Here is a 230686-nt window from a genome sequence, read left to right as displayed (position 1 = left end):
CACGCCCACGGTAAAAAACAAGGCCGTTCTGCACATAGCCGTTGTCCCCCGTGCGATAGCAGGGCTGGCCGTCTTTTTCCACAAACGCACCGGGGCTGGCGTTATTCAGGTAGCCGCGCGACACGCCATCGCCAAAAATCCACAGTTCACCAGTAACGGAATCGGGCAACTCCTGACAATTTTTGTCCATAGCGCAGATGCGTACGCCCTCAAGCGGCCTGCCTATGGGATAGGCGGTAAAATCCTGATGGTTGCCCATATCTATGCGAAAGGCGCTGCTGTCCACCGTGCATTCCGTGGGGCCGTACACATTGAACAGCACCACGCCCTCGTTGCCGGGGATGGCGTAAAATTTGCGGATCACATCGGGCCGCAGCACCTCGCCCGCCAGCAGCAGGGCCTTGAGCGGCAAAGGCTGGCGTTGCTCGGCAAGCCAGTCTGTAAGCACGTTGAAAAACGCGGGTGTCATGTCGCACAGGTCAAGCCCGCGCTCACGCGCGCAGGCGCAAAAAAGCGAGGGGTTCTTGCGTTCTTCGTCTGACAGCACGTGCAGGCTTTTGCCGCTGAAGACAGACACAGCCAACTGCTGCACCGAGGCGTCAAACGACAGGGGCGCAACCAGCCCCACCCTTTCGCAGCCCGCCGCATAGGGCCGCAAGGCGCGCAAAATGTGCATGAGGTTGCAGTGCTCAACCACCACCCCCTTGGGAGTGCCTGTTGAACCGCTGGTATACACGATGTAGGCCGCCTGAGATGGCTCGCATGGGGGCAGGGCTTGCCCGCCCGCAGGCGGCAGATACTGCGCGCCAAAACGCGAAAGCGTAACCTGGGGGCGGCTACCGCCTGGACGGATGACCACATCATAGCGGAAGGCCTGCGCCCCGTGCTGCTCGCCGCCATCTGCACGGCTTTGCTCACGGTCTTTCCCCAGCACACAAGGCGAGAACGTCACTTGCACCGGCACAGGGCAGCGCGCCGCCCACTCCGTAAAAAACTTGCGGGGAACAAACAGCTCGGCAGAGGCATCAAGCCGCAGCAAGCCGGATTGATCGCCAGTGGCAAGGGCATGGGCCTGCAAGGCGGCCCGCAGGTCGTCCCGGCAATCCAGATCGCGCACCGCCCCCACAAAAACGAGGCCGTCAGGCGTGAGCATCTCCACGGCGTGATGCAGCACCCTGCGCAGATAGTTGTAGCCGGGGAAATTTTCCACCACACCGTTCATGACCACCACGTCAAAGGCCTGACCTTCAAGAAAATGAATGTCCGCCGCTTCCATACGATACGGCGTCACCCTGGCGGCAGCGTCAAAACTGGCAAGGCGGCTGAGTTCATTGCGGGCCAGATCCACAGCCGCATATTCCTGCACGGCCTTGGCAAGCGCTTGCGCCACGCAACCAGACCCGCTGCCCACATCCAGCACTTTGCAGCCTGCGCGGGAATCTTCCGCGCTGGGAGCCTCTGCTTTGTGAGCCAGCCCGCATTTTTCAAGTACGGCAGCGGCCATGGCCGCGAGTTCGCTTTGCGGGCAGGGGGCGGTGTCAAAGTCACTCTTCCAGCCCATGTCGCTGCCAGTCTGAGCCACCTGCTCCCAGTATTCCGTGCTCACAAGGCCTGTGCCTTTTTCGGCGGCATCGTCATACTCCTGCGCATCAAGGCAGAGTACGTGCCGGATGCCGGGATTTCTGTAGTGAAAATACTCGGCCTCGCGCAGGCAGGCGCTGTCGGCAATAATCAGGCTTGCAGGCCGCAGCATGGCCTCTTTGCGGCCTTGCGGCTGCTCGCGCTCCACGGGCAGGTACACCGCGCCGGCCCGCATGACGCCAAGAGCCGCAGCCAGATACACCGCGCCGCGCGCGCACAGTACGCCCACCACAGCCTCGTGCCCATAACCCTGCGCAAGGATGAAACGGGCAATGCGCTCCGAAAGAACGTCCAGCTCCCTGAAGGTCAGCCCAGGGCCGCCCCCGGTCAGAGCTTCGGCTTCTGGCCTTGCGTCAGCAATGCTGCGGAACAGATGCTCAAGGCTGGCAAACTCCCCCCCTGCCTGCGTGGCGCTCGCAGTATGCGGGCCAGAGCAGGAAATACTGGCAGACTCTGGCCTTGCAGATTTTTTTTCTGGAGTGGCAAAGGAAAAATCCGATAACTTCATCATGCCGCCCCTTCAATTATGCCTTCAAGAAAATTCCCGTAATAAGTCAGCCAGTCCTGAGCGGTTTCCGCGCCAAGCTGCTGCGGATCATACGCAAAATGCAGGGCCAGACCTTCCTTCTGTTCTTGGACCGAGCAGAAAAGACCATACCCCCTCCCTTGCGCATCAGGGATAGAGACGCCCCCCCGCGCAAATGCAAAACCCAAACGCAGGGCACTTTGCATGAGGGGCATGTCATCATCAGCAAGGCCAGAGACCCCGTGGTCAACATCACCCATACCGGCCTTATCCGTCAGCCCCTTTTGCGTGAAGGCCAGCAATTCTTCAAACTCCATATTGTCGTCAATGCGGAACCTGATGGCGCGCTCTGGCGGCACTTCCACCACTAATTGCTCCTGCTGGGTCACCTTGCCCAGCAGCACGGCAAACACCGCCAGCAACACAGCCTCGGCAGATGCGCCCTTGCCCGCCGCCACGGCCTCAATGCCCTGCCGCACGGCTGTCGGGGCCAAGGCCTCGCACGTTTCAAGGCTGACCGCACCGCCAGCGGCGCACGGCAGGTCAGTAGGTGTAAAGTGCAGCGGCGCACCCGCAGGCGCGGAGGTCATAAGTTCAAGCATATGCACATAATCGCGGGCCATGCGCAGCACATCGGCCTCGCTGAACAGGTCTGCGTAGTATTCAAGGGCAATGCTTATGCTCTCGCCAATATCGCTCACAAAGATGGAAAGATCCGTCTTGCTGGAGAATTTGCTGAACCGCAGGGATTCAAACAGGCCCTGCCCTTCGGCGGCAAATTCAAAGTTCATGTACGAGAGGATGATCTCCGACAGGGGCGATCTGTCCGGCCATGCAGTCTGCCTGAGGTCGGCCAGCAGGCTGTTCAGGATGTAGGCGCGGTGGCGCATGCCCTCGTTGCTGACCTGCCGCGTGGCGCGCAGCAGGGCGGAAAGCGGCTGGTCGGGGTCCACGCTGAACCGCAACGGCAGCACTGATGCCAGCATGCCTGCGGTGTTGAGATGTTCGCCCCGCGCGTCCATTGAAACAGCGACCACAATATCCTGCGAGCCGGTGTAGGCCTGCGCCAGCAGGCTCCAGGCGCAGAGCGAAACCTGATAGTTAGTCAGTCCTTCCCTGCGGGCCAAACCCTTGATGGCCTGCACAAGTTCCGGCGCGAGGTCGAATTCATACGTGCCGCCTCTGCCCGTGTGCACCCGGGGCCGGGGATGCGATGCGGGCAGGTCCAGCCGAGGCAATTCGCCCTTGTAAATATTCTGCCAGTATGCTGCTGCTTCGGGATCGGGATGCATGACCTGCCGCCAGGCGATATCCTTCATCTGCGCGGTCACAGGCGCAAGCTCCAGCCCGTGATACAGGCGGTACAGCTCCACATTGAGCAGCGACATGGTTCTGCCATCCCCAAGGGCGTGGTGCAGATCAATGAACAACACCTTTTCACCCGCATCGGTCACAAGCAGGCAGGCGCGAAAGCCCGTTTCGTTGCGCAGGTTAAAGGGCCGGATAATGTCATCCTTGTGCGCAAGATCGGGGATACGCCTTTCTTCAAGGGTAAATCCCGTAAACGGATGAATAATCATGGCCGGACGCTCGGCCTCAAAGTCGCAGAAGCTGGTGCGCAGCGCCTCATGCCGCTCCACAATCTGGGCAAGGGCCTTTTCAAGCCGCGCCGCATCTGCATCTGGCGGCATCACAAGGAATGCTGGCAGGTTGAAACCCAGATCGCCCTCGCTGACCATGTCGGCATACAGGATGGCAAGCTGCTCGTTGCCCACGGGGTACTTATCCAGAACTGGTGTTGTTTCCTCGTTCTTTTGCAGCGGCTGCGCTGGCTTGCGCGAGGCAAGGGCGCAGTCAACGATATCGCCGAGGGTGTCGCTTTCCAGCAGATCCGCCACAGCGAGGGCAAGCCCCGCCTCCTTGTCCAGCCGGTTCACAATACGCGTTGCGGCAATGGAATCGCCACCCAGATCAAAAAAGTCGTCCTCTCTGGTCAGCGGTCTGTCATATCCAAGGCAATCGCGGATAATCTCAAGCAGGGCCGCCCCATCAAGACTGTCGGCATTAACGCCGGGTTGCGCCTGCGTGGCATTGCCCTTCGCCGCACTGCTGCTGATTGAGGCGCTGCCGGGCAGGCCGTTAAGGGCGAAATCCTCTGCGTTTTCGCCCGTCATGCCCACAGCCACAAGCTCCTCGCCGCTGGCGAGCGCAGCCTCAAGCACGGCAAGGGCCTGCTGAGGCGCAAGCATGGTCGCGGCCTCCGGCCCGTTGCCAAGCCCCTCGCGAACAGCCATGCCCACACCCGACCATGTGTTCCAGTTGATGGAAAGCGCGGGCAGCCCAAGGCGGCGGCGATACCGGGCAAAGGCGTTCAAAAAGGCATTGGCGGCTGTGTAGTCGCTCTGCCCCGGCGCGCCCACAAGGGCCGTGCGCGATGAAGCCAGCACAAAAAAGGCCAGATCATCACCAAGGGTTGCCTTGTGCAGGTTCCAGGCGCCAGCCACCTTGGGGGCCAGCACGGATTCGTATCCCTGCCTCTCACTGGTCAGCAGGTAGCCCCTGCCAGCCACGCCAGCCGTATGAATGACACCCTGCACCGGGCCGACCTCGCTCCGGATTTTTGCAAAAACCTCTTCAACCTGCGCGGCATCCGTGACATCGCAGCGGAAGGCGGCAAAGGGCACGCCCTCCAGCGCATGGGGCGGCAACTGGCTGCTTCTGTGCAGCAAAACCACGTGCGCGCCGTGGCGTTCATGAATCTGACGCGCCAGAGTCTGGCCCATGCCCCCGAGGCCGCCGGTAATCACCACGCAACCGTCCTTTGTGATGGCAGGCATGGCAGCAGAGGCAGGCGCAGGCGGCAGCTTGACCAGCTTACGCACACGCACAGTGCCGTTGCAAGCCGCCACATACGGCCCGTCAACCAGCCCGAGGCTGGTCGCAAGGGCCGCTACGGAAGCTGCGTTCTGCTCCTCAAGCTCCACATAGGCGCAGGAAATCCTGGGTTCTTCCCACGGCAGGCAGAGCAGCGGCCCCATATACAATGCGCCCTGCGGCAAACATTCCTGATGCGGTTCATGGGCGGGGGTATCCGGCACAAAGGCCCCGCTGCCCACAACGGTGACGCGCAAGGGTCGGCGCAGACCACCACTGCAAACCTCTTGCAACAGGGCGCAAAGCGGCCACGTGCCGTTTTGCGCGCCAGACTTCAAGCTGGGCAGCCAGAGCAGATGGTCTGTGGGGCCAGCAAGGATTTCACGCGCCAGAGCGCGGGCTTCATCCGCCTGCAAAGGCAAGGGACGGTGCGCGTGCGCAAGCGGCGCCAAGGCTTCACCCAAAAAGCTCCCCTGACCGCCAAGCAAGATCATGCTTTGCGGCCCGGCAACAGAGCCTTCCAGATCGGCCTGTTTCCAGCCAATGGCGTACAGTTCCGGCTGCGGCAGATCACCATGCAAAGGATGCATCTGCGGCGTATCCGGGCCGGATATGCCAGCGGTTTGGCCCTTGCGCAGGGCCATAAAGGTCATTCCTTCAAGCTCCGCAACAATCTGCCCCATGGCGTCCGTCACCGTGCAGTCGGCCACGATCATGCCCTGCTGACGGTCGGTGACACGCACCAGCGCAAAGGCCTGCGCGGTCAGGGGGCTGTGGAGCCGCACCATGCGGCAACCAGCGGGCACAAAGCCGTAAGCGCCGCGCAGGGCAAGGATTGCGGCAATGTCCATCATGGCTGGATGCCAGCGGAAGGTATTGAAATCCGCCCGATAGGTCTCGGGCAGGCTCAACTCTGCCAGCAGGGTATTGCCGTCCTGCGCCGCCCAGAGCGCCTTGCGGCACTGCCACCGCCCGCTGACCATGAGCGGCGAATCTTCCGGCGTATCTTGCTGCGCTATTTCGTGCAGGCTTTCGCGCAATGTTGACAGGTTCAATGCCGCAGGGCGGGCAATTCCGCCGCGCACCAGACCGCTGGCGGCCACGCTCCATGTGCCGGTGGTCTGTCCTTTCGTGGAAGCCTCACCAGAATTGCGGGTGGCAGGTTCAAAGTGGTGCAATTCCACGGCAAGGGCATTGCCCTGCTCCTGCGCCAGCAGCACCGCACGGCATCCAGGGCCACAGGTTACGGGCTTGCGCCAGCGCAGGCCGTGCAGGCTCAGGGGAGCGGCTCCGCCAATCCATCCCAGACAATCCAGCAGGCTCATGCCCACCAGCAAGGGGACGCCTTCAAGCCTGTGCTCCGCCGCAGGCCAGAAATCCGGCCTGTCCACGGCAAGGGCAAAGGCCTTTCCGGCAGGCGTCATAACAGGCTCGGAAAGAAAATGCGCTGCAAAACGCGGCCACGATGTAGCGGCGACGAGAGGAGTTGCGGGCAGATGCACCCTGTAGACGGGCCTTTCTGCGGGCCACGCGAGGCTTGCCCCGGCAAGATAAGCGCTGGCGGCTGCCTGCGCCGCTTCCAGCGAGGCTAAGAATGCGCCGGGAAGGGCGTCTTCCATGCCGCTCCGGCTATCCTGGCGGCCCGCGCTGGGCACGGCAACACCCGTGACCCCTGCGTCCAGCTGTTCAAGCAGTTCCTGCCGGGAACGCGCCACAAGGGCCGCGCGCACAGGCAGGGCATCCCGCCCTGTCATGAGGGTGGCGGCAATGGCATGCAGGGGCCAGCCCTCGTTGCGCGCCACAGCCGCCGCGACCGCCCTGGCGTAGTCCTGCAACGAGGTTTCGTCCGGGGCGGAAAACACAACGCACTGCCAGTGCCCGTCGTCCTGCGGCAAAGGCTGCGCCTGATGCTCCGCCACAATCACATGCGTATTTACGCCGCTGAGGCTGAAGGAACTGACGCCGCAACGCCAGGGCCGTTCCTGCGGGGGCAGCGGCTCAAGCATCTGCGCCACGCGCACGGGCGCGGCCTCAAAATCAATATGGGGATTGGGCCGCTCAAAATGCGGCTGCGGCGGCACAAGGCCGTTTTCAAGGCAGAGCACGGCCTTGGCAAGGCCAGCAGCACCAGCGGCGGCATCCAGATGCCCCAGATTACCCTTGACCGAACCGATAAGCGCCTTGTGCTCCCGCCGCGCGCCCTGCCGGGCAAAGGCCCTGCGCAGGCCCTCAATTTCCACCGGGTCGCCCAGAACAGTAGCCGTGCCGTGGGCCTCAAAAAACTGGATGTCCGCCAGTGAGACGCCCGCGTTCCGTGCAGCTCGGTCAATGACCTCGGCCTGCGCCTCGGGATTGGGCGCGGCCATACTGGAGGACTTGCCGTCCTGATTGACGGCGCTGCCGGGGATCACTGCATGTATGGCATCGTGATCGCGCAGTGCGGCGTCCAGCGGCTTGAGCAGAAATACCGCCGCCCCTTCGCCCGCACCAACGCCTTCGGCCCCGGCGTCAAAGGTTCTGGTGCGCCCAGAGGCAGACTCGATGGCAAAGGGCGCATCGGCCTTTACAGGCAGATCAATAACATGCGCGCCGCCCACAAGGGCCACGGCGCACTCGCCCTCATGCAGGCTGCGGCAGGCCTGATGCAGGGCCGCCAGCACTGACGAACAGGCCGTATCAATGCTGGCTGCAGGGCCGTGCCAGTTTTTCATGTAGCTCAGACGGGCCAGCACGTTGGAAGGCACATTGAGCAGGTAGGTCTGCTCCGCCAGATCGGGAAAGGCCCGCGTCACGGCAGTCTGGAACAGGCGCACCGGGCTTGCGCCCACAAAAACGCCCACATCGGCGTTTTCCAGGGCGTTGCCGCCGTAGCCCGCATCGTCCAGGGCACGCAGGGCTGTTTCAAGAAAAACGCGCTGGGCCGGGTCAAGCAGGCTGGCATCGTTGGGCGAAAGCCCGAACCGCCGGTAATCAAAGGAGGAAATGTCCGAAAGATAGGCCGCCTCACGCAGGCGGGCATCGTCAAAGGCAAGGCCCACGGCATCAAAAATCTGCCGCGTTTCGCCGCGCCTTTTTTCGGGCATGGGAATATTCTTGTCCGCGCCTCTGGCAAGATCGCGCCAGAAGCTCTGCACATCGGCATAATCGCCAAGGCGCACGGCCATACCAATAATGGCTATGGGCGCTGTGGTTGCATGGCGGGTTGCAACCGTACTGCCAACCTGCTGCACACGCGCTATAAAGGCGGCCTGGGCGCGGATGGTGCTTTCTGAAAAAAGCCCCGCCAGCGTGAATATTCCCGGCCACTGCTTGTCCAGCAGGGTGTGCAGCCGCACCAGCAGGAGCGAATTGCCCCCCGCGTCAAAAAATCCCAGATCAGGCTCGGCCTGCACCTCTGGCATGACCTGCCGCCACACTTCGCGCACGGCTTCAATCAGTGCGGGAGAGATACCGGATTCCAGACCAGACTGAGGGCCAGACGGCAATGCATCCGGGGCATGCTCAGGGACGGCGCTCCTTTCTCCACCCGCCAGCAGGGGCTGGCCCTGCAGGCGCTTGCGGTCGGCCTTGCCCGAGGGACTCAGCGGGATGTCTTGCACCACAAAAAAGCGGGACGGGCACATGTAGTTGGGCAGCAGGGCCGCAAGCTCCGCGCGGATGCCCGCCAGATCAAGCCGCGCGCCGCCCTGCGGCAGCAAAAAGGCCTCAAGCGCCGCGTATTCGCCAATGCGGCCCATCCGCACTACTGCCTGCGACACGCCCCGGCAACGCCCAAGCGCCGCCTCGACCTCGCCAAGCTCAATGCGGAAGCCGCGAATTTTCACCTGATCATCGTTGCGCCCGAGGTATTCAATGCAGCCATCAGCCAGCCAGCGCCCCAGATCGCCCGTGCGGTACATGCGGCTGCCGGGAGCAAAAGGATCATCCATAAACCGCTGGGCCGTGAGGTCGGGCCTGTTCAGATAACCTCTGGCAACCTGTATGCCCGAGATATAAATCTCGCCCGTTACGCCCAGCGGCACAGGGTTCTTGCAGGCATCCAGCACGTACAGCCGGGTATTGCTGACCGGACGGCCAATGGGTACCGCATGGGGCGGCGTGTTCAGGCAGGGCTGCCACGACACGTCCACGGTCGCCTCGGTGGGGCCGTAGAGATTGTGCAGTTCCACCTGCAACTGATCCGCATGCGTCAGGGCGCTCCACCGCGCCACAAGCTCGCGGGGCAAGGCCTCGCCGCTGGTGAACACGTAGCGTAATGACCGCAGCCTGCGCACATCGCCGGGGTGCCCCTCCAGATGATCCAGAAAGGCCCGCAGCATGGACGGCACAAAATGCAGCACCGTGACCCGGCGGGCCTCTATGGCCTGCACGATGAGGGCGGGATTTTTCTCCGCATTCGGTTCCAGCAGGGCAATGCCCGCGCCCTGCCACGACCACCAGAACAACTCCCACACCGACACGTCAAAGGTGATGGTGGTTTTTTGCAGCACCACGTCGCCCTGCCCGATGGGAAAGCGCGACTGCATCCATAACAGACGGTTGGCAACGCTGGCGTGTTCGATAGGCACGCCCTTGGGCCGCCCGGTGGAACCGGAAGTAAAGATCACGTAGGCCGGGGAATCCGGCGGCAAGGGTTCCGCTTCATAATGAGGAACAGCGCCCGGCACCTGCGCCCCAGCGACCAGCGCCTCAAAATCAGGCGAGAGCACGCGCTGGCCGCACTGCCCATTGTGCCCGTCCTGCAAATTTTTGCGGAAGGCCTCCGCAAAGCGCGCTTCGCACAGCACCACGCACTGTCCGAGGTCTTCAAACACGGACCGCATGCGTTCATCAGGCAATGTGGCGGCAAGCGGCACATAGACTGCCCCAAGCCGCAAAACGGCAAAAATGCAGGCCAGCATTGCGGGCGAGCGCTCAAAGCACACGCACACATACTGACCGCGCGCCACGCCCTGCCCTTGCAGCCATGCGCACACGGCATCCACCTGTACGCTGAACTGCCGATAGGAAACAGCCGTGCCTGCGGCGTCCATCACTGCCATGGCATGGGGAGTGCGGGCAGCCTGAGCGCGAAAACGGCTGTCCATGTCGGCGGCAACATCCAGCGGTTCCGCCGTATCATTAAAGCTGGCAAGTTCTGCGCGCTCCCGCGCTGGCAGAATATCCAGTTCGGCCAAGGGTTTTGCATCATCAGCCAGCACGGCGTCCGCAAGGGTCAGCAGGCGCTCGGTCATGCGGCGGACTGTCTGCGGGCTGAAAAGCTCGGTGCAGTATTCCACATCCACCGTATAGCCGCCGTCCGACCGCTCCTTGAAGTAAAAACTCAGGTCAAACTTGCTGCACAGGTGCGGCAGAGGCAGAGGCTCCATGCACAGGGGGGGGCGGCCAAAATTGTTCCAGCTTGCGTCTTCCAGCGCGGCAAATACGTCAAACACGGGATTGCGCGCGGCATTTCTCTCCACCCCCACGGCTTCGATAACTTTTTCAAAGGGGCAGTTTTGCGCGGACAATGATTTTCTGAACGCGGCATCCACCGTGCCCGCCAGCTCGGCAAAGCCGCCCTGCGCGTTCATGCGCGCCCGCACTGCGAGCGTGTTGACAAAAAGGCCCACAACCCCCTGAACCTGCTCATGCTCCCTGTTTGCCGCAGGGCAACCCACAATAATATCGTCCTGCCCGGTATGGCGGAGCAAAAAGGCATCCACCAACGCGAGCAGCACGGGGAATACCGTTACCCCGGCCCGCAAGGCCCAGTCCTTGAGGCCGTGGCTGCGCTCAAGCCCAAGATCAAAGCTCTGCACGGCCCCTTCAAAACGCTGCACTGCCGGGCGGGGATAATCCAGCGGCAGGCGCAGCCGTTCCGGCAGGGGCGCGAGGTCGCTGCATATCTGCTCAAGTCCTTCCGCCTCCCGCTGCGATTCCCACAGGGCGTAGCTTGCAAAATCCAGTTCCAGGGGCGGCCACTGCGGCAGGCTGTCTTGCAGCGCGGCGCCGTAGGCTTCGTTGAGTTCGCGGGTGATAACTTCCGCCGACCAGCCGTCAAATATGATGTGATGGAAGCAGAACAACAATGCATGGCTGCCGTCCTCCTGCCGGAACAGGGCCACGCGCACCAAGGGCCTTTCCGGCCCCAGAGGCAGGCTCATGCCCAGATATGTTGCATCGGTAAGGGGCGTATCATAGCACTCAAGCCGCAGACCGCCAGCAGGGGCAAGGCTTTGCTCCGGCGTATCCAGCGCCACGCGCAGGCGCAGGGCATCGTGCCTTTCTTCAAGCAGGGTCAGCGCCTTTTGCAGGGCCACGGCATCAACGGGGCCGCGCAGCAGCGCAGCAAAAGGAATCACATAAACCTGACCGCCCTCATGCAGCTTTTGCAGAAACCAGATACGCTGCTGGGCTGGCGACAGGGGGTAGGCTGCAAGTCCTTCCACTCGCGGAATAACAGCATCCGGTTTTGCCAGACTGCCGATGCGGGAGGCCAAGGCACGCGGGCTGGGATAACCCATCACGTCCTCTATGCCCACTGCCACGGAGAGGCTTTTGCTCAACTGCGAGAGCAGACTCATGGCTATGAGGCTGTGACCGCCAAGCTGGAAAAAATCCGCATCCACAGAATCCACTGGACAACCGAGCACGGCGACATAGGCCGCGCGCACGGTTTCCGCCAGATCCCCCACATCCAGCGCCTGCGGGGCCAGGGCTTGCACGGCTGTGACGGCAGCGTTATCGGGCGCATTTTCTGCAACGCACGGCTCTGCTCCGTCCTGCTCTCCGACGGGCCTTTCTGCGTCCGCCAACGCGTTGTTCGCCGCGTCTTCCAGCGCAAGGCAGGTACGCGCGGCCCCTGAAGCCGTTGCCGCAAGCACGGCATGCAGCGCGTTGCGCAGGGCAAGCGCCCTCTCCTCTGGCAACCGCTCGGGATCATACAAAAAGCGGAAACGCAGATTCACGCCGGGAATAACCGAAATGCCAAGGGCGTAAGGCAGCTTTTCAAAACCGCGCATGTCGCGCAGTTCAACACGATTGTGATCAAAACTCGTATCCACAGGATAATTTTCAAAGACCATCAGGTGGTCGAGCAGATTTCTGCCCAGTGCCGCCAGGGGCACATAGCCATAGCGCATCTGTTGCAGACTCTGCTCTTTCACCTGGGCCAACAGCGCGCCGAGGGAGTCGCTGGCTGTCCAGCGCGCACGCAGCGGCGAGGTCTGGATGAACAGCCCCACGGCGGACTCAATGCCCGCCAGCTCTGCCGGGCGGCCGGAAGTGACCACGCCAAAGACCACATCGCGGCAGCCATTGTTGGCATTGCCGAGCACAATGGCCCACAGAACCTGAACAAGGGCGGAGAGCGTCACCGCCTCCGTTTTTGCCAGTTCTTGCAGGCTGGCGCTCAGGGCGGCGTCCAGCTCCAGTTCCACTGTCTGCGGCTCGTCAAATTCCCCGGAAGCGCCAGCATGGGGAACTGGTTGGACCAGCTCAACCCCGGTCGGTCCGTTGAAATCCTGCAACAATCCGGCCCAGTAGGCCCGCGCCGCACGTTCATCAAACTGCGCGCGCCAGCGGGAATAGATTTCCAGCGGGAAAGGCTCCGGCAAACGGCTGTTCTCCGGCCCGCCCTTGGCCCCGGCCAGGGCAAAAAGCTCCCGTAGCAGTATGCCCATGCACCAGCCGTCCATAAGCAGATGGTGGAAGCACCAGCTCATGACCACGCGGTCGCCACCCCGGCGGAAAAACCGCGCCCGCAGCAGGGGGCCGCGCTGTACGTCAAAGCCGCGCTGCCGTTCCGCACGCAGCAGGGCCTGCGCTTCCGCTTCGGCCTCGGCCTCCGGCAAATGGGAGAAGTCGTGGAACTCAAGGCTGGTGCGGCCCTTGAGCAACACCACGCGGTAAAATTCGCCCTCCACGGGCATGGGGAAGAGGGAACGCAGGCTTTCGTGCCGCGCGGTGAGCGCTTCCCACGCGCGCATGAGCGCAAAAATATCCACCGGGCCGCGAAAATAAAATTCCACCTGCTGGGTATAAACCCCTGGTTGCGCAAGCAGGGACTGATACAGCAAGGGCGCATGTCCGGCATCCGGCTGCGCGATGCGCTCCACTTCGTCCGCATGGCAGCCGCAGGCGGCAAAAATGGCGTCCAGGGTCTGCTGCGGCAGATAGGCGGGCAGGGTCTTCAGGGCGGCAAGCCAACTCTGGAGCAAGCCGAAAACCCAATCATACGGGAGACAGTGAGGGCTGAACCATGCCCCGAGGTGCAGGACGCCCTGCTGATCAAAGAAGACCGAAAGCTCCAGCGGGGCATCCGCCTCCATATCGGCGTGGACAAGTTCGGGGATAAGCCCCGGAGCCAGAGCCGAGAGCATCAGAGAGGCCTCTTCGTCAGGCTGGCCCGTCACACGCCCCAGATAGTTAAAGGCAATCTGGGCCGTATATCCAAATTCAGCCGGGTTTTCCTGCCGCAAGTATCCATAGGCATTGCAATTTTCCGGGCTGAAATGCTGTGCCAGCCAGGGGCCGAGGGCTTCGCGGGCCTGCGGGCAGTTCAGGGCAGGCTCAAGCGGCATGGGGCAGACTGCCGTAAACCAGCCAAGGCTGCGACTGGCGTCAAAGCCCGGCAAAAGCTCATCGCGCCCGTGGCTCTCAAGCGTTACGCGCACCGCCCCCTTTTGCCCCTGAGCATGCAGGGCGCAGGCAAGAGCGGACAGCAGATCGGCCTTGGCATCGGTGCAGTATTCCAGCCGGAAGCCCTCAAGCTGCGCAGCCAGACGGGCACGGCTGGCTGCCCTGTCCCGGCTCTGGGACAAAAGAGCGCGCAAGGGTACGCATGGTTCTACGCAGGCAGCCTGCCACAAGGCGCGCTGCGCCGCAGAAGGGAAGACCCCGCCAGCGCGCAAGCGCTCAACCTCGCGAGCGCGCAGGCCAAGACCGTGCGTTTCTCGCTGGGCTTTGCCTGTCCGGCAGTAATGGAGCAAGCCCTGCCGCAGGGTTTCAAGCGAAAGCGCATCCAGTGCAAGATGATGCCCCACCAGCAGCAAGAAGCGCCTCTCGCCGTGCCGGACCAGCATGGCCCCCAGAGTTTTGCCGCATGATGCATCAAGGCCCGCCGTGATCTCCCCCACCGCCTCGCGCAGCAGGCTTGTCTGCTCCACAGTGTCGGCAACATCTCGGCAGTGCAGGATTATTTTTTGAGGCTCAGCCAGCAGCACGGCATGATCCGGCGCAAAGGCCATGCGCAGGGATTCATGATTTTCCGGCAGGGTTTGCAGCCATGCTTCAATGGTCGCCGTTGGCACATCCGCGCGGATTTCCAGGGGCAGCATCATGAAGAACTGCTGCCAGTGAAGGGGATGCGCACCCAGGAAATAGCGGGCAAAAGGCAGCAGGGGAACCTGCTCGCCAGGGGCAACAGGCGTGTAGTCCATCGCCTGCGCGGCAGAAAGCTCGCTGTCGGCGCTTTCCAGCAGGGTGCAGAGATCGCCAAAGTGGGGTTTGCGCAAAAAATCCGGCGCACTCAGGGCGGTTATGCCGCTGCGGCGCAGAATGCCCGTTATCTGGATAGCCTTGATGGAATCACCGCCATCGCGGAAAAAGTCGCTTTCTTCCTGCACTGCGCTGGAACTGCCGGGGTGCAGTATCTCGCGCCAGGCATCGGCCAATACCTGCCGGGGATTGCGGCGGGCAAGGCCTTCGCAGGCGCGGCGCATGCTCTGCGCCAGATCATCCAGCAGGGCCGGGGCATCGGCTATGCAACCCGCGTCGTACTCCAGCACAATGCGCGAAGCCGTGCCCGTTACGAGGGTAAAGCTGGCTGTGAGCTTGCTGGCCCGCAATTCCAGCTCCAACCGGTTCAGTTCAAGCCCCGGAACACCCACAGGTTCAAAATGCGCATGTGTTGCCAAAAATTCGGGTACGATATCCGCAGCGCAATAACGGCTGTGTTCAATGGCCTGGCGCATCTGCCGGGCGGCATCGGCCACGGCGGCGCTGTCTTCAAGGCCGTCAAGGCGCACACGCAGGGGGACGGTGTTGACGTAGAACCCGGCAGCGCAGAATTCGTCCTGCGTTTCGCGCAGCCCCATGGGCACACCCAGCAGCAGTTCTTTTCTTTCAAAACGGCGGCAGAGCGCGCGCCCCGCCAAGGCCACAAAGCAGGCCAGTACGCTCGCTCCAGAATTTTTTGCCAGGATTTCAAATCCCTGCGCGGTTTCCGCATCAAGATCAACGCCGATCATGGCGCCTTTGCGGCTGGCGGCTCCTGCCGCCTGATTCACCGTGGGCACTGGCGGCGTAAGCACCTCCTGCCAGTAGGCCGCATCATCTGCGCAGGCTGGCGATGCTGCATAGGCAGCCTGCCTGCGGCAAAAAGTCTCCTGCACAGCCAGCAGACCGCGCACGGGCGGTTCGCCCCTCAAGTAACGCAAGGCATTTTGCAGCAGAATTTCAAGGGTTTCGCCATCGCCCGCCACATGGTGCACCAGCACCAGCACCTGAACGCACTGCGGCAAAACAGCGGCCACAAGGCGCACGGGCGGCTCCACACGCAGGTCAAAAGGCGTGTGTATCTGCTGGTCAAAAAACACCGCCGCTTCGCGCGCATCGGCAATGGCCACGCTGCACAGATAGACCTCGCCCTTGCCCCGCGCAAAATGGGGATTGTCTATATCGCCCGCCACTGTGCAGTGAAAAAGCTCCTGCGCGTTGGCGGCCCTGCGCAGGCCTTCCAGAAAATCCGCTGTTCTGTCGCCGTGCAGTTCAAGCAGCAGGGGCATGTTGTAGTCGATGGAGCCTTCGTTCACCTGCTGGTAGGCCCAGATGCGGAACTGCCCGGTGCTGAGCGGCGCGCTTTCAATATCCGCAAGGGCCGACTCCGCACGAACGCCGCCAAGCAGGGCTTCCACATCAAACAGCGTCTCGCAGCTGACAAAACTGCGGAAGGAGATATCGACGTTAAAAGTTTTGCGGATGGCATGCAGCAACGACATGGCGTTAAGGCTGTTGCCGCCCTGGGCAAAAAAGCTTTTTTCGGGATCATAGGCCCGGCCAAGGACGCGCTCAAAAATCTCCAGAAGCCCAGCATGGGGCTTACGGTCACTGCCGCCCTGCGCTTCGCCGCGCCGTGCAATATTTTGCAGAGCCTTGCGGTCTATCTTGCCTGTGGGGGCAAGGGGCATGGCTTCCAGCACGTGCCAGGCCGAGGGCACCATGTAGGGCGGCAGACTTGTTCTGCTCCACGAAACCACCGTTTCTATGGATGCGCCGGGCCGCAGCACAAAAAAAGCCGCAAGGCTGGCCTGACCGCCCGCATCCTTGACGGCCAGCACCGCCGCCTGACTGACGCTTTCACAGCTTTCAAGCAGGCAGGCCACCTCGGCCAGCTCCACCCGGTTGCCGCGAATCTTCACCTGATCGTCAGCGCGGCCCAGCAGCAGGATTTCGCCCCTGTCCGACCATAAGGCCAGATCACCAGACGCGTAAAAGCGGGTGTTTCCTTCCTGCGGCAGGTGGATAAAACGCTGCTCCGTCATTTCAGGCTTGTTGTGGTAGCCGATGGCAAGGCTTGCCCCGCCTATCCACAGTTCGCCCGCCATGCCTGCGGGCATCTCGCGCCCCTCGCCATTGCGGATGGAAAGCGTCACGTTGGGGATGGGGTTGCCCACGCTGATGGGTTGCGGCTCAAAGGGCAAAACTTCCTTCATGGCCGCGCAGACGCACGTTTCCGTGGGCCCGTAGGCGTTGAAATAACGCAGGCCCTTGGCATAGTGCAGGGCATCGCCCACCACCGGCGGCTCGCCCGCCGTTATGAGCACTCGCAAGCCGGGGAAGGGCTCTCCCTCAAAAAGATTGAGGTACGAGGGCGGCAGGGTGACAACGGTTATGTCGTTATCAATCATGTACTGTCGCAGCGTCCAGGGCGCGTTGCGGCACTGGTCGCTCACCGGGTACAGGGCGGCCCCTGCCAGCAGAGCCATGAACATTTCCGACAACGAGGCGTCAAAAATGGGCGGCGCAAACTGCAAGACATGGTCATCTGCCTGTACGCCAAAAAGCTCGATCTGCCCCTGAATCATATTGGCAAAGCCGCCGTGCGGAGCCAGCACCCCCTTGGGCTTGCCCGTGGAGCCGGAGGTGTAGATCAGGTAGGCTCCATCCACTACCCGGGGCGCTTGCGGCAGGGGCGTTATTGGGGATTGGCGGTAGGCAAGGTCGGCCAGATCAAGCGTGATGTCTGCTCCGGCGTCTTCCACAATATAGGCCATGCGCTCGGGTGAGGCCTTGGGGTCGATGGGTAGATAGCTTGCGCCAAGCCGCTGGATGCCAAGCACAACTTCGGGCAGATTGGCCGTGCGCTGCGCCGACACAGCCACAATGCCGCCCCGGGTAACGCCCTGCCCAGCCAGCCACGAGGCGCAACGCAAGGAATTTTCCCGCACCTGCGCGTACGAAAGGGCATTGCCCCATTCGTCCTTGACGGCAACGCGCTCGGCAAAGGCATCCGCAGCAGTGTCAAAAAGTTCGGGCAAGGAACGGATATCATACGTCCTGGCAGGGCCGCTGCGCCATTGCGCGAGTTCCCGCTTTTCTTCATCCAGCAGATAATCAAGCTGCGGCGGCTCAATGCCAGCGGCAAGCTGGGCCACTACACTCTCAACGCGGGCGACAAAACGCTCCACATCCCTGTTGCTCAGGTGGTTGCGACTGTTGCGCACCGTGAGCGAAAAGCAGCCCGAGCGCAGTTCCTGCATAACCAGCGTGCCAAAAAGGATCGGTTCCTTGGCGCTATGCCTCTGCTCCGCCTCGACAATGGGGAATTCCGGGGTGCCGGGAGGCGTATGGGGCAGAAAATTGACAAAGGTATCTGCCAGAAAGGCAAAGTTTTTGCCTTCAAGCTGGCGGGCAGCCAGTTGATAAGGCGTGCGCACATGGCGGTAAAACGAGCCATTCTGCGCGCTGATGGCCTCCAGAAGCCCGGCAAGGGTATCGTGCGCGGGCACGTTCACCAGCAGGGGCGGCAGCGACATCATGGCCCCCTGCCGCCGGTACAACACCTTCCGCTCCCCGTAGGCCACGGGGGCAAGAGCCACAATGTCTTTTTCTCCAGTCATGAACGACACTATGAGTGCGTAGACTCCCGTAAAAAACACCGCAGGGCTGACCTTGTGGGCGGCAATGAGCGCAGAAGTTTCGCGCGAGGCTTTTTCTGACAGCACAAACTTCTGGTGACGGCTCTCGCCAAGCACATCGGGCCGCCCCGGCAGGGCGCGCAGCAGGCGTTTTTCTGGCAGGCGGGAGAGGTGTTCCTGCCAAAAGGCCATGTCTTTCTGAAAACGCGGCGAGGCGCAGTGCGCCTGATCTTCAAGGTAGGCTTCTTCGCAGGAGCACGGCTCGCCAAGGTCTGGCGTTTCTCCGCGTGCGAGTGCTGTGTAAACGTCCGCAATGACAGCTATGTGAAAAAAGAATGCCAGCCCGTCCAACACCACGTGCGAGCACTTCATGGCAACGATGCAGCTTGCCTCGCCAGTGATGACAAGGGCGTAGCGCATAAGGGGGGTTTCGACCGGTTCTTCAAAAAACTCGTCGATCATGCGGTCGGCAGCGGCGACGGGATCCGGTTGCGCTGCGGCGTCCAGAACCCTGAAATCAGGCTCCTGCGGTTCACCCACAAGAAAGTACGGCTCGGCTTCATCCTGGCACAGGGAGGCGGCGGGCAGAGGCGTGAAATGCAGCGTACGCTTGATGGCCTGGCGCAACAGATCGGGATCGAGCCGGGCGTCAACGTGATAACAACCCCGAATGGAGGTTTCTGCATAGTCGGACAGCGCCGCTTTTGCAGAGAGCCACAGTTCTTTTTGACACCCGGTTAGAGGCACAATCTTTGCCATTCCGTCCCCCGCTGCGGCTTTAATACGCTTAGTGCAACATGGTGGGCAAAATAGCTCACAGCCTGCATATTAGCAAGTTTTACATATACTTTGGACAGTTTTTGTCATAAATTACTGAGCAGGGCGAAACTCCGATATTGAATGCACTTCTTCAACAACAACACAGTATCCTGGGTGTTCAGGCACGCCAAAAACATCTGAACAACAGAAAATCCATCCGCAAACAGAGGCCGGGATAATGGAAGCTGAACCTTGCTGGAAATGCCTTGACTGGAAAAAGGAACTTGCCAACAATGTCGTCACCATCGACCAGTTGAAGCAATACGCCACCTTCAGTCCACAGGAGGAAGCGATGCTTCGTGAAGTCGCCAAGGTGCACCCGGTCAACATTCCCCGCTATTATCTGAGCCTTATAGATAAAAACGATCCCAGCGATCCCATCCGCCGTATGTGCTTCCCTGATGCGGAAGAACTGGTGGTTGCCGGATCCATGGGCGCGACAACTGCCGACCCCTACGGCGACGACAAGCATGACAAGGGCAATGGCGTACTGCATAAATACGACTGCACTGCACTGCTGGTCACGACAGAATGCTGCGCCATGCACTGCCGCCACTGCTTTCGCCGCCGCATTGTAGGACACTCCAGCCAGCAGACCCTGCGCAACTTTGCCGGGGCGCTGCAATACATTGCCGACCATCCCAAGATCAACAACGTCATTCTTTCCGGCGGCGACCCCCTGACGCTGGCAACCCCGGTGCTGCAAAAAATGCTGGAGGGGCTGACCGGGATCGACCATGTGGATTTTGTACGCATCGGTACGCGCATTCCGGTCACATATCCGCTACGTATCTTTGACGACACCCTCATGGACGCCCTGCGCACCTTTGCTGAGCGCAAGGCTCTGTACATTGCCACGCACTACAATCATGCGCGCGAGATCACGCTCACCTCGGCCGAGGCCATCAAGAGGCTGCGCCTGTGCGGGGCCACCATCAACAATCAGGCGGTGCTGCTGCGCGGCGTCAACGACAGTACGGAAGACATTGTCAAACTGATGAACCGTCTGCTTTCCATTGGTGTGAACCCGTATTATCTGTATCAGTGCATGCCGGTCTCACGAGTGCGGCACCATTTTCAACTGCCGCTCAAGCAGGGCATCGCCATTGTGGACAAGGCAAAGGCGCAACTCAGCGGCTATGGCAAGCGCTTCAAGTACATAATCGGCCACGACATCGGCAAGCTGGAAATCTGCGGCATGAGCGAGGGCAATATTGTTCTCAAGCAGATGCATGCCCGCATCGGGCACGAAGAACAGGCCTCGCGCATCATCATCCAAAAGCTTGATGACGATGCCGGATGGGTTGAACTGTAGGCGCAACACATGCAACACACGGCTACAACACTTTTCTGTATTCCCCACGCCGGAGGCAATACCGCCTTTTATGCGAGGTTCAACGAATTTTTTCCGGCATGGATCACCGTAAGACCTCTGGAACTGCCAGGCAAAGGCCGCCGCTGCCGGGAACGGCTGCTTACCAGCATGGAAAGCATGGGGCGCGACCTGCTGGAACAGATACGCTCTGCCGCCCACACTGGCCCCTATGCCCTGTTCGGTCACAGCATGGGCGGGATGCTGGCCTTTCTTTGCGCGCATTTTGCCTGCGATGCGGCGCTGCCCTTGCCCACAGCCCTGTTCATTTCGTCCGCCACCACGCCAGGCCGGATGCGCACCGGGATTTCATCCCCTGTTGATCAGCTCCCCAAAGGCGCGCTGTGGGACTACGTGGCCCGCATGGGCGGCATTCCGCCCGAGATTGCGCAGTCGCAGGATTTCAGAAACTACCTTGAACCTGTGCTCCGCGCTGACTTTATGGCCATAGAAGGATGGCAGCCCGCCCCCTACAGCCCGTTACCCTTGCCCATCCACACCACCATTGGCAGCCATGATCTCGTTACCGAGGCTGACGCCCTGCACTGGCAAACCCTGACAGATGCGCAATGTACGGTGCGCACCTTCAGCGGCGGCCATTTTTACGTTCAGGATCACTGGCAGGAATTGGCAGACCACATGGCGCGCGCCCTTCATACGGCGGGTTAGGCGGTGCTGGCGCAACATTTTTGCAACTGGCGCGCACCGTCCGCCCCGGAAAAGTCCATCCTGTGTGTTGGCCTGGAGCTTGAAAACATCGCTGAATGGCCCTGCCAGTGCGCGCTACACACCTCCCCACAGGAGCAACAAGAGGCCGGACGCTATCTGCATATAGAAGATGCGGCGCGGCATCTGGCAGGCAGGGCGCTGGCGCGGCGTCTGCTGCGCGCCGCCTTTGGGCAGGATTGCGTCGCAGAGTTTGCCCGCTCCCCTTATGGCAAGCCCTTTTGCCCCGGAGTATCCGCTGATTTTTCCATCAGCCATTCGGGCAGCATGGTATGGGTGGCCCTTTGCCGATGCGCGAGCGTGGGCATTGATGTGGAAAGCATGCGCCCCCTGCCCGATGCGGCGGAGCTGACCAGCCAGCTGCACCCGCAGGAGCAAAAAGACCTGCTGTCCCTGCCCCAGGCGGAGCTGCAAACGGCTTTTTACCGCTGCTGGACGCGCAAGGAGGCCATAATCAAGGCTGTGGGCATGGGCCTGAGCATTCCCCTGCAAAGCTTTAGCGTAAACACCGGGCCGCAAGACAGCGGCTGGATAGCATCCTTCACTGCAAACGCCGCCCAAGGCACAGCTACAATGCTTGAGGATGGCGGGCAATGGACAAGCCTCGACATCAGAACAACAGAGGATTACCAGTGCAGCGTGGCGGCTCATAGCCCCTGCCTTGACGTTGTGGTCTGCCTTGCCCGTTGATCCCTGCAACCCGCCAAAAAACATGCAGAAATGCCGATGCACGCCCCAAATTCATGTGGACGATACCGCTTTTCCTCTGATATGTTGAAACCTGCGCGTATGGCGTTGCGCCCGGATGAAAATCCGTGTGGCCCAACACCGCCAATAGCACAGATTGCCATAACAAAGTTTGTCTGCTCCACACGGATTTTGGAAAAAATCCACTCCAGTTTTTGGGCAGGACCGCCGAGCGGCGGATCCACTGTGTCACCAAGAACGCATCATAGGGTATTTTGTTCCATGAGCAGCCGCCTCGGATCGTTCTTCGCCACACTTGCCGCAGCGTTTTGCTGCGCAATATTCCTGTGCGCAAACGTGCAGGCGGCCCCCCAGCGCGAGCCTGTGGAACAGATGACAGCGTCAGCCCCGGCGCCCTCCCAGCCCAAAGCCTCGCGCCTCAAGGTTGCGGCCTATTTTGAAGCCGGACCGTACTGGGAGTTTACCCTGCTGCAAAAAGAAATCATCAAAGCCCTGCGGCAACGCGGGGTTGCCGACCGGATTACCCTGCCGGACGAGCTGTACATCAGCCCCGGCTGGGATGCCTCTGAGAGCGTTTACCGCGCAGAGGCCCGCAAACTGATGCAAAATCCGAATATCGATGTCATCATCAGTATGGGAACAGAGGCCACCAAGGCCCTGCTTGCCGAAAACAACGGCAAAACGCCCATCATGAGCGTTGACGTGGCAGACCCGGCAGGCGCTGGCATTGTGGATCGCGCCACCGGCAAGGGCGCCGCCAACCTGACCATCCGCTACACCAAGGACAAATGGTTCAAGGTCTTTGCCCTGTTTCATGAGGCGCTGCCCTTTCTTCGCCTTGGCATCATGTATCACGACAGCCCCGAGGGACTTTCATACTCCAACGTGCGGGAAGCGCGCGAGGTTGCGCGCGAGCGCGGCTTTACTCTTGTGGAGTACCCCTTTCTGGACAAGGCGGAGAGCATGGAATCGTGCACCAAAGGCGTGGACAGGCTGTTGGCAGCTGGCGTGGATGCCTTTTACATTTCGGCCCTCAACTGCTTTGACTGGACGCAGGCCAACCCGCAGGCCATCTTTGACACGCTCAACGCCCACCACATCAAGACCTTTGCGCGCGACGGCAGCGTACACGTGCGCAGGGGCGCGCTGATGGGGCTTTCGACCCTTGACTATGTTCCCCTTGGCAAATTTTATGCTGACCATATTGCCGCCCAGCTTGGCCTGCTGCCGCCTAATGCCCAGCTTGAGACTGCGGCCTACACGCCCAAGATTGCGCTGAATCTGGTGACGGCCCAGAAGATGGGCATGGATCTACCGCTGATTCTGCTCATTTCGGCAGACGAACTCTTTGACGTCACACTGGCGGGCGTTGATAAAACGGCCGTTGCTCAATAAAATTCCCGTAACCCTGAAACCGGTCACAACGAGGTTGCACATGACAAAAGATACGTTGGAAAACAAGGTCGACGGCGTTGAAGATCAGATGGCCTGCCAGGCCGAAACCGCTGCTGAAACGGAAACGTGCGAACGCGCCTGCCCTTCGGAAGAAGTGGTGGACGCCATCATCCGCAAGCGCGTGTACGGCGCTATCGGCATTGGTTTTGTGCCGGTCCCCCTTGTAGATTTTCTGGGCCTTTCCGCCCTCCAGATTGAGCTTATTCACGCGCTGGCCCAGGCCCACGGCGTTGAATTCAAAAAGGAACGCGTCAAATCCATCATTTCTTCGCTGTGCGGCGGCCTGCTGACCACGGCAAGCGTGCCCTTGGCCGCCTCGCTGCTGAAAAGCATTCCGGTCATTGGCTTCACCGCTGGCGCGGCCACCATCAGCATCATGGGCGGCGCCAGCACCTATGCCCTTGGCTGGGTTTTTGACCGCCACTTCAGAAAGGGCGGCAACCTGATTGATTTCAATACCGAAGAAGCCAAGACCTACTTCAAGGAAAAGGTTGAAGAAGGCAAAACCTTTGTCGGCAAGATCAAGAACAAGATGAAAAAGGAAGCCAAGAACGAAACCGCCGCTGAAGCCCCTGCCAAAGAAGCGGACACCAACGCGGCCTAGTTTCGGCGATCTCTGACGGTTTCGGGAAACGGAACCTTCCGTATGGGCCGGGCAACTGGCCCTTACGGAAGTGTTGGCTGTTACGCCTGCCGTACCCAGCCGTGCGCATGCCGAAGCGGGCTGACAGAGCGTACGCTCCTGGCCTTGGCAAAGGCGTGGCTGCCGTTGCGGCAGCGTTACCTATTGATTTGTCAGAGCCCCTGCACTGCAAAGGGGCGCATGCAAGACCGCCGGACATGCTGTAATGCGCGGCGCACCTGAACACCGGGGCCACAGAACCACATGCTGCAACTGAAAGAATCGCTTTTTCTGAAACTTCTGTGGGAACAGGCCGGCGAGGAAGGCAAAAAAATTGCCGCCGCCTGCCTCGGCTCAGGCATCATGCAGGGGCTTGCCGTTTTTTCTGTGCTTCAGGGCTTGCAGCAGCTTTCTGAAGACGGGCTGGAATTCAGCACATTTCTTGCTTTTCTGGTGAGTCTCGCCTCCTTTTATTTTCTTTTCCGCTACATCACAGGGCGCTCGGCGCAGATTGCCCTGCGCGGCATCATGGAATGGCGCATGCGCATTGCCGCCAAGCTGCGCGGCGTTTCCCTACTGGAATATGAAAAACTGGACAAAAACCGTATCCAGTCCGCCCTGCTTGACGGACGCGAAATGGTGGTTGAAGCGGCCCGTATGCTGGTGGCTGCCTCGGCCAATACGGTGATGGTCGTGCTCTCTTTTGTCAAAATGGCAACTGTCTCCATACCCGGTACGCTGGGTGTTTTTCTTTTTCTTGCCATGGGGTTCTGGATTTTTCTGCACCTTATCAACAAGGTGCATGCGCACATGGGGCCAGCCATGCAAGCCGACCAGCGCTTCTGCGCGGGCCTGCGCGACCTTTACGCCGGGCTGCTGCAACTCAAGATGCACAAGCCAAGGACCACAGCACTGTTTGGCGAGCAGATCATCCCCGACCTTTCTGTGGCATCAGAAGCCCGGGACGCGACCGAACACAGGCACGCCCTTGGCATATCATTTTTCGCCATGTTCAATCTGCTGATTTTGGGGCTGATACTTTTTATCATGCCCAAGATTTTGAGCCTCGAAACGTCGGAAACTTCCTCCTTGCTTGTATTGTGCATGTTCAGCCTGAGCCCGCTCATCAGCCTGATTACCTCGGTGCCCATGATGGCAAAGGTAGAAATGAGCCTGCAGGAACTTGCAGCGGTGGAATCGCAGATAGACGCCGTGACGGAACCATTTGAAAACGCGGGAGTCAAGGCGCGCTGGCAGCAGGCCGACCCCACGGTGCCGTCTTTTGACTCCATCGCCCTGCGCGATGTGCGTTTTGACTACCATGACCGCAACGGCATACGGCTTTTCGGCATTGCGGTGGACAGCTTTGAACTGCGCAAGGGCGAACTGGTGTTTATTCGCGGCGGCAACGGGTCGGGCAAGTCCACCTTCATGAAGGTGCTGGCCGGGCTGTACGCGCCCGAGAGCGGAGAAATGCTCCTGAACAACGTCATGCTTTCCGACGTTGACATGGAATCCTACCGTAACCTCTTCACCATTGTGCCTACAGACTATCACCTTTTTTCCCGGCCCCTCGGCCTGAACATCACCCCGACCCAGCTCACGGATGTGCTGCGCACCCTGCACATGGAAACCAAGGTGAGCCTGCTCGAAGACGGCACGTTCTCCACGCTTGATCTTTCTGCCGGGCAGCGCAAACGTCTTGCCCTGGCCTGCGCGCTGCTTGAAAAGCGCCATATCTACCTGTTTGACGAAGTGGCCGCAGATTTCGACCCTGTTTTCCGCCGCTACTTTTATGAAGAACTGCTGCCCGATATCATCCGCCAGGGCGGTACAATTCTGGCCATATCGCATGATGACCGCTACTTCCATGTGGCCGACAGAGTGCTGACCATGCGCGAAGGCGGCTTTGTGGAAGAGCCCTTTGGCGAAGGGACGCAGGCATGACCAGCCATTTTCTGCGGCTTGCCCTCACCCTGACGGCTCTGCTGTGCCTGTATACAGAGCACGTGACCGAGGCCAAAGACCTTACGGGCAATTCCAACATCCAATTTGTGCGGGAACTGTACAACAATGTGCGCGACACCATGCCCTCTGAAGTGAATGCGGTGGAAAACACGCAAGCCATTCAGAACAGACTGAAATGTTACGAAGAAAACCACGATTACGGGCAGCGCATTCAGATTTGCAATAACAAATATGTCAAGAGCCTCGTGCGCCTCGCCCGCAAGGGAATCCATTCGCGCCCCAATCTTGGCGAATTTGTGCTCAATGTTGATATGTGCCCCATTCTTTACAATATCTGTATGGGTCAGACGGAAGACGACAAAGAACGCTGCATTCTGTTTGAAAGGCAGTGCATAGACTATACGCTTGATATGTTCTGGCGCGGCTCCGCGCAATATACACAGCAAACCTACCGGTTGGACCAATGAAAAGCGTCTGTGCAAATATACGGGAAGTGTTGCGCCGCAATCGCCTGCGGATCATAGTCGCTGGCGTTATCGCAACGCTGCTGCTCCTGTTTCTCTGGCCGAGCATCGTCATTTCCATCAAGCCCGGCGAGCTGGGCGTTCTGTACGCGCGCTTTCGCGGCGGCACACAGTTGCAGCACACCTACGAGGAAGGCATACATTTTATTCAGCCGTGGAACATCATGTATATCTATGATGTGCGCGTACAGGAAGAAACCCAGAACATCGACGTGCTGACCGTAGACGGCCTGACCATCAACGTGCAGATTTCGCTGCGTTTTCAGATCATCCGCGACCGTCTGCCCAACCTGCATCAGGAGATCGGGCCGCTCTACCGCGACAAGGTCGTCATCCCCATCATGAATTCCGCTGTGCGGCAAACCATCGGCAGCTACCGCCCAGACGACCTCTACTCCACAGCGCGGCAGGAACTGCAAGACCAGATGCTTGTGGACGCAGTGGAAGAAATGGGGCGCATCCCCATTCTTATTCAGGGCTTTGTGGTCAAAAGTATCACCCTGCCCGAAGTGCTGCGCGAGGCCATTGAACGCAAGCTCATAGCGGAGCAGGATTACCTGCGCTACAAGTACATTCTGCTTGAGGCACAGCAGGAAGCCCGCCGCAAAACCATTGAAGGCGAAGGCATCAAGGCCTACCAGACGCTTGTCAATGAGAACATGACGCAGAACTTCTTGCGCTACGAAGGCATTCAGGCCACCAAGGAGCTTGCCACATCGTCCAACGCCAAGGTGGTTGTGATCGGCGGCAAGGATGGCCTGCCTGTTATTCTCAATGCCGATTCGCCCACTGGCGCAGGCGCACCCGATGCGCCAAACTCTGGCAAAGCGGCCAATCAGGGGGCGGCCCCCAAGGCTTCCGTGCAGGGCGCTCAGCAGACGCCTGCCAAGCCGGATATGCCCGGAACAGATGCGGAAAGCCCAGACCAGAAGCGGCCCGATGCCCTGCGGCCGGGTCAAGTTCAGCCAGGGCAGATGCGGCCCGAACCCGGCAAAACGCCCCCGTTCCGGCCCAATTCGCACTCTGGCCTGCGCCCTCAAATCCAGCACGAGTCCCAATCCGGGGCGCAGTATGCGCCGAAGTACGGGCCGCGTAACGACTCCGCAAGGCAGGATTCTGCCGCGTCTGCCGAAGCCCAGGCGCCCGCCGGGGTTGGCTGGATCGCCCCCGGCGAAAGCGTATCGGATTATATTCAGAGGTTGAATAAAACACTGCTGCAACCGCACCGTGGCGGCGCTGTCAGACAATAAGGGAGGCCCGCTGTGCTACTGTTAGCTCTCATACTGGGCATGAGCCTGCTGGTCGGGCTTTTGGGCATCAATTCCCGGCTTGGATTCTGGGGCAACTTTTTTGCCAGTGTTCTGCTGACCCCCTTGGTGGGGCTGCTGCTTGTCATTGCCTCAAGCCCCAAAAAGCCCAATGACTGCTAGGCTGCAACGGATACGGTTCTGATGAACACACTCTTTCACGCGGCGCAGTAGGCATGCTCTTTCCAATTACAGCCAATGCCCCATGCCTTGTGCTGCGCCCGCAGCACAAGCAGGGGCACAGCCCTTGTGCAGCTGCGCTTTGGCAGCACCTGACCAAGCTGATTATTGCCATGTTCATTCTGGGCGGCCTGTTTTTCGTCTTCTGCCAGCCCGCCTGCGCCAATCCGGCTGTAAAACGCATCGGCTATCTCGAGGCCGGGCAGTTCTGGTTGTTCGACAACACCTGGAGCGCCTTTCGCGAAGGTATGGGCAAGTATGACGACATACGATGCGAATATCCTGCCGATGCGCACTTTAGCCCCGGCTGGGAACCAGCGCAGATGCGCCGCCTGCCTGAAATGGCAAAACAGCTTCTGCAGCGCAAGGATCTTGACCTTGTGGTGGGCATGGGCACGGCGGCGGTCAAGGCCTTACTGGCGGTAAACGATGGCCGTTTGCCCATCCTGGGCATGGGCATGGCTGACCCTGTGGCTGCCGGAGTTGTCAAAAGCGCGCAGGATTCCGGCGTGGACAACTTTACCTGCCGGGTGGAAGTTGACCGCTGGTCCTCCATGTACCGCGTTTTTTACGATGTGGTGCGCTTTCACAAAATGGGCATCATGTTCCAGAACAGTCAGGAAGGCCGCGTCTATGCGGCACTTGGCGATGCCCAGGCCATTGCCTCGGAGCTGGGATTTTCCCTTGTACTCTACGATGGCCTCTCCTCTGCCGAAAGTACGGAGGAATGCCGCAAGGGGCTGGACGAACTGCGCAAACAGGGCATGGACGCCTTTTTTATCGGTCCGCTGAACTGCTTTGATATCGGCGGCGAAGGCATGGCCCAGCTGCTGCAAAAACTGAATCAGTGGAAGATTCCCACCTTTGCGCGTGATGGTTCGGAATATGTCAAAGCCGGAGCGCTCATGGGCTTTTCCACATGGAATTTCGGCCCCAGCGGCATAGCGCTGGCCGGGCAGGCCCACGCCATACTGGGCGGCACGCAGCCGCGCACATTGCCCATGCTTGACCAATCCGAACCTTCCATTGCCCTGAACCTTGCCACCGCCAAGGCCATCGGCTTTGATTTTCCCTTTGACGTGCTGGTAACGGCGGACGAACTGCACGAAACCATCAGCCAGCCGCACTCCGGTACACCCTAAGGATTTTCTGTGCTTATCCGCGCCACGCGCAAACTGCGCATCAATGCCCTGCTGCTTGGGCTTGGAGTTCTGCTGGTTACTCTGGGCTTCAACGTGCTGCTCTCGGTTTCCACGCTGAATACGCTGGCAACCGACATGGTGCTTTCCGGCTATCGCAGCGGTGCTGAACGTCTGGCCCGCGATATTGAACGCGGCATGCGCTTTGGCAAGCCGCTGCCTTCGTTCGCCGGAATGGACGAAATGCTGGCGGAACTGGGTCAGAGCGCGGCGGGCATCAAACGTGTGGCCATTATTGATGCGGGGGGGGCCACACTCTATGCCCAGCCAGCTCAGGGCTCAGCAGCGGAAGGCATATTGCCATCCGGTACGACCTCACAGACCAGCGAGGGCAAAGACGGCCCGCAAGGCGCAATCAAAACCGCTGATGGCTACCGACTGAGCATACCCCTGAGCAACAAAACGCCCGTGGGACACCTGCTGGTGGACATTGACGGCAAGCCCATCAATGCAGCTACGGAAAATTTTCTGCGGCTGTCATCCTTGCTGCTGGCAGCGGCCTGCCTTGTGGCGGGGCTGATTCTGGCAGGGCGTCTTGGCCTGCTGACCGGGCAACGCGCGGTTGGCACAAGCCTTTCGGGCATGACCAGAATGCTGCTCGTCATCATCGGCACATCGCAGTTGCTCTACGCCTGCGGTACGCTGGTGCTGTTCGATACCTTCGTCAAGCAGGCCATACGCACCAAGGCCGACATCCTCGCCGAAGGCACAGGGCGCGATTTTGAATACCTCATCCACAAAGGCGTGGATATTGCCAGCCTGCGCGGCAAGGATCAGGCCCTTGAACAGTTGATTGCAGCCAACAGCGAGCTTGCGGGCGCGCAGCTGCTGACGCCTGAAGGCACGGCTGTGGCCTCTGCCGGGAACGTGCCCGACCCGACGCTCACGGTTGAAAAATCACTGAGCACCTACTGGCCCAGCCGCTTCCGCCAAAAGCAGGAAGTGCTGCGTCTGCAACTGGCCGTGCAGCCCCAGGCCATCACAGCCCGCATATCGGCGTTGGCCCTTGACCTTGGAGCCTCGCTACTCATCAGCTTTTTGCTGCTGCTGGAGCTTTCAAAGCTGCTGGGCCTAATCGCACAACGCAACCTCCCGCCGGATGCTGCGGCGAACGCCCTTATGGGCAGCCATCATTCCCTCGCCGTGCAGGCTTTGCGGGCAGCGGGCTTTGTGTTCTTTTTGGGCTACGACATGGGCATATCGTTCATTCCCCTGCTGGCCCGCCAGTTGTACGAGCCGTTCATGGGCCTGAGCCGCGATGTGGCCATTGGCCTGCCCATCTCGGCAGAAATGGTCAGCGCGGGCTTTGCCCTGCTGTTTTCCGGCGGTTTTTCGTTGCGCTACGGCTGGCGAAAGGTCTTTGCCGCCGGCACTCTGGCTGCGGCTGTGGGCCTGATGATGGGCTGCATGGCCAACAGCCTGCACCTGCTTATTCTGGGGCGCGTTGCCACAGGCTTCGGCTTTGGCCTTGTGCTCATGGCCGGGCAGATCGGCACACTGGGCAAGGCCAATGCCGGGGCGGGGCTCACAAGTGTGTTTGCTGGCATTTTTTCCGGCAGCATCTGCGGCTCTGCAGCGGGGGCCATGCTGGCGGATCATGTTTCGTTTCAGGCCGTTCTGGCGACCGGCTCCTGCACCATATTGCTGGCGCTGTTCACCGTGATGCTTGGCAAAGACCCCGCAGAGGCCGCAACAAACAGTTCCGGCAACGCGGCCTGTCAGGGCTCTGGTGCGCAGACCGCTGCCCAGGGGCATATGTTTTCAGGCTGCATGCAATTGCTGCAAGACCCGCGCATGCACATGATACTCTGGCTGGTGGGCATACCAGCCGCCATGTGCCTGACCGGATTTTTGCACTATCTGCTGCCGTTGCGGCTTGCAAACGCCCATGTGGATCAATCGGATATCGGCCGTATATTCATGCTGTACGGCCTGTGTTTTATTACGGCGGGGCCATTGCTTGGCAAATGGATAGATCACAGAAAAGACAAATCCCTGTTTCTGACGCTCACAGGTCTGCTCTCCGGCATTACGCTGCTCATTGCGGCAACGGCTACTACTATGGCTGGAGCCGCCGCTGCGGTCATCTCCCTTGGGCTGGCCCAGTGTCTGGCTGCCCCGGCATCAATGATCTGTATTCTCACTCTTGCCTCGGCGCAAACTCTGGGCCGCGAAAAGACAGCCTCGATTTACCGTGGCCTGGAGCGCATGGGACAGGTGGCGGGGCCAGTGGTATTTGGCATTGCCGTAACCGTCATGGCACCTGCCAGCGCGCTGTTGCTCATGGGCGGCATCGTCTGCGCGCTTTCCTTGCTGTTCCACCTGATGTGGCGGCTCAGGACTCCAGCGAGCTGACCAGCGCCCGCAGTTCGGGCATGGCGGGATCACTCAGGCCGCCGGGCAGAAACCACGACAGGACTTCGTAATAATCTTCGGGCAGAACTATATGCCCGCCCTTCTGGATAAACCTGCGGAATTCGTCTTCGGTGGGATAGCTGAAGTATTTTCGGCCTTCGCTGCTCTGCACATGGGTTGTCAGCTCGCGCCCTGCCTCCAGTTCCGGCAGGTGCCGCAACAGGGCATCTATACCCGCAAAATAGGTATGCACAAAGTTCCACAGCAGGGAGCGGTCATAGTTGATGGGCCACCAGCCGATCTCCACTATGGGGCCGGTATCCAGACCTGCGTCAAGGTGGAAAAGCGTACAGCCAGAGCGCTCATTGCCATGTTCCATAGCCCGAAAAGGGCTGCACAGGCCTTGCAGATCAGGCAGCGCGCCGGGATGCATGCCATAGGTGCCAAGCCGGGGCATATCTATGACTTCCGTGGGAATAACGTAGTCGTACCGGCAAGAGATAACGACATCTGGCGCAAGGTCGCGCATGGCTTGCCGGGAGGCTGGCGACCGCATGGGTCCCCACATCTCCATATCAATGCCGTAACGTTTTTGCAGGCCCGCATAGGTCTGGCACCGCGCCGCATTGCCCTCAGGAAAGCGGGCTTCCAGCCAGGGCAGAATATGCTCAAGCACCATGCTCCGCTCGTGGGCCACAAGGCTTGCCGCGTAGGCATTGCTGCACTCCGCGTCCAGCACGTAATCTGAAAGAACCACAAAAACATCGTGCTTGGGGGCAATGGCTGCCAGCAGTCTGTTAAGGGCGACACATCCTGCAAGATCCTTCTTGGCGCAAACGACAACTTTCACGGCATATCCTTTCGTGGAACATTGCCCAGCATGCTACGCCGCAAGATTCTGCATGAAAAGAAGAAATATGCCGTGGTTATGCGCTGAAGCTCATTTTATTCCACCGCAAAATTGAAATAGGTATCCGTGTAAGGCTCGTTTTTAAGCGTGTAGTGCCACCACTCTTCTTCATAGCGCTTGAACCCGGCATTCTCCATAAGGCCCAGGAGCACAGCCCGATTGGCCTCCTGCTGCGGGCTCAGGCCCTTGGCCCCATGGTGCGAGGCCGCGCCAAAAAAATCAAAGGGGGTGCCCATGTCCACCTCTTTGCCGCTCATCCTGTCAACGAGGGTGAGGTCTACCGTGCTGCCGCGCGAATGCCCGGAGCGCGTGGCAACATAGCCCAGATCAAACACCCGCGCCTTGTCCACCTGCGGGTAAAAAATCGCCTTCATGCGCGTGTCGGCGGCGTTCATGCCCCAGCGTACAAAATGATCCACTGCTGATTGCGGGCGGTAGGCGTCATAAATTTTCAGGGTATAGCCCTTCTCTTCCGCCGCCGCTGCGGCCTTGCACAGGGCATTCGCCGCTGGTTCGGTCAAGATTGCCTGTGGTGCAAGATATCCATTAATGCGCTCTCCCACAAAGTTGTAGGAGGAAAAATAGCGTATTTCCTGAATAATATTCTGGCATCGGTCGCTTACATGCACAAAACCATCGTGCATGGCCGCCTGCGCGTGCCAAGGAAACAGCACCCCCAAGGCCAGCACCAACATCTGCAAAAAAAGAAGCGGATCGCATTTACGGCACGCAATCATGGTCGTCTCCTCAATTTTTTTCAGCACCCTGCGCTGACGGCAAAACCCAGTACACCAGTTCGGTATTGCACATTATAATGGTTCGATCGTCAATATGTCATATTTTGACCTTTTACCTTTAAGAAGGCATACTTGGCTGATGAACACAAAAATACCAGGGAGCGCAGCATGAAACTGCTGGAAAAAGCCCGCGCGGCCGGTTGAGCCGCCAAGCTGGCTCCAGGGGCCCTGGAGCGACTTTTACGCGGCCTGCCGTCTGATACGCGCCCTGACCTTGAGGCCAGGGTTCTGGCTGGTCGCGCCCGGAACGAAGACGCCGTTGTGCTGACCGTTCCCCCCGGCTGCGCCCTGGTGCAGACCGTGGATATACTTGCGCCCATTGTCAACGATGCCTTTGCCTTTGGACGCATTGCCGCCGCCAACGCGCTTTCGGATGTCTACGCCATGGGCGGCCAGCCGTGGAGCGCCATGAATGTGGCCTTTTTTCCGCAGGCCCTGGCAGAGGACGACCCGCAGCATATACTGGAAAACATCCTGCGCGGCGGCCTTGACGCCATGAACGAAGCAGGGGCTGTGCTGGCTGGCGGTCACACGGTGCAGGACGAGGAACTCAAATACGGCCTGGCGGTCACGGGCATCATTGATCCCAGCCACATGGCCCGCAACGATGGCCTGAAACCGGGCCAGACCCTGCTGCTGACCAAACCGCTGGGGACTGGGGTACTGGCCACTGCGGTCAAGGCCCGATGGGATGGAGCCGAAGAAAGCGAGGCCGAGGTCACGCGCTGGTGCTCCCGCCTCAACAGCGTTGCCGGGGGCGTTGTGCGCGACCTCAAAATCGCCGCCGCCACAGACATAACAGGCTTTGGCCTTGGCGGGCACGCGCTTGAAATGGCCCTGGCCTCGGGCGTTACCGTGGTACTGAATGCCGAGGCACTGCCCCTCATGCCGCGCGCCCTTGAATATGCGCGCGATGGGCTTATACCCGCAGGCAGCCACCTGAACAGAAAATACTGGGCCTGTTCCTCGCTTGTGGAAGACGGCGTGGACGAAGCGCTCACAAGCCTTGCCTTTGACGCGCAGACCTCCGGCGGGCTGTTGCTCGCCGTGCAGCCAGAGCTGGTGCTGCAGGCGCGCGAAATGCTGCTGGCTGGCGGCGATCTGGCCTGCGTGGTGGGCGAGGTTGTTACGCCACGGTCTGACGGCATAGCCCTGGTGCTGCGCTAACCCAGCGCGCAGCCCGGAGGCAGGGCTGAGCATACAACGCATGCAGCCCCCACGCCGCGCGCTCCGCATCGTGATGGTGATTTCGGCCTTTTTTTTAAAAAAATTGCTTGCCGTACCGCCATTGCGACTTATTTATGACGGAGATTTTCGGTTAACGCCCTCCCGCCCGGCACAGCCCACGGCAACAGGCGCGCCGCTCATGGCTTGCAGCCCACCGGCAAGTGTGCTATGGAAACACGCTTTGCGAGAGTGGCGGAATTGGTAGACGCACTGGACTTAGAATCCAGCACCTATGGTATGGGGGTTCAAGTCCCCCCTCTCGCACCATCTACCTCACCAAGAAAAGGAGTCCCTCGTGGAATATAGCGCAGAAGACATTTCGCCGGTCAGAAAAAAGGTCGTCATCACCACCGAAGCCCAGGAAGTGGAAGCAGCCATCATGGGCGCCGTGGCGCTGTACAAAACATCGGTGCAGCTGGACGGTTTCCGCAAGGGCAAGGTTCCGGCGTCGGTCATCGAACAGCGCTTCCGCGACAAGATTTATGAAGAAGCCCGCCAGGATCTGATCAACGTCCACATCAACGACGTGATGCAGAAGCTCGACGTTTCGCCCCTTGCCGGCGTTGACGTGGACGCCAAGGGCACCTTTGAACGCGGTCAGGGCTACGAATACAGCGTCGAATTTGAAATACTGCCCTCCTTCACCCTCCCTCCTTATGAAGGTATGGAAGTGGAGCAGGAAAAAGTGGTCGTGGACGAAAAGGAAGTGCAGGAAGTTATCGACCGCATCCGCCGCGACCGTGGCGAGCTTGTGCCCATTGAAGGCGCTGGCCCCGCTGTGGACGGTCAGGTTGCCACCATTGACTTTGCCGCTTTTGAAAACGGCGAACCCCTGGAAGGCGTGAAGGCCGAAAGCTTTGACCTCGCCCTTGGCGAACGTCAGGCCCTTGAAGATTTTGAAGCTCTGGTGAAGACCGTCCGCTACGGCGAAGAAGGCGAAGGCCAGATCACCTTCCCCGAAGATTTTCTTGCCAAGGATCTGGCAGGCAAAACCGTCACCATGAAGGTGCGCGTGCACGCCATCAAGGAGCGCAAGCTTCCTGAACTGAACGACGACCTCGCCAAGACCGTTGGCCTTGAAAGCGTGGAAAAGCTGCGCGAAGCCATCACCGGCAGCTACACCCAGAGCCGCGCCAACCTCAACAAGAGCGCCGCGCAGAAGACCCTGCTTGACCGTCTGCTGAAGATGGTTGAGTTTGAACTGCCGCCCAGCCTTGTTGACACCCAGGTGCGCACCCTGCTGGGCGACATGGCCTCCCGCCTTGAACGTCAGGGCCGCAGCCTTGATTCGCTTGGCAAGAGCATGGACGAACTGCGCGCCGAAGTGCAGCCCCAGGCTGACGAACTGGCCCGCTCGCAGGTTTTGCTGCTTTCCATCGCCAAGAAAGAAGCACTTGACGTTACCGACAATGAGGTCAACACTCAGATCTACCAGATGAGCATGCGCACTGGCGAAGATTTCAAAACCCTGCGTGAAAGCTATGAACGCTCGGGCATGATCTTTGTGCTGCGTGACCGCATGCTGGCCGACAAGGCCATGGATCTGATCTACGCCAAGTCCAAGGTGACCGAAGTGGAGCCCAAGGCGCCAGCCGAGGGCGACGCCGCGCCGGGCGCACCCGCCAGCGCTCAGGACTAACTGAAGTATAAGGGAGGCGGCCTTAAGGCCGCCTTTTGGTTTTATTTTGCGGCAACACCGCACCCAACCGGCCCACACGCCGTGCCAAGAGGCTCATATGTCGCTTGTCCCCATGGTTATTGAAACCACAGGCCGCTCTGAACGGGCCTATGACATCTATTCGCGTCTGCTCAAGGATCGTATCGTTTTGCTTGGCTCCGAGGTCAACGATACCGTTGCTTCCCTCATCTGCGCCCAGCTGCTGTTCCTTGAATCGCAAGACCCCGAAAAAGAAATCTATCTCTACATAAATTCCCCCGGCGGCTCTGTTACCGCCGGGCTTGCCATTTATGACACCATGCGCTTTATCTCTTCGCCCGTGGCGACGGTGTGCATGGGCCGCGCCGCCAGCATGGGCGCTTTTTTGCTGGCCGCTGGCAAGCCTGGCATGCGTTTTGCTTTGCCCAACAGTCAGATCATGATTCACCAGCCTTCGGGCGGTTTTCAGGGTCAGGCCACGGATATTGAAATCCACGCGCGCGAGGTGCTGCGCCTCAAGGAACGCCTCAACCGCATGCTGGCCGACAACACGGGCCGTCCCTACAAGGACATTGTCAAAGCTACCGAACGCGATAACTTTTTGACTCCTGAGGAAGCCAAGGAACTCGGCATCATTGACCGCGTGCTTGTATCGCGCAATGAAATGGCTCAGGAAAAGAGCGAGTAATATGGCCAAGAACGATAAACCTACGGTGAGCGAACCCCTGCGCTGCTCCTTTTGCGGGCGCACTGAGCTTGAGGTTCGCAATCTCATCGTGCAGGACGGCGCGAGCATTTGCGACAAATGCATCAAGGCCTGCAACGAAATTATCGCCCGCGACCAGATGGAAAGCCCCCAGAGCGAAGAACGCCTTCTTTCGCCTCAGGAAATCAAGGATCGCCTTGACCAGTATGTCATCGGACAGAACGAGGCCAAGAAAATCCTTTCTGTAGCGGTGCACAACCACTACAAGCGTGTGTTTTACGCCAGCGCCCTTGGTGACGAGGTTGAGCTTGAAAAAAGCAATATCCTCCTTGTCGGCCCCTCGGGCAGCGGTAAAACCCTGCTTGCCAAAACTTTGGCTCGCGTGCTGCGCGTGCCCTTTGCCATTGCTGATGCCACCACCCTCACGGAAGCTGGCTATGTGGGCGAAGACGTGGAAAACATCCTGGTGCAGTTGCTTCAGAATGCGGACTATGATCTGGAAGCCGCCAGCAAGGGCATCATCTATATTGATGAAATCGACAAGATTTCCCGCAAGGGCGACGGTCCGTCCATCACGCGCGACGTCTCCGGCGAAGGCGTGCAGCAGGCCCTGCTCAAGATCATCGAAGGCACCGAGGCCAATATTCCTCCCAAGGGCGGGCGCAAGCACCCCCAGCAGGAATTTATCCGCATGAACACGAGCAACATCCTGTTCATCGTGGGCGGCGCCTTTGTGGGCCTCGACAAGATCGTGGGCGGCCGCATGAGCGGCGGCGCCATGGGTTTTGGCGCCAAGATGCGTGCCAGCAAGGAGATGCCCCTTGGCGAGCTGCTCGACAAGGTGCATCCGCAGGATCTGGTGAAGTTCGGCCTTATCCCCGAATTTGTGGGCCGTATCCCCATCATCACCCATGTGGATGAACTGGACGAACCCGATCTGGTGCGTATTCTCACTGAACCCAAGAATGCTCTGGTGCGCCAGTACCAGAAGCTTTTTGAACTTGAGAATGTTGACCTGCGCTTTACGCCCAATGCCCTCAAGGCCATTGCCGCCAAGGCCATAGAGCGAAAAACCGGCGCGCGCGGCCTGCGCAACGTGATGGAACGCACCATGCTCGACATCATGTTCAAGCTGCCCTCCCTGCCCAATGTGCGCGAATGCCTGATCAATCAGGCTGTCATCGACAAGGGCAAGGAACCGGTGCTGCTGTTTGGCGACAAGGCTGAAAACGCCGATACGCCCAAGGCCCAGGCCGGGGGCGACAAGGCCTCTTAGCCAACCGCCTGGATTGCGTGCGGTCTGCCATTGCAGCAGGGCGCACAGGGGCCGCCGAGCGGTTGGCCCCGCAGGCAAACATGGCGCGCCCGGCAGTACGACTGTTGCGGTGCGCCGTGCGGGTTTCCTGAAATCCGCGCTGCGAAATGATTGCACGGCGAACCCTGAGCCATGTTGCGGCCAGCCATGCCGCAGGGCAACAGCTAACACCCCGCCTGACGCAAGGCATTTCACGGCAAAAAAGCTCTAAGTTCCGCCGGGCGGCGCAAGCCGCCGTCCGGCTTTTTTTCAGGGGAGAATTATGACAGACGAAATGCGCGGCTCTGACGCTTATATTGAACTGCCCATCATGCCTTTGCGCGAGGTGGTCATGTTCCCCCGCTCCATCATGCCGCTCTTTGTGGGGCGCGAGGCCTCCATCAAGGCCATCGAAGCCGCACAGGGCACCTATAGCAAGCAGATATTTCTTGTGGCCCAGCGCGAGCCGGAGCTGGAAAAGCCCGATGCTCAGGATCTTTCGCCTGTGGGCGTGGTCAGCAAGGTGCTTCAGATGCTGCGCCTGCCCGACGGCACCATCAAGGTGCTGTTTGAGGGCGTGTACCGCGCTACGTGGGAAAACCTGCACGAAGACGAGCAGTGCGCCATGGTGGGTGTGCGCCGCCGCGCTGAAAAGCAGAGCCGCCCTGAAGAACGCGAAGCTCTTGTGCGCGCCGTGCACGAGGCGCTTGAAGAATACGGCAAGAACAACAAAAAGATTTCGCAGGAGGCTGTGCTCTCCATTCTTGCCTTACAGGAAATCGGCCCTCTGGCCGATGCCATCATCCCGCACCTCAAGGTTGATTACCGCAAAAAGCAGGAAGCCCTTGAGATCGACGACGCCACCCAGCGCCTGGAGCTTGCCTATGAGCTTTTGCAGGGCGAGGTGGCCCTTGCCACGGTTGAAAAGCGCATCAAGAACCGCGTCAAGGTGCAGATGGAGCGCAATCAGCGCGAGTATTACCTCAATGAGCAGATCAAGGCCATCAACAAGGAAATGGGGCGCGATGACGACCCCCAGGCCGAAGTTGACGAAATAGAGCAAAAGCTCAAGGCCCGCGACATGCCGGAAGAAGCGCGCGAAAAGGCGCTCTCCGAAGCCAGAAAGCTGCGCAGCATGCCGCCCTCTGCGGCGGAATACACGGTTGTGCGCAACTATGTGGACTGGATTCTGGATCTGCCCTGGAACGACCTCAAGCAGATAGACATCAACCTTGAAAAGGCGCGCGCAATTCTGGACGGCGACCACTTTGGCCTTGAAAAACCCAAGGAACGCATTCTGGAATACCTCGCCGTGCAGAAACTGTCTCAGGGGCTCAAAGGCCCCATCCTCTGCTTTGTCGGCCCTCCCGGCGTGGGTAAAACCTCGCTTGCCAAGTCCGTGGCCCGCGCCACAGGGCGCGATTTTGTGCGTCTCTCCCTTGGCGGCGTACGCGATGAAGCTGAAATCCGGGGCCACCGCCGCACCTATGTGGGCGCGCTGCCGGGCAAGATCATCCAGTCTCTCAAGCGGGTGAAGTTCAACAATCCCCTTTTCTGCCTGGACGAAGTGGACAAGATGACCTCCGACTACCGTGGCGACCCGGCCTCGGCCCTGCTGGAAGTGCTCGACCCGGAACAGAACAATACCTTCATGGATCACTACCTTGATCTGGAGTATGATCTTTCCAAGGTCTTCTTTATCACCACGGCCAACTCGCTGCACTCCATCCCTGTGCCGCTGCTTGACCGTATGGAGATCATCGAGCTCAACAGCTACCTTGAAACGGAAAAACGCCACATCGCCCGCCGCTTCCTGCTGCCCCGCCAGCTGGAGGAGCACGGCCTCAAGGAAGGCAACATCCGCGTGTCGGACAACGCCATTCTCGAGATCATCCGCTCCTACACGCGCGAGGCCGGGGTGCGCAACCTTGAGCGCGAAATTGCCGCCCTGTGCCGCAAGACCGCCATCAAGCTTGTGGAAGACGACGACACCGAAAAGTGCGTCAACATCTCGCGCCAGAGCCTGCCCTCCATGCTGGGCGTAAAAAAATATCGCCATGACGAACGCGAAAGCGAACCTCAGGTGGGCGTGTGCGCTGGCCTTGCCTACAATCAGCGCGGCGGCGAAATTCTGCTGGTGGAAACCAGCCTCATGGCTGGCTCCGGTCATGTGGTGACCACGGGTCAGTTGGGCGAGGTCATGACGGAATCGGCCAAGGCGGCCCTTTCGTATGTGCGTTCACGGGCCGAAGTGCTGGGCCTTGATCCCCGCTTCCACCGCAAGATAGACATCCACGTGCACGTGCCTGCTGGCGCGACGCCCAAGGACGGCCCTTCGGCGGGTATCACCCTGGCAACGTCCATCACCTCCGCCCTGCTGGGTATTCCTGTGCGCAACGACGTAGCCATGACCGGTGAAATCTCTTTGCGCGGCAGGGTGCTGCCCATTGGCGGGCTGCGAGAAAAACTGCTGGCAGCGCGACGCAGCGGTATCAAAAAAGTGATCATGCCCCGTGATAATGAAAAAGACCTCAAGGAAGTGCCGGACGAAGTACTGCGCGACCTGGAGATCGTTTTTGTTGACCATGTGGATGAGGTTCTGCCTCAGGCCCTTGCCGCCACGGCGGAAGAAATCTTCTCCGGCCGGGCCACGGCGCTGCCCATCAGCCGCATTCTGCGGCCCGAAAAGCACGATGACGACAAGAACCAGCCGGCGCAGTAGCCGCACGGCGTCAGTGATAAAAAATCAGCGATAAAAAAGGGAGCCAGATGGCTCCCTTTTTTATTTCTTGCAGGTGCTTGGTCGCGCTAAGTCAACAGATTCTGCTACGGCTCCACAGCGCGGCTTTCTGCAGCCACCTTGCGCAACAGGGATTCCATATTGGCTACGGAGGTCAGACGCATCTCGCCGTTAGCGGATGTCACCCTGCCCGTCACGTCATAGGATTCGCCGTTGCCGCCGTCATGCACCACAAAGGGCACAAGCCAGCCATCGCCATCGCGCCGGGCCTGCCCCACGTTCTTGATTTCCTTGCGCCCGGTGGAGGCATCGGCAAACAGTGGGGCAAGCAGCCCCTGTGCGTTATTGCCCGAGGGCTTGCGGCCTGCAAATGCGCCGGAAGAAATGCCGTTGAGCACAAAGGCCCGGGTTTCGTTCAGCAGCAGAGAGCGCACGTTGCCCTCCTTGGACGCTGCCTGGGTAAAGAGCAGCGCAACCATGGGCGGCAGGTCCTTTGCCGCCTCCGGATCCTGCGCACGGCGCACAAAAAGATTCAGGGCCTGCTCAAGAATGGCGTCCACATCCACCTGCCGCTCAAAAGCTGCCACGTCAGATTTGTCCACAGCGCCGCCAGCTTCCAGAATGCACTGGCGCGGATCATTTGCAGCAAAGGCAAAGCTGGGCTGCACCACAACCGCCGCCCACAGCAGGGCCGCTACGAAGTAATAAGGCACACGGCCCAAGACCTTGCCGCCCGATTTTGCGCCCGCCTCCACACTGGCAGTCCGCCCAACAAAATTCAGCATATTCCCTCCGGCAACTGGCCCTTGAGCACAAGGGGCAGACCGCAGCTTACAAAAACTACCGTGCCGCACACGCGGGCCAGCGCCTGATTGGCAAGGCCCAGCGTATCCTGAAAACGACGTCCGAGGCTCGACATGGCGACCATGCCCAGGCCCGCCTCCACACTCACCAGCGCCAGCGGCAGTGGATAGGCCGCAATGCTGGCGGCCAGCGCATCCACGCGGTCAAGAATGTCCTTTTCCGTCATGTCCGCAGCCATAAGATTGGCTACCCACAGGCTCACGCAGTCAAACAGCACAACCCCCGGCCCATTGCTGTCGGGTTGGACCGCAGACATAAGAGATGCCAGAGCGCCAGCCGGGTCAAGCGGCTCTTCAAGGCAATGCCAGCCCAGACCACGCTCCTGCTTGTGCCGGGCAATGCGCGCCGCCATTTCTTCATCGTCCGCACGGCCCGTGGCCAGATACAGCCGCTGTGGGGCTTGCGCCTCGGCCCAGCGCTGGGCCAGACCGCTCTTGCCGCTGCGTGTGCCGCCAACAAAAAGAACTGCTGCGCCCATTACTGCTGACCGCCCACTCGGGGGGCAGGCGCACGTTCTGCAGCGCCACGCGCGTTTTCCGCAGGCAACGCGGGGGCCGCATGCCCCATCGGCGGGGTCAGCTGCGGGGAGGTCTGTATATGCCCGGCGTTTTGTGCGCCATTGGGAGCCGCATTTGGAACGGCATTGCCTGCGCCATTAGGGACCGCCCCCAGTGCGGGGCTTTGCGGCTGAAACGGCGTACCAGTTCCTGCCTGCGCGCTTCGCCGCGCCAGATCGCGCAACACGCCAGCCGAGGCCTGTACCGAGGCAAGAGCCTGAGCGTCCGCGCGCAGGCGGCGGTCAACCCACTGGGCCACAAACAGCAGGGAATCATCGTCCAGCGTCTGCCCGCCGTTCTGGCGTATGGCCGCAACCAGAGTGCGCTGCAAGGCGGCGCGTTCCTCTAGCGCACGGCGGTACCGGGCGCTCAGACCGTCGACCCGCAGTTGCGCCGTGGATATCTGCGCTTCGGAAGCATTGTTCTCCCGCAGCTGGTCTACCGCGAACACGGCTTCGGCCATCTGGGCGTTAATTTCCACTACTCCTTGCGCGGATTTGTCCTGCTCGCGCAGGCGGGCGCCAAGATTGGGAACAGAGGCCACGCCCTCAAGCGCGCCAGCCAGAATGACAAGACGCCCGGCCAGCGCCATGTGCAACTGGCGGATATGCTCTGGCGTAAAGCCCTTGGAGGCCGCATCGCGATTGACGGCATCCAGAAAGCGGTCCGCATACAGAGTGTACAGCCCGCGCAGCATGGTAGGATGAAAGGCGTAGCGCAGCAGGGCTTCGCGACCGCCCTTGCCGTCAGTGACATTGGCAAACTTTGCGCCGTAGCGCTGGTTGAGCGCCTGCACGCTGACGTTCAGCGTGCCGCTCTGCGGACCGGGCTTGAAACGGGCCACAACAAAGGCCGCCAGATCTTCCACAAATTCCATGCGGATATGGCTGTCTTCCGTCACCTTCTGGGGCATCTGCGCCCCGTTCTGTTGCGGATACAACCCGGTGGGCGTTGAGCCGTCCACAGGCGCTCCCACGCTGCCCTGCACTGTTTGCCCGGCCAGCGTGCCGGGGGAGGTGGGCGGGCTGACAACAGAAATGGGCGGGGGCGGCGGCGCATCGCGCAGCACATCACCCACCCCGGCCAGCGGGGTGCCGCTGGTGGCGTTGTTTATGATGTCGGCGGCTTTGTCCTTCCACTGATCGCGGGTTGATTTATCGCGTGTAAGCCAGTAGGTCGCGCCGCCCAGGGCCAGAACCGCCAGCAACGCCAGCACCACGGCCTTGCGCGCGCCAGCGCGGGCGGGACGGGGCTTGGGCATATTCACTATGTCCGGCACGTCCAAAGGCTTTTTTTCCAATTTCATAAAATTCTCCTACTGCGGCAGGCATGGGGCTGTGGCACAAGGCGCACTGCATTGGCCGCTGCAAAAAACGGCACAGCAAGCCATTATTTCCGTTTATTGCGCGTAAATGCTAGCATTGCTTCCCTGCGCTGTGAAGACATTTTCCAGAGAGTTTCTGGATACGGGGCGGGGAGTGCCCGCATTGCACCCCGGCGGGCGGCGGGGTATAGTAACAAAATTCGTACGCAGTATTTACCGAGAGGCTTTTTATGCATACCCCAGCCAACATCCTCACCATTGCCGGTTCTGATTCCGGCGGCGGCGCGGGCATTCAGGCCGACCTGAAAACAATCATGGCGCTCGGCGGTTACGGCATGAGCGTTATCACCGCCCTGACCGCGCAGAACGGATTGGGCGTTACGGGCATTCATGCGCCGGATGCCGATTTTGTGCGTTTGCAACTGCGCACGGTGCTTGAGGGCTTTTCCGTCAAGGCCGCCAAAACGGGCATGCTCTTTTCCGCGCCTATCATCCGCGCGGTTGCGGACGAATTGCGCAACCGCGACTTTCCCCTCGTTGTTGACCCTGTTTCCGTGAGCCAGAGCGGCAGCCGCCTGTTGCAGGAAGACGCCGTGACTGCCCTTGTGGAAGAAATGCTGCCCGGCTGCGACCTGCTGACCCCCAACCGCCCCGAGGCGGAAATGCTCACTGGCATGAGCATCAGCAGCCTTGAAGACGCAGAGGCCGCAGGCCAGAAGCTGCTTGCCATGGGTGCGCGCGCCGTGCTCATCAAGGGCGGGCACATGGAAAGCTCCATAGTTGTTACAGACTGCCTGTGCGTGCATGGCGAACAGCCCAAGCACCTTCCGCAGGCCAAGGTGGAGACGGAAAACAACCATGGGACGGGCTGCACGCTTTCTGCCGCCATCGCCACAGGGCTTGGGCGCGGTTTGCCCCTGCAGGTTGCTGTAACCCGGGCGCAGGAATTTCTGAACCTCGCCCTGCGCAAAAGCTACGCCCCCGGCAAGGGCTGCGGCCCTGTAAACCACGCCGCAGATTTAAACGTCAAATAGGCATTTGCCCGCCTGCCAGCCGCACGGCCCTTTTCTGCCGCCGCATGGCAGGCGGATTGGCCCGCTGTTTGCAGTTTCCCCCTGTGGATATTCAGGGTGTCAAAATCAAGGCGGTGCGGCGTGCCTTTTCGTTTCAAATTACAGAAAATACTCGACTACCGGGAACAGCTTGAAGAAGAAGCCAAGGTTGATCTGGCCAACAAGCAAAGACTTCTGGAAGAAGCGCGCGCCCTTTTTGAACGCCTGAAGGCTGAACTGCGCCAGACCGAAGACCGCTTGTTTGAATCAGCCCTTGTGCCGCAGGCGGAACGCTGGCTGCTGGAACAGTATGTAAAAGGATTGCGCGGCGATGTTGCCAATGCGGCCTTGCAGGCCCGCATGCACGAGCAACTTGTTGACGAAGCCCGCAAACTGCTGGCCGCGCGCGCCATTGAAAGAAAACTGCTGGAAAAGCTCAAGGAGCGCCAAAACCAGCAGTATCTTCGTGAGGAACAACTGAAGGAGCAACGCGTCAATGACGAAACAGCCACACTCCGCTACAAAGCTCCGGCTCTCTAAGCTTTTCCGCTGGCTGGCGGTGCTCTGCTTTATGAAGCTTACCATCCTCGGCCTTTTGCTGCTGGATGTGCCCGTGCCCTCCTGGCTTGGCGGATCGCCCAAGGATGCCACGGTAGCCGTAAACGAGCCGCGCACTGGGCAGGAGCGGGCTGAAACCGTAGCCCCCGTTGCTGATGCGGCCCCCTCTGGGCTGGCGCAAAGCGTCAGTTCTACACTTTCGTCCATGGGTTCTGCCCTTGATTCTGTTGTAGACAACATCAAGGACAAAACCGAAAAAAGCCAGAACGACCCGCAAGGTTCTGCCGCCGCCCGCATGGCCGCAGCGGTCAAACCCCACGCAGATCAAACCACCAGCGTGACCGATGCCGCCCTGCCCGCCCCGCTTATCCGTGCAACGGCCTCAGGCGGCGCACCTGAAACTGCGGCGGCTTCAAAGGCCCCAGGCCAGACATTCTCTCCCAATTTTCCCGAACCGCAGGCCCTGCCTGCCCCACAGGCGGAACCGGGCACTTCCGCCCCCTCCGGCAGCTTGATTGTTTCTGCCAGACCCAACCGCGCCAGCGAATCCGAATGGCTGGACGCCCTGGGCCTGAGCAATCTACCCATCCCCGGCCTTGGCAGTGTGCAGGCCGCGCACGCGGCAGCGCTGGACATGCCTGTTCCCCAGACGCCCACTGGCGGGCAATCGCCCTTTGCTCCCGCAGAGCAGACGGCTCCGCTGACCATACCCGGCGCTCCGCCCATCCCGGCAAACATTCCACGCGGTCAGGGCACGGACGGCGCACCTTTGCCGCCGCGCGGCGCGGCAGGCAACAACGACGGTTTTTTGCCCCCCTTGCCGCAGGGGCAAAGCTCGGGCACGCTGCCCGTTCCCACGGTGCAGCAGCCTCAGGGCGCGTATTCCAACGACCCCAATACCAAGGCTCAGGAACTGGCGCGCCAGCAGCAGGATATTCTTGTGCTGCGCCAGCAGATGGATCAGCGCCTCAAGGACATTCAGGAAACTGAAAAGAAAATGCAGGACATGATCCGCGAGGCCAAGGGCATTGAAAACGAAAAAGTTCACCGACTGGTGCTCACCTATTCCATGATGAAACCCAAGGCTGCGGCCAAGGCTCTGGAAAGCATGGACGAACGTGTGGCCATCCGCATTCTTTCCGGCATGTCGCCCAAGCAGTCAGGCGAAATCCTCACCTACGTTTCCCCGGCCAAGACAGCCAAGCTTACGGAGCTTATCACCCGCATGAGGATACCTGATTAATGCGCCTCAAGCTTTTGATCGCCTATGTGGGCACCTGCTACAGCGGCTGGCAGATACAGGAAAAGCCGAGCCCGCCACCCACAGTTCAGGGCGAAATGGAAAAGGCCCTGCGCACCATCACAGGGCAGAACATACGCGCCCACGGCTCGGGCCGCACCGATTCCGGCGTACATGCCCACGGGCAGGTTGTGCACTGCGATGTGCCCGACGCACGCGCCAACATGGACTGGCGGCGTAGCCTCAATGCGGTATTGCCCCGCGATATTCGAGTACTGGAGGCCATGCAGGCCGCGCCGGACTTTCACGCCCGCAAGGATGCCCTGCGCAAAACCTACGCCTATCAGTTCTGGCTGGAACAGACCTTTATGCCGCCACAACTGACGCCCTTTGTGTGGAAATGCGGCCCACTGAACATGGAAGCCATGCGCGCCGCCCTGCCTCACCTGACGGGCCTGCACGACTTTGCTGCGCTGCGCAATGTGGGCACGGATGTGGAAAGCACAGAGCGCACAGTGCTGCAAGCTGAGCTGCACACCATGCCCCCCTGTGAATTCTATCCGCCGCACGCTCCCATGCTGCGTTTTATTGTGACTGCCGATGGCTTTCTCAAGCAGATGGTGCGCAATATGGCGGGGCTGCTGGCTGCCTGCGGCCAGGGCAAGGTATTGCCAAAGGATATCCCCGCCCTGCTTGCCACACGCGACCGCAGGGATGTACCCTCCGTCACCGCGCCGCCGCAAGGCCTGGCTCTGGTGAATGTGGTGTACCCTGAGGCACAATAGCCACACATCTGGCTGTGCCGCTCTGCGGCAAGTGTAAAGCCTATAATTGCAAAAGGCCGTCCATCTCTGAACGGCCTTTTCCTTTTATCAATCTGTGTTGGCTAAGACTGATTTTTCATTTTTTCTATAAGCCGCTGGAGTGACTGAGCCTGTTGCGTCAGGTCTGCAACCGCACCGGAAGCCTGCTCCATGGCTTGAGCGGTTTGCGCAGAGATGGTCGCTACCTGCTCGACAGACTGGTTGATCTCCTCGCTGGCGGCGGATTGCTGCTCGCTGGCAGTCGCAATGGACTGAACCTGATCATTGACCAGATGGACGAGCTCAAGAATTTTCTTGAGCGATTCACCGGAACGTACAGACATATTGGTTGCACCTTCAATAGTACCGGCAACCTGCTCGACATTCTGGATATTCTTGCGGGTGCCAGCCTGAATGCCCGTAATGGCCTGCCCCACTTCCTGCGTGGCTGACATGGTTTTTTCCGCCAGCTTGCGCACTTCGTCTGCAACTACGGCAAAGCCCCTGCCCGCATCGCCCGCACGGGCGGCCTCAATGGCGGCGTTCAGCGCCAACAGGTTGGTCTGGTCTGCTATGTCGGCAATGACCCCCATAATCTGGCCAATGCTCTCTGCCTGCTTGCCCAGAGCATCCATATCTTCCTTGATGGCAATGGACTGCGTGTGGACGGATTCAATGCCCTTAACTGCATCATCGAGTATCTGCGAGCCTTCCACTGCCTGTTCCCTGGTCTGATGCGAAACATCCGCAGCCTGCTGGGCATTTTTGGCCACTTCCAGCACTGTAGCGTTCATTTCTTCCATGGCTGTGGCGGTTTCACGCACACGGCCCGACTGCTCGTCAGCCCCACGGCTGGACTGCGCAATCTGCTCAGAAAGCGCTTCTGACGCGGACGACACGATCTGCACAATCCCTTCAAGCTGCTGCGCGGCCTGGAGCATGCCTTCCGCCTTGGCCCGTTCTGCCCGGCGGGTTGCCTCTTCGGCAAGAGCGGTTGCTTCCTGCGCTGCTTTTGCCTGCTGCTCGGCCTGCTGCGATTTGCTGTCCGCCTCGGCAATCTTGGCTTTGAGATTGCTCACCATTTTTATGAGCACACCGTAAACACCGCCATCGCCGGAATACGGCTTGAATGCGAGATCAAGCTGCCCGGCGGCTATTTCCGATGCCACATGATGCAAATAACCGGGATCCTCGCCGAGCTGCTTCATAACCCCCCGGATAATCAAAATGGAAATGGCTGTGGCAGCAAGCATGACCGCAATTATCAACGAGATCGTAAGCAACTTCCCTTGTTCATAGGAAGCTTCCGCGTCCACAGCTGAAGCCTTGCTCCCCTTGTTATTGACATCAATAATAACCTTTAGTTGATCAAGGGCTTCAACATACTGCGCTCTGGCCGGACCAAGCACCAGCTTGACAGCTTCTTCGGTTTTATTGCTTTTGGACAGAACCTCAACATTCACGTGATTTTCCGTATAGGCCTTCCATGCCGCAAGGAACTTGGGGAATGCGACTTTTTCCTCAGGTTCAGAGATTAATTTTTCATATTCTTTAACTTTTTCATTAATACTGCCGGTCAAATTCTGTATCTTGTTTTCATACTGACGCATCAATGATTCATCTGTTGTGAGAATGTGAACCAGCTCATTGCGCCTGTACTCATTAACCATGCTATTGAGTTCACCAACAACCTTTATTGTTGGAAGCCAATTTTCTGAAATATCCTTGACATCTTTATTTATTGAAGACATTCCAATAACAGAAATAAATCCAATAATTATTGAAAATGCCGTTAACAATGCTGTAAGAAACACAAGTTTTATCGAAAGCTTCATAATAACCCCCTAAAAACTGTTTCAAATTTCCGGTGTTTATCCATTCAAAGTATACGGATATACTCTTTATAGACGGCTCCAACCTTCAAAGTAATTATCGTCTATCATTAACAATACTTTATACAATTTCAAACTAAAATTTTTACCTAGTCTCAAAAGTACGATACAAACCATACTATTATGATATGGCTAAAAAAATCTCAAATTTTGCAGTGCAAGACTCTCGTCTGCTATAAAAAAATTGAATGGACACTCATAACTAGCATTCAACGTAGCATCTGTTACAAATGCAAAGCCCCCGCTCATAATGAACGGGGGCTTTGGCATATATAAAGCCAGCCTGATCAGATGATTTCGCTGAGGCCGGATTGTTCCTGCGCCTTGAATTTCTGTTGCAGCATGAGCGGCAATGATTCCGGGTCGGCAGGGTCATACTCAAACATCACGGCAGTTCCGAAGCAGGAAAAATACTTGCTGCCATCGGGATGAAAGGCCACGTTTTCATTATAGCCCACAATAGCCTGTGCGCCCTTGTTCATGGCCCTTGCCGCCATGCCAAAAAAGGCTTCTTCCGAGTCAAAACCCCGGCAGCACACAAGGCCAAGCACCTTGGCAATACGCCTCCCCTCCACCTGATGTGTTGTCACCACAGGAAAGCGCCCGGCCAGAAAAACCTCACGCACTCTGGCGCTTGCGTCAGAAATGCCCACAGTTCTCTCGGCCTTGCGGCTTTTTTTATCGTGGCCTCCCAGCAAAAAAAACATGCTGAACCTCCAGATCAGATGGATGTTCGGGTAATTGACACCCGTTTGCATTCAATCTGCAAAGGCCTTGCCAAACAAACTTAATCATTAAACTACAGCATGTTACAAAACACTCAACGTAGACAGTCAGAACATTGACTCGTCAGCGCATCTGGTTGGCAACCTTGACAAAATCATTGTAGGCAGCCCGGGTTGCCAGAGCGGCCTTGTTCATTTCAAACCGCACAGGAACGTAAAACTCTTCTTCAAGACCCTGGTCAAAAAGCTGCGCATAGCTGCCCGCCTGCTTGAGAAAAGCACGGTACTGACGCTCCAGTTCCGGTGCTGCCATAAAGGGAGGCCGTCCGCCGTCCGCAATGGCTGCTGCAAGCTCGTCACGCTGGGCCTTCAGCGCATCCCTGTCGGGCTTGCTGGGAGTAAGCAGTGTTGCTGTTTTGCCAAACACGGCGAAAATGCGTTCCGCAGCCTGAATTTGCCGTTTGAGCGGATGGTTGCGCAGCAAGATATCTTCTGCAGGGGCGGCTTCGCCCTCCACAATCGCCATATAGGCATCGCGCGCAACGATAAAGGCGGCGTGTTCCTTGAGTATTTCCGCAGCAAGGGCTTTGCCTTTGACGCCGTTATCCTGAATGCTCTCGTCGGCCACGTACTTTTCGAGCAGGCGATAATCAGCCCGCATGTCTACGATGGATTTATTCATGTCCTGCACGCAGGCGGCCATTTTTTTGGTCTGCTCAGGGGTAAAAAGGCTGACCGGGGGAGTCAGGCGGCGGGCAAGGGCGGCATCCTGATCCGCATTCAGTTCCGGTCGTTTGGCCAGTTGCCACTCTGCCAGATAATACTTGGTGTAGGCCGCCAGCACGTCGGCCTGGGCATAGCGTCCTGTTGCCAGCGCCATGGAGGCTGTGTTGGAAAAAGCCACCAGCCGGTCTGCCCTGTCCAGTTCTTCCGGGCTGGGAGGCGGGGTTGCTTCTTCCACGGATTGTACCTGAACCGCAGCTTCCGCCTTGGGCGCGCTGGAGGAAGATTCGGCAACGGGCTTGCCGTTTGCACCTTCTTCCTTTTTGCCTGAATCGCAGGCGGTCACAAGCAGGGCCACACTCAGGGTCAGCAGCAGAGCAAGAACGAATTTTTTCATTGGCGTATATGAGCGAACGTCCCGCGTTGCAAGGCAGGACGTTCAGTAGTGGTTACAAGTAGTTGCAAATTTGCCCGCAGGCTGGATACCTAGGCGCGGGCAGCTATCCAGGCGTTCAGGCCCGTGAGGTCTTCGCCCCAGGGGAACGAGCCGCCCTTGAGCTCCGGCCCCACGCCGTAAAATAGCGTACCCACGGTTTCGGCTGCGTCCCTGTCTGTGGGGGCGTCACCCACCATGAGCACATCGGCGGGGTCAAGCTTCTGCCTGTTCACAATTTGCGCCAGCAGCACGGCCTTGGCTGGCGGGGAGCCATGGATGGCGTCAAAATAGCCATCCAGTTTACGCTCGTGCAGCACGGCCAGCACTTCTTCGTGCGGCGCGCCGGAGCAGACAAACATGGGCAGCTTGCCGCGCCAGGAATCAAGTGTTTCCTGAATGCCGGGTATCAGCTCGCAGCGGCGCAACTCATCCAGCACATATTCGGCAAAGCGGTTGCCAAGCGCCTCTGATTCCTCAGTGGTGATGGCCTTGCCCAGCACATCTGCATAAAACCACTCAAACTTTTTGTAACGGCTCACGCCGCCGTGCACCTTGTGGTACATCAAAAAGCGGTCGCGCGCCTCGGGGCCAAACGGCTCCATAAGGCGGCCAAAGGCCCGTGTCTTCACGGGTACGCTGTCAAGAATGACGCCATCGCAGTCAAAAACAAGGCATTGCAGTGACATAATATTCCTTGAAAAGCTGTTCGAGTCCGGGGCCGCATGGCCCGTCTTGCCAGAGTATTCCAGCATGAAAGGCTCGCATTAATCCCAGTGCTTCTGACCGCCCTGTCCGCGCATGCCGATAAGTTTGGCCGGAACGCCACCCACAATGCTGAAGGGGGCCACATTGCGCGTAACCACGGCGCCAGCGCCCACCACGGCCCCACGACCAATGCGCACATCTGGCGTAATGACGCAGTTGGCGCCAATCCACACATCTTCTTCAATAATAATCTGACCGGGAACATGCCCCTGGTGCATGATCGGCACATCCTGCCGCGCAATGCAGTGGTTGGCCGCGCGGATAACCGTGCCTGGCCCCACGGCGGTATGCGCGCCGATTTCTATACGGCCCGCATCTGCCCCCACATGCACATTGGGCGAGAGGGCCACGCAGTCATGCAGCACCAGTTCGCCGTCAGAGGCGGTAACAAAGCAGCCGCGTCCCATGCGTACGCCGTTGCCAATGCGCATGTTGCGGCAGCCCGCCAGGCTCAGGCCCGTGCCAAAACGAGCCGAGCCGCAGCCTTTGAAAAGCCAGCGCCAGGCAAACAGACGCAATGCAAGGCCCACCGGCGTGGGGATCCAGGCAAAGGCGGCCAGCCACAATTCTTCAAGCGCCGCCGACACCCTGCTGAACAGCCCGGGCCCTGCATGCGGCTTTGGCTGTACGGTCTTATGTTCGGCCTTGGCTCCTGACTGCGCTTCGGGCTGAGCTTCGGACTGGTCCACCTCTGACGATCCCGTGGTTTCGGCGGCAGCGCCGTGGGCTTGTGCTCCCACGACGCATGCGCTTTTTGAACCGTCAGCGGCCTTGTCCCCTTGCGCAGAGGCGGAATTAAGCTCGCCCGCCATTTACTTGCGGTATTCCTTCATAAGATCATCGCCTTCCATAAGGCGGGCCACGCGGGCCAGATCTTCAGGTGTGTCCACACTCCACGAACGGCAGTCGGTGGGCACCATGTGCACCTTTTCGCCGTGTTCGAGAATGCGCATCATGTCCACGGATTCGTAAATTTCCAGCGGGCTTTCAGGCATTTCGTTGAAGTGCAGCAGATAGTCGCGGCGGAAGGGAATGATGCAGACCTGCTTGCGCATGGGCACCTTGTCCGACCCCTTTTTGCGCGAAGGAATGGGCTCGCGCGAAAAATAGAGCGCATTGTTGCAATGATCCACAACGACCTTGACTTCGTTGGGGTCTTCAAATTCCTCAAGGGTATCCATATCGGCCATGAGGTTGACCACGTTGATGGAAGGATCTGCCAGCATGGGGGCCACGGCGGCATCGATCATTTCGGGGCGCACCATGGGTTCATCGCCCTGCACCATGACCACGATATCGGCCTTCTGACCAGTGGCGGCTTCGATCTTCAGCAGGGCTTCAGCGGTACGCGTGGAGCAGCGCACGTGATGGTCGCCCGTCATGACGCACTTGAGCCCGGCGTCCTTGCAGTAATTTTCAATGATCTCGTCGCAGGTGGCCACATAGGTGGCGGAAAGGCACTTGCTCATGGCTGTACGAAAGGCCACATGCCCCACCATGGGAACGTTGTGGATAAGGGCAAGCGGTTTGCCGGGGTAACGGCTGGAACCCATACGCGCGGGAATGATGGCAATGATGTTCATCTGACGGCTCCTTGTGGCCTCAATAATTTGTGTGCGTAAAAAAACTGCATCCAATCATGCCGCAAACGGGCGTATGCCCTTGCAGCAACTGCCGTTCCCATGTCTAGTCGTCAGTGGATACGAGGTACCCGCCCTCAGACGCCAGCTCGGGGTGCAGCTCTTTGTGTTCCTCTTCCATCACGCGCAGGATGCCCTGCCCCAGATCAACAGTCAGCGGCGGCACCAGCTTACGGCCCACCTTGGGCATAAAGGCATAGGGTGTGACCTGATAGTGCCCGCTGTTGGGATCATTCTGATAATTGATGGTCAGGTCCTTGCCGAGCATTTCACCGATCATCTTGAACAGATCGCCCACGCGCATGGGCTGATTGCCAGAGATGATGATGTTCTGGTTTTCAAACTCGGGATCAAGCACGGCCAGGGTGGCTGCCGATGCATCGTCCACATGCACGTATTCGCGCAGGGCCGTAGGCGCGCCGTAGTAGGTGATGGCGCCGTTGGCCAAAGCCTCGTAAACAAACCTGTTGATGGCGTTGCGGCGGTCGGAACGCGGGCCGTACAGCGAGCCGTAGCGCAGGATGGTGTACGGCAGGTTGTGCATGGCCTGATAGTTTTCGATATACAGTTCGCAGGCCTGCTTGCTGCAACGGTAAAAGCCGCCGGACTTGCCGTACACGTACAGGGAACTGGCAAATACATAGCGCTTTACGCCAGCCTTGCGGCAGGCCTCAAGCACCATGACATTGCCCAGAACGTTGATGCGCGCCGTGTCCACCGGGCGGTTGTTGGCCTCGCCGATGTCGGCAATGCCAGCGTAGTTGAAGACCATATCCGCACCGGCTACGGCGCGGTTGACGGTTTCTTCATCCAGAATATTGCCTGCAAGCATGGTCTGATCGGGCCGCAAAAAAGGCGAGGGATGCAGATCAACAATGGTGACCGCATGCCCGGCTTCAGAAAGCTTGTCGCAGATATGCGAGCCCAGAAAGCCGGACCCGCCAAAGACGGTAATATTCACAGTTATTCTCCCGAATTGGGGCGTTCAGCCGCCCGCCACAAAAAAACCGAATCAATGCCATAAGCGATAAAACGGCTGCCTGCGGCAATCTGCCGCGCAAGCTCCGCAGGGTCAGGCTGCACAATGTGCAGGCCCATGCGGGCGCCCGCCTTGGCGCAACCTTGGGCAATCCGCGCCATGGCAGCTTTGAAGTCAGGGTGGTCAAACTGGCCAGTAAGCCCCATGGAACCCGAAAGGTCGTAAGGGCCGACCATAATGGCGTCCAGACGGGGATGCGCCAGAATGGCCTCCAGATTTTCCACCGCACGGATGTGCTCGATCTGAGCCACCAAAAATATCTCGGGCGCACGATTTGCGCGATAGTCGTCAAACGTTTTGCCAAACACATTGGCGCGGCAATAGCCAACGCCACGGTATTCGGGCGCGGTTTCACCCGTAGCGCGCCAAGTGTCCTGCCCCGGGTACACAGAAAGATCAATGGCCCGGTCAAGCTGTGCGCGGCTTTCAATCATGGGGAAGATAAGCCCCTGAGCACCGGCTTCCAGCGCGGCCTTGATCTGGGTTTTGCTGGCTTCACCAAGACGCGCAAAAGGAGCCGCACCGCCGCATTCAATGGCGCGGAAAACATCCGGAAGCCCGGTGCGGCCAAAAGAGCCGTGTTCCATATCAACAGCAACCCAGTCATAACCGGCGCGGGCCATAAGCTCGGCCACGTCAGGCGAGGGCAATTGCAGCCATGTGCCAACTGTGGCCTTGTCTGCCGCCAGCCGAGCGCGAATTTCATGTACAGTCATATCAAGCGGCATGCCGCCGCAGGGTTGAAGGTTACGACAAACGTTCGCTACTATACGCCCAGCGTCCACCGTGCGCAATACGGCCAGAGGGCCTGCCGCCTGTGGAAATACAAACCCGGCATGCGCAAACTCAATGTACGGCAAATCCAATGCAACAGTATCTGTCGCTTGCTGCCCGGCCAAAGCCCGTTTGCGCCAAGCAAACGACAGCAATGCGGCGCTTTTGGTGATCTGGCAGTTATGAGAATGAAATTGTTACTTTTTTATCAAAGAAGAAATAGAGAAAAGACAGGGCTTGGCGTTTTACCGTGAGCATGCTAATAAAAAAGCCCCCCGTGGGTAACGGAGGGGCTTGGATAGGAACCAGACTGCGGCAGAACAGTCTGGTTCGCAGGAGGAGGCTGGAAAAACCAACAAGAACGTCAACGCCTTATGACGCTGGCACTTGTATATGGACACTCCGAAACTGGCATTGCCAGACGGGTGTTTGAATCCACTCTCCGCCGGGGCTCCTGGATCGCAAGATTCAGGAGCTTTTTTATTTTGTCCACAAATCCCTCGCGGGGCACAGAAAATCCCTCGCGGGGCACAGACAAAACAAACAAAGGGTTTCGGCGCAGAGCCCCTGCTCTTCAGCCTACGGGCTCAATGAACTGCGATCAACATAGAATGGAAGAATCCTTAGGTCAAGGAGCTGCGCAATTTTTCACATATTTTTTGCGCATTTCTTTTTAGCCGCTCAGATAACTATCTAAATATAATAGTAAAAAATAACGACTATTTTTCTATAATTTTTCAGCCCCTTGGAAGACATCCGGCTGATTTGCCGTTTTTCTGGCGAATTTACGCAAACACCCCGCCAACGCATGCAGCGCTGACGGGGTGTGCAGATACTATATTGTGGGCAAAGCGCCTAGAAGGGCCAGACGTTATCCATAAGCCGTGAGAACCAACCGGGCTTCTGCTTGTCGGCCAGAACGCCCTTGCCGTAATATTCAATGCTTGCGTCCGCTATCTGTGTTGAAAGAACGCTGTTGTCTGCGCTGACGTCCTTGGAGCGGATCATGCCGCGCACAACCATATACTCTGTTTCTTCGTTAACGCGGATTTCGCGAGCGCCCTCAATTTCCATCAGGCCGCCCGGCAACACCCGGAGTACGCGCGTGGCCAGCGAGGTGGTCACATAGTTCTCACGCTTGGTCTTGCCAGTGGAATTAATCCCACTGGCAGAGTCTGTATCAAGTATTGGCAGACCTACAGACGGCTGCGGCCCGATGGGCATAAAGGGAATAAAGCCCGCGTGCCCCCTGTTGAACATGTCTGCGACCTGATAATTGTTGGAACTTTTTTTATTGGATGAGGTTTCAGCCTTGTTCTGGGCCTTGGTGTTTTCTACCAGTTTGACCACAACAATATCGCCTACGCGGCGGGCGCGGCTGTCTTCAAAGAGGGTATCTGTTTCACTGGCGGCAAAAAGCGACCCCTGATTGTTGGCCGAATTGGCCTCCTGCCGATATTCCTGTGGCGGTGTTACCGGCGGATGCAGTGCAGGTCGCCGGGTTGGGCTGCCACCGCAGGCGACGCAGAACAGATAGCTCAGCGCCAGAACGGGTATTATGTATCGTGCCTGCATATGCTCCTCTCCTTCCACCTTTAAATGCTAGTGGATTTCCACGGTGCTGCCATCTTTGACAATGGCGTATACCTGTTTCTTGGTTTGCAGATTCCGTACCGCAATGGTGGCCCCCGGCTCGCCGTCGGCCAGGGCCTGGGCCTGCGTGGCTATGCGCAGGTTGCCTTTTATATAGATGAGGTTGACCACATCGCCACGCCTTACCATCAACTGGCTCACAAGGTCGCTTTGCAAAATTGGCTCGCCGGTGTTCAGCGCGCGGTTCACCTGCCAGGGACCGCCGCGCCCATCCCACGGCAGATCACGCAACTGGCTGGCGTTGACCTTCATAAAGGTGACTGACTCTGCCGCCAGGGCTTCCCCTTTGTTCATGGGGCGCGATGCCGCAGGAGCCGTTATCCAGAGCGTGAGGTTGACCGTGCCGGAAATGCGCCGAAGCACGTTGCCGTCCACTTCCTGCACAGCAAAGCGCAAGGGCACGCGGCCGGGCGAAAGTTTGCCCGGTTCAAGCTGCACCCGCTGCTGCGCATGGGCCAAAAAAATGTAATCCGGCAGCCGAAAATCGCTCAGCTCCACCTGCCCCGGCATGGCGGACAATTGTGGCGTCAGACTTTTGACCACATAGGAACGCAGGTCTTCCTCATGAAACACCAGCCCCCCGCGCTGAATCACCAGCGAAGACGGCAAAATGCAACGCCCGGCAACATCCTTGCCCAAGGCCTGCCGTAAAGCCTGAGAAAGGCGAGAATGACTGATCTGCAAGGGTTTGCCTTCTTCCGGGGGTGCAGGCCAAAGTTGCTGCACGCGCAGTTGCGCCCAGGTATCCTGCCCCATCTGCCCCAGCGGGACAGCAATATCACCCAGCAAAACCATATCTGAATTGGTGACCGCCGCTGAAAGGATTTTGAGCCGCCAATCGTCGGGTCCGAGCATGTTCAGCTGTCCATCCTGCGCCACGGGGGCTTCGCCTGCGGCAAGCTGGTTGCGCGCCTTGGCGGCCCGCTGATCCTGCGCATCATCCGCAAGGGGCATTTGCCCTGCCTGAGCCTGGGGAGTGCGCAATTGCGTGACTATCTGATTGGGTGAGCGGCGATGGTTGCGGTCATTATCCTGCCATGTGGCGCTGGGAACGCCGCCCTGCGGAGCCGCCACGGAGGCCGTGGCCCACAGGCAGCACACCAGAGCCGCAGCCAGAAGCGCGCGCAAAGGCAGCACCTGACCATTACGCATTGCCCATATGACCTGCAAAAACCGCATGACGCATACCCCTAATGTCTTTTCACGCTCAGATACCTGCATGACGGCGACGCATCATTGCTGCCAGCCACCAGCAAGTCTTTCGTGGCGCGGATTTTTTCAAAATCAGCGCAAAACAGACAAACAATTTCAACAATAATCAGCCCTAGCTGCGCTTGAGCTGTACAGCGATGCCCAGCATGGAGTCTGATGTCTGGATGGACTTTGAGTTCACTTCATAAGCGCGCTGGCCCACAATCATATTCACCATTTCGTCCACAACTTCCACGTTGGACATTTCCAGGAACCCCTGAGCCAAGGTACCCACATTGTCTGTGCCGGGCACGCCTTCTGTGGCATCACCCGAAGCCTGGGTGGGCGTGTAGAGGTTGCGCCCACGGGCATCAAGGCCCGCAGGATTGATAAAGGTGTAGAGCGGCAATTCGGCTCCAGCCAGTTCCTGCCCCTGTGCATCCAGAGCCGCCATGTGGCCGGAGGATGAAATGGAAATGGTCTTGGTTTGCGCGGGCACGGCAAACTGCGGTTGCAGAATATAGCCGTTGGCGGTGACCACCGTGCCGTCCTGATTGAGCTTGAAGGAACCAGCGCGCGTGTACATGAGTTCGCCGTTCACATCCACCTGGAAAAAGCCGTCGCCTTCAATGGCTACGTCCAGGGTGTTGCCGGTATTCTGAAAATCGCCCTGCGTAAAAAACTTGTGCACAGCCGTGGGACGAGCGCCCATACCGACCTGAATACCCACTGGCAGGCGGTTGTCACCCTCGGTGGTGGCGCCGGCCATGCGCATGGTCTGGTACATGAGATCTTCAAACTCGGCCCTGCTCTTTTTAAAGCCCGTGGTGTTGACGTTGGCCAGGTTGTTGGAAATCACGTCGATATTGAGCTGTTGAGCCACCATGCCGGTGGCGCCTGTCCAAAGCGATCGCATCATGGGAATTTCTCCTTATACATAACCAGCGAGGCCGCCGGTTGCTGCTAAACCATCACCGGTTAACCCTGGCGGCGGCCCACTTTTTCGTTGGCAGCGCGATCCAGCGTGTCTGAGGTCTGCATGACCTTTTGATACGCTTCAAACTGGCGCTGCACTTCGATCATGTTGACCATTTCGGACACGACTTCCACATTGGCGGCTTCCGTAAAGCCCTGCTCGACCCGCGCGCCATTGTCGTAGGCATTGCCTTCAACAATCTGAACACCATCACGCGGGCGAAAGAGGTTGCCGCCCATTTTTTCAAGATTCTGCGGGTTATTCACGCTGACCAGAGCTAACTGATCAATAACGTTGCCATCGGCAAGTACCTGACCATCGCCGCTGATCTGCAAATGGCGCGTACCTGCGGGAACGTTGATAACGCCGCCCGCGCCTTGCACGGTGTACCCCTGAGGCGTCATGAGGATGCCATCGCCGTTGAGCACAAAGGCCCCATTGCGCGTGAGGTACTGACCCGTAGGCGTATTGACCCGGAAAAAGGCGTTGTCGCCGTTAATGGCAACATCAAGATCATTGCCGGTATATTGCATGGATCCTTGTGAAAAATCTGTATGCGAAACGGCCACGCGAACCCTTGCGGCATTCATCGGTTCGGGAAACAGGGGCGTAGACTTGAGGTTCAAAATCGGCTCCCGGATCTCGTCAAAGGCAAAGGTGGGCATGGTGTCCTTGAACGCCAGCGTTTCCCGCTTGTAGCCGCGCGTGTTCACGTTCGCCAAATTATTGGCGATGAAATTCATGCGGTGTTCTGTGGTCAGCGCGGCAAAAAGTCCGCTAAACATGCCTGCTTGCATAAGCAGCTCCTTGTGTTGGCAGCAGCGCTAAAGGTGAAGCGCCGCCGTCTACCTCGGGCCTGATGGCCCTTGCCAGAGCTTTTGCAATATGCGGGCCAATTTCCGTACAGTTGAAAATATCCCCTGCGTGCTCGCGCAGCCCCGAAAAGGCGCAGAAGGCACAGGCTGCTGCAAGCACAGCTCACAGCCCGTGGATGCAAGCATGGTGCCCAAGCGCTAACCAGACGATTCTGAGGTCGCCCCACATATTATTGATAAAAGAGTCTACCCGAAACGCCCCCGCCACGGCGGCTGAATTGCTGCGACCACAGGCAGCCCCTGACGGGGATAAAAACGGCATTTGCTCGCGCCATCACTGACAAACCCAAAATTCGGCCCCAGGAGCCAACTTTGGAAGAAAATTGAGTCTATCGTACTTGCCGCAATAAACTTTTTTTGCCGAAATCAAAAAAAATACTTGCCAGCCACCCCCTGTTGGCGTAAACACATCTTCGCGCCGAAGTGGTGGAATTGGTAGACACGCTAGGTTCAGGGTCTAGTTCTCGCAAGGGAGTGGGAGTTCGAGTCTCCCCTTCGGCACCATAAGAAAAACAACGGGTTAGCAAAGGTTCATTCCTTCGCTGGCCCGTTTTGTTTTTGCACTATCTCAAATTGGCCCCACCATAGCCCCACTTTTCGGGGTGCCCTCTTTGCTATTCCTTTTTGGGTTGTATCTGTATGGGCGGCCGCTATGTCGGCTCTACACCAAAGACGGGGGCAAGCCCCTTCAGCGGGCAGTTTTTCCGACAGGTTTCTGAACGATTCCCCAGCCATTTCAGCAGCACAAAACGCGCACACGCAGGCGGTAGTTTTCGAAGTTACGAAAGCCATACGCACGCCGCTGGATCAACTTCATTTTTCGGTGAAAGCCTTCTGTGATGCCGTTATTCCGGGTAAAACGGAACATTCGGGCCACTTCTTCCCGCCAATTATGCAACGTCTTGCCCAAGGTACGCAACGGCGCGAAGCTAGTTTTTCGAAGTTGCTCAATTTTATCTAATAATTCAGCCGCATACCTGCGGCACGAATCGACACTTTGCGCCCGCACACGCAATAAATCAGCTGTGTCATGCAAAAATTCGTACAGCGATTCAATGTCCGGCCTGTCAGCAAAGTATGTTCGTAATCGCTCTTTCTGTGAGTCTGTTAATCGATCACGGCGAGTCAGCAAGAGACGCATCATACCGCCTCGCCCATAAGCAAGTTGTTTTTCATCAATTGCCTTGCACAGCTCTGAAAAGTGTTGATTCACCAGCCTGATAACATGAAATCTGTCCGCAACAATGCGCGCATTGGGAAACCATTCCCGCACAAGTCGCCGATACGCAGAATTCATATCAATACAGACCATTTTAACTTTATGGCGGCCTTGCAGCGATTGCAAAAAGTCGCGCATATCAGCGGCGCTACGACCTTTAACCACATCAAAGACCCTGCGGCGGGCCAAGTCGCAAAACGTTGTTGCAAAGCCCTGTCTGCGCGTAAATCTATGCTCATCAATGCCCAGAATGCGCGGGCATGTGCGGTTTGCCCAGTGGCTGCTCTTGTGCTGCATCATCTGGTGGTAGTAGCGCTCCACGCTGGCCACGCCGATGCGGTGCTCATTGGCGATGTCTTTACAGGAAACACCTTTGTTGTAGGCCTGAAAAATGTTGCGCTTAAGCAGCTCTGTTGTTCTGCTCCACACTTTTATGCCTGCAAGTCTGGTATTAAAATATCTGCCGCAGCTTTCGCATCGGTATTTATGGCAGCGAATTAACAGGCGTGACGCCCTTCCATGAATGGAAATATTACGGATCGTCCGCCAGAATGAGTCCTTGATACGCAGCTTTTCACATCCGCAGTGCGGGCACGTATTCTTGCCCGTCCATCTGGCCTCAAACACCGGGGGAACGTGGCTGACCACTTTTTCGATTGCAAAATCCCGCAAGCCAATTAACAATCCTTCCACAGGGCCTTCTCTTCTTTTCTTTGGTCGGAAAATAAAAGCTGCCCTGATGGGCATACCAACTTTAATTGGTATGCCCATTTTTTCTTGGAGACGCCATGCCCCCGTCTTTGAGGTAGAGCCGCTATGTCCCATGTCCAACGGTTACGCGTAGGCGTTGCCGGTGGCCTTCGTCATGGGAACATTGCGGCCGCTTCCTTTTGTGGGCGTAGCCCGCTCCAGGAGACGCGCTTCCCCGCTCCCCCTTTCCCCCTCCTCTCGAGAGACACGCCAAAAGCTCCCATGCTCGCCCCCACCCCTGCGGGTCCTTCCGGCCCGATTTGCGGCGTGAGGGTGCGTGCATCTCGGCGTTCGTGCGTACTGTCTGGAATTTCCCCGCGGAAAAATGGAAGCCTGTGGCTCCGCTACAGGCAAACAAATAGCAAGGCGGTGTCCCAATGAGTGACGCAAAACAAGACATCAAGGCCAAAGTGGCCGCCCGTGTTCAGGAGGAATTGGCCAGTGCGCCGCCTGTTGAGAAAAAAGAGCAGAAGCTGCCGCTCGATTTCCTCATGCAGTGCCTGCGCCATAACCGCATCGGTGATGCCACCCTTTACGCGGCGCTGCACCGGGGGAAGTACGTGTACGTCAAGCTCTGGGGGCGGTGGCTCTACTGGAGTGGCCACCATTGGATGGAGGACATTGACAACCTGAAGGCATTGGCCGCGGTGGACTACGTCTGCGACGAGTACCAGCGCATCCTTGTCGAAAGTTCGGAGGCCGAAGAAGGGTCCGACCTGGTGAAGGCCATCAACAAACGGCTCAATCTGCTGCGGGATATGCCGGCGCGCGAGAAGCTGCTCGAGTGCACGCTCATCTTGCGTGAGGATCCGATGTACATCGAGGGGGACGAGCTGGATAAACAAGAGTTCCTCATGGCCTGCCCCAATGGCGTTGTGGACCTGCGCACCGGCGAGCTGTCGCCTGGCAATCCCGAGCAGTACATCCTGAACGTCTGTCCAACGGACTGGAAGGGGTTGGATGAACCAAGCCCAACGTTTATCGAATTCCTCAGCTCGAGCTTTGATGGCGACGAGACCATGATCAAGTATATGCTGCGACTGCTCGGTTATGGCTTGCTCGGCTCCCGCGACGAACACATCTGGGCAATCTTCCACGGCCCGCGTGGCCGCAATGGCAAAGATACTCTGATGAAGGTTACCCGGCATGTGATGGGCAGCAGGCTGGCAATCAAAATTCCAACGGCCATGCTGATGCAGCAGACGTTCCAGCGCTCTGGCTCGCAACCTGAACCAGACATTATGGCGCTCCGCGGGGCGAAATTTGCCTTCGCATCTGAGGGGGAGGCGTCTCAGCGCATCGCCATGAGCAAGCTCAAGGACCTGACTGGTGGGTCCATCATCACAGCGCGCGGCATTCAGGACAAGCTCATGACTTCCTGGGAGCAGACCCATCTCCTGTTTTTCCTGACCAACGAACTCCCCAGGATGAAGTCCGACGATGATGCATTCTGGACCCGGCTGCACGCAGTGCACTGGCCGATACGCTTCGTGGATAAACCCTCGGCACAGGACGAACGGCCTCGGGATCCAAAGATGTACGCCAAACTGGCCAAAGAAAGCTCCGGCATTCTGGCCCGCCTGGTGGAAGGCTGCATGGACTTCCTGCAGAACGGCCTCTGCCCACCGGAAAAAGTCGTGGCCTACACGGCGGAGCAACGAGAGCAATTCGACGATATTGGCGCCTTCCTGCAGGACTGCTGCAACAAGGAAGAAGCGCCGGCCGATGGCGACGACTGGGGCAGCAAGACCGCCGTGTCCGATTTTGTGGCTACGCTCAACTGGTGGTGCAAGAAAACCCTTGGAAATACCTACGCTTTTTCGGCGAAAAAGGTCACACAGACGCTGGAAAAGCGGGGTATTCCTAGTAAAAAATCTAATGTTATGTATTACTTGGGCGTCACCATCAAAGACGAGGTTGCCCTTGAATACGCCCAGGCCCAGGACGAGGAGGCCAAAAAGTCTAAGGGGCGGTCATAATGCGCGCTTTTCCTCCCATCTTCCCACCCATTCCCTTTTTGGATGGCCCGGAAACCCGCGTACTTCAAGGCTTTGGGAGCTTGGGAGCTTTTCCCTTAGACCGTCCGTACGCGCAAGAGGGGGGAGACACGCGCCCACGTGTGTCTACACACATCCTCCCATCATCCCACTATATAAAAAAGTCTTTGGGAGAAGCGGAGATACGAGAGAGCCTCAGGCGAGATGAGGCGGGACGTTGGGAGGATCACCAATGAGCGATCTGATTCTCGACTTGGTTCGTAGCAGAGTGGCAGACGGAAAGCTCCGGCACATCAGTATGGCCAAGGGCGGCGAGTGGTGCTCGCCGTGCCCGGTGTGCGGAGGTGATGATCGTTTCCGGGTCTGGCCGAATCAGGACGGTGGCGAAGTTGCTATTAAGGCGGGCGTGTCAGGTACGTGGTGGTGCCGGAAGTGTGACAAAACCGGCGATGTCATCAGCCTGCTCATGTTCGCCGATGGTCTGGAGTTCAAGGCCGCCTGCCGTGAGCTGCGCATTGAACTCTCTGAATCCGGTCGGCGCATCAGGCCCTTGTGCTTGCCCAAGCAAAAGCAAGTATGGACCCCTACAGAGTGGACAGTGCCTGCGGAAAAATGGCGGAATCAGGCCACAAAAATGGTGATGGAAGCCCACGAGCAGTTACTTGCGTACCAGCGTGGGCTGGACTATCTCGCCGGCCGCGGCTTGCCGCTGGATGCGGTCAGACAACACCGCCTCGGGTTCCTGCCTGCCGAAGACCGGAAAACAGGCACTTGCCTGTACCGCGCCCGCAGCGCATTCGGGCTGCCGGACAAAGCCAACGCCGATGGCAGCAAGACGCGCCGGGTGCTCTGGATCCCACGCGGCTTCACCATCCCACTTTGGACGCCCAGTTGGGATAAACCCGAGGAAGTGCTGCGCGTCCGTATTCGTCGTCCAAAGGGAGACCTCAAGAAGGATGATGACCCCAAGTACATGTTGCTTACCGGGTCTGGGCAGGCCCCCATGGCATTGCCGCCTGTGGGGGTTGCCCCCTCCCTGGCCGTATGGGTTGTGGTTGAGGCGGAGTTGGATGCCATCGCCGTGCACCACGCTTGCCGCGGCAAGGTCGGGGTGTTGGCCGCGCTTACCAATCGTGGAAAGCCTGATGTCCTGGCACATGCGCTGTTGAGCGAATCCCCCTTGATTCTTGTGGCTCTGGATTTTGACAAACCCGACCGCAAGGGGAACCGCCCCGGATACCAAGGGTGGCTCTGGTGGCAAGAGCATTATGGCCAGGCCCGGCGTTGGCCAGTTCCTGAAGGCAAGGATCCCGGCGATACCTACAAGGCTGGATACGATCTGGGGGACTGGATCAGCGCCGCCCTGCCCGAGTCTCTTGCCATCACCCACGCAGGGAGCTTGGGGCCTGCCGATTCTGGGCTACAGGCTGTGGGGGAAGGGGAAAAAGCCAAACCCAAAGATGTGGCTGCCAAACCCCAGACACCTAAGCAAAATTCACCGCGCAGATGGCCTCATGCCGGGGGCGATACTCCTTTGTCCGAAGCAACTCTGCCGGAAGGCTGCCCGTCAATCGGGGAGCTGCGCAGAGCGTTCGCTGGCAAAGATGTGAACGACGACATGGTCGTCACCTGTCCCAAGGTCAGTAAAAAGTGGTGGTGGACTCATTATCACTATTGCCACAAGTGCTGCGGACACCCTGAGTGCATCGTTGATTTTCAGCTCTCGCCACAAATGCGCACGCCACTAGACGATTCGGAGGAAAACAATGCCTGATCTCACTATACAGACGTGGCCAGTAGAACGCCTTGTTCCCTATGTGGACAACCCCCGCAAGAATGATCATGCCGTCGACCGTATGGTTGCTGTTATCCGCGAGTTCGGTTTTCGATTGCCGGTGCTCGCTTTGAGCACAACGGGAGAACTCGTTGACGGGCATCTGCGCCTTAAGGCCGCTTTGGCTATGGGATTGCGTGAGGTTCCGGTGATGCTGGCCGACGATATGACGCCGGAGCAGATCAGGGCTTTTCGTCTGTTGGTCAACAGGTCGGCTACATGGGCTTCCTGGGATGAGGACCTGCTGGCCGGAGAAATTACGGCTCTCATCGAGGCCGGTTTTGATGTGACGCTCACCGGGTTCGATCAATCGGAGCTCGACAAGCTGTTGCGAGAAAACGTGGCCACGGAGAAGGATCCTGATGCTCTGCCTGCCGTACCCGCGGCTCCAGTTGTACGCGAGGGGGATTTGTGGCTGCTCGGGCGCCATCGGCTTTTGTGCGGTGATGCTTGCAGCAGTTTGGCCGTGGGCCAGCTCATGGCAGGCAAGCCCGCTTCCATGGTGTTCACAGACCCGCCATACAATGTTGATTACGAGGGCCGTGCCGGAAAAATCAAGAATGACAAGATGTCAGCGGCCGATTTTGAGGCGTTTCTACTCGCGTCCATGCAGCAGATGCTGGCCGTGCTGGTACCCGGTGGCGGAGTATATGTCTGTCATTCCGAAGCCGGCGAAGGGCTGGCATTTCGGCAGATATTCAAGCGGGCCGGTTTCCGCTTTGCATCGTGCCTCATCTGGAACAAGGGGCAGGCCGTGCTAGGTCGCAGTGACTACCAGTGGCAGCATGAGCCCATCTTGTACGGATGGAAGCCTGGTGCCGCGCACAAGTGGCACGGGAACCGCAAGCAGAAGACGGTACTGGAAGCCAACCTGCCCGCAGCGGTACAGCAGGAAGATGGTTCGTGGACGCTGCTGTTGGACGGGCGGCTATACCGGTTGACCGGCGAGAACCTGAATCTTGAGGAGATGCCCGGCACAGTCATCAATGTGCCCAAGCCTCCGAAAAATGAAGACCACCCTACGCCAAAGCCTGTAGAGCTTGTTGAAACCTGCGTGTCTAATTCTTCGCGTTCCGGCGGCACTGTATATGAGCCGTTCTCCGGATCCGGCTCCACTGTTATCGCTTGTGAACGCCTGGGGCGCAGTTGCTGCGCCATGGAGCTGGATCCGCGTTATGCCCAGGTGGACATAGTGCGCTGGCAGGATTTCACCGGCAAGCAGGCTTTACGCGAATCTGACGGATTGCTCTTCGACGAGCTGGTAAGCCGGTAAAAATGGGGTGTCCATCACTAGCACTGATGGACACCCCTGGCAGAGGATCAGGGCAGACCTGAACCGCACCACACTTGAATATAACGGGAAATGACGTTTTGTGCCTTAATCAACTATGTTATCACTGTTGGTTTTGGCGCTTGTCCGGTCTGCCCTCCCATCAACATATTGCTGAGGGAGGAATTATGAGAAGCGTAAAAAGTTAACCGCTCAAGGAGCATACCATGTCGGAAAGTAAAACAATTTCAGGCGCGGAAGCCGGGGCGGCACTAGAGGAACTGCTGATCAGGAGTCGGGGGACAGACATCCCCGTACTGCTGCAAGCTAAAGAGCTGGCGAAACAGGCGGTCCGTAAGGACCCTTCCAGTGCCAACCTTGCCGCTCTCCAGCGCGCCACCGCCATGTTGGAAAACGCGGAGAGTGCAATGGAATCGGAAAAACAAGAGGCCAAGGTGTTCAAGAATGTCGGCGCGGTCCTGCGATACCTGCAGGAGGAGAAGGGCCGGCAGATTGCAAAATCCAAGTTGTATGCGGACATCCAAAAAGGTCTGCTGCGCAAGGAAGATAAGGTTTACCGCCAGATAGACGTCGACAAGTACGCCGGGGGCCTGCCCCTTACCACGACGCCGGATGGCCGGGCCAATGATGCCGAAGAGCGCATGCGCCGCAAAGATGAGGCGGAAATCCGCATCAAGGAAGCCCAGGCGGTACGGGAAGAAAAGAAGAATGCTGTTATCGACGGACAATATGTCAGCCGGGAACAGGTTTATCAGGAGTTCGCTGGCCGGGCCGTGGCTTTGAACACGGGGCTCAAATCAGCTTTCCGCGCCGGAGCTCTGGACATGGTGCAAGCTGTTGGGGGCGACACCCAAAAGACTGAACTGTTGGTACGAGAGGCGGAACGGCTTATTGACGCTGCGAGCAATGATTATTCGCGTGAACTTCAGTTTGAGGTAGACCTTCATGCAATTGACGATGGAGATGACGGAGAAAACTCCGACTAGCCCGCGTACCTGCCATATTGCAGGTCAGATCCCGCCATGGATGCCGAAGCACCTGGTGGATCGATGCGGCGGCCGTATATCCACGCGGTTCAGCTTCAGCGCCGGGGAACGTCTTGTGCTGTACAAGCGCAAGGCGGAGTCTCCGAGCGTGTGGGCCGAGAAGCACCGCGTGTTGCGCATGTCCAGTATCCCGGGGACCTGGCGACACGTCTTCACGCCGTACCTTGCCCCACTCATGGATGCTGCGCGCTGGCCCGGGGTGCAGATGATAGCCCTGTGCAAAGCCCCCCAGACGGCAGGATCCGAAGCGGGTTTCAACCTTCTTGGTCACGCGGCGGATCATGCCCCGGGGCCGGCGCTGGTGGTATTTCCGGACAAGGATACGGCCAAGGACAATTCCCGGGACCGTATCTTGCCCATGTTCGAGGATTCTCCCAGACTGCGCCGGCACCTCACCGGATCCACTAATGATGAATCCAGCATCCGCATCAATTTGCGGCACATGTCCATATATCTTGGCTGGTCTGGTTCGGTCGCGCGCCTGGGCAACAAGCCCATACGCACACTGATCCTCGACGAGCTGGACAAGTATCAGGACTCGCGCAACGAAGCCAGTTCAGAGGCATTGGCGGAACACCGCACAACAACCTGGAGCGGCCGGTGTCTCATTGTCAAAATTTCAACACCGACGACCGAGACTGGGCCGATATGGGTTGCGTTTACGGAAGAGTGCCACGCCCGTTTTGATTGGTGGGTTGCCTGCCCCGTGTGCGGCACATTGCAGCTTATGAAGTTCGACAACATCCGTTGGCCCGATGGTGTGGAAGATCCGGAGGACGTACTGCGCAGCGACCTGGTCTATTACCAGTGCGAGCATTGCGACGCTCACTGGGATGATGCTGCCCGGGATTTTGCCGTGCGGCGTGGGCAGTGGGTGGAACGGGCTTCTGGCTTGGAGCTGTTCACGCACCTCAAGACGCACCGGGTCAGCAAGATTGGATTCCACATTCCAGCTTGGATCAGCCACTTTGTTTCGTTGGCCAAGGTGGCTCACGCTTTTCTCAAATGGAAGAAGAGTGAGCGGCTCAAGGACCTCAAAAATTTCATGAACCAGTTCAAGGCTGAGGCGTGGGCCGAGCAGTATGCCGAGCGCGATGAGGACGCTATCCTGTCATTGTGTGACACCCGTCCTCGTGGAGTTGTGCCCGGCCCGGTTGAAGGTCGGCCCCAGGTGGCCGCGCTGGTGGCCGGTGTGGACACGCAGGCAAAATATTTCCGGTATGTGATCCGCGCTTTCGGGTACGGCCATGAAGAAGAAAGCTGGCTGGTGCAGCATGGTACAGCGCCGACCTTTGCTGCTCTGGATGAGCTGCTCTGGCGGAGTGTCTATCGGGATCCTCTGGGGGGAGTACACAAGGTTAAGGTGGCCGTCATCGACGCCATGGGCGCACCGGGGCGCACCAAGGCCGTGTATGCGTGGTGCGCCAAGCATCGTCGGGCACTGCCGTACCAGGGCAAGCAAACCGTGGACGGGATCATCCGCTATTCGCACATAGACTTTTTCCCTGACGACAAGGGCGCCAAGATAAAGATACCCGGCGGCATCACGTTGCGCCGGGTGGACACGACGTTTTTCAAAAGCGACCTGGCGGAAAAGCTCGGCATCAAGCCCGGGGATCCCGGCACCTTCTGGCTGCACACAAACGTCAAAAAGCTTGAAGGGCTGGTAGTGCCCGGCGGTGTGCTGCTGGATTACGCGCGGGAGATGTGCGCCGAGGTCTTCAACCCGGAAACCCTGGTATGGGAAAACCCCAAGCAACGGGCCAACCATTTTTGGGACTGCGAAATCATGGCATTGGTGGGAGCCTGGGAACTCGGGTTGCGCAATAAACGTCCCCCCAAGAGTACGCCCGATCCCGTCACAAGGCCGCAATCGGCCCCGCCCAAGAGCAGAACAGTGCCTCGTGGCGCCAGCGCCGCAGATCGTCTGGCCAGCATGAGAAACAGGAGGTGAGCATGGACACAACGGTTAACTGGCAGCAAGCATGCAGAATTCTGGGATGCTCAAAATCTCATTTTTATAATCTGGTCAATTCTGGTGAACTGCCCGCAGAAAGGTCCGGAAAAGTCCGCGGAGTCCGCGTGCGCCGTCAGGATTGCGAGAACTATATCAGACAGTGGCGAGAACGGATGGAAAACGCCAGCGACTCTGGCGGCGTGGGAACATAGTTTTTTTGTCCACGAGTTCCACGACGTCCACGAGTTCCACGACACGCAATTACTTGCCGTGTAATTGCGTGGGGTATGAGCAACACCGAACGCAGATATAAGGGCTATACCCTCGATGAAGCCAAGACCGAGCTCGAGCTTTGGAAAGACGCCAAGCGTGCTGCAGCCACAGGTCAGTCCTACAGCATCGGCGGACGGCAGCTCACGCGGTATAACCTTTCAGAAATCAACGCGCAGATAGCGGGCTTCGTTGAGATCATCGACACCCTTGCTTCTGGCTGCAATGGACCTGTCAAGGTCAGGGCGAGGATGCGCAGATGGTAAAACCTGCCCGTCTAGCGCCATCCCCCGTTGCCCCTTCACGTAATGCCGGCACCATGCGCGGCTCACTTTCCGGCTGGCGGCCACCTCTCACCAGCACTTTTGGGCAACAGGCATCAGAGCGTGCATTGGCTCAAGGCCGGGCGGAAGATCTGACCGGCAACGACTGGGCGGCCAGCTCCGGCGTCAACGCCATCACCACCAATGCTATCGGTACGGGACTCAAACCACAGTCGCATATTAACGCCAAGCGGCTCGGCATTACTCGTGATCAGGCTCTTGATCTGCAGAACGAGATTGAAGAATTGTGGGCGATATGGACGCCGCAAGCCCATGTCCGCGGCATGCTCCATTTTGAGGACATGCAGTTTCTCGGGCTTCGCACCATGCTGCGCATGGGCGAACTGCTCCATCTGCCAGTGGTGCTTGATCAGCCGATGCGGCCCGTAAAGTTGGCCCTTCAGGATGTAAAGCCGACCAGATTACGCACACCCTTTGACCGCCAGTTTGATCCGACGATTGTTGACGGCGTTCAGCTAGCCCCTCACGGGGCGCCCGAATGGTACTGGTTGGCAACCCCCGATGCCGTTTCCGGGTATCGCAGCCTCGACGTCTCCACTCTCACATCAGAACATTTCACCCGCATTCCTGCTCACATCGGTCACCGTCCTGGGTGTTTTCACCTTTTCCGCTACACCGAAGATGAGCAGATCCGTGGGCATTCTGTGCTGAATTCCGGCATGAACCTGTTCCGACATCTGTCCGACTCTCTGGACAACGAACTGCTGGCACAGGTTGTCACTGCATCGCTAGCGCTGTTTATTGGCCGGGAAAAGGGCTCACATCTGCCGGACTATGTGGATGAGGATCAGGACGAAAAGGGCGAGAGCTACCACTATGAAGAGGTGGCCGGCGGCACGGTCATGTACGGCAACCCCAATGAAAAACCGTATGTGCTTGAAAATTCGCGCCCATCTCCCAACTTTGCCGCCTTCTCCGAGTTCGTCCTCCGGGCTATGGCCGCCAGTATCGACATGCCTTACGAGGTTCTGGCCAAAGATTTCAGCAAAACAAACTACAGTTCTGCGCGCGCAGCCTTGCTGGAAGCCTGGCGCGTGTTTCTGCTCTATCGTTCCTGGCTCACGCGGCACTACTGCCAGCCTATCTGGGCAATGGTCATCGAGGAGGCATGGCTTTCGGGGCATCTGAAATTCCCGTCCTCTGCTCCTGATTTTTATGACGCGCCGCTTGCGTACACCAAGGCCAAATGGATCGGCCCGTCCCGCGGGTATATCGATCCGGTCAAGGAAATCACGGCCATTGTCACGGCACTTGAAAACCACCTCATGACGTATTCCGAAGCCCTTGCCGAGAGCGGCAGGGATTTCGACGAAACAGTTGATGAGCGCGAGGATGAAGAGCGCCGCCTGGAAGGGTTGAAGGCTGGTGCCAAGCCCGCTGCGCCCAAGCCGACCTTTATCAACCAGGAGGAAGCCAATGCCTGATCATTCTTTGGAGGTGCGGCTATGAGCGCTCGGCAATGTGACAGGGTGCTTTCAGCCATCGCGCGTCAGCCCTGGGCAATAACTCCGGACGGCCTTGAGCTGATTCTGGGTATAGCGCAACGGAGCGCCAAAGACCCACAGGCTGTACTCTCCACGCCTGCAGTGCGTCGTGATAGCGGCAACGTTTTAATGCGCGATGGCGTGGCCGTCATATCAATCATGGGGCCTGTTTTCTCACGTGCGGATATTTTCACGGAAATATGCGGCGCAACCTGTGTGGAAACTATTGCTTTGCGGTTTGGTGAAGCTTTGGCCGCTGCTGATGTGAAAGGCATTGTGCTGCACATTGATAGCCCAGGCGGTCAAATTACAGGCGTGCATGAGCTTGCCGGGCAGGTATTTGCTGCGCGGGGTATCAAACCGGTAGTGGCGTATGCCTCCGGACTATGCGCGAGTGCCGCGTATTGGATAGCCAGCGCCGCACAGCGCATCGTTGCAGATGAAACGGCGTATCTTGGCAGCATTGGCGTTGTTTCTACATGGACGGACGATAAAGAGGCCCGCCAATCTAAAGGGCTTAGAGATTATGAAGTCGTGTCCTCACAGTCACCCAACAAACGATTAGATCCCGCAAGTGTTGAGGGATTGGCCGCTTGGCAGCGTCTGCTTGATTCCACGGCTGACATCTTTATTGGCGACGTTGCTCGCAACCGTAATAAGCGCCCGGAGACAGTAACTGATCAATTTGGGCAAGGCGGTGTCATGCTCGCTGCCGAAGCTGTGAAAGTTGGCATGGCTGACGAAATTGGCAGCCTTGAAGGGGTAATTGCAGCTCTGTCCCATATGGACGGTACTGCGCCCTCAATGGGGATCCCTGTGGCTCACATCAACAAGGAGACCAGTATGAACAAAGAGGAGCTCGCCAAAGCCCATCCGGAGCTGCTGGCGCAAATCAGAAGCGAAGCCGCGGCGGAAGTCGAGGCTTCGGCCAAGGCCGCATTAGCCCAAACCCAGGCGAACATGTTGGGCATGGTGCGTGTTGTCGCGGGAGAAGACGCGGCCAAGCGCATGGAACCGCTGCTCGCCGCCGGGCTCACGTCCGACCAGGTGGCGGCCTTTGCGGCTGCTTTTGGTGATCTGAGTGCCGCCGCCGGTAAGTCCGGCGGCGATGATCAATCCAATGGCGCTCAGGCTGCGCAGGAGGAACAGAGCGGCCGGGAAAAAATCCTGGCTGGCATTTTGGCCAAGACGCCCGGACCGGTGAATACGGCCACAACCGTTACTGACGCCGATCCCGTGCAGGCGGCCATCACCCGCATCAGCAAGCTCGGCGTGTAGGAGTTGCGTCATGAAAACCATCGCAACGTATGAACGCCGCACCTTCCTTAAGGACCATCCCCCGGTGATACAGCGTATGCTGCTCCATTCCACCGGCGCGGAGCTGGATCTCATCGCGGGAACCGTCCTTGGAACAAAGGATGGGAAATGTGGCGAATTCGTGTCCGGAGCTGAGGCTCAGGGCATTTTGGTTGAAGATACCACGATTCCGGCCGCCGGTGACGTGTACGCCCTGGTCTATGTACACGCCTCCGTTATTACGGCGGAGCTTACCTGGGGCAATGGCGTTACCGCCACCGAACAACAAACCGCTCTTACGGCGCTGCGCGGCAAGGGCATCTACGCAAGTGAGGCGTAACCATGGCGGATCTCGATTATTTTGACCCGCGTATTGTGACCGGGGTGATTAACAAGCGGCCCAGGAAGCATGTGCTTTTCACCGGCATGTTCCACCGTCAGCAGCCGAGTGCTGCCGAGATGTTCGAACTGCATATAGTCTCCAAGGGCATCACCATGCTGCCGGCCATCACCAACCATTCGGCGGGCACCATGCGGCAGGGCACATCGCGCGAGGTGGTGTATTTGAAGGCGCCGCGTTTTCGTCCGAAGCGCGGCTTTCGCGCTGCGGACATTTTCAAGCAACCGGCTGGCGCCAACCCCTATCAGCCCATGGAAGATCCGCGAGAACGCGCCATCGCTGACGACATGGATATGCACCGTGAGGAAATCGACTACACGCTGGAAGTCATGTGCGCTCAGGCTGTGGTCAAGGGCAAATTGGATCTTTACGACATCGTGGACGGGCAGAAGGTGCCCACTTACAGCGTGGACTTCCGGCGGCCGCCTGCCCATAACCTCGTGCTCTCCGGCACCAAGCTCTGGACGGCGGGCACCAGCGATCTGTTCGACCAGGTCGATGAATGGGACGACATGATTCAGGAAGAAACCAACATCGGCTCTTCCGATCTTTACCTCGGCAAAGCTGCCTGGGCGGCTTTCAGAGAGCACAAAGACGTCAAGCAAAAGATCGACACAACCAGCGGTGTTGATGCCGGTGAGTTGTCCATGCGCGTGGGCCGCAAGTTCAAGGGCACCTGGAATGGCCTGAACATCTATGTCGTTTCCGGCACCTACGCAGACATGGACGGCACGGTGCGGCCCTTCCTGGAGCCGGAGTATGCCCTGCTTGTTGCCGCTGGCGCTCAGACAGTCATTGAATTCGGCAGACCCCTGGATCTGTCTTGTGAAGGGCCGGTTGAAGTTTTCGCCAAGCTCTTCATGCAGGACGACCCCTCGGGGCTGTTCTCCCTTTGTGAAACCCGTCCTCTACCCTGGATCAAGCAGCCTGGTTGGGTTGTGCTGGCCAAGGTCGTTTAAGGAGCGCGTCATGGCAAAAATCAGTGTTGTCCTGAATTGCCGGATGGATAACGGCAAGGACGTGAAGCAGCCCGGATCCACCGTAAGCATGGACGAAAAAGAAGCAGTCAAGCTTGCCGGCATGGGCATGGTCTCTTACTCCGCTCCGGAAAACAAGCCCGCCAAATCTTCCGGCAGGGGCGGCAAGGAAGAGAAAGGCGATGAAGCAGAGGGCGGTTTTGATCCCGATGCTCTGGATCGGGGTGGCGCGGCTGATGACAACGGTGAAGGAAACGAAAATCCATAGGCAGGACGGCTATGACCTTTACAGCGCTTGAAGCCTTGCTGTTGGCCGCATTTGTGTCTTGCATCATCGGGCTTGTTGTGCGGGTGCGTTGCGTAAGCCCGAAAGAATGTGAAGAACGTCGGCGCATCACCGACGAGGCGTTTTTGCGTCTGGCCAATGCCGTCGAAGTAATGAAAATCAGCAACGACATACAGTTTCGTATGCTGCGCGCCATTGTCACCCATCTGGATCTGCCTGCCCGTGAAAAGGCGGACATCCTGAATATGGGCCCGACAGATTAAGGAGATCCCATGGCCGACTTCATGAAAGCCTATTTGAAAATGGCTCCCGTTGAGGGCTTGTACAGCAACGATCCGGATGATCCCGGCGGCGAAACCGTGTATGGCGTCGCCCGTTCTTTCTGGCCCAATTGGTCCGGCTGGTCCATCGTGGACGCCGCAAAAAAACAACCCGGTTTCCCCGGCAACCTTAAGGGCAACTCCGCTCTCACCGAGGCAGTGCATGCCTACTATCGCCAGATATACTGGGATCGCTTCTGTCTTGACGAACTTGATCAACCCCTCGCCTATGAACTGTTTGAACAGGCTGTGAACCTTGGTGAGGGCCGCATGGTCAAGCACCTCCAGATGGTGCTGAACAGCCTGAACTACCAAAACCGGTTTGGCGAGGATCTGGTCGTTGATGGCGCCTTTGGGGCGAAGACGCTGCAACTTCTGCGCCGCATCGTGGGCGACGGTCGTTCGCGTGCCATCCAGTACGGCGCTAATGGGCAACAGTGCGCCCACTATATCAATCTCGGGCTCACCAATGCCGTCAAGCGCAAGTACGCCAGCGGGTGGCTGGCCCAACGTGGCGAAGCCTTTGGAGGATAATATTATGGATGGAACAAAATCTCTGCTTACCAGCCGAACCTTTTGGGGGGCGGCGCTTATGATGGTGGCTTCGGCCCTGGCCTATTTTGGCATCGACTTTGGGGCGGAGGACCAGTCGAAGCTGGCCTATATCCTGGCCGAAGGTGCCGGTTTCGTGCTCACTATTTGGGGCCGGATCTCCGCCAAGAAAACAGTAACCGTCAAGAAGTCCGATGTCGCACTGGGGCTGCTGCTGGCCGCAGCCGTGAGCCTGCCCGCCTGCGGCCTCAAAAACAGTCCGGCGCATGAACAAGCCATGGCCGTGACCGATTCGTGCATCACCATGTACCAGGCCCTGCACTCTGAATATTTGAACCTGCATGCAGCTCTGCCTGACCGACGCGACTATCTGGAATCCAAGGTGGCTCCGGCTATGGACATGACCAAGGACACCCTGGTCGCATTGGGGGATGCAACGGCGCTCTGGGCACGCACGCAGATCAAGCCAGCCGACTGGGATGGTCTGCGTGCGCGGGTACTCAACCTTCTGTCCGACGTCGGGGCCATTCTGGCACGCGTTAAAGGAGCCGACCAATGACATTGCCTGAAGTCATCACCCTTGTGGATTCCGGTATCCGTTTGGGCCTTACGGCTGCGGAAATTGTGGAGCGTCTGTGCGCCGAGCACGGCGGTGAAACCGTGCCCACCATTGAAGAGTTCGAGGCTCGCGTGGACGCCCTGCGCAATACTCCGGATCTGAGTCCCAAGGCAGCATCCGGGGAATAACGCGGTGCGGGGGAACGCCAGTATGAATTTTTTCAAGCAGACACTCCACAAGGAAGCCAGCTCGGTGTTCATGAATCTGGCGGAATTTGCAGATCTTATGGAGATCAATGGCGTTCCCGTTCCCGCACTTTGGGACGATACCTTGCAGCCCATGGGCGAAAAATCGGTAACGGACCCCACTGGTTTCGGCATCACCCTGCAGTCTGCCGTGCTGTTTGTCTTGGATAGTGGTGGGGTGCCCTGTCCATTGCCTGATGAGGAAATCATTGTGGAAGGCTGGCGTTACAGCGTGATTAAGGTCGATCAGGCGGACGGCATCCTACGCCTGGAACTGGAAAGGCATGCGGCATGATAACCATCACATTTGATGAAGCCCTTATCGAAAGCCAGATGCAGCGCCTAGCCAAGGTACCCTATGCGGTACAAAGGGCGCTGTATCCGACAATCAGCGAAGTTTTGCGCATTGCTCGTTCCGATCTGGCATCGCAGCTTGTGTCGGACATACCTCTGCCGCCGAGGCTCATCGAAAAAAGTATCAGGCTTTCGCAGGCGGTGGCCAGTGGCCAGAGCGTGGCTGGCAGCCTGACCGTTGCCACAAAGCTCATACCCCTCATCAACTATGAGGTAGACCCGCAGGTTGTCACTGCGCGCAAAGGCATGCGCTCCAAATCATGGCCAGGGTTTTCCTATTCCCTGCGGTCTGGAGAGCGCAGGGAAAGGGAGCAACTTCCTGGACAGTTCCGAGCCGGCCTGCCTTTCATCGCCCAGGTGCGCAACAGTTCCGGCCGCCGACGTAATGGTGCCGTATACGACGCTCAGGGGGGTGCGGGGCATCTGGGCGTGTACTATAGGACGGCATTCGGCCAGCTCAAGGAGGCCTACGGCCCGGCAGTACAGTACCACGCAACCACGCCGCAGGTTGAGCAGATGCTCATGTCCGGAGCAGAAGAAAACTTTTCCCGTATCCTTCCGCGCATCGTGGATACGGCGTTGGCTGCGCACGGGGAGTAATCATGGTCACGGAGTTGTTGCCTGCCCTTAAGGCGGCGCTGGAAAAAGCCCTGCAGGAAACGCGCCTTACCAGGTATCAGCGCGATGCCAAAGCCGATCCGGACCTTGCTTCCGTCCGCGTTTTTATCGGCGATTTGCCGCCTGCCTCTGCCCGGGAAAGCGTGTTTCCCTGCGTGATACTTTGCGCTGTTGATGGTGATGCCCAGGATGGTGAGCTCTTTGAGGGAATAGCCTTCCTGACCGGTGTCTACAACAGCGAAACAGGTGACGCCGAGGGCGCGGAGATGGAACTGTCGATCCTGCGCAGCCGTATCACCCGTTTTTTGCGTGAGGCCCTGGACACTCCGGTGGCCGAGCGTTTTACCTGCGTCCGGGATGAGAAAAACCGCTACATGCGCTGGCAGCGCACCGATCCGCTCGGGCAGCCTCGCCCCTTTGCGCAGGTGGCCATAATAAGCCGATGGAGCATTCCCGGATGGGAATAAAGGAGACTCTCATGGCTAAGATCAAAGACGGCAATGTCACGCCGCTTGCCGACGCTCTCATGTATGTCGGGCCGCGGCGCAAGTATCCCATCCCTTTGGAGAGGGGCAACGTGTTCACCAGCCTGCCGGGGCTGCTACAGCAAGCTCTTAAGGACGACAGCGCCCTGGCTGCGCTGTTTGTTCCGCTTGCCAATGCAGGGGCAGCTTTGCGCCAGGCTGAAAGGAGCGTGAAATGAGCGGCAGACATGGCGTATTTATTCAGGAAGAAGCAAGCCAGATTTATACCATGGTCAACGTGGATTCCGCGCTGCCTGTGGTTATCGGCACAGCTCCCGTGCACACGCTGCCCCAAGGCGTGAAACGGCCGATCAACCAACCGCTGCTTATATCCACTCCGGAAGAGTTCGCGGCCCAACTCGGCAGTGTGCCCGCGGGCGAAGATGTGGGCAGCTACACCCTCGCCGAATTTGCGGACGTGTATATGGGGCTGTACGGCGTTGCTCCCATAGTCTTCATAAACGTCTTCGATCCGGCAAAGCACACGAGGCCAGTTCAGGGCGGCGACGGCAACCAGACGGAGCCGGATGTTTCAAAGGTGACGTCAGCGGACATTATCGGCGGCATTGATGGCGACACCATGCGCCGTAAGGGGCTTGAACTTGCGGCCTCGGTTTTCCCACGTTTTACAATGGTTCCTGGTCAGCTACTCGCCCCGGGGTTTTCGTCGGATCCCGCAGTGGCGCTTGTCATGGGCGCAAAATGCTCGGATATCAATGGCCACTTTTCTTGCACGGCGCCCATTGATGTGCCGGCCGAAGTCCGCAACTACACTGAGGTGCCTGCTTGGATCCAGGACAACAACCTCACGGACAAGCACCTGATCCCTTTTTTCGGCAGGCCGATCACTGGCGGCAAAATCATGTGGGGCAGCACCCATCTGGCCGGAGCAACAGGACTGCGCGATGCCAACAATGATGGCGTGCCATTCTGGTCGCCCTCCAATTCCCGCATACTGGCCAACGGAATCATGCACAATGGCGAGCTGCTGGACCTTGATACCGAGCAGGCCGGGTGGCTCAACTTCCGCGGCTGCGTCACCGGCATCAACTTCGTTGGCGGCCTCAAGGTCTGGGGCAACTATACTGCGGCCTATCCCGGGGTGACTGACGTCAAGGACGTATTTATCCCAATCCGGCGCATGTTTTCGTATGTGGGCAACACTCTTGTCCTTTCTACCTGGCAGAAGGTGGACGAACCCATTGTGCGGGTACGCCATATCGAATCCATTGTGGATAGCACCAATCAGTGGCTCAACGGCCTGGTGCGGCGCGAACGGCTGATTGGCGGCAAGGTGTCCTTTTTGTCCGGCGATAATGCCGTCACTGACCTCATGAATGGCACCGTCCGTTACCGCATCGCCCTCACGCCGCCTTCTCCGGCCCAGGAGATCGTGCACATCCTGCGTTATGACCATACCGCGCTGTCATCCCTCTTTAGCAGCGTCAGCGCGCAGTAAGGAGTTATCATGGCTGATAATACCGAACGACTCCCAAGCGCCAACCCCATTCCGGATAAGCTTATCAATGCCAAGATCTACCGGGAAGGCGATGAACTCCTGGGCGTTGGCGAAGTGACCCTGCCGGATCTGGAATACATGAAGGAATCCCTGTCCGGCCTCGGTATCCTTGGCGAGCTTGAAACCCCGGTTATCGGGCATTTTGGCAACCTCACTCTGGGCATATCCTGGAATACGGTCAACACGCAGGCTGTGCGTCTGCTGAAAACCACCGGGCATCAGCTTCAGGTGTATGCCGCCATTCAGGTCTACGATTCGGGCTTGAACAAGCTTGTACCCAATCCCGTCAAGCTCACTGCCAACGCTCTGCCCAAGAAGGCCGGCCTCGGCAAAACCACGCCCGGCAAGAAAATGGACAACGATACCGAGCTCGAGGTGGTGAGCATGTATCTGTGGATCGACGGGCGTGAAGTTGTGGGCATTGACAAACTTAACGGCATCTGCCGCATCGATGGCGAGGATATGCTCGCCGAAATCAACAGCTATCTCGGAGGCTAACCTCATGAAAACCCCTCTTGCCGTGATTGCGCTGTCCTGGCCGGTACAGCTCGCAGACCGTGAAATCAGTGAACTCACCATGAAGCGGCCCACCGTGAACGACGAACTCAAGTACGCGCCGTCGTCCACCAACCTGCGGACCCAGATGGAAGAAGAAGCCAGATACTTTGCGCATCTCTGCGGCATCAGCCCGGAAGAGGTGAAGAATCTGGATATGGAGGATTATGACAAGCTGCAGCAGCAGTACCTTATTTTTCGTGGCCGCGCCGAGGCCTCCAGAGGAACTGATGCGGGCGGCGGCGCTGCTTTCGCGCCTGGGGCGCATGTCGCTGAATGATGCGTTGGGATACAGCTACGATGATGTGCTGATGTGGATCGAGGAGCTTGTGGAGGCGGAATCCGCCCTCAACGGAGCATGATATGGGAAGAACGGTTGGCTTTACCTTTTCTGTCGGGGCGCGGCTGCAGTCGAGTGTAGCTTCCGCCTTTGACACTGTGGCGGGCCGGGCCAGCCGCCTTAAGCGCGACATGAAGGATCTGAGGGCAGTTTCCGGCACGGCCGGTAAGCTGACATCAGCCAAAGCTACAGTTGATTCACTGAGGGCCGAAGCCGCGGCCGGCAAGGATGTGTCAAAACAACTTGCCGCCGCGGAGCGTGCCTATGCTTCCGCTTCCCGTTCCGCGGCCAAGTACAATATCAACGTAGGCAATGCCGCGGCCGTGCATGCCAAGGCCACAGCCCAAATGCAGCGCTCGGAGGCGGCATTGCGGCGCCAGGAAACCATCATGCGCAATCGATCCAAACGTGATGAGCTGAAAGGCGAAATCATGGGTACGGTTGCGTCGGTAGCAGTGGTTGCAGCTCCGGTAAAAATGGCCGTCGAATTCGAAAGCGCCATGGCAGACGCAGCGAAAACCATTGACGGCATGCGCGATGAGGCCGGGCGGCTGACGCCGGAATACTACAAGATGGAAGCGGCCGTAAAACGTATGGGACGTGAACTGCCGCTGACTCACGACGAACTGGCAAAGCTGTTCGCAGCCGGCGGGCAATTGGGACTGTCCTCGACGGAAGAGCTTGAAGAGTTCACAACCATGAGCGCCCACATGGCCGTGGCGTTCGGAATGTCCACCGAAGAGGCTGCGGATGCTATCGGTGGCTACAGAACAGCCCTGAAGCTGACAACACCGGAAGTGCGCGAGGTGCTGGATCTCATGAACCAGTTCGCCAACACGGGCAGCGCCTCCGAAAAAGGTATTGCGGACATTGTGCGGCGCGTCGGCCCTCTTGGCAACGTGGGCGGCGTTGCCGCCAAGCCCATGACGGCTCTCGCCGCCACGCTCGACGCAATGAAGGTTTCGCCCGAGGTTGCCGCCACGGGTATTAAGAATTTGATTTTGGCCATGACGGCCGGCACCGCCGCTACCAAAGCGCAACGTGAATCATATAAAAAGCTTGGCATTGATACCGTTAAACTTGCCAAGCAGATGCAGACGGACGGCCCCGCAGCCATTATCAGCGTGCTTGAAGCCGTGAAAAAGTTGCCCAAGGCGCAACAGCTTTCCATTATGCAAGAAATATTTGGTAAGGAAAGCCTTGGCTCTATCGCTCCGTTGCTGGATAACCTCGACTTGGTAAAGCAAAACCTGATCACTGCTGGCGACACTACGGCCTATGCCGGCGCCATGCAGCAGGAATTCGCAAACCGCGCCAAAACCACAGCCAACGCCCTGATCCTCGCAAAAAATCGTGTGTCCGAGCTCGGCATCAGTCTGGGTAGTGTTCTGCTGCCAGCCGTAGTTGCTGGCGCTCAGGCCCTCGGAAGATTTCTTGAACCTGTCATCGGCTACGCGCAAGCCAATCCTACGGTTGTCAGCGGAGCGTTTGCCCTGGTGGGGGGGCTGGTGGCGATCAGGGTGGCGGCCTTGGCAGGCGGCTTCGGGCTCACAGCCCTGTCCAACGCTGCTCTTGTAGGGCGTGTCGCGCTCACACCGCTGATCTGGATCACCAATGCCCTGACCACTGCCACCTTTCGCCAATCTGTGGCCACAAGAGCCGCAGCCGTCTGGCAGCGCGTGCTCAACGTGGCCATGAAGGCCAATCCTGTAGGCATCATCATTACCGCCGTCACCGCGCTGGTGGGATGGTTCGTGTATCTTTACGAGCAGACCGGCTCTGTGGGCGGAGCCCTCAGCGCCATGTGGGATGGTTGCGTCTCGGGCCTGAAGCTTTTGACAAAACCACTGGAATGGGCGTTGAGCGGCATCGGCAAAATTGTGTCCTGGCTTGGCTCCGACGATGCTGACAAAGCGGACAGCAAAATAGAGGAAGGGCTGGCTCGAACCGGTGAGGATCCGGAAACACCAGCCCCCCCGAAGCCGCAGTCTGCACAGATGCGTCCTGTTGCCGCTGCGCCTCCATCCGTATCCGGCCCACCTTCCATGCCGTCACCTGGTGATTTTGATGCGGCGCAGGCAGAGGCTGCAGCGGCGCGCCATGCCGGCATTCAGGCGGCCACGTCTGGTCAGCTTGGCGGCTCCGTCAGCATCTCTCCCACATTCGCTTTCAACATATCCATGGACGGAGTGCCCGACCGTGAGTTTGGACGCCGGGTGCTTGATTCTCTGGAATCCGAAAAGTCATCCATTCAGCGGCTGCTTTCCGGGCTGCTGGCTGACGCTGCACGGGTGCAATATGGCTAAGACCTATACCACCGTTCAGGGCGATACCTGGGATTCTATCGCGTATCGCCTATGGGGGCGGGAAACGCTCATGCATCTGTTGATAGATGCCAATCCCGATTACGGGGACGTGTTGGCGTTTGAGCCCGACGTGCTGCTTCAGGTGCCGGACATCATCGTTCCTGTGCGGACCATGTCTCTACCGCCGTGGATGCAGGAGGCGACCTCATGAGCGACAGCTTTACCGCCCGCCGTACACGCTTGGCCGTAACCGTCAACGGCATAGATGTCAGTTCGCACCTTGCGCCTTTTTTGCGTGAGTTCTCTTTCAAGGACAATGCCAAGGACAAGGCCGATGAAGTGACGCTTTCGCTCATGGATCGTGATCGACGCTTCCAGAATGACTGGTTCATCGACAAGGGCAGTGAGGTGACGGCATGGCTCACATGCCTGAACTGGTATGCGCCAGATAAAAATCTGTCCCTGCCCATGGGTCGCTTCACGGTCGACGAAGTAACGCTTGCCGGGCCGCCGGACGTGTTCACTGTCAAGGCTGTATCCGCTGCAAAAACCTCTGCCATGTCGGAAGAATCCCGCACCAAGGGGTGGGAGACATATACTCTGGAGGGTATCGCCCAGGAAATCTCGCAGCGTCATGGCTACGAACTCATGTACGATGCTCCGGAAATCCCGTTCAATCGCGTTGACCAGCGTGAAACCTCCGATCTGGCCTTCCTGCATGGCCTGTCGGGGCGATACGGCGTCAACCTGAAGGTTCACGACGGCAAAATGATACTCTACGGAGCCAAGGAGTGGGACGCAAAAAGTCCTTTGTTGGTCATCAGCAAGGAGGGGTCACCCTATTCGCCATCCACTTGGTCTTTCAAGGTTGGATCGCAAGGCACCGGCAAAAAGGCTGATGTTTCCTACCATGACCCGGCAACACGGGAAACCGTCAAGGCCGAAGCCACCGTTCCGGGCACGCCGCCTAGCGGACAAACCATCGCACTTAATCAGCGAGTTGAAAACTCCTCACAGGCAATTGCCTTGGGCAAGGGGGCGTTGCGTGCCGCCAACGAAGGTGAGCGTACCGCAACTCTGGATTGGATGGGGTGCCCCGGTATTGTGGCCGGCATAACGCTGCAGCTTGAGGGATGGGGCAAGTACGACGGCACCTATTTTGTCGAATCCGCAGAACATAAGCTGGCGCGAGCCTATACCACCAGCGCCGAGTTGCGCAGAACGCTGGAGTATTAATGGATATCCTGCAGCAAATTATCCGTCTTGAGCGGCGATTGTCTGCCCTGGAAGCCAATCGTGGCTCCAGCCTGCGCTTCGGCACAGTTACCGAAAGCAACGTTGCCGGCAGCGCTCGTGTGCAGCTCCACGACGGCGACGATATGGTCTCCCATCCCGTGCGCACCCTGCACCGCCGCACGCTCAAGGATAAGGATCAATGTCTGCCCGATGTCGGAGAGCAGGTGGCTGTGCTGTTTTCCGGGCAGGGGCTGGAAGAGGGCTGCATATTGGGGGCGACGTATTCGCAGCAAGATGCAGCGCCGGGGCAGGATCAGCCTATGCAGTTCTACCGCTTCGAAGATGGCACGGAGATATTTTATGACCGGACGAAACATAAATTTTATGCGGACATCAAGGGTGACGCCGATATCACTGTCAAAGAAAATGCCACGATCCGGGTGAAGGGTGAAGTGCTCGTGGAAGCGGAGAAGGACGCTACGATCCGGAGCATGCAGCGCCTCATTTTGGAAGGGCATGCCGGTGTCTGGATGCGTGGTCCGAGCGTTGTTTTCGAGGGCATTGACGGCAAGCCCTGTCAGGCTGCCATCAATGCGGATCTGTTCATCAAGGGGCTGGTGGATCACCGTGGCAATCTTATTCAGTCGGGCGACCAGAGTGTTAACGGCAATATCAACGCCTCGGGCCTGGTGCGAGGCAACCCGGTTGAAGGCTGCAAACACTAGGAGCGCTCATGGTTATTGGATCTTTCGGGCAGCATCTCGTGTTTGAAGTACATCCCGACAGGGTGGTCACCCCCGGCAGCGTCAAGCGCGACATGGCGGCGGCCTACGAGGAACACAAGGTTCTGGGGGCAAAGCCCCGGCTTGAGTTCATCGCGCCGGAGCTGAACACCATGAGCTGTTCTGTCCGCCTGTCGGCCGCTTTGGGCGTGGACCTGGAAGAAACTATGCTCGATGTCGAAACGCTTGTTGCCGGAGGGTTCGTCGAAAAGCTCATCCTCGGAGGTGTGAACTATGGGCACCATGTGCTGACCAAGGCCACCGAAGAATGGAGCAAAAGCGACCCCAAGGGCAAGCGGATAAGCATTAACCTCACCCTGGAATTCAAGGAATATCTGAAATGAGCGAACTGCTTGTCGACACCACGCCGCAACCGCTGGTCATCGGCGCCACAGGAGATGAGGAACTGATGCAGAACGTGCGCATCATCGTGTCCACATTCGCCCATTCTGTGCGTTTTGACGTGCCCTTCGCCGATGCTGGCGACTACATTGACAGCCCACTGCCTCTGGCCACTGCGCGGCGCATCGCCGCCCTTACCGACGCCATAGAACAACATGAACCGCGTCTTACAGTGAAATCCATCAGATTCAAGAATGATCCGGTTTCGGCCGCTCAGGGCACAGGATATCCCATTATACGGGTTGTCAAAAAATAGGAGATTCGCGTGAAAACTCTCCCCTTCGCCAACCTGCCGGAAATCCAGTTCGTTGATACCGATGCGGAAACATGCCGCAACATGGTCATCACGGGTTTTGAGAAGGCCACCGGCCGCACGCTGTATCCCGGCAACCCCGACCGCCTGTTTCTTGAGGGGCTTGCCTATGTACTCTCCATCTTCGCCGGCCAAGTGGATTTTGCCGGACGCCAGGGGTTGGTGGCTTATGCTGAGAAAGGGCATCTGGATCATCTGGGCGCAGAATCAGATACCCCCCGCTTGGACATGTTTTCGGCTGTCACCATCATACGTTTTTCTTTGGCCGGGGCGCTTGGCTGGTCTGTGGAGATACTGGGCGGCACGCGTGTGTCCACGAAGGATCGCAAGGTCGTGTTCATGACTGATGCCTATGCCGAAATTCCGGCCGGGGAGTTGTACGTTGACGTCCCGGCCACAGCCATGAATGCCGGTTCGGCTGCTAACGGTCTGGTGCCCGGACAGGTCAACTCCCTGGTAGATAACCGTCCGTATATAGTCTCTGCCGTCAATATTGCCCGCACCGAGTCCGGGGCGGATCAGGAAACTGACGACGACTATCGGCAACGTATTCCTGGCGCTCGGGAATCATATACCTGCGCTGGCCCACGCGGTCAGTACGAAGACCTCGTCAAACGTGTACACAAAGATATTGTGGACGCCGGAGTCTATTCTCCCAAGCCAGGCTCGGTTGGTATCTGCCCCATCATGCGGGGCGGCGCGTTGCCAAGTGAGGATGTGCTTGAAGCCATACGGGTGGCGCTAAGCCCGGACCATATGCGGCCACTTACCGACACAGTAATTGTGCGGGCACCCGAGGAGGTGTCGTATACTGTTGAGTACCACTGGTATCTGGTCAAGGAGAACGCCTCGTTGGCGGGATCCATCAGCGCGGCTGTGGCCACGGCCGAAGAAGAGTACGTGCAGTGGCAGCACTCCAAGCCTGGCAGGGATATCAATCCGGATGAACTGCGTAACCGCATCAAGCTTGCGGGCGTCAAGCGTGTAGAAATGCCCTCGCCGGAGTTCCGCAAGCTTGAGCCTTACCAGATCGCCCGGGTGACCTCTCGTAATGGCAGGTTCGGTGGGCAGGAAAATGAATAAAACTCTCGGCCATACCCCTCTGGTGGAGGTACTCGCGCCGTCCATCAAAGACGATGCCACCATCAAGGCTGCAGCCTATGCTGTAGACGCCGCCTTGCTGCCCGTGGTTAGTGCGATCCCGCGCATGCTGCTCTGGGCACGGCTTTGGCAGGATGAACGCGGGCTGTCTCCATCGTTGCGCCGCATAGTGCATTTTTGCGGAGGGCTGCCGCCACTTTCGGATGAGGAGCTGGAGCTGCTCGCATGGCAGATGCATGTTGATTTCTGGGATCCTGCTTGGCCGCGGAGCGTTCGGGAACATCTGGTCAAATACGCCACAGCTTGGCACCGCATCAAAGGTACTCCGGCTGGCGTTATAATGGCTTTACGCCTGTTCGACGTGCAGGCGCAAGTTGATGAGAGCGGGCGCGGCGACAATTGGGCCGTGTATGAGCTGGAGTTGGAAGCAGTGCCCCGGGGGCTTCTGCCCACCATTGCGGGAGTTGCCGAAGAAATGGCCCCTGCGCGTTGCCGTTTGCGCCGTGTCTACGGCGGTTTTGACCGTCGGCCAATCATTCTCGATGTTGGGCCAGCTTTGGACGTAGGATTTTTGGATGATGATTCCGGCATCTGGGACGCGGATACCGGAATCAAGGAAAGCTTCGGGGAAAACGTGCCCATGCTCGCAAAATCGCAGCCAGCGTCGACCGCCCACATCGGCAGTGTGCATACCCATGCTTCTCGCGCTTTTTATGTAGACAAGGCCATCCTTGACCAGTGGCGTTTGGATAACCCCACGGTCAAGAGCTACGGATTTATTGGCGGTTCGCTGGTTTCCCTGCTCAGTGTCGGTATCCAGGGCAATAAGTGGCGATGGGAAGGGCCGTGGGACCACCGCAAGTGGAACGACTGCGACGGCTATCCCGGTTATACGCCCATGCCGCGTCGCCGCATTGACAATCACCGCAGTGTCTCCAAATCGCAGCTCGTGCTTGATTTTGGCCGCCTGGATTCATCCCTTGAGCGTTTGGACCGGCAGCAGGTCACGGTTGTTGATAACCCGCACCGCTTGGATTTCTCCCGTCTGGACCGCGGCCTTGCGGAATTGAGCGTACGTCGCTTCATTATTGATGAGCGTTGCATCATGACGACCAGGGGCGTGGCCAGAGCAGAACGACCGGATATGAGCCTGTGCTCTGGGAATCTACGTGGCGTTTTTGCGCAACGTGCGCAGGGCGTCTGCGGCGTGGGCGTCACCACGTATAGCATTGATACTGTGGGGCTTATGGCTCTGCGTAGGCCGTACTCCCTGCCTGACGGAACCGAATGGACCGGACCGTGGAGCCATCGGACATGGCGAACCATGGGCATACCCGTCAACATCACCACAACCGAAGGAGAGTGATATGAGTCTTGCAACCCTGACCAGCAGTGGTCGCGCGGGCATGGCTCAGGCCATTGCGGCCATGCCGCTGCATTTCGCCTGGGGCAGCGGGCTGGCCGCCTGGGATGCCGATCCCGATGGACGGCATCTCAAGGAATCCTTGGTAGGGGCCACGGCCCTGGTCAATGAATTGGGCCGCCGTGCCGTTACCGCCGTGGGCTATGTGCTTGAGGATCCCGAGGGAGAAATCACCATTCCCGTTGGCAGAGAGCCCGACGGAACGGTGGTGACAGCACGCTTCCGCGCGGTGCTCGAACCCACGCCGTTCCTTTATCTGCGCGTCAATTTCGATTTCGCCGACGCCAGCAATCAGGTGGTCAGAGAAGTGGGTGTTTTTCTGAACACAACTGTTCAGGAGGGGCTGCCTCCTGGCCAGAAGTATTTCACTCCTGACCAACTGGCCAATCCCGGCCGCCTGCTGGCCATACAGCGCATGGATCCGTCCATTGCCCGTTCGCCGGCAGTTAGGCAGACATTCGATTTTGTTCTGGCCATTTAAGGAGGCCCTCATGCCCGATATTACGCTTGACCAGTATTATGACCGGCACGACCCGGACAAAAATTACAGCCGCATTCTGTTCCGTGCCGACCGCACCCTGCAGAGCGCGGAACTCAATGAAATGCAGCGCGGCCAGTTGGACAGAATGAAGGGCATCGGCGACGCAATGCTCTCTAATGGCGACATCATTCGCGACTGCCGTGTGTCCATCAACGAAAACACGGGCGAAACCCGGTGCGAATCTGGCGCTCTGTATCTGGAGGGAGCCGTCCGCGGTGTGCCTCCCGCAACACTACAGATTCCGGTGATTGGCACGGTAACCATCGGCGTATATCTGCGCAGCAAGGTGGTCACAGAACTGGAAGATCCTGGCCTGTATAACCCCGCCGTGGGCACCCGCGGTGAAGGCGAAGGTGGTGCGGCACGCCTGCAGGAGGAGGCAGCCTGGGGATATGCTACGGATGGTCAGTCCGGTGAATTTTATCCGGTCTACACCGTGGACGACGGCGCGCTGCGCGCCAAGGAGGCTCCGCCCAACCTTGACAGCATTACCCAGGCTCTGTCCGGTTATGACCGTGACTCCGCTGGCGGCACCTATATAGTTTCCGGTCTGCGCACGTTGTTGGCAGCCGATACTGATGACGGCCACCAGGTCTATACCGTCTCCGAAGGCCGTGCCCGCGTGTACGGCTACCCGGTGTCATTGCCCGTGTCGCGGCGCCTGACCAGGTTGGCCAAACCCGATATCCTTGAAGTGGATTCGGAGCCGCACTTGTCCGTTGGGCCGGAAGCGCAGCGCATTACTTTGGACCGTTATCCTGTTGGCAGGATCCTGCAGCTTCGTATCACGCGGCAAAGCACTGAAACCATCACTCACGGCGGATACACCGGCAGCATGGATCCGTTGCCGCATACTTCTGTGGTGGAAATAGTCGAAGTTAAACAGGGTGGCGTCACCTATACCTCCGGGGCAGACTACAAACTCACTGCTGGCAAGGTGGACTGGAGTCCTTCAGGTCTGGAGCCCGCGCCCCATAGCTCCTATACGGTCACTTACCGGCATATCACCACTGAAGCTGCGACTGATGTGGATCTCTCGGGCTTTACCGTTGAAGGAGCCGTGTCTGGTTCGCAGATTCTGGTTTCTTACACGCAGATGCTGCCCCGCCAGGATCGCCTCTGTCTTACCCGGGAAGGCGAATTCGTCTGGATTGAGGGAGTGGCCTCTGAATGGAATGCGCAGCCGCCCCGGGTGCCCGAGGATATGTTGGCCATCGCAACCGTATACCAAACCTGGGATCCGTCCCGGTATGTAAAGAGTGACGGTGTCCATACCGTGCCCATGAGTGATCTTGTCGGCATTACCTCGCGCCTGGATGCCGTTGTGGCCGAAGTGGCGCAGCAGCGGCTTACTGCTGATCTGATAACCCGAGAGGCCGGAGCAAAAAAAGGGTTGTGGGTTGACCCTTGCCTTTCCGATGATATGCGAGACCAGGGTCTGGAACAGACGGCCGCCATCATATCCGGGGTGATTACGCTCCCCGTCGCTGTGGATGTCGTGGCCCAGATGGGACAGGACATCGCCGCGCCGCGCGTCCAGGACTTCACGCTGCAGACAGTGCTGGAGCAACGCCTGCGCACGGCTGCCATGAAGGTTAATCCTTATCACGCCTTTGCGCCGCTGCCCGCCATAATGGCGATCACTCCTTCTGTCGACCGCTGGACGGAAGTTCAAACAGAATGGACCAGTGAGGTCACCAGAACATTCAACCAAGACGCCCACAATTGGGGAGGTACGGGCAATGGCGTCTTGGCCGGAATAAGTAAGAGTAAAACTGTGGAGGGTGTCAGCGCCACCACAGTGGCTTTGGAATATTTGCGTCAGATTGATATTGCCTTCAAGGGTACCGGCTTCGCCCCCAATGAGGTTGTAGACGTGGTATTCGACGGGCTGCCCGTGACGGCAAGTGCGGAAAAGGCGGACGCCGCTGGCGTTTTTGCCGGAACCTTCAAAATCCCTCCGAGCGTCCCTGCCGGCAGCAAGCAGGTGCTGTTCAACGGGCGTGGCGGATCCAAGGGGTCTGCCGTCTTTGTGGGGCAGGGACAGCTTACCGTGCAGGCCTTGCGCACCGTTACGACCACGGTGCTAACCTGGCATGATCCGCTGGCCCAAACTTTTGTGCTTGATGCCGCCTGCCAGATTGCCGCGGCCGATTTGTGGTTTACGGCGCGCGGCACGTCAAAGGTGGTGGTGCAGATCCGTGAAACAACTGTGGGCATGCCCAACCAGACCGTACTGGCCGAAGCTATTCTGGACCCCTCTGAACTGGTGCTCGACAACAACACCACCCGCGTCATGTTCAAGGCGCCGGTCATGCTGCAACCGGAAACGGAGTATGCCCTGGTTGTCATGTGCGACGATGGCGAGACCTCGCTTGCGATTGCAGAGCTTGGCAAGGCCGACCCCTGGTATGGCACATGGGTGACTTCACAGCCCTATCAGGTGGGCGTGCTGCTTTCGTCAAGCAACGCCAGTACCTGGACCCCGCATCAGGATAAAGACATGACCTTCCGTCTGCTCAAGGCCGTCTTTGCCGAAAGCCCGCTCACCATCCCTCTGGGGGACGTTGCTGTGCATGGTGCCACGGACCTCATGCTTATGGGGGTTTCTGAACAGCCCGCAGCGGCTTGCCGGGTTGAATATGCAGTGACCATGCCGGACGCGTCCACCCTCACCCTGACAGATATGCAGCCCGCACGTTTCAGCCAGCCTGTTACCGGCCCTCTGTCAATCAGTGCCAGGCTTACCGGCAACAAGAGCGCCGCGCCCGTGTTGCACCCTGGCACTCAGGTTTTGGCGGGCATCACCGCCCAGACTGCCGACTACATCACGCGGGCCGTACCCGCTGGCCAGGACAGCCGTGTGCGCGTCATTCTGGATGCCTATCTGCCGGCCGGATCTGCCGTTACCGCCAAAATGGGTGATGGTTCCGCCACATGGGAAGAGTTGCCTTTCGTCAAGTCCAGCCCGTTGGACGAGGGTTGGCAGGAACTGGTGTACGAAGGGGCCACCGACGAGTTGCTGGTGCGGGTCAAGCTGGATCTCTCCGGCACGCCCACGGCCCGGCCTATGGTTTCCAACGTGCGCGTGCTGACCATTTAGGAGGTGTCTCGTGGCCGAAAGAACGAACTTTGCCGGTCTGCATAAGGTGGGCACTTATCTTGATGAAGATAGGGTTTTGCTCAACGAAAACTCTGACATTCTGGATGCGCAACTCAAACAGGCGCATCTGGAACGTCAGGAAGAAAAACAGTCCAGAGCGGAAGGCGATGCCGCCCTGGACGCAAAAATAGCGCAAGAGGCCCAAGCCCGCACTGCGGACGTGGCAGACGAGGCTACCGCTCGATTGAATGGCGACAATGATCTGTCTGCCTTACTGCAGGAGGAAGTGACGGCTCGGCGCGATGGTGATGCTGCGGAAGCCGAAGCCAGGGAAGATGCGCTGCAGGCGCATGATGCCAGTGCCGTGGCGCACAATGCGCTTGTGCGGCGCATTACCGTTGGCAACATGTCTCCTGTAATAGGCGTCTGCCAGGTGGAGGCTGGCAACCATGTGGGCCTCTGGTGCCATGTCGACGGCAACGGTCAGCCAGTGCAGCCCAATGCCAGATATTTCGACTACCATCCGGTTTATTCCGGCATGCGGCGGGTGCTGGTCGATGGGCAGGTCATGGTGGAAATTCCGTGCTTTTATATCAGGCATATGGTGCCCGCTGATGGCCCTTTTGCTGGCCGCCCCTGCAAGATAATTTCTCCTACTCCCCAGGAGGGATTCAGGCCGTATCCGGCATTTTTGAGCACTACGGGTGCAGTGCTTGATAAAATTTATGTGGCTGCCTTTCAATCCACCAATGAAGGGGGCAGCCCGGTAAAGGCCGGTTCTCGCCCCGGCAAGTATCCTTTGGTGAACGCCACCATCGACACCATGCGACAGTACTGCGCCAACAGGAATGTCGACGGTGTTTCCGGTTTTCATATGTGGGATATCTACGAATACAACGCTATCTGCTTGCTGTTCCTCATAGAGTTCGCCAATACGGACTCCCAGGCGATTATGGGCCGGGGATGGGTAGATTCTTCTGCGGCAGTTCTGACAGATGATCAATATCAGCCTTACTGGCGGGGTTTTACGGGTCTGTTCGGCAACGTCTGGCAGTTTGTGGACGGCATTCGTCTCACCGCTGACAGGCGGTTTGAAATTTTCAAAAATGATGGCTCGCGTACCTACGTCAACACGCAAAAGGTTTGCCCGTCTTATGACGGCACCAACACTACGCGCATTGTCAGCCTGCATACAGGCGAAGGAGAAGGGTTTTGTCTGGACGATTGCATCCTTCCGGCAACGCACAGTGGTACAGTCGCACAAGGAATGTTTCCTGATAATCTTTGGGGAGGCTATGGAAGTGCGGGGAACATCTTAATCATCGGCGGCGCTTGGACGGAATCTGGCGGTGCGGGCTTGTTCTGCCTGTACATGCTCAATACCCCGAGTGATGCGTGGCCTCTCGTCGGTTGCCGCTCCGCAAAACATTGACGACAGCCTACTGAATACAGGACTACTGTACCGCCGAAGGCGGTCGGAAATTTTTTTGGATGGGAGATCTTATGAAAATCGTCTTCACGCAGGGGAAGAAAAAAATTGAAATTCCCCTTTCCGGCGTTTCTGAGGTCAAGCTGTATGGCGTTCCGACGGCGTATAGCGCAGACGGCTTTTTTGCGTCCGTATGGATGCGCGGGGAACTGGAGCCGGTGCCGGCCTGCGCGGTTGCCGAAAGTATCCTGCTTGCGCATGTGGAACTGTCTCGGGCCGATGGCGGTCTGCAGTTGCTTGAACATGTCTGCCGGGAGGGGGTGAGCTATGCCCAGAATTGAAAACGGTGAAAACCCGCAGACAGGCCTGCGTGGTCTGGACGGCGTTAAGGCCGCCAAGCTGGAAGAAATCAACGAAAGCTTTGCCGAGGCGGAAAAGGCCGGTTATCTTATGTCGTCTTTGGGCTTTGAGGTCGACGCCACCGACCGTGCCAACCGTGATGTAGATGGGCTCATCAAGCGTCTGTCCGCCACGGGAGAGGCACAGACCATGTTTTGCGACCATCGCAATATCATGCAGCAGGTAACCCTGGAGCAGCTTAAAACCATACAGCTTGAAATCATTACATACGGGCAGGGCCTCTACGCAAAAAAATGGCTGCTGCGCGAGACCGTGCAGGCCGCTGCAACGGTGGATGAGGTCAGCGCCGTCACATGGGGTGAGTAATGGAAGATCGTTCCGGTCAACTGGTGGGGGCGGGGGTGTGTTTTGAGCGCACCCGCCGCATCACCGGCTACCTTGTGGGCAATCTTGACCGCTTCAACAACGCCAAACGCGCGGAGGAGCGGGATCGCGTCAAGCACGGAGGGGTGTTGGATGAAACAGGCGTTGCAGCTTTGGTTGAAGCATGTACTGATAGCCATTGATCAGGCACTGAATGCGCTTTGTGGCGGTTGGCCCGATGAAACTTTTTCCAGTCGGTGCTGGCGAAATTGTAACCGGCCCGGATGGAAACAAATCCGGCTCGTTGTGGATTTTGTGGCGAGGCTGTTTGGTGACGTGAATCACTGCGAGGAATCATATATATCGGAAGAGCTCCGTCGACAAAGCCCTCCAGAGCTGCGCCCTCGTGGCGAGAGCAAAAAACAACCTTCCCCGTAACCTTCTACGTTAACATAACGTACTTGATTAAGGTTTTTGTACTCATTTCTCGATACATAGCGGGGAATGAAGACAAGCCGGAAAAAACTGGCAGGCGTGGGCCGCACCATCAGGGAGTTTAGGCAGATGTCCGGGCTCTCGCAGGATGCTCTGGCCGACCGTATGGACCTGAGCGCGCCCTACATATCCATGCTGGAGAGCGGCAAGCGGTATCCGAGTATCGAAATGCTCGTCAGAATCGCCATCGCCCTGGAGGTAAGACCCGGGGCGATGCTTGACCGCATAGCAGAAGGGTACGTTCCAGATGATGCCTGCTTCCCGAGGGGGACGGGAAAGTAATATGTCGCTCAAAGACTTCACGCTGCTTGCGAAAATGGAGGCCCTCGATCTGGAGGGCCACAAGTTCTGCCAGAAATTCAACAAAGCCGAACGGCACGTCCTTTCGGCCGATATACGGCACACCAATTCCACCATTCTGCATCTGATAATCCGGGCAGCCAAGGCCCAAATCTATGAGCGGCGGCTGCGGCGGCCTCCTGCGGAAACGCGGGAGCTGCTCTGGTGCGCGGATGTCGAGCTGGAGTACCTGAAGCTGCAGGTCCGCAAGGCGTATAACCTGCGTCTGGTCAGTGATGCCGCGTATGAAAGCTGGAGCCGAATGATTGTTGAAGTAGGCGGCCTGCTCGGCGGTTGGCTGAAAAAACTCAACGAGTCCGTAGAAGGCCAGCCGCCCAGGCCGGCTCCTCCTCGGACCAGGCAGCCCGGGCAGGGGTCGCTGCTAGGCTGATGGGGCTCCCGCGTTCATCGGCGGCGCATGGAGTAACTCTGGCGGTGCGGGCTTGTTCTGCCTGAACTTCTACGAGCCTCCGGGCAAGGTGTATCCTAACGTCGGTTGCCGCTCCGCAAAAACACCGGGAAGCTAGGGGACCACGGACCTCTAGACGGCGTGTATTTGGCGCGGGGGTTCCTTCCCGCAAGGGAAAACCACAATGCGGCCGGGGCGGCTGGTAGGTTACGAAGGCGGCCCTGGCCTGAATTTGGGATGCCGGCGTGCATCGGCGGCGATTGGCAATGGTCTGGCGGTGCGGGCTTGTTCTGCCTGAACTGGCAATGGACCACGACCAATGCGAATACCAACGTCGGTTGCCGCTCCGCAAAAACACCGGGAGGCCAGGGGGCCATGGCCCTTTGGACGGCGTGTATTTGGCGCTGGCATTCCTTCCCGCAAGGGAGAACCACAATGCGGCCGGGGCGGCTGGTAGGTCACGAAGGCGGCCCTGGCTTGAAATTTGGGATGTCGGCGTACATCGGCGGCTGTTGGGATCATGCTGGCGGTGCGGGCTTGTTCTGCCTGAATCTCACTACGACCGTGAGCTGGAGTGCGGCTAACGGCGGTTGCCGCTCCGCAAGAACACCAGGAGGTCGGAGGGTCACGGCCCTTCGGACGGCGTGTATTTGGCGCAGACATTCCTTCCCGCAAGGGAGAACCACAATGCGGCCGGGGCGGCTGGTAGGTCACGAAGGCGGCCCTGGCTTGAAATTTGGGATGTCGGCGTACATCGGCGGCTGTTGGGATCATGCTGGCGGTGCGGGCTTGTTCTGCCTGAATCTCACTACGACCGTGAGCTGGAGTGCGGCTAACGGCGGTTGCCGCTCCGCAAGAACACCAGGAGGTCGGAGGGTCACGGCCCTTCGGACGGCGTGTATTTGGCGCAGACATTCCTTCCCGCAAGGGAGAACCACAAAGTGGCCGGAGCGGCTGGTAGGTTACGAAGGCGGCTCCGGTCTGAATTTGGGATGCCGGCGTGCATCGGCGGCGCTTGGACGGAATCTGGCGGTGCGGGCTTGTTCTGCCTGAACATGAACAATACCCCGAGTGATGCGTGGCCTAACGTCGGTTGCCGCTCCGCAAAAACACCATGAGGCCGAAGGGTCACGGCCTTTCGGACGGCGTGTATTTGGCGCAGGTATTCCTTCCCGCAAGGGAGAACCACAATGCGGCCGGGGCGGCTGGTAGGTCACGAAGGCGGCTCCGGCCGAAACTGCTATGGCAAAAACATTCAAAAATTTATGGGGCCAGATTGCCACCTTTCGCAATCTGGCCGCCGCGTTCACCCTGGTGCGCCAGGGCAAGCGCTTCGATTCCGACACCCTTTCTTTTTACGCGGATCTTGAGTCCAATCTCTTTGCGCTGGAAGAGCAGCTTCAGCAATGCACTTGGCAGCCCAAGCCATTCCGCGAATTCTGGGTAACCGATCCTAAACTTCGGCTTATCCAGGCCCCTGCCTTTGAGGACCGCGTGGTGCATCAGGCCGTCATGCTGCACGTGGCCCCCGTGTTGCAGCGGCGCTTTATTGTTGACACCTTCGCCAGTATCAAGGGCCGGGGAACCCATGCCGCCAGTAATCGTCTGCGTTCATTTTTGCGTTCTGCCAGCCGTAAGTGGGAGCATCCTTATATTATCAAGGCCGACATTAAGTCCTTTTTCCCAAGCCTGCCGCACGATCTGCTCATGCAGCGTTTGCAGCGCATTTTTTCCGATCAGGATCTGCTCTGGTTTTTTGACTCCCTGATCCATCGCAGTGGCTATCAAGGGCGGGGGTTGCCCATCGGGGCCCTTACCAGTCAGTGGTTGGCCAACCTTTATCTCGATTCCCTGGACCATTACGCCAAGGACACTCTGGGCATAAAATTCTACGTCCGGTACATGGACGATTTTGTGGTCGTGGGCGAGAGTAAAGCCTGGTGCCGGGAGACCCTTGCTCGCCTACAGGATCATGTGGAAGGACTGCAGCTCGCCATGAATCCCAAAACCGGGCTCTGGCCACTGTCGCAGGGGGTGGATTTTGTGGGTTACCGGCACTGGACCAGCCACGTCCGGCCGCGTAAGCGTACTCTCCGGCGTACCCGAAAAACTTTCAAGCGTCTGCGAGGGCTGTACTACGAAGGCTTGGTCGACCTTGAGTTTATTCGCTCTCGGGTGGCCTCGTTCGCCGGGTACATGCGCCATTGTGACGCGCATACATCCATGGGATCCATGCTAGAGAATTTTGTTCTTGTAAGGCGCCCTAGCAAGAAAGAAATTGACTAGACACGGCTTATTATATAATTTTTATATAAACAGATTGACATTATATAAATTTTATATAAATATGCTTTTAGCAGGACGGAGGAAGCATGAAGGCGAAGGAAGTGATTCAACGGCTTAAGGCGGACGGATGGTTCGAACTGTCGGGCAAGCCCACGGGGCATAAGCAGTTCAAGCATCCGAGCAAGCCGGGCAAGGTCACAGTGGCTATGCACTCTGGCGACATTGCGCTCCCTACCTTGAAAAGCATTGAAAAGCAGTCCGGCGTGAAGATGAACTGAGGGGTGTCTCTTGGTCAGGCTGCTCTCCATATATATCGAATCTTCGGAGGAAACTATGGAATCGTATTATGCCGGGTTTGTCCCTTATGAAGGCAAGGTGTCGGTTATTTTTCCAGACGTGCCGGGTTGCACCACCTGGGGCGAAAGTATGGAACACGCCTTTGCCATGGCCATTGACGCTTTGGCCGGCCATCTGGAAGCCTTGGCCAACGATGGCGACCCCATTCCTAATCCGTCCGGCTATACAGATGCATGGGATGCCCTGCGGGCCGAATACGCCGGGTACGACCTTGGCCCTCTGCCGGATGGCACGATGGTGCATCCTGTGCCCGCTCCGGAGCTGGACTTGCGCACCAAGCAGGTAGCTGTATCTTTAAAAAAATACGCTCTGGATATGATTGACCGCAAGGCCGCTGCCGCCGGCATGACCCGCTCCGGCTTTCTCGTGAAAGCGGCAGAAGCATACCAGCCAGAACAGCGCTGATTTGTTGACTAAAAAAATAAATAAAATCATGCAGAAAGGGCTTGCAACAATCTTGGAACCAAGGTCAAAGGGATTCACGGCAAACGTGAAACCAACTAAACCAAGAGGTTACAAGAATGTCCCGCAAGTTTGGAGTCGAACTGGAAATGACCGGCATCACCCGTGAACAGGCTGTACGCGCTCTCAATCAGGTAGGCGTCAGCGTGCAAAGCGAAAGCTACAACCACGTCACCCGCGCACACTGGAAAATCGTTCCGGATGGATCCGTTTCCGGAGGGTTCGAGGTCGTGTCTCCTGTTCTGGAAGGCGAAGCAGGGTTGGAGCAGCTCCGCACTGTTGTTACAGCTCTGGACGACATGGGCGGTAAGGTCGACCGTCGTTGCGGCTACCATGTGCATTTTGACGCTGCCGATCTTTCGGTTGAGCACATCCGCGCGATTGTGCTGCGCTATGCAGCCTTTGAAGCCGAAATTGACGCCTTTATGCCTCCTTCCCGCCGGGGCAGCGCCAATACTTACTGCCAGAGCGTGCGTGACTTGGCCCGGAGCGAACGCTTCCTGAGTGCCACCACCTTGCAGGCCCTTACCGCCGCGCAGCGCGGCCGGTATTTCAAGGTTAATCTGCAGGCATACCACGCGCATGGCACGGTTGAATTCAGGCAGCATTCCGGCACCCTTAACGCCCCCAAGGCTGTCAACTGGGTCCGCTTGCTGGAAGCCTTTGTGGCTGAAACCAAGGCTCGGGTGGATGCCCCTGTAGTGGTTGCCGCTCCTGTACTCCCGGTTCCCACGGGGCATCTGCAGGGCGTACTGGCGCAGTTGGCCAATATGTTCCGTCAGGGTGAGGTCAGCCTGCAGGCAATGGTGGAGCGCTTTGGCTGGCAGCCCCACACCGCCCGCGCCGCCGTAAGCCGCCTGCGCCGTGCTGGACTGAATATCGTCTGCCCCCGCCACGGCGGCAATGTCTACCGCTTGGCTGGTACCGCAGCCCCGGCCCCGGTTGCCTCGCCTGACCGCATTGGCCGCCTCTGGGACGGCGTGGCCGACACGCTCCGTACCTATTATCGCAATCGCGCGGCCGTGCTGGCCATAGCCGCATAGGAGGCCTATGTACCGCTATCGAACCATTGACGGTAAGACTCTGGAGGCAAATAGCCTCCAGGGGGTAGCCGAAGCCCTGTGGCAGATGATGCTGGTGCCGCCGCCGACACTGGAGGAATGGATGGAAGGCTCGGCCCGCCGGGCCGCAAACTGGAATGGCAGTACCGTTCGCACCAGCTCACCCGAGGAGCATGTGCAGGACCTCATTGCCGCGGGGCTGCTTGCCCCTCTGTAGCCTGTTGTTAGTTTGTTTCTCTCTTGCACGTGCGGAGCCGGGATTGTCCCGGCTCCATTCTTACTCAGGGTAACGTCTGTTCATGAAGTCTTGAAAAAGCTGTTTGATAATAGGTTCAGGAGGGTTTATTTCATTCAGCTCGTATTCCTTTATGATTTTTCCGTTATCCACCAGCTTTCCTTTGAAGGTGTTGCCCAGAGGAGAGGCGATCTCCCCGGCGGTGCATATTTCAATGTATATAGAGCCTACAGGTTCGCCTCCTCCTAATCTTGAGGCATAGGCCATAAGCTCTTCCGTTGTGGAGGGTTTTGGCTCAAGTGACATAACCATGCTAAGCCTTTTACCATTTCTGTCTTTTTTATGCTCAAATGAGGCGCCAAAGTTCGGCAAAAGTTTTTGCGGTAACTGCTGGCGCAAGAGGAGCTCAAAGACGTCGAATTGCGCATTGTATTCTTCTAGAGCCGCTTTTTGTTCACTTTCCTTCAGCTGGCGGGCGGCATCGCTTTGTGCTTGCTCTTCGGCGACAGCGTGCGCTTCAGCTTCTCGCCGTTCCAGGCTTTTTTTTAACCGCAAGTTAATATCCATAAGTAGTTCCTTCTGATATTTCGAAAAGCGGGAGCAATGCCTATTCCCCCTCTTCTAGTTGAGTGCCTTCAGAACTATTTCCGTATTTCCCTTAGTCTTGTCGGTCATGCCCCCCCCTGCGCCACTTCCAAGGCGGAACGGGGGCTTCCTGCCACCACAGGCCTCGGTGCTCCCGCCGGGCGCGTTCCTCGCTTCCCTTCCAACGCTTGGCCCCATAGGCCCAAGCATGACCCATACGCACCATGTTGCCGTTAATGCTCCAGTCCGAGCGGACGTTTTGGCCTGGCCTCACCAGCACGGCCAGAAGGCGGGCGTATTTGTCTCGAGCCACCTCTTGCACGTCAACAGTCTGCCACAGGGCAATGGCCTCGCAGTGGATTCGGGCTGGTTCGCCTCCGGGTTGATCGCGCTCGGGCGCATCTATGCCCCACAGCCGAATACGGGTGCGCTGGCCATCATGGGTTTCTACGGTGACAGTGTCACCATCGGTGACGCCCACCACGCGTGCCTCCCATGCCCATGATGGCGTGGACAGCATAATGACAAGAAGCATCAGGCCAATACAGTTTTTTGCCATGCGCAAAAACCACTATTACATGCTACTTCAGCGGGGCACTGCCGGGCACGGCATCGGCCAGTTCTACCGGGGCTTGCTCCATGGGCAGATAGAGCGCGCCGGGTTTTTCCGTCTTCAGCGCCGCATCTGTGGGGCCTGCTTCGGCGGCTGAGAACATGTGCCAGCGCCAGTTGTCCTTGCCGGAAACACCTTTGCCGTCCGGCGCGTAGTCCACAGTGGCCAGACGGGCCGCGCCGTGGTTGGGGAAAAATTGCGTCTGCAGGGCCACGCTTACCATCTGCGCGCCGGTGAGCTGCGCGTGATACTTGGCCGCTGCCGCCGCCGTGGCGGCAAGCTGTTCCTTGGTGAGCTTGTTCTGGCCATGCAGGGGCTGAAGTTTGCCGTCCTTGCCCTTGGCCACGGGCACGATACGCAGCAGCAGCTTGGTGCGCCCAATGGCGGCACGGTGCTCCTTTTGTGCCAGCACTACGGCATATGGCACTGCTTTGGCTCTGGTCATATCCCAGGACAGGGAGGCTTCGGCTTGGGGAGAAGACTCTGCAGGTTTGTCGGCTGAATCAAGAGCCATGGCGGCTCCGGCCGCGGCAATGCGTTCTTCCATGGTGGCGGCGTTTGTGGTTGCCTGAAACGCAAGCAGGGCAACCAGGGCCACGAACGTGCAGAATTTCTTCACAGCTTGCCTCCTTCACGGTCAGTTGAGCGGCGCAACAAATGGGCAGCACTGGGCGTGCCAGGGGCAGATGCGGTGTGGGCAGGAGGACCGCCGCTGAACTCCATGCCTCGCTGGTCCTGGTCAGCCTGGTCGGCGACCTTGGCCAGTAACTGTTTCTGCAGGGCTATAACTTCATTCTTGCTGTCCACGAGTTCGCGCAGGGCCGCATTTTCTTTTTCTAAGGCCGGGACTGCTCCTATGTTCTGGTCAGCCTGATCTGCCGCCGACCGGATTGGCTTCAGAGCCTTTTCACAGTCGGCCTTCAGCATTTCACCTTCATCAAAATAGAGCCATTCGCGGCTTACTTGCGGAAAAATTTTAAGAATAGTTGGCAGTAGCGGCCAGAGGTTATGTTCCCTGGATTCCTTCAGGTAGCCATTTAGGGTCCGGGGGTTCATTTTCATCGCCGTACCCAATTTGACTTCTGACCCCGCCAGATCCTGCGCAATTTTTTTAACCCGCTGGTATAGCTTCATAAGATAAAATCTTTCTAGTCATGCTTATTTCTAGCTTGACTCTTTGCCTAATTTTAGTTTATCTCGAAAGAAACAAGCGAACTATTTTGCTTAATCCTTTCGAGGGTGCGAAAAATGAAGTTAGACGAAAAGATTAGCTTAACCATAAGCAAGAAGCAAGAACTGCGCATCTGGCTTTTGCGCCAGCCATGCCCGGCTGAGGGGAAGCGACTGACTCTGCAGGCATTGGCAGACGCTTTAGGTATCCGGCTGTCTACGTTGAGCAAGCACCTGGACAATCCCACCATACCCGTCGATCACCATCGGATTCTCCGAGAACGCTTTGGCATTCCAGCAGAATTACTACCAGAACCCAAAGATTTACCTCCAGGGCCGCGTCCTAAAATGATGGCGTCCGTTCATCAGTTCATGTGACCTCGTGAGTTTCAATCTTGGTACGCCATTTTTCACGCGCATGACCACGCAATTTCAGGAGGCGCAATAGCATGACTTCCAATTTCGGATTGAAAAATTACCCCTCTCTCACGGGTTACTGCCACCATCTGCTGGTGAATGTGATGCCCAACGGCCTCAACGCCAAAACCAACTTCATCCGTGTGGGAATCGAATATCAGACGGCTATGTCCGAGCTTTCACGCCAACGCGGTCACAAGTGGGGTGCGGATAATCTGCTACCCTTCATGGATATGCTGGACTGTGATGCTCCTGTTGAATTTTTGGCCGAAGAGCGTGGTGGCGTGTTTTTCAAGTTGCCGGCCGCCCAGGTGCCAACCAAAAGCATGACCATACAACTGGCCAATACCGTCAAAGAATGCAGTGAGGCTGCCGCCGTTGCCGCCGCCCATATCATCGACGGGCGGGTCACCAAGGCCGAGTTTGCCGTGTTTAAGAAGGAAAACCGCGAAGCCATCGCCGCCTTGCTGGCGCTGGAACACCTTATGGAACAGGCGTCCGTGGAGGAAAGCCGTGATGAGTAAGGCCCTCAACATTTTTCTTGTTTCCGCTGCCGATAACCTGGACACCCTGTCCAGTGTGCAGGCCGAACTTGCCGCGCATGGTCATCACGTGCGGGGGCGGGCGCTTCATACCCGAACCATGCAGGAGCGGCGGCCATTCGGCGGCATGCTCCTGGGCGAGGAAGATCAGCTTTTCAGCGAATTGGCTCTGCAGATAGGTATGGCAGATCTGTTTGTACTGGTGCCGCCGGATGATCACGATGTGGCCTGCCTGACTGGCATGGCTCATGTTTCCGGCGTCCCTGTGGCCGTCATTGGCGTCGCCCCTCGATGCTGCTTCATGGTCAAAGGTTGCGTCAGTTTCTGGCTTGAAACAGTGGATGGCTTGCTGGAAATGCTCGCGCAGTGGAGCGACCAGGGCGTCATTCCCGGGGAGGATGCATAGATGGCCGCGCGCGATGAATACAGCCGCATTCTTGTGGCTCTTGGACTGCGCACTCAGGTTGAGGTGGCTGCCCTTTTGGGGGTTCGGCAGTCGAGTATCTCCGATGCCCTTCGGCGAAACGATCCGGACGGCGTTCCGGCTGGCTGGAAGCTCCGTCTGCTGGAAACCAGGGAACTGAATCCTCACTGGATCCAGACTGGTGAGGGCCCCATGTACATGGTGCCTTCGGAGGATCGTATCACCACGGCGTCAAACGATGTTTCGGCCAAGCCGTCAACGCTCGATGAGCTGATTGCGGAGATCGGCCGACTTGTGCCCGGCAGTGTTGTCAGCCTGGCTCCGCTGTCATCGACCGCGCAGAGCCCGACCTGCAGCGCCTGCAAATAAAAATGCCCCGGCGTGATTGCAGCACGTCGGGGCCAACTCCAAAGGAGTATCGGATGGCGAGAATCTATTTTGAACAGCCCCGTGATGTCAAGCCCCTTTCCGACGCGCAGCGCGTCACCACCTATCACGTCACCATCAACGGCGAGCGCTATGCGGTGCCCACCACTCACCGGGGCATGCTGGCCTTTCTGCGCAGTGCCATGCCCGTTCCGCGTCGGCAAGAGGCCCAGGCATGAGCCTGCTGCTGGCAGGAGTCTTTATCGGCCTTGCCGTGGGCCTGGGTCTTGCGGAGCAATGGCGCGAATGGCTGCGCCTGGGACGCATGGCCCGTGAAGTGAAGGAGCGCGCGTATGACTGATTTTCATTATTCTTGCGGTGGTTTGGCTTGCGAGAACAAGGGGCCTTCCGGCCCTCGTGTGGATCGGCTGTGTCCTATATGCAACTCGTATTACCAAACAGCAGCCATGGGACTGGGGCGGCGCGAATCGCTGCTTAACCATGGCGCGGCCTCATGGCGCGCGGCATATGCCGCGGTGGATGCTCTGGGGGCGGTGGATGAGGACCGTCACGCTGTCTATCTGGCTTTTCGTGTGCTGCACCATGTTACCGCCGCTCAATACGGCCGTACCTACGGCGCGGTAGTCAAGCACTTTGGCGGGCTGTTGACCGTGCTGCCGCAACTGACCCCACACACCTTGTATCTGGAAAAGGAGTGGGAACGGATACGCAAGTGTCGCCAGTGGTGCGGGGCGAAGCGTGATCATGCCGACTGCGCATCCAGTTGCAGCCTTGCAGCCATGTACCTTCTGGATCTGAGGCGCATCGGCGGAGAACCTGCTCTCGAGCAGGTCAGGAGCCTGGTGGACGCATTCTCCGGCATGAGCGGCCTTAACCGATGCAAGGCGTTCTCGGTAATGGACGATATTCTGGGTCTTGACCCCATGGCTTGTGCAGGCCTCGGGCAAGCGGTTCAGAAATCCGCGTCCGGGCTGGAAATATCGCTCAGGTCGCGCCTGGATAGACGAATTGCCGCAGACGCCCGGCTCAGGAATACGGCGTGCCGACAAGCGGTGCAACCCCCTTTAACCCAAACGCAAGGGGCATTTCATGAGTAAGGACGTCATTAAACCCAAAGCAGAAATCAACCTTCTGGAACTCATGCAGCATCATGATGATATACAGGCAGCCTTGCGCGAATTGCTGTTCCCGTGCGCCCATTGTGGAGGAAATGCGGAAATAAGAAGCGGTTATGGCGGCAACAGCATCTATCTGAGTTGTCCCTGCGGCGTGAGCGTGAGCGGTGGCATGCTCGAAATTCTTACCGCTTGGAACAGACGGGATGGCAAGGACTTTGATTTGAATTCCGAATACGCGCAGCGCCTGGTGGCGTCAGAATCCAAATACGCAAGCTTTCGGGCTTCTGCCTTCAGAGAGTTAAAAGTGCTCCAAGACCGCATGGCAGAACTCGAAAGAGAACTCGGGAGGAAGGGCAAATGAGCACCTCACCGGAAAACCATGTCAGCCGTGAGCAAATTTCCATGAGGGAGTTTCTCGCCCGGCTTCAGGCTCAGGGGGTTCCCCCTGAGCACTACGCCTACAAGTGCGTACGGTGCGGCCATGTGCAGAGCGCTGCCTCCTTGGCCAGATACATACCAGCCGGTGATGCCATAAACGCTGCTTACTTCTCTTGCGAGGGTCGTTTCGCCAAGGGGAGCGGTTGCGACTGGACGCTAGGTGGCCTGTTTCAGATCCATAAACTTGAAGTCCTAGCGGAAGACGATGTTGTTGTTGGCATGCTGCGTACCGTTCCGGTCTTTGAGCCCGCTAGCCCGGAAGAGGCTCAAGCCCTTATGGCCAAGAGCGTTGGCAGCATTCGCAAATGCCGTGTCTGCGGCTGCAGTGATTTTCATGCCTGCCCCGGCGGATGTTTCTGGGTGGAGCCTGACCTGTGCTCCGCCTGCCAGGTAAAGGAGGCGTCCCGTGGCGAAGCCTAAGTATAATCTTGAAGATCTCCGCGCCAAGTGCCGGGGTTATGGCAACGTGGGTGTTGGCGCTCGCCAGCTTGAATTCGTTTTTTCCGAGCTGGATGCACAGAAGGACAGGGCCGATGCGGCGGAGCGCGCTGCAAAGGATCTGCAGGAACGTGTAGAGGCGTACCAGTGGCTTCGCGAGGTCGAGCAAGTCGATTTGTGGCACGGATCGCCCATCGACAGTAACTGCCTGGTCAATGCGCTGGATGATTACCGCAAGGTCGTAGCGTGCGCCGAAAAGGCTGTGGAGGGGTAGTGATGGAAAGACCTGAAATGATCATCCCCGCCCCCGTGGTTTTGCTGGGCGAAAAAGTGGAAGTTTTTAACTATCGAAAGAAACCAGGAGTATGGGAACCGGGGATATGTTCTGGTCTTGAATACAAATCCAGCATGCCCCTGCCAAAATGGCGATGGTCGTATAGTGTTGTACTTGATCGAGCGGCGAAGTCTATACGGCTTTACGTTGGTGACGACAGAATACGCCGGGCCATGTCTTGTGACACAGGAGCCTGACCATGACCACCGAGCAACGCTACCCCATACCGGAATGGCCCGGGTACACGGTTTCGCTGGAGGGCGAAGTGTACAGCCCCAGAGGCGCGGCATTGTCGTGTGATTCCCGCGGCCGCGTTGTGCTGCGCAAAGATGCGCGTAACCACCGCGTGCCCATTGGGCTCTGCCTTCGTATGGCGGGGCTGCTGCAGCATCCCCAGGCGGACAAGGCCGGCTACGATGCCTTGGTGCAGCGTTGCTACCTTCTTGAAGATGAACTCGCTGAGGTCCAGAAGCGTCTGGCCACGCACAAGGATCAGACTGCGGACATCGTGCGGCTTGAAGGTGAGCGCGACAAGCTTTTCGCGGACCTTGCCGAGGAACGCAAAGAAACGGCCGCAGCCAAGGCTCAGGCCGCCAAAGAGAAGAAAGCCAGAATTTCTGCCGGGCCAAAATCTGCGTCGAAAGATGCTGACCTGGAACGGCGACTGCGGTGGGCGCGGAAGCTCAACGGGCACCTGCTGGCTCTGATCAGGAAGCTGCGCGGCATCATCACCGACCTTGAGTCCGGAAAAAGGACGAGGGCGAGCTCGCTGCGCCTGGACGAGGACATATACCTGCAACCGCAAACCATTGATGAGCTGCCATGAAAATTTACATCGCGTCCAAGCTTGAAAATTATCTGCAGGTGCAAGCCGTTCGGGACGCCCTTATCGCTGTCGGGCACACCATCACCTATGACTGGACCTTGCACGGCTCCGTCCATGGCCAGGGAGAGGCCCGTCTGCGAGAGGTGACGGCCGCAGAGCGTAACGGCGTCCTTCAGGCTGAACTGGTGATTGTGCTGCTGCCTGGTGGGCGCGGAACCCATGCCGAATTGGGCATGGCCAACGCTCTGGGCAAGCCGGTGATCATCTTCAGCTCCTTCAACGAACCATTCGACGAGTACGAAGGCGCCACTTGCGCTTTCTACTGGAACGAGAATGTGCGTCAGGTCTACTCACATCAGGGGCAGCCTGAAATGGTCCTCCCTAACCTGATTCGCCATAAGTACGAGGTGGTTCCGGCATGAAAGAGTACCCCATTATCTTTTCCGCGCCCATGGTGTTGGCCAATCATGCTGGCCGCAAATCCATGACCAGGAGGGTGATGAAGAGCCAGCCTGTCGTGGTTTGCGGCGAGTACTACTTTCATCATCGGGGCAAGCAGTACAAAACTGGCTGCGTTGATTCGCATCAGGACGGCTCCATCATATACCCGTTGGAAATGGCAAGCTTTATCGCCGACTGCTGCCCTTATGGCCAACCCGGAGACCGGCTTTGGCAACGCGAGCGGTGGGCCACGTCCATAGCCTGTGACAAACAGCGCCCCTCCATCTTGGAAACCCCTGGTAACGGCTACGGCTGGCCTGTGTGGTACTCCGCTGACGATGCCGTGTGGTGGCGTGGTGCTGACAAAGGTGGCCCCGCTTTTATGAACAGGGGCCGGTGGCGCGCATCCTTCCACATGCCTCGGTGGGCCAGCCGCTCCCTGTATGATGTTTTGGAAGTACGGGCCGAACGCCTGCAGGACATCACAGAAGCGGATGCCATCGCCGAGGGTGTGGAACAGGTGGACCATTTCAACGGTGAGCCCGTCTACCGTGATTATTTCGAAGACGGTTACGCCTGGTCCGCTGTGGAGTCGTATAAATCACTCTGGGATCATCTGCACGGCTTCAGCTCTCCAAACGCTTGGGACAGAAACCCGTGGGTATGGGTTGTGCGCTACGCACCGACCAAGGAGGGCACACATGCTTCTTGAGACCGTAAAAATTCGTCACGCCCACATGTACTGTGGCCTTGGTGGTGGTGCCAAGGGAATGAACCGCGGGCGCGCCCAGGTGGGCAACCTTCAGGCCCAATTCGAGTGCATTGGGGGCATCGATGTGGATGCCGCGGCAGTGCGCGACTTCGAGCGACTGTCTGGAGTGCCGGGCACAGTCATGGACCTGATGGATCGTGAACAGTATTTGGATTTTCACGGCCATCAGCCGCCAACGGACTGGCGCGAGGCCGTGCCTACGGATATTTTACGCGCTTACGGTTACAGGCATCCGCACATCCTTTTCCTGTCCGCGCCGTGCAAGGGTTTTTCCGGCCTGTTGTCCGCCGCCAAGTCGCAGAGCCGCAAGTACCAGTCATTGAACGCGCTTACTCTGCGTGGCATCTGGCTTGCGTTGGAAGCGTTCAAGGACGAACCCATTGAGCTGATTGTATTCGAGAACGTCCCGCGTATCGCAACGCGGGGGCGCTGGCTACTGGATCAGATTATAGGGTTGCTGCGCGCCTACGGTTACGCCACAGCGGAAACTACGCACGACTGCGGTGAGTTGGGCGGCCTGGCTCAGACCCGCAAGCGGTTTCTGCTGGTGGCCCGGCACCGCGAATTAGTACCCAATTTTCTTTATGAACCCATCAAACGTCCCTTGCGAGCTGTCGGCGACATCTTGGGTCGCATGCCTCTGCCGGGCGACCCTGCGGCCGGTCCTATGCATCGCATTCCACGTCTCCAATGGAAGACATGGGTGCGCCTGGCCTTTATTGAGGCTGGCAAGGATTGGCGTTCCCTGAATCGCCTGGCGGTGGATGAAGGCTTTTTGCGCGACTACGGCATCGTGCCGGCAGGATCCTGGAGTGACGACATCCTGGGAGTATTGCCATGGGAAAACCATGCCATGACGGTCACCGGCAAAGGCAGTCCGACCAATGGCCGGTACGCAGTGGCGGATCCGCGCGCACATGAAGGCATGCACAACGACAGCCTGGGCGTACTCGCATTCAGCGACACGACTGGCACTGTGACCTCCCGTGGGTTCCCCCTGAACGGCAAGTTCAGCGTGGCTGATCCGCGCCTCGAAGGCGCCTTTAGGGGCAAATATACGGTCACTGAGTTTGGGGAACATGCTGGCACGGTGCTTTCGCGCAGCACTACCGCTCAGGGCTGCTTTGCGGTGGCTGATCCACGCACGGGCTATCCGGAAAGCTCTCATCAGAACATCTTCCGCATTGTGCCGTGGAAGGATCTGGCCAGAACAATCACCGGCGCCACGCATGTTGCAGGATCGGCTCTCTCCGTTGCTGACCCTCGTTATCAGGGTGAGCATCACAACAATGTGTATCGTGTAGTCTCCTTCAAGGACAACGCAGGGACCATCACGGCCGGTGGACACCCAAGCAGCGGCGGACAGGCAGTGGCCGATCCTCGGCCGGCATGGGGCAAGGATAAGTTAAATTTTCTGCGTGGCCACTACGGCGTAGTGCCCTGGAACAAGCCCTGCAATACCGTTGCCGGCAGCGCCTGCTTCGACAATGGCTACTTTTCTGTGGCGGATCCGCGTGCCCTTATGCCTGCGCCGACCGACAATTGTGTTGCGCGCATTATCGCTACCGATGGCACATGGCACCGCCCATTCACCACCCTGGAACTCGCTGCCTTGCAGAACCTCATTGATCCGGAGGAGCAGCTCGAGCTGGATGGATTGTCCGATTCCGCATGGCGTGAACGTATCGGCAACGCAGTCCCGCCGGCCGCAGCCGAGGCGATCGCCAGCGCCATGGGTGAGGTTTTACTGCTCACCTGGGCGGGAGAAACGTTTTCAATGAGCGCGCAGCCCATTTGGGTGCGGTCGGCAGTGGCCGCGCTGATGAGCGCGCAGTAGGGGGTGAATGATGCAAGGGAGAGGAATGTCGCAGCTTATCCTCCCTCCGGAAGAGGAGTTTCGCCAGCTTTTGCTTGCAAAACTGCCTCCGGTTATTGCCCGTAAAGATGTCGAACGGCAAATCGGCGGCATCATTACCATGAAGACTTTGGCCAATGCCGATTCTTCCGGCACAGGTCCATTGGGGGCATATTTGGTAGGGCGTAGCGTGGTCTATCCGACAGAAGCGTTGGTGCGATGGATCATCGACCACATGGGTGTTGACCGCCTCAAGGCGAATTTTAAAGAGCTTTAGGAGGCTTTAGGTCGTGAACTGCTTGTCGCGTGGCGTCAGGTATCAAATGGGCATACCGCATGGTCATGGTGATGGTTTTATGCCGCATCAGCCTCTGGATGCGGTATATGTCGGTACCGCCGATGGCCAGCCAACTGGCAAAGGTATGTCGGAGGCTGTGAAAAACGATGCGGCGGGCTCTGTCGTCAGGTTTGAGCCCGTCATTGAAGCCGAGGCTGTCAACAAGGTCTCTGAAGGCATGTGTGAGGTTACAGCGCGTAAATTGGCCCAAAATAGGGGGGAAAACGAGTCCGACATTTCCCTCTTTGCGAATACGTCGGCGTGCTTTGAAAATGGTCAGCGCCGTATCGTTCAGCGGCACTTTGCCGCCGGGCTTTCTGTGTGCTTCATCGCGTACGGTCAACATCGCGTGGGTCATGTCCACGTCTGGCCACTCCATCCGGCGGAGCTCGCCCAAGCGAAGGCCGGTGTTCAACGACAGGACAATACAGTCGTGCATATCACGGTTCGAGAGCTTTTTTGCCGCAGCGATAAGATCTTCAGCCTCCTTGGCGGTGAGAAAGCGCTCACGGGCATTACGAATTTTGGGCACCTTGACGCCCAGGACTGGGGAAGGGCCACTGAAGACTTTATGGCCATGCAGTTCTGTCTCGCTGGCCAGGTTGTAAAGGTGACTGAGGATGCCACGATATTGCTTGATAGTCGAAGGCGCAGCGCCAGAGTCTACAAGCGAGTCAATGATCGTCTGGATGTCGTCACGCGTGATAGAGCGCAAGGGCCACGGGCCGAGGGGCTTTCTGAACACCTTATTGAAGCGCTGCTCATCCGTGAGCCAGCTTCGCTTGGTGCGCTTTGCATCGGGGAGATAGTATTGCTCAAAAAAGTCCTGCAGAAGCATATTGGATGCATGCTCTTCAGCCGCCTCCTTCTCAGCCGCCGCACGCTCCTTGGCGGCATCCTCCCGCATTTCTGCAAGGCTAAGAGGCCCCTTTCCTGTTTTCTTATTTTCTTTTATCTTGGACAAGATCTTGTGGGCTTTTTCCGCATTCCAGCCTTCAGTGGCCCATCCCGTTCCCTCTTCAACAGTGCGCCCATCGTCTTTGTAGCGAATCGAAAAGTATCGATCCAGTTGCCCGTTTCGTTGCTTGCGGGTAGGATGTTCGCGGTATCGCACACCAGGGTATTGGGTTTTGATTTTGGGTCTGCTCATGGCCCCACCATAGCCCCACTTTTGGGGGCCGTCAAAGGATGTCAGGGGAATGAGTATATATGCAATCGTGCTGTTTTCATTGCCCAAAGGAAATCAGGGGAATATCATAATCAGATTCAGGGTCTAGTTCTCGCAAGGGAGTGGGAGTTCGAGTCTCCCCTTCGGCACCATAAATAAGCAAACAAAGCATGAGGTTACAGTAACACGCTGTAACCTCCTTTGTTTTTCAGAAGCTGATTTTCAAATCTCGCCAGTATGGCCAACAGGCCTCATACTGTCACACAAACCTGTGCCACAAACTGTGCCACAAAACTGTGCGAGAGAATGCTATGTCAGCGTCAATTTCACATCAGCTTCCCCCCACTCCATCCCCACGACAAGCCTCTCCGCTTAAGGCTGTTAAAGAACGCCTGCCTTCATATCTTTATTTGCGTGAAAAAACGTATTACTTTCGATTTAGGGTTCCTCAAAGGCACATATCCCGGTGTTCTTGTAAAGAAATCCGGCTATCACTTCATACCGACAGCCTTAAGGAAGCTAAACGCAAATCAGCCCTTGCGACGATCTCCATTCATAGGCTTTTTCAGGAGAAAGCGATGGTTAGCCCTGATGACATGTCAAAATTACGAGATTACATACACAACAAAACTCCTGATTTTGTGGAGCCGGTGGTCGATTATCCTACGACAGTACATGCCCTTCACTCATGGTTAAATGCCCATGGGCATGATTACACACTGAAGGAAGTTGCTGCCCCCTTAAACATGCAGTTCCCCTGCATGGCTCTACCAGAATTCTCGCAGGAACGCTTATCCATATTTTTAAAAAATAGCTCTGCCGACTGCGTACTTTCTTTTGGTGACATCAAAAAGCGCCTTGCGGGCTATTTCCGTTACGCACTTGAAAATGACGCACAAAATCCCGATTCACGCACGCAGTTAGAAAACAGAGTGCTAGAACAGCCCATCTTCGACATGCATACCCCAAAAGACATGGGGATAAGCACAAAATTCTTATACATGGCCATACAACAACAGTGCCGTGCGGCCATTGACTCCCCCCCTTTACTCTGCCTGGCAGCATCCGACTTTCTTGAGCAACTTATTTCCTTGAGTCTTTTTGACCGAAAAGAAATATCAAGGGAAAATTATCTTCAAATAGTAAATGAATACTGTAAATTTTCTGTACAATACTATGATGCTCTGCTTGCAAGGTTAAGTAATGACTACTCAAAAGAACACCATCTGTTATCACTCCCGTATGAACAGTACCCAAAGACTATAGAACTGGCACATCTCGCCACTCCAACAAAAAAAGAACGTTTGGAGAGAAGAAAAACTAAAACACTCTCAGTATTTTTAGATACTTATCTACAGACTAAAGTTTCAGATGGCAAAAAAAATGAACGTTATACCCCTGAGCTAAAAAAACATATTGAGCTTTTCATTAAAGCAATCACTGATAAGCCTATTGATATGTATGTTCGTGATGATTTTCGTAACTTTCGAGAATTACTCATGAAACTTCCACCTAATTTCACAAAACGCAAAGATTTACGCGATAAAACGATACAAGAAATTGTTGGCATGCATCATGAATATACACTGCAAGAAAAAACAATAAACACTTATCTTGTGGATATTTCTGCGATGTTTAATTGGCTTGTAACAGAGGGATATTTAGAAAAAAACCTTGCCACAAAGCTTACAATAAAAGAAAAAAAATTAGAAATTGACTCTCGAGAAGCCTTTAGCCTTGATGATTTAAAGAAAATTTTTAAGAGCAGTCATTTTGAATCATATAAAACAAGCACAACCCCCTCCAAATACTGGGTTCCATGGATAGGTTTGTATACAGGCATGCGAGTTGAGGAAATCTGTCAACTGCATTGTGCTGATGTGTATCAGATTGATGGCCTATGGGTGGTTGACATAAACAACCGGCCGGATGACAGCGGTCTTGATGACAAAAAACTTAAAACAGCGAATGCAAGCCGCATCATTCCATTACATAAGCACTTAGAAGAATTAGGTTTTCTACAATATCATGCAAAAATGAAAGAAGCTGGAGTTCGTTTGTTCCCGGATCTCAAGGCTCTTGGGGAGAGAAAACAGTATGCCAAAATCATCAGCAAGGATTTTGGCCCGTTTATTCGTCGCCTAGGCATTGAAGGAAAAAAAACATTTCATTCTTTGCGCCATACATTCAGCGACTTTTTCAAGAAAAAAATGATGCACACCCCCATATTTGAACAAGTCTTTGGACACACGCACGAAACGCTTGCAGCGCGTCGATATGGAAGCAGATTTACTTCGCAAGATTGCTACGACAAATTGATTTCTCTCATAAATTATGGATTGCAATAGCAATTATGTAACTGCGGCCTAACAGTGGCCGAAGACAGGGCACTCTGGCTAGCCCAAGGGCGGTATACCCATGAGGCTATCATCTTTAGTTTTGCAGCTGGCTGGTCATAGGCAAAAAATTTTGCTCACTTCTAAACTGATTAATGTTAACAAAATCACCTAAAATAATTTGATTGGGGGAAAACCATGTGTGAAATAAAGCTTCCTGACAGTATTGAGCATGAAATATTTATTAAATCTGAATATTTAAAAAGGCACTTCGAAAATAATGCTGACCCTAAAATGATATCCTGGCTAGAGGAAGAATGTTTTTCGCCTCTAAAAATATTTTCAGAGGACATTCTGTGGAAAATTATTATTATTAGAGAATGCATAGTAAAGCATGAAAAGGAAAAACTTGGTGAACGATACAAAGAATCTATTCCAATCCCATTTGACCTGAAATCATTCACTCCATGGATAGACAGACTTCTTGAAATTTCTGAAAAATATAAGATTTATGCTCCAGAATTACTTTTTCCTCTAGATATGAAAGAAGCTTTAGAAGCAGTGAAAAACAACATACCTCTCCCCAAGCAACGCCCCTTTGATGACGAGCGAAGTCGTGAAGCCATATATCAAGAGTATGGTTACAGAACATACGAAAAAAGCAAACGCCTAACAATAGAACTTGATTTTTCAGATACGCATGTTTCGAGCCACCTAGCCGCACAAAGAATTTTTTTTGAAATCGCAATATTTAAACTAACTAGTGGAATCTCGTTGACAGATAGTGAAAAAATGCAGCTAGCCTCACTTGTAGCTTCTGAAAAAAGCGGAAAATTTCGTTCTTCTTCATTTTACAACAGGCTCATTGGGCTCTTTGCATGGGATATGAAAAAAGAATTTTGTTTAGGATTTAAGGAAATTCGAAAGCTGCTTACTGACATGAATCTCTACATGTACGACAAAAATTTTTGTTTGAGTGCAAAATGCAGAGACTGTGAATCTCAAGACAATTGCATTAAATCCCTTATTAATAACTATAGAATTGCCGCACATTCCATAAAATCTATGAAACTTATTCCAACTTCTTCAAAATTGGATAAAATTTACCCCAACCCTAAATCTCCATTTTTACGGCGCCACCCAATTTCTCTATTTGAATAAGTGTCTTGACGTTGAGAAGAGGACGAAGCTCACTGGATCTGTCGGCGCTCCATAACACTGCCGGATTGTGATGGTCACTGGGCTTGTCTTGGCCGCATTGATGAAGGTGGTGCGTTTCTACCACCCACCTGTGGGACTGATTCTGCATTCGGATCGCGGTAGCCAGTATTGTAACGCAGCTTACCAGAAAAAATTCCGTGCATATGGTCTAGTCTGTTCCAAGAGCAAAAAAGGAGATTGTTACGACAACGCCCAGATGGAGAGCTTTTGGGGCTTGTTAAAAAATGAGTTGGTCCATCAGAAGTGGGTTCACTTCTGTGGACTGTGGCTGCGATGCCTTAAGATCGAAGAGTAGACAAACTTAGCGCAGGAGGTCGACAGGCACAGACATAAAAAAAACCTGCGTGTGCCGCTTGTCTTTAAGGCTTCCATCGGCATAGGGACAGTTGCGAAGCTATCCACAGGCGTTGACCTCGGCAACAGGCCTTTGATCCAATAGGGTGTCCACCCTCCATGGAGTCATAGCTAGGAGCTCATCAATTGATTAAGCTTGCTGAAGGACTACGCCTTTTTGCTCCTACACTGAAAAATGATAGCTAGCTTAACACACTGAAATTGCTTGCTACAATTAAAATCAGGGGCGATTTTTCGTGGCATTTCTAAGGCAAATCTGACAGAACTCAGAGGAACTTGGCATTCAGCTTCGAGCAAATAGTCTGGAAATCCAGCGCAAATCCAACGCAAATCCAACGATTGACATTCCTAATAAGTTCCCCCGAAATACAAAGCAGTATTCCGGGGGAATGCTTGCTGGCGGTAGCCTAGAAGGTGCGCTTGTGAGCGTAGTATGTTGCCTTCCCCTGGCCTTCTCGTGTGATCACACCCATTTCGGTGAGGTTATTCAGAAGAAGGCGGGTTTTGTCAGCGCTAAACCTAGATTTATTTTGTATTTCTCCGCGCTTGGCTGAGCCTGTGTTCAGGATTTCGAGTATTACCCGCTCATCAGGAGAAAGCGCGTGTAAGATGGCTTGCGGTCGTTCGCTGAAGGATTCAGAATCTTGTTTGGTTTTCAATGGCAAAGGCTCATTGGAGTTAGCTGCCTCATTATGGCTATTGGGGAGTATAATTTCTTTTCCATCTGCACCTGTAGTAGCAAGATAGTCCCAATCTGAAGCTCCTAGCTTTAAATGTAGCCAGAAGGTCTTTTTTTCGAGAACCGGTGCAGCTTTGCTTGCATCGAATCGTAACCCCACGGTCAGTCCATCCTGCGCTGCTGCAAATTGAACTCTTTTAGTCCCAAGGTCGTTGTTTAGGATCTCAGTACTACTCACAAGTCCAATAACCGTTCTGGCAAGAGTCGCGAAGATATGGCTGCCACGAATCTTAGTGCTGTGGAGCTTGCCCTCTTCATCTTCTGATTTGTGATGGACAAGTACCACGCACATGCCGTGTTTCTGAAGGGATTTTACCCAGTCAAGCACCACACGAGCCCAATTGCCATGGGCAACAGTATCCCCCATCAAGGCTGTGAGGTTGTCAAGAAATACAAATCGACACTTATGCTTTAGGAGATAATCGGTTAATCCTTCTCTGAATGCTGAATCCGTCAGCGAGAAAGTGCTACAGAATTCCGGAAGATTCGGATCGAACATAGATATGCCGAAAAAACGATGTCCAAGTTCACTAACAAGTTCGTGCTGATCCAAATTGGCACAATATTCGTCATGTGGAGTTTCTGCGTCGATGTAGGCGACATTACCAGCGTCTATTCCAGTACCCGAGAAAAGGGGCCATCTGACATTGCCTTTTATGATAGCTCGGCAGCACGAAAGGGCAACCTGTGTTTTCCCCGCCCCTTTCATTCCTGCGAGCAGAACATAATTTTCAGGGCGCATTGTGTGATAGAGTGAAACATCCTCCAACCTTAAAGCCTTTTCAGGGGAAAACGCTGGATCGGCTTGTGGGAGAGCAAGATTTTGCTCAGCAGAAGCCTCAGGGCTCATAGCCTTTGGCTTTTTGAAAATACCCAAACTCTGGCCCCATTCGATGAACTCCTCATAGGAAATGGCTTGCTTGATTACCTGCTGTATCAGCCACAGTGAGCGCTCCACTTCATCAAGTACCACGATGCAATTCAGCAGTTCGGCTTCAGTTTCGGCGACACTCTCTCCAGGCTTTTTCAAGTCGCCGTTAGGTGGTGTGTGAAGCAGGAATCCAGAGTATACGCGAAAGCTTTTAGCCTGTGCGCCTATAGTGTAATCCTTGTATTGCTTGATCATCTCCATGCATGCTTGGTTCGGGGCGGGAACAAACACCACGTTGTGGCCGTGAAGGTAGCTCCACGGGAGCACGGAGAGGTCGCTTCCAAGGTGCGCCGTGACTATGACCGTATCAGGAGTATATCCACGAGTTGTGTCCAGCATACGTTGAAGGGCAAGCGCGGTTCGCATGTCTTGACAAAAAATGATCGGAGCAAAAGGATACTTATCCATCAGATGCTGGTTAAAGAAATGGGCTGTTGGCTTGTATTTTCCCATGCATAATACACAGCGTCCAACTGTCGCGGGAAGGCAAAAGTCATGCCCATTTAGCCGGTAGCGGAGAATGGCACCAATGACCTGCCCGGCATTGCCATAGATATACGTTTTATCCACCAGTTCCGCACAGGCCACACCTTTAGGGAGTCCTGGCATGTGAAGTACTTCCGGTATGTCTTCTCCTAGTTGTTGAAATGTTCCAAGTGATTCGGCAGTATGTAGATCACTGGAAAGCCGCGTGAGGTTATAAAAATCCATGCCCACAATTTTAGCCAAAGTAGCCAGAGCGTCCATTCTGGGTAGGTTAAATATAGAGCTAAGCAGGCTCAACCAGGAGTATCCTGTAATGCTGCCAAAGTTTATCTTCCAGCACGGCTTGCCATTAGTGTCAACCGAAATATCGATCTGTATGTCTTTGTCCTTGATGAGCGCTATCGCCTTAATATCGTTATCTTCCTCCTCTAAAAACTTACGGGTAGCCTCACGTTCAACTAGAACTTCAAAAATAGCTTCAAGGACAGTTCTATCCTCCATTCCGTTATTATTTGATATGTTAGCGTGACCGATCGCGGCTTCACAAGAATGAAAGACGTTACGCCTTCCGTGTAGGTCAATGTTAACCTTAGATGTGGCTGAATTGTGCGATGAAGGCCACTTGGTGATAAGATGTCGGAAGTCAGATCGTGTCGTATGATTAGTTGTGCCGTGATGGTGATAGTTACATGTTGGGGTGCACGCCCACAGTGGTGGCAATGCAGAACTGGTAGTAACATCCAGCGTTGCATCTTTTACAGGTACAGGAGTATTGCGATGTTTTTCCTGCACTCCTCCAATAGTGGCAGAAGAACATTCGCCGAGGGTAATGTTCATCCCAAATTTTTTTGCAATCTTATCCAACCCAAGATGGTTATTCATGAGTTTCTCCATGTACGGGATTGGCTTTTACCAATCCCGTACCGTTAAGTTGTAGCTAGTTCACTTCAATGGTGATGACAGATATTTTTATTGGCTTACCCCCAAATCCAGCGTTGCCGATAGCTATGAGAGCGGCCTCCAAATTTTTTGTGGAACCGTTCTGGATGACAACAGGTACAACATCATCACAGCTAGAACGAGCAGGCATTTCCTTGTCATTTTGGCCATTATTCATAAGGTCTCCCAGCATGCGCCTGCCGCTCCAAGGATTAGGCAGGGTGAAAATGTATTGAAAAGTCCAGCCAACGTTGTGCCGCTTTACACAACGTGTGCGCAGCCAAAGAAGTGTCGGTTCAAAGCGCCGTTCTCTAAAATCCTCCTTTTGGTTTTCATAGCAGCACAGAGAAAAAGAGAAAAAGGGGGATAAGCTTTTTTGCTTATCCCCCCAGAGCTAATCCGGAACAAATTTAAAAAGAGCACCTCTGCTATCCTATGCTACTGCAAGTTGGTAATGCGCAAAAAATAGAAACATCGTTGCCCATTGCGACCTGAATAAGATTCATATTTTTTCATAAAATTGCACAAAATCAATAAGCGAGATAAAAACGCCCCTGTTTCGCCGTTTTTTCCTTGAAAACATTACAACCCTAAAATACCAACAATTTTTTTGGGTACTTATCAGTGATTTCATCGTTTGAAGACTGAGGTGATCGCGGAAAATTGGACAGACAGGGAAGCGGGAATATCCCCGCTTCCCATAAGGTTTCTGTCTGTAGCCCCCTGCTTCTATCCTCCTTCGGGCAGTTCCAATTTTTCCGGCTCGTCTTCAATCTCTTGGTCAGCTTTCCTGTTATCCAATTCTACGGCCACTGCCGCAGCAGTGAATACGCCGATTATCCCTGCTAGCGCTCCGCCGATAAATACCCATGCCTTACTCATAAGGGCTCCATTTAGTTGTGATATTGCGAAAGATAAGAGCAACCTCCTATCTGCCTAATCATCCATACTGTCTTTGACAATTTGCAAAACAGCTATGGCAACTGCAATCCAACCAGTATAATTCATGAAGCCTCCACTACTTTTAGCAGCGCGGGATGCGCCGTTTTTTGTTAAACACAAAGAAACTGAATAACCCCGTCCGGCACCTAGGGCTAAAATCGAGGGGGACCATCATACCGCACAACCCTTGAGCAATGCAGTCTGCAGCATTGCAAACATTGCTGGCACCAGATCAGGTAAATCGTTGACCACCCTGCTTGTGTGCGGCAGCAGATGCGTGATGTGTTCATCTCGTATGCCAAGACCATAAACTTCAAAGCCAAGTTTTTGCGCCACCCCGATGGCATTGTTTGCAGCCAACTGGTTATCTGGCATGCCATCCGTGATAACCAGAATAATCTTGCGCCGCTCTTTGAGGGGCAACATGGTTTGCAAAACCCACCACACGGCTCCAGCTAGGGGAGTCCCTCCAGAAGCCCGAAGGTCGAACATATCTGGCACTGCCTGCCCGTGCCGCATGATGGGGAATACTGAATTGGTTTCCGTGACTGCGGGAAAAGCTGTTACTGCAGGGTTCACGCCACGGATATGCCTCAGCGCGGTTGCCGCAGCAAAACAGGCCCGATTGGCAAGATTAATCGGTGCGCCAGCCATGCTGCCGCTTACGTCCAGCAGGACATGGACAGCCGTATTGAGGCCCAGTTGCAATGACTCTTTTTGGAAAACACGAGCATTGCCAACCTGCAGACGGTGTAGCGAATTGGCGTGCAGAGCCCCTCTACGCCCGATACTGCAACGCCTTTGTGTTTGTGCCTGCAGAAAACCCTGAAGGCGAGTGCGCAGGGCAATGCTGGTCTGAAGGGCTTGCAGCTTCTGCTCTGCTGGCAAGGGGGCTGCTTGTCGAGTGCCATCTACCGCCACAGTCAGAGCGTCACTGGCAAATTCTACGCTGCTATTGGCAAGCTCAATCGCCATGATTTCGCCGAGTTGCTGGGGTAGATCCTGCGCCTCCGCATGAAATAGAGCTTTAAGTGGTAAAGCACTCAAAGCCCTTAGCGGTTGGACCGTTTCAGCTTGTTGGTCGATTTGTGAAATAGAATCGTTGGTCTTCTTTGTAGGCTGCGGCATGTCGCCTTGATCGTTTTTGTCCGTACACTTGCTGGTTGCCATTGGCTGAGGCGGTTCCCACTGCCGGATGCACTGAGCGATTTGGCGAGAGTATTCGACTGCTACCTTTGTATCCGGGCAATGCATGTAGACCTTGACCAATATGGCATCCAGGGTCTCTTTCAATCCGGGGAAGTGCTGCTCCATAATGCTCGCAGCGTTTTGGCGTGCCGAGTTTACTTCTTCCACATCCCAGGCTCGCACTGTCAACAGCACATAGTCCAAAACAGCAAGGGCCGGGGAATCATCCCCGGCCCTTGGCTGTGCTTGCTCCACAAAGAATCGTCGTATCAACCAGTTCAGATTTCTCCGGCAGCCAGGAAAAATGCCTGACAGCTTCTTTTCAACACGCCAGTCCTCAAGGCAATTTAGCAGGTTGAAGGTTACAGGATCTAGATTGGCGGCTTGTAGCACGCTAAAATCAGTGTGCCGGATATGACCGGATTCATGATCCACAAACGACCTCGCCAGAGCCAATAATTCCGGTTCACAATCAATGGGCAATGATGGCAGATGGATAACGTTACCGTTGGTGCAGGCCTCCTTGCCGCCAATACGTACCTGCACCCCATAGCGGTCGCCAAGGATGGACGCCAGCAGGGGCAGACAGTTGAGAACGTCTTTTGTTCGAATCATGGTACCCCACAATAAGAAAGCCCGACATCTCTGCCGGGCTACTGTTTGGGTTTGTTTTGTATTTCTACAAGCGTTCGCAAATCGTTTGCCATCGTTCGAAACCGGTCAGTCGGTGGCAGCTGAAGCCAGAGAATGATGAGCATGAACAATTTGTTAGAATCAGCTATTATGCGTTGGCCGTTTATACGCAAGAAGACTGAGCAGGCTGCGAAAGCTGTTCGTTTGTTCCCATCCATAAAAGGGTGGTTAATCAGCAGGCTTTCCATGAGCGCACACGCTTCTTCAACAATATCAGAATAGTACCCGCTCTGTGGACGATATGCCGCAGATTCCAGGCCTCCCATATCCCGAATGCCCGCCATGCCACCATATTTCTCGATAAGGATGGCGTGCATGCCTAGAATGTCGGCAACGGTCAGATAGTCCCGATTCATTTTGCCAGTTCTCTATAAAGGGCATCATGTTCGATCATGCTGACTTCAAGGGCATCGAGAACATGCCTACGCGCTGCAGGGCCTCTACGGTTTTCAATGTATGCACGAACAGCATCTTCCAGAACTGCCTGAATCTGACGGCCATCTTGCTGGGCAACAATTTTTAGGCCTTCGTAGAGATCGGGTTCCATCTGGCTGGCAAACTTGACCCGTTTGGTTGATACCTGTGTCATAGGCAGCTCCTTTTTAACAACGCTAGTTTGGGCAGTGCACGTCGTCAAGAAATTTCTTGATTCTACCACAGACCCAGGCTTGGGATCGCAGGATGCGACAACGATCTGTCAACTGCAGGGATGTCGGGCAGAATGGGCTCGTCATCATCTCCATCAACCACACCCTCTATCTGCATCGCGTTGTCATCCTGTACTGGCATAGTGCATGGTACGGCGAGCAGCGCATCCAGTACAAAGGCCGGGCCGTAGCCCTCAATAACTTTTTGGGCGTGGCCCACAAGAGCCGTACTGTCCTTGAGCAGGCAGACCAGCCCCTGCAACAGCAGCAGGTCTGTGCCGGTGATGTTCCCTTTCTTGGGCATACGCAGCAGTGCAGCCTGCACGATGTCAGCCACCGGGGCCACATGCGGCTCTACGAAAGATAAACCCGTGAGCTTGGCATGCAGGGTACGTAGCGGAGAGAGCGCCTTGTGGGTTACCTCCGTCTTGCCGTGATAAACCCTGCGCCATATATCGTCGGCAGACTTGGCCACCTCATCAAACAGGGTACCGCCGAGGCCCTGCACCTCTTCCGCCAGCCCGGCTTCCAGCACAGCGGTGTTGTCTGTGTGCTTCTCAAGCGGGGCGACCTTATACAGCTGCCAGCAAAAATCCATACGGGCGCGTACATAGTCAGGCCCTACGAGGGAGTTTCGAATAATTTCGCCCCACTGATGGTGCTTCTCAATCCATGCCTGCACATTTTGGTCGTAGCCAGCCAGAAAAGCTTCCTTTTCTTTCTGGAATTCGGTGCGGATGTTGAGCAGCTCCTGCACGATTTCGCCGGCTTTTTCTTCAGGGATAGCCCAGCCAGACATGAACCGTACGCCGTGACGGTCAAGGTAGTTGAAGGCGCGTGCCTTGAGCGTGCCGAACACCTTGAGGTTTTCCGGGTCGGCAATGCGCTTTGAGCCCAGAGAAGCCAGATCTTCAGGGGGTAGCTCTGCACCACCCAGGTCTTCCTGACACATTTTGCGACGGGCAGACCACAAGCTGACGTTAAGGTTGAGAGCTAACAAATTGTCCAAAATGCGGATGTCAGAAACAAGCTGTGTCATTATAGCCTCCTATATTGCGCTGTTGGTATATGTCGCGTTGGGACCTTCAGCCTCGACCTGCTGTGGGAACATGCGCTGAGCCAGTTCATGCAACATGGCGCGGGTTTCACGGCTTGCACGGTAGGCCAGCGCCCGGTCGAGGGCGTAGGTGATAGGCTGTACGCCTTGATGGGCCAGAGGCTGAAAGCGTACGGTCAGATCTCCCCAGCGCAGCAAACTGCGCGTGGAGAATGTTACTTCAATGGTATTGGTCAGATTGTTGGTAGAGGACTCGCCCATGAACAGTTTGCGAACCTCATTGGCATAATCCACCATGGTGGCGCACAACGATTCGGGCAGCGAAGGGAAGCGCCGGGCAAGAAGGCTTTTTTCCACATCGGCAGATGGGTAGCCCACTTCGCAGATAGTGAAGCGATCCAACCATGCAAGGTTCTGCCGCTGGGTGCCCTGGTAGAGGCCGGTGTCATCACCACCGCCATTGGTATTAGCCGTGGCAACCAGACGGAACATGGGGTGAGGCACAATCAATTCCCCGCCGTTTTCCGCTATGCACAAGGGGGATCCGTCCAACACGCTGTTCAAGCCTGCCGCAATTTCAGGTGATGTCAGGTCAATCTCATTCAGCAGCAAAAGTGCGCCGCAGCGCATGGCAAGCGCAAGAGGGCCGTATTCAAAGATCATGTTGCCGTTTTTGACCGTCAGATGGCCAACCAGGTCGGCAAACTCCAGCCGTCCGTGCCCGGTAACCTCAAAGACGGGATAGTTAAGCCTAGCTGCCAGCTGCTTGATGCAGCTAGTCTTCCCACAACCACAAGGGCCGAAGACGTACAGTGGTTCCTGTGGGTTGAGAAACCAAACCACAACATCGCGGCTGGACTCATGGAAAATATAGTCGTGGTCAATGGCCGGGGTGTAGGCCGAAGGAACGGCGTAGCCCCTGACTGTGGTGCCAGAAGGGTTGCCGCTGAAAACCTGCCCGGCATCAAGGTCGCTGGGTTTCAGGTTACTAAGTCCTTCGATCAAATTTGTATTCATAATTGCTGCTCCTTAGATACAGAAAAAGCCCGGCTCCTTTTAAGGGAACCGGGCTCTTCGAAATATGGTATCAGTCTGGCTAGGATGGTTTTTTGTGTAACTATAGGGAATTGTCTGGCAGGTGAACTTCTGCGCCCTCAGACACCGAGACGGTTTCCGTATGACCATCAGGGTAACGCAGGGTGTATTGCCCTTGTTCATCCAGATAGTTCAACGGAATGCCTTTTTTAAGCTCAAATTCAAGAATAACATGCTGATTTTCAATGGCAGTTGCAACCAGCTCTTCAAGGGCAAGTGGCATAATGTCTCCGTTGCACTGCTGACAATTTGCCTATCAGGAAAGAGTGTTCTCCTTATGACACTATTCGTCAGAGGGCATACGTCGTAGGGCTTGTCGATATGCCTCAAGGCGTTCACGCTTGCCAATGGAGATGACCGTTACAAAGAGAATGTCATCATTCACCTTGTACACCAGGCGATACCCAATGGAGCGCAATTTGATCTTGTAGCAATCACGCATGTCTGACAGAGCAGATGAAGGAACTCTCGGCTGCTGTAAACGTTCTACCAGTTTCTTTTTAAACTGTTCTCTGATGCTGGCATCCAGCTTTTTCCATTCTTTCAGTGCTAGCTCATGAAACTGCAGACTATAGCTCATCAAGCGTTACCTTGACAAAGGGGCCATCCTCGCGCTTTTCAACAATTTTTCTGTCTTCAAGATCTTCGAGAATTCCGAGGATTTCTTCGTAGTGCTTTGCGGACAACAGGTAGGCCTCTGGCTTGTTATGGTTCAAAACTGCCACCGGCGCATCCTTGGCAGTTGCCAGGACATTCGCAAAGTTCCGTTTGAGTTCTGTGACGCTAACGGTGATATTGGAGTGTATGGAATCCATGAAATCCTCCAAGTTGGATAAATTCGATATCTTTTATCGCATCAAATTTGGCATCAGTCAATAAGGATCAGTCCGCTGCAATTTCCCGGGTAATTCGCACCCGCTGCGGATTGCACCAATAACTACCGCGAGTTTCAATGTCGTCATAATCTTCGCCAAGACGGATGAACAGGAAGTCTTCGTGGGGCAAGTTGTCCATGAGCTTGCCAACAAAAGCGATTTCATCAAATTCATCGTACCACTTTTCCCCCTCCCACAGAAAGACAACGGAGCCTGAGCCTTCATCGATTTTGTTGGGTTCGCCACCTATGAGCATCTTGATTGCTGCAAAGTTGTCGGGATTGTTCTTTTCTGCCTCTGCAAGAGCTGTTTTTAACTGATCCATGCCATTTTTTGTCAGGCACAGGGCCACGTCAGAATAATATCCCATGTAGATCTCCCGAAGTTCAGTTTATGGGCGAAATGCTCAATTTTTCGAAAGGTGAGCCCGTACGCTCACAGCGGGCCAGTAAGGTATCTACGTCGATGCCTCCCAAGCGCTCAGCGTTAAAAATCTCGGTCAACTCCTCCCGCAGGGCATCTTTGTCCAAAGTGGTGCGCCCTGCCGCCACGGACATGCGGAAGCGGTAGTTCCCCGTGTCGACCCAATCCCGTGTGCCAGCCTGGCGGTGAACCAGCTTGAGAACCGTTTCCATCTCTTTGATTTCCTTTTCTAAGGCAGTGCGCTGCTCCTTGAGGGCAGCCAGCTTTCCCAGAGCTGGTTCCCATTGGGGCATTTGCACTCCCTGTGGAAATTTTGGGCAGTCGCCGTTGTATTCGCAGTACGAGCACAAAGGATAAAAGCCCTGAGCGCAATCCACCTGTGCCAGGGTTATGCTCCCTGATCGAAATGCTCCAAGCTCGCCCCACAGCCGCGCAGCATGATCAAGGGCCGTATTGAGCATGGCCTGATTGAAGCCATAGGGGCCGAACGCTTTAACCTCTTTCATGGAAAGGCACAGCAACCATGCCTCCATACTTGCCTCGGTAGTAGTTGCGGGCAGATGAAGACCAAGTTGAGCACGACAAAGTTGGGGGAAGGTCATTTTGTCATGCAGAAGCGTACCGTCCCCAGCACGAAGGCTGAAGACGGGATTGCTCCATGCTTTTGTCAGAAGACCGATTTGCCCGTGCAGTTGCAGCAGGTGGGAATCGTGCGGGGTGCCGGGCAGCTTGTCGGTGCTTTTCACTTCCAGAATCCGTATGGCATTAACTGGCGCACCCCAGACCAGCACAAAATCAAGATGAGCCTTGATAGGTATGCCTTGATGCTGCCAGTTGATCTCAAGCTGGGGCAGTACATGGAGGCCAAGTGATACCAGAGCTTGCCCAACCCCAGATTCGAACCAGTGCCCGCGCTGCAACGTAAGCAGGCGTTCCAGGCTATTTGTGGTGGGCAGCACCTTTCTGGCCAACGCCGCCCGTGGGCATTCCCAGTGCTGGCCGATGTCGCTCATACCAATGTAGCTGGAACGGTCGCCCAGATGGGTAAGCGTGTCTTTGTGGGCAACGGCTTGCAGGCCCTGCCTGATTAGTGCCTTCAATCCTTCTGTGCGGTCTATCTGCTCCATGGTTTAGTCTCCATAAAAGCGAAAAGGCCGCCATCAGGCAGCCCTCTCACTCGGTATTTTTATTTTTGCTATGCGGCATCAACATACTTCCACCACAATTTTCTCTGCGGGTTCCAGCGGAAGCCCGAACCGGTCAGTAATTCCTTTTTGGCCTGCGTGTTGCCGGTGGCAATGATGCAAGGACGTCCGTCCTGGGCTGTAACTTGCTGGTAGGTGACACCTTCTAGCGACGGGAGATTTTCAAGGCTTGCTGGCGGTCGATTTGAGGGCGCTGAATGTCCGGTTGCAGTAGATGGGCCGCGTTGACGCGCTTTTTGTAATTCAGGGGGGATTACGGGCAATTTAGGCCGTACAGGCGATTTTTTGCCATTTTTAGCCCCTTCGCCATCGTCATCTTCAGTTACCATGCCCAACATGGCGGTTAGAGCGTAGCGGCGAGCATATGTAATTGCCGATCCCATGCCCTGCGGGTCGGCTTTGGGCAAAGGAACAACAGCAAGGGAACTTTGCCACTGACCAGACTCTGCATGCGTCAACTTGGTAACCAGCCCTATGGAGTTGGGCTGCTCCACAGGCACGGGGTACTGGCACAGCCAGATGCCATTTTCGATTAGCGCATCACGGCAGGCGTCCATGACGCTGTTGAGGCTGGCGTACCAGCTTTTGGTGAATGGGTTCTCAGCATCTTTTGTAACAGGTTGCACGGTTCGCTGCACGTTGAGCAGGGCCTTTGCTAAATCGGTAATGTTTTCTGATTGGTATTGGTTCATATGACCATCCTCCTTCGATAGCAAAATGATATAGCCCCGTCCGGCTTGTGGCCGAACAGGGCTATTGGTGAGTTTAGAAGCACAAATCTAGTCTATTCAAAAGAATAATGTATCTATAAAAATTTTTGAGATGCAAATTTATTATTGCATTCCAGCCACAACAATATTTCAAGATGAAGCTGCCTATTGCTTGCAAGATACATTTAAGCTTACCAAAGCAATACTAAAATGCCAGTTGGACATTTTTGATCAGATTGGTTCGATTTTGGCCGAGCTTCAGGAACAGGCCAGACTGGAGGCAGAGGAAGATGGGAATGAGGGTGAGGAGAATTGATTATTTGTGGAATAACTGGGGGTTGAGGTTCATTTGGGATGAAGGAACTAGTATAGGTAAAGAAGAAGACCGCCCATTTCTGAGCGGCCTTATGAAGAGAACGAGGATTGAGAGGGTTATCCATTCTTCATTTCAACAATGAGCCGCTGTAAGGCCTGGGACTGCTGCGCAAGCTCAGCTACAGCACTGGATGCCTGTTCCATTGCCTGAGCAGTTTCAACGGAAATAGTAGCAACCTGTTCCACAGAATGGTTAATTTCTTCGCTGGCAGCGGATTGTTGTTCACTAGCGGTTGCAATCGATTGCACCTGATCATTTACCATGTGAACAAACTCCAGAATCTGCTTGAGCGATTCGCCGGACTGGACTGAGAGCTTTGCAGCTTCTTCAATCGACACACCGGCCTGTTCCACGTTGTGGATATTTTTGCGCGTACCCTCCTGAATTCCTGTGATGGCTTGTCCCACTTCCTGGGTAGCTATCATGGTCTTTTCCGCAAGTTTGCGCACTTCATCGGCAACAACTGCAAATCCACGTCCAGCATCGCCAGCACGAGCAGCTTCAATGGCAGCGTTCAGAGCAAGCAAATTGGTCTGATCAGCAATATCAGCAATCACACCCATGATTTGCCCGATACCTTCAGCTTGCTTACCAAGGACATCCATATCTTCCTTGATCGCGATGGACTGAGCGTGAACAGCTTCAATGCTCTTAACAGCGTCAGTAACAATTTTAGAGCCTTCCTGGGCCTGCTGGCGAGCCTGATGAGAAACATCCGCAGCCTGTTGGGCATTACGCGCAACTTCCAGAACGGTTGCATTCATTTCTTCCATGGCGGTGGCGGTTTCGCGCACACGGCCCGACTGCTCATCTGCACCACGGCTGGACTGCTCGATCTGTGCTGAGAGTTCTTCCGATGCGGAGGATACCACCTGAACAACGCCCTCGAGTTGCTGCGCTGCCTGAAGCATCCCTTCTGCCTTGGCGCGTTCAGCTTGCTCCTTAGCGGCTTGAGCTTCCTGAGTGGCGACAAGAGCCTTTTCCGACTCCTCGGCGGCAATTCGTGTCTTTTCGTTCGCTTCTTCAATCTTCTCATTAAGATTCTTGACCATCACCCGCAGGCTGTCCGCCACTTGCCCGATTTCATCCTTCTGCAAAACGTCGAGCTTTTCATCGAGTTTACCGGAGGCCACTGCATCCGAGAAAATGACTACCTTGCCGAGTGGCCTGGAAATGGAAAGCGTAAGCAGGATACCAAGGATGAACGCAATGACTGGTGTAATTAAGGCGACGACCACCATATTGCGGATATTTGATCTAACTGTAGCATCCGCGCTCACTACTTCCTGGTCCGAGCTTGACTTGTTTTGCTGTATAATCTTGCTTAACGTGTTAAATTGTATTCTGTTAATTTCAAGCCCTTCGACAGCCGTTTCTAAAGCAACATCGTACTTCGCTTTGTCACTTGTTTCTCCCTCCCATTCCTTGATCAAGTTGAAACATTTTGTATTGATTGCAGTTGCTTTTTCATTATAGTCTTTAAATTCTTTCCACAAAGAGTCTATTTCCGTAGAACGCGGCAGGGATTCAAACTTCTCAAAACCTTCGCGATACAACTTTCGTGCAGTTTCAATGTTAGCATACTGCCCTCGACGCTCTTCTGGAGAAAGATCTGGTATCAGAAGAGTTCTTTGCGCAACAATCACGTTTCGCATATTGAATCGCACTTGCGCAAGAGTCTCTATGCTATCAAGGTATATTTTTGATATGTTATCCAGTGACTGCTTCGTATCGTGAAGCCCATTATAACCAAATCCACCAACAACTCCGGCCAGCGCAGCTACAACAACAAAGGCTGCTATTAACCGAAAACCAATCTTTATGTTTCCCATATCAAGTGTCCTTATAAATTTGGTTTTGAGTTGCCTTCCCCATAACTTCATGGGAAACCTTTGTTGGAGTACAACATTAGTACAAACACCCCTCTCGTTGCAAGCTTAGTTTGTGATTTTTAAATAGCCTATTGGCAAATTTTGAATGCCACTTTGCTCGTCTTAATAATATTTGTCGCTCCGGCAAAACAGGGGACCAGACCGAGCTTCATCTTGAAATATCAATGATGCTGGAATACAATCATCGGTAAGTTCATCATTTATCGGCACAATATTATTATTCTGGTCCATCATAAATCTCCATAAATCGCGGTTTCAAGTTCAAAGTGCAACACCCAGTACTTGGGTATTGGCGTCCTCCCAAGCAACCGAAGACAACCACCAAAAACATCAATACTCTTCCGCAATTGGCAGTTTCTTCCCAATATCAACCACAATCTCATGCACCTTCACATGGAACCACTGCTTAAATACCCGTAGATCCATTTTCTTGGGCCATGCCTCCTCATCTGTGTACCACCCCGCAAGCTCCTCCTCGAAGATGACCTTGAAATTCCTCTTGATGAGCTTTTCAGGATCATCACCATCGAGCGAATCATCCACAAGGTACATGCGCGAGTATGACAGGATGGATTCATCGGGAATATCTGCGGCCTCGGCATCGGTGCTTTGAACCCATTTGATAAACGGCTCTTTGGGAATAACCGTAATGGCGGCTTTGTTGATTAGCTGATGCATGAGTAGGCCTCCAACTTTGAGCAGATGAGCAGAACCAGTTGGTTTAAGTAGTATCAGACCGAAAGTGTAATCAAATCTGACCGCCTACGCCCTTGAATTTTTCCACAAAGGCCGCGATGCGCTGAAAAACCCCTTGCTTTTTTTTGAGGTACTGCGGGTTCAGCGGGCTCATCTTAGGCAGAATGTCGTTCAATTCCGTACCGTTTTCACTGGCAAATTCCCGCTTCAGTGAGGTGGTGATATACCGCTTTGCGGCCTCTTCATTCAGATTTTCGCCAGTGATCAGCTCTTGCGCTTCACGCTGCTGTTCTGCTCTGGCATAGGCAAAGAAGGCATCAATCACACTGGCCTTGTCGCCAAGCTGATCCAGATCGGTGTGGTTGATAAAGTCAACCAGCAGGCTCTCTTTAGCGCGGTTGCCTAGGCTGGCACGGATTACGCGGCGCACGTCTTCAACTAATACAGCCTTGTCCTTGCTCTTTTTGTTCTTTTCAAAGATCAGTTCCAGAATGTAATCCAGATTGATTTCCTGCGATTTGAGTAGATCCACTTCAAAGACCACATCATCCCAATCAATGGTTGAAGTGTCTTTGTCCTTGGCGGATTTTTCGCAGCGCAGCCAGTCGCGCACATCGTTGTAGGTCGAGCGATAATCCTGAATCTTTCGTTCAGGGGGCATGGTGATGGCTTGCAGGGCGTCCAGGTCTTCATCCGTGAGGTAGTGCGTGACCTTGAACGCCTCAAGCACCACAGGGTCGTTTGTGTCGATAGTTTGCAGGGCCTTGAGGCTGGCAAACTCATCATAGTTTTGCAGCACGTTTTCTACACGCAGATACTCGCCAAACAATTTGGCAAAGGCCTTTTTATCCGACTCTTTTTCAATGGCCGAGGGATAGGGAAAACGCTGCTCAAGCTCCTTCACCACATCCACAAAGCCACGCCGCGCCTCCCCTGTGAGCGCATCGGTAAAGCCCTCCATGTACTCTTTGTAGCTTTTTTCGAGCACCACATTCTTGGTATTTTTGTCGCCAAACAGGGTGATCGCGTCTATGGTTGCCTGCTCCAGATCGCGGAAGGTAACAATATTGCCAAAGGTTTTGGTGGCGTTAAAAATACGGTTGGTGCGGGAATAGGCTTGCATGAGGCCATGATAGCGCAGATTTTTATCCACAAACAGGGTGTTGAGCGTGGGAGCGTCAAAGCCAGTCAGGAACATGCCCACCACAATGAGCAGGTCAACCTCCTGATTTTTTACGCGCAAGGCAAGATCACGGTAGTAATTCTGGAAGGCACTACTCTCTACGCTAAAGTTGGTTTTAAACAGCGCGTTGTAGTCGGCAATAGCCGCGCCCAGAAATTCCTTAGCGCTACTATTCATGGCAGAAACGTCAAAGCTTTCATCCTGAATATCGCCCACTGCATCCTGTTCTTCATTAGCGGCAAAGGAGAAGATGGTAGCCACTTTCAGCTTATTTTCGCTATTGCTCTGCACGGCCTTGAACGATTCGTAATACAGCTTGGCGGCATCTACGCTGCTAACGGCAAACATGGCGTTAAAGCCTTTACCTCCAACCTGAAAACGGTGGGTCTTTTGCCGAAAGTTGTTCAGAATGTACTGGCTTACCTCGCGTATGCGCTCTGGGTGCAGCAGGGCCTGTCGGTTCTCTGCCGCGCTGAGTTTAGCTTCATCAATCTCGGTTTCAATAGCCTTGAACTGTGGGCGCACATCGTTGTAGTCCACCTTGAACTTGAGCACCTTTTCATCACGGATGGCATCGGTGATAACATAGGAATGCAACTCACGGCCAAACACGCTGGCGGTGGTTTCTGCACCTAAGGCATTCTGTGGAAAAATCGGCGTTCCCGTAAAACCGAACTGGATGTATTTTTTAAACTTCTTTTTCAGATTCTTTTGCGCTTCACCAAACTGACTGCGATGGCATTCGTCAAAAATAAAGACCACCTGCTTGCTATAGATGGGCAGGTCACCTTCGCTTTTCATCAGGTTGTTGAGCTTCTGGATGGTGGTGACGATGATCTTGTTGTCGTCCTTGTCCAGATTGCGCTTCAATCCTGCTGTGCTCTCCGAGCCATTGACGCTGTCGGGCGAAAACCGCTGGTATTCCTTCATGGTCTGGTAATCCAGATCCTTGCGGTCAACCACAAAAAAGACCTTGTCGATGCAATCGAGCTCGGTGGCAAGTCTTGCTGCCTTGAAGCTGGTAAGAGTTTTGCCAGAGCCTGTTGTGTGCCAGATAAAGCCGCCGCTTTCGGACTTGCTCCATCGCTTGGCCTGTTGGGCGTTGTTGATCTTCCACAATATGCGCTCTGTAGCCGCAATCTGGTAGGGGCGCATGACAAGCAGGGTATTGCTGACATCAAACACAGAATAGTGCAGCAGCACGCTGAGCAGGGTGTTCTTTTGAAAAAACGTGGCAGTAAAGTCTTTTAGATCTTTGATAAGGCTGTTGTCGGCTTTGGCCCAGTTCATGGTAAAGTCAAAGCTGTTTTTGTTGCGCTGCGTGGTGTTGGCAAAATAGCGCGTATCTGTGCCGTTGGAGATCACAAACAGTTGCAGATATTTGAACAGGGAGAGCTCGCTGTTAAAGCTTTCTTTGCTGTAGCGGTGTACCTGATTGAATGCTTCACGAACGGCTACGCCGCGCTTTTTCAGCTCTATTTGCACCAGGGGAAGGCCATTGACCAGGATTGTTACGTCATATCGGTTGGCATGGCTGCCGGCCTGCTCAAACTGGCTGATAACCTGCACCTTGTTGCGGGCGAGGATTTTCTTGTCCAGCAGATAGATGTTCTGGATGCGCCCATCATCAAAAACAAAGTCGTGAATGTAGTCGTCATGGATCTTGCGGATTTTGTCGATAATAGTGTCACTGGGCTTGTTCAGCCATGTATTCACAAACCGCCGCCACTCGCTGTCTGAAAACCGCACGTTGTTGAGGGCCTGTAACTGATCGCGCACGTTAGTCAGCAATTTCTCCTGTGTGGTCAGGTCAGGTGCGTATTCGTAGCCCTGATTTTGCAAGTCCTGAATAAGCTCCCGCTCAAGGTCGCTTTCTGTCTGGTAATTTTGCGCTGCCTGCCAAGCCCTCTCGTACTTGTCGAGCACGATAAAGTTGTTGGATTCTGCGATGGGTGTATAGTCTTTCATCTGTATCCTTCACGCTGGCAGGTCGTCTTTGTGCTGATTCAGGCCCAGATCCTTTATCACCCGGTATGGGTTATGCCACCCCTTGCGGCTTGGGAAAGCTGAACAGCATGTCGCGGTAATATTCATATTGCTTTTGACGCAGCTCGATTTCGCGAGGCAGGCCCTCACTGATGGAGTTGGTTAAGGCATCAAACTTGTCGAGGATAGCGACGATACGGGCTTGCTCAGCGAGCGACTTCTCTGGGTCGTCAGCATAGGGAAGGGGGAGCTTAAAATCCTTGATGATGCTTGAATTCAGATCACCTCTAGCGCCTTGCCCTAGCGCCTTAATGTTTTCATAGTTATAACTTACCCAGTGAAACACATAGCGGTATAACGCCTTGCTGCTATCAATCTCTAAGCAGCCGCAGTGCTGATTTGTTGTCAAGGGTATCTTGTTAATCGCAGATCGACCCGCCGTTGCACCGGATATTGCGATAATTACACAATTCTTCGGAATCCACTTTGCCGCTGAATTACTTAACGCGGCCTGAGTTATTTTTATTTCTGTGCTCTCGATGTCGCAAAACTTCACCTCCTGGGTTCTTAGCCAAGGAATATCGCCGCCCTCGTAATATTCTGGTTTGCCAGCTGTTGGTGTTCCGCCTGAGTACCATTTCTTGGTTACATCCCCCAACGGCTTCCATTCCACCTCACCTTCCTCAAAGCTCAGCAACTGGTCGCGATAGTAGGCGTACTGCTTTTTGCGGGCGGTCAGTTCTGCGGTCAGTTCTGCGGTCAGTTCTGCGGTCAGTTCTGTAAAGGCGTCCAGAATACGGACAATTTCCGCCTGAATTTCGAGCGACTTCTTGGGGTTTTCTGGGCAGGGGATGGGGACGACTATTTTCGCCATATCCGTGGCTGAAACATCGATCACCTTCGTCCCTTTGGCGTGTTTTCTTTTCACGTTTGCAAATTCGTCAGTTTGGGTGAAATAGGCAAAATATTTTCCCAAGATACAGTCGCTGGGCTTAAAAACTGTTGCATGTCCACCTGTGACGGCTTGGAGCTCGCCAAGATACACCAATGCTTTGCCAACATCTTCAATGTTTTCACTAGTATTTGTAATTACAACATCGCCTTTATCTACTTTTCGCAGTTGTGTAGCCAGCACAGGAGAAACGAAAGATTTTGTTTTTGTAGTAGATAGACCGTAATAGGTATAAATTTGGCCGTAGTGAATGGCTGGTACGCCTGTTTCGGTGAAATCTTTTTTTTGCAGACCATTGCCACGAATCAACGAGCCAAGTTCCCCCAACCGCTTCCACTCCACGGCAACGCCGTCCAGCAGTTTCTCCAGAAAGTTCGCGTGGCTCATGATTGCAGCCCTTCGCCTTCTATCTCGGCCACAATAGCGTCAATGTCTTTGCGTAACTGGTCTATCCTGGCCACCGTGGTTTTAAGCTCGGCATTGACCTGAACGATATTTACGACCTCGCGGGTATCCTTGGCTTCCACATAGCTGTTTACCGACAGGTTGTAATCGTTAGCGGCAATGACCTCATACGGTACCGATTTGGCAAAGTGCTCAACATCCGCCTTGCTATCGAAGACCTGCATGATCTGTTCAATATGCTCATCACGAAGCACGTTGTTGTTGGTTATCTTGTCGAACAGGCCGCTGGCATCGATAAACTGGGTTTTGGTGTACTTTTTGTTCTTGGCTAGCACCAGAATGTTGACGGCAATGGTGGTGCCATAAAACAGATTGGGCGCAAGGGAGATGACGCTTTCCACATAGTTGTTGGATACCAGATACTGCCGGATTTGCTTTTCTGCGCCGCCCCGGTAAAAAATACCCGGAAAGCAGACAATGGCAGCGCGGCCCTTGCTAGAAAGGTAGCTGAGCGAGTGTAGCACAAAAGCAAAGTCGGCCTTGGACTTAGGCGCGAGCACACCTGCCGGAGCAAAGCGAATGTCGTTGATCAGGGTGGGATCGTCAGCACCGATCCACTTCACTGAGTAGGGCGGGTTAGAAACAATCGCGTCAAAGGGTTTTTCATCATCAAAGTATGGGTCGAGAAGGGTATTACCGAGCTGGATGTCAAACTTGTCGTAGTTGACGTTGTGCAGAAACATGTTCATGCGCGCCAAGTTGTAAGTGGTATGGTTGATCTCCTGCCCGAAAAAGCCTTCTTCAATGATGTGTTCGTCAAACTGTTTTTTGGCTTGCAGCAGGAGGGAGCCAGAACCACAAGCCGGGTCGTAGATCTTATTCACGCTGGTTTGCTTGTGCAGGGCCAGCCGCGCAATGAGCTTTGACACATGCTGCGGGGTGAAAAACTCACCGCCGGATTTACCCGCGTTGGCGGCGTAGTTGGAGATAAGAAATTCGTAGGCATCGCCAAACAGATCAATGTGATTGTCTTCAAAATCACCAAAGTTCAAACCAGCTACGCCGTTGAGTACTGCTGCAAGACGGGTGTTTCTGTCCTTTACCGTATTGCCCAAGCGGTTACTGGTGGTGTCGAAATCTGCAAACAAGCCCTTTATGTCCTGCTCTGAGGGGTAGCCAGCAGCAGAATTTTCAATAGCGGTAAAGATTGCGGCAAGACCAGTGTTGAGATTCTCATTGGTATTGGCCTTGGCTACTACATTGGCAAAAAGCTGGCTGGGGTAGATAAAGTAGCCCTTGGCCTTGATAGCATCTTCCTTGATGGCTGCCAGATTTTCATTTTTGTCGTCCAAAGCGGTGTAGTCGATGCTTGCATCACCACCCTGCATATAGCTGGCAAAATTTTCGCTGATAAAGCGGTAGAACAGGGCACCAAGCACATATTGCTTGAAATCCCATCCATCGACAGCACCGCGCACATCGTTGGCGATTTGCCATATCTGGCGTTGCAGTTCAGCGCGTTGTTGGGAGCTCGTCACAGTATATACCTTTCGCGGTAAGAATTTTTACAGAATAAAAGTGGGTTCACTTCTTCGGACCAGTCAACGGCAACATTAAGGTGGACAGTTTCATGGGCTAGCTGCCTTTCTAGGGCAATCTAGAGGGGAACTTTCTCTAGCTTGATGACTTAGATATCTCACCGACTTTCTTCCGTCAAAGGATTGTCGGGGCTGGTTAAGACGTCAAACCATAAGAGTAGGGAATAACACCAAACTCGCACCAAACGCCCCCATGTCCGCAAGTATTTGTATCGTTGATGCAACTTTTTAACTTGTGGCCATGTGGTGCGATATTTTTAAATATATATCAAATAGTTACAGTAATTTTTCCAGAAATTCTACCACACGCCACTTTTGGCGATCCCATTCAACGCAAGAAAGGGATAGTCGGGTTTTCACCTAACTATCCATTTTTATTGGATATATGGTCGGAGCGAAAGGATTCGAACCTTCGACTTCCTGCTCCCAAAAAGTCAACCTTATTTATAATCATTACAGATACTTATACATTATTTATACGCTCATACAAGTTCGTGTGGCTCGCACCAATCTCGCCACATACACTTTGGCGTTTTTGGCGTAAAGTTTGGTGTTTTTGGTGAACACTTTGGCGTATTTGGTGTACACTTTGGTGTTTTTGGCGTTCTTTTCATGGAACACCAGCTGCATCATTTTTGGCGTAAAAAACTGCGATTGAATTTTCAAAAAAAAGCCCTGAGCATAATCGCCCAGGGCCATCTATCGATCAGCGTCTTCTATGCAGAAGGTTGCGCAGATGGTGATTGCCCAAGAGGCGGCAGATCCGGCAGTAAGGTCACAGCCCGTTCCTTCTCGCCCTCAAGGTATTGATAATATACATTCGCGGTCATAGTCACGCTGGAATGGCCCAGGAGCTTTGACACAGCGGCAAGGTCAGCTCCATTGGAGAGCATATATGTGGCAAACATATGGCGCAGGTCATACATCCTCACCGAATGCTGAATGCCAGCCCTGCGACAAGCCATTCTGAACGCTTTTTGAATCCGATTAACCCGCTTGCCACGGTATTCGATTATGAAGTCTGTCTGACTAATTGCCCGCATCTCCCGCAACCGCTCAAGGAAAGCATCTTTTACCGGGATGGTCCGGAAGGTTTCGGTTTTCCTGCCGAAAACCTTTACCTGCTTCCGCTCCCAGTCTACATCGGACCAGCGCAGCGAAAGAAGCTCAGAATCGCCAGAGCGAACGCCAAGATTGAAACAGACCTCGACGGCCCACCGAACATGGTCATCGGCATGTTCCATAATTTTGGAAACATCTTCTAGCGTGATCTGAAACTGCCTCGGCGGCTCCTTCGTCTTGTGCCACTGTGCCATGGGATTTTGCGCCATCAAACCATTTGCCACAGCAAAATTGAAAATGGTCCTCAGAAAGCAGCAGTAGCGATTTATACTTGCCTGTGAGCGTACTGCACCAGTTCTGCCACTTGGAATTGACCTCATGTGGTTTATGAAAGGCACGATGCCGTCCGTGTAGTTGATTAAATCCAACGGCATTGACGGGCCAAAATGCTTGTACAAAAGGCTTTTTGCCATATAGTTTATGTTGCTGATATGAGACTGACTTTTCCCTTGCGCCCGCAGATGATCCAAATACGCATCCACCGCCTGCCGCAATACTGGGCCAAGGGGTTGCTGCACAACTGGGGCTATCGCGCGGGATTTCATGGCCTCGTCAAAAGCTTTTGCTGACGCCTCAGCTTCCGGCCCACGCCCAAAAGAACGTTCCTTCCGCTTGCCATCAGCGCCTTTAAAGACAACGATAAAACGACCATCATCACGTTGGTGAACACTCATTTCTCACCTCAAAAATTATTGACAAAAGTTTACCACCATTTCGGAGGGTTGAAGAGAACATAGCACCCCCATGAAAATATGGCAAACTTTATCTATTTGTTTTCAAATGGTTACAGACATTCATACACAGCTTCATCATGCTACGTACTCCCTCAATCAAGCCTCAATACACGAAGGTACTGAAGCCCTGAAAATATTTTTTCAAATTGCATTGAGCAGCACTTCCTCGACTTCCTCGGCTTGGATGCCCAAGTACCTTCGCGTAACGGCAGGGTTGGAATGGTTCATCCGCTTCGCCAGTAGCTCCCATGAAACCCCGTAGAGCTTGCGCTGCTGATAGCACCAAGTCTTACGCAGGGTATGCGCTCCATAGTTGCCGGCCAGATTGATTTCATCGCACCAGCCCTGAACCAAATGCGTCACAGCATACGTACTCAGTGGGTAATTCCAGCCTTTCCGGCTTTTAAAGAGGTATTCGCGGGGAACGCGTTTCTTGTGAAAGGCCAGATATCGCTGTACAGCATCATAAATTTCTTGATTAATGATGAGCACATTTTCCTTTTTAGTTTTCTTTTCCATCACAGTTATACGATCTCCAACTACAGCATTTTCAACATCACTAACACGCAATGCCAAAATATCTTGAACTCGTAACCCTGCGTTAATGCCCATTATAAAGAGCAACATGTTTCTTGGATTTGATGACAACAATCGCTTGATACGCTTGATATCCTTCAAATCAGTAATCGGCTGTACTTTCATGATTATGTACTCCAATCTACGTTTCGTTATGTAAAGCCCATAAATTTGGACTTACATTTTGGGGGAGAAATAGGACTACCCTTGGAACCACCTATAACAAGCTGAATTTATTCGATTTTAGCCCGTCAAACATTTGAATGTCCGTTTCTGGTACAAATCGGTCGTTCCTTTTATAAGCAATTCCGCTTGCTTAAAATGAAAAAGCCACCCCATTTTCAGAGGTGGCTCATTGCGATTACTCGCTAAGCTCAGTAGAAGCATCTTGCGAAACTGGTTTCGTTTCCAATCCGAGATGGATCAGGATAATCCTGTTCCCTTCCACAATGACATCAAACTCGGTTTCAGGCTTCAGGGGCATCCCCTTGAAGTCGATGTTTGTCATTCGCAGTCTTATCTCACCACGGGCGTTTACAAATGCCTTGCGGCGGTTCTTGTCATACAGCCCCGGTACTTCATAAAATTCCTTGTCCGTTGCAATCAGCTTCAAAATGTGATGTTTCAGAATCTGTTTGTGACCAATATCCATTGCCAGCATGATTTCAGAAGCGGTTTTTCCGTTCCGAATCAAATCTCGCAGAACATTGGCATCATACTTTGATTCTTGTTTCTTAACCTTATCACCAGTTGAATCAGATGATTTCTTACTCATACAATCCTCCATTAAGTCTATTTTAATGAAGAATATCTATATATTTAAGCAATAAAAAAGAGTGCGTGAACACTCTTTGTTAAATTCTACTCTTAAGTATTGTAACTATAATCTCTATCACAATTTTCCTGAACAACTTTGAATTTCTTGCTAGGAATTGTAGCTTCCACAACTGCATTGCAATATTCAACTTAACCTCCAAATAAGCAAAAGCAGCAGCCAATTTCACTTGACTACTGCCCTTGCCGTTTAATTTAATATTAAATTTTGATATCTATATTTATTGAATCAAAATGAAATCTACTTTAATTGTATCTTGATGAATTATGCATTTTATCCCTCTCTCCAAAATAATTATTTCTTTAAGTTAATTTAATAATATCATTATAAATGGAATTTACTTGGAATTTCTTGAACATACCTGATCACCTGTAACTTAAGCTTGAACGGCACGAATACCACCACTAATTTTTAAAAATAATTTAATTATTATATTTTATAAAAAATTATAAATTATAATTAATAAGTTTTTTTAAAATTTACTGGTGTTCAAGCTCCAGTTACATGGATCAAGCTCTACCAATCACATCACCTAAAATAAAATGATTATTGTAGTAATTAAAAGAATATTTTATTAAAGAAAAGGAGATATCAAACCCATCAAAACAGATCAGTTGGGATGCCCAAGCTAAGCGTTTGAGCCGCTTTAATCTTGGGAAATACCTCTGAAACATACGTTGGATCAATTTTTAAGCGTTCAAGATCGTAATTCAAAATCAGTGATGTGCGATCCACTACAGATGCAAGATTAACGGCAATATACTGGTGTCCGTTCAACTTCTTAGTTCCACAAAGAATTAATAAACCCGCGTTATAAAGTAATGGTGCATTATTCTTAATCAATTTGGCAAAATTCGCTGAATTAATAGGGTAATTACTTGTATCATCTGAAGTAGCCAAAAGATAATTAAACAATTCACTCATTGTAAATGCACAAACTTGGTGAGTTTCCATCAACGAAAGTAAATCGTTGAGAGGATCTGACCGCTTAACCATTTCAGTAGATTCAGAAGTTTTTAAAGCTTCCAAAAACTGCCGATAAATATTACTCGAAAAACCAATTGCTTCAAAATACGCCTGTCCAATCAAATCAAAATCAGCATGGCGTTTAATACCTAAAGGCTGGAACTTTTGATAATTCTTCAATATCGTACAAGCAAGATTGCACAATTCACCACGAACATATGGCAAAAGCAATTCTAACTCTGATTTAATTTCAAGTTCTGACTTCAAAACCTGCTTAGGTTCGATTTTAATGAACGCGCAACGAGCTTTAAAATCTTGATTAAGCCTAGGAATTGTTACAGATGTCAAAATTAATGGACATTTCATAGAAATTTCAATCGTTTCAGTATCAGAATAATTTCTCTTTTTTGTGTAAGATCCGCTTGAATATGAAAGACAAAATTGATCAGAAATTGAGTTACTTAACGATGAAAAATTGTCAAAAAATACAATACCTGAACGATCAAGCGTGAGTGCCAGTTCAAGCGCATTATTATGAAGGAATTCGCCAACATTGGGATCAAAAACTGCTTTTAATGCACTGGCAAGAGTAGTTTTGCCACTCCCAGCTGGGCCGTGCAAATAAAGAATTGGGGTAGAAACTTCTGCAAAAAGGTAGCTGACCAATGTCATTAAAATCCAGTGCCGTTCAACACCAGAAGTAATGCCAAACAAATCAAGGAACATTTCGCAAGAGCTGATTCCAGATGATGAGAATTCGATCTTTTCAATCGGCTTGGTTTTCTCATTGCACACTAACAGAACGTCACCTGGGGAACCAATTCTTACAGAATCAGTATTAATAATTACACAATTTCTATTCTGAAAACCTAAATTCCAAACAAGCTCACCATTAATAACTCCAAAACGTGTTATACTCTGGATTGGTGAAGAATTGTTTTTTGCATAACTCTTTATCACAATTAAAATTGATTTTAAGTTCATCATACTTATTGGGCCAGCTGGATCAGACATGTAACTTTCTAAAATGAATGCTTCAAAATCACCACTCGAAATATCCAGATATTTCTCGATTCCAGATTCTACAACTTTTGCATAATATACTGAATTCTTATAATTGAAATATTTAAGAGTCTTTAAATATGTGATAGCTTTAACCTGAATATTTTCTTTCTTTTTAGACTTTTTCTGCGGCTTTTCTTCAACTTTAACGGCAGGTGGTTTTACATTTAAGAAAGGATTTGCGCCTTGTGATTGCACCTCACTTTGCAAATCATCATCTATTGGAGCTTCCTTTTCAATACAATCAGGGAACAGTTCTTCAGCAGTATAACGTACTTCCTCTAAATTAACTTCTTCATCATCACGCATGATACTTCTCCATTTGTTAGGATTAATAATACATTTTGCATGAACAATTTATGTCGAGATATCAATCATTCATAATCTTTCATGCAAGATTACATTTAACAAATAATAATTTTATATTTGTACAAAATTTCTGTACAATACAGACACAACTGCTCCATAGAGAGTCGGTATATGACCGAGAAAAAGGGCGTGATTTGCTGCCACGCCCTTTTTCCAATTGTGAATTTATTTTTATTATCAAATCACCAAACATCGAATTGAATTGGCCTATCTTTTTGCCGTTGCGTGATAACTTCTTCACGTAACTTCAAATACAAAGCATTCAACATTACCAATTTTGAAGTATCAGCTGCAACATCATTCAAGTCAAATCCAATTTCATAAGCAATAAAATTTTCATATTCATCTCTTAAAGATTTATTATTAAGATTATTATAATAATCACTATTCGGAACTCCATTCTTATTGTGTGAGCTGAATGATAATGTAACTTCTTTTTGTTGAATTTCAGAAAAGAATATTGCACGACCACTTGCTGCCCACCGAATGAATGAAGAGCAATCGCACGACCACGCATTTGAATCCTTCAATTTAGCATAACTACCAATTCCCAATAAATGAACTCTTTTCCCAACTGCATTAAATCTATCAACTATGATATTTATACTTTTTGAAGACAACCTATTAACTACTTGTGCGCTTATTGCTACTAAATTATACTTTGATTTCAAATAAAATTCTATCTCTTCATCATCTTTAGAGTGTATTACTGGAATTGGCATATACCCCATCTCTTCTAGCCTATTCTGAAAAGATAAATTTACAAATAACCTATCATTGCTTTTGTAATCTGGATCAAAGTTCGCATACAAATCAAATACACTACTCAATGAATCAAGCGATATGGCATATTTGTTGAAGCATTCTTCAACATCATACAAATCTGACCTGTTGAACAATTCAAAAGTGCCGCTATCTAAAAATAATGAATTGGCAATTCCCTTCATCGCACTCCAAAGAGTAGCATCTAATCCCTGATTATTCCTAAATACAAATGGCTGAAGTACATTCAACTTCAAGTCATCTCGAATATTATAAAGATCAAGTATAATTTGTGGTGCAATTGACGATAGATAAATTCTCATTTTTGTTCCTTTATAATAAAATCCATCAATTCTTCAAATTCTTTTTTATTAATTTCATTACCCAATTTATAATCGCCATTATTTTCACCATCCACTTTGTCATACAACACTTCTAAATTACAAATAAGATCTATCAATCCAGAATTATCAATAAATTCTGTATTCTCATCTTGCGAGAGAACACTCTGAATATCACAGTTCATTTTTTCAATATTCTGCTGCAATCTTGGATTTAGAACAGCTTTTTTAGACAGAGCTACATTTTGAGTTTGATTTGCAAAAATAGACTGCAATGTCTTTGTTTGATTTTTGCTCAACTTGAGACGATCAATAACATCTTTTGTCAGCAAACTTGCGACACCAGCTTTTGCAAATAGAGCAACTGCATTTTCAGAAACTCCGTTGATTCCATTGCATTTCAAAATGTGATTCAGAATCACAGCTTTGGTAGCATCATCTGGGCTTTCAGTTTCGAATCGCTTTAGAAATGATGCAATGTTTTTTCCTTTTGAAAGTGCATCAGCAATCTTCAGCAGATTTTCAAAACCAAGCCAATGGCATTCTTGTGGAGGATTCATTCGAGCAATTTGCATGATTTCAACACAAGCCAGCATCGACAATCCGCTTTTCCTGACAACTTCATGGAATTCAAGCATATTTTTTGACTTGAGTTCCAGCAGCGCACTTCCCAAGCGGATTTTGAGCCGCACGTCTTCTTCATTGTGCCGCCGCTCCATGCTTCTCATCTCATTAATCAAGTCACTTAAATTATTAAAATTTTCCACTTTCTACACCAACTTTTTAGAATTATTCAAAAATAACAGCTGTTTAGAACGCAAATCGGAAAAATTTGTACTATTTTCCATAACCATCTGAAAAATCAGAATAAATCTTAAAAGATGACTACTCGCTCACGCCGAGCCACATCAGGATTATATGTATATGTGGCAGTTAAAAGTAAAATGGGCCGTACAACTACGACCCATTTATTTTTACCAATTCCAGGCTGTAACCGATTTGCAAGAGCGGGATTCCCCCATACGCGTTTATGATTTAAGCCGCTTCTCCTGGAACTGCCTTTAAGCTTTCGATTAAGTTTTCGAGAACATGGATTGCGCTGTCGACTTGCTCCTTAGACGGCTTGGAGAGCTTGGGCTTCGTATTTTCAAGCCAACCTGCCAATTCTTCGACCTTGCGCGTGAATGTCGTGAACTGGGGTTTACAACCACCAATTCCTTGTCTGCTCATTTTTTCCGCAGGATTTGCTTGCGGATCGCCTTCGGTAATCATCGCATTATCATTTTCACTTGAGATTTCGGCCACTTGAGTTTTTTCATCAGCCGAATTGGCTGATTCTGTGACAGTTGCTGTCAGCGCAGCCCACTTCTTTTTGAATGTTGTGATGGTGATCCCGCGCTTGAAGCTAATGAGATTTCCGTACCTACTCAGGAGTTCAGCAAGATTCATTTCAATTTTTGCCTCGCGGCAGACAAAATTTCTAATCAAGCACAGCTGGTACACTTGACTGATCCCAAGCTGGGCGTAGTCCTGAGCATCAGGAGTTTGTGCGAGCAGCATATACTTGCCCATGGTTGACATGCCACAACCACATTCACTGCAAATTTTGGACAGTTGGGCAGTCCAAGTGCCATGCGCAAGCATACCCTTCAGCTTATTTGCGGCCTCACCCGCTGCAATCGCTGACAACAGGCCAGAGATACTCGACTGGACAACCGCTTCATGCGCCTTAACAATGAAAGCACCCAGTTTTTTCTCGTCATCGCCCGCATTAGTAAGTGCTTTATTCAATTCAGTTTTCTTGCTTGCAATGTCGTCACGAAATTTGTTTTGATTGGCATGGCAGTTCTGCAACCACTCCGGCTGCACAACACCATCAGCATACTGCTCGGATTGACCGGCAGGGTTGATGACCTCAGAGGATATATCGGCAAAACCACTATCATTAGTGCTGATTACTGCTAAAGCTGACATGTGATCTCCATTCGCGTTCAAGTTCGTTTCACTGAGATTCAAAATCCTCAAGCGTTGAGGATTTTAAAACTGCCCTAGACCATGACATTTGCTTTGGGGACAATTCGAGAACCCCAAAGCGGTCAAAGCAGGCTCAAAACGCGGTTTTGTGACCGCTACGCAGAATGAAGGAAGCTGAGATGGAACTTGGGTAGGAATGCGGTAAACCCGCAAGCTCACAAGAAAACAATCTCACCAGTCCACAATTTGGAACCCTTCTCCGCTAAAAAAAAGCCCGCTTGATAAATTTCAAATAGTTATTATATCAAATAAATCTATCAATTGAATATCAAGTGGATCATATGCGGAGCGAAGATCGCTCTCAAAATGTGGGGTTGGCTGAGTTTTTTCTTGGAGCCTCCTTGCCCTCAAAGCGAGAGGGGGAATTGATTACTTTGACTGGAGCAGACAATATCAGCTTACTACAGCGACATTCCCTGTATACGACTTAACATTTACGCATCATGCTGCAACAAGTCAATGCTACACTGCCTCAATCAAGCATTTTTTTCAATAAAAGGCCGGAAAACATTCCGACCTTGAGTTACATCAATCATCTTCGGGAAGCATGATCGTCAAAACGGGCTCACCAGAATCCCCAGGCCCAATTGCAGCAATAACTTGCACTAACCTAGGCTCAATGCCTTCCCCCACTTCCATATCAAAACTGACATTAAACGTAATCCTGTCTGTATGAGGCCGCGCCATGATTTTCAGAAGTAGAATCACCAAGAGATCAATCATGCGCGATTCTGAAGACTGTCCAGCTTCAGCCAATTTTGCACTTGGCAGAATGTAGCCGTTAAACAGCGTTGCTGTAACTGCCACAGGGACAATAAACCCAAAGTCGCTTACGAAGTCAGATACATCTACCAGAACGCCATCATCAAGAGCCTTTTGTCTGGTGTAACAGCAGATCAGTTGCCAATCTTTGCAGTCCATTAGAGTACCTCCAAATAGATTTTGGATAAAATATCTATTTGAAAATGTTAAATATAAAGTACATTTGCGCATAAACATGACTTTGCCACCTGCCATGCAAATTCGGACATTGGGCCATATTTTGATTTTAAAGCGACTTTTTCCAAATCCTAGCCCAACCTGTATCCCAAGGGAAAAATCGCAGGAGGGGCTAAATATGGCCCAGAAAAAGGGCTATGGGGATATTCTGGGGCTGGGGATTTGGGATGGGCCGGGGAATATTTCGAAAGAAAAATCCCATTTACATGGGATTTTCAATTTGGGATCAACAATCGCTATTTCTTGGATAGCTCAGTGGTCGCTCTGACCAGATAATACGCCGTGAGGATTTTACTATCGTCAGCACTGCCCACGAATGCTTTCAAATATTCACGCGCCTGTTCAGGGGTGATGCCCCCTACCTCTTCTGTCAAAAAGTCGCTCACAGTCGTTCTCATTGCCGCAGCTGTCACCTGAATAGCTGCCATATAAGATCCTGTGCCCCCCTAGACATAAGGTTGTTAACAACTATATTTTTTAAGAACTGAAGAAAGTTATGGGCTTAAGGTGAAGGAATTTAATTTAATACGCTCCTAAGCACTTTTTGATGATTACTATGACCAAAAAAATTAAAAAAAATTAAAGTAATTGCACTACAATAATGACTCATTATTAAGATAAAACACCCCTTCATGATTATAATAAAATGAAGTAATTTACTCTATTAATAGATTACAACTATACTATTTATTAATGTTGATACACTTGCTTTTAACTATACAGACATCAATATGAACATACAAATGCGTTTAAATAATTTTTTTTATAATCATTGAATTTTTTTTATAATATAAATTTTTGTACTAGGCATTAATTTATCCACACTTAAATTCAATTACAAGCCTTAAAGAGAACAAAAATTTCTTCCAAAAAATTTTACAAGTACGCTCTTTAGGCATTGCATTCCTTAAAATTTTCTTATATTAGCAATCAGCTGGCTGTAAAAAGGCGGCAGCTAGAAGCAGCTACCTTTAATCACATCTAAAAACTCTAACCGAAGGATTTCTTTATGAAAAATCTTTCCCTCACTTCACGCATATTCAGGGCATATGCGCTTAACCCATCACTCTACACAGTGCCAGACCATGTAATAATTGATCGGACGCCCTACACGCTTCCTGATTTTCATACGATCAACGGAAAGGATTACGCCGTTTTGCATAACAATGAAGGCATGTTAGCATGCTACCGCGTCTATGAGAATCAGCGGCTGCGCAAGCTTAGAAACCCTCCCAAACAAATCGTTTCCCAGTACAAAGAAATTTCTTACCAACCTATATAAATTTAACACCAAATTCCTCATTATTTCTTCCAGATATTCCCCAAATAAAACAAAATATACAAAATTATTTACAACCCAATATTACCATTAATTCTCGTAGATAGCCCCCCCCATATTCACCAAGATGGCAGACCAAGTAAGAAGGCCGCTCATTCCTGAGCGGCCTTCTCGTTTGCGCATTGAGGGGCAAGCATGTTGCGAGTTCTCGAATGAATTACAGTAGTCTGCTTTGCTTCATGCGATGTCACCTGTCAAAACACCACCTTTTGGGTGCATACATTTTGGTGGAAGGTTCTGGGCCGGGATTATTTCAAAAGAAAAATCCCATTCACATGGGATTTTCAATTGGGATTCAAAGCTCGCTATTTCTTGGATGGATCAGCGGTCGCTCTGACCAGGTAATACGCGGTCAGAATTTTACTATCGTCAGCACTGCCCGCGAATGCGCTCAAATATTCTCGTGCCTGTTCAGGGGTGATACCCCTTACCTCTTCTGTCAAAAATTCGCTCACAGTCATTCTCAATGCCGCAGCCACTTCTTGAATAGCTGCCAAGTGAGGTTGTGCGATTTCATCAGATACAAGCAAAGCTTCGCGCTGCATGCGATTCCCCCTTTCGATAACAGTTTTAGATATAGCCTGAGCGACACAACGCTGACAAGGCTACATCCTCATATGTGTATGAAAGGAAGGAAAATAAAACGGAATATCCCTGTGCTCGGTCTAAAACCTACCGCATACCTTTGTATAGCGTATAAAAAATTGAGAGATGCTTCTTTCCTGCTTTTCCAATGAAATCCAGCAGACACTGGCGAATTCCCTCATCATCAAGGGGAGCCTGATCCTTTTGCACAAAAAAATCCGATACGGCTACATTCAATACTTCTGCGAGCTTCAATAAACATGAGAGTGTGGGATTTGCCTTCCCACGTTCAATGTCCCCCACATGCTGAAGGGAAAATCCTGCCCTTTCTGCCAGCTCATCTTGAGTTAGGAGTCTGAGTTTTCGCAACTCGCGGATATTTATTCCTAGTTGTTTTTCATCATCCATATCTACTCCAGATAGACTCGCCCGCTGAATTTTAAAAAAATATAAAATTCAGCCTACTATAAAAAGCTTATCCCAGATCTTTGCCCTTTCAGCAGACCCCAAGTAGCGACTGCTAGTAGGTAAATTTTGACACCATCACAATGGATCACGGCTCAACCCGCGTAAACAAACTGTTGGTATATTTTTTGAATAAGAAAAATAGACTTTCAGTTTATATGGAGGGTGAAAATGGGTCTTGCAATCAATCACAATCTGATGGCTGCTAATACGGCCAGCAATTTGAATTCGCATTACGAAAAGTTGAGCGTATCAACCCAACGACTTTCGTCTGGCTTGCGAATCAACTCTGCTGCCGATGATGCTGCGGGGCTTGCGATCAGGGAATTGCAACGGACAGAGATTGCGGCCCTTCAACAAGGTTCACGAAATGCCAGTGACGCGATTTCCTTGATTCAGACAGCAGATGGGGCTCTGGGTGTTATTGATGAAAAGCTTACGCGAATGAAGGAATTAGCTGAGCAAGCCGCCACTGGCACTTACGACTCCACACAGCGCCTCATGATTGAATCAGAATATCAAGCAATGGCTTCAGAAATTACCCGTATAGCCAATGCTACTGACTTCAATGGAATCCATCTGCTAGATGGAAGCCTGGAGAGCAGCGTCCACGATGGTTCTTCCATGACTTCTACAGGCAAGATGAAAATCCATTTCGGTACCGGAAATGATTCAGCAGAAGACTATTATTATATCCAAATTGGGGCTTGCACTGCCGCTGCGCTTGGGCTTGGATCTGGAAAAACTGCCGATTTTGCGGCAAACAGAGCAGCTAAACTCGCGTACGATTTTGCTGCTCAATGGTATGAACAACGATTTGGAAATTCTGAAAAAGCCAAAGAAGTTGCACAAGTAGCTCAAACGTACACGGCGCAGTTTTTTAATGCTGCAACAACGTATACCAATCATTCGCCATACAACACCTACCCTAGCGACTGGGATGCTCTATCTGCCACGCAGCAGGATGCGCTCAAAAAACAATGGGGCAATCAAGCAGCACAAAACTTAATTACTTCCGGAGAAATGGCCAGACCGGGAACTGTGGTACCTGGAACTAATAATGAGTTTGTAAATACTAAATCAGCAGATTCATCACAATTATTCTATAATCAACTTCTGTTAACAGATCACAATTTATCCTCTACTGACTCACACGGCGTGAGATATTATGATTCACTTATAGATGATCTTGCAAAATATTCAGGCCAAAATTTCTTGCAGTACACCAACGAGGCAGGGACAACGATCTCTACACAAGAAGCAGCACAAAATGCGCTGGTAGCGATAACCAACGCAGTCGTTTCAAAAGATAAGATTCGCGCTCATTTGGGGGCACTCCAAAATAGACTGGAAAACACCATCACAAATTTGAACGTCCAGGCTGAAAACCTTCAAGCCTCTGAATCAAGGATTTCTGATGTCGATGTTGCTTCAGAAATGACGGAATTTGTGCGCCAGCAAATATTAGCTCAATCCGCTGTGGCAATGCTATCTCAAGCTAACTCAATGCCCAAAATGGCTATGCAGCTAATTAGCGGGTAAAATAGGAGAGAACCATGATCAATAAGACAGAAGCAACTGTACCTAGGGCTTTCCAGATCACCACCGCGATGAGTCCTTACATGACTCGGAGAAACACTCCCGTTGAAAGCCCTGCTATACCTCCAGCTTCTGATGTTGCGGAGATTCGTTCACTCAATCTAGACAACGAGGCGCAACAGCCGTTCTCAATGGTGAAAGAGACTCTAAATACAGATCATTCAGAATCATTATCTGCTCATCAAGGGCTTGATGTAAATAGGGTAATGTCCCTACTTGATGGCCTGTAGATAGCATTTCCGAGATATACCTAGTAATAATGTATATAGCTCTTGGAGGGTGAATGAAATAATAGACACCATCGTGGTTAACTATGCTGTAGGCAAGGAACAAAACTCCTTGCCTTTTTTATTTGCAAACAGATTGAGCGCAATCAATTACAACAATAGTTATGATTAACTTACAAAACATTTATGGAGATTTACTATGGACCAGAATAATAATATTGTGCCGTTAAATGATATAATTACCGATGATTGCATTCCAGCATCATTAATATTTCAAGATGAAGCTGCTTATTGCTTGCAAGATACGTTTAAGCTCACCAAGGCAATTCTGAAATGCCAGCTGGATATTTTCGAAAAGATTGATTCCGTTTTGGCTTCTATTCAAGAGCAAGTGCGGCAGGAGGCTGAGGAAGATGGAAATACTCCATGAGCAAAAGGGGGATTGTTACGACAACGCCCCCATGGAGAGATTTTTTTTTGGGGGGGGGTGTTAAAAAATGAGTTAAGCCCATCGCAAAAGCTACTGCACACGGGCAGAAGCCATTGCAGATGCTACTGAGTATACTTGCAATGAATTTTTTCGTATTGTAACCAATCTGTATATTTTTATTGATACTTCTACGCTGGCTTGGATAAATGCTGATAGATAACAAAAAATATGGAAAAGTCGGAGATGTTCTTCGGCAACACCTTCATAAAGATGGAGAATTGGCTGTAACCACCGATTCTTTTTCTTTGTATGCGTTTCAGAGCTTGCAAAAAGAGCTTGAGAAATCAGCAGCGACTCGACTCATCATTTCCGATGCCTCAATTAACACTGAAGGAAGCCATCCTGCTCTCTCGGGTGGGAGATACGAAACACGCTTGAAGAATCAGCTTCTTCAAAAGGCAGTTGCAACGCAGTGCGCTGGATGGCTGAAAAAGAAAGCCCAGGTGAGAGCTGCAAGCAATGCCCAGACCATTAGCCAGAATATGTTCCATGTGCAGGGGGCCGATGACGCTGTTGCTATTCAGGGCAGTTCCTCTTTCACAAGTGAAGGACTCGGCTATGTAGAATCTGATAGACACCACATGAACATGGCCCTTACTGATAGCGAAAGTACAAAGGCCCTTCTGGAATGGTTTGATAGCCTTTGGGGCAATAAGAGTGTGACATTTGATGCCAAGGATCAGTTTCTCAAACAACTTGAAACCCTCTCAAAAGACAACGCTCCTGAGTTTATTTATTTTCTCACCCTGTTCCACACATTTCAGGACCTCCTTGAAGACATAGATGAAGAGAATATCATCAAGACTAAGACGGGCTTTAAAGATACCGTTGTCTGGAACAAGCTGTACAAATTCCAGCGGGATGGAGTCCTCGGCGCAATTGATAAGCTTGAAAGGTATAACGGCTGCATCATCGCCGACAGTGTGGGCCTCGGTAAAACTTTTGAAGCACTCGCTGTCATCAAATATTACGAACTGCGAAATGACCGGGTGCTCGTCCTTTGTCCGAAAAAGCTCCGTGAGAACTGGTCCATCTACACGATCAACGATAAGCGGAACCTACTCGCCAAGGATCGTTTCAATTATGATATTCTGAACCACACAGACCTTACTCGGCTCACTGGCAAATCTGGTGAGATCAATCTGGAGACGCTGAATTGGGGCAACTATGACCTTGTTGTCATCGACGAATCCCACAACTTCAGGAACGTCACCAAGTCCGATAAGGGGCTGACCAGATATTCCCGCCTCATGGACGAGATCATCCGTTCAGGCGTGAAGACAAAGGTGCTCATGCTTTCCGCTACTCCGGTAAATAACAGGATGAACGACCTCAAGAATCAGGTGGCGTTCATTACTGAAGGGCTGGACCTCGCATACAAAGAGTATGGCATTGCCAGCATTGAGGAGACTCTTCGTAAGGCCCAGACCAAATTTAATCAATGGCTCAGACTGGATGAGAAGGATCGGACAACCGAGGGTCTGCTTGACGCACTCAACTTCGATTATTTCAAGCTCCTCGATATGCTCACCATTGCGCGGTCCCGCAAGCATATCCAGAAGTATTACAATATCGCCGAAGTCGGTGAATTTCCTGAACGCCTCAAGCCTATGAACATCAAGGAAGACATTGATCTTGATGGAGAGTTTCCTTCTCTCAAGGAGATCAACCGGACTATTCGAAAGCTGAACCTCAGCGCGTATTCTCCCCTGAAGTATGTCCGCATGGAGAAGCGCACGGAATATGACCGCAAGTACGACATCCTTGTGAAAGACGGGAAATCCGTGTTCCGTCAGGTGGACCGCGAACAGAGCTTGATCCACCTCATGCGTGTCAATCTCCTCAAGCGAATGGAAAGCTCGATCAACTCCTTCGGCATGACTTTGGAAAAGCTTTTGAATGAAGTCCAAAAGCTTCTTGAGAAGCTTGAAAACCATAATGGCGAAGAGATTGAGGAAGTCGGCATCGAAGACATTGAGGTGGATTCCCCTGAGTTCGAGGATTTCCTGATCGGCAGAAAGGTCAAGGTTCTCATCAAGGACATGGATCAGGTTCGCTGGAAGCAGGACTTGGAAGAAGACAGAGAGAAGTTAAAATACCTCCTCGACGAATCACGCAAGGTCACAGCAGAAAGAGATGCTAAACTGAAGAGTCTCAGAGAGCTTATCAAGTTCAAGCGGGATGAGCCGATCAATACGGGGAACAAGAAGGTCATCATTTTCACCGCCTTTGCTGATACCGCAAACTACCTCTATGATCACATCGCTCCTTGGGCAGAGAAGGACCTGAAACTGAATACAGCCCTCATCACCGGCGGCGGTTCGAACAAGTGCAACCTGAAGACTATGCGATGCGAATTCGATGCCCTGCTTTCCGCTTTTTCTCCTGTCTCGAAAGAGCGCGACAAAATCAATGCCGAAGTTACGGATGAAATCGACCTGTTGATTGCCACTGACTGTATCTCCGAAGGACAAAACCTTCAGGACTGCGATTGGCTGGTGAATTATGACATCCACTGGAACCCTGTGCGGATCATCCAAAGGTTCGGGCGCATTGACCGGCTTGGTTCCAAGAACAAGAAAATCCAGCTCGTCAATTACTGGCCCAACATGGAGCTTGACGAGTATATCAACCTGGAAGCACGAGTCAGTGGACGCATGGTCCTTCTCGACATCTCTGCCACCGGTGAAGAAAACGTCATCGAGCAGGACAACGTGACCCGCATGAACGACCTGGAGTATCGGCGCAAGCAGCTCCAGCAGCTCCAGGAGACGGTGGTTGATCTGGAAGATATTTCCGGCGGCGTATCCATCACCGACATGACCCTGAATGACTTCAAGATGGACCTCTCTGCGTACATGAAGGGCCACGCTGATTCGCTGGAGAAAGCACCTACTGGATTGTACGCAGTGACAAGCCTGGATGCCGATCTTCAGGAAGATGGACTGGAGCCGGGGGTTGTATTCTGCCTGAAGAACATTGGCAAGAGTATGGACGAAGAGGACTACGCCTTGGCACCTCATTATCTCGCCTATGTCACGGATAACGGCGAGGTCCGATTCGGGTACACTCAAGCCAAGAAGGTGCTGGACGTTCTGAAGAAGCAATCCATGGGACGCACTGAGACGGATCAGGACGCCATAGCTCGAATGAACTCCCAGACCAAGAACGGCAGGGATATGAGCCATTATCGCAACCTTCTTGAACAGGCGGTGAATGGTATTGTCGGTAAGTCCGAAGAGAAAGGGGTGGAAAGCCTGTTCTCCCGTGGCGGTACCAATCTGACCAAAGAGAGCTTCCATGGGATGGATGACTTTGAAGTGGTCAGCTACCTGATTGTGGGGGCGTGATGGACTTTCCAGCTACCATAGAAAACTTCTACAGCAATCTTGCCGTTCCAGAGCCCTGTTACCTCGGAAAAAGGCTGTTCAAAAAACACTTCTACGAAAACGGGCAGCTCAACGCTACGGAGAAGAAAGCGTTCAAGGAAGACATAGAATCCATCGAATGGAAATACACCCTCAAGCCTTCTACCATAAATATTCAGAGTTTTGAGGATGATACCCATGAGTATCTTGAAGTCGCTCTAATCCAGGTCACACTCTCGTCTGATGAGCGCCATTCACGAATTGCCGCGGTCATTCAGAAAGCGATTCCATACCCTGTGGTTATCGTTTTTTCCTATGACTCCAGCATTGCCCTCAACGTGAGCATGAAACGGATCAACCGCGCCAACAGCAACAAGATGGTGGTTGAGTCCTATCACGACACAGGATGGATCTCGCTTGAATCGCCTGAGGATTGGCAAAGTAGCTTCTTAGATGACTTCCAGATCAAAAACTTGTCCTTTCAAGATTTCTTCCAGTTCTACCAAGATATTGCTGAGCACATTACTGCCTATAACTGCGCGGTCTATACTGGTGCATATTCACTGGCTCCTTCTGAGCACAGAGAAGGCGTGGATCGTGGCGAGGCTCTGAAAGAACTGGAACGCCTGGAGCGGGAATTGACGGAGCTTCGAAACAAGCTCAAACATGAAAAGAACTTGGGCAACCAGGTGCAGTTGAATACCAAAAGCAAACAAATCAAGGATCGCATAGACGTGATCAAAGCTGAGATTTGAGGAATATCCCCATGGAGAAACTGACTGAGCAGGATGGCATGAGCCTGAACGTGGTTAATGAGAACTTGAAGGCCCTTAAAAATCTTTTCCCGGAAGCCCTTACGGAAGAGGGGGTCGACTTTGAAGTGCTGAAGCAACTCCTTGGCGATGAAGTTTCCGAGAGCGAAGAGAAGTTTGGACTGAACTGGTTTGGAAAAATGAAATCTCGACAGATTGCCATGGAGCCTTCCATGGGCACTTTGCGCCCATGTTTTGAAGAAAGTATTGATTGGGACACAACACAAAATTTGTTTATAGAGGGTGACAACCTTGAAGTATTAAAAGTGTTACAAAAAAGTTATTCTGGAAAGGTCAAAATGATTTACATCGACCCTCCATACAATACCGGAAAAGATTTTATCTATCCAGACAACTTCCAAGACAACTTAGATACGTATTTAAAATATACTGGACAAAAAAGTGACGAGGGTCTTAAAGTCAGTTCAAATACAGAAAGCTCTGGAAGATTTCATACGAACTGGCTCAACATGATGTACCCAAGGATTAAGCTGGCCAAAAACTTACTACGTTACGACGGTGTCCTGTTTATTAGTATTGACGACGCTGAGCAGCCGAATCTACGAAAAATCTGCGACGAGGTCTTCGGAGAGAACAATCTCGTCGCGAATGTTGTTTGGCGATCGAAAGACAATAGCAATAATGACGCAAAAAGATTTTCAACTGACCATAATCACATAGTTGTTTATGCAAAAAGTGCTGATTGGCTCCCTGCTCGCGTATTTGATGAATCAAAGCAGTCTCATTTCAAGAATCCAGACAATGATCCACGTGGTCCATATTTTGACGGAAACCCACTCAACTCTCCAAACTTTCGTGAAAATCTAATTTATGACCTAGTCTCCCCTTCTGGCAATACCATTAAATCGCCAAAAAATGGTTGGCGTTGGTCAAAAGCAGCAATGAAGGAAAAGATGGAATCAGGAGAGATTAGATTCAATGACACGGAAACAGGAATTCGCAGAAGAACATACCTTGCTGACCAGAAAGGACTTCCCCCGTCTAGCTTGTGGATTGACCTTGAGAAAACAGGCCATAATCGACAAGCCAAATATGAAATACTCAAGCTCTTTGGTGAGGATATTTTCGATACACCAAAGCCAACTCGCCTGATAGAATACATGATGAATCTTGCATGTATTGGCAACAATGATCTCGTGTTAGATTTTTTTGCAGGGTCCTCTAGCAGCGCGCACGCTGTCTTAAACTATGCTATGAAGAGCAAGGTTGCAGTTCGCTACATCATGGTACAGTTGCCTGAACTTATTGATGAAGATTCTGATGCTGCTAAAGCTGGTTTTAAGCATATTGCTGAGATTGGACGGGAACGAATTAAACGAACTGTAAAGCAGATTAAGAATGATACCCCTGACTATTCAGGAGACCTTGGCTTTAAAGTATTCAAACTCGCCAGCAGCAATATCGTAGCCTGGAATCCGGACAAGTCAGACCTTGAGCAGACTCTAATAGGGCATACCGAACACCTTGTTCCAGGCAGAAGCGAACAAGATGTACTCTATGAGCTGCTTCTCAAGCGCGGCGTTGAGCTGACTGTCCCCATTGAGGAAAAGGACATCTCAGGAAAGACCGTCTACAGCATCGGATACGGAACCCTCTTTGTGTGTCTCGACAAGAAAATCGAGCGTGACCAAATAGAAGCGTTGGCTCAAGTCATCATCGCATGGCACATGGAGCTTGATCCGATGAGCGAAACGCAGGTCGTGTTCCGAGACAGCGCCTTTGAAAACGATGTTGCCAAGACCAATATCACCGCCATCTTGGAACAAGGCTGCATCAAGCACGTCCGCAGCCTGTAATGGGAGCAATGACCATGAAGCTCCACTTTGAAGACAATCTCGACTATCAGCTTGCTGCCATTGACTCCGTTGTTGGCATTTTCCAAGGACAGGACATCAGCCGCACTGCGTTTACAGTTTCGAAGACGTACGCGCATGGCATGGTTGAATCTGACCTAGGCATAGGCAACCGCCTTCAACTCCTAGATGATGAGCTTCAGGAAAACCTGAAGGAAATTCAGCTCAAGAACGGACTGCGTCCATCTGAGTCTCTGAGCAGCGGCGACTTTACCGTTGAGATGGAGACAGGAACGGGAAAAACCTACGTCTATCTGCGTACGATATTCGAGCTGAACAAGCGATACGGGTTCACCAAGTTCGTCATTGTTGTTCCTTCTGTCGCCATTAAAGAAGGTGTGTACAAAACTCTTCAGATCACACGCGACCATTTTGAAGCTCTCTACCCTGAAGCAAAGGGATATGAATACTTCCAATACGACTCATCCGAGATGGGACAAGTGAGGAACTACGCTACGAGTCCCAATATTCAGATCATGGTGTTCACAGTCGGAGCCATAAACAAAAAAGACGTGAACAACCTCTACAAGGAGAGCGAAAAGACCGGAGGCGAGAAGCCCATTGACCTCGTTCGTGCGACCCACCCCATCGTCATTGTAGACGAGCCTCAGAGTGTTGATGGCGGTTTAACCGGTCAAGGCAAAAAAGCAATCGAGGCAATGAACCCTCTTTGTACGCTCCGATATTCTGCTACCCACATAGACAAGCACCACATGGTCTATCGCCTGGACGCGGTGGATGCATATGACAAAGGGCTGGTCAAGCAGATCGAAGTCGCGGCCTTAGAGGTCGATGGTGGACACAACAAGCCCTATGTGAAGCTCATATCCACTGAGAATAGACGTGGCACCATATCTGCCAAGATTGAAGCGCATATCCAGCAAGGTGGAAATATCACTCCGAGAATCATTACCGTTCAGGATGGGGATGACCTAGAGCAGGAGACCGGACGGGCCATCTATGAGAATTACCGCATAGGCACCATCACTTGCGGCAAGGGCAACCAGTCCATCGAGCTGAAGTTCCCCAATGGGGAAAAAGTGCTGACTCCTGGGGACGAGCACGGAGGAGTGAGCCAGGACGACTTGAAGCGGCTCATGATCCACCGCACCATCAAGGAACACCTGGACAAGGAAAAACGTTTTGCCGCGTTAGGACTCGGCGTCAAGGTACTCAGCCTCTTCTTCATCGACAGCGTGGAATACTACCGCCAGTACGATCAAGACGGGAATTGGGTGAAGGGCAAATACGCCACCATGTTTGAGGAGGAATACCGCAAACTAGCCAAGGATTACGATTACCAGACTCTCTTCGAAGGGCTTGATTTGGATGTGGAAGTCAACGAGGTCCATAACGGTTACTTCTCTATCGACAAGAAAGGCTCCTGGACTGAAACAGAAGATAACAATCAGACAAACAGAGACAACGCTGAACGCGCATATAGCCTCATCATGCGTGAGAAGGAAAAGCTCCTCAGCTTTGAATCCAAGCTGAAATTTATCTTTTCCCACTCTGCCCTACGCGAAGGATGGGACAATCCCAACGTATTTCAGATTTGCGTACTACGGGACATCGGAACGGAACTGGCTAGACGGCAATCCATCGGGCGAGGCTTGAGACTCTGCGTAAACCAGAAGGGCCAACGCCTTCGTGGGTTCGACACAAACACGCTGACAGTTATTGCCAACGAGAGCTACGAGCACTTTGCTGAAACGCTACAGAAGGAAATTGAAGCCGATACAGGAATCCGGTTCGGAATCGTCGAAAAGCACCAGTTTGCCACCATCGCAGTGACAGATAAGAATGGGGAGACCAAACCCCTCGGCGTGCAACAATCAGAGAAAATTTGGGAGTTTCTGAAAGATAATGATTTCCTAGACAAGAAAGGCAAGGTTCAAGACTCGCTCAGGACTGCGCTGAAAGAAAACACGCTTATTCTGCCAAAAGAGTTCGATGAGCAGAAGACAGAGATCAAAGCCATCCTCCACAAGCTCTCTGGTCGCTTGGAAGTCAAAAACGCTGATGAGCGTGTTATGATCAAACCCAACAAAGAACGCTTCCTGAGCCCTGAGTTCAAAGAGCTATGGAATCGAATCAAACATAAGACGACTTATCGCGTTGACTTCGACAACGAGAAGCTGATTCAGGATTGCGCCAAGGCAATTGAAACTGGCCCTGCAATCAGCAAAACACGGGCACAGTTCAGAAACGCTAATCTCGCCATTGGTAAAGCTGGAGTAGAGGCAAAAGAAACAAGTGTTTCTGGCTACACCACTGTCAACGAGACGGACATTGAGCTGCCGGATATTCTGACTGACCTTCAAGACAAGACGCAACTCACCCGTAAAAGTATCGTGAGAATTCTCATCGCAAGCCGCCGCTTGAACGATTTCAAGCGTAATCCCCAGGAATTCATTCAGCTGGCGACTGAGGCGATAACCAGAACTAAGCGGATGGCTCTGGTTGACGGAATAAAGTATCGCCGCATCGGTGACGAGTTCTTCTATGCACAGGAGCTTTTCGAGAAAGAGGAGCTGACCGGCTATCTCAAGAATACCATGGAGTCTGAAAAGTCTGTCTACGACAGAATTGTGTACGATTCAGCTGGCGTGGAAAAGGGATTCGCTCAAGGCTTGGAAAAGAATGAAGCAGTAAAGGTCTATGCCAAGCTTCCCGGCTGGTTCAAGGTTCCAACACCGCTTGGAACCTACAATCCAGACTGGGCTGTTCTGGTCGAGGACGAAGGTAAGGAAAAGCTCTACTTCGTCGTTGAAACCAAGGGGAGCCTCTGGTGGGACGACCTACGCCACAAGGAAGGTGCAAAGATCAAGTGCGGTAAAGAGCACTTCGCCGTTCTTGCCGATAGCCAGGACAATCCAGCAAAATTCATCCAAGCCACCAAAGTCAGGGAACTGCTGGATCAGGCATAGGAAACAAGCAATGGCAATCAGTAAATTCGAACAACACCGATACGAGAAGCTTCTCCAGGACTTCTGCCAAGAACAGGGACCGCCACCGCATCTCCATGACAAGCTGAAATGGGGATATGAGGTTGATCCCAAGAAGCAGAAAGTAGAGCTATACGAGATTCGTCCTCACTTCATGGAACCATCAGAAAAGATCCAAAGCCCGATTGCCAAAGCGAGTTATGTCAACGCTCAGAAGAATTGGAAGGTCTACTGGATGAGGGGTAATGGAAAATGGACTCTCTATGAACCATGCCCTTCTCTTCGGTCTCTTGAAGAATTTCTGAAACTGGTTCACGAGAATGCATATGGCTGCTTCTTTGGATAGTCTGAACTAGATAGTTAATTTGGATCTAGACTGCGAAAGGGGATGGATGTATTCAATTGTACTAGTTTTGAGTTGATCTGAAAGTCGACTCTGTTAGACAAGCACCTCCCTACTGACACACTTGATAGGAATTCTGACATTCAACACACGCCAAATCACGCGCCAAACGATCCCATGTCCGCAAGTATTTGTATCGCCGATGCAACTTTTCAACTTGTGGCTATGTGGCGCGATAAATTTTAATATATATCGTATAGTTATAGGAATTTTCTGAGAAATTCTGCCACACGCCACTTTTGGCGATCCCATCCCACGCAAGAAAGGGATAGTCGGACTTTCGTCTAACTATCCCTTTTATTTGGATATATGGTCGGAGCGACTGGATTCGAACCAGCGACTTCCTGCTCCCAAAGCTGGAATGCCGCTAGATTTTTTTCTTGCCCCATCTAGATATATTTATTTCGGTTTTTATTTTTTAAGTCTGACCTGCTTTGATAATTCACCCACATACTAGATAGTTTGCTGACAAACGGGCTCAATTGTGGTGCACCGACGTTACATATGTGCCCGAAGAGATTTTTACCCCATTGTGGCAGTCATGGGCTACACCGGTGGCATAACAGCTGTGCGGATTGTGCGAGCACTGTGCGAGTAGTATGGTTTGAATGGCCGAGAATCTCGGCCTCTCAGTGTCGTCGCACGGCGCACATGTCGCACAGTGATTTTTTTGTTTTTGCAATCGCAGTTATTTTTTTTGTTACATCGAACATGATTTTTTGCGAAGTCAAAAAAACAGGTGTGCGTGCTGTGCGAGCTGTGCGGCGTCTCTATGGCCGAGTTTTCAGGCATTATAGAGACGCCGCTGTAGTCTTTGACGCACACGACGCACAGAATTTATAAGCTAAGACTTGAGCTGTCACTTTTTGACACCTCATCCCAACGCGCAGGAATAAAAGCAATTCCACGCTTATTCTTTCCTCCAATGCTATGCGTCTCTCTCACCTTCCCTGATGCATCACAAACTACCCAGCCTTTAGCTTTTAATATTCCCAACAGAGATTTGCGGTTCACGCCCCTTGCTATTTCATCAACTCTAGGAGTCAGCATAATAAACAGCTCTTCCCCACCATCTTTTATGCGGTAGCCCCACATGTTAGGTTGACTTAAATTGTTATCCACGAGACTTGCATGCCGATCCCATCGTACATACTGAGACTGATTGAGAGCAAAATGATCCTGAATGCGTTTAAGCACCTTGGCCATTTCCAAGTCGCCAGAACCACCACGTTGCTCCAACCAAATCTTGAACCATCGCTGGGCGGATGCATAGGCTTCTCCTTTACTAAAGGGAAGGATGCCCCACTCAATTGCTGCTTCACCTGCACTAGCAATGAGTCCAAACTTACGGGCGACCCGCCTAACTTGCCCAGAAGCATCAGAGGATACGTTTAACGAAACGAATTCATCTATTTTTTTAAGCAAGCTCTCTTGGTTCTGCTCACTTCCTTCACAATACTTGGCTATAAATGCTCTTAAAGCCGTTCCGTAACTATTACTACACACATCTGCAAGGGCGACACTTAATGATGCCGGATCAGCATGCTCATGCAGATTAGCAAACATGTTTTCACCTGTGCCTCCGTCGATTGGCAAATCAATAATTCTCACTGCCTGTCCTGCCATGGCGCGCTGCTTGCCTGACTCTTCAATTTTGTCATTGATTGTAAGCTCACCCGTGGAAAGAAAATTTAATCTCCAGGTCAATGCATTACGTAGCGAGGCATCAGCACGCATACGAGATCTTCCTTGACCGTTGGGAAGCATATAAGCCACTTGACTGACAACTTCTGCCGTTGCCTGACCGACCTCATCAAGAACCAACAGGTTGTCATTATGCATGGCCGCTGTGTGTTCAAGAGCATTGTGAGTACTACGCCACTGGCGCAAATACCCACGATTTCCACCTCCACCGCACACGCTGCCTGCAACAAGAGCTAGCGTTGTTTTACCGGTCGACGATGCCCCATAGATATGCAGCCCCCCACCTTCCATGTCACATGGACGAAGGAGTGGTCCTGTCAAGGCATAACTGGTTGCTAGCACTAACAAGGAATTTCCCGCGCACAGCTTACCTATGCGCTCCTGCCATAATTGTAGATCCCCACTAATGTTGTGCAGAGTATCTGTGGTTTCAGCGAGATAGATTTTTTCGGATAAAGATGCTCCGTACTGCTCGTCTGGCAAAACGTATGTGGCCTCATGCCAGCCGACCTTGTCTAGCTGTAGATATATGTTATCCTCTGGGGCACCGTATTGGATGTACTCCATAAGAAGACTATTCGCCTTGGGGTACATGGCAATTTCGAGCCCATGGTCCGATAAGATGGAGCGGACTAATTCACCACGTCCCGTGCAGTCTCTCATGTTAATCGGCAACTGCTTTCTTTGCCCGTCAGGAGCCGTAAATTCGACAAGTCTTGCCCACCCAACACCGCTAGAATTTCTCATCTTTCCCAGTATCTTGAGCGGGCTACAAATATATATACCATCATTTTCTTGGCCATCATTTGGCGTATAGAACACGCCGGTATCTCTAAGCTGAAATGATGTTGCAACAATTTCGCGGTTGGCTTTGTTTTTGAAAAACATATCCCCAGGAGAGCGAACATTGCATTTCCTATTACACTGATACACTTCCTGAATGTACTCACAGGTAATTTTTCGATCTGCACATTTTGCTTGAGCAATTTTATTTTCCGTTTCCTGATAAGAATATCCAGGGTAACCCAGACTGAATTCATGAATAATAGGGCGGGCCACATTCCCCAAGGACATAAAAATGCCTACCATTCTAAACCATTCTGGCTCAGAAAGAGTAGCCTGATTTTCCCAACAATGCTCAATAAAGGAACATTCTAAAATGGCATTAATGGCTTCCTTTGATTGCTTGCCTTGGCGCAGAAGAGTTTCGATAGCCATTGCAGCATCATACCAGTAACTCATGTCTGTTATGTTGGGCGCGGCAGTATCTATCGAGGTGGTTCGTGGCTGACAAGTAAGTAAGATCAGCTCATCTTTAGGTAAGCTCATTAATTCTTCATACGAAATTTCAACTTTATACTTTCCATCTGGACGAAGAATGTTGGGCGCACGCAGCAGTTTGCCTTTCCCTCCACTATACAGTTGTGTATCAATGCATCCCCCATCGATACTCGCGAGAGGTATTTTAAACGTCCGTGTAAGCATAACTTTTTGAATTTGTGGCAGATAGGGGTGTCCCTCCTTCCCTCCATAAGTAGCAGCTGGGATTTCAAGGTGCATGCCTTTTCCCCCGCTAAGAAAATATCGCAGAGATCGAGGATTAACTTTGTACCGAGATTCCAAGTAAAATACGATATTTTGTACTATTGAAATAGACCGCTTTGGGTCCTCCTTGCAATCGATATCCATCCAAAGGGAGCCGTAGCGAGTGGGCTCCGGCTTACCTTTTTCAGGTGCATAATCAAAGCTCATGGTGCTGAAAGCCGAGTAGCCTTCTTCAATAGCTTTTGCCTTGGCCTCTGCAGTGTCAGGAATAAAAATCCATGGCCTGCCTTGGTCTGGGTTGCCCGCGTAAATACATTTAGGATTATCCATGATAAAACCTCCGCCTAATCAACAGTAGATTATCGATTAAAAGGGATCGATTGTGTTTGGTTAGGCATATAATAGTAGCGCTCATAAAAAACATAGGCCGCAGGCGTAGCTGCGGCCTATGCTAGTTGTCATTACAAGGACTACTCATTCACTATGTTTTCAATCATCTCCTATGAAGACCATATTGTCGTAGCCACTGAACAAATGTCTCGCGCTCATAGCCAATCTTTTTACCCACCCGGATACGTACTTCTGGGCCTTCGCCCCTACAATCAATGTTGTTCAGTGTTTTTGCGGAAAGCAATCCTCCCAGATGCTTGGCAGCTTCCTCACGGGTAAAGACTGGCGGCAGGGCTGACTTTAAATTAGTAAAAAAAATGTCTGTAGAGATCATCAGATACCTCACTGTTAACTCACAGTATTCACGAGCAGATTTGCCCATACTATGGTCATAATGAATCCCCAACGATAACTATTAGGAATCGAATCGTGGAGCTGGGGCAAGGAGCTAAAGCATACGTAAAAAGCCAAAGGAGCCTTTTAAGTACAAGCCTAGAAAGAATTTGGCCGCCGAGCCCTGATTTGAATCCTATGAAAAAATGTGGAGCAAGATAATTTTTAAGAATGGCAACACTTGACAGAGAAGCGATATGTACATAAATTTGTACAAACAGGAGGCAAGCCATGCCCGAAGCCATAACTTATTCTGACGCAAGGCAAAACCTTGCAGCTACTATGGATCGAGTGTGTGATGCACATGAGCCTGTAATTATCACCCGCCAAAAATCACAATCCGTGGTAATGATTTCGCTTGAGGACTATTCTGGGCTCATGGAAACCGCACACCTGTTGAGATCACCAGCCAATGCCCAGAGATTACGTGATTCTTTAGCGAGTTGTTCTTCTGTGGAGCAGCATGACTTGGTGGATTGATCATGTTATTAACATGGACGCCCCAAGCTTGGGAGGACTACTGTTACTGGCAACAGGTGGACAGGAAAAAGCTGAAGCGCATTAACGAGCTTATCCGCGATGCGATGCGCTCACCCTCGGACGGGCTGGGGAAGCCAGAAGCGTTACGCTTTGACTTAACAGGATGCTGGTCACGGCGTATCGACCATGAGCATCGGCTGGTTTACAAGGTAGATTCAGAAAGGAACACGCTGATAATCGTGCAGTGCCGGTATCACTACTAAGCGCATTTTGGGGCACGGTTCTGGTCCTAAAAACTTGACTAGGGTGTGCCACAAAGTTATACACAAAGTGCGAGTGAGAAAAATTATTCTTCAAAAATAGCAGATAGTTACCACATGCTTTGTTTTGCCAGTGCCCAGTCTCCCCTTCGGCACCATCTTGAACTCCAAGAGAGTTCAAAGAAACCCGCTAAGCTAACAGCTTGGCGGGCTTTCTGCTTAGGGGCAAGCCCTCTCGACGGGCAGTTTTTCCGACAGGTTTCAGATCAATTCCCCAGCCATTTCAGCAGCACAAAACGCGCGCACGCAGGCGGAACTTTTCAAAGTTACGGAAGCTAATCATTGCCACTGGGGCATTATTAACTGTCTACTTGACGGGGTGCAGACCATAGCGGGGGACTCCATACAAAAAGAGGCGGAATATTTCCCGCCCCTTAATGCACAATAAAAATGTCTACGGTGTACCAGCAGTTCGGCCAGACATTCCGCTGCATCCCGAAGGGAAACTCACACGAGTCTTATCTTTTTTTAACGACAAAATCTGTCTCTGAGGGCTTTCACCATTTTCGGGCTTAGCTGCTTGAGCAATTCAGCATTGTACGATGGATATGCGTTCGAGAGATATGCAGGCGAACCGTACTGCCCATCTTGCAACGAAGGAAAAGGCCCGTAACCGGCCACATCCTGCCACTGGATGGTGGGATCAGCCTCGCTATTCTGGGCGCGGCTGGGATCCATGGAACTGATCTCCCTGCGGGCGTAGTTTGCGGCATTGGGAGCGTTAACCGTGAGGTTTGTTTGCAGAATCTGCTGTGCAGCTATGGAATAATAGCGAGACTTCGCCGCCGGGGTTCCTTCCGCGACCGCCGGGTCTACGTTGGTTGTGACAATGGATACGGTGTAGTCGCTGTTAAGGTGTATCTGAAACGTTCTGAACTGCTGCGGAAAATCCCTGAGTGACGCCGTTTCCACCTGCCAGAAACCCTTTTCCGGGCGGCTTGCATCCGGCGAGGGGAAGGCCTTTACCGTGTTGAAATGGCGATGCCCCGACATCCACATGAGCAGGTTTGGCGTATCCCACAGTATGCTGACCAGATCCTTCAACGATGCGGCGTTCTGCTCAACCGCATTGGGGTCTTTGTCGCTTTCCCACCATTCCATCTCTGTGCCAATGGCAGAAACACCAAGGGGAATGTGGGCAGCGATTATCATCAAAAGATCAGCGGCCTGCCCGGAGGCCAGCTCCTCTTTAAGCCATTTGAGCCGCGCGGCATCCAGAAATCCGTGGCCGTGGATATCGTGGGAACCGTCTGTTTCAGATTGCGTATTGTCCAGCACAATGACTTTGAGCGGGATTTTGGCCTTCGGCACAAAGCTGTAGCAGGCAAATCCGTTGCCATGCGCAGGATCCACCAAATTGAACCCATGCCCTGCCGGCTCTGTAGTTGTGTCAAAAAACTCCTGTTTCCACTGGGCAATGCTTACAGGGTGGCGACTTTGGTCTGCCACCGTTTTTGGGGGTGTCGCATAGGCATCCCTGGGGCCTGCGCCAATAATCGCGCCGTCAGCGGTAGCGCCATCAAGCAGGCCCATATAAAATGTTTTCGTCCTCAGGCTGCCTGGCACATCGTACAGGCAGGGGAAATGCGCACCGCCGCTATCAAGAGACATGAGGCCAGCCGCCATGACTTCGCCCGAGGTGTAGGCCTCAGCAAGCCCCAAAGATTTGTCGGCATGCACGGGGAAGCTGCCCATCCAGAAATGGTCATGGTTCCCAAGTGCTTGGTACCAGGGTATGGACTTATCCAGCCCAACGGCCTTAAAGGGCCTCTGATAGTCAATGCTGTCCATACCAAGGCGTTCACCAGAGCACGGTGTAATAACCTTGCCGTCAAACACATCAATATACCAGCGCAACTCATTATATTGAGCGGTATTGCACACATCGCCCAGCGATATGCCAAAATCAAAGGGCGTTTTTTTATGCAAGGCGTTTACTGTTTGAATGGCCGCATCCAGCACCTGCGTAGAGTACAGCATAACCGGCGAATATATGGACGAAGAAAAATAGAATAAGGGGTTTAACTGCTGATTGAGAATCAACTGGTTGGGGGATTCCTTGTCTGTGATGTGCACATCCGTAAAGGAAAAAAAGCTTGCCAACTGCACAAGACGTTGCGCCTCGGGGGTGCTACTACCCTGCGCTATCAGATCTGTACGCCGAACAACAGAAAGCCCTGGGCCAAAAGTATGGTTGCCATAGCCATACACGCTGTACTGGGATATCTTTGGCAGATCCGGCTCCTTGAGGCCTGGCTCAATGGCAGCAAAAAGAAGCGTTCGCTCAACTGTTGTCGCCACGGTGGAATCAATAGGATAATCAACAGGGACTGCTGTTTTTTTCATCCCGCTGTCTGCGACACCTTCGCAGGGGGAAAAGGCACCCAAGCAAAGAGTAGCCGCCAGCGCCCCAGAGTACATCAAAAAATTTCGGCGCCCGAGCGTCTGGAGCGAAACAAGGTCGATGTCTGATAATACGTGGTCTGCTTTTTTTGAATCATAATCCTGCATGGTATTCCCTGGCCCGGCATCGGACACATCAGTAAACAGACAAAAGAATCTATCTTTCCGGTATAATTTGATAACAGGATAAAATCATACCCGTCAATGCGATCACCTAGGCGAAGCTCTATTCCTCCCTGAAACTGAATACTAAGATTAATACTTTCCGATCGAACAGTTTAGACACCACTTATGGCATTTTGAGGCGGAGGTGATGCTAAGCCCCTCTAGCCGGGCATTGGCAGCATATTGCCAGTACGCGGGCAACACAGACTCATTGTCGGATTGCCCCAAAGAGGTTGATAAAGACAAAAAAGCGGCCTGCATGCTCGGGCATAACGCGCCTTTGAATGCAAGCCGCCTCGTGAGGGCAGATCTGTTTAAAAACACAACAGGTTGTTTACGCGGCCCTTGGCATTCCAAAGCCGCACGTTGGACTCCCCGCAGTGTTGTCGGCACTAGTCACAGCGGTATGACGCATCCAGACTACAAATTCTGCCTCTGCAACTTTTCGCCGCTGCCCTGTTACACAGGGTCGGTCTGCTTTTCGGCCTGCGCGTTAATGTAGACAGCCCGGTAGCTCCTGCCAAAGACCACAACCCCCAAGGCCACAATGGCAAGGCTGATGCCCAGGGCAAGGAACAGCGGCTGGCTCACGTTGAAAGCCAGCTTGGCAACAATGGCTGCCGTGGTGCTGCAAATGATGGAGGTCAGAGCCCAGAAAGGCGAGAGCCAGCCGGGCTTGAAAATCGCCAGTGTCAGCGGCACAAAAACACCGCCGCCGCGCAGCAGGAAGGAGAAGAAATTCCAGTACAGCACGGTGGAATGAAGATACGTATAGGCCAGAGTCGAAAAAATCGTGGTCACTATGACAAGGGTAATCCGGTTGGCCTTCAGAATCCCCTCGCTCGATGTAACCTTGAACACGTTGCCCACAAAATCCCGCGAAATCATGGTCCCAATGCCCAAAGCCTGCCCTGCGGTAGAACCGATGATGGCCAGCAGCACCCCCGAGATGGCTATGCCGCCAAACCAGTCGGGCAAATAGGTGAAGAAAAACGTAGGCAATGCCAAAATGGGGGGCAATGCCGGATTTTGCGCATGCATGAACATGCCAATGGCCACAATGGGCAAACCAACGGGTATGACCACCAGGCCAGCCATGATGGCGCCGCGAGAAGCCGTGCGGGCGTCACTGGCCGAGTACAGGGCCTGAATATAGTTCTGCGAGCAGCAGATGCCCACCACCGTGGAGAATATGTTGCCGAGCACCTGCCCGGTACCGGTGCTGAAAAGATTCAGCCAAGGCTCTTGCGGAAATACCGTGGAAAAATCAGGAAGTTCGTACAGAGATACCACAGCCACCGCGCTGCCTACCAGCAGGCCCACCCACAGTACGCTCATTTTTATAATGCCAGTAACGCTGCTGCCTTTCTGGCCGCTGAAAAACACCGTCATGAGCACAAGCGCCGCAAGTAGAATGGTTGCCGCAAGCGGGCTGATTTTAAGGATTGCAGACAGAATGTTTATACCCGCAATAACGCCGGCCACACAGCCGCACAGCATGCTCAAGGTGCCGCATATGCTGATAACCGGGCCGGCGTATTTGCCATAATGCAGACCAAAAAATTCGGGAACGGTTTCAAGATTGGTGCGCCGCAGGGCGCGGGCGTAAAAAATGCCCTGCACCAAAAACCCCAAACCCGCACCAAGAGAATACGACCAGGCGCAAAGACCAGCCTGATACGCCAACTGCGCTGTACCCACCGTAGCGCCGCCGCCGATGATAACGCCCACGATACCGCCCGCCACCAGAGGAGAAGAAGCGGCGCGGCCTACAAGGCTGAATCCGTCCGCAGATTTTACGCTGCGCGCGGAATAAATTGAGTATCCAAGGGTAATGCCAACCACCAGAAACATGCCCAGATAATGAACAAAACTGACTTCCATATGACCTCGCCCGATGATTGTAATGCCAGCATAAAGGCCCCAGCAATGACTGCCGCCCGCCTGTTGGTGTTCAGGCGGGCGGCCTGCATTGCGCACCCCGTTGGGCGCACATTGGGTAACCTGCATACGTGCAGTTGCTTGAGGTAAAACAGGGAGGTCGCCATTTCTGGTTCAGAGGCACAAATTTCGGCTGCCCCCCTTGATGCGGCGTTAAGCTTATGCTTCTAAAACGCCTATACCCAGCTACGCCACTTCATGGAAGCCACTGTGTGGTTCAACGCCTTGACCCAGCAGGCCATGCGCATGGTGATGTTTTTCTCGTTGGAGACAGCGTATATTTCGTTGAATACGTCAAGAAACACGCCTTCAAGCTTCTTGTTGACGAATTCTTCAGTCCAGCAGTCGTTATTGAGATTCTGAATGCGCTCAAAATGCGCCACCTGGGTGCCGCCAGAGTTTGCGTACACATCGGGGCAGTCAATAACCTTGCGGTCGCGCAGGATCTTTTCGGCTTCAACAGTCACAGGGCCGTTGGCGCCTTCCATAATGGCCCACGCCTTAACGTCAGCCGCATTTTCAGGGGTGATAACGCTCTGCACGGCGCAGGGGGCCAGCACGTCACAATCCTGCACCAACAGTTCCGCGTTGGTCACGGCCTTGGCCTTGGGGTAACCGGTGAGGGTGCCTTTTTCTTCAAACCAGGCGAACACGTCCTTCACATCCAAACCATCAGCATTGTAGATGCCGCCGTTCACGTCGCTTACACCGCAAATGGTCACGTTGTCTTCATTGTACAGCGACACAAGGTTTCCGCCCACTTTGCCAAAACCCTGCACAACTGCGCGCAGGCTCGACATGGACTTGCCCACTGAGGCCGCAACGGCACGGGTGGCGTACTGCACGCCACGGCTGGTGGCCAGTGCGCGCCCAGCAGAACCGCCAAGGGGCATGGCCTTGCCGCTCACGGCAGCTGGTTCAAGGCGCTGGTGCATGGCTTCCCATTCGTCCAGCATCCAGCTTTGAGTACGGGCATCGGTGCCAATATCGGCACCGGGAAAGTCCATCCAAGGTCCGGTGATGGATGAGATGGCGCGGATATAGCCACGGCACAACCTTTCCAGTTCGTTGAGAGACAAGGTGGTTGGGTCAACGGCAATACCGCCCTTGCCGCCGCCGTTGGGAATGTTGTTGCAGGCGTTTTTGATGGTCATCCACATGCTCAGCGCGCGCACGTCATCGGGCGTTTCATCCTTATGAAAACGCGTACCACCACGGATGGGACCGTTGGCCCAGTTGTGGTGAAAACGATAGGCTTCAATAATTTTTACAGTACCATTATCCATTTTAAGGGGGATACGCACTGTAAGTTCACGCATGGGACGCTTGAGAAATTCATGAACATGAGGTTCGAGTCCGGCGAGGGCTGCCGCTTGTTCCAGTTGTGCGAGTGCATTTTCAAGAGCTGTAGTTGCTGTAGCCATGTCATCCTCCATTTAGTCTGTTATTTTTATCAAATCCGCATGCATTTTATGTTATTTTTCGAGCATATGGATTTAATAGTAAAAACAATAATCAGAAAAACAGTGATCATTCATCAAGCAAACAGTTTCTGCAACAGTCCAAATATGTACCGATTCAAGCAAAAGACATGCCATACAGCAAATTCAGTTAAAAAATTTTGTAGACTGCACTTAATCTATTGCAAAAACGATCATTTTTTACGTTATATAAATCACAATCATCGATGATAGCCTCGTTGCAGTTTCGGAAAAGTGATTAAATAGTTAACGAACGTTAACAAATGAACATCAGAACGCGCCCTCTTCCACAAAAGTGTGCTGAAACATTTAAGCCAAGTGAAGGAGCGCAACAAAAAAGGAGCAGGTTCACCACAGAAAGAATTGTTTCTTGAGGGGAGATGGAGGGACAAGGCTGGCCCGCAACAAGCGGTTGATGGGCTAGTGGAGTATATCTGTGCTGTCAAAATGGCTTTCAGATGCGACCAGAAAAAAACGCCTGATGCATTCAGTATAAGGAAAATCTGCTTTACCACGCACTCAATCATCAAAATTCCATAAAATGCGTTTCCCCATGCCACAGATGGCTGTTTTGAGGTCGAGTGCGTGCTAATCTCTGCAGCAAAAGATGCATAATCCGGATTGACTATTTTGGTGGCACCAACGACACCCAATTGACCTCATTCATTACAGGACGCCAGACTGCGGACATTTCGGGGCGTGCCGTTTACCGCAATATGACGGACTTTAACGCCCGCTGGGCACGTACATCACCACAAACGACACCGCTCTTGAGCTGATCCGGATAGCACCTACGAGGCCGCTGAAAACCTGAATTTTGCTTGAGCTTGGCTACATCCACTTGTGGCTGTACAAAGGCGTCTGGAGCGGCTACCAAAAAATATCGGGGGACAGCCTTAACTACAAAGACGCCTGGAAAGCGACTCTGAACATTTTCTATTCCTCCTAATTCCGCAGGCATCCTGCCCAAGAACGGGCGGGTTGCCTGTACGCCCCTTTCCTGTATCCATCTACGCGACGTGTTCCGTTCCAAACAGAATCCACTTCAGCTTCCAGCGGCTGCCTGTAAATGGCGCGCCTGAGCAAGAAAGTACCGGCCCTTAAAAGACTTTTCAGAACACTCACAAATTTCCTGAGCGTAGTCCCGGAAGGTCTTGCGCGTAAGACTCCTGCCAAGAGAGTTAGTACGAGCGAGGTAGTGTCCAGAATTTTTCGCACATTTTGTAGCTGTCAGTCAGTGTGAGTTTTGGCGGTGTCTTGAGGAGCCGGCGCGGAGCCTTGCGAGCGATACCCCACAAAGATATCGCGGCTGCAAGGGGCGTGACGGCTCCGGTTCTATATCAACACTTCTTGCTTCATATTCATGTACCGTTGTGTTCCCCACTTTTGACCCGCCATATACCGCAGGCGAGCCGATACCAGCATGAGCGCTGCATGACCATCCGGAAAGCTGCCTACCACACGTGTCCGTCGGCGGATTTCCCGATTCAGGCGTTCAAGCGGGTTATTTGTCCGGATATGCCGCCAATGCGTTGAGGGAAAGGCATAATAGGAAAGTGTTTCATCGCATCCGGATTCCAAAATCCTGGCTGCTTTATCAAGGCGTAATGCCTGGAGTTTTTTCACCACCTCAATCGCTTTCTGGCGGGCGGCTTCTTTGTCTTCTTGCGCGTGGATAGCCTTGAGCATCAAGGCGACCTCCTTGGCTTTGCCGCGAGGCGTTGCGTGCAATACGTTACGGTAGAAGTGCACCACGCAACGTTGCCATTTCGCATCGGGATAAAATTCTCCAAGCGCATCCAGAAACCCAAGACTTTTGTCTGATATCATCAGGTCGACCCGCTCAAGACCGCGCTCGCGCAAATAGCGCAGGAATTGCCGCCAGCTCTCGCTGTCCTCTCGGGAGCCTTCAGCTACACCAAGAATTTCACGAAAACCGCTTGTATTCACACCGATAGCCACAAGAACAGACACGTTCTGCACTTCCCCGCCCCAGGAGCGCTTCAGCCAGATGCCGTCCACGAAAACATAAGGGTACCTTGGTTCAAGCGGACGATTGCGCCATTCTTCTACACGTTCAAAAATTTTCTGATTCAAGTCACTTATGGTACTTGGACTGACACGGCTGCCCCACAGCGCTTCTGTGATGTCTTCCACACGACGTACGGAGACGCCCGCCAGATACATTTCCACCAGCGCTTCTTCCACGGAACTTTCACGACGACGATACCGCTCGATTATCGCGGTTTCAAACGGTACATGCCGCAGCTTGGGGACCTTAAGCTGAACCGTTCCGGCTTTGGTCTGCAAATCCCGTTCATAGTGACCTGCTCGGGTGCTGGCACGTTGCGCATTACGTTCATAACGCCTGGCCTGGCATAAAGCATCCGCTTCTGCATCAAGTAGGCCGTTTAGTGTTTCCTCAACGCTCTGGCGCACTACCTCGGACACATGCGACCGCAATTCTTGCTCATCAACCTCAATAACCGGAACTTTCCTTTTCTCACGCTCACTGATAATTTTCATCTGTAGCCTTCCTTGATGGAGTGTTTTGATGGTGGTTCACCAAAACATAACCAACTTGGCGGGCTACTTCCATTTTTTAAATGTGCGAAAAATACCGTACGTTATCACGAGCGAGGGCGCGTGTAGAGAGACTCTATCAAGCTTTATCTCTTGCCAAATTTGCTGTGTGCAAAGACATGAATTTTTGTCTGGCTTCTTCGAGCTAAAATTCTCGAGTCGGATCTGTCTTTAATCACGCTTCCTACTGATGATGACAATTGTCACCCCAATTAGCGGCTGAGACAAATTGAAAGCTCTTGAGGGCTATGAAGTAGATTCCTCAGAATACTACGGCGTATCAAGTGGGGAACAGAATATGGCGTGCCATGAGGGCGGTAATGGGGAATGGGCTAGTGGCGGACGGATCGAAGGGTCAGCTTTGTAAACGTAGTTACAAGACAGCGCCAACCCAATATGAAACGTATTGGGAGGATGCACAAAGGGGCCACAACGAACCGCTGCATTGATTTTTGATATGAAAGGGGCAAAACGACAAAGGGGCGCAGAGCGCCCCTTTGTCAGTATTCGTCAAACCAGCAAAGCGGTTACGCTTCGGCGGTTTCTTCAGCCTTGGGCTTGCGGGTACGCTTGGGCTTGGCAGGCGCTTCTTCAGTGGCGGCTTCCGTAGCGGGAGCAGCTTCAAGAGCGCGAGAAAGCTCAATAATGGCCATGGGAGCGTTGTCGCCCTTACGGGGCATGGCCAGCTTAAGGATACGGGTGTAACCGCCGGGAACGCCGGCGAAAACAGGACCGATCTCGTCAAAAAGGCGCTTAACCAAAGCGTGATCGTTCAACACACGGTAAGCCTGACGGCGGGCGTGCAGGTCGTTGCGCTTGGCAAGGGTGATCAGGGGTTCCACCACCCGGCGCAGCTCCTTGGCCTTAATTTCCGTGGTGCGAATTTTGCCGTGGATCAGCAGGGCCTTAGCGAGATTTTGCAACAGGGCCTTACGGTGCGCAGGCGTACGCGAGAGTTTCCTGCCGGAATTGCTATGCCTCATTTTGCTGCTTCCTTTTCCATTCCTGATATTTCTTGTCGAAGGAATCGACCTTCATGCCGAAGTCAAGGCCCATGTCCAAAAGAACACCCTTGATTTCATCCAACGACTTGCGACCAAAATTCTTGGTCTTGAGCATCTCGCCTTCAGAACGCTGCACCAGTTCACCCACAAGGGCAATGTTGGCGCCGCGCAGGCAGTTGGTGGCGCGCACCGACAATTCAAGATCGTCAATGCTCTTGTACAGGTGCTCATTAATTTCGCCGCTCTCGCCGCTGCCGTGCCGCATGTCGCCAGACACGCGTTCATCAAAGTTGATGAACACAGAAATCTGGTCCTTGATGATCTTGGCACTGTAGGCAATGGCATCCTCGGGTGTGAGGGAGCCGTCGGTCCATACTTCCAGCAACAGGCGGTCATAGTTGGTCATCTGACCAACGCGTGCCTGTTCCACGGTGTAGGCCACCTTACGCACAGGGGAGAAACTGGAATCCAGCTTGATAACGCCGATTTCCTCGTTCAGTCCCTCGTGCATGTCCGCAGGCACATAGCCCTTGCCCATGCGAGCCTCAAATTCCATCTCAAGCACGACATCCTCGGTGAGGGTGGCAATGTGCTGATCAGGGTTGAGCACTTCAACATGCTGGTTGCCCATAATGTTTCCGGCAGTCACCGGACCCTTCTGGTCAACGCGCAAGGTAATGCGTTGCGGTTCATCGGTGTCCATGCGCAGGCGAACCTGCTTGATGTTCAGAATGACATCAGTGATGTCTTCAAGAACACCGTGCACCGTGGTGAATTCATGCTGCACACCGATGATTTTCACCGACACGAAGGCCGCACCCTGAAGGGACGACAAAAGAACCCGGCGCATTGCATTGCCGATGGTGGTGCCGTAGCCCCGTTCCAGCGGTTCGCAAATGAATTTGCCATGCGTGATGCTGGCGGTTTCTTCTTCGCGCATGATCTGATCGGGCTTTACAAGCTCTGACCAGTTGCGTGCATTTATAAGGCGTTCGCCCTGTTTTATAAGCATGCGAACCCCCGCTTATTTCGAGTAAAGTTCGACAATCAGCTGCTCGTTGACGGGGAACTGGATATCGTCACGCTGCGGCAGCGCCTTGACAGAGCCTTTGAAAGCTGCGCCGTCGGCTTCAAGCCAGGCGGGGCAACCACGACGTGCAATGACTTCCTGAGCTTCTGCAAGCACGGGAATCTTGCGGTTCTTTTCGGGCACTTCAATGCTGTCACCCACGCGAACCTGCAAGGAAGGAATGTTCACCTTGCGGCCGTTGAGGGTAAAAATGCCGTGCCGCACGAGCTGACGAGCCTGGTTGCGCGAGTTGGCAAAACCAAGACGGTACACCACGTTGTCGAGGCGGCGTTCAAGAATAACGAGCAGGTTGGTACCAGTAACGCCCTTCTGCATTTCGGCCTTCTCGAAGTAGCCATGGAACTGGCGTTCGAGAATGCCGTAAGCGCGGCGGGTCTTCTGCTTCTCACGCAGCTGCACTGCGTATTCGCTGACCTTCTTGCGCGCGCGGCCATGCTGGCCGGGGGCATAAGGACGACGGTCGTATGCACACTTGTCAGTGAAGCAACGGTCGCCCTTCAGAAAAAGCTTGCAGCCTTCGCGACGGCACATGCGGCACTTGGCTTCAGTATATTTAGCCATCTATCTTTACCTCTTACGGTTTTGGCGCGGTTTACGCTAGGCGCAAACTAGACGCGGCGGCGCTTGGGCGGCCGGCAGCCATTGTGCGGAATGGGCGTAACGTCGCGGATGAACGCCACCTTGAAGCCGATAGCCGAAATAGCGCGCATGGCGGCTTCACGACCGGAACCGGGGCCTTTCACATAGATGCCCACAGTACGCATGCCGTTGTCCTGAGCCTTGCGGGCAGCCGTTTCAGCGGCAACCTGCGCAGCAAAGGGGGTGGACTTACGCGAACCCTTAAAGCCGCTCTGGCCCGAGGAGGCCCAGGAAACAGCATTGCCGCGCGTATCCGTAAAAGTAATGATGGTGTTGTTGAACGAAGCCTGGATGTGGGCAATGCCCACCGGCACGTTCTTCTTTTCCTTTTTCTTGACCACTTTCTTGGGTCTGGCCATAACTAACCTCAAATTGGAAGCTTGTCAGATTCTTTTCCGTCAATGGCGGAAAAATCCGTTCGTCCTCACGGCAGCACTATTGCTGCATCCGCTTTACAAACTGCGACAAGCGCAGCCGCACCGCTACTTCTTCTTGCCTACGGCGCCGCGGCGGGGTCCCTTACGGGTGCGGGCATTGGTATGGGTACGCTGACCATGCACGGGCAAACCGCGACGGTGACGCAGGCCACGGAAACAACCAATGTCCATAAGGCGCTTAATGTTGCTGGAGATTTCGCGACGCAGGTCGCCTTCCACCTTGTAGTTCTGTTCGAGTTCCTTACGGATCTCGTTAACTTCGTCAGCGGAGAGGTCGTCGATGCTACGCTCCCAGTTAACGCCGGTGGTATCCAGAATTTTCATGGCCGTGGTACGGCCAATGCCATAAATGTAGGTGAGCGCAATGTCCACCCGTTTGCCGCGAGGCAAATCAACACCTGCTATTCTCGCCACAATTAGTCTCCTGCCCTAGCCCTGGCGCTGCTTGTGCCGGGGGTTTTCGCAGATAACTCGAAGCACTCCCTTGCGCCGGATAACCTTACACTTGGGGCATATTTTCTTGACGGAAGGTCTTACTTTCATACCTCATCTCCAATAAGAAACCATTGCATTGACCAAATAAAGATCCGGCTTGCGGCTTCGCCACGATAGAACAACAGGCCGCAGTCCTCAAAATTAAGGACGGGAACGGAAATCTTTATCCAGCTTTAACGCTGATGTCAACCTTCAATTGTGTGCCGGTTCAAACCACGGTCCGAAATGCTGAGAATCTGGGGGCCATTTGGGGTTATGGCAACACTGTGTTCAAAGTGGGCGGCCCACAAACCATCGCGTGTCACGGCGGTCCACTGATCGTCCAGAATGTTCACTTCGTAGGTGCCAACAGTTACCATGGGTTCGATGGCAATGACCATGCCATTTTGCAAGGTCAACCCACGCATGCCCGGCCTGAAGTTCGGAACTTCGGGCTTTTCATGCATTTTCGCCCCCACGCCATGCCCAACAAAACGTCGCACAACGTTGAAACCGGCGGCCTCAACATAATCCTGAACAGCTGCGCCGATGTCGTACACATCATTGCCAGCCCGGGCCTGTTCAATGCCAACGTACAGGCTTTCTTCAGTTATCCGCATGAGCTTGCGGGCTTCGTCGCTGACCTTGCCAACCGGAAAGGTACGAGCGGCATCGCCCACAAAACCTTCATACACAACGCCCATGTCGATGCTCACGATATCGCCTTCCTTAAGCAGCCGCGCAGAAGGAAAACCATGCACCACCTGCTCGTTGACCGAGCAGCACAGAGCGAAAGGATAACCGCAGTAGCCCAGAAACGCTGGCTTTACCTTGTAGTCGGCGCACATGTCGCGCGCCAACTCTTCAAGACGCATGGTAGGCAGGCCCGGCTCCACCATATCGCCCACGGCATCCAGTATGTTGGCCACCATGCGGTTTGCTTCCCGCAGGCAGGCCACTTCCCTTTCATTCTTGATGAATGCGCCGTGATATTTTTTCATTATACAATCACCATCCGCGCTTGCGAAAGCAGAGAGCAAGCCCGAGGCCTGCCCCAACTTTCTAGAGCCTGCCGCTCTTCCGCGCCTTGGCCATGAGGCCCTGATACTGGCTGGAGATCATGTGTGATTCCACCTGATTCATGAAGTCCATGGCCACGCCCACAAGGATCAGCAAGCTCGTGCCGCCAAAATAGAAAGGCACGTTAAAGTTGCTGATGAGCAGCATGGGCAGCAGGCAGACTATTGAAATATAGGTGGCCCCCGAAAGGGTCAGCCGTGAAAGCACCGTGTCCACGTATTCCTGGGTTTTTTCACCAGGACGAATCCCGGGGATGAAACCGCCGTTCTTCTTCAGATTTTCAGCCATATCCTTGGGATCAAAAATGATGGCCGTGTAAAAATAGCAGAAGAAAAACATCAAGGCCACATACAGGACGTTGTAAGCAACGCCGTGCGGCGAGAAGAAATCGGCTGCCTGCTTCACATAATGGTTGGTCGAAAACTGACCAATGGTCGCAGGGAACAGCAGGAGCGAAGATGCGAAAATAGGCGGAATAACGCCCGCCGTGTTCAGACGCAAAGGCAGATGCGAGTTCTGACCACCGTACATTTTACGTCCGACCTGACGCTTGGCGTAACTGATGGGGATTCTTCTCTGCGAGCGTTCAACGAACACGATGGCTACCGTAACCGCAGCCATCAGGACCACGATAACAATTGCCATGAAAATGCTCATGTCACCAGCCTGTATAAGAGCAACAGACTGGATGATGCCGCGGGGAATGCCCACCACGATACCGCAGAAAATAATCAGCGAGATACCGTTGCCGATACCACGCTCCGTGATTTGCTCGCCAAGCCACATGACCAGCACGGAACCAGCCGTAAAGGTAGCCATGGTCACAAGACGGAAATGCCAGCCGGGTGCCAGAACCACAGGCGCGCCAGCAGGACTGGTCATATTTTCCAGACCAACGGCAATGCCAAGGCCCTGCACCAGGGTGATAAGCACTGTGAGATAACGGGTGTACTGCGTGATTTTACGCCGTCCCGCCTGCCCTTCTTCCTTGGCCATGCGCTTGATGTCGGGGCTGACCACCTGCAAAAGCTGGATGATAATGCTTGCCGAAATGTAAGGCATGACGCCCAGAGCGAACACCGAGACGTTGGACAGGCCGCCGCCGGAAAACATGTCGAACAGGCTGAAAAGCGTGCCGGACATGCTTTGAAAAAACGACGCCAGCGCAGAAGCGTCAACGCCCGGAATGGGTACGTGAACGCCGATGCGGTAGCAGCACAAAATCAGGAAGGTCCAGCCGATGCGTTTGGTCAGCGAAGCCTGGCCTGCCATATTGTTTGCCGATCCTACTGCCATGAAACACTCGTTGCGTTTGTGCGCCTGTGGCGCAGTATGTGCGCAACGTCATTGCCCGCCAAAAGGCGGGCAATGACGCCAGTGAAAAGCCGTGAGGCCGCGCTCGCGCGCGGCCACCTAATTATTCAGCGGCAGAAACCGCTTCCAGCTCAGTGACGTTCCCGCCGGCCTGGCGGATCTTATCCGCAGCAGCCTGGCTGAACTTGTGAGCCTCCACCGACAGAGCGCCTGAGACTTCGCCGCGCGAAAGAACTTTCACGGGCGCGCCCATGCGGACAATACCGCGAGCGTACATGTCGTCAAGGGTGATGGTGGTTTTGCCCGGGAAGGCCGACACGAGAGCGTCAAGATTGACGATGTCGTAGGTGACCTTGAAGGGGGCGTTTTTAAAGCCGTGCTTGGGCAAACGGCGTTGCAGGGGCATCTGGCCGCCTTCAAAACCAGGGCGGACACCGCCACCGGCGCGAGCGTTCTGCCCTTTGTGGCCCTTGCCCGCAGTGCAGCCCAGACCGGAACCAGAGCCACGGCCCACGCGACGGCGGGTCTTACGCTCTTCCGGAAAAGGAAACAGATTGTGCAGTTGCATGGTATATCCTTTGGCCGTTACTCAACAACGGCAACCATATGCGGAACTTTGGCGATAATGCCCCGGATAGCCGGGGTATCCTTGAACGTCTTGACCATCTCGCGGCGCTTGAGGCCAAGGGAGTCCAGCAGCTTGCGCTGCGCAGGCGTGGAGCCGATGCGCGAACGCACGAGTTTTACCTTGATTTCTGCCATGGTTACTTCCTCGGGGCTTCCAGCTTCTTGCCGCGCAGGGCCGAAACATCTTCGGCGCTGCGCAGGGAAACGAGGCCCTGCATGGTGGCACGAAGCACGTTGTGCGGATTGTTGGTACCAATGGCCTTAGCGAGGACGTCGCGGATGCCTACGGCTTCCATGACGGCGCGCACGGCACCGCCGGCAATGATGCCGGTACCTTCAGAGGCGGGCTTCAGCATGACGCGACCGGCGCCGAAACGGCCGAGCACTTCATAAGGAAGGGTGCCTTCAACAAGGGCAACCTGAACGCGGTTCTTGCGAGCGCGTTCGGTGGCTTTGCGCAGTGCTTCAGGCACTTCCTGGGCCTTGCCCAGACCGAAGCCCACGCCGCCCTTGCCATCGCCCACGACAACGAGGGCGCTGAAGCTGAAACGGCGACCGCCCTTGACGACCTTGGCCACGCGGTTGAGGGAAACGATCTTTTCGATTTCGCCCAACTCGTTCTGCTGAGTTTCAGTATTTTCCTGACGCATATTAGAACTCCAAGCCGCCTTCGCGGGCGCCGTCGGCTACGGCCTTGACGCGACCGTGATAAATGTACCCGTTGCGATCGAATACCACCTGATTGATATTCTTCTCCTTGGCCATCCGGGCAATTTCCTTGCCCACCATCTCGGCGCCGCTCTTATTGCAGTGCATGCCGGCTTCGGTCTTGGAAAGCGTAAGGGTAGAGGCAGCAGCCAGGGTCACGCCATCCAGATCGTTGATGATCTGGGCGTAGATGTGCAGGTTGGACCTGAACACAACCAGACGCGGGCGCTCGAAGGTGCCGTTGACTTTCTTGCGGATACGGATCTTGCGGCGCTGCCGGGATTCGTTCTTGCTGTATTTCATGACGCGCCCCCCTACTTCTTGCCGCCGGACTTACCAACCTTGCGGCGGATAGTCTCGGTAACGTACTTGATGCCCTTGCCCTTGTAAGGTTCAGGCTTACGAATGCGGCGAATCTTGGCGGCCATTTCGCCCACAAGTTCCTTGTCGATGCCGGAGAGGGTCAGAACCTGACCTTCAACCACGGCCTTGATGCCGTCGGGCAGTTCAACGAGCACAGGGTGGGAATAGCCCACAGAAAGCTCGATAATGTTGCCCTTGACCGCCACGCGGTAACCGACGCCGATAACTTCCAGGCCCTTGGAGAAGCCCTTGGTAACGCCTTCAATGCAGTTGGCAAGAAGGGTGCGGCGCAGGCCGTGCTGCGAACGGCTCTGGCGGGTATCTTCTATACGGCCAAGGGTCACGTGACCATCGGCCTGCTCGTAAGTGAGCAGAGAGCAGACAGGGGTGCTCAGCGAGCCCTTGGGCCCTTTAACTTCCACAACATCCGTTCCGATCTTGACTTCAACGCCATTGGGAACGGCAACGGGCAGTCTACCTATTCTCGACATGGTGCACCGCCTACCAGATTTCGCACAGAAGTTCGCCGCCCACCTTCTTCTCATGGGCGGTCATGCCGTCCAGCACGCCGCTGGACGTGGACAAAATGCAGATGCCGAGGCCGTTCTGCACCCTGGGGATGTTATGCGCGCCAACATAAACCCGGCGACCGGGCGTGCTCACACGCTTCAGCCCGCTGATGACGGGCTTTCCCTTCTGGTACTTAAGGGTAATAACAATGTTTTTTTCGGCCACGGCCACGTCTTCGACGTAACCTTCCTGCTTGAGGATGGCGGCTAAAGATTCCTTCATCTTCGAGCTCGGCACATTTACTTCCTTGTGCAGGGCCAAATGCGCGTTGCGGATGCGGGTGAGCATATCCGCAATGGGATCTGTCAACATCGAATGCTCCTGAGAGTTTGGGGGCGGGGTTGACGGCACGATGCCGCCACTTCCCGCTGGCGCGCAGGGCGCGCCTCCCGGGCGTTTGCACGCCCGGAAATTTTACCAGCTCGACTTGCGCACGCCGGGCAGTTCACCACGAAGGGCCATGTTGCGGAAGCAGATACGGCAGATGCCGAACTGGCGCAGGAAAGCCCTGGGGCGACCGCAAAGCGGGCAGCGATTGTAGGCGCGGGCGCTGAACTTAGGCTTGCGCTTGGCCTTTACTTCCAGAGAAGTACGGGACATGGCTTAACTCCTACTTGCGGAACGGCATGCCAAGCTGGTCGAGAAGGAACTTGCCTTCTTTGTCCGTGGCCGCCGTGGTGACGATGGTGATGTTCATGCCCTTGGGGTTTTCAACACGGTCAGCTTCCATTTCAGGGAAGATGGTGTGTTCTTTAATGCCCAGGGTGAAATTGCCGCGCCCATCGAAACCGCGGTCAGGGATACCACGGAAGTCACGCACTCGGGGCAAGGCAAAGTTCATGAGCTTGTCCAGGAAGTCCCACATGCGTTCCTTGCGCAGGGTGACGCGCACACCGATAGGCATGCCTTCGCGCAGCTTAAATGCGGCGATGGACTTTTTAGCCCGGGTAACCACAGCTTTCTGGCCAGCAATCGCGGTAAGTTCCGCCATGGCTTCTTCCATCAGCTTGTTGTTCGAGCTAGCGGCGCCAAGGCCGATGTTCAGAGAGATCTTTTCGATACCGGGCAGTTGCATCGAAGAGGAGTAACTGAACTCCTTCTGCAGTACCGGAACCACCTTCTCTCTATATATCTTTTCAAGGCGTGTCATCGTATCACCTTATTCCATTACTTCGTTGCACTTTTTGCAGAAGCGCACTTTCTTTTCCTTGCCCTCGGACTCGATGGTCTTGTAACCCACTCGAGTGGCCTTGCCGCAGGCAGAGCAGACAACCATAAGGTTGGACACGTGGATAGGCATTTCCTTTTCCACGATACCGCCAGGCTGCTGGGCATAGGGGTTGGGGCGCATGTGGCGCTTGACCATGTTGGTCTTTTCCACAAGCACGCGATCCTTCTTGCGCAGGATCTTCAGCACCTTGCCGATTTTGCCCGCGTCCTTGCCGGCGATTACCATCACCTTGTCGTCCTTGCGGATGCGATACATTTTCATGACGGTCTCCTACAGCACTTCCGGGGCCAGCGAAATAATTTTCATAAAGTTCTGGGCGCGCAGCTCACGGGCCACGGGGCCAAAGATACGCGTACCCACCGGCTCACCCTGGTTGGAGAGCAGCACAGCGGCGTTGCCGTCGAACTTGATGTAGCTGCCGTCCATGCGACGCACTTCTTTAGCGGTACGCACGATAACAGCCTTCATAACATCGCCCTTCTTAACCTTGCTGTGGGGCATTGCTTCCTTAACGGAAACCACGATAATGTCGCCCACCGAGGCGTAGCGGCGGTGTGAACCGCCCAGCACCTTGATGCAGGCAACCTTTTTGGCGCCGGAATTATCGGCCACCTGAAGCGTCGATTCTACCTGGATCATGGCACTACCCTACACGGCTTTTTCAATGATGGAGACCAGATGCCAGCGCTTGTTGCGCGAAAGCGGACGGAACTCCACAATTTTAACCTTGTCGCCCATACCGCATTCGTTCATGGGATCATGAGCCGTGAACTTCTTGCGGCGCCTCACATACTTCTTAAGCAGAGGATGCTTGACCAGGGTCTCGACGCGCACGACAATGGTCTTGTCGTTCTTGTCGCTTACCACAATGCCGGTCAGCATTCTGCCCTTGCGATCTTCCAGAGCTTGCATGTTCAGGCCCTCTGTTCCTTTTCGTTCAATACGGTCTCGATGCGCGCCACCTGCTTACGCATGACTTTCAGTTCGGAAGTCTTTTCAAGCTGCGCAGCGGCATGCTTGAAGCGGGCGCTCATCAGTTCCTGGCGCTGCTCGGTAAGAGCCGTGCGCAGTTCTTCCACGCTCATGGAGCGCAGATCCTGTGCGGCGGGCCGGGCGGCGGTTTCGGTCTTTTTCTTGGCAGCCATTTAGATGCCCTCCCTCACCACAATGATGGTCTTAACGGGCAGCTTGTGAGCGGCGCGGGTCAGCGCCTCACGCGCGAGGTCAAGGCTCACGCCCTTGATTTCATACAGCACGCGACCGGGCTTGACCGGAGCGCACCAACCCACGGGCGCGCCCTTACCGGAACCCTGACGGGTTTCCAGAGGCTTGGCCGTGACGGGGCGGTCGGGGAACACACGGATCCACACTTTGCCGCCACGCTTGATGTGACGCATCATGGCGATACGAGCAGCTTCAATCTGCTGGCTGGAAAGCTGGCCATGCTGCACGGTTTTAAGGCCGATATCACCAAACGCAATGGTGGCGCCGCGGGTGGCCAGGCCACGCAGGCGGCCTTTCTGCCACTTGCGGAATTTAACTCTTTTGGGCGCAAGCATTACTGATCAACCTCTTTGTCAAGGATTTCACCCTTATAGATCCACACCTTGACACCGATGATGCCGTAGGTGGTGTGCGCTTCGGCAAAACCGTAGTCAATGTCGGCACGCAGAGTCTGCAAGGGCACTCGGCCATCGCGGTACCATTCGGTACGTGCGATTTCTGCACCAGCCAGACGTCCGGCGCAGGTTACCTTGATGCCTTCGCCGCCAAACTTGCGGGCCATGGACACGGTACGCTTCATGGCGCGCCGGAAGGCCACGCGGCGCTCAAGCTGCTGGGCGATGTTCTCGGCCACCAGCTGGGCGTCCACTTCGGGGCGACGGATTTCGTTCACTTCAAGAGAGAACTCGCGGCCGAACTTCTGACGAAGATCGTTGCGAAGCTTTTCGATTTCCACACCCTTGCGGCCGATAACAATACCGGGGCGAGCGGTGGAAAGGATAAGCCGTACCTTGCCGCCGGCACGTTCGATCTCGATCTTGGAAACCCCGGCATGAAACAGGAGCTTCTTCACGAACGCGCGGATTTTGCTGTCTTCATAGACAAAGGCAGGGTATTCCTTCTTGCTGAACCAGCGGGACTGCCAATTCTTGTTGTACCCAAGCCGGAACCCGAACGGATGTACTTTCTGACCCATAGCCTATTCCTGCCCTTCTGCGAGTATAACGGTGATGTGGCTGGTGCGCTTGTGAATCTTGGTCGCCCGGCCTTGGGCCCGGGGCATAAAGCGCTTCCAGGTGGGGCCTTCGTTCACCACGATTTCCTTCACCACCATGGCATCCACATCAACGCCGCCCAGCTGCGAGGCATTGGCCAACGCGCTCTTGAGCACGCCGAAAAGCACGCCAGCGGGCTTGTTGGGCGTGAAGCGCAGAAGGTTCATAGCCTCCTCCACTCCAAGACCCTGCACGTTCTTGGCCACAAGACGGGTCTTGCGCGGCGAAACGCGCTGGAATTTTGCAATAGCTTTAGATTCCATATGCCTACCCTACTTCTTGCCGGCCTTGGCCTTTTTGTCGGCGGCATGCCCATGGAAGGTACGAGTGGGCGAGAATTCACCCAGCTTGTGGCCAACCATGTTTTCGGTAACGAACACCGGCACGAACTTCTTGCCATTGTGCACCGCAAAGGTCAGTCCCACCATTTCGGGCAGGATGGTCGAGCGGCGCGACCAGGTCTTGACTACACGGCGGTCGCTGTTGGCCACGGTGCTGTCGACCTTTTTCATCAGATGGCCGTCAACAAACGGCCCTTTTTTCAACGATCTCGGCATGAGCTACTCCTACTTCTGGCCGCGGCGTTTGATGATCAGCCGGGAAGAGGCCTTCTTCTTGTCGCGGGTCTTGTAACCCTTGGCAGGCATACCCCAAGGCGACACAGGATGACGGCCACCAGAGCTTCTGCCTTCGCCACCGCCCAGGGGGTGGTCGATGGGGTTCATGGCAACGCCGCGAACCTTGGGACGACGACCCAGCCAGCGGTTGCGGCCAGCTTTGCCCAGAGAGATGGTTTCGTGATGCACGTTGCCCACCTGACCCACGGTAGCCACGCAGGTAGCAAGCACCTTGCGCACTTCGCCCGAAGGCAGACGCAGCAGGGCGTAGTTGCCTTCTTTGGCGACCAGCTGGGCGTAGGTACCGGCGGCGCGGCACATCTGGCCGCCCTTGCCGGGGTAAAGCTCAATGTTGTGCACAACGGTACCCACAGGAATGCGGGCCATCTGCAAAGCATTGCCGGGTTTAATGTCGGCCACAACGCCATTGCGCTCGTTGATGCCGGACATGATCTTGTCACCCTGCTTCAAGCCAACCGGAGCGAGGATGTAGCGCTTTTCGCCGTCCGAATAGTGCAGCAGCGCGATACGGGCGGTACGGTTGGGATCGTATTCAATGTGCGCAACAGTGGCTTCAATGCCGGTCTTGTCGCGCTTGAAATCGATGATGCGGTACAGACGCTTAACACCACCACCGCGACGGCGGCTGGTGACTCGACCCAGATTGTTGCGACCGGCCTTTTTGGTGAGGCCTTCAGTGAGCGACTTCTCAGGGCGCGTCCGGGTGATTTCCTCAAAGTCGGAAACCGTCTGGAAGCGACGCCCCGCGGAGGTCGGTTTCAGCTTGCGGACAGCCATGATTACACTCCCTCGAAGAACTCAATTTTATCGCCCTGGCGCAGCGTAACATACGCTTTCTTCCAGCCGGGCTTACGGCCAACAACGCGACCCTGACGCTCCCTGTTCATGGGGGCGCGGCGCACTACGTTGACGGCTTCCACTTTAACATCAAAAGCCTTTTCCACGGCCTGCTTGATTTCAAGCTTGTTGGCCAGGGTGTGGACCATAAAGGCGACCTGCTGGGCTTCGTCCTTGATCAAGGTCGTCTTTTCGGTCAGCAGGGGCTTGAGCAGAACAGAAGTGGTTTCCATCTTACGCCCCCTTCTTTGCGAAACGAGCCTGAACAGGTTCGATAGCGCCTTCAAGCAGAACGAGCTGCTTGTGCTTGAGGATTTCAAGCACGCTCAGGCGATCGACAGTGGTCATGGTGAGGCCCGGAATGTTGCGAGCGGAACGAACCAGCGCGCTGTCTTCGGCGGGTGCCACGATGAGAGCCTTGGAAAGGCCCAGCGTGTCGGCAACCTTGGCGAAATGCTTGGTCTTGGCTTCGGGCAGTTCAATACCCTTGACCACCATCAGGGTTGCGGCAGCCAAGCGGCTCGACAGGGCCATCTTCATGGCCAGGGCGCGCACCTTGCTGTTAACCTTGAAGCTGTAATCGCGGGGGCTGGGTCCGAAGATGATGGCACCACCGCGCCAAATGGGCGAACGGTTGGAGCCGGAACGGGCGCGGCCCGTACCCTTCTGCTTCCAGGGCTTAACGCCGCCGCCGGAAACCAGCGCACGGGTCTTTGCCATATGCGTGCCGGCGCGTTTGGCCGCCATCTGGGCGCGCGCCACGAGATTGAGGATTTCAGGCCTCACCTCGATTTCGAACACGTCGGAAGCCAGCGTGATTTCGCCGCTTTCCTGCTTGTTCTGGTCATATACTTTCACGGTAGCCATTGCTGCTTCCTCTACTGCTTGCGGATCAGCACCAGCCCGTTCTTGGGGCCGGGCACGGAACCTTTGACCAGGATGACGTTGTCCTCAGGACGCACATCAACGATGGTCAGGCCCATTTCCGTAACGGTTTCATTGCCCCAATGGCCCGCCATTTTCCGACCCTTAAAAACGTGGCCAGGAAAGGTGTTGTTACCAATGGAACCATTGTTGCGGTGCACCTTTTCGCAGCCGTGGGTATCTTTGGAACCGGCGAAATTCCAGCGGCGCATACGCCCCTGGTAGCCTTTACCCATGCTTGTGCCGGTCACCTTGACCGTATCGCCTGCGGCGAAAATTTCAACGGTCAGTTCCTGACCCAGCTCCTGCTCCGGCGCACCCGCAAGGCGGATTTCGCGCAGATGGCGGAAAAGACCCTTGCCAGCCTTGGCGAAGTGTCCCTGCATAGCCTTGGTGCTGTGCTTTTCCTTAGCGGGGGTCAGCGCGATCTGAACGGCGTTGTAGCCGTCAGTATCCGCAGTTTTGACCTGGGTGACGGGGCACGGACCGGCCTCAATCACCGTGACGGGCACGGCAGCGCCAGCGCCGTCAAATATGCGGGTCATACCAAGTTTGCGACCCAAAATTCCCATTTTCTCAGCCATGACTGCCTCTCGCTAGAGCTTGATTTCCACGTCCACACCGGCGGGCAACGAAAGCTTGCCCAGCGCGTCGACGGTCTGCTGCGTGGGTTCCAGGATATCCATGAGCCGCTTGTGAATGCGCATTTCAAACTGCTCACGGGACTTTTTGTCCACATGCACGGAACGCTGCACGGTGTACTTGTGAATGTTGGTGGGCAGGGGAATTGGTCCCGCCACACCGGCACCGGTATTGCGCGCCGTATCCACGATTTCCGCAACGGCTTTATCCAGAATGCGGTAATCGTAGGCTTTGAGCTTGATCCGAATGCGATCGCTGCTAACTGTCGTCATTGTGCCTACTCCGTTTGCAAAAACATCCCGCGCGGCCCTTTGGGCTACGAGCGCGGGCTCCTTCACAGCATACGCGGGCCATGAAGCATGGCCCGAAGGGCCGACCTCACCCTGGCAAGGAACGGAAAAACGGAGCAACGTAAGGGGTTGCGCTAATGCGCGCATCACGCCTGAAATTTCAGGAAGAATTCGGAAGATTGGACGCCTGAACGCGCCTGCATCATCCGCGTGATGCTCCCCAGCGTCGCCCAGGCTAAGCCACTCCATAGAAAGAGCGGCTAAGCGGTCCCGCAGGGTCACCAAATGGGGGCTATCCCCCTACCTTACAGCCCCGGGTCACGCGCGGCCTGGGGGCTGCGGTGGGATCCGTCTTTGGGCTGGAACGGCTCGACATTGTCCGGCATTCGGTAACGCCTGCACATGTCAAAACCCTCTGCGACCTTACTGTGATCGCTTTGGGTGCATCAGGATGGACTCAACCCACCCTTCCCTGCCGTCCAGGGAACGCCGATAAAAATTGCTTCTTATCGCGCGGAGATTTTTTCTATCCAAGTTCCTCTTGAACGTCAAGCCATTTTTGCATTATTTTTATCACGTCCTCAAGGTTCTTTGCCGCGCCAATCTTACTTCTTGACGCTTGCCCCTGCAAAAAACTAAAAGAGCCGCACCCCTCCGGCAATTTGCCAAGATGATGCCATTCCGTCGCGCGATCTTCACCATGTTGCGCTAACTTGTCATCTTAGCTGTCAATATTTTCAGGAGATCCCATGTCCATGATTGATGCCGCAAACAGGGCAAAACTTAATTCATACCAAGACACTGTCATTAATTATATCACGAAAGAGAATGGGCACATTCTGGCAGTGAGCGATGATCAGGCCTTTTGCACGCAGTTGCGCCTTACCCTTGCCAAAGAGATGGGGCTTACGGCGCAGAGTATTTTTACTGCCATTACGGACCCTCGCATGATGCTTCGCGAGCTGCGCGACATTCTGGCCCGGCACCCTGCCCCTCTTATTTTTATGGAACGCAGTATTGGCGGCCAGGATCTGAGCTTCCTGGTGGGCCAGATCAAGCAAGCCTTCACCGCGCTCAAGATTATTGTGCTCACGAGCGATGTGCAGCGCGACCGCCTGATGCTGCTTCACGAGGTCGGTGCGGACAACTTTATCGCCAAGCCAGTTTCTGCCAATACACTCATTGAAAAAATGGCTTTTACCCTCAAGCCGCAAAGCAAACTGGGGCAGGTCATTGACGTTGCCAAAAAACTGTTGGCGCAAAAAAAGTACGACATGGCTTTGACCGCCTGCCAGAAAGTCTTGCAGCTCAAGCCGGGAAGTGCGGCGGCCTTTCTGCTCATGGGCGATATCTTCCGCGCCACCCAGCAATACGACAAGGCCCGCATTGCCTATGAATCTGCCGCCAAATCTGCCGATCTTTACCTCGCGCCGCTTCAGCGCCTTGCAGAGATGTACGCGGAAATTGGGGATGTGCCCCAGCAAGTACGTTACCTCGAAAAGCTCGATTCGATCTCGCCCCTCAACGTGAACCGCAAGGTAAGCCTTGGTGAAGCCCATCTGGCCAACGGCGATGTGGAAAAGGCCGAGGCCTTTTTTGAGAAAGCTGTTGTGCAAATGAACCGGGAAGCTGCCGATGGCCTCAGCGCGCTTTCAAGCCGCATTGCCGGCATTTATGGCGAGCGTGACCCGGAAAAGGCAGAAAAATTTCTGCGCAACAGTCTTGAGGCCAAGGGCAAACGACTGGGACGGGAAGACCTGGCCCTGTTCAACCAGCTGGGCATCAGCCTGCGCAGGCAGGGCCGCTGGCAGGACGCCATTACGGAGTACAAGCGCGCCATCAAAATCGCCCCCGACGATCCAACGCTCTATTATAATGTAGGCATGGCCTTTGCTGAAGGCGCGGATTTTATCCAGGCCAAGGCAAATCTGGTAAAGGCTCTTGATCTGGAACCAGAAATGGTCAAGGGCAGCGCTTCCATCGCCTGTAACTTTGGAGCGGTCTTTCTTCAGTCGGGCGACCGTGACCGATCTGTACAGTTTTTTCAGTTAGCCCTTGCCCTTAAGCCCGGCATGAAACTCGCTCTTCAAGGCTTGGAGCGCGCAAGAAAATGATTTTGTGAGGCTGCCTGCTGACACTGGCATGGGCGCACCTGCACCTTCCACCTGTTCGCTGACCAATAATATTTTTGCCGCGTCACATTGCCAACCTCAATATTATGACTTATTTTTAAGAGATGCCGTATATTGTCCCCTTGGGATAACACACGGCGCATGCAGCACATTCCGCAGCGCACCCAACATCAGGTGTTTGCGCAGCGCAAGCGACCGGCCATTGTGCTGGACAGATCATATCTAAAATGTTTGTCTGCACAGCGCGGATGCTGAAAAAAACGCGCCACGGTTGCTTTTCCGTTACGGACGCGACAGTAGAGATACTTAGGCGGTAAGCGAGCATTTCAAAGTGAAAATGCTCTAGTAAGGAGACTTCATGTTTGGTTTTCTTTTCAAAAAAATCTTCGGCAGCACCAACGACCGCTACTTGCGCAAGCTCCACCCCATGGTGCAGCGCATCAATGCGTTCGAGCCTGAAATGCAGCAACTGGCCGATGCAGATTTTCCTGTACGCATAGCGCAATACCGGCAGGAAGTGCAGGACGGCACCAGGACTCTGGACGCTCTGCTGCCCGAAGTTTTTGCTCTGGTGCGCGAGGCCTCAAGCCGCAGACTGGGCATGCGCCACTATGACGTGCAGCTCATCGGCGGCATGGTGCTGCACAAGGGCAAGATTGCTGAAATGAAGACCGGTGAAGGCAAAACCCTTGTGGCCACCCTGCCTGTTGTGCTCAATGCCCTGTCTGGCAAGGGCGTACATGTGGTTACGGTCAACGACTACCTCGCCAAACGCGACTCGGCCTGGATGGGCCAGCTGTATGAATTCCTCGGCCTGAGCACAGGCGTTATCGTGCATGGCCTTGATGACGAAGAACGCAAGACCGAGTACGCCAAGGACATCACCTACGGCACCAACAATGAATTCGGCTTTGACTACCTGCGCGACAACATGAAGTTCTACGCCAACCAGCTGGTGCAACGCGGGCACAATTTTGCCATTGTGGACGAAGTGGACTCCATCCTCATTGACGAAGCCAGAACGCCGCTCATCATTTCCGGCGCTTCTGATGAATCGGTGGGCATGTACCGCACGGTGGACGACATTGTCCGCCAGCTTACCGCCGAGCACTACACCGTGGACGAAAAAGCCCGTACCGCCATGCTCACCGATGAAGGCGTAGCCCGGTGCGAAGAACTGCTCAAGCTGGACAACCTTTTTGACCCCGCCAACATCACGGCCCAGCACCACGTGATGCAGTCGCTCAAGGCACATCAGATTTTCAAACGCGATGTGGATTATATTGTTCAGGAAGATCAGGTAATTATTGTTGACGAATTTACAGGCCGCCTTATGGCTGGCCGCCGCTATTCAGATGGCCTGCATCAGGCGCTGGAAGCCAAGGAACACGTCACCATCGCTGCTGAAAACCAGACGCTTGCCTCCATCACCTTCCAGAACTACTTCCGCCTGTACGACAAACTTTCGGGCATGACGGGTACTGCGGATACAGAAGCTGTGGAATTCCATCAGATATACAGCCTCGAAGTTATCTCCATTCCGCCCAACAGGCCCATGGTTCGCAAGGATTATCCTGACCTTATCTACCGTTCGCGGCAGGAAAAGTTTGACGCCATCGTTGAAGCCATTGCCGAACTGCACAAAAAAGAGCAGCCCGTGCTTGTGGGCACAATTTCCATTGAAACGTCCGAAATGCTTTCCCAGAGGCTGAGCAAGCTCGGCATTCCGCACAGCGTGCTCAATGCCAAGCAGCATGAAAAAGAAGCCGAAATCGTGGCGCTGGCAGGCCAGAAAGGCCGCGTCACCATTGCCACCAACATGGCAGGCCGTGGCACGGACATCATGCTGGGCGAGGGTGTTGTGGATCTGGGCGGTCTGCACATTCTCGGCACCGAACGGCACGAAAGCCGCCGCATCGACAACCAGTTGCGTGGCCGCTCGGGCCGTCAGGGCGACCCCGGCTCTTCGCGCTTCTACCTCTCGCTGGAAGACGACCTCATGCGCCTCTTTGGCTCTGACCGCATCAAGGGCCTCATGGAAAAGCTGGGCCTGCGCGATGGCGAAGCCATTGAAAACGCCATGGTTACCCGCGCGGTGGAAGGCGCTCAAAAGCGTGTGGAAGCCCACCACTTTGAAATACGCAAAACACTGCTCGATTATGACAACGTCATGAACCAGCAGCGCGAGGTTATCTACACCTTGCGCCGCGAACTCATGGTTGAAGGAGACCTTGAGCCTGTTTTGCAGGAATTCATGAGCGATGTGCTGGATGACGTGTACAGCCCGCTGGCATCCCTGCCTGTGGACGGGCAGGACGAAGCCCGCGCCGCAGCTCTGGCGCGTCTGCGCGATGTCTTCAACCTCGACAGGGTGCTTGAAGAAGGCGCGCGCCTTCCCGAGCGTGAAGAAACCGAAGTGATGGCACAGGGCATTCTTGGCAAGCTCAAGGCGGAAACCGGCCCCACTTATGCCGACATTCTTCGTTACTTCCTGCTGGAAGAGCTTGACCGCTGCTGGAAAGAACATTTGCGCAACATGGACGCCCTGCGCGATGGCATAGGCCTACGCGGCTACGGTCAGCGCGATCCCAAGCTTGAATACAAGCGCGAAGGCTTTGAAATGTTCCAGGCCATGCTGTTCCAGATTCGTGAGAGCGTGTTCCGCGCCCTTACGCGCATCCGTGTACAGATTGAGCCTATCCCCGCCGAGCCGGAACAGCAGGAAGTGGAAACACCGGTTGATGAACCCCAGCATTCCCCTGTTTCGCGGGAATACCGCCATAAGGAAAGCAACTCGCAGCTTTCTTACTCCAGCGGCGGCAGTATTTCGGAAGACCCCAAAAAGCCCGCCAAGGCCGCGCCGCGTATTGGGCGCAATGACCTTTGCCCCTGCGGCAGCGGCAAAAAGTACAAAAAGTGCTGCGGGCAGGATAAGTAACTGCTTATATTGCACCACCAAGCGATACTGAGAAACACAAAAGGCGGGGGACAACCCCGCCTTTTTATGTTCCATGCTCTGTGCTTATACAGCAACTATGTTCGCGCGCCGATCATGCGGCGCGGCAGGCAAAACGTCCTATGTCTGGGATGAAAAGAACTTTGTTCCTACGCTGCCGATGATAATAAGGGCGATAAAAAACAACTGGGGCAGCGAAACCTTGTCGCCGAAAAAAAGCGCTCCGCCCAAGACAACGCCCACAGTGCCGGCACCTGTCCAGAGGGCATAGGTCATGCCAGCCGGGAGCCCGCGCATGGCCAGTGCCAGCAGGCCCATATTCACAAAGCTCAGCACAATGGGCACTGCTGCAGCCTGCCAGTTACCCAGCGAAGAAGCCCACTTGAGGCTGAGCGCCCACAAAATCTCTGTCACTACAGCCAAACTCAATGCAAACCATGCCATATCCAATACTCCTTTGCGTGGGCTCGGATAAAAAGGCATGACCTGCGGAAACCCAAAAGAACAGAACAATGCATCCACGGAACGGCGTACAACTGCCATCTGCCCACAGATGTGTCAACCAGAAAACCCTGCTCCCGAAAATCAAAAATAATCCGAAAAATACGGCTTGTCCGGCGGGATCAGCGTCTCCAGCGTTTTCAGCAGATGATAGTCCATGTCGATGCGGTCATTATTGTACAGATAGGTGGGGCGCTTGTAGCCCATCAGCATCGTTGTGAGCGTTTTGATATCCAGCGAAAGGCGATGGCCCGTGCTCCAGGTATTTACCTTTTCGCAAAAAGTGCGGCCGTCACGCCAACTTACATGGAAGATGCCGTTGTTCCACGGGGCCATGACATCACTCACTTCCAGTTCAAGGGTCAGCTTGGGGTCTTCAAACTGGAAGGAGTACAGCTCAATAAAGCGCTGCACATCCACAATGCGGGCCATGGCGTAAGGCTGAATGCTCTCGTCAATTTCACTGTCTTCAAACTGGAAGGCAATGGGCTCGCCTGTGTAATTGGCTCCTTCCACCTTGGTAATCATGGAAAAATGGGCGCTGATATAGTTCCAGATGCCGTACTTGGCCTCCTGGTTCAGGTAGACCATTTCCTTGATGCTAAAAACTTCATTTTCAATGTAGTAGATAACATAGCCCAGAGGCTTGCCGTCGGCGCTGTAGTACACCGCCGCCATGACGTCGTCCGAATCCCAGCGCCAGTATTCCTCCCACTCCAGCTTGCCGCGAATGAGCGCGCCGTGTTCCTGAAGCGCAAAATACTTGTAAACGCGGTGCAGGTCTTCGCACTCGATGTCCACGCGCTCGATCTGCCCGTCCACGGGGTGGCGCTTGGGTAACTGGGTGTCCTTGATGGCAAAGGTCATCTTGTCCGAAACAATTTCCCAGCCGTGCTTGCGGTACAGGGGGATGGAATAGGGGCAGAGGTAGGAAACGATCTGCTGCTGCGAGCGCATGTATTCTAGGCTTTTGCCGATGAGCGAATGGATCAGCCCCCGCCCCGTGTATTCGGGATACGTTGCCACCCCGGTGATGCCGCCCATTTTGCAGATTTCGCCCTGGATGTTCACTTCCATAGGGTAGATGACGATCTGCGAGGCAAGGTGCCCCTTGTAGAACCAGCCCATGATGTGCGAGGCCTCAAATATGGGCATCTTGGACTGCTTCATCTCCATGTCAGACCAGCCGATGCGGGCCATCTCAGATGTGCTGACCTGAAAGGCGTAGCGCAGCAGGGCCTCAAACTCCTCAAAATCCTCTTCGCCAAGCTGGCGCAGTTCAAAGGCTTCTGTGCCTACATCCTTGCCAGAAGGGGCTTCTCTGTGGGGGGCGGCAGTGCCCTGCGCGGCTGACCCGCGCTCGGGTCGGGCAACAGGAACAAGTGGCGCGCCATCGTGTTCGTCAGGGGGCACCCCTGCGCCACGAAAAGGATGCGGCTCAAGCCTTGGCCCCTCAAGAGGGGGAAGATGTTGCTGTTTATGAAGAATACGCATGCAATGCCTTCCAGATAAGTGTGGAAAACCGCTGTACATCGGGAGACCCGATTGCGCAAGCGGTTTGACTTGGCCGCCGCAAGCGGGCGATGGGGGGGCGGTCAGATATGGAGGCCGGCAGCGTCCCGGCGTTCTTTCAAACTTTCAAGCACAGCCGCGCTGACGCGCAAGCCCCCGTAGCCCTGACCCAGCCGGATCGTGGGCTTGTTTGATCCGTGATAGTCCGATCCGCCGGAAACGCCAAGATCAAAACGCTTGGCCAGGGCCAGGCAGGTGCGTACATCGGCATCGGAGTGTTCGCTGTGATAGGCCTCGATGGCGCTGAGTCCGTATTCCTTGAGGCGGGCCACCATAGCGTCCAGCCACCCTGCGGGGGCCTTCCAGAGCAGCGGATGCGCCAGGCATACCGTCGCCCCCATGGAGGCCAGCAACCGGACGCTTTCATCAGGTTCCAGCACGGTTTTTGGCAGATACGCCTTGCCCCGGCTGCCCAGAAATTCTTTAAAAACCTGCCGGGGATCCTTGGCAAAGCCCTTGCGCAGCATCACCGCCGCGATATGCGGTCGCCCCACGCTCTCTCCCTTGGCCGCAGCCAGCACTTCTTCCATGCTGATGTCGTAGCCGAGATCCTGCAACTTTTTTACTATGCCCACATTGCGCTCTGCCCGCATTTCGCGCAGCCAGCGCAGTTTTTCCAGCAAAGGCTGGGGATTTTCCGGTAGCCACAGGCCAAGAATGTGCAGTTCACCCAGTTCCGTGCCTGTCGAAATTTCGCAGCCGCGCACAACCTCAATACCAAGCTCGCGCCCGGTCTGCTGCCCCTCGTCAAGGCCAGACAGGGTATCGTGGTCAGTAATTGCCACTGCGGCAAGGCCTGCGGCATGGGCATTGCCCACAAGCTGGGCCGGAGTATCAGTACCGTCAGAAGCGGTGGTATGCGTGTGCAGATCAATAAATTTCATACTATCTTTCATGGGATAATTATTATACCGCAAAATGACAATATGGGGCAAGCCTTGAACTGGAAGACGCTTGGAGATAGAATACCCCCTCACGATTAACAGAAGGATTCTTTATGCCTATGGAAACCCGCGAGTTACTGCAAATTCTGGCTTGCCCCAAATGCCTGGGCAACCTTGTGGCGCTGGAAGACAACGGTTCAGTCGCCGCCTTTGCCTGCAAGGCCTGCGGCGTGGTTTATCCTGTGCGCGACAATATTCCCATCATGCTTGTGGAAGAAGCCATTCCTCTTGAAGACTGGAACAGGGAACACCCTGCTGCCAAGGAATGCGCCTGATGCGTCTGCTTGTTGCCTCCGACCTGCACGGATCTGTTGAAAGCCTGCTTTTCTTGTTGGAAAAAGCGAGAGAGCTGACCCCTGACGCACTGGTGCTGCTGGGCGATCTGGTTTACCACGGCCCGCGCAATCCCCTGCCGCAGGGCTACGACACCCGCTCTGTGCTGCAAACCATGCCCGATCTTTCGGCCTTGCCCTGCCCGGTGATGGCAGTGCGCGGCAACTGCGATGCCGAGGTTGACCTGTGCCTGCTGCCCTTTGCAGTCACAGAATCCACATGGATTGAAGCAGACGGCCTGAGCATTTTTGCCAGCCACGGGCACCATCTGCCCGAGCGCCCGCCCTGCCCCGGCATCAAAGCTGGAACTGTGCTCTTGCGCGGGCATACCCATGTGCCGCGCGGCGAAACCATTGACGGCCTGCACTTCTGGAACCCCGGCTCACTTTCCCTGCCCAAGAGCGGCTCGCCCCGCACCTACGGCCTTATAGAAAACGGCGTCTTTTGCGTGCTGGACATGCAGGGCGGCGAAATATTGCGCCACGCCCCCGCACCGCGCTAATCAGGCTTTACCATGTCTTACAATATTGCCCCGTGCCCGGCTGCCGCCGATTCGTCCTCATTTTTGCGCCCGCTGTTCCGCATGGCCTCAGGCCTTGAACTGCTCCTGGCCTCTGCCTCGCCACGCAGGCGGCAGTTTTTAACCGAATGGGGAATCCCCTTCCGTCTGGCCCTCACCAGTGCTGACGAACCACGCCCGGAACAAGGCGAATCCCCGGAGACGTATACTCGGCGCGCTGCTACTGCCAAGGCTTTGGCATCAGGCCATGCCCTCTGCCAGCAAGGCGCTGCCAGCGGATTGCACCCCGTGATTCTGGCCGCAGATACCGTCGTGGCTGTGGATGGCGATATTCTTGGCAAGCCGGAAAATCCGGCCCATGCCATGCGCATGCTGGAGCGACTCAATGGTCGCGGGCATGAAGTTATCAGCGCTGTGTGCCTGCTGCTGCCTGCCGATGCAGCCTTTAGCCCTGCACAAGCCGCAGGGTCTGCCAGCACCAATACTGGCCCCACTGTGGACGAATGCGGTGTTGATTCGTTTCTCATGCTGTCATTCAGCGACACCAGCCGTGTTTTCCTCCACCACTGGCCTCAGCCTGTACTGCAAGCCTACCTGGACACCGGAGAGCCGCACGACAAAGCGGGCGCATATGCCATTCAGGGGCAAGGAGCCGTGCTGGTTGAGCGCGTTGACGGCTCCTGGAGCACGGTAGTGGGCCTGCCCGTCACCCAGCTTGCCCAGGTCATGCTGGACAGGGGCCTCATGCTGCCCTGCGCCTGACAGATAATCCCTTTCACCATGACACAGCGCCCATGGGCTGTGTCATGGCTGTCTTCTCTACCAGAGCTGCCCCACAACGAGTTCCTTTATCCCAAACAAGTTCAGGGAAACATGCGCCCATGTTGTCGCTGAATCCGCCCCGCGCTGCCGAAAGGTTTTCTGCGCTGCCTCTGCCCTTGTTCATATCCCTCTTTTCCACTGCCTAGCGGATTACGGCAAAAGTCTGGTGATGTTTTCTGTTTGCGCCAGCCTGGCTGTTTAGAATGACGGAGCGCTTTTTTACCCTTTCTGAAATTACGCTGAAAAAAATAAAAAAAAGTTTGCCATCAATTGTGAATTATTTCTTCAATTGGTATGACGTTCCAATCCGCATAGGCTGGTATCCTAGGTTGCCATTTATGCCATTTTGTGAAATTATGCACAGGCATGACTGAAAGATCAATCAATTCCGGGCTCTTGACGCCTCTCTAAAATATTTTTAGTGCTGTACCATGGAATTATTTCACCTCTAGAAATTCTATGCAACACACAGGAGGGAGGATTTAATCATGTCCCAGGAAAGGATCACAACGCTGTTAAATGAGAACCGCAGCTATCTTCCACCTGAGCACGGCAAAACTTCTGCATGGGTATGTGGGCCAGAAGAATATGACGCTCTCTGCAGCCGCGCACTGGAAGACCCCAACGACTTTTGGGGTGCGCGAGCATCGCAGTTGATCCATTGGTTCAAACGCTGGGACAAAGTGCTGGAAGCAGATGAGGTAAACCATAAATACAAGTGGTTTACAGGCGGCAAACTTAATGCCTCCTTTAACTGTATCGACAGGCACCTCATCTCTGGGCGGCGCAACAAGGCCGCGCTTATCTGGCAGGGCGAAAAAGAAACCGACGTTCGCTGCTACACCTATCAGATGCTTTATACTGAAGTGTGCCGCGTTGCGCATGCATTGAGTTCGCTGCGCATCCGCAAGGGCGATCATGTGGCCTTGTACATGCCCATGATTCCGGAACTTTTTATCGCCATGCTCGCCTGCGCCCGCATTGGCGCCATCCACACGGCCATCTTTTCCGGCTATGCGGAGGGCGGCGTTCGCAGCCGCATTCAGGGTTGCAAAGCCCGCGTTGTCATCACGGCGGACGCGGCGGTGCGCGGCGGCAAGTTCAAGCCTCTCAAGGCCAATCTTGACCCCATCCTTGAAAAGTGCCCGTCGGTGGCGCACGTGGTTGTGGTCAAGCATGCCGGCATTGACGGCGTGAACATGCAGCGCAACCGCGATGTGTGGTGGCATGACCTTATTGATGACTTTACCCTTAACCCGGACTTTCCCTGCGAACCCATGGACGCCAACGACACGCTCTTTCTGCTGCACACAAGCGGCAGCACGGGCAAGCCCACGGGCGTCATGCATTCCACGGGCGGCTACCTCACATACGCGGCGCACTCCACGCAGTGGTGCTTCGACATGCGCGACGACGATGTGTACTGGTGCACGGCGGATGCAGGCTGGATCACAGGCCACACCTATGGCGTGTACGGGCCGCTTTCGCTTGGGGCCACAACGCTCATGTTTGAAGGGGTGCCCACATGGCCCTACCCTGACCGCTACTGGCGCATTGTAGAGAACTTCCGGGTCAACATCTTCTATACCGCGCCCACGGTCATCCGCTCGCTCATGCGCATGAACGAGGCATGGACAGAGCGCTACGACCTGCGCAGCCTGCGGATTCTCGGCAGCGTGGGCGAGCCCATCAACCCCGAGGCATGGCAGTGGTACCACAAGAACATCGGCGGCGGCGAGCTGCCCATCGTGGACACATGGTGGCAGACCGAAACCGGCGGCGCCATGATCGCTCCCATGCCCTATGCCACCAAGCTCAAGCCTGGTTCGGCCTCCAAGCCCCTGCCCGGTATTGACGCTGCGGTTATCGGCACGGCCTCGCGTGACGGAGACGAAGCCGAAGCGGGCAGCAAGGCTGGCCATCTGGTCATCCGCCGCCCCTGGCCCGGCATGATGCAGGGCGTGTACAATGATGAGGAAAAGTACCAGTCCTACTTCTCACGCTTCGGCTGCTATTCGTCAGGCGACGCGGCAGAAGTTGATCAGGACGGCTACTTCTGGATTCTGGGTCGCGTGGACGACTCCATCAACGTGTCGGGCCACCGGCTTTCCACGGCGGAAATCGAAGCAGTGCTGGCTGCCTGCCCGGAAGTGGGCGAAGCCGCAGTGGTGCCCATGCCCCACGCCCTCAAGGGCGAAGGCATCTACGCCTATGTGGTCACGCGGGATGAAGTGCCGTGGAGCGCGCAACTGCGCGTAAAACTGCGCGATGCCGTACGCCGCGACATCGGCGCGCTTGCCAGCCCGGAATTCATCCAGTTTGTGGACGCCATGCCCAAAACCACCTCGGGCAAGATCATCCGCCGCATGCTGCGCAAGATTGCTGGCGACAGCTATGAAGACATCGGCGACACCACTTCGCTGGCAGAACCGGAAGTCATCACCAAAATAATTGAAGGACACCGCAACCTCGTTGCAGGCAGGCACGAAACGGAAAGCGCCCCCGAGGGCGCCGCCGAAACCGCGCAGGTCTGATACTTCAGGTGCAGGGCTGCCCGGAGCGGCTTTGCACTCTAACCGGGGCGCACCCTCAACGTCCCGGAAAAACAGCACACCCCCGCAGATTGTGCCATCGCGGGGGTGTGCTGCTGTCTGGGATACAGTAAAGCCAGATTGGTAAAATGAGCCTGACCGCAGGATCACACTGATTATTGTGGCGTGCTCTGAACGCGGGGCAGCAAAAAGAGGGCGTTCTGCGTCAGGCAGGCTGGCACCAATCGCCGACCAGTCCAGGCCATTGCCCCATGGTCCGAGGTTGACTGCGAATTTACAGATTCCCCAGAGAGGTTCTGGTTACTTTGCAGGTTGTTCCCTCCGGGAGTCGCCTTTCTGCGGGTCATGCGGGGCAGTATCTGCCGCCTGCGCCGATTCATTCTGCGACGGTTCACCCTGCATTGGTTCAGCGGGCACAGGTTCAGCGGGCGATTGCGCCCCATCCGTCTTATCCGTTCCAGCCACAGCGCTCCAGCGCCCCAGCGTATCACGCATCCATGCCCACACAGCCCGGCTTTCCTCTGGCATACACATGGAGGCAAGACACAAGGCAATCACCAAAAGGGCAAGAGCCGCCAGCACCAGAGCCAGGGCCTGTGCCGCAAGGGCAAAGGCTGCAACAGCCACAAATATCGTCAGCAGCCACTTGCCTGCAAAAGCGGAGCAACGCACGCAGGCGGCGCGCATACTGTCAACGGATACTTTCATTAAACAGCCTTGCGCCGAACCCACACATGGCGGCTGGCCATCAAGGCCCAGGCAAGACCCGCCAGCAGATGCAGCGGCTTGGGTCCGGACAGGCCGGAAGCAAGACACACCCCTGCCACGCCCAGCATGGCCCGAACCTCCAGCTTGCGCTGCGAAATGCCCAGAATATTTCTCTTGTCGCCCCTGTTGCCCAAAGAAAACCCCATGGCTGCAGAAGCACTTTTGTCGCTGCCCTTACTGCGCCACTGCTCGCACCGCTGGGCACGTGCAGTGGCGCGCAGCTCTGCTGCGACCTCAGCCAGGGGGCGGGCCAAAACCGGAACGCTCTGTTCTAGTCGCTGGCACAGGCTGGCAAGGTCCACGCCGGGCTTCAGAAGCAGAAGCATGGAGGCAGCACCGGGCCGTACTTCAAGCACATCCTGCTCTTTACCAAGCACGGCCTGCACGGCACTCCGCACGGCAATTTCGCCCAGAGCCGGGTGGCGCAGACGCGCCCGCCCTTCCATACTATGCGCTACATATTGAGGAAACATGGCCTCTCCTTGTTGCAGGACTAAAACCCTGATCTGTCATCAAATTTGAAAACGACTTTCTTTTCTCTTGACACAGAACCGTAATGAAGGCAAGGTTGTTTTGCGGATTACAGCAGGGGTCACCCCCCGCCCTGTTAATCCAAAATGGTCAAAAAACCATTGAACAAATTTGCCACCAGCATCAAACATAGAGAGTGCACGCATGAGCCAGATTGTCAATCTGCGTCAGATGCAAGTAGGACAGCAGGGAAAGATTGCAGCCGTTGAAGCCCTTGGCGAAATGAACCGACGCATCCGCGACATGGGTCTTATCCCCGGCACCACGGTATCCATTGTAGGCCGCGCGCCTCTCAAGGATCCTGTTGCCTTGCGCCTTTCAGGCGTAACCATCTCCTTGCGCAACAGCGAGGCTGACTTCATCAAAGTTGACCTTTCCGGCGTGTCCAGCTAGCTTTTATCTAAGTATCCTACCCTGAAAATTTGCCAGCTTTACCGTCCGGCCGCAACAGAGCGACCGGACGGAGGCTGAGCTATTATCTTGATTCGGCCATCTGCCGCATGCTGGAATCGCTGACCGAATCTGGACACACACGAGCAAGGAGAAGGAAAATGAACGAAGGCATGAAGTGCGGGTTGTGGTTTTTGGGCGGCGTTGCCCTGGGCGTGCTCGGCGCGGTGGCCGTGAGCAAGGGCAAGCTGGATTTCAAGCCCCTGGCCACTGACCTTTTGAGCCGTGGCATGGACGTGAAAGACGCCCTGCTGAGCAAGGTTGAAGCCATCAAGGAAGATGTGGAAGACCTCACCGCCGAGGCCCGCCTTGCCGCTGAAAAGCGCAAGACGTCCAAGGACGCTTCCGAGGCCTAATCCCGCAGTTGTTTGCAGCGCCTTTTTTCGGCGCTGAAGCTGCCAGTGCCGCCCGAACATTCGGGCGGCACACAAAACCTCCATCCTCCCGTATATGCAGAGGATCGTTCAGGACAGTGCGGCCCAGGCCGCCTCGCTTCAAGGAGCGCGCATGCGTTTTTTTATTGTTCATGAATTGCGTGGCATCACAACGCCTGAATCCGGCAGAATGCGCGTGCGCGCATCGAGCAGCCTCGGAGAAGGCCGTATCGAGGCGCTGGCTGGCGCGCTGGGCTCGCTGGAGGGCATCACCGATGTGCGCGCCAATGCCCTGATTGGCAGCCTGCTGATTTTTTATGACAACGAAGAAACGCGCGTCACGGCTCTCACCCTGCTGGTGGGCGCGGCTGATGCAGGCGCTCAGTTTGATATTCAGGGGCAGCACTACGAAAACGCGCTTTCGCCCGGTCAGGGGCTAATGCCCCTGATTCGCTATGTTTTTGTGCGCCCCTTTTTGCCGCTGGCCCTGCGCGTTTTCAACAGCGTCATCGGCGCGTTGCCCTTTTTGTTCAAAGGTCTGGGCGCGCTTTTGCGCGGCACCCTGAGCGTTGACGTTCTGGACGCTGCCGCCATTGGCGCATCGCTCATCATGGGCGACTTCCGCACTGTCAGCATGCTTACCCTGCTGCTGGGACTGGGCGAGACCCTTGAAGACTGGACAAGACGCCGCTCCATGGCTTCGCTGACAGAAAGCCTCGCCCTGAATGTGGAAAACGTCTGGCTGCTGGTGGACGGCACAGAAGTTTCCGTCCCCTTGGCGCAGGTGCGAGAAGGGGATCTGGTTGTTGTGCATGCGGGCGGCTCCATCCCTGTTGACGGCGAGGTAGCCGAAGGCTGCGGCCTTGTGAATCAGTCGTCCATGACCGGCGAACCCCTTGGCGTGCGCCGCACTGAGGGTGCTTCTGTTTACGCTGGCACTGCCCTTGAAGAAGGACGGCTTGTGATCCGCGCCCGCCATGTGGGCGATGGCACACGCCTACGTCAGGTCGTAAAATTTATTGAAGAGTCAGAATCACTCAAGGCGGGTGTGCAGGGCAAGTTTGAACGTCTGGCTGATCTGGCCGTACCCTTCACCTTTGGCCTTGCCGGGCTTGTGTGGCTGATCACCCGCGATTTTCGCCGGGCTTCTTCCGTACTGCTGGTGGACTACTCGTGCGCCCTCAAGCTTGCCACGCCGCTGGCGGTGCTGGCCTCCATGCGCGAAGGCGCGCGCCACGGCATTGCCATCAAGGGCGGTCGCTATCTTGAGGCCCTGAGCGAAGCTGATACGCTGGTCTTTGACAAAACTGGCACCCTCACCCAGGCCAGCCCCAAGGTTGTGGAAGTTATCCCCGCCCCAGGCTTTGAGCGGGATGAAGTGCTGCGCATCATGGCCTGCCTTGAAGAACATTTCCCCCACCCTGTGGCCCGCGCCGTTGTGCGCAAGGCTGAGGAAGAAGGCCTGCAACACGCAGAGGAACACGCCCACGTGGAATATGTGGTGGCGCACGGCGTTGCCTCCACCTTGCACGGTAAAAAAATGCGGGTGGGCAGCCGCCACTACATTGAGCACGATGAAGGCGTTGACCTTTCGCCCCTTGCGGAAGCCATCGGCCAGCAGACCGAGCTTGGCCGTTCCCTGCTTTTCATGAGCGAGGACGGACAGGCAGCCGGGCTGGTGTCCATTGAAGACCCCCTGCGGCCCGAGGCGGCACAAGTGGTTGAAGCCATGCGCGGCCTTGGCATGCGCCGGGTGCTCATGCTGACCGGCGACGACGAGCGCACGGCAAGAGCCGTGGCTGCACAGGTGGGCATTACGGAATTTCGCGCTCAGGTGCTGCCCACGGACAAAGCCCGCATTGTGCAGGAACTGGCGGCAGAAGGCTGCAAGGTGCTCATGGTGGGCGATGGCATCAACGATGCCCCTGCCTTGTCAGCGGCGCATGTGGGTGTTGCCATGAGCGACGGCACGGATCTGGCCCGCGAAGTCGCCAACGTGCTGCTGACCCATCCCAGCCTTGAGGGGCTGGTCAGCGCCCGCCTGTTGGGTAATCATACCCTGCGCCGCATCCACGGAAATTTTGTGGCCACGATGACCCTCAACAGCCTGTTCCTGATGGGAGGCCTGTTCATGGTGCTGGGGCCGGGCGTTTCCGCCCTGCTGCATAACCTGACCACACTGGGCGTTGCCCTTAACGCCATGCGCCCCCACCTGCCGAAAAGTCTGCCCGGCGAGGAGTTCCATTATGAACGCCATCCATCTGCTTAGGTATGTGCGCAGTTTTGTAGACGGCAGGGTGCGCATACGCCATCCCGCCCTGCGGCATGAAAGCGTACTGCGGCTGGCCCGTGAGAAAATGGAGGCCATCAACGGTGTACATGCTGTGGAGGGCAACAGCGTCAGCGGCTCCATACTGATTACGTATGACAGCGCGGCAATCCCCCGCGAAAAACTTTTTGCCATTGGCGAAGCCTGGGCTAGGTATCTTGACGCCGTCAACGCAGGCAAAGACAGCGCTGTTCCGCAATTCTGAAAACAACCCCCGCAGGGCTAAGCCTTGCGGGGGTTGTTGCGCATGGTGGGCAGGCCCAAACATTTTAAGCCATTTTTACGCAAGTCCCTTTTTCACCAGCCATTCCTCAAACCGGGCAAGGTGAGCCGCAAAACTTTTGCGGCCATAGCCTATGCGGAAATACGGTTCCTTGATGCCGTATACTGAACCCGGCAGCAGCAAAACCCCGGCTTCATGGGCCAGCCTTTCGCAAAAACCCGCCACAGGCTCGCTGAGCCGTATGCGAGGAAAGCCAATGGGGCCAGCCTCAGGACGGTTGTAGGTAAACATGTGGGCATGGCGGGCAAAAAAAGCGTCTGCCGTCTTGAGGTTTTCGCTGATAATAGCCCGATTTTTTGCCAGCAGATGTTCCCCGTGCCGCAGAGCCACAAGGGCCAGCGCTTCCGAGGGGGTTGCCCCGCAAATGCTCAGATAGTTTTTGTAGCGCGCAACGCCTTCCATCAGTGCGGTGTCCCGGCAGGCCAGCCAGCCCACGCGCAAGCCCGGCAAGCCGTAGGCCTTGCTGAGCACGCCGAGCGAGATACCCTTTTCGTACGCGTCTGCAATCCAGAGTGCGCTGTCGCCTGCCTGCTGCGACCCGGGAGCGCCCTCTGCACCTACGCTTGGCGCGTTCCAGCCCAATCCCCGATAGACTTCATCGCAGAAAATCCAGGCACCACGCTGACGAGCCAGCGCGCACAACCTATCGGTCTGTTCCCGATTAAGGGTAAAGCCCGTGGGATTGTTCGGCGTATTGAGTACAATGGCCTTGGTGTCGGGCCGCAACAGAGCGGCCAGTTCGTCCATATCTCCCTGCCAGCCCTGCTCCGTCTGCCGCAGATGCCAGAAGTCCACATGGCAGCCCATGCTTCGGGCCACCTCATACAAGGACTGATAGGCGGGGAACATGCACACCACATGGTCGTCTGGCTCAAGCAGGGTGTTCATGCAGGCAAAAATGCCTTCCTGCGCGCCCGTAAACAGCACCACATTTTCTTCGGCCATACTTGCGTACAGCTCTGCCACCGCGCGGCGAAGATCGGGCCTGCCGTTGTTTTCGCCATAGCCAAGGCTGGTGTTCAAAAAATCCTGCCGGGCTGAGGCCGCATCCGGCTCCAACCCCAGCAGGGCATCAATACTCATGGCCTCGCAGTCTGACTGCGCCAGAAGATACGGCGTAGAAAATTCGTATTTGCCAAAAAATACTTCAAGCTCAAATGCTGGAACACGCATGGTCTGCACCCGAATTCGGCCCATATCCGGCCCGTGTCTGCCCTGTGCTGGCGGCACTTCCACAGGGAATGCCCCGCCCGTTACTCAAGGCTGGTTGTGTAAAAACAGTAACGTCTTTTGCCAAGGCGCTTCGCCGTATACATGGCCAGATCGCCCCGCCGCACCAGATCTTCGCGCGAAAGGCCCAGATCCTCAACCAGCACAGCGCCAATACTGGCCGAAAGCCCCTGATACGCCTTGTGCGCGTCATACGCTTCAATCATGGCGGCCAGCAGATCTCTGGCACAGGTGCACAGATTTTCTTCCGTACACCCTTCGGGGAAGTAGGCGGCAAACTCATCCCCGCCCAAGCGGGCGATCACCGCGCCCCGCAAGTGCTTGCGCAATAATTGGGCTGTCAGCACCAGGGCTTTGTCGCCCGTGTCGTGGCCATATCTGTCGTTGACATACTTGAAGTTGTCCAGATCCACATAGGCAAGCCCCGCGCCAAGAGGCAAGCTTACAGGTATTTGCCTGAAAAAATAATGACGGTTGAAAAGACCCGTCAGTTCATCCGTATTGGCCCGCTCTTTCAGCCGCTTTTCAACCTGCCGCTGCCGGGTGACATCCCGGTAGATACAGATCATACCGATCACATTATTGAAGATGTCGAGGATATCCTCTTCGTACATGTCAATAATGCGCTCATGTCCATCCACGGCTGACCGCATTTTGACGTGCTTTCCCTTTCGGGCAAAGCCCAGACGCTCAATGGCCCGTTTGCGAAAATCTTCGCGTTTCTCACCGATGATGTAATCCGTACCCGTAATGCCAAAGAGCTTTCTGAACCGTTCGTTAAAATTGACAATTCGCCTGTCCGCATCCAGAAGCATGACAGCATATGGGATGCTTTGCAAAACAAGATCAAGCTCCGCAGTCATGTTGGCAATGTCGGTCACATCGCGGGCAATGCCCACAGTTCCCATAACACTCCCATCGACATTGAACAGGGGAGCCTTGCGCGTTTTGAACTGACGCATGCCCTGCGGTGCCTTGACCACCTCGTCAAAAATCCCCACCTCGCGCGAGTTCATGACGATCTGATCCGTCTCAAGACAGACAAATTCACCCTGCGCGTATTCCTCCGGCTCAAGATCCCATATGAAGTAATGCCCGCGCCCTTCAACAACCTCGCGGCTTTTGCCCACAAGACGGCAAAAGGATTCGTTCACCTTTACATGTGTGCCCTTGGCATCCTTGAACCACACAAGGTCTGTGGTCAGGTCGATGACGGTGTTCAGGTACAGAGTTGCGAGGTCTTTATCCCGGTGCTGTCGCACGGCATCCAGCAGGCGCGCCACGCGAAAGTCCCACAAAGTGCTGTTTGCAGGGCCAAGCCATACATCATCAAGCAGCGGCAGATATTCTGCCCCAGGCTGGGCCTCGCCCGCAAAGATGAAAAGGGCGTCCGACTTGGCAGCGCGGCGCATGGCGGGCAGATGCTCAAGCCGGGGAGCGTCCAGCAACACAATATAGGCCCCGGCGCATTGGGCCTGAGCGTCAGACTCCGGATCATGGTTGGCAGTAATTATATGGACAAAACCGGGGCGCGGCGCGGCAGCTCGCAACGAAGCCTCCAGCAAAGGATCCGAAATGAGCAGCAGGATGTGCAGCGTGTAGTGGTACATGACATTCCTCGCTGGATCACAGGTGGGGGAATGCCCATATCCTTTCTCAAATGCAGGCAAAGGGCAATGGGGGCTGCTCAAAAAACTTAGGATTTGACTATGAGTTGTTTATTTTGCCGTGCAACTGAGCGACGCCGTGTTTTGCGCCAAAGGTTGAAGCGACGGCTCAGGCGGTCAAGGCACAGATAGACCACCGGGGTCGTGTAGAGCGTCAGCAACTGGCTGACCAGCAGGCCGCCCACGATGGTGACGCCCAGAGGTTGGCGGATTTCCGCGCCATCGCCGTGTCCCAGAGCCAGAGGCACAGCGCCAAGAATAGCCGCAGCCGTGGTCATCATGATAGGCCGAAAGCGCAGCATGCAGGCCTCAAAAATCGCTTTATCCGGCGGCAGATTGCGCGTGCGTGAAGCCTCCAGGGCGAAGTCGATCATCATGATGGCGTTCTTTTTGACAATGCCGCAGAGCAGCAACACACCGATAAGCGCAATGACGCTGAACTCCATGCCGCAGGCCATCAAGGCCAACAAGGCCCCGCCGCCCGCCGAAGGCAAAGTTGAAAGAATGGTCAGCGGATGAATGAGACTTTCATAAAGCATACCCAGCACAATATACAGCGCGGCCAGTGCCGCCAGCACCAGCACAACCTGATTGCCATCGGTATCGCTGAACATTTTTGCCGTCCCCTGAAAGCCGCTCACCATAGAGGACGGCATGGCAAGTTCCGCCTTGATGGCAGCCAGGGCCTCCTGCGCCTGCGAAAGCGACACGCCGGATGCAAGGTTGAAAGAGATGGTCACTGCGGCAAACTGCCCCTGATGCGCCACAGAAAGAGGCGCAAAAGCAGGAACCACCGTGGCGACGCTGAGCAACGGCACAAGGCCGTTGGCGCCCGGCAGGCGCACCTTGCCAAGAGCATCCGCACCGGTCAGCCAGTCCGGCCCGTATTCCAGCACTACATGATACTGGTTTTTATCCTGATAGATGGTTGATGCCTGACTTTGTCCAAAGGCATTGCCAAGGGCGGCGTCCACATCCTCCATGCTCAGGCCGTAACGGGCCAGGGCATCGCGATCCACCTTGACCAGAGTTTCAAGCCCGCGTTCTTCGATATCGCTGTCCACATCCTTGAACAGGGGGTTGGCGGCCACAGCCCTTTGCAGCTTGCGGCCCCACGTGCGCAGGTCCTCCAGGTTGTCTGCCTGCAAGGTGTACTGATACTGCGAGCGCGCACCACGCCCGCCCATCATGATGTCCTGCGCGGGTTGCAAAAAAATCTGCATGCCCGGCTCGGCAACAAGCTTGCCGCGCAGTCGCCCGATTACAGCCATGGCATCGAGCTTGCGTTCCGAAAGAGGTTTCAGGGCGATAAAGACCCCACCGCCGCCCCCGCGTCCGCTGTTGATGTTGCCCGATACATGCTGCACCGCCGGGTCTGCCTTGATGACATCTACAAGCTTGCGCAGCTTTGCCTGCGAAGCCTGAAACGAAGAACTCTGGTCTGTACGTATGCCGCCCATGATGACGCCCGTATCTTGCTGCGGAAAAAAGCCTTTTGGCACAACAACATACATCCACACGTTGGCGGCGATCACCACCAGCAACGAGCAGATGGTCAGGCGCGGGTGCCGCAGCACCACGGGCAGGGTGTTGGCATAACCGCGCTGCATGCCAGAAAGCAGCCGCCCCCAGAAATCGCCCACACGGGCCAGCAGACGCCACCACTGGCCCGCAAGCCCACCAGCGCCCAGGCGGGCGGCCTGTGCTGCGGCGGCATCCTCATGTGCCATGGGTCGCAAGAGCATGGCGCTCATCATGGGAGTGGTGGTCAGCGAAACCACCATGGAAACCAGCACGGCAGTGGTGAGCACCACAGAAAATTCGCGGAACAGACGCCCTACAAGGCCGCCCATGAACAGGATGGGCGTAAATACCGCCACCAGAGAAATGGAAATGGACACAACGGTAAAGCCCACCTCGCGCGCACCGCGCAGGGCGGCACGCATGGGTGTTTCACCCATTTCCAGCCGTCGCACGATATTTTCGAGCACAACAATGGCGTCGTCCACCACAAAACCGGTAGAAACAGTCAGGGCCATGAGCGAAAGATTATCCAGACTATACCCGCACAAGTACATGACGCCAAAAGTCGCCAGCAAGGACACGGGAGCCGCCACCGCAGGAATGGCCGTGGCTCTGCCGTTGCGCAAAAACAAAAAGGTTACCAGCACCACCAGCGCCATAGAAAGCGCCAGACTTTTTTCCACCTCGCGCAGCGAGGCACGGATGGTCAGCGAGCGGTCGAGCCTCTGACCAAGGTCGGCGCTTTCGGGCAGCCACGAACGCAACTGCGGCAGCATTTCCTTTACCTGATCTACGGTCTCAATAATGTTTGCCCCCGGCGCACGAAACACAATAAGCAGCACCGCCGGTTTGCCGTCGGAAACAGCCATGGCGCGCACGTCTTCCGGGCCGTCCTTGATCTCTGCCACATCCGAGAGGCGTATGATTTTGTCTGCCTTGCGGGCAACAATAAGCGGTTTGTAGTCCTCCGCCTTGCGCAGCTGGTCGCTTGCGCCAATCAGCCAGTACTGTCCGCCATTGTCCACCTGCCCCTTGGGCATAAAGGCATTGGCCGCCGCAAGAGCCGTGCGCACGTCGCTCATGGTCAGGCCTGCCCTGTTGAGGGCATCGGGGATAACGTCCACGCGCACTGCGGGCAGCGCGCCGCCGCCCACAATAACTTCGCCCACGCCCGGCAGTTGCGAAATCTTTTGAGCAAGCACAGTTGAGGCTGCATCGTACAACTGGGTACGGGTCAGCACATCAGAGGTAATGGCCAGAATCATGATGGGCGCGCCCGCCGGGTTCACCTTGCGATAGGTGGGGTTGGAGGGCATGGTGGGAAGATTTGAACGGGCGGCGTTGATGGACGACTGCACGTCTCTGGCCGCGCCGTCAATATTGCGGTCAAGATCGAATTGCAGCACCACCTCGGTGCTGGAGAGCGAGCTGGTGGATGTCATTTCCGACACGCCAGCAATACGGCCAAGTGAACGTTCCAACGGTGTGGCAACGGTGGCGGCCATGGTTTCCGGCCCTGCGCCGGGCAGCTTTGCACGCACCACAACAACAGGAAAATCCACCTGCGGCAGGGGAGCCACAGGCAACAGACCAAAAGCCACTATGCCCGCAAGGGCAATGGCAAAGGTCAATAAGGCCGTAGCTACAGGACGCCGGATGAAGGGCGCGGAAAGGTTGGCTGGCAGAGCCTCCGGGCCAAAACGGTGCCTGCGGCCCTGCTCCAGCAGGGCTTTGAGCCTGCTCGCACGGCTAGGGCGGACAGATGCCTCCGACCCAGGCGGAGTGACGGCATTGTCGGCCTGTTCAGCAGAACGGCCTTGCAGATGCGGATTTTCCGCGTCTTGCCGCTCTGTACTCATGGCCGTGCCTCTTGCGGGGGATCGCTCCGGGCTGCGGCTCCGTCCTGTCCGGCTCCGCTGTCTGCCACATGGCCCTTGAAGCGACGGCTCACGCGGTCAAACCACAGATAGATGACAGGCGTTGTGAACAGGGTGAGCGCCTGGCTGAAAATAAGCCCGCCCACCATGGTCACGCCCAGAGGACGCCGCAGTTCCGCGCCCATGCCCCAGCCGACCATAAGGGGCAATGCGCCCAGCAGGGCCGCCATAGTGGTCATGAGGATGGGCCGCAGCCGCAGCAGGCAGGCCTGCCGAATGGCGGCAAGAGGTTCCTTGCCTTCGTTGCGTTCCGCATCCAGGGCAAAGTCGATCATCATGATGGCGTTTTTCTTGACAATGCCGATAAGCAGAATGATGCCGATAATGCCCACCACGCCAAGATCCATATCTGCCAGTATCAGGGCCAGCAAAGCCCCCACGCCAGCAGACGGCAGGGTGGAAAGAATGGTGACGGGGTGGACGTAACTTTCGTACAGCACGCCCAGCACAATATACATGGTGATGATGGCCGCCAGAATAAGCCAGACCTGATTGTTTGTAGACGTGGTGAAGGCCTTGGCCGCGCCCTGCAACTGGGTGCGCAGGGCCGTGGGCAGTTTCAATTCTTTTTCGGTTTCTTCCACGGCCTTGACCGCCGCACCCAGCGAAGAGCCACGCGCCACGTTGAAAGAAATGGTCGCCACCGGGAACTGCCCCTGACGCGCAATGGAAAGCCGCACGGGGCGTTCCTCAAGCGTTGCCAGGCTTGTGAGCGGTACGGGTTTGCCATCGCCGCCCGAAACATAGATGTTTTCAATGGACTGCGGCCCCATACGGAAACGGGGGGCAGTTTCAAGCACCACCTTGTACTGGTTGGTTTGCGTAAAAATGGTTGAAATAAGCCGCTGCCCAAGGGCATCGTACAGGGCGTTGTCAATGGTTGACATGCTTATGCCAAGGCGGCCGGCGGCGTCCCGGTTAATGTTCAGCCATGCCATGCGGCCCGGATTCTGATAGTCGCTAGTTACCATTTCTAGCTCTGGACGCTGGGAAAGGGCGTTCACAATACGCGGCAGCCACTGATCCAGCTGATCCCTGTCCAGCGCTTCTATAGAAAACTGGTACTGGGTGCGCGAAATGCGGTCTTCTATGGTCAGATCCTGCACGGGCTGCAAATACAGGGTCATGCCCGGCAGAGCGGTGGATTTTTCCATAATGCGGCGCGCAATGGCAGGCGCGCGGGCATCGCGGTCTTCCAGCGGCTTAAGTTCCACCGAAAGACGCGAAGTCCCCATGCTCTGGTTGACGCCGTCCACGCCCACAAAAAACACCACGCTCTCAACCGCAGGGTCTTGCAGTATGAGGTCGGCCAGCTGGCGTTGCCGCCCGGCCATGGCCTCAAAGGACGTATCCTGCGGCGCTTCGGCCATCCCCTGGATGACGCCCGTATCCTGTACGGGGAAAAAACCCTTGGGTACGCCAATGTACAGCAGAACCGTGAGCACCAGGGTTCCCACCGCCACCGCCAGAGTCAGGCTCTGGTGTTGCAGTACCCAGTCGAGTTTTTCTTCATACCAGGCCAGCAGACGAGTAAAAAAACTGCCGTCTCCCTGCTGTGCATGGGCTCCGTCATGCTGTTCGGGCCGCAGCATGATGGCGCAGAGCATGGGCGTGAGCGTGAGCGAAATAACCGCAGAAATAAGAATGGTCACGGCCAGCGTTACCGCAAATTCGCGGAACAGCCGCCCCACCACATCCCCCATGAACAGCAGGGGAATAAGCACCGCCACCAAGGAAATGGTCAGCGAAATAATGGTAAAGCCTATCTGCCCTGCCCCGGTCAGGGCGGCTTGCACGGGTTTTTGCCCCTGCTCCAGATAGCGCGAGATATTTTCGATCACCACAATGGCATCGTCTACCACAAAGCCGGTGGCGATAACCAGAGCCATGAGCGTGAGATTGTTCAGCGAGTACCCGGCAAGATGCATGACGCCAAGGGTGCCCACCAGAGAAAGCGGCACGGCCAGAGCGGGAATAATGGTGGCTCTGGCATTGCGCAAAAACAGCCAGATGACCCAGATCACCAGCGCCACAGCCAGCAGCAGCTCAAGCTGCACATCGTGCACCGTGGCGCGGATGGTGGTTGTGCGGTCTGTAACCACCCGCACGTCCACATTGCCGGGCAAGGTCTGTTTGAGCACGGGCAGAAGCCGCAAAACCCTGTCCGCAACGTCTATGACGTTGGCTCCTGGCTGGCGCTGCACCGAGAGCACGATGGCAGGCCGAAAGCTCATGCCCTCCCCTGCCACATAGGCCGCGAGGCGGGCGTTCTCGGCACCCTCCACCACTTCGGCCACATCGCGCAGGCGCAAAGGGCCGCCGTCCTTGTAGCCGATTATGGCTTCGGCATAGGCATCGGCAGAAGCGAGCTGATCGTTGGCGTCAATGGTGCTGGCCCGTTCTGGGCCGTCAAAGCTGCCCTTGGCGTTGTTGACATTGGCCTTGGAAATTGCCGTGCGCACGTCCGACAGGGTAAGGCCCGCATTGGCAAGCGCCTTGGGGTTCACCTGCACCCGCACGGCGGGGCGCTGCCCGCCCGAAAGCGTCACAAGGCCCACGCCGGGCAGCTGGGAAATTTTCTGGGCCATGCGTGTGTCCACCAGGTCTTCCAGACGGGTGAGGGGCATGGCGTCGCTGGTGACGGCAAGGGTGATAACCGGGGGGTCTGCCGGGTTGACCTTGTTGTAAATGGGCGGCGAAGGCAGGTCGCTGGGCAGCAAATTGTTTGCAGCATTGATGGCCGCCTGCACTTCCTGCTCGGCCACATCCAGGGCAAGCGTGAGGTCGAATTGCAGGGTCACCACCGAGGCCCCGGCGGAGGAAAGCGAGCTCATCTGCACAAGGCCGGGCATGAGGCCAAACTGGCGCTCAAGGGGAGCCGTTATGACAGAGGCCATAACATCGGGGGACGCGCCGGGATAGAGCGTCTGCACCTGAATGGTCGGGTAGTCTATCTGCGGCAGGGCCGCCACGGGCAAATAGCGGTAACCCAGCAGCCCTGAAAGAAACAGGGCCACCATGAGCAGCGAGGTGGCGATGGGCCGTAAAATAAATATGCGCGATAGGTTCATATGGAGGATGCTCCCCCTTGCGGGAAGGGGTGGAAGACTCGGTGGGCAATCCCGGCAAGGCCGGGCGCTATTCCGCAGGCTGTGCCTTGGGTGTTTCTGCGGAGGCCGTAATTTTCACTTCAATGCCGTCCCGCAGACGGTCAAGACCGTCCACCACAACCTGTTCGCCCGGTTCAAGGCCCTTATCAATAACTGTCAGGGCGTCTGTGGCAATGCCGGGGGTTACGGTCCGCACCGTTACGGCATCCTGCCCCTTGCCGTTCTTGGCCGCCACATAGACGTAAGCCCCGCGCGACCCCAGCTGCACCGCTGAAGTGGGGACTGTGACGGCATTTTTAAGAACGCGTACCTGCAAACGGGCGTTGACGAACTGGTTGGGGTACAAGGCCCCTTCAGTATTGGGAAAACGCGCCTTGAGCTTTACCGTGCCGGTGGAAAGATCAATCTGGTTGTCCAGAGAAAGCAACCCGCCCACGTCAAGCAGGCGTTTCTGCTCCCTGTCCCAGGCCTGTACTGGCAAGGGACGGCGGTCAACATCATCCTCGTGGGCGCGCAGGGCCTGCACGACCAAGGGCACCTGACTTTCCGGCAGGGTGAACACAACATCACAGGGGCTGACCTCGGTGATGCGTACAATGCCGGAGGTGTCAGAGGCTTTTATCATGTTGCCTTCGTCTACATTGCGCAGGCCCAGACGGCCCGACGTGGGGGCCGTGATGCGACTGTAGCTCAGCTGGAGCGCTGCGGAATCCACGGCGGCCTTGTCGGCCTCCACCGTGCCCTCATACTGGCGCACAAGGGCGCGCTGGGTTTCAAACTGCTGTGTCGCAATAAAGTTGCCCTGCGCAAGCTTGGCATAGCGCGCCAGATCCTTGCGGGCATTGTCCAGCTGGGCCTGATCCTTGGCAAGGGTCCCGCGCGCCTGATCCAGCGAGGCCTGGAAAGGCCTGGGATCGATCTCCGCCAGCAAGTCGCCAGCCTTGACCCGCTGCCCTTCCTTGAAATGCAGGCGCTGCAACTGGCCGTCCACACGGCTGGTCACGAGCACGTCGCTTGAGGGCAGCACCGTACCCAGGCCATTGAGGAAATGGGGAACATCCTGAGCCAGGGCGGCGGCAACGCGCACGGGCGGCGTATCCATGCCCATGCCACGGCGCGCCTGATTGCCGCTGAAAAATAAACGCCAGCACAGCAGCGCCACCACTGCCAGCAGCAAAAGCAGCACCCACCGGCGCTTGCCAGAAAACAAGCCAAAAGCAGAGGCCATGCTCTGCCGAGATTGGAGACCGGGCATTATATGTCAACTCCCTGAGATATCTGCGGAAAGATCACGCGAAAGACAGCTTCACTGTCTGCCGGATCTGAAACCATATCAAGCCGCCAGCCAAGCCTTTCGCAGGCTCTGAGCGCCAGAGAAAGGCCAAGTCCACTGCCGCTGACTGCTTTTTGGGTACAGCGCACACCCCTGGCAAAAATATCAACGCCGATGGGGATATACCCGCGATTGCGAACAAGCAGTTCTCCCTGACACAGGGAAACACTGGCGCGCCCATTTTCAGTATACTGGCAGGCATTGTCCAGCAGATTGTTGAACACGATCGCCGCCAGTTCTTTTTGCCCACGAGCCTGCACAGTGGGGGCGATATCAGTCTGCAAGGCCACAGGCGGGCGCTGTTCCGGGCCATGCCCATGCGCTTTTTTGCCAACGATGTGTGGCGCGGCTCTCACGCCAGTTTCAAGAGGATTTGCATGAATAACTGAAACAGGCGGTTGAAAAGATACTTCAGCATGCGCTGAGGTCAAGTCAGAAATACTATCAGGAGCTGTATTGCGCATGCGGGCAAAAGCAGAAGAGCAATGCAACAGGCCGTCCCCTTCCATTTCCCGCACGATCCCCCACAGCAAAGCGCTGCAATCCAGCGCTTGAAATTCTATTTCTTCTGGGCTGCGGGCCAGCATCAGCAAGGTACGCACTGTATTGGACATACGAGCCGTGGTGCGCAACAGCCGCTGCACCACCGGAGCAAGTCTTTCAGCCTGCGGAATACCTTGCAGTTGCAGTTCGAGAATCTCAAGGCCGCCCTGCATGACGGTCAGTGGCGTACGCAGTTCGTGGCTCACATCACCCGTGAAGTTGCTCTCGCGCAAAACAAACCGTTGCAAGGCTTCTTCGCGCGCAGCAATGGCCCGCGCCAATACGCCCACCTCGTCATCAAGCCCGGTCAGCGGGATGGGGGGCATGCCGTCCGGCGTTTCCTGCGCGTGAGCATACATACGTTCCGGGGGGCGGCTTTCCACCGCAGTGGTGAGCCTGCTGAGCGGCCCGGTGAGACGGCGGCTCAGCACGACAGCCAGCACAACCGCCAGCGCAAGACCGCTGACGGCGCAGAGCAACAAAATATGGTTCAGGCGCTGTTTCAGGGCCAAAAAGGCACCCGTGCCGCCAGTGAGCACATAGATGACGTCATCCCTGCGCTCAATGAGAATAAATTCTTCCATGTGGCTGATGAAGTGCAGGCCGTCCGGCATCTCCTGCCACTGCTGCGGCACCTGCTTGCCCACAAGAAAGCGCCAGTGCATGACAACGGCGAGGTCTTCGCCGTAATACAAATTGCCGCCGCCGTTGTCTTCGGCTTCCCAGGCGCGCTTTTCAGCCTCAATAAAGGCTTCCATCACGGGCCTTGCGTGCCAGCCCACAAGGTAGGTTGCCAGCGAATCAAAGGAGAGCCGCCCCACGATGCCCAAGGCCGCGCTCATGATCAGGGCCAGAAACACAAAAGCCGCCAGCAGACGACGGCGGATGCTGGTTCTGCGGCGGGGTACAGCTGCATAGCTGCCTGCGAGCGGTGGTTCTGGCCGGGGCATCAGTCATTGTCTCCGGGGTCGGTGCTCAGACGGTAGCCCACATGCGGCACGGTGTGCAACAAAGGTTCGGCAAAGGGTTTGTCCAGTTCGCGCCGCAACTCATGAATATGAGTGCGCAGGGCACTACCTTCCGGCGGGTCGTCCCCCCAGAGGGCATGCTCCAGGTCTTCACGCCGCACAAGGCCGGGCGCAACGCGCATCAGTTCATCAAGGATACGAAAACCCGTGGGGCTCAGCCGCAGGCGGCGGCCCTGCCGCTCGGCCCAGTGCTCAACAGAATTGAACGTCAGATCCGCATATGTCCACACTGCCCCACCATCGGCGGTATTGCCGGAAGACATGCGCCCACGCCGCAGCAGGGCACGTATGCGGGCCTCAAGCTCCTTGAGGGCAAAGGGTTTGACGAGGTAATCGTCAGCCCCGGCTTCAAGCCCCTGTACCCGGTCAGCCACGGTATCCCTGGCTGTGAGCATAATAATAGGGGTGTGTTTGTGGTGCTTGTCGCGCAGTTCGCGGCACAGGCTTATGCCGTCAATGCCGGGCAGCATTATGTCCAGCACAATACAGTCAAAGTGCTGTTCAAGCGCCATGGCAAGGCCCGTCCTGCCGTTGCGCGCGCAGTCAAGCTCATAGCCCTGCGGCTCCAGAAAGGCATAGAGGTTGGCGAGAATATCCTCGTTGTCCTCCACAAGCAAAAGGGCAACGGCCATTATCAGCGCCTTGCGGGGCCAGTTTTTTGCGCCGGAGCCGCTGATTCAGGCAGGTCCTTTGGCGTTATGGGACCCATGACGGATATGGAATCCACTTCCACCTCATTGGGCCGCTTGCGGTTCCAGTCCACATGGCCTTGCAGGCGCACCTTGTCCTTGGGCGTGATCGTCAGTTGCTCAAAAATCTTGTTGTCGATTTCCACAACGACCTGTCCACTGTGATCCTCAAACAGATAACGGTGCTTGCGGCGGGGCAGCTTTTCCACCAGATGCCCTTCAAGAACGCACGGTGCGTCATCCTGCGCGCCCAGCACGTCAACAGCCCGCGTTACAGTGGCGGCAACGCCTGGCCCTTCAAAACCCGCCGCGACCGGGGCTGATTCCATAGAGATCACAAGGCTGAACGCAAGGAGCAGAAAAAAAAGATACGGGGCGGGGCGCACTGTTTGCATGCTGTTCTCCAGAAAGGCCGGGCTGCGCCGCCGGATGGATTAATGTACTGCGGGGAGTAAAAACAAGAGACAGAAGGTATTTTAAAAGCAGTCCCCGATGCCCGCGCACTGTGGCGCAGCCTGCGGACATCGGGAAATTTCCGCAATTTCGCGGTCTACTGCTGCATTTCAGCCTTACGCACAGCCATCACGCCTTCTTTGCCAGCCTTGACCACCATGACACCGGTCAGGTGAACCTTGCTCTGGGCTTCAATGTGCGCGGCAGCGGCGGCCTTTTTGCCAAGAGCTACGGTCATGCGGCCAGTGCCGTCTTCAAAGACGTAGCGGTTTTTCTTGCCCTGCACTGGTTCCACGATTGTGCCGGTAACGGACACAGGGGTTTTGTTGGCAGCGGCCAATGCCTTGGCTACCGTATCGACCGGAGCGACTTTTGTCACGCCCTTGGCCTTGCGGGCAGCGTGAGGAGCAGCAGGAGCATCGGTGGTGGTTGCGGCAAAGGCCGGAGCGGCGAGCATGAGGGACATGATCATAACGAGCAGATAACGCATATTTCCTCCAGAAAGGTGCTTAAAAAAAATGCAACGCGCCACATGTCGCGTGCGGACTTACATTGCAAATGTGCACGTCAGTAAAACGTTAAGAATGCCCCTCCCTGCCTGTAAAAAAAATATTTCTCTGCTGCGTCTTTCACACGGGTGCCTCCATTAACAGACGCAGTCCTTGTGATGCCGCTTCAAAACTGGTATGGTGGCTTATATGAAAGAGCTTGATCCACACACTATCCGCCCTTGCCTTGTATGCGGCGGCACCAATGTCCATCTGGAATCCATGCTTCCCCCTGGGCGCAGGCAAGAGGTATGGCGCGTTGTCTGTTCTTGCGGGCAAACCTCGCAGCAATGGTCAGTGTCGCAGGGAGCAGCTATCCGCGCATGGAACCGCAACCTTGCCAGCGAACACGACATGGATAAAATCGCCGCCCCCAGCGTTGCCCTCAAGAACTGACAGCAGGCTATCCCACCGCAACCCCGTAGTTGCCCCGGCCATAAGACTCAGGCTTTGTTTTGCCAGTCTCTGTTGGTAAGGCAGATATCTGCCGGCATCGCTTATGCTGCACGCCAACCACGAGCAAAGCCTGCGTGCGTCAGCCGTGGCCGTTGCGTGCTGATTGGCTCAGTCCAGCTCTCGCCCTACCCATACGGCCCTGCCGATGATACGCACCAGGCCGCCCAGTTGCTCACTGGTATCGGCTTCAATAGGGGCGAAATCCGGGTTGATGCTGGTAAGTATGAGCTTGCCCGGCATGGCATCCAGCACCTTAAGATAAACCATATCCTCCACGCCCACAGCGTATATGCGCCCCGGCACTGGCTCACGCTGGCTCTGGTCTATCAGCACCACGTCATTGTTCACAATCCGGGGCTGCATGCTGTCGCCAGAGACGCGCAACAGCACCATTTGCGCAGGATTGCCCTTACGCCGTAAAAAATCCCACCTGAAGGCATAGTGGCGCAACACCTCGCCGCCAGTTTCAAAACTTCCTGTCCCGGCAGAAAGCCGGGCCTCGGCCATGGGAACCATCATAAGCCGCGCTTCGGGCGTGTGCACCATTCCGTTGCCGCAATCACCACGCCCGGCCAGCAGCCAGTCCAGCGAGCACTCAAGGGCATCGGCAAGCCGCACGGCATGGCTGCCCTTGGGCATCTGCCCGTTCTCATACTGCTGAATAGTCGTCAGGCTCAGACCCACCGTGTCTGCCAGTACCTGCTTGTGCAACCCCAAGTTTTCCCTGCGCTGACGCATACGCGCGCCAAAAGCTGATACCAGGGGCGCTTGTGCTTTCTTCATGTTTTTCCCTTGTTGTTTGCTGCCCTGAAGTGCCGGGGCCGTAGATGGCCGACCAGCACGGACCATATTTTCATAAAAAAAACGAGCTGTTTGTACACATCTATATTTGTTTTTAGGTAATTTCAAGTTTTCCTTGAAGTTCAAAGAAAACTTTTAAATCTATGCTGATGAAAGTCATTATTTTGGGCATATTTCAAAATTTATGTAAATAAATTCATATTGTTAAAACTTTTCTTATAAATAAAACTTTTCCTTGACTATCCCCACAAATAGTGATTTTTCTATTTTACGGCCCATTAAATTTAATTTTCTATTTTTGGAGCATAGCATGTCCGCATTTCCTGACGACATCACTAACCTGAGCGCTGTGCTGGATTCCTTACACTCTGGCGAGTGCGCCATCCAGCAGCCTATTCTGCGCTTTGTCATCGAACACATCCGCCTTCTGTCCTGCCAGATGGATAAGGAAATTTCCACGCAGTTCAGTATCTGCCCGCAAACACCGTCCTCAACGCCAGAATCGCCCGCCATCGGCATATCCGCGCGCGTCTGCCAAACTGTGGAGACGCGCCATGACCAATAGGCCCATTGACCCGGCAAAGCCCGATAACAGTCAGCCAGAACTTGTTAAATCTTCAGCAGAAACTTCTGCTCCGGAGGGCGATTCGCGTGTGCGCCGCAAAAATAATCCCGCATGGGGCCATGCCCTGCGCATGGCTGAAACAGAGGAACAGTGGCGCGAGCTTATCAACCATTTGCCCGACAATGCGCGCCAAATATGGAGAGCCCTCAACGACATGAAGCAGTTCTGGGGGGTACTGCGCGCCTTTGGCGGGCAATGCATACGCGTACCGCGCAATGTGCCCAAGGACAGAACGCATCCGCTGCGCAAAACGCTTGGCCTTAAATGCCTGCGCAAGCTCATGGCGACTTTTGGCGGCACAAGCCTGTATGTACCCCGCTGCACAGCTCTTGTGACCCGCCTTCGGCAACATGAGATCGTCAAAGGTTTTTCACGCAGCACTGGGGGCGGTTCAAGCAGTACGGCTGCGGTGTCCAGCCTGGCGCGCCGTCACGGCGTGTCCGACCGCCGCGTATGGCAGATTCTGAAAAAAGAAAGCTCCGTTCCCCCGCAGGCTAAACTTCTGCTGATGCTTGGCGATTCCGCGCAAATTTCTGCCCAGAAGCACGATAATGCGCTGTAAATTAAGCCAAAAGCGACAGACTGCCTGCCCTTAAAAAATTTAAGCCAGCGTTTATGCTGGCTTTTTTTGCCACAAACTCCTCATTTTCCGCAAAAAATCTGCAAAAATAACGCATCCTGCGCCTTTGACACTACTGAATCCTTTCAGTCTTACGCGCGCCCGACTTTTTGGCATGTTCTCCTCACGCCGCTGATTGCGGCGACACCATGCCAAGGAGCCTCATCATGCCCAATCTGTTTGATACCGCCCACGCCTTCACCGCCAGATGGGAAGGCGGCCTCACAGACCACCCCGCTGATCCGGGCGGTCTGACCAAGTACGGGGTTTCCCTGCGCTGGGTGCAGGATCTTGCCCAGCAGGCCCGGCAGGAATGTTTGCACCAGCACAGAAGCTGCGATGGCTGCTCTGCTGCACGCACCCCCAATTGTACGTACAACGGCATTGATCTGGATATGGACGGCGATGTGGACGCTGACGACATCCGCGCCTGCACCAGGCAGCAGGCCGCCGCGCTGTTCAAAAAGCACTTCTGGGATGCCCTTGGTTGCGCCGCCCTGCCACTACCTCTGGCCGTGGCCTTGTACGACGGAGCGGTCAACATGGGGCCAGCCAGGGCAGTGCGCCAGTTGCAGCAGGGCATGAACTCTGTTGGTGAAGCCCAGCTCGACCACTATCGGTCCATTGCCGAGGACGGCATCCCCGGCCCGCGCACTGCAGAACTGGCTGAAGCCCTGGAATCGGCCAACCTCCAGTGGTTTGCCGCCCGGCAGATACTGCGCCTGCGCGATGCCTTTTACCGTGATCTGGCTGCCCGTCGCCCGTCCCTCAAGGTGTTTCTTGAAGGCTGGCGCAACAGGGTTAAGGCACTGGCCCAGTATCTTGCAGAACTTGAACGGGAGGCAAACTGACATGTGGGCACTGCTTGGGAACCTGCTGGGCGGCATCACTGGCGCTGTGGGCAAGATACTGCCCGACCGCAACCGGCAGAACGATGCGCAAAGCCGCATCAACGAGGCTGAGGTGGGCGGCGCGCCCGCAAGCACTTTGCGGCTGTGGCGCTCCTTCCTCGGCTGGATGCTCTCCCTGCTGTTCTGCTGGGAGGTTGCGGGGAGACTTATCATTATTCCCCTGTTTTTTCCTGGCTGGAGCGACCACCTGCCGCCCTCGGCCCTGAACCAGATCATGACCCTGCTGCTGGGCATGCTGGGGCTGGGATTTTAGGCAGGTCTATACGCGCAGCTATCTGACAACCCACTGAGAAAATTTATTTTTGAGCAGGTCAACAGGCCTGGAGGATACGTAATGATGGACATTTTTTCTTCCACAGGGGCAAGCCTGCTTGTTTTGCTTGTGCAGGGGCTGTTTGCCTGGGCCTTGTGGAGCCTGCGCCGGGCCTTTGTACGGCAGGAGGACTACCTACTGCACGTACAGCGCGATACCCGGCGTGAGGCCGCAACCACCCGCAGGCTTAGCGCCATAGAAGAAAACCTGCGGCTCGCCCCCGATACCGCAGACTTAGCAGGCCTGCACAACGAGCTGGCGGCCCTGCGCGGTGAAATTCAGGCGCTCAATGTGCGAATTTCTGGTTTGGACAGGCTGCTTGAGCGGCTTGAGCACAGCTTTGAGCGGCAGGAAGACCGTCTGCGCCTCGTGCCTCAGAGTGGTGCGGCTTTCGCCTGCCGCGCAGGGGCCGATGCGGCGGGAGGTTGCAACTGATGCCCCCTGCAAAACGTAAAGGCTCTTGCCGCAACTCCACCTTGCTCGACAGCCTTGGGCAGCGTCTTGACCTGCTCACCAGCACCCTTAGCGCTGCTGATATTGCGGAAAAAAGTATAGATATTGTCAAAGAAATAAAGGAACTGCATGCAATTCTGCGCTCCCTGCGCGATGAAGCCTCGCCCGATGCCCCGCCCAGGATGGTGGTTGTGTGGGGCGCCCCCCCAAGTGCTGCATCCGGGAGGCTGCCCACAGATTTATCTGGAGCATCGCCCCGGACATCATCCAAGCCGTCAGGAGCATCCGGCAAACCGCCCGTGCAAAAAACTTTGCCGCAATACAGCTCAAGCAACTAACAGTTTCTCTTGAAAAACAAGGATATTTTCCATGTCCCAGCCTGAGCCGCACATTATCCCCTACTGCCCCCGCCCTTTGCAGTGGCGCTTTCATGAGGAGCGCACCCGCTTCTGCGTGCTGCTCTGCCACAGGCGCTTTGGCAAAACAGTAGCGGCGGTCAATGATCTGGTGCGCCAGGCATTGCGCGTGGGCAAACACGACTGGCGGGCAGCCTATGCCGCGCCCTTTCTTGGGCAGGCCAAGGCGGTCGCATGGGACTACTGCAAGCAGTTTGCCGGGGCCGTGCCCGGCACGCGATTTCTGGAAAGCGAGCTTGTCTGCGTGCTGCCCACCGGGGGCCGCATACGCCTGCTGGGAACGGAAAACGCGCAAGCCCTGCGCGGCCTGTATCTGGATGATCTGGTGCTGGACGAGCCGGCAGACATGCCCCGCGAAGTATGGACGCAGGTGCTGCGCCCCATGCTGGCCGACCGTCAGGGCCGCGCGCTTTTCTGCGGCACGCCTCAAGGCACGGACAACCTGCTCTATGACGTGTGGCAGCAGGCAGGCGCTGATGAAGAAGGCATCTGGTCGCGTTTCCGTTTTCCTGCTTCCGAAACCGGTTACCTGCCGCAGCAGGAGCTGGCAGCGGCGCGCCGGGGCATGGATGAGGCCGAGTATCTTCAGGAATTCGAGTGCTCTTTTGCAGCGGCCGTGCGCGGCGCTTACTACGCGCCCCTGCTGGATACAGCAGAACGCGAGGGGCGTATCCGCCCCCTGCCCCACGCTCCGGAGCTTCCCGTGCATACAGCATGGGATCTGGGCATGGATGACGCCACGGCCATCTGGTTTTTTCAGGTGGAGCCATCGGGCTGCTGGCGCATCCTCGACTACTACGAAGCTTCCGGCGAGGGGTTGGCGCACTACGCGCAGGTGCTGGCCGCCAAAGCCCGCCCTGCCGAAACAGCAGAAACAACGGCCCCAAATCTCCCAGATGGAACCATTGCCGGACGCGGATTTGTTTACGGCACCCACATTGCCCCGCACGACATCCGAGTGCGCGAACTGGGCACCGGGCTGAGCCGCTGGGAAAGCGCCGCCCAACTGGGCATACGCTTTACCCTGGCCCCGGCTCTTTCGCTGGCTGACGGCATAGACGCCCTGCGCCGCCAGTTGCCGCGCTTCTGGTTTGATGCGGCAGCCTGCGCCCAAGGCGTAAAGGCCCTGCGGGCATACAGGCGGCGCTGGAAGGCTGGCTCCGCGCAAGGCTCGCAGGCCGCGCAGGCTGGCTCCGGCCCCTTGCACGACTGGGCAAGCCACGCGGCAGACGCCCTGCGGTACGCAGTTACGGGCTTTCGCCCGCAGCAGGAAACAGCCTCTGGCGCGCGCCGCGCCCGCACTGACTACGATTTTTTTGGAGGACGCTGATGCGCTATACCTACGCCCCCATTGTGGATCAACACGCCCGCGATACCGTTTTTGAACGCATGGAGGACGAAGGCCTCACAGCCAGCGCCATGAGTTCCCTGCTCAAGCCCACGCTGGCCCAGTGGCAGACAATCACCGCGCCGGAAAGAGGCGTTTTGCTGGGCTGTTACGGCCCGCCGCCGGAAGCCGCCTCTGCTTACGCGTCCACCCCGGCCCCATTGCTGGCCTGCGCCATGTTCAGTCCCCGCAGGGGGCGGGTGTGGGAGTTTGATTTCACCACCTTTCGTCAATGGGCGCGGCTGGCAGTGCCCATGGCGCACGGGGGCTTGAGCTGGGCTTTTGCAAACCTCGACTGCTCCGCAGTTATGGGGCTTTGCCCGGCCCCCAACCGCCATGCCTGGAGGCTTGCCGAAGCCTGCGGATTTCGCGTGCTCGGGCGCTTGCCCGGCGCATGTCTGCATACCCGCAAAAAAACATGGGTGGACGGCGTACTGGTGCTCTGCACACCGCAGGACTTGTCTGCAATCATTCAACATAAGGAGAACGTCATGGGATTTGGAGGAGGCGGCACGCCCGATGTGCCCGCAGTTGCGCCCGTTCCCAAGCAGGAAGTGGAAAAACCCGTAACCGAGGCCGCCACGGCGGCGCGCCAGAACCAGAAAGACAAAGCCGCCAAGGCGGCTGGCATCAACGGTTCTGTGTACACCAGCCCGCTCAACCGCGCTGATGCAACGCGCAAAACCCTGCTGGGGCAGTAGCGTGGCCGCACACACCCAGAACAGCATCGCGCCTGAGGGGCAGCCCGCCCCTCAGAGTTCCGAACAGAACGCCGCGCAATATGCTGTGGACGTACAGGCCCTTTCCCGGCGGCACGATGCCCTGTTGCGGCGTCGTGCCCCCTGGGACGCGGCATGGCAAAGCCTGGCGGATCATTTTTTGCCCACGCGCTGCCGTCTGAATCCGCAGGTGGACGCGGCGGAAGAAGGCCCCATGCTCAACCGGGGGCTTGTGGACGCCACTGGCATTCTGGCCATGCGTACGCTGGCGGCGGGCCTTCAGGGCGGCCTCACCAGCCCGGCAAGGCCGTGGTTCCGGCTGAGCCTTGACGATGCAGATCTGGCCCGCAGCCGCCCCGGTCAGGCATGGCTGGACGAAGTCGCCAACCGGATGCGCACCGTGTTTCAACGGTCAAACTTCTACAATGCCATGCACACCATGTATGGCGAGCTGGGCACCTTTGGCACGGCCTTTGTTTTTGAGCTGGCCGACCCACAGCACGGCTTCCGCTTTATCCCCTTGTGCGCGGGAGAGTACGCGCTGGACTGCGATGCAACGCGGCGGGTGGACACGGTGTTCCGCCGCAGCGCCATGACCCTGCGCCAGATCGTTCAGGCATTCGGCCCCTCGGCCTTGCCCGAAACCCTGCGCGAGGCGGCCCGTCGCAATCCCGAGGAGCGGCGCAACGTCATTCAGGCAGTCTATCCGCGCGAAAACACGCAGCACGGGCTGGCTGACGCAAGCCGCATGCCCGTTGCTTCCGTCTACTGGCTGGAAGGACACGACGGCAACCGCCATGCCCTTAAGGTTTCAGGCTTTCGCTCCTTCCCGGGCTTTGGCCCGCGCTGGGATGTGGCGGGCAACGATGTGTACGGGCGTTCGCCCGCCATGGACGCCCTGCCCGACTGCCGCATGCTGCAACAGATGGGCGTCACTACGCTCAAGGCCATCCACAAGGCGGTTGACCCGCCCATGAGCGTAGCTGCGGGCCTGCGCTCCGTAGGGCTTGATCTCACCCCCGGCGGCGTCAACTACGTGGACAGCGCGCCGGGTCAAAGCCCTCAGGCGGCAACGCCCCTGTTGCAGATAAACCCCGACCTCGCCACCGCACGAAAGGCCATGGAGTCGGTTCAGGATCAGATACGCAAGGGGCTGTACAACGACCTCTTCAAGCTCATCCTTGACGGACGCAGCGGTGTAACAGCCAGCGAAATCGCAGCGCGGGAGGAGGAAAAGCTGGTGCTCGTTGGCCCTGTGCTGGAGCGCCTGCACGATGAGCTGTTCATTCCGCTCATGGACCGCACCTTTGAATGCATGCGCGATCTGGACATGCTGCCGCCGTGCCCGCCAGAGCTGGCGGGCCGCCGCCTGCGCGTGGAGTTTGTATCCCTGCTGGCGCAGGCCCAGAAGCTGGTGGGCATCAATGCGGCAGACCAGTACATGGCCCTGACCCTCAAGGCGTCCAGCGCTTGGCCCGAAGCCCTGGACACCCTCAATGTGGATCATCTGCTGGATAGTTATGCGGAAAGTCTGGGCCTGCCCGTGAGCCTCACGCGCTCGCCGGAGGAACGCCAGCAGTTGCGCGCCGCCAGGGCTGATGCCGCCCAGACGCAGGCCATCACAGAAGCCCTTGGCAAGGGGGTGGATATGGTGCGCCAGCTCTCGCAAAGCCCGCTTTCCGGCCCGGACGGCAAACAGGGCAGCGTGCTGGACGGCATCACGCGGCTGCTGCGCAATGCCCTGCCGGGAGGACTTGCCCGCGCTGAACATACGAAAAAGGCACAGGCAACAGGACAGGCGGCGCAGCGGGACGAGCCTCAGGGCGCAAAACCGGAGGAACATCGGTGATGGATGTTTTTGCCCCATATGAACAGGTCAAACAACAAGCGCATCAGCATACCGCCAACCGCGCCCAGACGTTCGATGCGGCCATGCGAGCCGCAGTGGACGCGCTAATGGCCCAGCCTCAGGGCCGCGTACTGCTGCGCTGGCTGCTGCATCTGTGCCGCAACTTCAGTGCCGAGGATGTGGGCAATGCACCCGAATCCTGCCAAAGCGCACGCCTTTTTTACGCAGAGGGCCAACGCATGATCGGCATGCGCCTTATGCGCCTCATGCAACAGGCAAACCCCGGGCATTTGCCCAAGCTGCTGCAAACCAAGGAGAACGATGCTCATGATCTCGACACCTTCTGAGGCTTCCTCCACTGCCGAAAACGCCTTTTCCTCTGCGAACGGTTTGTCCGGCGCAGACCAGAGCAATGGAGGAACAGGCGGCACCGCCCCTGCCGCCGCAACGCCACCGACTGCCGCTGGCACAGAAAATCCCGCCCAGGCGAATGAACAGGCCAAGTCACAGACCCATCCACAGGCTGACCCCTTCGCCCAGCGCCTGCGCGAGCATGAGGCAGGCCAGCGCCACCAGTGGCAGGAGCAGGTCAACAAATGGCGCAAGGAGGCCACGGAAGACCCGCAGATCGGCGGCGCAAACCTGCCCGCCACTGTTGCCCGCGCCCAGCTTGCTCTTGACCGGTTTGATGAAAGCAAGCGCATCGGCCAACTGCTGGAACAGACCGGCTACGGCAACAACCCTGACGTGCTGCGCTTTTTCAACCGACTTGCCGATGCCCTCATGGAGGATGGGCTGGTGCAGGGACAAGCGGGCGGCTCCATGCCGCCGCTTGAAGAGCGCATGTACGCGGGCTGGAGTTCGCGTAGTGGAAGCATCTGATTTACGCCCCTGCAAGTAGCATGGCCCAGCAACAAAATTTTTTGAGCAACCTGCAAACAGACGAGGGTATTATGGCTAATTCCATGGGTTTGGTGGTGTCCCTGGCCGAGATGGAGCAGTTCTACCGTGGCGACAAGGCCGGGCAGATCATCGAACTGATGAACAAAACCAACGACATCATGGACGATGTGCTCTGGATGGAATCCAACCAGAGCGACGGCCACCTCACCCGCATCCGCACCGGGCTGCCCGAAGTTTACTGGCGCAGGCTGTATCAGGGCACGCCGCCCTCCAAGTCGCAGTGGAGCCAGGTCAAGGAAGGTTGCGGTATCCTTGAAGCCATCATGGAACTGGACGTGGAAGAACTGCGCCTCTACGGCAGCCGCGACAAAGCCTTTCGCATGAGCGAAGGCGTGGCCTTTGCCGAAGCCATGCGCCAGAAAGTGGCCACCACCCTCTTTTACGGCAACAGCAATCTGAATCCTGATGAATTCAACGGCCTTGCCATGCGCTATCCCGCGCTGGACGCCAAAAACGTGCTCGATGCGGGCGGGCGCGACGAGAACGGCTGCACCTCCCTGTGGCTTGTCTCTTGGGGCGCGCAGTCGGTGCATGGCGTCTACCCCAAGGAGAGCAACGGCGGCCTCTCGCACGAAGACCTCAAAACCTACATGGCTCAGGACCCGGACGGCCGCAAATATCAGGTGGTGGGCGACAAATACAACTGGCGTTGCGGCCTTGCCGTGCGCGACTGGCGCGGCATCGTGCGCATCGCCAACCTGCCCGTGGCCTCTCTCGGCAAGCGCAAGGGGCAGAGCGGCTTTGTGGATATGCAAAAGCTGACCATCGAGGCCAAGAACCTCATGCCCCAACACCTGCGCCAAAAGGCCGTGTGGTATGCCAATGCCGACGTGCTCACCGCCCTTGAGTTGCAGAATTCCGATGCGGGCAACGTGCAGTTGCAGTACGGCGAATTTTTTGACTCCAAGGCCGTGCCTGTGCTGCATGGTCGCCCCGTGCGCCAGTGCGACGCCGTGCTCTCCAGCGAAGGCGTGGTGGCCTAGCCACAATCTTTTGTAACGCGCGGAAGCCCTTGCCGGAGCTTCCGCGCAGTACCCAGCCCTTTTTTCGCTGCTCTTCACCTATTCCGCCAAAGGAGTTTTCATGGCTATTATCGACCGCAATTCCGTGTTTTTTGAAGGCCCCCTTACCGCCAACGCCACGGGACAGCCTGTGGCCCTTACCGGCCTGAAGCTTCCCGGGCGCATGGAGCCCATGCCCCTGCGGCTTTCTGTTACCGAAGCTTTTGCCCCGG

Annotated in this window: 222 protein-coding genes, 3 tRNA genes and 2 pseudogenes (2 of these 227 running past the window's edge); 120 read left to right on the top strand and 107 right to left on the bottom strand. The window is 55.2% G+C overall.

Features of this window, described 5'->3' with window-relative positions; genetic code table 11:
* Nucleotides 1–2149, bottom strand: the 5' portion of a protein-coding gene (locus ACUZ79_RS07205) for an alpha/beta fold hydrolase (protein WP_449251160.1). 1382 nt of this gene lie to the left of the window's left edge; the window shows 2149 of its 3531 coding nt (coding positions 1–2149); the start codon lies at nt 2147–2149; its stop codon lies beyond the left edge, outside the window.
* On the bottom strand, nt 2149–18921 hold the full coding sequence (locus ACUZ79_RS07200; RefSeq protein ID WP_449251159.1) for an amino acid adenylation domain-containing protein: 16773 nt from the start codon (nt 18919–18921) through the stop codon (nt 2149–2151). The genes ACUZ79_RS07205 and ACUZ79_RS07200 overlap by 1 nt, the downstream gene beginning before the upstream one ends.
* Nucleotides 18922–19159: 238 nt before the next feature.
* On the opposite strand from ACUZ79_RS07200, the gene ACUZ79_RS07195 reads away from it, so the two are divergent.
* From ACUZ79_RS07195 to ACUZ79_RS07145, 11 genes are all read left to right on the top strand, one after another.
* Nucleotides 19160–20296 (top strand): KamA family radical SAM protein, encoded by a 1137-nt coding sequence (locus tag ACUZ79_RS07195; protein ID WP_449251158.1) that lies wholly within the window; start codon nt 19160–19162, stop codon nt 20294–20296.
* A 9-nt stretch (nt 20297–20305) separates the two neighbouring features.
* Nucleotides 20306–21022 carry a thioesterase II family protein gene (locus ACUZ79_RS07190; RefSeq protein WP_240824192.1) on the top strand — a complete coding sequence of 239 codons (717 nt, stop codon included), beginning with the start codon at nt 20306–20308 and terminating at the stop codon, nt 21020–21022.
* A gap of 3 nt (nt 21023–21025) precedes the next feature.
* Nucleotides 21026–21769, top strand: a complete 744-nt coding sequence (locus ACUZ79_RS07185; RefSeq protein WP_449251157.1) for a 4'-phosphopantetheinyl transferase family protein — start codon at nt 21026–21028, stop codon at nt 21767–21769.
* A 279-nt stretch (nt 21770–22048) separates the two neighbouring features.
* Nucleotides 22049–23182: an ABC transporter substrate-binding protein gene (locus tag ACUZ79_RS07180; RefSeq protein ID WP_240824190.1), complete on the top strand. Its 1134-nt coding sequence runs from the start codon at nt 22049–22051 to the stop codon at nt 23180–23182.
* A 40-nt stretch (nt 23183–23222) separates the two neighbouring features.
* Nucleotides 23223–23846: a YcjF family protein gene (locus ACUZ79_RS07175; protein ID WP_240824189.1), complete on the top strand. Its 624-nt coding sequence runs from the start codon at nt 23223–23225 to the stop codon at nt 23844–23846.
* A 282-nt stretch (nt 23847–24128) separates the two neighbouring features.
* A complete protein-coding gene (locus ACUZ79_RS07170; protein ID WP_449251156.1) occupies nt 24129–25811 on the top strand; it encodes an ATP-binding cassette domain-containing protein in 1683 nt (560 codons plus the stop codon).
* Nucleotides 25808–26299, top strand: coding sequence for a hypothetical protein (locus ACUZ79_RS07165; RefSeq protein ID WP_240824187.1), 492 nt, complete (start codon nt 25808–25810; stop codon nt 26297–26299). Before ACUZ79_RS07170 ends, ACUZ79_RS07165 begins: the two co-directional genes overlap by 4 nt.
* Nucleotides 26296–27606 carry an SPFH domain-containing protein gene (locus tag ACUZ79_RS07160; RefSeq protein WP_449251155.1) on the top strand — a complete coding sequence of 437 codons (1311 nt, stop codon included), beginning with the start codon at nt 26296–26298 and terminating at the stop codon, nt 27604–27606. Before ACUZ79_RS07165 ends, ACUZ79_RS07160 begins: the two co-directional genes overlap by 4 nt.
* Nucleotides 27607–27618: 12 nt before the next feature.
* On the top strand, nt 27619–27786 hold the full coding sequence (locus ACUZ79_RS07155; protein WP_240824185.1) for a hypothetical protein: 168 nt from the start codon (nt 27619–27621) through the stop codon (nt 27784–27786).
* Between the two features lie 53 nt (nt 27787–27839).
* On the top strand, nt 27840–28985 hold the full coding sequence (locus tag ACUZ79_RS07150) for an ABC transporter substrate binding protein (protein WP_449251154.1): 1146 nt from the start codon (nt 27840–27842) through the stop codon (nt 28983–28985).
* A 9-nt stretch (nt 28986–28994) separates the two neighbouring features.
* Complete coding sequence (locus ACUZ79_RS07145; protein WP_449251153.1) at nt 28995–31397, top strand: MFS transporter; 2403 nt, start codon at nt 28995–28997, stop codon at nt 31395–31397.
* Here ACUZ79_RS07145 and ACUZ79_RS07140 read toward each other — a convergent pair.
* The gene (locus tag ACUZ79_RS07140; protein WP_449251152.1) at nt 31378–32247 is read right to left on the bottom strand and encodes a formyltransferase family protein; all 870 of its coding nucleotides are present in this window, start codon (nt 32245–32247) and stop codon (nt 31378–31380) included. The genes ACUZ79_RS07145 and ACUZ79_RS07140 overlap by 20 nt on opposite strands.
* 95 nt (nt 32248–32342) lie before the next feature.
* A complete protein-coding gene (locus ACUZ79_RS07135; RefSeq protein ID WP_449251151.1) occupies nt 32343–33044 on the bottom strand; it encodes a M15 family metallopeptidase in 702 nt (233 codons plus the stop codon).
* Nucleotides 33045–33212: 168 nt separating this feature from the next.
* Here ACUZ79_RS07135 and selD point away from each other — a divergent pair, with 168 nt between their 5' ends.
* The 6 genes from selD (at nt 33213) to lon (ending at nt 40710) form a co-directional block, all read left to right on the top strand.
* The gene (selD, locus tag ACUZ79_RS07130) at nt 33213–34271 is read left to right on the top strand and encodes a selenide, water dikinase SelD (protein WP_449251150.1); all 1059 of its coding nucleotides are present in this window, start codon (nt 33213–33215) and stop codon (nt 34269–34271) included.
* A 243-nt stretch (nt 34272–34514) separates the two neighbouring features.
* A tRNA-Leu gene (locus ACUZ79_RS07125) sits at nt 34515–34598 on the top strand.
* Between the two features lie 28 nt (nt 34599–34626).
* Nucleotides 34627–35970: a trigger factor gene (gene tig / locus ACUZ79_RS07120; RefSeq protein WP_449251149.1), complete on the top strand. Its 1344-nt coding sequence runs from the start codon at nt 34627–34629 to the stop codon at nt 35968–35970.
* 97 nt (nt 35971–36067) lie between these two features.
* Nucleotides 36068–36676 (top strand): ATP-dependent Clp endopeptidase proteolytic subunit ClpP, encoded by a 609-nt coding sequence (clpP, locus tag ACUZ79_RS07115; RefSeq protein WP_192111300.1) that lies wholly within the window; start codon nt 36068–36070, stop codon nt 36674–36676.
* A 1-nt stretch (nt 36677) separates the two neighbouring features.
* A complete protein-coding gene (gene clpX, locus ACUZ79_RS07110) occupies nt 36678–37970 on the top strand; it encodes an ATP-dependent Clp protease ATP-binding subunit ClpX (protein WP_240824178.1) in 1293 nt (430 codons plus the stop codon).
* 301 nt (nt 37971–38271) lie between these two features.
* Complete coding sequence (gene lon / locus ACUZ79_RS07105; RefSeq protein WP_449251148.1) at nt 38272–40710, top strand: endopeptidase La; 2439 nt, start codon at nt 38272–38274, stop codon at nt 40708–40710.
* 104 nt (nt 40711–40814) lie between these two features.
* On the opposite strand, the gene ACUZ79_RS07100 is transcribed toward lon, so the two are convergent.
* The 3 genes from ACUZ79_RS07100 to ACUZ79_RS07090 are packed head-to-tail and all read right to left on the bottom strand — an operon-like array spanning nt 40815 to nt 43455.
* Nucleotides 40815–41513 (bottom strand): hypothetical protein, encoded by a 699-nt coding sequence (locus ACUZ79_RS07100; protein ID WP_449251147.1) that lies wholly within the window; start codon nt 41511–41513, stop codon nt 40815–40817.
* Nucleotides 41507–42070, bottom strand: a complete 564-nt coding sequence (locus tag ACUZ79_RS07095; RefSeq protein ID WP_449251146.1) for a bifunctional adenosylcobinamide kinase/adenosylcobinamide-phosphate guanylyltransferase — start codon at nt 42068–42070, stop codon at nt 41507–41509. Before ACUZ79_RS07095 ends, ACUZ79_RS07100 begins: the two co-directional genes overlap by 7 nt.
* Nucleotides 42070–43455 (bottom strand): hypothetical protein, encoded by a 1386-nt coding sequence (locus ACUZ79_RS07090; RefSeq protein WP_449251145.1) that lies wholly within the window; start codon nt 43453–43455, stop codon nt 42070–42072. Before ACUZ79_RS07090 ends, ACUZ79_RS07095 begins: the two co-directional genes overlap by 1 nt.
* Before the next feature lie 248 nt (nt 43456–43703).
* Here ACUZ79_RS07090 and thiD point away from each other — a divergent pair, with 248 nt between their 5' ends.
* The 4 genes from thiD (at nt 43704) to truA (ending at nt 47108) form a co-directional block, all read left to right on the top strand.
* Nucleotides 43704–44507 carry a bifunctional hydroxymethylpyrimidine kinase/phosphomethylpyrimidine kinase gene (thiD, locus tag ACUZ79_RS07085; protein WP_449251144.1) on the top strand — a complete coding sequence of 268 codons (804 nt, stop codon included), beginning with the start codon at nt 43704–43706 and terminating at the stop codon, nt 44505–44507.
* A 120-nt stretch (nt 44508–44627) separates the two neighbouring features.
* Entirely contained in the window at nt 44628–45065 is a 438-nt protein-coding gene (gene fliJ / locus ACUZ79_RS07080) for a flagellar export protein FliJ (protein WP_240824173.1), read from the top strand.
* Nucleotides 45022–46326 carry a hypothetical protein gene (locus ACUZ79_RS07075; RefSeq protein ID WP_449251143.1) on the top strand — a complete coding sequence of 435 codons (1305 nt, stop codon included), beginning with the start codon at nt 45022–45024 and terminating at the stop codon, nt 46324–46326. Before fliJ ends, ACUZ79_RS07075 begins: the two co-directional genes overlap by 44 nt.
* Complete coding sequence (gene truA, locus ACUZ79_RS07070; RefSeq protein WP_449251142.1) at nt 46326–47108, top strand: tRNA pseudouridine(38-40) synthase TruA; 783 nt, start codon at nt 46326–46328, stop codon at nt 47106–47108. The genes ACUZ79_RS07075 and truA overlap by 1 nt, the downstream gene beginning before the upstream one ends.
* A gap of 101 nt (nt 47109–47209) precedes the next feature.
* Here truA and ACUZ79_RS07065 read toward each other — a convergent pair whose 3' ends face one another.
* From ACUZ79_RS07065 to ACUZ79_RS07030, 8 genes are all read right to left on the bottom strand, one after another.
* Nucleotides 47210–48961 (bottom strand): methyl-accepting chemotaxis protein, encoded by a 1752-nt coding sequence (locus tag ACUZ79_RS07065; RefSeq protein ID WP_449251141.1) that lies wholly within the window; start codon nt 48959–48961, stop codon nt 47210–47212.
* A 344-nt stretch (nt 48962–49305) separates the two neighbouring features.
* Nucleotides 49306–49725: a hypothetical protein gene (locus ACUZ79_RS07060; RefSeq protein WP_192111290.1), complete on the bottom strand. Its 420-nt coding sequence runs from the start codon at nt 49723–49725 to the stop codon at nt 49306–49308.
* 142 nt (nt 49726–49867) lie between these two features.
* Nucleotides 49868–50863 (bottom strand): hypothetical protein, encoded by a 996-nt coding sequence (locus tag ACUZ79_RS07055; RefSeq protein ID WP_449251140.1) that lies wholly within the window; start codon nt 50861–50863, stop codon nt 49868–49870.
* An 89-nt stretch (nt 50864–50952) separates the two neighbouring features.
* Entirely contained in the window at nt 50953–51588 is a 636-nt protein-coding gene (locus ACUZ79_RS07050) for an HAD family hydrolase (protein WP_240824168.1), read from the bottom strand.
* A 78-nt stretch (nt 51589–51666) separates the two neighbouring features.
* Nucleotides 51667–52407 (bottom strand): acyltransferase, encoded by a 741-nt coding sequence (locus ACUZ79_RS07045; protein WP_449251139.1) that lies wholly within the window; start codon nt 52405–52407, stop codon nt 51667–51669.
* A gap of 72 nt (nt 52408–52479) precedes the next feature.
* Nucleotides 52480–53250: a 3-deoxy-manno-octulosonate cytidylyltransferase gene (locus ACUZ79_RS07040; protein ID WP_449251138.1), complete on the bottom strand. Its 771-nt coding sequence runs from the start codon at nt 53248–53250 to the stop codon at nt 52480–52482.
* Nucleotides 53251–53353: 103 nt separating this feature from the next.
* On the bottom strand, nt 53354–54268 hold the full coding sequence (locus tag ACUZ79_RS07035; protein ID WP_449251137.1) for an NAD-dependent epimerase/dehydratase family protein: 915 nt from the start codon (nt 54266–54268) through the stop codon (nt 53354–53356).
* A gap of 2 nt (nt 54269–54270) precedes the next feature.
* Nucleotides 54271–55062, bottom strand: a complete 792-nt coding sequence (locus ACUZ79_RS07030; protein ID WP_449251136.1) for an HpcH/HpaI aldolase family protein — start codon at nt 55060–55062, stop codon at nt 54271–54273.
* Between ACUZ79_RS07030 and ACUZ79_RS07025 the strand changes: the two genes are divergently transcribed.
* The gene (locus tag ACUZ79_RS07025; RefSeq protein ID WP_449251135.1) at nt 55051–55374 is read left to right on the top strand and encodes a hypothetical protein; all 324 of its coding nucleotides are present in this window, start codon (nt 55051–55053) and stop codon (nt 55372–55374) included. The two genes, ACUZ79_RS07030 and ACUZ79_RS07025, sit on opposite strands and share 12 nt — an antisense overlap.
* A 601-nt stretch (nt 55375–55975) precedes the next feature.
* On the opposite strand, the gene ACUZ79_RS07020 is transcribed toward ACUZ79_RS07025, so the two are convergent.
* The 4 genes from ACUZ79_RS07020 to flgF form a co-directional block, all read right to left on the bottom strand.
* Complete coding sequence (locus tag ACUZ79_RS07020) at nt 55976–56695, bottom strand: flagellar basal body L-ring protein FlgH (protein ID WP_449251134.1); 720 nt, start codon at nt 56693–56695, stop codon at nt 55976–55978.
* Nucleotides 56696–56722: 27 nt separating this feature from the next.
* Complete coding sequence (flgA, locus tag ACUZ79_RS07015; RefSeq protein WP_449251133.1) at nt 56723–57952, bottom strand: flagellar basal body P-ring formation chaperone FlgA; 1230 nt, start codon at nt 57950–57952, stop codon at nt 56723–56725.
* Between the two features lie 145 nt (nt 57953–58097).
* Nucleotides 58098–58883 carry a flagellar basal-body rod protein FlgG gene (gene flgG, locus ACUZ79_RS07010; RefSeq protein WP_240824161.1) on the bottom strand — a complete coding sequence of 262 codons (786 nt, stop codon included), beginning with the start codon at nt 58881–58883 and terminating at the stop codon, nt 58098–58100.
* Between the two features lie 59 nt (nt 58884–58942).
* On the bottom strand, nt 58943–59737 hold the full coding sequence (gene flgF / locus ACUZ79_RS07005; RefSeq protein ID WP_240824160.1) for a flagellar basal-body rod protein FlgF: 795 nt from the start codon (nt 59735–59737) through the stop codon (nt 58943–58945).
* 495 nt (nt 59738–60232) lie between these two features.
* Here flgF and ACUZ79_RS07000 point away from each other — a divergent pair.
* Nucleotides 60233–60319, top strand: a tRNA-Leu gene (locus ACUZ79_RS07000).
* 232 nt (nt 60320–60551) lie between these two features.
* On the opposite strand, the gene ACUZ79_RS06995 is transcribed toward ACUZ79_RS07000, so the two are convergent.
* Nucleotides 60552–61706: an ISL3 family transposase gene (locus tag ACUZ79_RS06995; RefSeq protein WP_449250559.1), complete on the bottom strand. Its 1155-nt coding sequence runs from the start codon at nt 61704–61706 to the stop codon at nt 60552–60554.
* Between the two features lie 455 nt (nt 61707–62161).
* On the opposite strand from ACUZ79_RS06995, the gene ACUZ79_RS06990 reads away from it, so the two are divergent.
* The 44 genes from ACUZ79_RS06990 to ACUZ79_RS06775 all read left to right on the top strand — a co-directional run bounded on the left by ACUZ79_RS06990 (nt 62162) and on the right by ACUZ79_RS06775 (nt 99537).
* Nucleotides 62162–63763 (top strand): DNA primase family protein, encoded by a 1602-nt coding sequence (locus ACUZ79_RS06990; protein ID WP_449251132.1) that lies wholly within the window; start codon nt 62162–62164, stop codon nt 63761–63763.
* A 250-nt stretch (nt 63764–64013) separates the two neighbouring features.
* The gene (locus ACUZ79_RS06985; protein ID WP_449251131.1) at nt 64014–65555 is read left to right on the top strand and encodes a primase-helicase zinc-binding domain-containing protein; all 1542 of its coding nucleotides are present in this window, start codon (nt 64014–64016) and stop codon (nt 65553–65555) included.
* Nucleotides 65548–66888 (top strand): DNA modification methylase, encoded by a 1341-nt coding sequence (locus ACUZ79_RS06980; protein ID WP_449251130.1) that lies wholly within the window; start codon nt 65548–65550, stop codon nt 66886–66888. Before ACUZ79_RS06985 ends, ACUZ79_RS06980 begins: the two co-directional genes overlap by 8 nt.
* Before the next feature lie 224 nt (nt 66889–67112).
* A complete protein-coding gene (locus tag ACUZ79_RS06975; RefSeq protein WP_449251129.1) occupies nt 67113–67892 on the top strand; it encodes a hypothetical protein in 780 nt (259 codons plus the stop codon).
* Between the two features lie 55 nt (nt 67893–67947).
* Nucleotides 67948–69906: a terminase gpA endonuclease subunit gene (locus ACUZ79_RS06970; protein WP_449251128.1), complete on the top strand. Its 1959-nt coding sequence runs from the start codon at nt 67948–67950 to the stop codon at nt 69904–69906.
* Between the two features lie 2 nt (nt 69907–69908).
* Entirely contained in the window at nt 69909–70121 is a 213-nt protein-coding gene (locus tag ACUZ79_RS06965) for an excisionase family DNA-binding protein (protein ID WP_449251127.1), read from the top strand.
* Nucleotides 70122–70196: 75 nt separating this feature from the next.
* On the top strand, nt 70197–70445 hold the full coding sequence (locus ACUZ79_RS06960) for a DUF6148 family protein (RefSeq protein ID WP_449251126.1): 249 nt from the start codon (nt 70197–70199) through the stop codon (nt 70443–70445).
* Nucleotides 70439–71947, top strand: a complete 1509-nt coding sequence (locus ACUZ79_RS06955; RefSeq protein ID WP_449251125.1) for a phage portal protein — start codon at nt 70439–70441, stop codon at nt 71945–71947. Before ACUZ79_RS06960 ends, ACUZ79_RS06955 begins: the two co-directional genes overlap by 7 nt.
* Nucleotides 71948–71968: 21 nt before the next feature.
* Nucleotides 71969–73285 (top strand): S49 family peptidase, encoded by a 1317-nt coding sequence (locus ACUZ79_RS06950; RefSeq protein WP_449251124.1) that lies wholly within the window; start codon nt 71969–71971, stop codon nt 73283–73285.
* A 10-nt stretch (nt 73286–73295) separates the two neighbouring features.
* Nucleotides 73296–73643, top strand: a complete 348-nt coding sequence (locus ACUZ79_RS06945) for a head decoration protein (protein ID WP_449251123.1) — start codon at nt 73296–73298, stop codon at nt 73641–73643.
* Nucleotides 73644–73645: 2 nt separating this feature from the next.
* A complete protein-coding gene (locus ACUZ79_RS06940) occupies nt 73646–74662 on the top strand; it encodes a major capsid protein (RefSeq protein WP_449251122.1) in 1017 nt (338 codons plus the stop codon).
* 10 nt (nt 74663–74672) lie between these two features.
* Nucleotides 74673–74948, top strand: a complete 276-nt coding sequence (locus ACUZ79_RS06935) for a hypothetical protein (RefSeq protein ID WP_449251121.1) — start codon at nt 74673–74675, stop codon at nt 74946–74948.
* Between the two features lie 11 nt (nt 74949–74959).
* Nucleotides 74960–75229: a hypothetical protein gene (locus tag ACUZ79_RS06930; RefSeq protein WP_449251120.1), complete on the top strand. Its 270-nt coding sequence runs from the start codon at nt 74960–74962 to the stop codon at nt 75227–75229.
* A 9-nt stretch (nt 75230–75238) separates the two neighbouring features.
* Nucleotides 75239–75820 carry a glycosyl hydrolase 108 family protein gene (locus tag ACUZ79_RS06925; RefSeq protein WP_449251119.1) on the top strand — a complete coding sequence of 194 codons (582 nt, stop codon included), beginning with the start codon at nt 75239–75241 and terminating at the stop codon, nt 75818–75820.
* Nucleotides 75810–76397 (top strand): hypothetical protein, encoded by a 588-nt coding sequence (locus ACUZ79_RS06920; protein WP_449251118.1) that lies wholly within the window; start codon nt 75810–75812, stop codon nt 76395–76397. The genes ACUZ79_RS06925 and ACUZ79_RS06920 overlap by 11 nt, the downstream gene beginning before the upstream one ends.
* Complete coding sequence (locus ACUZ79_RS06915) at nt 76394–76585, top strand: hypothetical protein (RefSeq protein WP_449251117.1); 192 nt, start codon at nt 76394–76396, stop codon at nt 76583–76585. The genes ACUZ79_RS06920 and ACUZ79_RS06915 overlap by 4 nt, the downstream gene beginning before the upstream one ends.
* Nucleotides 76586–76607: 22 nt before the next feature.
* Nucleotides 76608–76937: a hypothetical protein gene (locus ACUZ79_RS06910; RefSeq protein ID WP_449251116.1), complete on the top strand. Its 330-nt coding sequence runs from the start codon at nt 76608–76610 to the stop codon at nt 76935–76937.
* Nucleotides 76934–77596, top strand: a complete 663-nt coding sequence (locus ACUZ79_RS06905; RefSeq protein ID WP_449251115.1) for a hypothetical protein — start codon at nt 76934–76936, stop codon at nt 77594–77596. The genes ACUZ79_RS06910 and ACUZ79_RS06905 overlap by 4 nt, the downstream gene beginning before the upstream one ends.
* Nucleotides 77597–77598: 2 nt before the next feature.
* Nucleotides 77599–78081, top strand: a complete 483-nt coding sequence (locus ACUZ79_RS06900) for a hypothetical protein (protein WP_449251114.1) — start codon at nt 77599–77601, stop codon at nt 78079–78081.
* An 11-nt stretch (nt 78082–78092) separates the two neighbouring features.
* The gene (locus tag ACUZ79_RS06895; RefSeq protein WP_449251113.1) at nt 78093–78317 is read left to right on the top strand and encodes a hypothetical protein; all 225 of its coding nucleotides are present in this window, start codon (nt 78093–78095) and stop codon (nt 78315–78317) included.
* Nucleotides 78314–79597: a phage tail sheath family protein gene (locus ACUZ79_RS06890; RefSeq protein ID WP_449251112.1), complete on the top strand. Its 1284-nt coding sequence runs from the start codon at nt 78314–78316 to the stop codon at nt 79595–79597. Before ACUZ79_RS06895 ends, ACUZ79_RS06890 begins: the two co-directional genes overlap by 4 nt.
* Before the next feature lie 9 nt (nt 79598–79606).
* Nucleotides 79607–80155 carry a phage major tail tube protein gene (locus ACUZ79_RS06885; protein WP_449251111.1) on the top strand — a complete coding sequence of 183 codons (549 nt, stop codon included), beginning with the start codon at nt 79607–79609 and terminating at the stop codon, nt 80153–80155.
* Between the two features lie 4 nt (nt 80156–80159).
* Nucleotides 80160–80492, top strand: a complete 333-nt coding sequence (locus ACUZ79_RS06880; RefSeq protein ID WP_449251110.1) for a phage tail assembly protein — start codon at nt 80160–80162, stop codon at nt 80490–80492.
* Nucleotides 80493–80575: 83 nt separating this feature from the next.
* Nucleotides 80576–82858, top strand: a complete 2283-nt coding sequence (locus ACUZ79_RS06875; RefSeq protein ID WP_449251109.1) for a phage tail tape measure protein — start codon at nt 80576–80578, stop codon at nt 82856–82858.
* On the top strand, nt 82851–83069 hold the full coding sequence (locus ACUZ79_RS06870) for a tail protein X (RefSeq protein WP_449251108.1): 219 nt from the start codon (nt 82851–82853) through the stop codon (nt 83067–83069). Before ACUZ79_RS06875 ends, ACUZ79_RS06870 begins: the two co-directional genes overlap by 8 nt.
* Entirely contained in the window at nt 83066–84094 is a 1029-nt protein-coding gene (locus tag ACUZ79_RS06865; protein ID WP_449251107.1) for a phage late control D family protein, read from the top strand. The genes ACUZ79_RS06870 and ACUZ79_RS06865 overlap by 4 nt, the downstream gene beginning before the upstream one ends.
* On the top strand, nt 84094–84819 hold the full coding sequence (locus ACUZ79_RS06860; protein ID WP_449251106.1) for a phage baseplate assembly protein V: 726 nt from the start codon (nt 84094–84096) through the stop codon (nt 84817–84819). Before ACUZ79_RS06865 ends, ACUZ79_RS06860 begins: the two co-directional genes overlap by 1 nt.
* Nucleotides 84820–84827: 8 nt before the next feature.
* Nucleotides 84828–85220, top strand: coding sequence for a phage tail protein (locus ACUZ79_RS06855; RefSeq protein ID WP_449251105.1), 393 nt, complete (start codon nt 84828–84830; stop codon nt 85218–85220).
* Nucleotides 85217–85534, top strand: a complete 318-nt coding sequence (locus ACUZ79_RS06850; RefSeq protein WP_449251104.1) for a GPW/gp25 family protein — start codon at nt 85217–85219, stop codon at nt 85532–85534. The genes ACUZ79_RS06855 and ACUZ79_RS06850 overlap by 4 nt, the downstream gene beginning before the upstream one ends.
* A 9-nt stretch (nt 85535–85543) precedes the next feature.
* Complete coding sequence (locus ACUZ79_RS06845; RefSeq protein ID WP_449251103.1) at nt 85544–86674, top strand: baseplate assembly protein; 1131 nt, start codon at nt 85544–85546, stop codon at nt 86672–86674.
* A complete protein-coding gene (locus ACUZ79_RS06840) occupies nt 86667–88058 on the top strand; it encodes a phage tail protein (RefSeq protein WP_449251102.1) in 1392 nt (463 codons plus the stop codon). The genes ACUZ79_RS06845 and ACUZ79_RS06840 overlap by 8 nt, the downstream gene beginning before the upstream one ends.
* Before the next feature lies 1 nt (nt 88059).
* Complete coding sequence (locus ACUZ79_RS06835; RefSeq protein WP_449251101.1) at nt 88060–88596, top strand: hypothetical protein; 537 nt, start codon at nt 88060–88062, stop codon at nt 88594–88596.
* A gap of 10 nt (nt 88597–88606) precedes the next feature.
* Nucleotides 88607–91759, top strand: coding sequence for a DUF4815 domain-containing protein (locus tag ACUZ79_RS06830; protein WP_449251100.1), 3153 nt, complete (start codon nt 88607–88609; stop codon nt 91757–91759).
* 10 nt (nt 91760–91769) lie between these two features.
* Nucleotides 91770–93191, top strand: coding sequence for a hypothetical protein (locus ACUZ79_RS06825; RefSeq protein WP_449251099.1), 1422 nt, complete (start codon nt 91770–91772; stop codon nt 93189–93191).
* Between the two features lie 71 nt (nt 93192–93262).
* Nucleotides 93263–93529, top strand: a complete 267-nt coding sequence (locus tag ACUZ79_RS06820; RefSeq protein ID WP_449251098.1) for a hypothetical protein — start codon at nt 93263–93265, stop codon at nt 93527–93529.
* A complete protein-coding gene (locus ACUZ79_RS06815) occupies nt 93516–93914 on the top strand; it encodes a DUF4376 domain-containing protein (protein WP_449251097.1) in 399 nt (132 codons plus the stop codon). Before ACUZ79_RS06820 ends, ACUZ79_RS06815 begins: the two co-directional genes overlap by 14 nt.
* A complete protein-coding gene (gene nrdD / locus ACUZ79_RS06810; RefSeq protein WP_449251096.1) occupies nt 93914–94114 on the top strand; it encodes an anaerobic ribonucleoside-triphosphate reductase in 201 nt (66 codons plus the stop codon). The genes ACUZ79_RS06815 and nrdD overlap by 1 nt, the downstream gene beginning before the upstream one ends.
* Nucleotides 94115–94415: 301 nt before the next feature.
* Complete coding sequence (locus ACUZ79_RS06805) at nt 94416–94688, top strand: helix-turn-helix domain-containing protein (RefSeq protein WP_449251095.1); 273 nt, start codon at nt 94416–94418, stop codon at nt 94686–94688.
* Nucleotide 94689: 1 nt separating this feature from the next.
* The gene (locus ACUZ79_RS06800; RefSeq protein WP_449251094.1) at nt 94690–95136 is read left to right on the top strand and encodes a four helix bundle protein; all 447 of its coding nucleotides are present in this window, start codon (nt 94690–94692) and stop codon (nt 95134–95136) included.
* Nucleotides 95137–96396: 1260 nt separating this feature from the next.
* Complete coding sequence (locus ACUZ79_RS06795) at nt 96397–97440, top strand: reverse transcriptase domain-containing protein (RefSeq protein ID WP_449251093.1); 1044 nt, start codon at nt 96397–96399, stop codon at nt 97438–97440.
* A gap of 86 nt (nt 97441–97526) precedes the next feature.
* Nucleotides 97527–97718 (top strand): type II toxin-antitoxin system HicA family toxin, encoded by a 192-nt coding sequence (locus ACUZ79_RS06790; RefSeq protein WP_449251092.1) that lies wholly within the window; start codon nt 97527–97529, stop codon nt 97716–97718.
* A gap of 55 nt (nt 97719–97773) precedes the next feature.
* Entirely contained in the window at nt 97774–98202 is a 429-nt protein-coding gene (locus ACUZ79_RS06785) for a type II toxin-antitoxin system HicB family antitoxin (protein ID WP_449251091.1), read from the top strand.
* Between the two features lie 116 nt (nt 98203–98318).
* Complete coding sequence (locus ACUZ79_RS06780) at nt 98319–99302, top strand: amidoligase family protein (RefSeq protein ID WP_449251090.1); 984 nt, start codon at nt 98319–98321, stop codon at nt 99300–99302.
* Between the two features lie 7 nt (nt 99303–99309).
* Nucleotides 99310–99537, top strand: coding sequence for a hypothetical protein (locus ACUZ79_RS06775; RefSeq protein ID WP_449251089.1), 228 nt, complete (start codon nt 99310–99312; stop codon nt 99535–99537).
* Nucleotides 99538–99597: 60 nt separating this feature from the next.
* Here the strand turns inward: ACUZ79_RS06775 and ACUZ79_RS06770 are convergent, their stop codons facing one another.
* The 4 genes from ACUZ79_RS06770 to ACUZ79_RS06755 all read right to left on the bottom strand — a co-directional run bounded on the left by ACUZ79_RS06770 (nt 99598) and on the right by ACUZ79_RS06755 (nt 101887).
* Nucleotides 99598–100122, bottom strand: coding sequence for a hypothetical protein (locus tag ACUZ79_RS06770; protein ID WP_449251088.1), 525 nt, complete (start codon nt 100120–100122; stop codon nt 99598–99600).
* 91 nt (nt 100123–100213) lie between these two features.
* The gene (locus ACUZ79_RS06765; protein WP_449251087.1) at nt 100214–100699 is read right to left on the bottom strand and encodes a thermonuclease family protein; all 486 of its coding nucleotides are present in this window, start codon (nt 100697–100699) and stop codon (nt 100214–100216) included.
* Nucleotides 100700–100721: 22 nt separating this feature from the next.
* A complete protein-coding gene (locus ACUZ79_RS06760) occupies nt 100722–101372 on the bottom strand; it encodes a DUF4875 domain-containing protein (RefSeq protein ID WP_449251086.1) in 651 nt (216 codons plus the stop codon).
* Nucleotides 101369–101887 (bottom strand): hypothetical protein, encoded by a 519-nt coding sequence (locus tag ACUZ79_RS06755; RefSeq protein ID WP_449251085.1) that lies wholly within the window; start codon nt 101885–101887, stop codon nt 101369–101371. The genes ACUZ79_RS06760 and ACUZ79_RS06755 overlap by 4 nt, the downstream gene beginning before the upstream one ends.
* Before the next feature lie 114 nt (nt 101888–102001).
* Here ACUZ79_RS06755 and ACUZ79_RS06750 point away from each other — a divergent pair, with 114 nt between their 5' ends.
* From ACUZ79_RS06750 to ACUZ79_RS06680, 15 genes are all read left to right on the top strand, one after another.
* Nucleotides 102002–102301, top strand: coding sequence for a hypothetical protein (locus tag ACUZ79_RS06750; RefSeq protein WP_449251084.1), 300 nt, complete (start codon nt 102002–102004; stop codon nt 102299–102301).
* A 71-nt stretch (nt 102302–102372) separates the two neighbouring features.
* Nucleotides 102373–102864 (top strand): phage regulatory CII family protein, encoded by a 492-nt coding sequence (locus ACUZ79_RS06745; RefSeq protein ID WP_449251083.1) that lies wholly within the window; start codon nt 102373–102375, stop codon nt 102862–102864.
* A complete protein-coding gene (locus tag ACUZ79_RS06740) occupies nt 102857–103288 on the top strand; it encodes a hypothetical protein (protein ID WP_449251082.1) in 432 nt (143 codons plus the stop codon). Before ACUZ79_RS06745 ends, ACUZ79_RS06740 begins: the two co-directional genes overlap by 8 nt.
* Nucleotides 103289–103675 carry a helix-turn-helix domain-containing protein gene (locus ACUZ79_RS06735; RefSeq protein WP_449251081.1) on the top strand — a complete coding sequence of 129 codons (387 nt, stop codon included), beginning with the start codon at nt 103289–103291 and terminating at the stop codon, nt 103673–103675.
* 53 nt (nt 103676–103728) lie between these two features.
* Nucleotides 103729–103911: a hypothetical protein gene (locus ACUZ79_RS06730; protein WP_449251080.1), complete on the top strand. Its 183-nt coding sequence runs from the start codon at nt 103729–103731 to the stop codon at nt 103909–103911.
* Complete coding sequence (locus tag ACUZ79_RS06725) at nt 103908–104033, top strand: hypothetical protein (protein ID WP_449251079.1); 126 nt, start codon at nt 103908–103910, stop codon at nt 104031–104033. The genes ACUZ79_RS06730 and ACUZ79_RS06725 overlap by 4 nt, the downstream gene beginning before the upstream one ends.
* On the top strand, nt 104026–104790 hold the full coding sequence (locus ACUZ79_RS06720; RefSeq protein ID WP_449251078.1) for a hypothetical protein: 765 nt from the start codon (nt 104026–104028) through the stop codon (nt 104788–104790). Before ACUZ79_RS06725 ends, ACUZ79_RS06720 begins: the two co-directional genes overlap by 8 nt.
* Nucleotides 104783–105172: a hypothetical protein gene (locus ACUZ79_RS06715; RefSeq protein ID WP_449251077.1), complete on the top strand. Its 390-nt coding sequence runs from the start codon at nt 104783–104785 to the stop codon at nt 105170–105172. Before ACUZ79_RS06720 ends, ACUZ79_RS06715 begins: the two co-directional genes overlap by 8 nt.
* Nucleotides 105169–105669 (top strand): VVA0879 family protein, encoded by a 501-nt coding sequence (locus ACUZ79_RS06710; RefSeq protein ID WP_449251076.1) that lies wholly within the window; start codon nt 105169–105171, stop codon nt 105667–105669. Before ACUZ79_RS06715 ends, ACUZ79_RS06710 begins: the two co-directional genes overlap by 4 nt.
* On the top strand, nt 105656–105961 hold the full coding sequence (locus ACUZ79_RS06705; RefSeq protein WP_449251075.1) for a hypothetical protein: 306 nt from the start codon (nt 105656–105658) through the stop codon (nt 105959–105961). The genes ACUZ79_RS06710 and ACUZ79_RS06705 overlap by 14 nt, the downstream gene beginning before the upstream one ends.
* 259 nt (nt 105962–106220) lie before the next feature.
* A complete protein-coding gene (locus ACUZ79_RS06700) occupies nt 106221–106847 on the top strand; it encodes a hypothetical protein (RefSeq protein ID WP_449251074.1) in 627 nt (208 codons plus the stop codon).
* Entirely contained in the window at nt 106844–107269 is a 426-nt protein-coding gene (locus ACUZ79_RS06695) for a nucleoside 2-deoxyribosyltransferase (RefSeq protein ID WP_449251073.1), read from the top strand. Before ACUZ79_RS06700 ends, ACUZ79_RS06695 begins: the two co-directional genes overlap by 4 nt.
* Nucleotides 107266–108000, top strand: a complete 735-nt coding sequence (locus tag ACUZ79_RS06690) for a hypothetical protein (protein ID WP_449251072.1) — start codon at nt 107266–107268, stop codon at nt 107998–108000. The genes ACUZ79_RS06695 and ACUZ79_RS06690 overlap by 4 nt, the downstream gene beginning before the upstream one ends.
* Complete coding sequence (locus ACUZ79_RS06685) at nt 107990–109897, top strand: DNA cytosine methyltransferase (RefSeq protein WP_449251071.1); 1908 nt, start codon at nt 107990–107992, stop codon at nt 109895–109897. The genes ACUZ79_RS06690 and ACUZ79_RS06685 overlap by 11 nt, the downstream gene beginning before the upstream one ends.
* Before the next feature lie 25 nt (nt 109898–109922).
* A complete protein-coding gene (locus ACUZ79_RS06680) occupies nt 109923–110192 on the top strand; it encodes a hypothetical protein (protein WP_449251070.1) in 270 nt (89 codons plus the stop codon).
* Here ACUZ79_RS06680 and ACUZ79_RS06675 read toward each other — a convergent pair.
* Nucleotides 110179–111402, bottom strand: coding sequence for a tyrosine-type recombinase/integrase (locus ACUZ79_RS06675; RefSeq protein ID WP_449251069.1), 1224 nt, complete (start codon nt 111400–111402; stop codon nt 110179–110181). The two genes, ACUZ79_RS06680 and ACUZ79_RS06675, sit on opposite strands and share 14 nt — an antisense overlap.
* A gap of 329 nt (nt 111403–111731) precedes the next feature.
* On the opposite strand from ACUZ79_RS06675, the gene ACUZ79_RS06670 reads away from it, so the two are divergent.
* On the top strand, nt 111732–113768 hold the full coding sequence (locus ACUZ79_RS06670; protein WP_449251068.1) for a DUF6538 domain-containing protein: 2037 nt from the start codon (nt 111732–111734) through the stop codon (nt 113766–113768).
* A 186-nt stretch (nt 113769–113954) separates the two neighbouring features.
* Entirely contained in the window at nt 113955–114917 is a 963-nt protein-coding gene (locus tag ACUZ79_RS06665) for a hypothetical protein (RefSeq protein WP_209817809.1), read from the top strand.
* Between the two features lie 821 nt (nt 114918–115738).
* On the opposite strand, the gene ACUZ79_RS06660 is transcribed toward ACUZ79_RS06665, so the two are convergent.
* The 29 genes from ACUZ79_RS06660 to ACUZ79_RS06520 form a co-directional block, all read right to left on the bottom strand.
* Nucleotides 115739–118369, bottom strand: a complete 2631-nt coding sequence (locus ACUZ79_RS06660) for an AAA family ATPase (RefSeq protein WP_449251067.1) — start codon at nt 118367–118369, stop codon at nt 115739–115741.
* Nucleotides 118370–118424: 55 nt separating this feature from the next.
* Nucleotides 118425–118604, bottom strand: coding sequence for a hypothetical protein (locus ACUZ79_RS06655; protein ID WP_209817815.1), 180 nt, complete (start codon nt 118602–118604; stop codon nt 118425–118427).
* A 551-nt stretch (nt 118605–119155) separates the two neighbouring features.
* Nucleotides 119156–119308: a hypothetical protein gene (locus ACUZ79_RS06650; RefSeq protein ID WP_449251066.1), complete on the bottom strand. Its 153-nt coding sequence runs from the start codon at nt 119306–119308 to the stop codon at nt 119156–119158.
* Nucleotides 119309–119539: 231 nt separating this feature from the next.
* Complete coding sequence (locus tag ACUZ79_RS06645) at nt 119540–121171, bottom strand: cobaltochelatase CobT-related protein (RefSeq protein ID WP_449251065.1); 1632 nt, start codon at nt 121169–121171, stop codon at nt 119540–119542.
* A 38-nt stretch (nt 121172–121209) separates the two neighbouring features.
* The gene (locus ACUZ79_RS06640; RefSeq protein WP_209817820.1) at nt 121210–121605 is read right to left on the bottom strand and encodes a type II toxin-antitoxin system death-on-curing family toxin; all 396 of its coding nucleotides are present in this window, start codon (nt 121603–121605) and stop codon (nt 121210–121212) included.
* Nucleotides 121602–121838 carry a hypothetical protein gene (locus ACUZ79_RS06635; protein ID WP_449251064.1) on the bottom strand — a complete coding sequence of 79 codons (237 nt, stop codon included), beginning with the start codon at nt 121836–121838 and terminating at the stop codon, nt 121602–121604. Before ACUZ79_RS06635 ends, ACUZ79_RS06640 begins: the two co-directional genes overlap by 4 nt.
* A gap of 62 nt (nt 121839–121900) precedes the next feature.
* Nucleotides 121901–122935, bottom strand: coding sequence for a DUF3150 domain-containing protein (locus ACUZ79_RS06630; protein WP_449251063.1), 1035 nt, complete (start codon nt 122933–122935; stop codon nt 121901–121903).
* Nucleotides 122936–122944: 9 nt separating this feature from the next.
* On the bottom strand, nt 122945–123970 hold the full coding sequence (locus tag ACUZ79_RS06625; RefSeq protein WP_449251062.1) for an AAA family ATPase: 1026 nt from the start codon (nt 123968–123970) through the stop codon (nt 122945–122947).
* 100 nt (nt 123971–124070) lie between these two features.
* Entirely contained in the window at nt 124071–124271 is a 201-nt protein-coding gene (locus ACUZ79_RS06620; RefSeq protein WP_449251061.1) for a hypothetical protein, read from the bottom strand.
* Nucleotides 124272–124331: 60 nt separating this feature from the next.
* A complete protein-coding gene (locus ACUZ79_RS06615; protein WP_449251060.1) occupies nt 124332–124628 on the bottom strand; it encodes a type II toxin-antitoxin system RelE family toxin in 297 nt (98 codons plus the stop codon).
* Complete coding sequence (locus tag ACUZ79_RS06610; protein ID WP_374282824.1) at nt 124618–124863, bottom strand: type II toxin-antitoxin system Phd/YefM family antitoxin; 246 nt, start codon at nt 124861–124863, stop codon at nt 124618–124620. The genes ACUZ79_RS06615 and ACUZ79_RS06610 overlap by 11 nt, the downstream gene beginning before the upstream one ends.
* Before the next feature lie 67 nt (nt 124864–124930).
* A complete protein-coding gene (locus ACUZ79_RS06605) occupies nt 124931–125293 on the bottom strand; it encodes a hypothetical protein (protein WP_449251059.1) in 363 nt (120 codons plus the stop codon).
* A gap of 16 nt (nt 125294–125309) precedes the next feature.
* Complete coding sequence (locus ACUZ79_RS06600) at nt 125310–126473, bottom strand: hypothetical protein (RefSeq protein WP_449251058.1); 1164 nt, start codon at nt 126471–126473, stop codon at nt 125310–125312.
* A 68-nt stretch (nt 126474–126541) separates the two neighbouring features.
* A complete protein-coding gene (locus ACUZ79_RS06595; RefSeq protein ID WP_449251057.1) occupies nt 126542–127243 on the bottom strand; it encodes an ERF family protein in 702 nt (233 codons plus the stop codon).
* Nucleotides 127244–127693: 450 nt separating this feature from the next.
* Complete coding sequence (locus ACUZ79_RS06590) at nt 127694–129469, bottom strand: HAMP domain-containing methyl-accepting chemotaxis protein (protein WP_297892113.1); 1776 nt, start codon at nt 129467–129469, stop codon at nt 127694–127696.
* Nucleotides 129470–129859: 390 nt separating this feature from the next.
* Nucleotides 129860–130207, bottom strand: a complete 348-nt coding sequence (locus ACUZ79_RS06585) for a hypothetical protein (RefSeq protein ID WP_449251056.1) — start codon at nt 130205–130207, stop codon at nt 129860–129862.
* Nucleotides 130208–130277: 70 nt separating this feature from the next.
* A complete protein-coding gene (locus ACUZ79_RS06580) occupies nt 130278–133376 on the bottom strand; it encodes an HsdR family type I site-specific deoxyribonuclease (RefSeq protein WP_449251055.1) in 3099 nt (1032 codons plus the stop codon).
* Between the two features lie 70 nt (nt 133377–133446).
* A complete protein-coding gene (locus tag ACUZ79_RS06575) occupies nt 133447–134733 on the bottom strand; it encodes a restriction endonuclease subunit S (RefSeq protein ID WP_449251054.1) in 1287 nt (428 codons plus the stop codon).
* Nucleotides 134730–136289, bottom strand: coding sequence for a type I restriction-modification system subunit M (locus ACUZ79_RS06570; protein ID WP_449251053.1), 1560 nt, complete (start codon nt 136287–136289; stop codon nt 134730–134732). The genes ACUZ79_RS06575 and ACUZ79_RS06570 overlap by 4 nt, the downstream gene beginning before the upstream one ends.
* A gap of 534 nt (nt 136290–136823) precedes the next feature.
* Complete coding sequence (locus tag ACUZ79_RS06565; RefSeq protein ID WP_449250839.1) at nt 136824–137048, bottom strand: hypothetical protein; 225 nt, start codon at nt 137046–137048, stop codon at nt 136824–136826.
* 17 nt (nt 137049–137065) lie between these two features.
* On the bottom strand, nt 137066–138145 hold the full coding sequence (locus tag ACUZ79_RS06560) for a tyrosine-type recombinase/integrase (protein ID WP_449250838.1): 1080 nt from the start codon (nt 138143–138145) through the stop codon (nt 137066–137068).
* 201 nt (nt 138146–138346) lie between these two features.
* Nucleotides 138347–138907 (bottom strand): tyrosine-type recombinase/integrase, encoded by a 561-nt coding sequence (locus ACUZ79_RS06555; RefSeq protein ID WP_449250837.1) that lies wholly within the window; start codon nt 138905–138907, stop codon nt 138347–138349.
* Between the two features lie 235 nt (nt 138908–139142).
* The gene (locus ACUZ79_RS06550) at nt 139143–139556 is read right to left on the bottom strand and encodes a hypothetical protein (RefSeq protein ID WP_449250836.1); all 414 of its coding nucleotides are present in this window, start codon (nt 139554–139556) and stop codon (nt 139143–139145) included.
* Between the two features lie 660 nt (nt 139557–140216).
* Nucleotides 140217–141953 carry a hypothetical protein gene (locus ACUZ79_RS06545; RefSeq protein ID WP_449250835.1) on the bottom strand — a complete coding sequence of 579 codons (1737 nt, stop codon included), beginning with the start codon at nt 141951–141953 and terminating at the stop codon, nt 140217–140219.
* A 242-nt stretch (nt 141954–142195) separates the two neighbouring features.
* Nucleotides 142196–143098, bottom strand: a complete 903-nt coding sequence (locus tag ACUZ79_RS06540; protein WP_449251052.1) for a hypothetical protein — start codon at nt 143096–143098, stop codon at nt 142196–142198.
* The gene (locus ACUZ79_RS06535) at nt 143095–143883 is read right to left on the bottom strand and encodes a hypothetical protein (protein ID WP_449251051.1); all 789 of its coding nucleotides are present in this window, start codon (nt 143881–143883) and stop codon (nt 143095–143097) included. The genes ACUZ79_RS06540 and ACUZ79_RS06535 overlap by 4 nt, the downstream gene beginning before the upstream one ends.
* Nucleotides 143884–144151: 268 nt before the next feature.
* Nucleotides 144152–145090, bottom strand: a complete 939-nt coding sequence (locus tag ACUZ79_RS06530; RefSeq protein ID WP_449251050.1) for a hypothetical protein — start codon at nt 145088–145090, stop codon at nt 144152–144154.
* Between the two features lie 588 nt (nt 145091–145678).
* Nucleotides 145679–146071, bottom strand: a complete 393-nt coding sequence (locus ACUZ79_RS06525) for a DUF6573 family protein (RefSeq protein WP_449251049.1) — start codon at nt 146069–146071, stop codon at nt 145679–145681.
* 314 nt (nt 146072–146385) lie between these two features.
* Nucleotides 146386–146577, bottom strand: a complete 192-nt coding sequence (locus tag ACUZ79_RS06520; protein WP_449251048.1) for a hypothetical protein — start codon at nt 146575–146577, stop codon at nt 146386–146388.
* A 581-nt stretch (nt 146578–147158) separates the two neighbouring features.
* On the opposite strand from ACUZ79_RS06520, the gene ACUZ79_RS06515 reads away from it, so the two are divergent.
* The gene (locus tag ACUZ79_RS06515) at nt 147159–147431 is read left to right on the top strand and encodes a hypothetical protein (protein WP_449251047.1); all 273 of its coding nucleotides are present in this window, start codon (nt 147159–147161) and stop codon (nt 147429–147431) included.
* Nucleotides 147432–147793: 362 nt separating this feature from the next.
* On the opposite strand, the gene ACUZ79_RS06510 is transcribed toward ACUZ79_RS06515, so the two are convergent.
* Together ACUZ79_RS06510 and ACUZ79_RS06505 are read right to left on the bottom strand one after the other, a co-directional pair.
* Nucleotides 147794–148033: a hypothetical protein gene (locus ACUZ79_RS06510; protein ID WP_449251046.1), complete on the bottom strand. Its 240-nt coding sequence runs from the start codon at nt 148031–148033 to the stop codon at nt 147794–147796.
* Between the two features lie 127 nt (nt 148034–148160).
* The gene (locus ACUZ79_RS06505) at nt 148161–148481 is read right to left on the bottom strand and encodes a helix-turn-helix domain-containing protein (RefSeq protein WP_449251045.1); all 321 of its coding nucleotides are present in this window, start codon (nt 148479–148481) and stop codon (nt 148161–148163) included.
* 228 nt (nt 148482–148709) lie between these two features.
* Between ACUZ79_RS06505 and ACUZ79_RS06500 the strand changes: the two are divergent.
* The 9 genes and pseudogenes from ACUZ79_RS06500 to ACUZ79_RS06460 form a co-directional block, all read left to right on the top strand.
* Nucleotides 148710–149279, top strand: a pseudogene (locus ACUZ79_RS06500) (flagellin); the annotation flags it as partial.
* Between the two features lie 492 nt (nt 149280–149771).
* Nucleotides 149772–150080 (top strand): annotated as a pseudogene (locus ACUZ79_RS06495) (flagellin); the annotation flags it as partial.
* 14 nt (nt 150081–150094) lie between these two features.
* On the top strand, nt 150095–150367 hold the full coding sequence (locus ACUZ79_RS06490; protein ID WP_449251044.1) for a hypothetical protein: 273 nt from the start codon (nt 150095–150097) through the stop codon (nt 150365–150367).
* A 196-nt stretch (nt 150368–150563) separates the two neighbouring features.
* Nucleotides 150564–150794, top strand: a complete 231-nt coding sequence (locus ACUZ79_RS06485; protein ID WP_449251043.1) for a hypothetical protein — start codon at nt 150564–150566, stop codon at nt 150792–150794.
* A gap of 206 nt (nt 150795–151000) precedes the next feature.
* Nucleotides 151001–154204: a helicase-related protein gene (locus ACUZ79_RS06480; protein ID WP_449251042.1), complete on the top strand. Its 3204-nt coding sequence runs from the start codon at nt 151001–151003 to the stop codon at nt 154202–154204.
* Entirely contained in the window at nt 154204–154977 is a 774-nt protein-coding gene (locus ACUZ79_RS06475; RefSeq protein WP_449251041.1) for a DUF4391 domain-containing protein, read from the top strand. The genes ACUZ79_RS06480 and ACUZ79_RS06475 overlap by 1 nt, the downstream gene beginning before the upstream one ends.
* An 11-nt stretch (nt 154978–154988) precedes the next feature.
* Nucleotides 154989–156851, top strand: a complete 1863-nt coding sequence (locus ACUZ79_RS06470) for a site-specific DNA-methyltransferase (RefSeq protein WP_449251040.1) — start codon at nt 154989–154991, stop codon at nt 156849–156851.
* A gap of 14 nt (nt 156852–156865) precedes the next feature.
* Nucleotides 156866–159838 carry a type III restriction-modification system endonuclease gene (locus ACUZ79_RS06465; RefSeq protein ID WP_449251039.1) on the top strand — a complete coding sequence of 991 codons (2973 nt, stop codon included), beginning with the start codon at nt 156866–156868 and terminating at the stop codon, nt 159836–159838.
* A gap of 10 nt (nt 159839–159848) precedes the next feature.
* The gene (locus tag ACUZ79_RS06460) at nt 159849–160202 is read left to right on the top strand and encodes a DUF3024 domain-containing protein (protein ID WP_449251038.1); all 354 of its coding nucleotides are present in this window, start codon (nt 159849–159851) and stop codon (nt 160200–160202) included.
* Between the two features lie 371 nt (nt 160203–160573).
* On the opposite strand, the gene ACUZ79_RS06455 is transcribed toward ACUZ79_RS06460, so the two are convergent.
* From ACUZ79_RS06455 to ACUZ79_RS06445, 3 genes are all read right to left on the bottom strand, one after another.
* Nucleotides 160574–160646: transfer RNA gene (locus ACUZ79_RS06455), tRNA-Pro, on the bottom strand.
* Nucleotides 160647–161096: 450 nt separating this feature from the next.
* A complete protein-coding gene (locus ACUZ79_RS06450; RefSeq protein ID WP_449251037.1) occupies nt 161097–163838 on the bottom strand; it encodes a DUF927 domain-containing protein in 2742 nt (913 codons plus the stop codon).
* Nucleotides 163839–164001: 163 nt separating this feature from the next.
* Nucleotides 164002–164232 (bottom strand): hypothetical protein, encoded by a 231-nt coding sequence (locus tag ACUZ79_RS06445; RefSeq protein WP_449251036.1) that lies wholly within the window; start codon nt 164230–164232, stop codon nt 164002–164004.
* Nucleotides 164233–164522: 290 nt separating this feature from the next.
* On the opposite strand from ACUZ79_RS06445, the gene ACUZ79_RS06440 reads away from it, so the two are divergent.
* Together ACUZ79_RS06440 and ACUZ79_RS06435 are read left to right on the top strand one after the other, a co-directional pair.
* A complete protein-coding gene (locus tag ACUZ79_RS06440; RefSeq protein ID WP_209817886.1) occupies nt 164523–164771 on the top strand; it encodes a type II toxin-antitoxin system Phd/YefM family antitoxin in 249 nt (82 codons plus the stop codon).
* A 2-nt stretch (nt 164772–164773) separates the two neighbouring features.
* Entirely contained in the window at nt 164774–165034 is a 261-nt protein-coding gene (locus tag ACUZ79_RS06435; protein ID WP_449251035.1) for a Txe/YoeB family addiction module toxin, read from the top strand.
* Between the two features lie 525 nt (nt 165035–165559).
* Here the strand turns inward: ACUZ79_RS06435 and ACUZ79_RS06430 are convergent.
* From ACUZ79_RS06430 to rpsJ, 33 genes are all read right to left on the bottom strand, one after another.
* On the bottom strand, nt 165560–167437 hold the full coding sequence (locus ACUZ79_RS06430; RefSeq protein ID WP_449251034.1) for a TIGR03768 family metallophosphoesterase: 1878 nt from the start codon (nt 167435–167437) through the stop codon (nt 165560–165562).
* Between the two features lie 681 nt (nt 167438–168118).
* The gene (locus ACUZ79_RS06425) at nt 168119–169543 is read right to left on the bottom strand and encodes a sodium:solute symporter family protein (RefSeq protein ID WP_449251033.1); all 1425 of its coding nucleotides are present in this window, start codon (nt 169541–169543) and stop codon (nt 168119–168121) included.
* Between the two features lie 233 nt (nt 169544–169776).
* Complete coding sequence (locus ACUZ79_RS06420; RefSeq protein WP_449251032.1) at nt 169777–171024, bottom strand: Glu/Leu/Phe/Val family dehydrogenase; 1248 nt, start codon at nt 171022–171024, stop codon at nt 169777–169779.
* A gap of 1392 nt (nt 171025–172416) precedes the next feature.
* Nucleotides 172417–173607 (bottom strand): IS256 family transposase, encoded by a 1191-nt coding sequence (locus tag ACUZ79_RS06415; protein ID WP_449250312.1) that lies wholly within the window; start codon nt 173605–173607, stop codon nt 172417–172419.
* Nucleotides 173608–174191: 584 nt separating this feature from the next.
* A complete protein-coding gene (gene rplQ / locus ACUZ79_RS06410) occupies nt 174192–174647 on the bottom strand; it encodes a 50S ribosomal protein L17 (RefSeq protein ID WP_449251031.1) in 456 nt (151 codons plus the stop codon).
* Complete coding sequence (locus ACUZ79_RS06405) at nt 174637–175680, bottom strand: DNA-directed RNA polymerase subunit alpha (RefSeq protein ID WP_240824113.1); 1044 nt, start codon at nt 175678–175680, stop codon at nt 174637–174639. Before ACUZ79_RS06405 ends, rplQ begins: the two co-directional genes overlap by 11 nt.
* A gap of 12 nt (nt 175681–175692) precedes the next feature.
* The gene (rpsD, locus tag ACUZ79_RS06400; protein ID WP_022658171.1) at nt 175693–176319 is read right to left on the bottom strand and encodes a 30S ribosomal protein S4; all 627 of its coding nucleotides are present in this window, start codon (nt 176317–176319) and stop codon (nt 175693–175695) included.
* Nucleotides 176320–176366: 47 nt separating this feature from the next.
* Nucleotides 176367–176756 (bottom strand): 30S ribosomal protein S11, encoded by a 390-nt coding sequence (gene rpsK, locus ACUZ79_RS06395; RefSeq protein WP_136399285.1) that lies wholly within the window; start codon nt 176754–176756, stop codon nt 176367–176369.
* A gap of 123 nt (nt 176757–176879) precedes the next feature.
* Nucleotides 176880–177248, bottom strand: a complete 369-nt coding sequence (rpsM, locus tag ACUZ79_RS06390; protein WP_022658169.1) for a 30S ribosomal protein S13 — start codon at nt 177246–177248, stop codon at nt 176880–176882.
* 15 nt (nt 177249–177263) lie between these two features.
* Entirely contained in the window at nt 177264–177377 is a 114-nt protein-coding gene (gene rpmJ, locus ACUZ79_RS06385; protein ID WP_005027799.1) for a 50S ribosomal protein L36, read from the bottom strand.
* A 137-nt stretch (nt 177378–177514) separates the two neighbouring features.
* Nucleotides 177515–178309, bottom strand: coding sequence for a type I methionyl aminopeptidase (gene map, locus ACUZ79_RS06380; RefSeq protein ID WP_449251030.1), 795 nt, complete (start codon nt 178307–178309; stop codon nt 177515–177517).
* Between the two features lie 61 nt (nt 178310–178370).
* On the bottom strand, nt 178371–179684 hold the full coding sequence (gene secY, locus ACUZ79_RS06375) for a preprotein translocase subunit SecY (protein ID WP_192113619.1): 1314 nt from the start codon (nt 179682–179684) through the stop codon (nt 178371–178373).
* Between the two features lie 121 nt (nt 179685–179805).
* Entirely contained in the window at nt 179806–180270 is a 465-nt protein-coding gene (gene rplO, locus ACUZ79_RS06370; RefSeq protein WP_240824110.1) for a 50S ribosomal protein L15, read from the bottom strand.
* A gap of 17 nt (nt 180271–180287) precedes the next feature.
* Nucleotides 180288–180464 carry a 50S ribosomal protein L30 gene (rpmD, locus tag ACUZ79_RS06365; RefSeq protein WP_022658164.1) on the bottom strand — a complete coding sequence of 59 codons (177 nt, stop codon included), beginning with the start codon at nt 180462–180464 and terminating at the stop codon, nt 180288–180290.
* 2 nt (nt 180465–180466) lie between these two features.
* Entirely contained in the window at nt 180467–180979 is a 513-nt protein-coding gene (gene rpsE / locus ACUZ79_RS06360) for a 30S ribosomal protein S5 (RefSeq protein ID WP_022658163.1), read from the bottom strand.
* A 1-nt stretch (nt 180980) separates the two neighbouring features.
* Nucleotides 180981–181340 carry a 50S ribosomal protein L18 gene (gene rplR / locus ACUZ79_RS06355; protein WP_192113620.1) on the bottom strand — a complete coding sequence of 120 codons (360 nt, stop codon included), beginning with the start codon at nt 181338–181340 and terminating at the stop codon, nt 180981–180983.
* Nucleotides 181341–181351: 11 nt separating this feature from the next.
* Nucleotides 181352–181891, bottom strand: a complete 540-nt coding sequence (gene rplF, locus ACUZ79_RS06350) for a 50S ribosomal protein L6 (protein ID WP_022658161.1) — start codon at nt 181889–181891, stop codon at nt 181352–181354.
* A 10-nt stretch (nt 181892–181901) separates the two neighbouring features.
* Nucleotides 181902–182282 carry a 30S ribosomal protein S8 gene (rpsH, locus tag ACUZ79_RS06345; RefSeq protein ID WP_022658160.1) on the bottom strand — a complete coding sequence of 127 codons (381 nt, stop codon included), beginning with the start codon at nt 182280–182282 and terminating at the stop codon, nt 181902–181904.
* 102 nt (nt 182283–182384) lie between these two features.
* The gene (locus ACUZ79_RS06340) at nt 182385–182570 is read right to left on the bottom strand and encodes a type Z 30S ribosomal protein S14 (RefSeq protein ID WP_012624307.1); all 186 of its coding nucleotides are present in this window, start codon (nt 182568–182570) and stop codon (nt 182385–182387) included.
* A 10-nt stretch (nt 182571–182580) separates the two neighbouring features.
* The gene (gene rplE / locus ACUZ79_RS06335; protein ID WP_240824108.1) at nt 182581–183120 is read right to left on the bottom strand and encodes a 50S ribosomal protein L5; all 540 of its coding nucleotides are present in this window, start codon (nt 183118–183120) and stop codon (nt 182581–182583) included.
* A 9-nt stretch (nt 183121–183129) separates the two neighbouring features.
* A complete protein-coding gene (gene rplX, locus ACUZ79_RS06330) occupies nt 183130–183462 on the bottom strand; it encodes a 50S ribosomal protein L24 (RefSeq protein WP_022658158.1) in 333 nt (110 codons plus the stop codon).
* Between the two features lie 9 nt (nt 183463–183471).
* On the bottom strand, nt 183472–183840 hold the full coding sequence (gene rplN / locus ACUZ79_RS06325; RefSeq protein ID WP_022658157.1) for a 50S ribosomal protein L14: 369 nt from the start codon (nt 183838–183840) through the stop codon (nt 183472–183474).
* A gap of 9 nt (nt 183841–183849) precedes the next feature.
* Nucleotides 183850–184113 (bottom strand): 30S ribosomal protein S17, encoded by a 264-nt coding sequence (rpsQ, locus tag ACUZ79_RS06320; RefSeq protein WP_022658156.1) that lies wholly within the window; start codon nt 184111–184113, stop codon nt 183850–183852.
* Between the two features lie 2 nt (nt 184114–184115).
* Complete coding sequence (rpmC, locus tag ACUZ79_RS06315; protein ID WP_240824106.1) at nt 184116–184346, bottom strand: 50S ribosomal protein L29; 231 nt, start codon at nt 184344–184346, stop codon at nt 184116–184118.
* Nucleotides 184347–184760 (bottom strand): 50S ribosomal protein L16, encoded by a 414-nt coding sequence (gene rplP / locus ACUZ79_RS06310; protein WP_022658154.1) that lies wholly within the window; start codon nt 184758–184760, stop codon nt 184347–184349. It abuts the gene before it with no gap.
* Entirely contained in the window at nt 184760–185401 is a 642-nt protein-coding gene (rpsC, locus tag ACUZ79_RS06305; protein ID WP_192113622.1) for a 30S ribosomal protein S3, read from the bottom strand. The genes rplP and rpsC overlap by 1 nt, the downstream gene beginning before the upstream one ends.
* Before the next feature lie 3 nt (nt 185402–185404).
* Nucleotides 185405–185743 (bottom strand): 50S ribosomal protein L22, encoded by a 339-nt coding sequence (gene rplV, locus ACUZ79_RS06300; RefSeq protein WP_022658152.1) that lies wholly within the window; start codon nt 185741–185743, stop codon nt 185405–185407.
* A gap of 9 nt (nt 185744–185752) precedes the next feature.
* Entirely contained in the window at nt 185753–186037 is a 285-nt protein-coding gene (gene rpsS, locus ACUZ79_RS06295; protein WP_022658151.1) for a 30S ribosomal protein S19, read from the bottom strand.
* 9 nt (nt 186038–186046) lie between these two features.
* Nucleotides 186047–186895, bottom strand: coding sequence for a 50S ribosomal protein L2 (gene rplB / locus ACUZ79_RS06290; protein ID WP_240824104.1), 849 nt, complete (start codon nt 186893–186895; stop codon nt 186047–186049).
* 2 nt (nt 186896–186897) lie between these two features.
* A complete protein-coding gene (rplW, locus tag ACUZ79_RS06285; RefSeq protein WP_192113624.1) occupies nt 186898–187188 on the bottom strand; it encodes a 50S ribosomal protein L23 in 291 nt (96 codons plus the stop codon).
* Nucleotide 187189: 1 nt separating this feature from the next.
* Nucleotides 187190–187822 (bottom strand): 50S ribosomal protein L4, encoded by a 633-nt coding sequence (rplD, locus tag ACUZ79_RS06280; protein ID WP_240824102.1) that lies wholly within the window; start codon nt 187820–187822, stop codon nt 187190–187192.
* 11 nt (nt 187823–187833) lie between these two features.
* Nucleotides 187834–188463 (bottom strand): 50S ribosomal protein L3, encoded by a 630-nt coding sequence (gene rplC, locus ACUZ79_RS06275; RefSeq protein WP_240824100.1) that lies wholly within the window; start codon nt 188461–188463, stop codon nt 187834–187836.
* A 12-nt stretch (nt 188464–188475) separates the two neighbouring features.
* Nucleotides 188476–188793, bottom strand: coding sequence for a 30S ribosomal protein S10 (rpsJ, locus tag ACUZ79_RS06270; protein WP_022658146.1), 318 nt, complete (start codon nt 188791–188793; stop codon nt 188476–188478).
* A gap of 767 nt (nt 188794–189560) precedes the next feature.
* Between rpsJ and ACUZ79_RS06265 the strand changes: the two genes are divergently transcribed.
* Nucleotides 189561–190925, top strand: coding sequence for a tetratricopeptide repeat protein (locus tag ACUZ79_RS06265; protein WP_449251029.1), 1365 nt, complete (start codon nt 189561–189563; stop codon nt 190923–190925).
* A gap of 376 nt (nt 190926–191301) precedes the next feature.
* A complete protein-coding gene (secA, locus tag ACUZ79_RS06260; RefSeq protein WP_449251028.1) occupies nt 191302–193881 on the top strand; it encodes a preprotein translocase subunit SecA in 2580 nt (859 codons plus the stop codon).
* A 138-nt stretch (nt 193882–194019) separates the two neighbouring features.
* On the opposite strand, the gene ACUZ79_RS06255 is transcribed toward secA, so the two are convergent.
* The 3 genes from ACUZ79_RS06255 to ACUZ79_RS06245 form a co-directional block, all read right to left on the bottom strand.
* Nucleotides 194020–194343, bottom strand: coding sequence for a DMT family transporter (locus tag ACUZ79_RS06255; RefSeq protein WP_449251027.1), 324 nt, complete (start codon nt 194341–194343; stop codon nt 194020–194022).
* Nucleotides 194344–194484: 141 nt separating this feature from the next.
* Nucleotides 194485–195894, bottom strand: coding sequence for a GNAT family N-acetyltransferase (locus tag ACUZ79_RS06250; RefSeq protein WP_449251026.1), 1410 nt, complete (start codon nt 195892–195894; stop codon nt 194485–194487).
* 101 nt (nt 195895–195995) lie between these two features.
* Complete coding sequence (locus tag ACUZ79_RS06245) at nt 195996–196856, bottom strand: PHP domain-containing protein (protein ID WP_240824091.1); 861 nt, start codon at nt 196854–196856, stop codon at nt 195996–195998.
* Between the two features lie 113 nt (nt 196857–196969).
* On the opposite strand from ACUZ79_RS06245, the gene ACUZ79_RS06240 reads away from it, so the two are divergent.
* The 4 genes from ACUZ79_RS06240 to acs all read left to right on the top strand — a co-directional run bounded on the left by ACUZ79_RS06240 (nt 196970) and on the right by acs (nt 201125).
* Entirely contained in the window at nt 196970–197191 is a 222-nt protein-coding gene (locus ACUZ79_RS06240) for a Trm112 family protein (protein ID WP_022658140.1), read from the top strand.
* Nucleotides 197191–197751 (top strand): phosphodiesterase, encoded by a 561-nt coding sequence (gene yfcE / locus ACUZ79_RS06235; RefSeq protein ID WP_192113630.1) that lies wholly within the window; start codon nt 197191–197193, stop codon nt 197749–197751. The genes ACUZ79_RS06240 and yfcE overlap by 1 nt, the downstream gene beginning before the upstream one ends.
* A gap of 12 nt (nt 197752–197763) precedes the next feature.
* A complete protein-coding gene (locus tag ACUZ79_RS06230) occupies nt 197764–198531 on the top strand; it encodes a Maf family protein (protein WP_449251025.1) in 768 nt (255 codons plus the stop codon).
* 548 nt (nt 198532–199079) lie between these two features.
* Nucleotides 199080–201125: an acetate--CoA ligase gene (gene acs / locus ACUZ79_RS06225; RefSeq protein ID WP_449251024.1), complete on the top strand. Its 2046-nt coding sequence runs from the start codon at nt 199080–199082 to the stop codon at nt 201123–201125.
* Nucleotides 201126–201443: 318 nt separating this feature from the next.
* Here acs and ACUZ79_RS06220 read toward each other — a convergent pair whose 3' ends face one another.
* Complete coding sequence (locus ACUZ79_RS06220) at nt 201444–201851, bottom strand: hypothetical protein (protein WP_449251023.1); 408 nt, start codon at nt 201849–201851, stop codon at nt 201444–201446.
* On the bottom strand, nt 201851–202384 hold the full coding sequence (locus ACUZ79_RS06215) for a hypothetical protein (RefSeq protein ID WP_449251022.1): 534 nt from the start codon (nt 202382–202384) through the stop codon (nt 201851–201853). The genes ACUZ79_RS06220 and ACUZ79_RS06215 overlap by 1 nt, the downstream gene beginning before the upstream one ends.
* A gap of 202 nt (nt 202385–202586) precedes the next feature.
* Here ACUZ79_RS06215 and ACUZ79_RS06210 point away from each other — a divergent pair, with 202 nt between their 5' ends.
* The 4 genes from ACUZ79_RS06210 (at nt 202587) to ACUZ79_RS06195 (ending at nt 205800) form a co-directional block, all read left to right on the top strand.
* Complete coding sequence (locus ACUZ79_RS06210) at nt 202587–202835, top strand: FeoA family protein (protein WP_240824083.1); 249 nt, start codon at nt 202587–202589, stop codon at nt 202833–202835.
* Nucleotides 202836–202993: 158 nt separating this feature from the next.
* Nucleotides 202994–203248: a hypothetical protein gene (locus ACUZ79_RS06205; RefSeq protein ID WP_240824082.1), complete on the top strand. Its 255-nt coding sequence runs from the start codon at nt 202994–202996 to the stop codon at nt 203246–203248.
* Nucleotides 203249–203399: 151 nt separating this feature from the next.
* On the top strand, nt 203400–205535 hold the full coding sequence (locus tag ACUZ79_RS06200) for a heavy metal translocating P-type ATPase (protein WP_449251021.1): 2136 nt from the start codon (nt 203400–203402) through the stop codon (nt 205533–205535).
* Nucleotides 205513–205800 carry an HMA2 domain-containing protein gene (locus ACUZ79_RS06195; protein WP_022658131.1) on the top strand — a complete coding sequence of 96 codons (288 nt, stop codon included), beginning with the start codon at nt 205513–205515 and terminating at the stop codon, nt 205798–205800. Before ACUZ79_RS06200 ends, ACUZ79_RS06195 begins: the two co-directional genes overlap by 23 nt.
* A 75-nt stretch (nt 205801–205875) precedes the next feature.
* Here the strand turns inward: ACUZ79_RS06195 and ACUZ79_RS06190 are convergent, their stop codons facing one another.
* The 9 genes from ACUZ79_RS06190 to ACUZ79_RS06150 all read right to left on the bottom strand — a co-directional run bounded on the left by ACUZ79_RS06190 (nt 205876) and on the right by ACUZ79_RS06150 (nt 219882).
* Complete coding sequence (locus ACUZ79_RS06190) at nt 205876–207051, bottom strand: aminotransferase class I/II-fold pyridoxal phosphate-dependent enzyme (protein WP_449251020.1); 1176 nt, start codon at nt 207049–207051, stop codon at nt 205876–205878.
* Nucleotides 207052–207131: 80 nt separating this feature from the next.
* On the bottom strand, nt 207132–208718 hold the full coding sequence (locus ACUZ79_RS06185; RefSeq protein WP_449251019.1) for a sensor domain-containing diguanylate cyclase: 1587 nt from the start codon (nt 208716–208718) through the stop codon (nt 207132–207134).
* An 86-nt stretch (nt 208719–208804) separates the two neighbouring features.
* Nucleotides 208805–212158: an efflux RND transporter permease subunit gene (locus ACUZ79_RS06180; RefSeq protein WP_449251018.1), complete on the bottom strand. Its 3354-nt coding sequence runs from the start codon at nt 212156–212158 to the stop codon at nt 208805–208807.
* On the bottom strand, nt 212155–215307 hold the full coding sequence (locus ACUZ79_RS06175; protein ID WP_449251017.1) for an MdtB/MuxB family multidrug efflux RND transporter permease subunit: 3153 nt from the start codon (nt 215305–215307) through the stop codon (nt 212155–212157). The genes ACUZ79_RS06180 and ACUZ79_RS06175 overlap by 4 nt, the downstream gene beginning before the upstream one ends.
* Nucleotides 215308–215374: 67 nt before the next feature.
* Nucleotides 215375–216601, bottom strand: a complete 1227-nt coding sequence (locus ACUZ79_RS06170) for an MdtA/MuxA family multidrug efflux RND transporter periplasmic adaptor subunit (protein WP_240824070.1) — start codon at nt 216599–216601, stop codon at nt 215375–215377.
* Nucleotides 216601–218172 carry a sensor histidine kinase gene (locus tag ACUZ79_RS06165; RefSeq protein ID WP_449251016.1) on the bottom strand — a complete coding sequence of 524 codons (1572 nt, stop codon included), beginning with the start codon at nt 218170–218172 and terminating at the stop codon, nt 216601–216603. The genes ACUZ79_RS06170 and ACUZ79_RS06165 overlap by 1 nt, the downstream gene beginning before the upstream one ends.
* On the bottom strand, nt 218172–218882 hold the full coding sequence (locus ACUZ79_RS06160) for a response regulator transcription factor (RefSeq protein WP_449251015.1): 711 nt from the start codon (nt 218880–218882) through the stop codon (nt 218172–218174). The genes ACUZ79_RS06165 and ACUZ79_RS06160 overlap by 1 nt, the downstream gene beginning before the upstream one ends.
* Nucleotides 218883–218884: 2 nt before the next feature.
* Nucleotides 218885–219334, bottom strand: a complete 450-nt coding sequence (locus tag ACUZ79_RS06155) for a NirD/YgiW/YdeI family stress tolerance protein (RefSeq protein ID WP_449251014.1) — start codon at nt 219332–219334, stop codon at nt 218885–218887.
* A gap of 155 nt (nt 219335–219489) precedes the next feature.
* Nucleotides 219490–219882 (bottom strand): NirD/YgiW/YdeI family stress tolerance protein, encoded by a 393-nt coding sequence (locus ACUZ79_RS06150; protein WP_240824062.1) that lies wholly within the window; start codon nt 219880–219882, stop codon nt 219490–219492.
* Between the two features lie 208 nt (nt 219883–220090).
* Here ACUZ79_RS06150 and ACUZ79_RS06145 point away from each other — a divergent pair, with 208 nt between their 5' ends.
* Nucleotides 220091–220336, top strand: coding sequence for a hypothetical protein (locus ACUZ79_RS06145; protein ID WP_240824060.1), 246 nt, complete (start codon nt 220091–220093; stop codon nt 220334–220336).
* A gap of 168 nt (nt 220337–220504) precedes the next feature.
* On the opposite strand, the gene ACUZ79_RS06140 is transcribed toward ACUZ79_RS06145, so the two are convergent.
* Nucleotides 220505–221179, bottom strand: coding sequence for a S24 family peptidase (locus ACUZ79_RS06140; RefSeq protein WP_022658120.1), 675 nt, complete (start codon nt 221177–221179; stop codon nt 220505–220507).
* Between the two features lie 328 nt (nt 221180–221507).
* Here ACUZ79_RS06140 and ACUZ79_RS06135 point away from each other — a divergent pair, with 328 nt between their 5' ends.
* The 13 genes from ACUZ79_RS06135 to ACUZ79_RS06075 all read left to right on the top strand — a co-directional run.
* Nucleotides 221508–221762 (top strand): hypothetical protein, encoded by a 255-nt coding sequence (locus tag ACUZ79_RS06135; protein WP_449251013.1) that lies wholly within the window; start codon nt 221508–221510, stop codon nt 221760–221762.
* Nucleotides 221752–222384 carry a Mor transcription activator family protein gene (locus ACUZ79_RS06130; protein WP_240824057.1) on the top strand — a complete coding sequence of 211 codons (633 nt, stop codon included), beginning with the start codon at nt 221752–221754 and terminating at the stop codon, nt 222382–222384. Before ACUZ79_RS06135 ends, ACUZ79_RS06130 begins: the two co-directional genes overlap by 11 nt.
* A gap of 224 nt (nt 222385–222608) precedes the next feature.
* Entirely contained in the window at nt 222609–223292 is a 684-nt protein-coding gene (locus tag ACUZ79_RS06125) for a glycoside hydrolase family 108 protein (protein ID WP_240824055.1), read from the top strand.
* A gap of 1 nt (nt 223293) precedes the next feature.
* Complete coding sequence (locus tag ACUZ79_RS06120; protein ID WP_240824054.1) at nt 223294–223605, top strand: hypothetical protein; 312 nt, start codon at nt 223294–223296, stop codon at nt 223603–223605.
* Nucleotides 223606–223686: 81 nt separating this feature from the next.
* Complete coding sequence (locus tag ACUZ79_RS06115; protein WP_240824052.1) at nt 223687–224100, top strand: DUF2730 family protein; 414 nt, start codon at nt 223687–223689, stop codon at nt 224098–224100.
* Nucleotides 224100–224456: a hypothetical protein gene (locus tag ACUZ79_RS06110; RefSeq protein ID WP_240824051.1), complete on the top strand. Its 357-nt coding sequence runs from the start codon at nt 224100–224102 to the stop codon at nt 224454–224456. The genes ACUZ79_RS06115 and ACUZ79_RS06110 overlap by 1 nt, the downstream gene beginning before the upstream one ends.
* A 31-nt stretch (nt 224457–224487) precedes the next feature.
* On the top strand, nt 224488–225864 hold the full coding sequence (locus ACUZ79_RS06105; protein ID WP_449251012.1) for a terminase large subunit domain-containing protein: 1377 nt from the start codon (nt 224488–224490) through the stop codon (nt 225862–225864).
* The gene (locus ACUZ79_RS06100; protein ID WP_449251011.1) at nt 225864–226622 is read left to right on the top strand and encodes a GNAT family N-acetyltransferase; all 759 of its coding nucleotides are present in this window, start codon (nt 225864–225866) and stop codon (nt 226620–226622) included. The genes ACUZ79_RS06105 and ACUZ79_RS06100 overlap by 1 nt, the downstream gene beginning before the upstream one ends.
* Before the next feature lies 1 nt (nt 226623).
* The gene (locus ACUZ79_RS06095) at nt 226624–228489 is read left to right on the top strand and encodes a portal protein (protein WP_449251010.1); all 1866 of its coding nucleotides are present in this window, start codon (nt 226624–226626) and stop codon (nt 228487–228489) included.
* Nucleotides 228489–228836 carry a hypothetical protein gene (locus tag ACUZ79_RS06090; RefSeq protein WP_240824045.1) on the top strand — a complete coding sequence of 116 codons (348 nt, stop codon included), beginning with the start codon at nt 228489–228491 and terminating at the stop codon, nt 228834–228836. Before ACUZ79_RS06095 ends, ACUZ79_RS06090 begins: the two co-directional genes overlap by 1 nt.
* Complete coding sequence (locus ACUZ79_RS06085; protein WP_449251009.1) at nt 228817–229371, top strand: hypothetical protein; 555 nt, start codon at nt 228817–228819, stop codon at nt 229369–229371. The genes ACUZ79_RS06090 and ACUZ79_RS06085 overlap by 20 nt, the downstream gene beginning before the upstream one ends.
* A gap of 71 nt (nt 229372–229442) precedes the next feature.
* On the top strand, nt 229443–230435 hold the full coding sequence (locus ACUZ79_RS06080) for a major capsid protein (protein WP_291446322.1): 993 nt from the start codon (nt 229443–229445) through the stop codon (nt 230433–230435).
* Between the two features lie 100 nt (nt 230436–230535).
* Nucleotides 230536–230686, top strand: the 5' portion of a protein-coding gene (locus ACUZ79_RS06075; protein ID WP_449251008.1) for a hypothetical protein. 293 nt of this gene lie beyond the right edge of the window; only the first 151 of its 444 coding nucleotides appear in the window; it begins with the start codon at nt 230536–230538; its stop codon lies beyond the right edge, outside the window.

This window comes from Desulfovibrio faecalis (genome assembly GCF_053570625.1).
Note: the sequence above shows the minus strand (reverse complement) of the source record. Positions and strands in the feature narration are given on the sequence as shown.

Bases quoted from the DNA above. Each gene is read 5' to 3' on its own strand.
- ACUZ79_RS07200 (WP_449251159.1), bottom strand. From the start codon at position 18,921: ATGGCAAAGATTGTGCCTCTAACCGGGTGTCAAAAAGAACTGTGGCTC.
- ACUZ79_RS07195 (WP_449251158.1), top strand. From the start codon at position 19,160: ATGGAAGCTGAACCTTGCTGGAAATGCCTTGACTGGAAAAAGGAACTT.
- ACUZ79_RS07190 (WP_240824192.1), top strand. From the start codon at position 20,306: ATGCAACACACGGCTACAACACTTTTCTGTATTCCCCACGCCGGAGGC.
- ACUZ79_RS07180 (WP_240824190.1), top strand. From the start codon at position 22,049: ATGAGCAGCCGCCTCGGATCGTTCTTCGCCACACTTGCCGCAGCGTTT.
- ACUZ79_RS07175 (WP_240824189.1), top strand. From the start codon at position 23,223: ATGACAAAAGATACGTTGGAAAACAAGGTCGACGGCGTTGAAGATCAG.
- ACUZ79_RS07170 (WP_449251156.1), top strand. From the start codon at position 24,129: ATGCTGCAACTGAAAGAATCGCTTTTTCTGAAACTTCTGTGGGAACAG.
- ACUZ79_RS07165 (WP_240824187.1), top strand. From the start codon at position 25,808: ATGACCAGCCATTTTCTGCGGCTTGCCCTCACCCTGACGGCTCTGCTG.
- ACUZ79_RS07160 (WP_449251155.1), top strand. From the start codon at position 26,296: ATGAAAAGCGTCTGTGCAAATATACGGGAAGTGTTGCGCCGCAATCGC.
- ACUZ79_RS07150 (WP_449251154.1), top strand. From the start codon at position 27,840: ATGCTCTTTCCAATTACAGCCAATGCCCCATGCCTTGTGCTGCGCCCG.
- ACUZ79_RS07135 (WP_449251151.1), bottom strand. From the start codon at position 33,044: ATGATTGCGTGCCGTAAATGCGATCCGCTTCTTTTTTTGCAGATGTTG.
- clpP (WP_192111300.1), top strand. From the start codon at position 36,068: ATGTCGCTTGTCCCCATGGTTATTGAAACCACAGGCCGCTCTGAACGG.
- clpX (WP_240824178.1), top strand. From the start codon at position 36,678: ATGGCCAAGAACGATAAACCTACGGTGAGCGAACCCCTGCGCTGCTCC.
- lon (WP_449251148.1), top strand. From the start codon at position 38,272: ATGACAGACGAAATGCGCGGCTCTGACGCTTATATTGAACTGCCCATC.
- ACUZ79_RS07100 (WP_449251147.1), bottom strand. From the start codon at position 41,513: ATGCTGAATTTTGTTGGGCGGACTGCCAGTGTGGAGGCGGGCGCAAAA.
- ACUZ79_RS07095 (WP_449251146.1), bottom strand. From the start codon at position 42,070: ATGGGCGCAGCAGTTCTTTTTGTTGGCGGCACACGCAGCGGCAAGAGC.
- ACUZ79_RS07090 (WP_449251145.1), bottom strand. From the start codon at position 43,455: ATGAAATTGGAAAAAAAGCCTTTGGACGTGCCGGACATAGTGAATATG.
- thiD (WP_449251144.1), top strand. From the start codon at position 43,704: ATGCATACCCCAGCCAACATCCTCACCATTGCCGGTTCTGATTCCGGC.
- ACUZ79_RS07075 (WP_449251143.1), top strand. From the start codon at position 45,022: ATGACGAAACAGCCACACTCCGCTACAAAGCTCCGGCTCTCTAAGCTT.
- truA (WP_449251142.1), top strand. From the start codon at position 46,326: ATGCGCCTCAAGCTTTTGATCGCCTATGTGGGCACCTGCTACAGCGGC.
- ACUZ79_RS07065 (WP_449251141.1), bottom strand. From the start codon at position 48,961: ATGAAGCTTTCGATAAAACTTGTGTTTCTTACAGCATTGTTAACGGCA.
- ACUZ79_RS07060 (WP_192111290.1), bottom strand. From the start codon at position 49,725: ATGTTTTTTTTGCTGGGAGGCCACGATAAAAAAAGCCGCAAGGCCGAG.
- ACUZ79_RS07055 (WP_449251140.1), bottom strand. From the start codon at position 50,863: ATGAAAAAATTCGTTCTTGCTCTGCTGCTGACCCTGAGTGTGGCCCTG.
- ACUZ79_RS07050 (WP_240824168.1), bottom strand. From the start codon at position 51,588: ATGTCACTGCAATGCCTTGTTTTTGACTGCGATGGCGTCATTCTTGAC.
- ACUZ79_RS07040 (WP_449251138.1), bottom strand. From the start codon at position 53,250: ATGAACATCATTGCCATCATTCCCGCGCGTATGGGTTCCAGCCGTTAC.
- ACUZ79_RS07025 (WP_449251135.1), top strand. From the start codon at position 55,051: ATGTACAGTCATATCAAGCGGCATGCCGCCGCAGGGTTGAAGGTTACG.
- ACUZ79_RS07030 (WP_449251136.1), bottom strand. From the start codon at position 55,062: ATGACTGTACATGAAATTCGCGCTCGGCTGGCGGCAGACAAGGCCACA.
- ACUZ79_RS07020 (WP_449251134.1), bottom strand. From the start codon at position 56,695: ATGCAGGCACGATACATAATACCCGTTCTGGCGCTGAGCTATCTGTTC.
- flgA (WP_449251133.1), bottom strand. From the start codon at position 57,952: ATGCGGTTTTTGCAGGTCATATGGGCAATGCGTAATGGTCAGGTGCTG.
- flgG (WP_240824161.1), bottom strand. From the start codon at position 58,883: ATGATGCGATCGCTTTGGACAGGCGCCACCGGCATGGTGGCTCAACAG.
- flgF (WP_240824160.1), bottom strand. From the start codon at position 59,737: ATGCAAGCAGGCATGTTTAGCGGACTTTTTGCCGCGCTGACCACAGAA.
- ACUZ79_RS06990 (WP_449251132.1), top strand. From the start codon at position 62,162: ATGAGTGACGCAAAACAAGACATCAAGGCCAAAGTGGCCGCCCGTGTT.
- ACUZ79_RS06985 (WP_449251131.1), top strand. From the start codon at position 64,014: ATGAGCGATCTGATTCTCGACTTGGTTCGTAGCAGAGTGGCAGACGGA.
- ACUZ79_RS06980 (WP_449251130.1), top strand. From the start codon at position 65,548: ATGCCTGATCTCACTATACAGACGTGGCCAGTAGAACGCCTTGTTCCC.
- ACUZ79_RS06975 (WP_449251129.1), top strand. From the start codon at position 67,113: ATGTCGGAAAGTAAAACAATTTCAGGCGCGGAAGCCGGGGCGGCACTA.
- ACUZ79_RS06965 (WP_449251127.1), top strand. From the start codon at position 69,909: ATGGACACAACGGTTAACTGGCAGCAAGCATGCAGAATTCTGGGATGC.
- ACUZ79_RS06960 (WP_449251126.1), top strand. From the start codon at position 70,197: ATGAGCAACACCGAACGCAGATATAAGGGCTATACCCTCGATGAAGCC.
- ACUZ79_RS06955 (WP_449251125.1), top strand. From the start codon at position 70,439: ATGGTAAAACCTGCCCGTCTAGCGCCATCCCCCGTTGCCCCTTCACGT.
- ACUZ79_RS06950 (WP_449251124.1), top strand. From the start codon at position 71,969: ATGAGCGCTCGGCAATGTGACAGGGTGCTTTCAGCCATCGCGCGTCAG.
- ACUZ79_RS06945 (WP_449251123.1), top strand. From the start codon at position 73,296: ATGAAAACCATCGCAACGTATGAACGCCGCACCTTCCTTAAGGACCAT.
- ACUZ79_RS06940 (WP_449251122.1), top strand. From the start codon at position 73,646: ATGGCGGATCTCGATTATTTTGACCCGCGTATTGTGACCGGGGTGATT.
- ACUZ79_RS06935 (WP_449251121.1), top strand. From the start codon at position 74,673: ATGGCAAAAATCAGTGTTGTCCTGAATTGCCGGATGGATAACGGCAAG.
- ACUZ79_RS06930 (WP_449251120.1), top strand. From the start codon at position 74,960: ATGACCTTTACAGCGCTTGAAGCCTTGCTGTTGGCCGCATTTGTGTCT.
- ACUZ79_RS06925 (WP_449251119.1), top strand. From the start codon at position 75,239: ATGGCCGACTTCATGAAAGCCTATTTGAAAATGGCTCCCGTTGAGGGC.
- ACUZ79_RS06915 (WP_449251117.1), top strand. From the start codon at position 76,394: ATGACATTGCCTGAAGTCATCACCCTTGTGGATTCCGGTATCCGTTTG.
- ACUZ79_RS06910 (WP_449251116.1), top strand. From the start codon at position 76,608: ATGAATTTTTTCAAGCAGACACTCCACAAGGAAGCCAGCTCGGTGTTC.
- ACUZ79_RS06905 (WP_449251115.1), top strand. From the start codon at position 76,934: ATGATAACCATCACATTTGATGAAGCCCTTATCGAAAGCCAGATGCAG.
- ACUZ79_RS06900 (WP_449251114.1), top strand. From the start codon at position 77,599: ATGGTCACGGAGTTGTTGCCTGCCCTTAAGGCGGCGCTGGAAAAAGCC.
- ACUZ79_RS06895 (WP_449251113.1), top strand. From the start codon at position 78,093: ATGGCTAAGATCAAAGACGGCAATGTCACGCCGCTTGCCGACGCTCTC.
- ACUZ79_RS06890 (WP_449251112.1), top strand. From the start codon at position 78,314: ATGAGCGGCAGACATGGCGTATTTATTCAGGAAGAAGCAAGCCAGATT.
- ACUZ79_RS06885 (WP_449251111.1), top strand. From the start codon at position 79,607: ATGGCTGATAATACCGAACGACTCCCAAGCGCCAACCCCATTCCGGAT.
- ACUZ79_RS06880 (WP_449251110.1), top strand. From the start codon at position 80,160: ATGAAAACCCCTCTTGCCGTGATTGCGCTGTCCTGGCCGGTACAGCTC.
- ACUZ79_RS06875 (WP_449251109.1), top strand. From the start codon at position 80,576: ATGGGAAGAACGGTTGGCTTTACCTTTTCTGTCGGGGCGCGGCTGCAG.
- ACUZ79_RS06870 (WP_449251108.1), top strand. From the start codon at position 82,851: ATGGCTAAGACCTATACCACCGTTCAGGGCGATACCTGGGATTCTATC.
- ACUZ79_RS06865 (WP_449251107.1), top strand. From the start codon at position 83,066: ATGAGCGACAGCTTTACCGCCCGCCGTACACGCTTGGCCGTAACCGTC.
- ACUZ79_RS06860 (WP_449251106.1), top strand. From the start codon at position 84,094: ATGGATATCCTGCAGCAAATTATCCGTCTTGAGCGGCGATTGTCTGCC.
- ACUZ79_RS06855 (WP_449251105.1), top strand. From the start codon at position 84,828: ATGGTTATTGGATCTTTCGGGCAGCATCTCGTGTTTGAAGTACATCCC.
- ACUZ79_RS06850 (WP_449251104.1), top strand. From the start codon at position 85,217: ATGAGCGAACTGCTTGTCGACACCACGCCGCAACCGCTGGTCATCGGC.
- ACUZ79_RS06840 (WP_449251102.1), top strand. From the start codon at position 86,667: ATGAATAAAACTCTCGGCCATACCCCTCTGGTGGAGGTACTCGCGCCG.
- ACUZ79_RS06835 (WP_449251101.1), top strand. From the start codon at position 88,060: ATGAGTCTTGCAACCCTGACCAGCAGTGGTCGCGCGGGCATGGCTCAG.
- ACUZ79_RS06830 (WP_449251100.1), top strand. From the start codon at position 88,607: ATGCCCGATATTACGCTTGACCAGTATTATGACCGGCACGACCCGGAC.
- ACUZ79_RS06820 (WP_449251098.1), top strand. From the start codon at position 93,263: ATGAAAATCGTCTTCACGCAGGGGAAGAAAAAAATTGAAATTCCCCTT.
- ACUZ79_RS06815 (WP_449251097.1), top strand. From the start codon at position 93,516: ATGCCCAGAATTGAAAACGGTGAAAACCCGCAGACAGGCCTGCGTGGT.
- nrdD (WP_449251096.1), top strand. From the start codon at position 93,914: ATGGAAGATCGTTCCGGTCAACTGGTGGGGGCGGGGGTGTGTTTTGAG.
- ACUZ79_RS06805 (WP_449251095.1), top strand. From the start codon at position 94,416: ATGAAGACAAGCCGGAAAAAACTGGCAGGCGTGGGCCGCACCATCAGG.
- ACUZ79_RS06800 (WP_449251094.1), top strand. From the start codon at position 94,690: ATGTCGCTCAAAGACTTCACGCTGCTTGCGAAAATGGAGGCCCTCGAT.
- ACUZ79_RS06795 (WP_449251093.1), top strand. From the start codon at position 96,397: ATGGCAAAAACATTCAAAAATTTATGGGGCCAGATTGCCACCTTTCGC.
- ACUZ79_RS06790 (WP_449251092.1), top strand. From the start codon at position 97,527: ATGAAGGCGAAGGAAGTGATTCAACGGCTTAAGGCGGACGGATGGTTC.
- ACUZ79_RS06785 (WP_449251091.1), top strand. From the start codon at position 97,774: ATGGAATCGTATTATGCCGGGTTTGTCCCTTATGAAGGCAAGGTGTCG.
- ACUZ79_RS06780 (WP_449251090.1), top strand. From the start codon at position 98,319: ATGTCCCGCAAGTTTGGAGTCGAACTGGAAATGACCGGCATCACCCGT.
- ACUZ79_RS06775 (WP_449251089.1), top strand. From the start codon at position 99,310: ATGTACCGCTATCGAACCATTGACGGTAAGACTCTGGAGGCAAATAGC.
- ACUZ79_RS06770 (WP_449251088.1), bottom strand. From the start codon at position 100,122: ATGGATATTAACTTGCGGTTAAAAAAAAGCCTGGAACGGCGAGAAGCT.
- ACUZ79_RS06765 (WP_449251087.1), bottom strand. From the start codon at position 100,699: ATGGCAAAAAACTGTATTGGCCTGATGCTTCTTGTCATTATGCTGTCC.
- ACUZ79_RS06755 (WP_449251085.1), bottom strand. From the start codon at position 101,887: ATGAAGCTATACCAGCGGGTTAAAAAAATTGCGCAGGATCTGGCGGGG.
- ACUZ79_RS06750 (WP_449251084.1), top strand. From the start codon at position 102,002: ATGAAGTTAGACGAAAAGATTAGCTTAACCATAAGCAAGAAGCAAGAA.
- ACUZ79_RS06745 (WP_449251083.1), top strand. From the start codon at position 102,373: ATGACTTCCAATTTCGGATTGAAAAATTACCCCTCTCTCACGGGTTAC.
- ACUZ79_RS06740 (WP_449251082.1), top strand. From the start codon at position 102,857: ATGAGTAAGGCCCTCAACATTTTTCTTGTTTCCGCTGCCGATAACCTG.
- ACUZ79_RS06735 (WP_449251081.1), top strand. From the start codon at position 103,289: ATGGCCGCGCGCGATGAATACAGCCGCATTCTTGTGGCTCTTGGACTG.
- ACUZ79_RS06730 (WP_449251080.1), top strand. From the start codon at position 103,729: ATGGCGAGAATCTATTTTGAACAGCCCCGTGATGTCAAGCCCCTTTCC.
- ACUZ79_RS06725 (WP_449251079.1), top strand. From the start codon at position 103,908: ATGAGCCTGCTGCTGGCAGGAGTCTTTATCGGCCTTGCCGTGGGCCTG.
- ACUZ79_RS06720 (WP_449251078.1), top strand. From the start codon at position 104,026: ATGACTGATTTTCATTATTCTTGCGGTGGTTTGGCTTGCGAGAACAAG.
- ACUZ79_RS06715 (WP_449251077.1), top strand. From the start codon at position 104,783: ATGAGTAAGGACGTCATTAAACCCAAAGCAGAAATCAACCTTCTGGAA.
- ACUZ79_RS06710 (WP_449251076.1), top strand. From the start codon at position 105,169: ATGAGCACCTCACCGGAAAACCATGTCAGCCGTGAGCAAATTTCCATG.
- ACUZ79_RS06700 (WP_449251074.1), top strand. From the start codon at position 106,221: ATGACCACCGAGCAACGCTACCCCATACCGGAATGGCCCGGGTACACG.
- ACUZ79_RS06695 (WP_449251073.1), top strand. From the start codon at position 106,844: ATGAAAATTTACATCGCGTCCAAGCTTGAAAATTATCTGCAGGTGCAA.
- ACUZ79_RS06690 (WP_449251072.1), top strand. From the start codon at position 107,266: ATGAAAGAGTACCCCATTATCTTTTCCGCGCCCATGGTGTTGGCCAAT.
- ACUZ79_RS06685 (WP_449251071.1), top strand. From the start codon at position 107,990: ATGCTTCTTGAGACCGTAAAAATTCGTCACGCCCACATGTACTGTGGC.
- ACUZ79_RS06680 (WP_449251070.1), top strand. From the start codon at position 109,923: ATGTCGCAGCTTATCCTCCCTCCGGAAGAGGAGTTTCGCCAGCTTTTG.
- ACUZ79_RS06675 (WP_449251069.1), bottom strand. From the start codon at position 111,402: ATGAGCAGACCCAAAATCAAAACCCAATACCCTGGTGTGCGATACCGC.
- ACUZ79_RS06670 (WP_449251068.1), top strand. From the start codon at position 111,732: ATGTCAGCGTCAATTTCACATCAGCTTCCCCCCACTCCATCCCCACGA.
- ACUZ79_RS06665 (WP_209817809.1), top strand. From the start codon at position 113,955: ATGTGTGAAATAAAGCTTCCTGACAGTATTGAGCATGAAATATTTATT.
- ACUZ79_RS06660 (WP_449251067.1), bottom strand. From the start codon at position 118,369: ATGAATAACCATCTTGGGTTGGATAAGATTGCAAAAAAATTTGGGATG.
- ACUZ79_RS06655 (WP_209817815.1), bottom strand. From the start codon at position 118,604: ATGAATAATGGCCAAAATGACAAGGAAATGCCTGCTCGTTCTAGCTGT.
- ACUZ79_RS06650 (WP_449251066.1), bottom strand. From the start codon at position 119,308: ATGAGTAAGGCATGGGTATTTATCGGCGGAGCGCTAGCAGGGATAATC.
- ACUZ79_RS06645 (WP_449251065.1), bottom strand. From the start codon at position 121,171: ATGATTCGAACAAAAGACGTTCTCAACTGTCTGCCCCTGCTGGCGTCC.
- ACUZ79_RS06640 (WP_209817820.1), bottom strand. From the start codon at position 121,605: ATGAATCGGGACTATCTGACCGTTGCCGACATTCTAGGCATGCACGCC.
- ACUZ79_RS06635 (WP_449251064.1), bottom strand. From the start codon at position 121,838: ATGACACAGGTATCAACCAAACGGGTCAAGTTTGCCAGCCAGATGGAA.
- ACUZ79_RS06630 (WP_449251063.1), bottom strand. From the start codon at position 122,935: ATGACACAGCTTGTTTCTGACATCCGCATTTTGGACAATTTGTTAGCT.
- ACUZ79_RS06625 (WP_449251062.1), bottom strand. From the start codon at position 123,970: ATGAATACAAATTTGATCGAAGGACTTAGTAACCTGAAACCCAGCGAC.
- ACUZ79_RS06620 (WP_449251061.1), bottom strand. From the start codon at position 124,271: ATGCCACTTGCCCTTGAAGAGCTGGTTGCAACTGCCATTGAAAATCAG.
- ACUZ79_RS06615 (WP_449251060.1), bottom strand. From the start codon at position 124,628: ATGAGCTATAGTCTGCAGTTTCATGAGCTAGCACTGAAAGAATGGAAA.
- ACUZ79_RS06610 (WP_374282824.1), bottom strand. From the start codon at position 124,863: ATGGATTCCATACACTCCAATATCACCGTTAGCGTCACAGAACTCAAA.
- ACUZ79_RS06605 (WP_449251059.1), bottom strand. From the start codon at position 125,293: ATGGGATATTATTCTGACGTGGCCCTGTGCCTGACAAAAAATGGCATG.
- ACUZ79_RS06600 (WP_449251058.1), bottom strand. From the start codon at position 126,473: ATGGAGCAGATAGACCGCACAGAAGGATTGAAGGCACTAATCAGGCAG.
- ACUZ79_RS06595 (WP_449251057.1), bottom strand. From the start codon at position 127,243: ATGAACCAATACCAATCAGAAAACATTACCGATTTAGCAAAGGCCCTG.
- ACUZ79_RS06590 (WP_297892113.1), bottom strand. From the start codon at position 129,469: ATGGGAAACATAAAGATTGGTTTTCGGTTAATAGCAGCCTTTGTTGTT.
- ACUZ79_RS06585 (WP_449251056.1), bottom strand. From the start codon at position 130,207: ATGCATCAGCTAATCAACAAAGCCGCCATTACGGTTATTCCCAAAGAG.
- ACUZ79_RS06580 (WP_449251055.1), bottom strand. From the start codon at position 133,376: ATGAAAGACTATACACCCATCGCAGAATCCAACAACTTTATCGTGCTC.
- ACUZ79_RS06575 (WP_449251054.1), bottom strand. From the start codon at position 134,733: ATGAGCCACGCGAACTTTCTGGAGAAACTGCTGGACGGCGTTGCCGTG.
- ACUZ79_RS06565 (WP_449250839.1), bottom strand. From the start codon at position 137,048: ATGGCCCTGGGCGATTATGCTCAGGGCTTTTTTTTGAAAATTCAATCG.
- ACUZ79_RS06560 (WP_449250838.1), bottom strand. From the start codon at position 138,145: ATGAGTGTTCACCAACGTGATGATGGTCGTTTTATCGTTGTCTTTAAA.
- ACUZ79_RS06555 (WP_449250837.1), bottom strand. From the start codon at position 138,907: ATGAAAGTACAGCCGATTACTGATTTGAAGGATATCAAGCGTATCAAG.
- ACUZ79_RS06550 (WP_449250836.1), bottom strand. From the start codon at position 139,556: ATGAGTAAGAAATCATCTGATTCAACTGGTGATAAGGTTAAGAAACAA.
- ACUZ79_RS06545 (WP_449250835.1), bottom strand. From the start codon at position 141,953: ATGCGTGATGATGAAGAAGTTAATTTAGAGGAAGTACGTTATACTGCT.
- ACUZ79_RS06540 (WP_449251052.1), bottom strand. From the start codon at position 143,098: ATGAGAATTTATCTATCGTCAATTGCACCACAAATTATACTTGATCTT.
- ACUZ79_RS06530 (WP_449251050.1), bottom strand. From the start codon at position 145,090: ATGTCAGCTTTAGCAGTAATCAGCACTAATGATAGTGGTTTTGCCGAT.
- ACUZ79_RS06525 (WP_449251049.1), bottom strand. From the start codon at position 146,071: ATGGACTGCAAAGATTGGCAACTGATCTGCTGTTACACCAGACAAAAG.
- ACUZ79_RS06520 (WP_449251048.1), bottom strand. From the start codon at position 146,577: ATGGCAGCTATTCAGGTGACAGCTGCGGCAATGAGAACGACTGTGAGC.
- ACUZ79_RS06515 (WP_449251047.1), top strand. From the start codon at position 147,159: ATGAAAAATCTTTCCCTCACTTCACGCATATTCAGGGCATATGCGCTT.
- ACUZ79_RS06510 (WP_449251046.1), bottom strand. From the start codon at position 148,033: ATGCAGCGCGAAGCTTTGCTTGTATCTGATGAAATCGCACAACCTCAC.
- ACUZ79_RS06505 (WP_449251045.1), bottom strand. From the start codon at position 148,481: ATGGATGATGAAAAACAACTAGGAATAAATATCCGCGAGTTGCGAAAA.
- ACUZ79_RS06490 (WP_449251044.1), top strand. From the start codon at position 150,095: ATGATCAATAAGACAGAAGCAACTGTACCTAGGGCTTTCCAGATCACC.
- ACUZ79_RS06485 (WP_449251043.1), top strand. From the start codon at position 150,564: ATGGACCAGAATAATAATATTGTGCCGTTAAATGATATAATTACCGAT.
- ACUZ79_RS06480 (WP_449251042.1), top strand. From the start codon at position 151,001: ATGCTGATAGATAACAAAAAATATGGAAAAGTCGGAGATGTTCTTCGG.
- ACUZ79_RS06475 (WP_449251041.1), top strand. From the start codon at position 154,204: ATGGACTTTCCAGCTACCATAGAAAACTTCTACAGCAATCTTGCCGTT.
- ACUZ79_RS06470 (WP_449251040.1), top strand. From the start codon at position 154,989: ATGGAGAAACTGACTGAGCAGGATGGCATGAGCCTGAACGTGGTTAAT.
- ACUZ79_RS06465 (WP_449251039.1), top strand. From the start codon at position 156,866: ATGAAGCTCCACTTTGAAGACAATCTCGACTATCAGCTTGCTGCCATT.
- ACUZ79_RS06460 (WP_449251038.1), top strand. From the start codon at position 159,849: ATGGCAATCAGTAAATTCGAACAACACCGATACGAGAAGCTTCTCCAG.
- ACUZ79_RS06450 (WP_449251037.1), bottom strand. From the start codon at position 163,838: ATGGATAATCCTAAATGTATTTACGCGGGCAACCCAGACCAAGGCAGG.
- ACUZ79_RS06445 (WP_449251036.1), bottom strand. From the start codon at position 164,232: ATGATCTCTACAGACATTTTTTTTACTAATTTAAAGTCAGCCCTGCCG.
- ACUZ79_RS06440 (WP_209817886.1), top strand. From the start codon at position 164,523: ATGCCCGAAGCCATAACTTATTCTGACGCAAGGCAAAACCTTGCAGCT.
- ACUZ79_RS06435 (WP_449251035.1), top strand. From the start codon at position 164,774: ATGTTATTAACATGGACGCCCCAAGCTTGGGAGGACTACTGTTACTGG.
- ACUZ79_RS06430 (WP_449251034.1), bottom strand. From the start codon at position 167,437: ATGAAAAAAACAGCAGTCCCTGTTGATTATCCTATTGATTCCACCGTG.
- ACUZ79_RS06425 (WP_449251033.1), bottom strand. From the start codon at position 169,543: ATGGAAGTCAGTTTTGTTCATTATCTGGGCATGTTTCTGGTGGTTGGC.
- ACUZ79_RS06420 (WP_449251032.1), bottom strand. From the start codon at position 171,024: ATGGCTACAGCAACTACAGCTCTTGAAAATGCACTCGCACAACTGGAA.
- ACUZ79_RS06415 (WP_449250312.1), bottom strand. From the start codon at position 173,607: ATGAAAATTATCAGTGAGCGTGAGAAAAGGAAAGTTCCGGTTATTGAG.
- rplQ (WP_449251031.1), bottom strand. From the start codon at position 174,647: ATGAGGCATAGCAATTCCGGCAGGAAACTCTCGCGTACGCCTGCGCAC.
- ACUZ79_RS06405 (WP_240824113.1), bottom strand. From the start codon at position 175,680: ATGCTTATAAAACAGGGCGAACGCCTTATAAATGCACGCAACTGGTCA.
- rpsD (WP_022658171.1), bottom strand. From the start codon at position 176,319: ATGGCTAAATATACTGAAGCCAAGTGCCGCATGTGCCGTCGCGAAGGC.
- rpsK (WP_136399285.1), bottom strand. From the start codon at position 176,756: ATGGCCAGACCCAAGAAAGTGGTCAAGAAAAAGGAAAAGAAGAACGTG.
- rpmJ (WP_005027799.1), bottom strand. From the start codon at position 177,377: ATGAAAGTAAGACCTTCCGTCAAGAAAATATGCCCCAAGTGTAAGGTT.
- map (WP_449251030.1), bottom strand. From the start codon at position 178,309: ATGAAAAAATATCACGGCGCATTCATCAAGAATGAAAGGGAAGTGGCC.
- secY (WP_192113619.1), bottom strand. From the start codon at position 179,684: ATGGCAGTAGGATCGGCAAACAATATGGCAGGCCAGGCTTCGCTGACC.
- rplO (WP_240824110.1), bottom strand. From the start codon at position 180,270: ATGCAACTGCACAATCTGTTTCCTTTTCCGGAAGAGCGTAAGACCCGC.
- rpmD (WP_022658164.1), bottom strand. From the start codon at position 180,464: ATGGCAGAAATCAAGGTAAAACTCGTGCGTTCGCGCATCGGCTCCACG.
- rpsE (WP_022658163.1), bottom strand. From the start codon at position 180,979: ATGCGTCAGGAAAATACTGAAACTCAGCAGAACGAGTTGGGCGAAATC.
- rplR (WP_192113620.1), bottom strand. From the start codon at position 181,340: ATGAAATACAGCAAGAACGAATCCCGGCAGCGCCGCAAGATCCGTATC.
- rplF (WP_022658161.1), bottom strand. From the start codon at position 181,891: ATGTCGAGAATAGGTAGACTGCCCGTTGCCGTTCCCAATGGCGTTGAA.
- rpsH (WP_022658160.1), bottom strand. From the start codon at position 182,282: ATGTTGACAGATCCCATTGCGGATATGCTCACCCGCATCCGCAACGCG.
- ACUZ79_RS06340 (WP_012624307.1), bottom strand. From the start codon at position 182,570: ATGTCCCGTACTTCTCTGGAAGTAAAGGCCAAGCGCAAGCCTAAGTTC.
- rplE (WP_240824108.1), bottom strand. From the start codon at position 183,120: ATGACACGCCTTGAAAAGATATATAGAGAGAAGGTGGTTCCGGTACTG.
- rplX (WP_022658158.1), bottom strand. From the start codon at position 183,462: ATGAAAATGTATCGCATCCGCAAGGACGACAAGGTGATGGTAATCGCC.
- rplN (WP_022658157.1), bottom strand. From the start codon at position 183,840: ATGATCCAGGTAGAATCGACGCTTCAGGTGGCCGATAATTCCGGCGCC.
- rpsQ (WP_022658156.1), bottom strand. From the start codon at position 184,113: ATGCAAGCTCTGGAAGATCGCAAGGGCAGAATGCTGACCGGCATTGTG.
- rpmC (WP_240824106.1), bottom strand. From the start codon at position 184,346: ATGGCTGCCAAGAAAAAGACCGAAACCGCCGCCCGGCCCGCCGCACAG.
- rplP (WP_022658154.1), bottom strand. From the start codon at position 184,760: ATGCTTGCGCCCAAAAGAGTTAAATTCCGCAAGTGGCAGAAAGGCCGC.
- rpsC (WP_192113622.1), bottom strand. From the start codon at position 185,401: ATGGGTCAGAAAGTACATCCGTTCGGGTTCCGGCTTGGGTACAACAAG.
- rplV (WP_022658152.1), bottom strand. From the start codon at position 185,743: ATGGAATCTAAAGCTATTGCAAAATTCCAGCGCGTTTCGCCGCGCAAG.
- rpsS (WP_022658151.1), bottom strand. From the start codon at position 186,037: ATGCCGAGATCGTTGAAAAAAGGGCCGTTTGTTGACGGCCATCTGATG.
- rplB (WP_240824104.1), bottom strand. From the start codon at position 186,895: ATGGCTGTCCGCAAGCTGAAACCGACCTCCGCGGGGCGTCGCTTCCAG.
- rplW (WP_192113624.1), bottom strand. From the start codon at position 187,188: ATGGAAACCACTTCTGTTCTGCTCAAGCCCCTGCTGACCGAAAAGACG.
- rplD (WP_240824102.1), bottom strand. From the start codon at position 187,822: ATGGCTACCGTGAAAGTATATGACCAGAACAAGCAGGAAAGCGGCGAA.
- rplC (WP_240824100.1), bottom strand. From the start codon at position 188,463: ATGGCTGAGAAAATGGGAATTTTGGGTCGCAAACTTGGTATGACCCGC.
- rpsJ (WP_022658146.1), bottom strand. From the start codon at position 188,793: ATGACGACAGTTAGCAGCGATCGCATTCGGATCAAGCTCAAAGCCTAC.
- ACUZ79_RS06265 (WP_449251029.1), top strand. From the start codon at position 189,561: ATGTCCATGATTGATGCCGCAAACAGGGCAAAACTTAATTCATACCAA.
- secA (WP_449251028.1), top strand. From the start codon at position 191,302: ATGTTTGGTTTTCTTTTCAAAAAAATCTTCGGCAGCACCAACGACCGC.
- ACUZ79_RS06255 (WP_449251027.1), bottom strand. From the start codon at position 194,343: ATGGCATGGTTTGCATTGAGTTTGGCTGTAGTGACAGAGATTTTGTGG.
- ACUZ79_RS06250 (WP_449251026.1), bottom strand. From the start codon at position 195,894: ATGCGTATTCTTCATAAACAGCAACATCTTCCCCCTCTTGAGGGGCCA.
- ACUZ79_RS06245 (WP_240824091.1), bottom strand. From the start codon at position 196,856: ATGAAATTTATTGATCTGCACACGCATACCACCGCTTCTGACGGTACT.
- ACUZ79_RS06240 (WP_022658140.1), top strand. From the start codon at position 196,970: ATGCCTATGGAAACCCGCGAGTTACTGCAAATTCTGGCTTGCCCCAAA.
- yfcE (WP_192113630.1), top strand. From the start codon at position 197,191: ATGCGTCTGCTTGTTGCCTCCGACCTGCACGGATCTGTTGAAAGCCTG.
- ACUZ79_RS06230 (WP_449251025.1), top strand. From the start codon at position 197,764: ATGTCTTACAATATTGCCCCGTGCCCGGCTGCCGCCGATTCGTCCTCA.
- acs (WP_449251024.1), top strand. From the start codon at position 199,080: ATGTCCCAGGAAAGGATCACAACGCTGTTAAATGAGAACCGCAGCTAT.
- ACUZ79_RS06220 (WP_449251023.1), bottom strand. From the start codon at position 201,851: ATGAAAGTATCCGTTGACAGTATGCGCGCCGCCTGCGTGCGTTGCTCC.
- ACUZ79_RS06215 (WP_449251022.1), bottom strand. From the start codon at position 202,384: ATGTTTCCTCAATATGTAGCGCATAGTATGGAAGGGCGGGCGCGTCTG.
- ACUZ79_RS06210 (WP_240824083.1), top strand. From the start codon at position 202,587: ATGAGCCAGATTGTCAATCTGCGTCAGATGCAAGTAGGACAGCAGGGA.
- ACUZ79_RS06205 (WP_240824082.1), top strand. From the start codon at position 202,994: ATGAACGAAGGCATGAAGTGCGGGTTGTGGTTTTTGGGCGGCGTTGCC.
- ACUZ79_RS06200 (WP_449251021.1), top strand. From the start codon at position 203,400: ATGCGTTTTTTTATTGTTCATGAATTGCGTGGCATCACAACGCCTGAA.
- ACUZ79_RS06195 (WP_022658131.1), top strand. From the start codon at position 205,513: ATGAACGCCATCCATCTGCTTAGGTATGTGCGCAGTTTTGTAGACGGC.
- ACUZ79_RS06190 (WP_449251020.1), bottom strand. From the start codon at position 207,051: ATGCGTGTTCCAGCATTTGAGCTTGAAGTATTTTTTGGCAAATACGAA.
- ACUZ79_RS06185 (WP_449251019.1), bottom strand. From the start codon at position 208,718: ATGTACCACTACACGCTGCACATCCTGCTGCTCATTTCGGATCCTTTG.
- ACUZ79_RS06180 (WP_449251018.1), bottom strand. From the start codon at position 212,158: ATGAGTACAGAGCGGCAAGACGCGGAAAATCCGCATCTGCAAGGCCGT.
- ACUZ79_RS06175 (WP_449251017.1), bottom strand. From the start codon at position 215,307: ATGAACCTATCGCGCATATTTATTTTACGGCCCATCGCCACCTCGCTG.
- ACUZ79_RS06170 (WP_240824070.1), bottom strand. From the start codon at position 216,601: ATGCCCGGTCTCCAATCTCGGCAGAGCATGGCCTCTGCTTTTGGCTTG.
- ACUZ79_RS06165 (WP_449251016.1), bottom strand. From the start codon at position 218,172: ATGCCCCGGCCAGAACCACCGCTCGCAGGCAGCTATGCAGCTGTACCC.
- ACUZ79_RS06160 (WP_449251015.1), bottom strand. From the start codon at position 218,882: ATGGCCGTTGCCCTTTTGCTTGTGGAGGACAACGAGGATATTCTCGCC.
- ACUZ79_RS06155 (WP_449251014.1), bottom strand. From the start codon at position 219,334: ATGCAAACAGTGCGCCCCGCCCCGTATCTTTTTTTTCTGCTCCTTGCG.
- ACUZ79_RS06150 (WP_240824062.1), bottom strand. From the start codon at position 219,882: ATGCGTTATCTGCTCGTTATGATCATGTCCCTCATGCTCGCCGCTCCG.
- ACUZ79_RS06145 (WP_240824060.1), top strand. From the start codon at position 220,091: ATGAAAGAGCTTGATCCACACACTATCCGCCCTTGCCTTGTATGCGGC.
- ACUZ79_RS06140 (WP_022658120.1), bottom strand. From the start codon at position 221,179: ATGAAGAAAGCACAAGCGCCCCTGGTATCAGCTTTTGGCGCGCGTATG.
- ACUZ79_RS06135 (WP_449251013.1), top strand. From the start codon at position 221,508: ATGTCCGCATTTCCTGACGACATCACTAACCTGAGCGCTGTGCTGGAT.
- ACUZ79_RS06130 (WP_240824057.1), top strand. From the start codon at position 221,752: ATGACCAATAGGCCCATTGACCCGGCAAAGCCCGATAACAGTCAGCCA.
- ACUZ79_RS06125 (WP_240824055.1), top strand. From the start codon at position 222,609: ATGCCCAATCTGTTTGATACCGCCCACGCCTTCACCGCCAGATGGGAA.
- ACUZ79_RS06120 (WP_240824054.1), top strand. From the start codon at position 223,294: ATGTGGGCACTGCTTGGGAACCTGCTGGGCGGCATCACTGGCGCTGTG.
- ACUZ79_RS06115 (WP_240824052.1), top strand. From the start codon at position 223,687: ATGATGGACATTTTTTCTTCCACAGGGGCAAGCCTGCTTGTTTTGCTT.
- ACUZ79_RS06110 (WP_240824051.1), top strand. From the start codon at position 224,100: ATGCCCCCTGCAAAACGTAAAGGCTCTTGCCGCAACTCCACCTTGCTC.
- ACUZ79_RS06105 (WP_449251012.1), top strand. From the start codon at position 224,488: ATGTCCCAGCCTGAGCCGCACATTATCCCCTACTGCCCCCGCCCTTTG.
- ACUZ79_RS06100 (WP_449251011.1), top strand. From the start codon at position 225,864: ATGCGCTATACCTACGCCCCCATTGTGGATCAACACGCCCGCGATACC.
- ACUZ79_RS06090 (WP_240824045.1), top strand. From the start codon at position 228,489: ATGGATGTTTTTGCCCCATATGAACAGGTCAAACAACAAGCGCATCAG.
- ACUZ79_RS06085 (WP_449251009.1), top strand. From the start codon at position 228,817: ATGATCTCGACACCTTCTGAGGCTTCCTCCACTGCCGAAAACGCCTTT.
- ACUZ79_RS06080 (WP_291446322.1), top strand. From the start codon at position 229,443: ATGGCTAATTCCATGGGTTTGGTGGTGTCCCTGGCCGAGATGGAGCAG.